Annotated in this window: 202 protein-coding genes, 4 tRNA genes and 2 pseudogenes (2 of these 208 cut by a window edge); 147 read left to right on the top strand and 61 right to left on the bottom strand. The window is 69.8% G+C overall.

Annotated features, from left to right (window positions below):
* Positions 1-560: the 5' portion of a fasciclin domain-containing protein gene (locus tag HOW07_RS06355; RefSeq protein WP_064294247.1), read on the bottom strand. It extends 100 nt beyond the left edge of the window; 560 of the gene's 660 nt are visible here — the first part of the coding sequence; its start codon is at positions 558-560; its stop codon lies off the left edge, out of view.
* Positions 561-768: 208 nt separating this feature from the next.
* Here HOW07_RS06355 and recQ point away from each other — a divergent pair, with 208 nt between their 5' ends.
* The 4 genes from recQ (at position 769) to pip (ending at position 7,077) form a co-directional block, all read left to right on the top strand.
* Positions 769-2,763 (top strand): DNA helicase RecQ, encoded by a 1,995-nt coding sequence (recQ, locus tag HOW07_RS06350; protein ID WP_175116360.1) that lies wholly within the window; start codon positions 769-771, stop codon positions 2,761-2,763.
* 161 nt (positions 2,764-2,924) lie between these two features.
* The gene (locus HOW07_RS06345; RefSeq protein WP_079001514.1) at positions 2,925-5,006 is read left to right on the top strand and encodes an acyl-CoA dehydrogenase; all 2,082 of its coding nucleotides are present in this window, start codon (positions 2,925-2,927) and stop codon (positions 5,004-5,006) included.
* A 90-nt stretch (positions 5,007-5,096) separates the two neighbouring features.
* Entirely contained in the window at positions 5,097-5,984 is an 888-nt protein-coding gene (locus HOW07_RS06340) for a neutral zinc metallopeptidase (RefSeq protein WP_121291646.1), read from the top strand.
* A gap of 133 nt (positions 5,985-6,117) precedes the next feature.
* Complete coding sequence (gene pip / locus HOW07_RS06335; RefSeq protein ID WP_175116359.1) at positions 6,118-7,077, top strand: prolyl aminopeptidase; 960 nt, start codon at positions 6,118-6,120, stop codon at positions 7,075-7,077.
* A 117-nt stretch (positions 7,078-7,194) separates the two neighbouring features.
* On the opposite strand, the gene HOW07_RS06330 is transcribed toward pip, so the two are convergent.
* Complete coding sequence (locus HOW07_RS06330; protein ID WP_175116358.1) at positions 7,195-7,917, bottom strand: polysaccharide deacetylase family protein; 723 nt, start codon at positions 7,915-7,917, stop codon at positions 7,195-7,197.
* Between the two features lie 101 nt (positions 7,918-8,018).
* Positions 8,019-8,489 (bottom strand): adenylyltransferase/cytidyltransferase family protein, encoded by a 471-nt coding sequence (locus tag HOW07_RS06325; protein WP_064294253.1) that lies wholly within the window; start codon positions 8,487-8,489, stop codon positions 8,019-8,021.
* 213 nt (positions 8,490-8,702) lie between these two features.
* Between HOW07_RS06325 and HOW07_RS06320 the strand changes: the two genes are divergently transcribed.
* Together HOW07_RS06320 and HOW07_RS06315 are read left to right on the top strand one after the other, a co-directional pair.
* Complete coding sequence (locus HOW07_RS06320; protein WP_175116357.1) at positions 8,703-9,356, top strand: hypothetical protein; 654 nt, start codon at positions 8,703-8,705, stop codon at positions 9,354-9,356.
* A 256-nt stretch (positions 9,357-9,612) separates the two neighbouring features.
* The gene (locus HOW07_RS06315) at positions 9,613-15,009 is read left to right on the top strand and encodes a PKD domain-containing protein (RefSeq protein WP_175116356.1); all 5,397 of its coding nucleotides are present in this window, start codon (positions 9,613-9,615) and stop codon (positions 15,007-15,009) included.
* A gap of 183 nt (positions 15,010-15,192) precedes the next feature.
* On the opposite strand, the gene HOW07_RS06310 is transcribed toward HOW07_RS06315, so the two are convergent.
* Together HOW07_RS06310 and HOW07_RS06305 are read right to left on the bottom strand one after the other, a co-directional pair.
* On the bottom strand, positions 15,193-16,146 hold the full coding sequence (locus tag HOW07_RS06310; RefSeq protein ID WP_064294255.1) for a glycosyltransferase family 2 protein: 954 nt from the start codon (positions 16,144-16,146) through the stop codon (positions 15,193-15,195).
* The gene (locus HOW07_RS06305) at positions 16,143-17,684 is read right to left on the bottom strand and encodes a lipopolysaccharide biosynthesis protein (RefSeq protein WP_175116355.1); all 1,542 of its coding nucleotides are present in this window, start codon (positions 17,682-17,684) and stop codon (positions 16,143-16,145) included. The genes HOW07_RS06310 and HOW07_RS06305 overlap by 4 nt, the downstream gene beginning before the upstream one ends.
* Before the next feature lie 102 nt (positions 17,685-17,786).
* Between HOW07_RS06305 and HOW07_RS06300 the strand changes: the two genes are divergently transcribed.
* Positions 17,787-18,770 (top strand): glycosyltransferase family 2 protein, encoded by a 984-nt coding sequence (locus tag HOW07_RS06300; protein ID WP_175116354.1) that lies wholly within the window; start codon positions 17,787-17,789, stop codon positions 18,768-18,770.
* Positions 18,771-18,803: 33 nt separating this feature from the next.
* On the opposite strand, the gene HOW07_RS06295 is transcribed toward HOW07_RS06300, so the two are convergent.
* A complete protein-coding gene (locus tag HOW07_RS06295; RefSeq protein ID WP_254628169.1) occupies positions 18,804-19,868 on the bottom strand; it encodes a glycosyl transferase in 1,065 nt (354 codons plus the stop codon).
* An 86-nt stretch (positions 19,869-19,954) separates the two neighbouring features.
* Here HOW07_RS06295 and HOW07_RS06290 point away from each other — a divergent pair, with 86 nt between their 5' ends.
* Complete coding sequence (locus tag HOW07_RS06290; protein WP_175116353.1) at positions 19,955-20,491, top strand: DapH/DapD/GlmU-related protein; 537 nt, start codon at positions 19,955-19,957, stop codon at positions 20,489-20,491.
* 10 nt (positions 20,492-20,501) lie between these two features.
* Here the strand turns inward: HOW07_RS06290 and HOW07_RS06285 are convergent, their stop codons facing one another.
* The 5 genes from HOW07_RS06285 to HOW07_RS19625 form a co-directional block, all read right to left on the bottom strand.
* The gene (locus HOW07_RS06285) at positions 20,502-21,557 is read right to left on the bottom strand and encodes an acyltransferase family protein (protein WP_175116352.1); all 1,056 of its coding nucleotides are present in this window, start codon (positions 21,555-21,557) and stop codon (positions 20,502-20,504) included.
* Positions 21,554-22,888: a hypothetical protein gene (locus HOW07_RS06280; RefSeq protein WP_175116351.1), complete on the bottom strand. Its 1,335-nt coding sequence runs from the start codon at positions 22,886-22,888 to the stop codon at positions 21,554-21,556. The genes HOW07_RS06285 and HOW07_RS06280 overlap by 4 nt, the downstream gene beginning before the upstream one ends.
* Positions 22,889-23,147: 259 nt before the next feature.
* On the bottom strand, positions 23,148-25,853 hold the full coding sequence (locus HOW07_RS06275) for a right-handed parallel beta-helix repeat-containing protein (protein WP_175116350.1): 2,706 nt from the start codon (positions 25,851-25,853) through the stop codon (positions 23,148-23,150).
* A gap of 11 nt (positions 25,854-25,864) precedes the next feature.
* Entirely contained in the window at positions 25,865-27,085 is a 1,221-nt protein-coding gene (locus tag HOW07_RS06270; RefSeq protein WP_175116349.1) for an acyltransferase family protein, read from the bottom strand.
* Between the two features lie 4 nt (positions 27,086-27,089).
* Positions 27,090-28,529 carry a polysaccharide biosynthesis tyrosine autokinase gene (locus HOW07_RS19625; protein WP_175116348.1) on the bottom strand — a complete coding sequence of 480 codons (1,440 nt, stop codon included), beginning with the start codon at positions 28,527-28,529 and terminating at the stop codon, positions 27,090-27,092.
* Between the two features lie 29 nt (positions 28,530-28,558).
* On the opposite strand from HOW07_RS19625, the gene HOW07_RS06260 reads away from it, so the two are divergent.
* Complete coding sequence (locus HOW07_RS06260; protein WP_354293213.1) at positions 28,559-29,287, top strand: hypothetical protein; 729 nt, start codon at positions 28,559-28,561, stop codon at positions 29,285-29,287.
* A gap of 42 nt (positions 29,288-29,329) precedes the next feature.
* On the opposite strand, the gene HOW07_RS06255 is transcribed toward HOW07_RS06260, so the two are convergent.
* From HOW07_RS06255 to HOW07_RS06240, 4 genes are all read right to left on the bottom strand, one after another.
* Positions 29,330-30,439: a glycosyltransferase gene (locus HOW07_RS06255; protein WP_231884391.1), complete on the bottom strand. Its 1,110-nt coding sequence runs from the start codon at positions 30,437-30,439 to the stop codon at positions 29,330-29,332.
* Positions 30,440-30,542: 103 nt separating this feature from the next.
* A complete protein-coding gene (locus HOW07_RS06250) occupies positions 30,543-31,322 on the bottom strand; it encodes a CDP-alcohol phosphatidyltransferase family protein (RefSeq protein ID WP_175116347.1) in 780 nt (259 codons plus the stop codon).
* The gene (locus HOW07_RS06245) at positions 31,319-32,587 is read right to left on the bottom strand and encodes a glycosyltransferase (protein WP_175116346.1); all 1,269 of its coding nucleotides are present in this window, start codon (positions 32,585-32,587) and stop codon (positions 31,319-31,321) included. Before HOW07_RS06245 ends, HOW07_RS06250 begins: the two co-directional genes overlap by 4 nt.
* Before the next feature lie 493 nt (positions 32,588-33,080).
* A complete protein-coding gene (locus tag HOW07_RS06240) occupies positions 33,081-34,625 on the bottom strand; it encodes a sugar transferase (RefSeq protein WP_354293208.1) in 1,545 nt (514 codons plus the stop codon).
* A 486-nt stretch (positions 34,626-35,111) separates the two neighbouring features.
* On the opposite strand from HOW07_RS06240, the gene HOW07_RS06235 reads away from it, so the two are divergent.
* The 3 genes from HOW07_RS06235 to HOW07_RS06225 all read left to right on the top strand — a co-directional run bounded on the left by HOW07_RS06235 (position 35,112) and on the right by HOW07_RS06225 (position 37,662).
* Entirely contained in the window at positions 35,112-35,597 is a 486-nt protein-coding gene (locus HOW07_RS06235; protein ID WP_231884389.1) for a MarR family winged helix-turn-helix transcriptional regulator, read from the top strand.
* A gap of 384 nt (positions 35,598-35,981) precedes the next feature.
* Positions 35,982-37,280, top strand: coding sequence for a C40 family peptidase (locus tag HOW07_RS06230; RefSeq protein ID WP_254628168.1), 1,299 nt, complete (start codon positions 35,982-35,984; stop codon positions 37,278-37,280).
* Positions 37,281-37,284: 4 nt separating this feature from the next.
* Positions 37,285-37,662, top strand: a complete 378-nt coding sequence (locus tag HOW07_RS06225; RefSeq protein ID WP_175116345.1) for a DUF1801 domain-containing protein — start codon at positions 37,285-37,287, stop codon at positions 37,660-37,662.
* A 43-nt stretch (positions 37,663-37,705) separates the two neighbouring features.
* On the opposite strand, the gene HOW07_RS06220 is transcribed toward HOW07_RS06225, so the two are convergent.
* Positions 37,706-41,803, bottom strand: a complete 4,098-nt coding sequence (locus HOW07_RS06220) for a LamG-like jellyroll fold domain-containing protein (RefSeq protein ID WP_175116344.1) — start codon at positions 41,801-41,803, stop codon at positions 37,706-37,708.
* Positions 41,804-42,055: 252 nt separating this feature from the next.
* On the opposite strand from HOW07_RS06220, the gene HOW07_RS06215 reads away from it, so the two are divergent.
* Positions 42,056-43,258 carry an SLC13 family permease gene (locus tag HOW07_RS06215; protein WP_121291665.1) on the top strand — a complete coding sequence of 401 codons (1,203 nt, stop codon included), beginning with the start codon at positions 42,056-42,058 and terminating at the stop codon, positions 43,256-43,258.
* Positions 43,259-43,330: 72 nt separating this feature from the next.
* Here HOW07_RS06215 and HOW07_RS19780 read toward each other — a convergent pair.
* Together HOW07_RS19780 and HOW07_RS06205 are read right to left on the bottom strand one after the other, a co-directional pair.
* Positions 43,331-43,648, bottom strand: a pseudogene (locus HOW07_RS19780) (iron chaperone); the annotation flags it as partial.
* A gap of 91 nt (positions 43,649-43,739) precedes the next feature.
* Complete coding sequence (locus HOW07_RS06205) at positions 43,740-44,711, bottom strand: NAD(P)/FAD-dependent oxidoreductase (RefSeq protein WP_175116343.1); 972 nt, start codon at positions 44,709-44,711, stop codon at positions 43,740-43,742.
* A gap of 109 nt (positions 44,712-44,820) precedes the next feature.
* On the opposite strand from HOW07_RS06205, the gene HOW07_RS06200 reads away from it, so the two are divergent.
* Genes HOW07_RS06200 through HOW07_RS06185 form a run of 4 tightly spaced genes read left to right on the top strand, consistent with a single transcriptional unit; the run spans position 44,821 to position 47,026 of the window.
* A complete protein-coding gene (locus HOW07_RS06200) occupies positions 44,821-45,432 on the top strand; it encodes a helix-turn-helix transcriptional regulator (protein WP_064296059.1) in 612 nt (203 codons plus the stop codon).
* On the top strand, positions 45,429-45,857 hold the full coding sequence (locus tag HOW07_RS06195; protein WP_175116342.1) for a hypothetical protein: 429 nt from the start codon (positions 45,429-45,431) through the stop codon (positions 45,855-45,857). The genes HOW07_RS06200 and HOW07_RS06195 overlap by 4 nt, the downstream gene beginning before the upstream one ends.
* A gap of 40 nt (positions 45,858-45,897) precedes the next feature.
* Positions 45,898-46,413: a DUF427 domain-containing protein gene (locus tag HOW07_RS06190; protein ID WP_064296061.1), complete on the top strand. Its 516-nt coding sequence runs from the start codon at positions 45,898-45,900 to the stop codon at positions 46,411-46,413.
* Positions 46,414-46,468: 55 nt separating this feature from the next.
* On the top strand, positions 46,469-47,026 hold the full coding sequence (locus HOW07_RS06185; RefSeq protein ID WP_147427134.1) for a hypothetical protein: 558 nt from the start codon (positions 46,469-46,471) through the stop codon (positions 47,024-47,026).
* Positions 47,027-47,035: 9 nt separating this feature from the next.
* Here the strand turns inward: HOW07_RS06185 and HOW07_RS06180 are convergent, their stop codons facing one another.
* From HOW07_RS06180 to HOW07_RS06170, 3 genes are all read right to left on the bottom strand, one after another.
* Positions 47,036-48,025 carry an MBL fold metallo-hydrolase gene (locus tag HOW07_RS06180; protein ID WP_175116341.1) on the bottom strand — a complete coding sequence of 330 codons (990 nt, stop codon included), beginning with the start codon at positions 48,023-48,025 and terminating at the stop codon, positions 47,036-47,038.
* A gap of 223 nt (positions 48,026-48,248) precedes the next feature.
* Complete coding sequence (locus HOW07_RS06175) at positions 48,249-49,154, bottom strand: LysR family transcriptional regulator (RefSeq protein ID WP_071259707.1); 906 nt, start codon at positions 49,152-49,154, stop codon at positions 48,249-48,251.
* A 99-nt stretch (positions 49,155-49,253) separates the two neighbouring features.
* Positions 49,254-50,003, bottom strand: coding sequence for an NRDE family protein (locus tag HOW07_RS06170; RefSeq protein WP_175116340.1), 750 nt, complete (start codon positions 50,001-50,003; stop codon positions 49,254-49,256).
* 81 nt (positions 50,004-50,084) lie between these two features.
* On the opposite strand from HOW07_RS06170, the gene coaBC reads away from it, so the two are divergent.
* Positions 50,085-51,401, top strand: a complete 1,317-nt coding sequence (gene coaBC, locus HOW07_RS06165; protein ID WP_175116339.1) for a bifunctional phosphopantothenoylcysteine decarboxylase/phosphopantothenate--cysteine ligase CoaBC — start codon at positions 50,085-50,087, stop codon at positions 51,399-51,401.
* 19 nt (positions 51,402-51,420) lie between these two features.
* On the top strand, positions 51,421-52,713 hold the full coding sequence (locus HOW07_RS06160) for a M23 family metallopeptidase (protein ID WP_121291673.1): 1,293 nt from the start codon (positions 51,421-51,423) through the stop codon (positions 52,711-52,713).
* Between the two features lie 21 nt (positions 52,714-52,734).
* Here HOW07_RS06160 and HOW07_RS06155 read toward each other — a convergent pair whose 3' ends face one another.
* Positions 52,735-53,403: an SGNH/GDSL hydrolase family protein gene (locus tag HOW07_RS06155; protein ID WP_175116338.1), complete on the bottom strand. Its 669-nt coding sequence runs from the start codon at positions 53,401-53,403 to the stop codon at positions 52,735-52,737.
* Between the two features lie 125 nt (positions 53,404-53,528).
* Between HOW07_RS06155 and HOW07_RS06150 the strand changes: the two genes are divergently transcribed.
* Genes HOW07_RS06150 through HOW07_RS06130 form a run of 5 tightly spaced genes read left to right on the top strand, consistent with a single transcriptional unit; the run spans position 53,529 to position 57,445 of the window.
* Positions 53,529-53,933 (top strand): molybdopterin-binding protein, encoded by a 405-nt coding sequence (locus HOW07_RS06150; protein WP_064296069.1) that lies wholly within the window; start codon positions 53,529-53,531, stop codon positions 53,931-53,933.
* On the top strand, positions 53,930-54,745 hold the full coding sequence (gene modA / locus HOW07_RS06145; RefSeq protein WP_175116337.1) for a molybdate ABC transporter substrate-binding protein: 816 nt from the start codon (positions 53,930-53,932) through the stop codon (positions 54,743-54,745). The genes HOW07_RS06150 and modA overlap by 4 nt, the downstream gene beginning before the upstream one ends.
* Positions 54,746-54,749: 4 nt before the next feature.
* A complete protein-coding gene (locus HOW07_RS06140) occupies positions 54,750-55,565 on the top strand; it encodes an ABC transporter permease (RefSeq protein ID WP_371743587.1) in 816 nt (271 codons plus the stop codon).
* Positions 55,562-56,638, top strand: coding sequence for a sulfate/molybdate ABC transporter ATP-binding protein (locus HOW07_RS06135; RefSeq protein ID WP_175116336.1), 1,077 nt, complete (start codon positions 55,562-55,564; stop codon positions 56,636-56,638). Before HOW07_RS06140 ends, HOW07_RS06135 begins: the two co-directional genes overlap by 4 nt.
* Positions 56,639-56,683: 45 nt before the next feature.
* Positions 56,684-57,445, top strand: coding sequence for a GH25 family lysozyme (locus HOW07_RS06130; RefSeq protein WP_175116335.1), 762 nt, complete (start codon positions 56,684-56,686; stop codon positions 57,443-57,445).
* 26 nt (positions 57,446-57,471) lie between these two features.
* On the opposite strand, the gene HOW07_RS06125 is transcribed toward HOW07_RS06130, so the two are convergent.
* The 9 genes and pseudogenes from HOW07_RS06125 to HOW07_RS06085 form a co-directional block, all read right to left on the bottom strand.
* Complete coding sequence (locus tag HOW07_RS06125) at positions 57,472-57,612, bottom strand: hypothetical protein (protein ID WP_153303386.1); 141 nt, start codon at positions 57,610-57,612, stop codon at positions 57,472-57,474.
* A gap of 253 nt (positions 57,613-57,865) precedes the next feature.
* A pseudogene (locus HOW07_RS06120) lies at positions 57,866-58,273 on the bottom strand (arsenate reductase ArsC); the annotation flags it as partial.
* Positions 58,270-58,869, bottom strand: a complete 600-nt coding sequence (locus tag HOW07_RS06115; RefSeq protein WP_175116333.1) for a TetR-like C-terminal domain-containing protein — start codon at positions 58,867-58,869, stop codon at positions 58,270-58,272. The pseudogene HOW07_RS06120 and the gene HOW07_RS06115, both read right to left, overlap by 4 nt.
* Positions 58,870-58,911: 42 nt before the next feature.
* Positions 58,912-59,370 (bottom strand): hypothetical protein, encoded by a 459-nt coding sequence (locus tag HOW07_RS06110; RefSeq protein ID WP_079001566.1) that lies wholly within the window; start codon positions 59,368-59,370, stop codon positions 58,912-58,914.
* 512 nt (positions 59,371-59,882) lie between these two features.
* Positions 59,883-61,100 carry an HNH endonuclease signature motif containing protein gene (locus HOW07_RS06105; protein ID WP_175116332.1) on the bottom strand — a complete coding sequence of 406 codons (1,218 nt, stop codon included), beginning with the start codon at positions 61,098-61,100 and terminating at the stop codon, positions 59,883-59,885.
* A gap of 374 nt (positions 61,101-61,474) precedes the next feature.
* Complete coding sequence (locus HOW07_RS06100) at positions 61,475-61,915, bottom strand: hypothetical protein (RefSeq protein WP_175116331.1); 441 nt, start codon at positions 61,913-61,915, stop codon at positions 61,475-61,477.
* Between the two features lie 191 nt (positions 61,916-62,106).
* Positions 62,107-62,179, bottom strand: a tRNA-Phe gene (locus HOW07_RS06095).
* 78 nt (positions 62,180-62,257) lie between these two features.
* Positions 62,258-62,331: transfer RNA gene (locus HOW07_RS06090), tRNA-Asp, on the bottom strand.
* Positions 62,332-62,448: 117 nt separating this feature from the next.
* Positions 62,449-62,524, bottom strand: a tRNA-Glu gene (locus HOW07_RS06085).
* A gap of 291 nt (positions 62,525-62,815) precedes the next feature.
* Between HOW07_RS06085 and HOW07_RS06080 the strand changes: the two genes are divergently transcribed.
* Positions 62,816-64,111, top strand: coding sequence for a M23 family metallopeptidase (locus tag HOW07_RS06080; RefSeq protein WP_254628167.1), 1,296 nt, complete (start codon positions 62,816-62,818; stop codon positions 64,109-64,111).
* Between the two features lie 87 nt (positions 64,112-64,198).
* Here HOW07_RS06080 and HOW07_RS06075 read toward each other — a convergent pair whose 3' ends face one another.
* Positions 64,199-64,690: an inorganic diphosphatase gene (locus HOW07_RS06075; RefSeq protein WP_064294335.1), complete on the bottom strand. Its 492-nt coding sequence runs from the start codon at positions 64,688-64,690 to the stop codon at positions 64,199-64,201.
* A 129-nt stretch (positions 64,691-64,819) separates the two neighbouring features.
* Between HOW07_RS06075 and tilS the strand changes: the two genes are divergently transcribed.
* From tilS to HOW07_RS06020, 11 genes are all read left to right on the top strand, one after another.
* Positions 64,820-65,827 carry a tRNA lysidine(34) synthetase TilS gene (gene tilS / locus HOW07_RS06070; protein ID WP_285038301.1) on the top strand — a complete coding sequence of 336 codons (1,008 nt, stop codon included), beginning with the start codon at positions 64,820-64,822 and terminating at the stop codon, positions 65,825-65,827.
* A gap of 62 nt (positions 65,828-65,889) precedes the next feature.
* Entirely contained in the window at positions 65,890-66,441 is a 552-nt protein-coding gene (hpt, locus tag HOW07_RS06065) for a hypoxanthine phosphoribosyltransferase (RefSeq protein ID WP_064294334.1), read from the top strand.
* Positions 66,442-66,595: 154 nt separating this feature from the next.
* Positions 66,596-68,614 (top strand): ATP-dependent zinc metalloprotease FtsH, encoded by a 2,019-nt coding sequence (gene ftsH / locus HOW07_RS06060; RefSeq protein ID WP_175116329.1) that lies wholly within the window; start codon positions 66,596-66,598, stop codon positions 68,612-68,614.
* 5 nt (positions 68,615-68,619) lie between these two features.
* A complete protein-coding gene (folE, locus tag HOW07_RS06055) occupies positions 68,620-69,282 on the top strand; it encodes a GTP cyclohydrolase I FolE (RefSeq protein WP_175116328.1) in 663 nt (220 codons plus the stop codon).
* Positions 69,283-69,286: 4 nt separating this feature from the next.
* A complete protein-coding gene (gene folP / locus HOW07_RS06050) occupies positions 69,287-70,090 on the top strand; it encodes a dihydropteroate synthase (protein ID WP_175116327.1) in 804 nt (267 codons plus the stop codon).
* On the top strand, positions 70,083-70,472 hold the full coding sequence (gene folB, locus HOW07_RS06045) for a dihydroneopterin aldolase (RefSeq protein ID WP_175116326.1): 390 nt from the start codon (positions 70,083-70,085) through the stop codon (positions 70,470-70,472). Before folP ends, folB begins: the two co-directional genes overlap by 8 nt.
* Positions 70,472-71,053: a 2-amino-4-hydroxy-6-hydroxymethyldihydropteridine diphosphokinase gene (gene folK, locus HOW07_RS06040; RefSeq protein WP_175116325.1), complete on the top strand. Its 582-nt coding sequence runs from the start codon at positions 70,472-70,474 to the stop codon at positions 71,051-71,053. The genes folB and folK overlap by 1 nt, the downstream gene beginning before the upstream one ends.
* Complete coding sequence (locus HOW07_RS06035; protein WP_079001580.1) at positions 71,050-71,529, top strand: DUF3180 domain-containing protein; 480 nt, start codon at positions 71,050-71,052, stop codon at positions 71,527-71,529. The genes folK and HOW07_RS06035 overlap by 4 nt, the downstream gene beginning before the upstream one ends.
* On the top strand, positions 71,486-72,100 hold the full coding sequence (locus HOW07_RS06030; RefSeq protein ID WP_371743586.1) for a PH domain-containing protein: 615 nt from the start codon (positions 71,486-71,488) through the stop codon (positions 72,098-72,100). Before HOW07_RS06035 ends, HOW07_RS06030 begins: the two co-directional genes overlap by 44 nt.
* The gene (locus HOW07_RS06025; RefSeq protein ID WP_175116324.1) at positions 72,097-73,911 is read left to right on the top strand and encodes a PH domain-containing protein; all 1,815 of its coding nucleotides are present in this window, start codon (positions 72,097-72,099) and stop codon (positions 73,909-73,911) included. The genes HOW07_RS06030 and HOW07_RS06025 overlap by 4 nt, the downstream gene beginning before the upstream one ends.
* Positions 73,908-74,621 carry a Rossmann-like and DUF2520 domain-containing protein gene (locus HOW07_RS06020; RefSeq protein WP_064294399.1) on the top strand — a complete coding sequence of 238 codons (714 nt, stop codon included), beginning with the start codon at positions 73,908-73,910 and terminating at the stop codon, positions 74,619-74,621. The genes HOW07_RS06025 and HOW07_RS06020 overlap by 4 nt, the downstream gene beginning before the upstream one ends.
* A 71-nt stretch (positions 74,622-74,692) precedes the next feature.
* Here HOW07_RS06020 and HOW07_RS06015 read toward each other — a convergent pair whose 3' ends face one another.
* Positions 74,693-75,190: a DoxX family protein gene (locus tag HOW07_RS06015; RefSeq protein WP_175116323.1), complete on the bottom strand. Its 498-nt coding sequence runs from the start codon at positions 75,188-75,190 to the stop codon at positions 74,693-74,695.
* A 217-nt stretch (positions 75,191-75,407) separates the two neighbouring features.
* Here HOW07_RS06015 and lysS point away from each other — a divergent pair, with 217 nt between their 5' ends.
* The 7 genes from lysS to HOW07_RS05980 all read left to right on the top strand — a co-directional run bounded on the left by lysS (position 75,408) and on the right by HOW07_RS05980 (position 86,685).
* Positions 75,408-76,928: a lysine--tRNA ligase gene (gene lysS / locus HOW07_RS06010; protein ID WP_175116322.1), complete on the top strand. Its 1,521-nt coding sequence runs from the start codon at positions 75,408-75,410 to the stop codon at positions 76,926-76,928.
* A 41-nt stretch (positions 76,929-76,969) separates the two neighbouring features.
* Positions 76,970-77,116, top strand: coding sequence for a hypothetical protein (locus HOW07_RS06005; protein WP_153303387.1), 147 nt, complete (start codon positions 76,970-76,972; stop codon positions 77,114-77,116).
* A 120-nt stretch (positions 77,117-77,236) separates the two neighbouring features.
* Entirely contained in the window at positions 77,237-77,434 is a 198-nt protein-coding gene (locus HOW07_RS06000; protein WP_213014309.1) for a hypothetical protein, read from the top strand.
* 78 nt (positions 77,435-77,512) lie between these two features.
* Entirely contained in the window at positions 77,513-78,982 is a 1,470-nt protein-coding gene (gene cls, locus HOW07_RS05995) for a cardiolipin synthase (protein ID WP_175116321.1), read from the top strand.
* A 139-nt stretch (positions 78,983-79,121) separates the two neighbouring features.
* Positions 79,122-82,667 (top strand): SdrD B-like domain-containing protein, encoded by a 3,546-nt coding sequence (locus tag HOW07_RS19775; protein WP_175116320.1) that lies wholly within the window; start codon positions 79,122-79,124, stop codon positions 82,665-82,667.
* Positions 82,668-82,846: 179 nt separating this feature from the next.
* Positions 82,847-83,983, top strand: a complete 1,137-nt coding sequence (locus tag HOW07_RS05985) for a hypothetical protein (protein WP_175116319.1) — start codon at positions 82,847-82,849, stop codon at positions 83,981-83,983.
* Positions 83,984-84,156: 173 nt separating this feature from the next.
* Positions 84,157-86,685: an ATP-dependent Clp protease ATP-binding subunit gene (locus tag HOW07_RS05980; protein WP_064294324.1), complete on the top strand. Its 2,529-nt coding sequence runs from the start codon at positions 84,157-84,159 to the stop codon at positions 86,683-86,685.
* Between the two features lie 127 nt (positions 86,686-86,812).
* Here the strand turns inward: HOW07_RS05980 and HOW07_RS05975 are convergent, their stop codons facing one another.
* Positions 86,813-87,739, bottom strand: coding sequence for a Ppx/GppA phosphatase family protein (locus HOW07_RS05975; protein WP_121289522.1), 927 nt, complete (start codon positions 87,737-87,739; stop codon positions 86,813-86,815).
* 287 nt (positions 87,740-88,026) lie between these two features.
* Here HOW07_RS05975 and HOW07_RS05970 point away from each other — a divergent pair, with 287 nt between their 5' ends.
* The 5 genes from HOW07_RS05970 to HOW07_RS05950 all read left to right on the top strand — a co-directional run bounded on the left by HOW07_RS05970 (position 88,027) and on the right by HOW07_RS05950 (position 96,678).
* Positions 88,027-89,403, top strand: a complete 1,377-nt coding sequence (locus tag HOW07_RS05970) for a glucose-6-phosphate dehydrogenase (RefSeq protein WP_175116318.1) — start codon at positions 88,027-88,029, stop codon at positions 89,401-89,403.
* Between the two features lie 255 nt (positions 89,404-89,658).
* Positions 89,659-90,177: an amino-acid N-acetyltransferase gene (locus HOW07_RS05965; RefSeq protein ID WP_064294321.1), complete on the top strand. Its 519-nt coding sequence runs from the start codon at positions 89,659-89,661 to the stop codon at positions 90,175-90,177.
* Positions 90,178-90,437: 260 nt separating this feature from the next.
* Entirely contained in the window at positions 90,438-95,351 is a 4,914-nt protein-coding gene (locus HOW07_RS05960) for an ExeM/NucH family extracellular endonuclease (protein ID WP_175116317.1), read from the top strand.
* Between the two features lie 110 nt (positions 95,352-95,461).
* Positions 95,462-96,127 (top strand): hypothetical protein, encoded by a 666-nt coding sequence (locus tag HOW07_RS05955; protein ID WP_175116316.1) that lies wholly within the window; start codon positions 95,462-95,464, stop codon positions 96,125-96,127.
* Positions 96,128-96,273: 146 nt separating this feature from the next.
* The gene (locus HOW07_RS05950) at positions 96,274-96,678 is read left to right on the top strand and encodes an SseB family protein (RefSeq protein ID WP_121289528.1); all 405 of its coding nucleotides are present in this window, start codon (positions 96,274-96,276) and stop codon (positions 96,676-96,678) included.
* Between the two features lie 3 nt (positions 96,679-96,681).
* Here HOW07_RS05950 and radA read toward each other — a convergent pair whose 3' ends face one another.
* Positions 96,682-98,058, bottom strand: coding sequence for a DNA repair protein RadA (gene radA, locus HOW07_RS05945; RefSeq protein ID WP_064294317.1), 1,377 nt, complete (start codon positions 98,056-98,058; stop codon positions 96,682-96,684).
* Between the two features lie 109 nt (positions 98,059-98,167).
* Between radA and HOW07_RS05940 the strand changes: the two genes are divergently transcribed.
* From HOW07_RS05940 to HOW07_RS05920, 5 genes are all read left to right on the top strand, one after another.
* Positions 98,168-98,257: transfer RNA gene (locus HOW07_RS05940), tRNA-Ser, on the top strand.
* 510 nt (positions 98,258-98,767) lie between these two features.
* Complete coding sequence (locus tag HOW07_RS05935) at positions 98,768-99,733, top strand: nuclear transport factor 2 family protein (protein ID WP_175116315.1); 966 nt, start codon at positions 98,768-98,770, stop codon at positions 99,731-99,733.
* 198 nt (positions 99,734-99,931) lie between these two features.
* Positions 99,932-100,309 (top strand): hypothetical protein, encoded by a 378-nt coding sequence (locus tag HOW07_RS05930; RefSeq protein WP_175116314.1) that lies wholly within the window; start codon positions 99,932-99,934, stop codon positions 100,307-100,309.
* A gap of 52 nt (positions 100,310-100,361) precedes the next feature.
* The gene (locus tag HOW07_RS05925) at positions 100,362-100,730 is read left to right on the top strand and encodes a nucleotide pyrophosphohydrolase (RefSeq protein WP_254628166.1); all 369 of its coding nucleotides are present in this window, start codon (positions 100,362-100,364) and stop codon (positions 100,728-100,730) included.
* A 9-nt stretch (positions 100,731-100,739) separates the two neighbouring features.
* Entirely contained in the window at positions 100,740-101,003 is a 264-nt protein-coding gene (locus tag HOW07_RS05920; protein ID WP_175116313.1) for a DUF1653 domain-containing protein, read from the top strand.
* 18 nt (positions 101,004-101,021) lie between these two features.
* On the opposite strand, the gene HOW07_RS05915 is transcribed toward HOW07_RS05920, so the two are convergent.
* A complete protein-coding gene (locus HOW07_RS05915; RefSeq protein ID WP_175116312.1) occupies positions 101,022-101,339 on the bottom strand; it encodes a hypothetical protein in 318 nt (105 codons plus the stop codon).
* 71 nt (positions 101,340-101,410) lie between these two features.
* Between HOW07_RS05915 and HOW07_RS05910 the strand changes: the two genes are divergently transcribed.
* Together HOW07_RS05910 and HOW07_RS05905 are read left to right on the top strand one after the other, a co-directional pair.
* Complete coding sequence (locus HOW07_RS05910; RefSeq protein WP_064294309.1) at positions 101,411-101,761, top strand: DUF6804 family protein; 351 nt, start codon at positions 101,411-101,413, stop codon at positions 101,759-101,761.
* 56 nt (positions 101,762-101,817) lie between these two features.
* On the top strand, positions 101,818-103,101 hold the full coding sequence (locus tag HOW07_RS05905) for an FAD-binding protein (protein ID WP_175116311.1): 1,284 nt from the start codon (positions 101,818-101,820) through the stop codon (positions 103,099-103,101).
* A gap of 200 nt (positions 103,102-103,301) precedes the next feature.
* Here HOW07_RS05905 and HOW07_RS05900 read toward each other — a convergent pair whose 3' ends face one another.
* The 4 genes from HOW07_RS05900 to HOW07_RS05885 form a co-directional block, all read right to left on the bottom strand.
* Positions 103,302-103,964: a pentapeptide repeat-containing protein gene (locus HOW07_RS05900; protein ID WP_064294307.1), complete on the bottom strand. Its 663-nt coding sequence runs from the start codon at positions 103,962-103,964 to the stop codon at positions 103,302-103,304.
* Positions 103,965-104,046: 82 nt separating this feature from the next.
* The gene (locus HOW07_RS05895) at positions 104,047-104,352 is read right to left on the bottom strand and encodes a hypothetical protein (RefSeq protein WP_175116310.1); all 306 of its coding nucleotides are present in this window, start codon (positions 104,350-104,352) and stop codon (positions 104,047-104,049) included.
* A 9-nt stretch (positions 104,353-104,361) separates the two neighbouring features.
* On the bottom strand, positions 104,362-104,613 hold the full coding sequence (locus tag HOW07_RS05890; RefSeq protein ID WP_121290308.1) for a ferrous iron transport protein A: 252 nt from the start codon (positions 104,611-104,613) through the stop codon (positions 104,362-104,364).
* Positions 104,614-104,647: 34 nt separating this feature from the next.
* Complete coding sequence (locus HOW07_RS05885; RefSeq protein ID WP_064294305.1) at positions 104,648-106,141, bottom strand: SDR family NAD(P)-dependent oxidoreductase; 1,494 nt, start codon at positions 106,139-106,141, stop codon at positions 104,648-104,650.
* A gap of 193 nt (positions 106,142-106,334) precedes the next feature.
* Here HOW07_RS05885 and HOW07_RS05880 point away from each other — a divergent pair, with 193 nt between their 5' ends.
* Positions 106,335-109,946 carry a DEAD/DEAH box helicase gene (locus HOW07_RS05880; RefSeq protein ID WP_175116309.1) on the top strand — a complete coding sequence of 1,204 codons (3,612 nt, stop codon included), beginning with the start codon at positions 106,335-106,337 and terminating at the stop codon, positions 109,944-109,946.
* A gap of 63 nt (positions 109,947-110,009) precedes the next feature.
* Positions 110,010-111,746, top strand: coding sequence for a sodium:proton antiporter (locus HOW07_RS05875; RefSeq protein WP_064294303.1), 1,737 nt, complete (start codon positions 110,010-110,012; stop codon positions 111,744-111,746).
* A 242-nt stretch (positions 111,747-111,988) separates the two neighbouring features.
* Here HOW07_RS05875 and HOW07_RS05870 read toward each other — a convergent pair whose 3' ends face one another.
* The 9 genes from HOW07_RS05870 to HOW07_RS05830 form a co-directional block, all read right to left on the bottom strand.
* Positions 111,989-112,228 carry a hypothetical protein gene (locus HOW07_RS05870; RefSeq protein WP_175116308.1) on the bottom strand — a complete coding sequence of 80 codons (240 nt, stop codon included), beginning with the start codon at positions 112,226-112,228 and terminating at the stop codon, positions 111,989-111,991.
* A 113-nt stretch (positions 112,229-112,341) separates the two neighbouring features.
* Positions 112,342-113,325 (bottom strand): SDR family NAD(P)-dependent oxidoreductase, encoded by a 984-nt coding sequence (locus HOW07_RS05865; RefSeq protein ID WP_175116307.1) that lies wholly within the window; start codon positions 113,323-113,325, stop codon positions 112,342-112,344.
* A gap of 103 nt (positions 113,326-113,428) precedes the next feature.
* Positions 113,429-114,196, bottom strand: a complete 768-nt coding sequence (locus tag HOW07_RS05860) for a polyprenol monophosphomannose synthase (protein WP_217634971.1) — start codon at positions 114,194-114,196, stop codon at positions 113,429-113,431.
* A 77-nt stretch (positions 114,197-114,273) separates the two neighbouring features.
* Complete coding sequence (locus tag HOW07_RS05855; protein ID WP_121289553.1) at positions 114,274-114,945, bottom strand: class F sortase; 672 nt, start codon at positions 114,943-114,945, stop codon at positions 114,274-114,276.
* Positions 114,942-116,126: a glycosyl hydrolase family 8 gene (locus HOW07_RS05850; RefSeq protein ID WP_175116306.1), complete on the bottom strand. Its 1,185-nt coding sequence runs from the start codon at positions 116,124-116,126 to the stop codon at positions 114,942-114,944. The genes HOW07_RS05855 and HOW07_RS05850 overlap by 4 nt, the downstream gene beginning before the upstream one ends.
* Before the next feature lie 2 nt (positions 116,127-116,128).
* Positions 116,129-116,977 (bottom strand): DUF4397 domain-containing protein, encoded by an 849-nt coding sequence (locus HOW07_RS05845; RefSeq protein WP_121289557.1) that lies wholly within the window; start codon positions 116,975-116,977, stop codon positions 116,129-116,131.
* A gap of 80 nt (positions 116,978-117,057) precedes the next feature.
* Positions 117,058-119,088: a glycosyltransferase family 39 protein gene (locus HOW07_RS05840; RefSeq protein ID WP_175116305.1), complete on the bottom strand. Its 2,031-nt coding sequence runs from the start codon at positions 119,086-119,088 to the stop codon at positions 117,058-117,060.
* Complete coding sequence (locus HOW07_RS05835; protein WP_254628165.1) at positions 119,085-120,605, bottom strand: glycosyltransferase family 2 protein; 1,521 nt, start codon at positions 120,603-120,605, stop codon at positions 119,085-119,087. Before HOW07_RS05835 ends, HOW07_RS05840 begins: the two co-directional genes overlap by 4 nt.
* Complete coding sequence (locus tag HOW07_RS05830) at positions 120,605-121,168, bottom strand: GtrA family protein (protein ID WP_254628164.1); 564 nt, start codon at positions 121,166-121,168, stop codon at positions 120,605-120,607. Before HOW07_RS05830 ends, HOW07_RS05835 begins: the two co-directional genes overlap by 1 nt.
* Positions 121,169-121,567: 399 nt before the next feature.
* Here HOW07_RS05830 and HOW07_RS05825 point away from each other — a divergent pair, with 399 nt between their 5' ends.
* The 4 genes from HOW07_RS05825 (at position 121,568) to HOW07_RS05810 (ending at position 124,053) form a co-directional block, all read left to right on the top strand.
* Complete coding sequence (locus HOW07_RS05825; protein WP_064294294.1) at positions 121,568-121,930, top strand: hypothetical protein; 363 nt, start codon at positions 121,568-121,570, stop codon at positions 121,928-121,930.
* A complete protein-coding gene (locus HOW07_RS05820) occupies positions 121,927-122,760 on the top strand; it encodes an SDR family NAD(P)-dependent oxidoreductase (RefSeq protein ID WP_121289563.1) in 834 nt (277 codons plus the stop codon). Before HOW07_RS05825 ends, HOW07_RS05820 begins: the two co-directional genes overlap by 4 nt.
* Positions 122,761-122,831: 71 nt before the next feature.
* Entirely contained in the window at positions 122,832-123,005 is a 174-nt protein-coding gene (locus tag HOW07_RS05815) for a hypothetical protein (RefSeq protein ID WP_153303389.1), read from the top strand.
* 58 nt (positions 123,006-123,063) lie between these two features.
* A complete protein-coding gene (locus HOW07_RS05810) occupies positions 123,064-124,053 on the top strand; it encodes an SDR family oxidoreductase (RefSeq protein ID WP_175116303.1) in 990 nt (329 codons plus the stop codon).
* An 84-nt stretch (positions 124,054-124,137) separates the two neighbouring features.
* On the opposite strand, the gene HOW07_RS05805 is transcribed toward HOW07_RS05810, so the two are convergent.
* Positions 124,138-125,742 carry an AMP-binding protein gene (locus HOW07_RS05805; RefSeq protein WP_371743584.1) on the bottom strand — a complete coding sequence of 535 codons (1,605 nt, stop codon included), beginning with the start codon at positions 125,740-125,742 and terminating at the stop codon, positions 124,138-124,140.
* A 72-nt stretch (positions 125,743-125,814) separates the two neighbouring features.
* On the opposite strand from HOW07_RS05805, the gene HOW07_RS05800 reads away from it, so the two are divergent.
* Together HOW07_RS05800 and HOW07_RS05795 are read left to right on the top strand one after the other, a co-directional pair.
* The gene (locus tag HOW07_RS05800) at positions 125,815-126,717 is read left to right on the top strand and encodes a hypothetical protein (RefSeq protein ID WP_064294290.1); all 903 of its coding nucleotides are present in this window, start codon (positions 125,815-125,817) and stop codon (positions 126,715-126,717) included.
* Positions 126,718-126,719: 2 nt separating this feature from the next.
* Complete coding sequence (locus tag HOW07_RS05795; protein WP_121289569.1) at positions 126,720-127,382, top strand: TMEM175 family protein; 663 nt, start codon at positions 126,720-126,722, stop codon at positions 127,380-127,382.
* A gap of 154 nt (positions 127,383-127,536) precedes the next feature.
* On the opposite strand, the gene HOW07_RS05790 is transcribed toward HOW07_RS05795, so the two are convergent.
* Both HOW07_RS05790 and HOW07_RS05785 read right to left on the bottom strand, forming a co-directional pair.
* On the bottom strand, positions 127,537-128,310 hold the full coding sequence (locus tag HOW07_RS05790) for an Fpg/Nei family DNA glycosylase (protein WP_175116302.1): 774 nt from the start codon (positions 128,308-128,310) through the stop codon (positions 127,537-127,539).
* A gap of 80 nt (positions 128,311-128,390) precedes the next feature.
* Positions 128,391-133,235, bottom strand: a complete 4,845-nt coding sequence (locus tag HOW07_RS05785) for an ATP-dependent helicase (protein ID WP_175116301.1) — start codon at positions 133,233-133,235, stop codon at positions 128,391-128,393.
* Positions 133,236-133,387: 152 nt separating this feature from the next.
* On the opposite strand from HOW07_RS05785, the gene HOW07_RS05780 reads away from it, so the two are divergent.
* Complete coding sequence (locus HOW07_RS05780) at positions 133,388-133,957, top strand: NUDIX hydrolase family protein (RefSeq protein WP_121289575.1); 570 nt, start codon at positions 133,388-133,390, stop codon at positions 133,955-133,957.
* Positions 133,958-134,094: 137 nt separating this feature from the next.
* Here HOW07_RS05780 and HOW07_RS05775 read toward each other — a convergent pair whose 3' ends face one another.
* Positions 134,095-134,589, bottom strand: coding sequence for a GNAT family N-acetyltransferase (locus HOW07_RS05775; protein ID WP_121289577.1), 495 nt, complete (start codon positions 134,587-134,589; stop codon positions 134,095-134,097).
* 109 nt (positions 134,590-134,698) lie between these two features.
* Positions 134,699-136,279 carry a DEAD/DEAH box helicase gene (locus HOW07_RS05770; protein ID WP_175116300.1) on the bottom strand — a complete coding sequence of 527 codons (1,581 nt, stop codon included), beginning with the start codon at positions 136,277-136,279 and terminating at the stop codon, positions 134,699-134,701.
* A gap of 478 nt (positions 136,280-136,757) precedes the next feature.
* Between HOW07_RS05770 and HOW07_RS05765 the strand changes: the two genes are divergently transcribed.
* The 15 genes from HOW07_RS05765 to HOW07_RS05695 all read left to right on the top strand — a co-directional run bounded on the left by HOW07_RS05765 (position 136,758) and on the right by HOW07_RS05695 (position 154,538).
* On the top strand, positions 136,758-138,776 hold the full coding sequence (locus tag HOW07_RS05765; RefSeq protein ID WP_175116299.1) for a glycoside hydrolase family 127 protein: 2,019 nt from the start codon (positions 136,758-136,760) through the stop codon (positions 138,774-138,776).
* Positions 138,777-138,853: 77 nt separating this feature from the next.
* A complete protein-coding gene (locus HOW07_RS05760) occupies positions 138,854-140,548 on the top strand; it encodes an ABC transporter substrate-binding protein (protein ID WP_175116298.1) in 1,695 nt (564 codons plus the stop codon).
* A gap of 45 nt (positions 140,549-140,593) precedes the next feature.
* Entirely contained in the window at positions 140,594-141,529 is a 936-nt protein-coding gene (locus HOW07_RS05755) for an ABC transporter permease (RefSeq protein ID WP_064294392.1), read from the top strand.
* Entirely contained in the window at positions 141,526-142,521 is a 996-nt protein-coding gene (locus tag HOW07_RS05750; protein ID WP_175116297.1) for an ABC transporter permease, read from the top strand. Before HOW07_RS05755 ends, HOW07_RS05750 begins: the two co-directional genes overlap by 4 nt.
* Positions 142,518-143,399: an ABC transporter ATP-binding protein gene (locus HOW07_RS05745; protein WP_121289585.1), complete on the top strand. Its 882-nt coding sequence runs from the start codon at positions 142,518-142,520 to the stop codon at positions 143,397-143,399. The genes HOW07_RS05750 and HOW07_RS05745 overlap by 4 nt, the downstream gene beginning before the upstream one ends.
* The gene (locus HOW07_RS05740) at positions 143,396-144,274 is read left to right on the top strand and encodes an ABC transporter ATP-binding protein (RefSeq protein WP_121289587.1); all 879 of its coding nucleotides are present in this window, start codon (positions 143,396-143,398) and stop codon (positions 144,272-144,274) included. Before HOW07_RS05745 ends, HOW07_RS05740 begins: the two co-directional genes overlap by 4 nt.
* Positions 144,271-145,584 (top strand): alpha/beta fold hydrolase, encoded by a 1,314-nt coding sequence (locus HOW07_RS05735; RefSeq protein ID WP_175116296.1) that lies wholly within the window; start codon positions 144,271-144,273, stop codon positions 145,582-145,584. The genes HOW07_RS05740 and HOW07_RS05735 overlap by 4 nt, the downstream gene beginning before the upstream one ends.
* Entirely contained in the window at positions 145,581-147,071 is a 1,491-nt protein-coding gene (locus HOW07_RS05730; RefSeq protein ID WP_371743583.1) for an aminopeptidase P family protein, read from the top strand. The genes HOW07_RS05735 and HOW07_RS05730 overlap by 4 nt, the downstream gene beginning before the upstream one ends.
* Before the next feature lie 41 nt (positions 147,072-147,112).
* A complete protein-coding gene (locus HOW07_RS05725) occupies positions 147,113-147,790 on the top strand; it encodes a GntR family transcriptional regulator (protein ID WP_071259600.1) in 678 nt (225 codons plus the stop codon).
* Positions 147,791-147,908: 118 nt separating this feature from the next.
* Positions 147,909-149,105, top strand: a complete 1,197-nt coding sequence (locus HOW07_RS05720; protein WP_175116295.1) for an FAD-binding oxidoreductase — start codon at positions 147,909-147,911, stop codon at positions 149,103-149,105.
* A complete protein-coding gene (locus HOW07_RS05715; RefSeq protein ID WP_071259596.1) occupies positions 149,105-149,455 on the top strand; it encodes a (2Fe-2S)-binding protein in 351 nt (116 codons plus the stop codon). Before HOW07_RS05720 ends, HOW07_RS05715 begins: the two co-directional genes overlap by 1 nt.
* On the top strand, positions 149,452-150,969 hold the full coding sequence (locus HOW07_RS05710; protein WP_175116294.1) for an FAD-dependent oxidoreductase: 1,518 nt from the start codon (positions 149,452-149,454) through the stop codon (positions 150,967-150,969). The genes HOW07_RS05715 and HOW07_RS05710 overlap by 4 nt, the downstream gene beginning before the upstream one ends.
* Positions 150,970-151,010: 41 nt before the next feature.
* A complete protein-coding gene (locus HOW07_RS05705) occupies positions 151,011-151,925 on the top strand; it encodes a dihydrodipicolinate synthase family protein (RefSeq protein ID WP_064294275.1) in 915 nt (304 codons plus the stop codon).
* Positions 151,926-151,980: 55 nt separating this feature from the next.
* Positions 151,981-152,982, top strand: coding sequence for a proline racemase family protein (locus HOW07_RS05700; RefSeq protein ID WP_175116293.1), 1,002 nt, complete (start codon positions 151,981-151,983; stop codon positions 152,980-152,982).
* A gap of 26 nt (positions 152,983-153,008) precedes the next feature.
* Positions 153,009-154,538: an aldehyde dehydrogenase (NADP(+)) gene (locus HOW07_RS05695; RefSeq protein WP_175116292.1), complete on the top strand. Its 1,530-nt coding sequence runs from the start codon at positions 153,009-153,011 to the stop codon at positions 154,536-154,538.
* A 34-nt stretch (positions 154,539-154,572) separates the two neighbouring features.
* Here the strand turns inward: HOW07_RS05695 and HOW07_RS05690 are convergent, their stop codons facing one another.
* Positions 154,573-155,100 carry a hypothetical protein gene (locus HOW07_RS05690; protein WP_231884282.1) on the bottom strand — a complete coding sequence of 176 codons (528 nt, stop codon included), beginning with the start codon at positions 155,098-155,100 and terminating at the stop codon, positions 154,573-154,575.
* Positions 155,101-155,173: 73 nt separating this feature from the next.
* On the opposite strand from HOW07_RS05690, the gene HOW07_RS05685 reads away from it, so the two are divergent.
* From HOW07_RS05685 to HOW07_RS05670, 4 genes are all read left to right on the top strand, one after another.
* A complete protein-coding gene (locus tag HOW07_RS05685) occupies positions 155,174-155,647 on the top strand; it encodes an EVE domain-containing protein (RefSeq protein ID WP_121289600.1) in 474 nt (157 codons plus the stop codon).
* Positions 155,648-155,844: 197 nt separating this feature from the next.
* Positions 155,845-156,495 carry a 2-phosphosulfolactate phosphatase gene (locus tag HOW07_RS05680; RefSeq protein WP_371743582.1) on the top strand — a complete coding sequence of 217 codons (651 nt, stop codon included), beginning with the start codon at positions 155,845-155,847 and terminating at the stop codon, positions 156,493-156,495.
* 9 nt (positions 156,496-156,504) lie between these two features.
* Positions 156,505-156,807, top strand: a complete 303-nt coding sequence (locus HOW07_RS05675) for a DUF427 domain-containing protein (protein ID WP_064296381.1) — start codon at positions 156,505-156,507, stop codon at positions 156,805-156,807.
* Positions 156,807-157,310 carry a DinB family protein gene (locus HOW07_RS05670; protein ID WP_175116290.1) on the top strand — a complete coding sequence of 168 codons (504 nt, stop codon included), beginning with the start codon at positions 156,807-156,809 and terminating at the stop codon, positions 157,308-157,310. The genes HOW07_RS05675 and HOW07_RS05670 overlap by 1 nt, the downstream gene beginning before the upstream one ends.
* A 27-nt stretch (positions 157,311-157,337) precedes the next feature.
* Here the strand turns inward: HOW07_RS05670 and HOW07_RS05665 are convergent, their stop codons facing one another.
* The 5 genes from HOW07_RS05665 to HOW07_RS05645 all read right to left on the bottom strand — a co-directional run bounded on the left by HOW07_RS05665 (position 157,338) and on the right by HOW07_RS05645 (position 161,509).
* Positions 157,338-158,159 carry a TspO/MBR family protein gene (locus tag HOW07_RS05665; protein ID WP_175116289.1) on the bottom strand — a complete coding sequence of 274 codons (822 nt, stop codon included), beginning with the start codon at positions 158,157-158,159 and terminating at the stop codon, positions 157,338-157,340.
* 100 nt (positions 158,160-158,259) lie between these two features.
* On the bottom strand, positions 158,260-158,826 hold the full coding sequence (locus HOW07_RS05660; RefSeq protein ID WP_217485095.1) for a DUF1697 domain-containing protein: 567 nt from the start codon (positions 158,824-158,826) through the stop codon (positions 158,260-158,262).
* Positions 158,823-159,347 carry a SprT-like domain-containing protein gene (locus HOW07_RS05655; RefSeq protein WP_175116288.1) on the bottom strand — a complete coding sequence of 175 codons (525 nt, stop codon included), beginning with the start codon at positions 159,345-159,347 and terminating at the stop codon, positions 158,823-158,825. Before HOW07_RS05655 ends, HOW07_RS05660 begins: the two co-directional genes overlap by 4 nt.
* 72 nt (positions 159,348-159,419) lie before the next feature.
* Entirely contained in the window at positions 159,420-160,652 is a 1,233-nt protein-coding gene (locus HOW07_RS05650; protein WP_175116287.1) for a sorbosone dehydrogenase family protein, read from the bottom strand.
* 2 nt (positions 160,653-160,654) lie between these two features.
* A complete protein-coding gene (locus HOW07_RS05645; RefSeq protein WP_071259566.1) occupies positions 160,655-161,509 on the bottom strand; it encodes a spermidine synthase in 855 nt (284 codons plus the stop codon).
* A gap of 56 nt (positions 161,510-161,565) precedes the next feature.
* Between HOW07_RS05645 and HOW07_RS05640 the strand changes: the two genes are divergently transcribed.
* The 6 genes from HOW07_RS05640 to HOW07_RS05615 all read left to right on the top strand — a co-directional run bounded on the left by HOW07_RS05640 (position 161,566) and on the right by HOW07_RS05615 (position 172,505).
* On the top strand, positions 161,566-162,354 hold the full coding sequence (locus HOW07_RS05640; RefSeq protein WP_175116286.1) for a 5-oxoprolinase subunit PxpA: 789 nt from the start codon (positions 161,566-161,568) through the stop codon (positions 162,352-162,354).
* On the top strand, positions 162,348-163,043 hold the full coding sequence (locus HOW07_RS19335; RefSeq protein ID WP_371743581.1) for an allophanate hydrolase subunit 1: 696 nt from the start codon (positions 162,348-162,350) through the stop codon (positions 163,041-163,043). The genes HOW07_RS05640 and HOW07_RS19335 overlap by 7 nt, the downstream gene beginning before the upstream one ends.
* Positions 163,040-163,909 (top strand): biotin-dependent carboxyltransferase family protein, encoded by an 870-nt coding sequence (locus tag HOW07_RS19330; RefSeq protein ID WP_175116285.1) that lies wholly within the window; start codon positions 163,040-163,042, stop codon positions 163,907-163,909. The genes HOW07_RS19335 and HOW07_RS19330 overlap by 4 nt, the downstream gene beginning before the upstream one ends.
* Before the next feature lie 237 nt (positions 163,910-164,146).
* Positions 164,147-167,638, top strand: coding sequence for a DNA-directed RNA polymerase subunit beta (gene rpoB / locus HOW07_RS05625; protein ID WP_064296731.1), 3,492 nt, complete (start codon positions 164,147-164,149; stop codon positions 167,636-167,638).
* 45 nt (positions 167,639-167,683) lie between these two features.
* Positions 167,684-171,565 (top strand): DNA-directed RNA polymerase subunit beta', encoded by a 3,882-nt coding sequence (locus tag HOW07_RS05620; protein WP_064296730.1) that lies wholly within the window; start codon positions 167,684-167,686, stop codon positions 171,563-171,565.
* Positions 171,566-171,737: 172 nt separating this feature from the next.
* Positions 171,738-172,505: a hypothetical protein gene (locus tag HOW07_RS05615; RefSeq protein WP_175116284.1), complete on the top strand. Its 768-nt coding sequence runs from the start codon at positions 171,738-171,740 to the stop codon at positions 172,503-172,505.
* Positions 172,506-172,615: 110 nt separating this feature from the next.
* Here HOW07_RS05615 and HOW07_RS05610 read toward each other — a convergent pair whose 3' ends face one another.
* Positions 172,616-173,611 carry an amidase domain-containing protein gene (locus tag HOW07_RS05610; protein WP_175116283.1) on the bottom strand — a complete coding sequence of 332 codons (996 nt, stop codon included), beginning with the start codon at positions 173,609-173,611 and terminating at the stop codon, positions 172,616-172,618.
* Between the two features lie 261 nt (positions 173,612-173,872).
* On the opposite strand from HOW07_RS05610, the gene HOW07_RS05605 reads away from it, so the two are divergent.
* From HOW07_RS05605 to HOW07_RS05320, 58 genes are all read left to right on the top strand, one after another.
* Positions 173,873-174,880, top strand: a complete 1,008-nt coding sequence (locus HOW07_RS05605; RefSeq protein ID WP_175116282.1) for a hypothetical protein — start codon at positions 173,873-173,875, stop codon at positions 174,878-174,880.
* Between the two features lie 2 nt (positions 174,881-174,882).
* Positions 174,883-175,371: a DUF6121 family protein gene (locus HOW07_RS05600; RefSeq protein ID WP_175116281.1), complete on the top strand. Its 489-nt coding sequence runs from the start codon at positions 174,883-174,885 to the stop codon at positions 175,369-175,371.
* Between the two features lie 128 nt (positions 175,372-175,499).
* Complete coding sequence (locus HOW07_RS05595; RefSeq protein WP_175116280.1) at positions 175,500-176,825, top strand: hypothetical protein; 1,326 nt, start codon at positions 175,500-175,502, stop codon at positions 176,823-176,825.
* Between the two features lie 132 nt (positions 176,826-176,957).
* Positions 176,958-177,236: a hypothetical protein gene (locus HOW07_RS05590; protein WP_139205334.1), complete on the top strand. Its 279-nt coding sequence runs from the start codon at positions 176,958-176,960 to the stop codon at positions 177,234-177,236.
* Complete coding sequence (locus HOW07_RS05585; RefSeq protein ID WP_064296723.1) at positions 177,236-179,629, top strand: hypothetical protein; 2,394 nt, start codon at positions 177,236-177,238, stop codon at positions 179,627-179,629. The genes HOW07_RS05590 and HOW07_RS05585 overlap by 1 nt, the downstream gene beginning before the upstream one ends.
* Before the next feature lie 142 nt (positions 179,630-179,771).
* The gene (locus tag HOW07_RS05580) at positions 179,772-180,236 is read left to right on the top strand and encodes a hypothetical protein (RefSeq protein ID WP_071259543.1); all 465 of its coding nucleotides are present in this window, start codon (positions 179,772-179,774) and stop codon (positions 180,234-180,236) included.
* Between the two features lie 48 nt (positions 180,237-180,284).
* Positions 180,285-184,805 (top strand): FtsK/SpoIIIE domain-containing protein, encoded by a 4,521-nt coding sequence (locus HOW07_RS05575; protein WP_064296721.1) that lies wholly within the window; start codon positions 180,285-180,287, stop codon positions 184,803-184,805.
* Between the two features lie 121 nt (positions 184,806-184,926).
* A complete protein-coding gene (locus HOW07_RS05570; protein ID WP_056008215.1) occupies positions 184,927-185,223 on the top strand; it encodes a WXG100 family type VII secretion target in 297 nt (98 codons plus the stop codon).
* A gap of 122 nt (positions 185,224-185,345) precedes the next feature.
* Positions 185,346-185,840: a hypothetical protein gene (locus tag HOW07_RS05565; RefSeq protein ID WP_175116279.1), complete on the top strand. Its 495-nt coding sequence runs from the start codon at positions 185,346-185,348 to the stop codon at positions 185,838-185,840.
* Positions 185,840-186,784 (top strand): hypothetical protein, encoded by a 945-nt coding sequence (locus tag HOW07_RS05560; RefSeq protein ID WP_175116278.1) that lies wholly within the window; start codon positions 185,840-185,842, stop codon positions 186,782-186,784. Before HOW07_RS05565 ends, HOW07_RS05560 begins: the two co-directional genes overlap by 1 nt.
* Complete coding sequence (locus HOW07_RS05555; protein ID WP_175116277.1) at positions 186,781-188,430, top strand: hypothetical protein; 1,650 nt, start codon at positions 186,781-186,783, stop codon at positions 188,428-188,430. The genes HOW07_RS05560 and HOW07_RS05555 overlap by 4 nt, the downstream gene beginning before the upstream one ends.
* Positions 188,431-188,491: 61 nt before the next feature.
* Positions 188,492-189,004: a hypothetical protein gene (locus tag HOW07_RS05550; RefSeq protein ID WP_121289630.1), complete on the top strand. Its 513-nt coding sequence runs from the start codon at positions 188,492-188,494 to the stop codon at positions 189,002-189,004.
* Positions 189,001-189,822: a PP2C family serine/threonine-protein phosphatase gene (locus tag HOW07_RS05545; RefSeq protein ID WP_064296716.1), complete on the top strand. Its 822-nt coding sequence runs from the start codon at positions 189,001-189,003 to the stop codon at positions 189,820-189,822. Before HOW07_RS05550 ends, HOW07_RS05545 begins: the two co-directional genes overlap by 4 nt.
* 10 nt (positions 189,823-189,832) lie before the next feature.
* Positions 189,833-191,191 carry an FHA domain-containing protein gene (locus HOW07_RS05540; protein ID WP_175116276.1) on the top strand — a complete coding sequence of 453 codons (1,359 nt, stop codon included), beginning with the start codon at positions 189,833-189,835 and terminating at the stop codon, positions 191,189-191,191.
* 1 nt (position 191,192) lies between these two features.
* Entirely contained in the window at positions 191,193-192,836 is a 1,644-nt protein-coding gene (locus HOW07_RS05535) for a serine/threonine-protein kinase (RefSeq protein ID WP_121289634.1), read from the top strand.
* A 53-nt stretch (positions 192,837-192,889) separates the two neighbouring features.
* Positions 192,890-193,642: a hypothetical protein gene (locus HOW07_RS05530; protein WP_254628163.1), complete on the top strand. Its 753-nt coding sequence runs from the start codon at positions 192,890-192,892 to the stop codon at positions 193,640-193,642.
* Positions 193,643-193,750: 108 nt separating this feature from the next.
* A complete protein-coding gene (locus HOW07_RS05525; protein WP_175116275.1) occupies positions 193,751-199,009 on the top strand; it encodes an Ig-like domain-containing protein in 5,259 nt (1,752 codons plus the stop codon).
* Between the two features lie 36 nt (positions 199,010-199,045).
* Complete coding sequence (locus HOW07_RS05520; RefSeq protein WP_064296711.1) at positions 199,046-200,014, top strand: MoxR family ATPase; 969 nt, start codon at positions 199,046-199,048, stop codon at positions 200,012-200,014.
* The gene (locus tag HOW07_RS05515) at positions 200,011-201,390 is read left to right on the top strand and encodes a DUF58 domain-containing protein (protein WP_175116274.1); all 1,380 of its coding nucleotides are present in this window, start codon (positions 200,011-200,013) and stop codon (positions 201,388-201,390) included. Before HOW07_RS05520 ends, HOW07_RS05515 begins: the two co-directional genes overlap by 4 nt.
* Complete coding sequence (locus tag HOW07_RS19770) at positions 201,387-203,837, top strand: transglutaminase-like domain-containing protein (RefSeq protein ID WP_175116273.1); 2,451 nt, start codon at positions 201,387-201,389, stop codon at positions 203,835-203,837. The genes HOW07_RS05515 and HOW07_RS19770 overlap by 4 nt, the downstream gene beginning before the upstream one ends.
* A 37-nt stretch (positions 203,838-203,874) precedes the next feature.
* Complete coding sequence (locus HOW07_RS05505) at positions 203,875-204,516, top strand: hypothetical protein (RefSeq protein ID WP_064296709.1); 642 nt, start codon at positions 203,875-203,877, stop codon at positions 204,514-204,516.
* Between the two features lie 120 nt (positions 204,517-204,636).
* Positions 204,637-206,112 carry a hypothetical protein gene (locus HOW07_RS05500; RefSeq protein ID WP_175116272.1) on the top strand — a complete coding sequence of 492 codons (1,476 nt, stop codon included), beginning with the start codon at positions 204,637-204,639 and terminating at the stop codon, positions 206,110-206,112.
* 347 nt (positions 206,113-206,459) lie between these two features.
* Positions 206,460-206,834 (top strand): 30S ribosomal protein S12, encoded by a 375-nt coding sequence (gene rpsL, locus HOW07_RS05495; RefSeq protein WP_056008169.1) that lies wholly within the window; start codon positions 206,460-206,462, stop codon positions 206,832-206,834.
* Positions 206,834-207,304 carry a 30S ribosomal protein S7 gene (gene rpsG / locus HOW07_RS05490; protein WP_064296707.1) on the top strand — a complete coding sequence of 157 codons (471 nt, stop codon included), beginning with the start codon at positions 206,834-206,836 and terminating at the stop codon, positions 207,302-207,304. The genes rpsL and rpsG overlap by 1 nt, the downstream gene beginning before the upstream one ends.
* Before the next feature lie 87 nt (positions 207,305-207,391).
* Positions 207,392-209,506, top strand: a complete 2,115-nt coding sequence (gene fusA / locus HOW07_RS05485; protein ID WP_064296706.1) for an elongation factor G — start codon at positions 207,392-207,394, stop codon at positions 209,504-209,506.
* Between the two features lie 141 nt (positions 209,507-209,647).
* Positions 209,648-210,838 carry an elongation factor Tu gene (gene tuf / locus HOW07_RS05480; RefSeq protein WP_064296705.1) on the top strand — a complete coding sequence of 397 codons (1,191 nt, stop codon included), beginning with the start codon at positions 209,648-209,650 and terminating at the stop codon, positions 210,836-210,838.
* A gap of 169 nt (positions 210,839-211,007) precedes the next feature.
* Positions 211,008-212,828 carry a DUF4012 domain-containing protein gene (locus HOW07_RS05475; protein WP_175116271.1) on the top strand — a complete coding sequence of 607 codons (1,821 nt, stop codon included), beginning with the start codon at positions 211,008-211,010 and terminating at the stop codon, positions 212,826-212,828.
* A gap of 469 nt (positions 212,829-213,297) precedes the next feature.
* Positions 213,298-213,606 (top strand): 30S ribosomal protein S10, encoded by a 309-nt coding sequence (rpsJ, locus tag HOW07_RS05470; protein ID WP_005050520.1) that lies wholly within the window; start codon positions 213,298-213,300, stop codon positions 213,604-213,606.
* Between the two features lie 24 nt (positions 213,607-213,630).
* Positions 213,631-214,284, top strand: a complete 654-nt coding sequence (gene rplC, locus HOW07_RS05465; RefSeq protein ID WP_071259511.1) for a 50S ribosomal protein L3 — start codon at positions 213,631-213,633, stop codon at positions 214,282-214,284.
* A gap of 4 nt (positions 214,285-214,288) precedes the next feature.
* A complete protein-coding gene (gene rplD / locus HOW07_RS05460) occupies positions 214,289-214,954 on the top strand; it encodes a 50S ribosomal protein L4 (protein ID WP_175116270.1) in 666 nt (221 codons plus the stop codon).
* Complete coding sequence (gene rplW, locus HOW07_RS05455) at positions 214,951-215,250, top strand: 50S ribosomal protein L23 (RefSeq protein WP_056008147.1); 300 nt, start codon at positions 214,951-214,953, stop codon at positions 215,248-215,250. Before rplD ends, rplW begins: the two co-directional genes overlap by 4 nt.
* A gap of 28 nt (positions 215,251-215,278) precedes the next feature.
* A complete protein-coding gene (gene rplB, locus HOW07_RS05450; protein WP_064296701.1) occupies positions 215,279-216,118 on the top strand; it encodes a 50S ribosomal protein L2 in 840 nt (279 codons plus the stop codon).
* Between the two features lie 12 nt (positions 216,119-216,130).
* Complete coding sequence (rpsS, locus tag HOW07_RS05445) at positions 216,131-216,412, top strand: 30S ribosomal protein S19 (RefSeq protein ID WP_064296700.1); 282 nt, start codon at positions 216,131-216,133, stop codon at positions 216,410-216,412.
* Between the two features lie 26 nt (positions 216,413-216,438).
* Positions 216,439-216,831 carry a 50S ribosomal protein L22 gene (gene rplV, locus HOW07_RS05440; protein WP_175116269.1) on the top strand — a complete coding sequence of 131 codons (393 nt, stop codon included), beginning with the start codon at positions 216,439-216,441 and terminating at the stop codon, positions 216,829-216,831.
* Complete coding sequence (rpsC, locus tag HOW07_RS05435; protein ID WP_064296699.1) at positions 216,831-217,619, top strand: 30S ribosomal protein S3; 789 nt, start codon at positions 216,831-216,833, stop codon at positions 217,617-217,619. The genes rplV and rpsC overlap by 1 nt, the downstream gene beginning before the upstream one ends.
* A 2-nt stretch (positions 217,620-217,621) precedes the next feature.
* Positions 217,622-218,041 carry a 50S ribosomal protein L16 gene (rplP, locus tag HOW07_RS05430; RefSeq protein WP_064296698.1) on the top strand — a complete coding sequence of 140 codons (420 nt, stop codon included), beginning with the start codon at positions 217,622-217,624 and terminating at the stop codon, positions 218,039-218,041.
* On the top strand, positions 218,041-218,376 hold the full coding sequence (gene rpmC / locus HOW07_RS05425) for a 50S ribosomal protein L29 (protein WP_064296697.1): 336 nt from the start codon (positions 218,041-218,043) through the stop codon (positions 218,374-218,376). The genes rplP and rpmC overlap by 1 nt, the downstream gene beginning before the upstream one ends.
* A 2-nt stretch (positions 218,377-218,378) precedes the next feature.
* Complete coding sequence (rpsQ, locus tag HOW07_RS05420) at positions 218,379-218,699, top strand: 30S ribosomal protein S17 (protein ID WP_056008125.1); 321 nt, start codon at positions 218,379-218,381, stop codon at positions 218,697-218,699.
* A gap of 31 nt (positions 218,700-218,730) precedes the next feature.
* Positions 218,731-219,099 (top strand): 50S ribosomal protein L14, encoded by a 369-nt coding sequence (gene rplN / locus HOW07_RS05415; RefSeq protein ID WP_064296696.1) that lies wholly within the window; start codon positions 218,731-218,733, stop codon positions 219,097-219,099.
* Between the two features lie 3 nt (positions 219,100-219,102).
* The gene (gene rplX, locus HOW07_RS05410; RefSeq protein ID WP_056008121.1) at positions 219,103-219,462 is read left to right on the top strand and encodes a 50S ribosomal protein L24; all 360 of its coding nucleotides are present in this window, start codon (positions 219,103-219,105) and stop codon (positions 219,460-219,462) included.
* On the top strand, positions 219,462-220,046 hold the full coding sequence (gene rplE / locus HOW07_RS05405) for a 50S ribosomal protein L5 (protein WP_056008119.1): 585 nt from the start codon (positions 219,462-219,464) through the stop codon (positions 220,044-220,046). The genes rplX and rplE overlap by 1 nt, the downstream gene beginning before the upstream one ends.
* Before the next feature lie 145 nt (positions 220,047-220,191).
* Positions 220,192-220,590: a 30S ribosomal protein S8 gene (gene rpsH, locus HOW07_RS05400; RefSeq protein WP_064296695.1), complete on the top strand. Its 399-nt coding sequence runs from the start codon at positions 220,192-220,194 to the stop codon at positions 220,588-220,590.
* A gap of 6 nt (positions 220,591-220,596) precedes the next feature.
* Positions 220,597-221,133 (top strand): 50S ribosomal protein L6, encoded by a 537-nt coding sequence (gene rplF, locus HOW07_RS05395; RefSeq protein ID WP_064296694.1) that lies wholly within the window; start codon positions 220,597-220,599, stop codon positions 221,131-221,133.
* Positions 221,134-221,135: 2 nt separating this feature from the next.
* The gene (gene rplR / locus HOW07_RS05390) at positions 221,136-221,495 is read left to right on the top strand and encodes a 50S ribosomal protein L18 (protein WP_064296693.1); all 360 of its coding nucleotides are present in this window, start codon (positions 221,136-221,138) and stop codon (positions 221,493-221,495) included.
* A 38-nt stretch (positions 221,496-221,533) separates the two neighbouring features.
* Positions 221,534-222,202 carry a 30S ribosomal protein S5 gene (rpsE, locus tag HOW07_RS19320; protein ID WP_229939737.1) on the top strand — a complete coding sequence of 223 codons (669 nt, stop codon included), beginning with the start codon at positions 221,534-221,536 and terminating at the stop codon, positions 222,200-222,202.
* Positions 222,202-222,384, top strand: coding sequence for a 50S ribosomal protein L30 (gene rpmD, locus HOW07_RS05380; protein ID WP_079001710.1), 183 nt, complete (start codon positions 222,202-222,204; stop codon positions 222,382-222,384). The genes rpsE and rpmD overlap by 1 nt, the downstream gene beginning before the upstream one ends.
* Positions 222,384-222,980, top strand: a complete 597-nt coding sequence (rplO, locus tag HOW07_RS05375) for a 50S ribosomal protein L15 (protein ID WP_079705265.1) — start codon at positions 222,384-222,386, stop codon at positions 222,978-222,980. The genes rpmD and rplO overlap by 1 nt, the downstream gene beginning before the upstream one ends.
* A gap of 93 nt (positions 222,981-223,073) precedes the next feature.
* Positions 223,074-224,402, top strand: coding sequence for a preprotein translocase subunit SecY (gene secY, locus HOW07_RS05370; RefSeq protein ID WP_064296691.1), 1,329 nt, complete (start codon positions 223,074-223,076; stop codon positions 224,400-224,402).
* Positions 224,399-225,007, top strand: coding sequence for an adenylate kinase (locus HOW07_RS05365; RefSeq protein WP_064296690.1), 609 nt, complete (start codon positions 224,399-224,401; stop codon positions 225,005-225,007). The genes secY and HOW07_RS05365 overlap by 4 nt, the downstream gene beginning before the upstream one ends.
* 21 nt (positions 225,008-225,028) lie before the next feature.
* On the top strand, positions 225,029-225,868 hold the full coding sequence (gene map, locus HOW07_RS05360; protein ID WP_079001715.1) for a type I methionyl aminopeptidase: 840 nt from the start codon (positions 225,029-225,031) through the stop codon (positions 225,866-225,868).
* A gap of 53 nt (positions 225,869-225,921) precedes the next feature.
* The gene (locus tag HOW07_RS05355; RefSeq protein ID WP_217485093.1) at positions 225,922-226,806 is read left to right on the top strand and encodes an aminodeoxychorismate lyase; all 885 of its coding nucleotides are present in this window, start codon (positions 225,922-225,924) and stop codon (positions 226,804-226,806) included.
* A 149-nt stretch (positions 226,807-226,955) separates the two neighbouring features.
* Positions 226,956-227,177 carry a translation initiation factor IF-1 gene (gene infA / locus HOW07_RS05350; protein ID WP_017885304.1) on the top strand — a complete coding sequence of 74 codons (222 nt, stop codon included), beginning with the start codon at positions 226,956-226,958 and terminating at the stop codon, positions 227,175-227,177.
* Positions 227,178-227,257: 80 nt separating this feature from the next.
* Complete coding sequence (rpmJ, locus tag HOW07_RS05345; RefSeq protein WP_021759549.1) at positions 227,258-227,371, top strand: 50S ribosomal protein L36; 114 nt, start codon at positions 227,258-227,260, stop codon at positions 227,369-227,371.
* Positions 227,372-227,533: 162 nt separating this feature from the next.
* Positions 227,534-227,908 (top strand): 30S ribosomal protein S13, encoded by a 375-nt coding sequence (gene rpsM / locus HOW07_RS05340; protein ID WP_064296688.1) that lies wholly within the window; start codon positions 227,534-227,536, stop codon positions 227,906-227,908.
* Positions 227,909-227,949: 41 nt separating this feature from the next.
* Positions 227,950-228,348, top strand: a complete 399-nt coding sequence (gene rpsK / locus HOW07_RS05335; protein ID WP_056008094.1) for a 30S ribosomal protein S11 — start codon at positions 227,950-227,952, stop codon at positions 228,346-228,348.
* Positions 228,349-228,505: 157 nt separating this feature from the next.
* Positions 228,506-229,498, top strand: a complete 993-nt coding sequence (locus HOW07_RS05330; protein WP_056008091.1) for a DNA-directed RNA polymerase subunit alpha — start codon at positions 228,506-228,508, stop codon at positions 229,496-229,498.
* Positions 229,499-229,542: 44 nt separating this feature from the next.
* Positions 229,543-230,100: a 50S ribosomal protein L17 gene (gene rplQ / locus HOW07_RS05325; protein WP_071259502.1), complete on the top strand. Its 558-nt coding sequence runs from the start codon at positions 229,543-229,545 to the stop codon at positions 230,098-230,100.
* 94 nt (positions 230,101-230,194) lie between these two features.
* A protein-coding gene (locus HOW07_RS05320) for a GNAT family N-acetyltransferase (RefSeq protein ID WP_175116268.1) crosses the window boundary here: on the top strand, positions 230,195-230,686 show its beginning. It continues 522 nt past the right edge of the window; 492 of the gene's 1,014 nt are visible here — the first part of the coding sequence; it begins with the start codon at positions 230,195-230,197; its stop codon lies off the right edge, out of view.

The following is a 230,686-nucleotide window of genomic DNA, read 5'->3' as shown; positions in this document are numbered from 1 at the left end:
TTGTCACCCGAGCCCTCGACCTTGACGGTTCCACCCTCGACGGTGGTCTGCTCACCGTCGATGTCGGACGGAGCGATCTGGCCGGGGATCACGTGGTACGTGAGGATCGAGGTCAGCGTCGCGGCACCCTCAGGCGTCTTGAGGCTGTCGATCGTCGCGGCGTCGATCTTCTTGAACGCGTCGTCGACCGGGGCGAAGACGGTGAACTCGGACCCGTTCAGCGTGTCGACGAGGTTGACGTCGGGGTTCAGCTGGCCGGAGACCGCAGCGGTCAGCGTGGTGAGGAGCGGGTTGTTCGAGGCGGCGACGGCGACGGGGTCGGCCGACATGCCGGCGACGGAGCCTGCACCGTCCGGGACAGCCTCGGCGTAGGCGGCGCAGCCCGAGCCGACGAGGTCCGCTGCGGGGTCGGAGGTCATGCTCGACTCGGAGGGAGCGGAGCTCGGCTCCATCGACGAACCGCTGTCGGAGCTGGAGCCGCTGGAACAGGCGGCGAGGCCGAAGGTCGCGACGGCGGCGAGTGCGAGCACTGCCATGTGGTTTCGCTTGATGGTACGCATGTGATTCTCCTTTGATGAGGTTTGGACCGGTTGTCGAGTGCCTCTCAGAACCGGCCCTCGATGACACTTCGGAGCCCCCTCGGGGGTGGTTTGGAAAAAGATCCGATCGCGACTCGGACGGGGTCGCGCATTAAGAGGAGCGAAATTCTTCGGATCCGTTCCTGTGGAGGGTGACCGGGGTGTCAGCCGCTGCGGCTACGATCGACGGATGAGCTGGAGCACCGAACCCGACTGGATCCCGGACGACGCGGACGCTCCCGACGACTTCGACGCCCCGCCGCCCGACGACGCGTATCTCGGCGGTGGCGTCGCCTGGGGGAGCGGTGCTGTCACCTCGGCTCCCGCCGCTCCGCCTGTGGTGGCGGTGCGTGCGGCAGGCCAGAAGTTCGCCACGGCGCAGGAGGCACTCCACACGGTCTTCGGGTACGACGCGTTCCGCGGTGAGCAGCAGCAGATCATCGAGCAGGTCGCCGGCGGCGGCGACGCGGTCGTCCTCATGCCGACGGGTGGGGGCAAGAGCCTCTGCTACCAGATCCCCGCCTTGCTCCGGCCGGGCACCGGCATCGTCGTCTCCCCACTGATCGCCCTCATGCAGGACCAGGTCGACGCCCTCCTCGCCGTCGGTGTCCGCGCCGCGTTCCTCAACTCGACCCAGGATCCGGCTGAGCGCTCCCGGGTCGAACAGGCCTACCTCGCGGGCGAGCTCGACCTCCTCTACGTCGCGCCCGAGCGTTTGAGCTCCGAGGCGACCCGGCGCTTCCTCGGCCAGGGCACCATCGCCCTGCTCGCGATCGACGAGGCGCACTGTGTGTCGCAGTGGGGGCACGACTTCCGTCCCGACTACCTCATGCTCGGCGAGCTCGCCGAACGCTGGCCCGAGGTCCCGCGCATCGCGCTCACGGCGACCGCGACCGAGGCGACGCACCAGGAGATCACGCAGCGCCTCCACCTCGGTGAGGCGAAGCACTTCGTGTCGAGCTTCGACCGCCCGAACATCCAGTACCGGATCGTCGGCAAGAACGAGGTCCGCAAGCAGCTCGTCGCGTTCGTGAAGGAGCAGCCGGCCGGCACCGCGGGGATCGTCTACTGCCTGAGTCGGAAGACGGTGGAGCAGACGGCACAGCTGCTGCGCGACAACGGGGTGGACGCCGTGGCGTACCACGCCGGACTCGACGCCTCCGTGCGTGCCGCGGCGCAATCGCGCTTCCTCCGCGAGGACGGCGTCGTGGTGGTCGCGACCATCGCCTTCGGCATGGGGATCGACAAGCCGGACGTCCGCTTCGTCGCCCACGTCGACCTCCCGAAGAGCGTCGAAGGCTACTACCAGGAGACGGGCCGCGCGGGGCGAGACGGCGAGCCGTCCATCGCCTGGCTCGCGTACGGTCTGCAGGACGTCGTCCAGCAGCGGCGCATGATCGCCGAGTCGCCGGGCGACCTCGCGCACCAGCGCAATCTCAGCGCCCACCTCGACGCGATGCTGGCCCTCTGCGAGACCGTCGACTGCCGCCGGGTCAACCTGCTGCGCTACTTCGGTCAGCCCTCCACGCCGTGCGGCAACTGCGACACCTGTCTCGAACCCCCGGTCACCTGGGACGGCACCGTGCCGGCGCAGAAGCTCCTCTCGACGATCGTGCGCCTGAAGCGCGAGCGCAACCAGTCCTTCGGTGCGGGGCAGATCATCGACATCCTCCGCGGCAAGCGCACCGACCGCGTCGCCCAGCAGCGGCACGACGAACTCGCGACCTTCGGCATCGGCGAGGACCTCAGCGACCAGGAATGGCGCGGCGTCGTCCGTCAGCTGCTCGCACGCGACCTCCTGGCCACGGTCGGTGAGTACGGCACGCTCGGCCTCACCGAGGGGAGCGCCGAGGTGCTCGCGGGGAATCGGCCGGTCGCCATGCGTCGCGAGCCGGAACGTGCCGCACGCTCCTCGTCGAGGTCGTCCTCCCGCTCGTCGAGCGCGAACGCCGAGCTCGAGCCCGCCGCGGCCGAGCTGTTCCAGGCCCTGCGTGCCTGGCGGGCCGGGGTGGCGAAGGAGCAGGGCGTCCCCGCCTACATCGTCTTCGGCGACGCGACTCTGCGGGAGGTCGCGACCGCGAAGCCCGACTCGCTCGGCGCGCTCGACGGCATCAGCGGCATCGGCGCGAAGAAGCTCGACGCCTACGGGCAAGCGCTCATCGAGGTCGTCGCCGCCAACGCCTGACGCCGCTCCTGAGAGCCAGCTGCGACAGCTGTGGGGGAGGACCAAGTCGATCGACGACGATCGGGCGGGCCCTTGTCCACATCCCACAGGCGCTTTCACCCATCGTTATGACAGTCCTACCATTGTGGGAGGTTTTCATGGGTGAAAGGCAGGACACAGCGATGGTCGACACAGCGATCCGGACGAGCGTCAGCGGCAGCACGGCAGCGACGGTCGAGGTGGCGCCGTCCGACGCGCGGATCGATGTCCCGGCGCTGGCGCACCAGCTGCTCGGCACCTGGCCTGAGGCCCGTCTCGCGTCCCGGGCGCTCGCCGCCAAGCCGGAGATGCAGCGCATCGAGGGCCAGTCGATGGACGACCACCGCGACCGCGTCTTCCACCAGCTCAAGCTCCTCGTCGAGAACGGTCAGGTGCACAAGGCGTTCCCGAAGCGCCTCGGCGGCGCCGACGACCACGGCGGCAACATCGCCGGCTTCGAGGAGCTCGTCCTCGCCGACCCGTCCCTCCAGATCAAGTCCGGTGTGCAGTGGGGGCTCTTCGGTGCGGCGATCCTGCACCTGGGCACCGAGCCGCACCACGACGCGTTCCTGCCCGGCGCGATGAACCTCGACGTCCCCGGTGCCTTCGCGATGACGGAGTCCGGTCACGGCTCCGACGTCGCCTCGATCGCGACCACCGCGACGTACGACCCGGAGACCCAGGAGTTCGTCATCGACACCCCGTTCCGCGCGGCGTGGAAGGACTACCTCGGCAACGCGGCGGTCCACGGGAAGGCGGCGACGCTGTTCGCGCAGCTCATCACGAAGGGCGTGAACCACGGTGTGCACTGCTTCTACGTGCCGATCCGCGACGACGAGGGTGCGTTCCTCCCCGGGATCGGCGGCGAGGACGACGGTCTGAAAGGTGGGCTCAACGGCATCGACAACGGCCGGCTCCACTTCACCGGCGTACGCGTGCCGCGCACCAACCTCCTCAATCGCTACGGCGACGTCGCCGAGGACGGCACCTACTCCTCGCCGATCAAGAGCCCAGGGCGTCGTTTCTTCACCATGCTCGGAACGCTCGTCCAGGGCAGGGTGTCCCTCGACGGGGCCGCGACGTCGGCCTCCGCGCTCGCCCTCCAGATCGCGATCACCTACGGCAGTGAGCGTCGGCAGTTCAACGCGGGCAGCGACACCCAGGAGGAGGTCATCCTCGACTACCAGCGCCACCAGCGTCGGCTCCTGCCGCGCCTTGCGACGACGTACGCGCAGATCTTCGCCCACGACCGACTGCTCGTGAAGTTCGACGAGGTGTTCAGCGGCAAGGCCGACTCGGACGACGACCGTCAGGACCTCGAGACGCTCGCGGCGGCCCTCAAGCCGCTGTCGACCTGGCACGCGCTCGACACGCTCCAGGAGGCGCGCGAGGCGTGCGGTGGCAACGGCTTCCTCGCGGAGAACCGCCTCACCGGCCTGCGCGCCGACCTCGACGTCTACGCGACGTTCGAGGGCGACAACAACGTGCTGCTGCAGCTCGTGGCCAAGCGACTCCTCACCGACTACAGCCGGAAGTTCGCGAAGGTCGACGCCGGTGCGCTCGCCCGCTACGTCGTCGAGCAGGCGACCGACCGCGCCGTCCACAGCAGCGGACTCCGGAGCCTCGCGCAGACCGTGAAGGACTTCGGGTCCACCGCACGCTCGGTGAGCCAGCTGCGCGACACGAACGTCCAGCGGGAGCTGCTGACCGAGCGCGTCGAGTCGATGATCGCCGAGGTCGCGACCAAGCTGCGCGGCGCGAACAAGCTTTCGAAGCAGGCCGCGTCCGACCTGTTCAACGCACACCAGAACGAGCTCATCGAGGCGGCGCGCGCCCATGGCGAGCTCCTGCAGTGGGAGGCGTTCACCGAGGGTGTCGAGCAGATCCAGGATCCCGGGACGAAGCAGGTACTGACCTGGGTGCACGACCTCTTCGGGCTCTCGCTCATCGAGAAGCACCTCGCCTGGTACCTCATCCACGGGCGCCTCTCGCCGCAGCGCGGCCAGGCCGTCAGCGCCTACGTCGACCGCCTCATCTCCCGGCTGCGTCCGCACGCCCTCGATCTCGTCGAGGCGTTCGGCTTCGCGCCCGAGCACGTGCGGGCACCCATCGCGACCGGCCAGGAGGCGCAGCGTCAGCAGGAGGCCGCCGACTACTTCGCCGCCCTCCGCGCCTCGGGCGACGCGCCCGTCGACGAGAAGACGCTCACGAAGAAGCAGCGCTGACCGCAGCCGGCTGACGGGAGGCAGATCGTCGTCGGCGCAAGGGTCCGGCGACGATATGCCTCACCTCGCGCTGCGCGGTAGGGTGCCGACATGACGTTCAACGACAACGCCGACATCAGCGGGAACAAGGTCAAGCGACGGGGCCGCACGACCGGCATCGCCGTCGGTGGTGGCGCGGTCGGCGTCATCGTGATCGCCCTCATCTCGCAGTTCCTCGGGGTCGACGTGTCGGGCATCCTCGGAGGCGCGGGTGTCGGCGGGGGCCAGCAGGAGGAGACTCAGCTCTCCGACGAGTGCCAGACGGGCGCCGACGCGAACGCGAGCGTCGACTGCCGCATGGGTGGTGCTTACTCGTCGCTCGACGCCTATTGGGCCGAGGAGCTGCCCGCGCTCGGTGCCGACTACACCTCGCCGGCCGATTTCATCATCTTCGATCAGCAGACGAACACGGGTTGCGGGGCCGCCACGAGCGCCACCGGCCCGTTCTACTGCCCTCCGGATCAGACCATCTACATCGACACCAGCTTCTACGCCGAACTGCGCGACCGCTTCGGCGCGTCGGGCGGACCGCTCGCCGAGATGTACGTCGTCGCCCACGAGTGGGGGCACCACATCCAGGCGCTCACCGGCATCATGGACCGCGCCGATCGCAGCGGTACCGGGCCCGCCTCCGACTCCGTACGGATCGAGGTCCAGGCCGACTGCTTCGCCGGTGCCTGGGTCGCCGCGGCGTCGGACACGGAGGACGCGAAGGGGGTCGCCTTCCTGAAGCCCGTGACCCAGCAGGAGATCGACGACGCGCTGAGCGCCGCGGCGGCCGTCGGTGACGACCGCATCCAGGAGGCCGCGACCGGCCAGGTGAACCCCGAAGCGTGGACCCACGGCTCGGCCGAGCAGCGCCAGCGCTGGTTCATGACCGGGTACCAGTCCGGTCCGTCCGCCTGCGACACCTTCTCGGTGTCGGCCGACCAGCTCTAGCCCGCGAGTGGTCCCGAATGGTGGGTTCCGCCGGTGCCGGGCCGACCATTCGGGACCCCTCGCGAGCTGTGGGGCGATGGGTGCGGCATGCTAGGTGAGACACATGTCGTGAACGCAGGAGGAAGTGGACCGCATGGCTGAGCTGTATCCCGAGATCGAGCCGTACGAGACCGGCATGCTCGACGTCGGCGACGGGCAGTCGCTGTACTGGGAGACCTCCGGCAACCCCGACGGCAAGCCCGTCGTGTTCCTCCACGGTGGCCCTGGCGGCGCGACGAGTCCCGTCCACCGTCGGCTCTTCGACCCGAAGCGCTACCGCATCGTCCTCGTCGACCAGCGCGGCTGCGGCAGGAGCACGCCGCACGCGAGCGACCCGGCGGCCGACCTGTCGACGAACACCACCTGGCACCTCGTCGCCGACCTGGAGACGCTCCGGAAGGCGCTGAAGATCAAGCGCTGGATGGTGTTCGGCGGGTCCTGGGGGTCGACGCTCGCGCTCGCCTACGCCCAGAAGCACACGAAGCGCGTCACCGAGCTCGTGCTCCGCGGCATCTTCACCCTGCGCGACGCCGAGCTCGACTGGTTCTACGAGGGTGGTGCCTCCGCGGTCTTCCCCGACCTGTGGGAGGGCTACCTCGAGCCGATCCCGGTCGGTGAGCGCCGCCACCTCATCGAGGCCTACCACCGGCGGCTGTTCGACGAGGACCCGGCCGTCCACGGGCCGGCGGCCGTCGCCTGGTCGCGGTGGGAGTCGTCGACGATCACGCTGCTCCCGCAGGCGGAGACCGTCGCGCGCTTCACCGACCCGCACTTCGCAGTGGCGTTCGCGCGCATCGAGAACCACTTCTTCACGAACAAGGGCTGGTTCGAACCCGAGCAGCTCATCCGTGACGCCGGCAAGCTCGCCGGAGTCCCCGGTGTGATCGTCCAGGGCCGCTACGACATGTGCACGCCGGTCTTCACCGCGTGGGACCTGCACCGGGCGTGGCCGGAGGCGGACTTCACCATCGTCCCCGACGCGGGGCACGCCTTCGACGAGCCGGGCATCCTGTCGGCGCTCATCGACGCGACGGACCGGTTCGCGAAGGTCTGAGGGGCTGTTCCGGTCGCTGATGACGCCCTTCGACAGGCTCAGGGGCCGGGGGCGGCTCAGAGACCGGGGGCGGCTCAGGGACCGGCGGCGGCTCGGGGGCGCCGGAGCCGCTGGCGGCTATTCCGTGAAGCGGGCCCGGCGGACGGCCTTGCCCTCGCGCAGCGCTTCACCGAGCGATCGGCCGACGAGGCCCTCGCGGGCGAACCCGCTCAGCAGCTCGGCTGCGAGCGCACCGCGGTCGACCTCGGGTTCCGGACCGTCGTCGACGCCGTCGGCCGGGCCGGCGAAGCCGTCGTGGGCGAGCAGGATCGAGCCCTGGTGGCAGTGCCGGACGGCGTGGGCGACGCGCTCGTGCTCGCCGACGTCCTTGACGTCCCACGCGGTCGCGGTCCACAGCACGGTCTGCAGGCCGGCTCGTTTGACGGCCTGCCACGTCTCGATGCTCTGCGCGCCGTAGGGCGGCCGGAACCACTCGATCGGCTGGCCGCTCAGCTGCTCGAGCTCCTGTTTGGCGGCGAGGGTGCGCCGGTAGGCGACCTCTTCGGAGAAGTCGGTGAGGCGAACGTGGTCGTCGCCGTGCAGCGCGAGTTCGTGCCCACCGGCGACGATGCGTTCGAGGAGCTCCGGGTACTTCCGCGCGCGGCCGACGAGGACGAAGAACGTCGCGGTCGCTCCGGCCTCGGCGAGGGCGTCGAGGACCCCCGGCGTCCCGTCGGGGCTCGGGCCGTCGCCGTAGGTGATGACGACCGTCCGCTCCTCGGTCGCGACGCCGACGATCGAACCGTGGACGGGCAGCGAGCCGGTGAGCCGGGCGAGCAACGCCTGCCGAGCCTTCGTCATGTGTCCACCGCCCTGTGAGTCGATCCGTCCAACAGTACCTCGCTGTCGTGGCGAACGGGAGCGTGGCCGCGGCGGCGGAACGGGCGCAGGGAGCGCGGGTGTCAGGCCTGGACGAGCGTCGTGTCGAGCTCGCGCTGCTCCTCGAGCTGGGCGAGGGCACGGCGGAGTGCCGTGCTCGAGGTGCTCATCGTGTATGGGAAGTAGACGACCTCGACGCCGACCTTGGCGAACTCCGCTTCGAGCCGGAGGCCCTCGGCGGTCCCGCGCCAGTCGTCGCCCTTGAAGAAGATGTCGAACCGGAGCGCGTCCCAGGCCTGGAGCTTGTCGTCCCAGGTCTCCTCGACGGCCTCGTCGACGAAGCCGATGTGGCGGACGATCTCGAGACGCTCCGTCAGCGGGACGACGGGCTCGATGCGCTTGCGGGTGCGGAGCAGCTCATCCGAGACGACTCCGGCGATGAGGTAGTCGCACGCGCTCTTGGCGTGGCGCAGGATGTTCAGGTGACCGACGTGGAAGAGGTCGAAGGCCCCTGCGGCGTAGCCGACGCGTCCGACGGTGCTTCGATCGGTCATGCTGTCGCCCCCTGGCAGATTCGTGGTGGTGTGCGCACGACGTCGGCTGATCGACGACGGTGCTCGGCGCGTCCATCGGGCCAGTTGCGAGCCTATGAGGGGCATCAGCGCTTGCCGAGTCCACTTTCGAGTGGCACCCGAGCAGGGGTGCCAGCTCCGATACGAGCCGACCGACCGGTGCGATACAGTTCCCGAGACGATCTGGAGCGTGACATGGCCGAAGCAGAAGACCGCACCGAGGTTCCGACGACCGCCGACGAGCCCGGGGCCCCCGGCCGTCGTCGCGTCGTGCCGATCGTCTTCGGCGTGGTCGTCGCCCTCGTGGTCGTCGGCGTCGTCCTGTGGCTGACCCTTCGCCCGGGCTTGCCGTCGTCGCAGACCACGAGCGACCCGTCCAGCGCCCCCTCCTTCTCGTCGACGGCGCTTCCGACCGCTGAGCCGGGCTCCACGTTGCCCCCCGCCGGATCGGAGGCCGGCGCGATCGGGTTCGACGACTCGGCCGCCGTCGGCGACGCGGTGAGCGTGCGGATCGACTCCTTGGAGGCCGTCGACGGCGAGGCGTCGCAGCCCGGCGAGGTGGCCGGGCCATCGATCCGCGTGACGATCGCCTTCACCAACAGCGGCTCCGAGGCGTACTCGCTCGCGGGCGCCGTCGCGAACGCCTACTACGGCGCCGACCTCACTCCAGCGATCGAATTGGCGGCTCCAGGCGGTGTCGCGTTCCCCGAGCAGGTCGCGGCCGGCGAGACGGTGCGGGGCACCTTCGTCTTCAACATCCCTGAGGACGCGCGCGACACGGTGCGGGTGACGGTGGACTATGCGGCGGCCGAACCGGCCGTCTTGTTCGAGGGCGCCGCTCCGCGCTAGCCCGGCGTCTCGGGGGCTCCCGGCGGACGATTTCGGCCTGTGTCGGTATCAGACATATGTCGATCTGTCAGCCGCCAGTGCTGGTCTCGGAGGAATTCACCCCTGATCTGGGGGTGCAACTGCCCCCAACGGGGTGCATCGTCGTCCCCCATCTTGCGGTTGACTGCGTGAAAGGACCATCCCCGCTGGCCCACGGCTCCCGACCGTGTGCGTCAGAGGTCCGACTCCTTCACCCGAGAAGACTGCGAGATACCCCATGACCACACTGCTGTCGTCCGAGCCCGCGACCCCGCGGCGGACGCGCCGGCCGGCGCACGCGCGCCTCGTCGCCCTCGTCGGCCTGGCCGCCGCCTCAGTGCTGTTCGGCACCCTGACCGCCGTGCAACCGGCCGTGGCCGACACCACCCCGGCCACCGGCCAGCCGGCCACGGTGTCGTCCGACGCGCTCCCCGCGCCGCAGATCAACGGCGTGGTCTGGGATCAGGTCGTCATCGGCAACACGGTGTATGTCGCGGGGTCCTTCACGACCGCGCGCCCGGCCGGTTCCGCGGCCGGCGCCAACACGGTGACCCGGAACAACTTCCTCGCCTACACGTTGTCGACCGGCGCGCTCCTCCCGTGGGCACCGAACTTCAACCAGCAGGTGCGCTCCCTCGCCGCCTCGCCGGACGGCACGAAGCTCTACGCGGGTGGGCAGTTCACCGCGGTCAACGGGACGACGCGCTACCGCCTCGCCGCGTTCGACGTGGCCACGCAGACGCTGGTCGCCGGCTTCGCGCCCTCGATCAACTCGATCGTCAAGTCGGTCACCGCCACCAACACCACCGTGTACGCAGGGGGACAGTTCACGTCCGCGCAGGGCTCGGCCCGTGCCGGCGTCGCCGGTTTCGCCGCCTCGAACGGTGCCCTGACCGGCCTCGCCCCCGACGTCGTCGGTGGAACGGTCCAGGCGCTCGTGCTCAGCCCCGACGCCTCGAAGATCGTCATCGGCGGCAACTTCACCTCGGTGAACGGCTCGAACAGCCCCGGATACGGGCTCGCCGCGCTCAGCACCGCGACCGGTTCCTCCATGCCGTGGGCCATCAACTCCCTCATCCGCAACGGCGGTGAGCAGGCGTCGATCAACTCGCTCACCAGCGACGGCTCGAGCGTCTACGGCACCGGGTACACCTTCGGCGCCGGAGGCAACATCGAGGGCGCCTTCAAGGCCGACTGGAGTGGCGGCGAACTGCAATGGGTCGAGGACTGCCACGGCGACTCCTACTCCGTCGCGGCCGACACCGACGTCGTCTACGTCGCCAGTCACGCCCACTACTGCGGCAACGTCGGCGGATACCCGCAGACCGATCCGTGGGGCTTCCAGCGCGCCACCGCCTTCACCAAGGCCACGACCGGCACGCTGACCGCCGACCCGTACGGTTACTACAACTTCGCGGGAACCCCGTCACCCACGCTCCTGAACTGGTTCCCGACCATCAACACCGGCAGCTACACCGGCACCGGTCAGGGCGCCTGGGACGTCACCGTGGCCGGCGACTACGTGCTCTACGCGGGAGAGTTCACCCAGGTGAACGGCACCGGGATGCAGGGCCTCGTGCGCTTCGCGAAGTCGTCCATCGCCCCGAACAAGGACGGCCCGCGCCTCACCGGCTCCAACTTCGTCCCCACGGTGACCTCGTTCAGCCGTGGCACGGCACGCATCTCCTGGCAGGCGAACTACGACCGCGACAACTCCAACCTGAGCTACCAGGTCATCAGGAACAACGTCACGGCGTCGCCCGTCTACACGACGCAGGCCACCTCGACCTTCTGGAACCGACCGGTCATGTCCTTCCTGGACACGGGGCTCACCCCGGGCCAGACGTACAACTACCGGATCCGGGCGACCGACCCGTACGGCAACTTCCAGCAGGGGCTGAACGTCGCGGTCACGATCTCCGAGGACGGCGCGATCAGCAGCTACCAGCAGTCGGTGCTGAACGACAACCCCACCTCCCTCTGGCCGCTCGGTGAGTCGAGCGGGACCACCGGGTACGACTGGAACTCGGGAGACGACCTGACCCTCACCGACACCGGCGTGACCCGCGGTGCGACCGGCCAGGAAGCCTCGTCGACGAACAAGGCCACCACCTTCTCCGGCGGCTCCAGCTCCTCCACGGTGCAGAAGCCCTCACCGAACACCTTCACGACGGAGGCCTGGTTCAAGACCACCACCACCTCGGGCGGCAAGATCATCGGTTTCGGCGGGTCCGCGACCGGGAACTCCTCCTCCTACGACCGCCACGTCTACATGGGCAACGACGGCCGCCTGAACTTCGGTACCTACACGGGCAACACGAACATCGTGACGAGCCCGAAGGCCTACAACGACGGACAGTGGCACCAGGTCGCGGCGTCGCTCGGCGCGAACGGCATGCAGCTGTTCGTCGACGGCAAGAAGGTCGCATCGCGGGCCGACATCACGAGCGGCCAGGTGTTCAACGGCTACTGGCGGGTCGGCGGGGACAACCTCGGCGGCTGGCCGAACGGCCCGAGCAGCAACACCTTCTCCGGCGACATCGACGACGTGTCGGTGTTCCCGACGGTCCTCACCCGCCAGCAGGTGGACGCCCACTACGTCGCCTCCGGTCGGACCTCGACCGTCCCGGCGGCTCCGGCGGACGCCTACGGCGCCGCGGTGTTCGGCCTCGACCCCGCGCTCTACTGGCGCCTGAACGAGACGAGCGGTTCCACCGCCGTCGACGCAGGCCCCACCGAGTCCGACGGACTGTACTTCGGTCAGGTCACGAAGGGTGCCAGCGGTGCGCTGTCCGGTGTGGACAACACAGCGGCCCAGTTCACCTCCAACGGGTGGGACGAGGGCGGCGTCTCCAGTAAGTCGAGCTACTCCAACCCGACCAGCTACGCGATGGAGGCCTGGTTCCAGACCACCTCGACGCAGGGCGGTAAGGTCATCGGCTTCGGGTCGAACCAGACCGGTGGATCGGGCGGGTACGACCGGCACGTGTTCCTGCGCCCCGACGGCAAGCTCGTCTTCGGCACCTGGACCGGCCAGGAGAACACGATCACCTCGCAGGCCGCGGTCAACGACGGCAGGTGGCACCACGTGGTCGCGCAGCAGTCGGCCGCCGGGATGAACCTCTACATCGACGGGGCCTCCGTCGGGACCAACCCGCAGACCGGCGCGCAGGACTACACCGGCTACTGGCGAGTGGGTGGCGACAACGCCTGGCAGGGTTCGGTGCCGTACTTCAACGGCAAGATCGACGAGGTCGCCGTCTACAACGCGCCCCTCACCGACGCCCAGGTCGCCCAGCACCGTGAGCTCGGCCTCGGCCAGGCTCCGAACGTCCTCCCGACCGCCGCGTTCACCAACGCGGTCGCCAACCTCGACCTCACCACGGACGCGACGACGTCGACCGACACCGACGGCGTCATCAGCTCCTACGCCTGGGACTTCGGGGACGGTCAGACCGGGACCGGCGCCACGGCGGCACACCACTACGCCGCCGGTGGCACCTACACGGTCACCCTCACGGTGACGGACAACCGGGGCGGCACCGCCACCACGCAGCAGACGGTCACCGCGGTGGCTCCGAACCAGCTCCCGACCGCGGCGTTCACGCCGACCGTCGTGAACCTGGACGGGTCGTTCGACGGCTCGGCCTCCGCCGACCCGGACGGGACCATCGCCTCGTACGCCTGGAACTTCGGTGACGGCACCTCGGGGACCGGTGTCACGGCGACCCACAGCTACACCACGGCCGGCACGTTCACCGTCAGTCTCACGGTCACCGACAACGTCGGCGCCACGGCGAGCGTGACGCACGACGTGGTCACGACGCTGCCGCCGAACCAGCTGCCGGTCGCGAGCTTCACGGCGGCCTCCACGGGACTCACGGCGAGCTTCGACGGGTCGGGTGCCTCGGATCCGGACGGCACGATCGCCTCGGTGGCCTGGAACTTCGGTGACGGAGCGACCGGTACCGGGACGACGACGACGCACAGCTACGCGACGGCCGGCACGTACACGGTCACCCAGACCGTGACGGACAACCGCGGCGGCACGGCGGCCACGACCCTGAGTGTCACGGTCGCCGAGATCCCGGTGGCGTCGACCTACGCGGCCGACACCTTCGAGCGCACGACGAGCAACGCGTGGGGCACGGCCGGTACGGGCGGAGCCTGGACCGTCGCGGGCGGCAACACGAGCTTCTCGGTCGGCAACGGCACCGGCAAGATGTCATTGCCCGCCGGCGGGACGCGCACGGCCCGCCTGAACGCGGTGTCCGCCACCGACGTCACGGTGAGCGCGAAGATCACGGCCTCGGCCGTGGCCAACGGAGGCGGCGTCTACGCCTCGGTGATCGGTCGACAGGTCGGCAGTGCGTTCTACTCCACGCGCGTGTGGATCCAATCGAACGGTGCCGTCCGCATCCAGCTGCTCCAGGGGGCGACCGCGCTCCAGGCGGTCACGGTCCCCGGACTGACGTACACCGCCGGTCAGGCCCTGCAGGTCAAGCTCCAGGTGACGGGCGCTTCGCCCACCACCCTCGGTGCGAAGGTCTGGGTCGCCGGAGCGACGGAGCCGACCGCCTGGCAGGTCCAGGCGACCGACGCCACCGCGGGACTGCAGTCCGCCGGTCTCGTCGGGCTCAGCAGCTACCTGTCCGGTTCCACCACGAACGGTCCGGTCACGGTCACCTTCGACGACCTGCTCGCGGCGACACCGGGAGCGGCCCAGCCGACCCCGGTGAATCAGGCCCCGACAGCGTCGTTCACGGCGACCCCCTCGGGCTTGACCGCGGCACTGGACGCCTCCGCATCCACGGACCCCGATGGCACGATCGCATCGGTCGCCTGGGACTACGGAGACGGATCGACGGGGACGGGCACCACCTCGTCCCACGTCTACGCCGCCGGCGGGACGTACACGGTCACCCTGACGGTCACGGACAACGGCGGCCTCACGGCCACGACCTCGCAGACCGTCACGGTCACCGCGCCGGTCGTGCCCCCGGTCGACCCGAGCCCCGTGGTGGTCGCGGCGGACACCTTCGCCCGGACGGCGACGAACAGTTGGGGCGCGGCCCAGACCGGCGGGCCGTGGACGCTCGCTGGGACGGCCTCCTCGTTCTCCGTGAACGGGACCTCGGGCGTGATCTCCGCCAGCGCCGGGCAGTCGCGGACCGCCCGTCTGGCGCAGGTATCGTCCTCCGGCACCGACTCGACCGTGTCGTTCACCATCGCGCAGGCGCCGACCGGCGGCGGGCAGTTCGTCTCGCTCGTCGGCCGCCAGGTCGGTGCCGACAACTACGCGGCCCGGGTCTGGATCCAGGCCAACGGCGTGCTGCGCCTGCAGCTCATGAAGGGTTCGACGGCCCTGACGGCGGTGAACCTCTCCGGGCTCGCCTACACCCCGGGGATGAAGATCACCATCCGCACGCAGGTGTCCGGTGTCGGCACGACGGCGATCAAGGCCAAGGCCTGGGCCGACGGTCAGGTGGAGCCGGACTGGCAGGCGAGCACCACCGACACGACGGCCGCGCTGCAGGCGCCCGGCTCGGTGGGTGTCGACACCTACCTGTCCGGCACGATCACCAACGGCCCGGTCGTGGTCAACTACACCGGCTACCGGGTCACGGCCCTGTGAGCTGATCGAGACCCGGTCGGGAGTGGACGCCGTCGCAGCTGAGACGCCCACTCCCGGCCGCACCAACGGCGACGTCCTCCTGGGTTCGCAGCTCCGGGGCGTCGCCTGAGGTGTCCCGTCGGGATACGAGCACCTCGCAACAGCGCCCCTGGTCCGACCAGGGGCGCTGTTGCGTGGTGCGGGTCAGGCCCGAGGCGAACGGCCGGAGCGGATCCGGGCGGCGAGCCGGCGACCGTCGCGGATCGCCCGCATCGCCGTCCACAGGATCGACGGACGGGTCACGAACTGTCGACGCCCGCCCTGCAGCAGCACCTCGCGCGAGACGGCCGCCGTCGCGCGTCGCCAGGCGGCCTCGTCGGTTTCCGAGAGGTGCAGTGCGCCGAAGACGAGTCGGTTCCGGATGTTGTAGTAGTAGTAGAGGTCGGATTTGGCCTGGCCCGACGCAGTCTGTCCGGGCGCCTGCGTTCCGCCCTCCGCGTGCACGGCGGTGACCTCGTCCAGGACGAGGAGGCGACCGCCGACGGACACCACTTTGTGCGAGAGGTCGACGTCCTCCCAGTAGAGGAAGTACTCGTCCGAGAACCCACCGATCCGGCGCCACAAGGTCAGGTCGACGGCGAGGCAGGCTCCGGTGAGCCACGGCTCGATGCGATCAAGCGGGACATCGGCGAGACGGCGACGGCGGGAACGGATGCGTCCGTCGTCGAGGTAGAGGTCGGAGCCGCCGAACCACAGACTGCCGTCGGGGCGCAGGATGCGCGGCGCGACGAGCGCGGCCGGGTCGGCGGAGCAGGCGGCGAAGAGGGCGGCCGCGGCCGGCGGCAGGAGTTCGGCATCCGGGTTGAGGATGACGAACCTGGTCGCGCCGGATGCCACGGCGAGCTCGATGCCGGCGTTCACGCCGGCGCCGAACCCCAGGTTGGTCGGTGGTTCCACGAGGTACCAGCCCTCGGCGGTGGCGAGTGACTGCAGACTCGAGCGCTCGGCGGACGTCGTCGGATTGTCCACGACGACCGTCACGAGTCCCGGCGCGTTCCGGGTCAGCCGCGTCAGGTGCTCGGCGAGCAGGGCGCTCGAACCGTAGTTGACGACCACGACGGCGGCGTCGGCGAACGCCGGGTCCGGTGTGACGTTCATGCGAGACTCCCGTCGTCGGCAGGACCGTCCGGCTCAGGTGAGACGACGGGTGGGGTCTTCGACCGTCGAGCGGCGCGGACGATGTCGAGGACCAACCGGAGGTCCCGGCGGACGGCCGGGACGAGGAGTGCCGCGAGGGCGTACACCGCGAGATCGGCGACGATCGCCGCGAGGATCTGCAGGATCGCCCCGCCGGGGGTCGCGAACACCGTCGCACCGTACGCCGCGGCTCCGGCGGAGAGAGTCAGCAGGGAGAGCCGCACCACCCCGAGGAGGAGCGTGCGGATGGGGATCGGCGCCCAACGGTTCAGCCACCAGAGGGACAGGGGCCACGAGACCACCGGTTCGAGGGCGAATCCGGCGGCGACGCCGACCACGCCCCAGTTCGACCCGATCAGCACGAAGGTGATCTTCAACGCCGCGCTCATCAGGGTGAACTGGAACAGGCGGGCGGTCAGCCCTTTCGACACGTAGACCCAGTAGCCCACGAGGGCGAGCGTCTGGAAGGCGCCGGCGACCGTGAGGAAGCGCAGCACCGGCGCGACCTCGAGCCACCGTTCTCCGAGTCCGAGCGCGACGATCGGCTCGGCGGCACCGGCGACGAGCCCGAGCCCGGCGACGAGGGTGTAGCCGAGGGCGACCTGTCCACGGACGATGTACGAGTCGAAGCGCGCCTGCTGGTCCTGGATCCGCGAGAGGACTGGGATCGCCACGCGCGTGACCGGTGCGCGGAGCTGATTGAGCGGGTTCATGAGCAGCTGGAATCCGCGGCTGTAGATGCCGAGCGGTGCGGGGCCGAGCCGCAGGCCGATGACGAACGAGTCCGTGTTGTTCGCCGCGTACCCGACGAGCTGCGTTGCGACCATGTTCCAGCCGAAGCGGTAGAACCCGCGCATGTCGACGCCGCGCTTCGGCAGCCGGGGCAGCCAACGGGACGCCGCGAGCACGAGCACGAGCGTCGCGAGCGAGAGGGTGACCATCTGCCAGGCGAGCGCCCAGTACCCGGCCCCGAGGACGGCGAACACGATCGCGACCGCGAGGGCGATCACGGAGGCCGCGACGTCGACGACGGCGAGCGTCGTGAAGCGCAGGGCCCGGCTGAGGCTCGCCCGGTGCTGCGTGCAGACGCCGTTCAGGAGGAACGCGAGCCCCATGAACTGCGCGAGCGGCACCAGCTCCGGCCGCCCGTACAGGGCGGCGATGAGGTACGCGAGCCCGAAGATGACGGCGCCGAGGGCGATGCCGATCCCCGAGTTCGCCCAGAACAGGATGTCGCGCTGGCGGTGGCTGAGGGTCTTCGCCTGGATCGCGGCGTTGGACAGCCCGAAGTCGCGGAAGATCTCCGAGACCCCCACCACGGCCATGACCATCGCGAAGAGGCCGTAGTCGTTCGGGGTGAGGAAGCGGGCGAGGACGACGACCGACACCACCTGTACGAGGATCCGGGTGAGCTGGCCGACCATCGTGACGGCCGCGCCCCGTGCGGCATGGCGGCCGAAGTCGCCGCTCGTCGTCCCGGGTGCCGTGCCCGCGGTCATGCGTGCACCGCGGTCGCGACGCCCGAGCTGGGGGCGGTGGGGGCGTGCGGGCACCCAATAGTCTGGTGGTCCATCGACGGCTCAGCCGCGGAGAGGGAGTACATGCGCTCGGACACCCCGGTCGGATCCACGGGAGGCGGACCCGCGACCTCGCTGGTCGTCGCCATGCTCACCTTCCGCCGACCGGACGACCTCCGCGTCGCACTCCCGGCACTACTGGAGCAGGCCGCGAGCGTGACCGACCGCTTCGAGCGGGTCGAGGTGCTCGTCGTCGACAACGACCCGGCTGAGAGCGCCAGGGGGTCCGTGCTGTCGACACCGTCGCCGGACGCGGTGACGCTCACGTACCGTTGCGAACCGGAGAGCGGCATCACGGCGGCCCGCAACCGGGCGCTCGCCGAGGCGGGTGAGAGCGACCTGCTGGTGTTCATCGACGACGACGAGCGGCCGACGGAGCACTGGCTCGTCGAGCTCGTCGCGACGTTCGACCGCGGCGGGGCGGTGGCGGTCGTCGGCCCGGTCGTGTCGCGGTTCGAGGTGGAACCGTCGGCATGGATCGAAGCCGGCGAGTTCTTCACGCGCCGTCGGCTCCCGACGGGCACCGCGGTGTCGGTCGCCGCGACGAACAACCTGCTGATCGACCTGCGGGTCGTCCGGGCGATCGGGCTGGAGTTCGACACCGCCTTCGGGCACGCGGGCGGCGAGGACACCATGTTCACCCGGACCCTGCACGCGACGGGCGGACGCCTCGTCTGGTGCGACGAGGCGGTGGTGTGGGACATCGTCCCGGCGGCCCGCAGCACGCGGGACTGGGTCGTGCGCCGCGCGTTCAGCAGCGGCAACAGCTGGAGCCAGACATCCATCGCACTCGAGTCCTCGACGCGTGGTCGGCTCGTCGCCAGAGCGCGTTGCATCGGCCGCGGCGCGATCCGGGCGGCCGGCGGGGCGGTTCGGGCGCTGCTCGGCGTCGTCACCCGCTCGCTCCGCCACCGGGCCAAGGGGGTCAGGACGCTCGCGCGTGGCACCGGCATGATCACCGGTGCGGTCGGGTACTCGTACGAGGAGTACCGGCGTTCCGACGCCTGAGCGACGGCGGTGCCCTCGGCGGGACGGCGGGGCTCAGATCGCACGGACGCCGACCCTCCGGACGGGGGCACCGGGCGCTTCGGGGCGGCCGTGTCCCAGCGCGGCACGGTAGGCAGCGAGGTGCAGCTGGCCGGCGAGGTCCCAGTCGCGCGCCGACAGGTCCGGGCTCGGCCCGCGGGACGGATCCCGGACCGCGTCGAGCGCCCGCTCGAGGTCGGACGCGTCGAGGTCGCCGTCGTACTGCACGACCCAACCCTGGCCAACCTCGGCGGCGAGCCGCTCGTTGACCGCGTTCGCCGGGACGAGGACGGGTCGGTCGACGGACAGCGCGGCGAGCGCTCCACCCGAGTTGTGCATCTCGCGGTAGGGCAGGACGACCAGTTCGCCCTGCCTGGCCACGTCCACGAGCTCGGCGTCGCTCAGGAACTCGAGACTCAGGTCGATGCGGTCGTCGTCGGCCGCCAGGCTCCGGAGGTCCGCGGCGAGGGCCTCGCTCGAGGGTCGCCCGGCGACACGGAGGCTGCGGTCGCCTCCCGGGAGAGCCGAGAAGGCGCGCAGGAGGCCGTCGACGCCCTTGTAGCGGCGGATGAGGCCGAAGTAGCTCAGTCTCCCCTCGACCGCTTCACGCTGGGGGTGGCGGGCGTACCAATCGCGGTAGTGACCGTGCGGGATCACGGCGCTCCCGACGCCCTCCGGCGGAACCGTCTGCTCGTTGAGCACGATCACGAACGCCGTGCGGCGCTCGAAGAGGCCCAGGAGCGCATGCTCGATCCGTGAGATGCCCGAGGGACGGTGAAGGTTGTGGAGGGTGCGGACGATCGGCGTCCTCGTGACGGCGAGCTTCGCGAGCAGCACCAGGGTGAGCAGCTGCCGGACGGCGCGCTTCGGCTTCGACGCACCCGACACGAGGATCTCCGGCCAGTGCGCGTGGAAGACGTCGTAGTGGCCGAGGATGGCCCGGCGCCACGAGAACGTGCGGACCGCGAGGCCCGGCGTCGTGGCGAGGTGGTCGCGCAGCATCACGATGTACGGGTTCGTGGTCGGACGGGGGTCCGGGAACGACTGCTGGACGGTGACGGTGCTCGGGTGCTGAGTCACGGGAATGGCCTCCGGAGGCGGGGTACTGGCGGGCCGACGGTCGCCGCTAGGCTCGCAATCGGGGAAATCGAGGATCGGACGGATCGATGGGACGACTGCGTGCGGTGCGCAAGCACTTCTGGAGCTATGCGCGCGGCGTGCTGCGTGGCCACCCCGGCGCGAGGATCGAGGCCGGGGTGAAGCTCGGTGGCCCGGGGACCTACCGACTCGACCGCGGCTGCACGGTGTCCAAGGGGGCGCAGATGTGGGTTGGCGAGGGGGCGACGCTGCACCTGTCGAAGGGCTCCAAGATCGGGATGCGCACCATCGTGAACGTCGAGTCCGGGCTCGAGATCGGACCGGACGTCCGCATCTCCTGGGAGGTGCAGATCCTCGACACCGACTTCCACTGGACGACGTCGCCCAGCGGTCGTCGCCGAGCGCACACCGCGCCCATCGTCATCGAACGCAAGGTCCTCATCGGGACGCGAGCGCTCGTCTTGAAGGGCGTCACGCTCGGCGAGGGATCCGTGGTCGGTGCCGGTTCGGTGGTCCGACGCGACGTCGCCGCGCGCACGGTCGTCGCCGGGAACCCGGCCGCGGCGGTCGGCGAGGTCTCCGACTGGGGGAGCGCCGTCGGCTGACCTCGAACGCTCAGGCGACATGGGCGTGCCGTCCGCGCGGCGGAACCGGAGCAGGTCCGCGGATGAGCCGTGGCGCCTCGTAGAGCACGCGTGCCGGCCCACGCATGGCGGCGCCGCTGATCAGGAGCGAACCGGCGATCGCGAGACCGGCGAGCACCGGTGGCAAGCCCGGAGCGACGACGGCGACCGGGGTCACCCTCGCGAGGAGTGCGAGCAGGTAGGCCATCACGATGATGAGCGGGGTGTGTGTGAGGTAGACCGGCAGGGTGTTCGAGCCGATCGCCACGAGCCTGGGGATGCGGGCCAACCACCGGCTGACGGTCACGCCGGTCACGACGCCGAGCACGCAGTTCACGAAGTACAGCCCGGGCACCCAGCGCAGCCCGAGCACGGCCACAACCGCGGAGACGGCGACCCAGGCGACCATGAGCGCCACGAGGAGCCCGCCGATGCGCGCGTGGCTCAGCCGGAAGACGGCGTCCTTCAGGTAGAGCCCGGCGAGGAAGAAGAAGAAGTACTTGATCGAGCCGCTCCACCCGATGTTGGCGGTCTCCCACCCGCTGAGGGCAGCGGCCGAGCACACCCCGGCGACGGCGAGCTGGACACGCCAGTCGATCCGGCGGATGAGCTTCGCGACCACGAAGAAGATCGCGAGCGCCCAGATGAACCACAGCTCGAACCGTGGCGCGATCGGCGAGACGAGGAGGTCGCGGACCGTGCCGACGAGGTTGATCGGTTGTCCTTTCATCGTCAGCCCCACCAGGAACACCGCTGAGCCGATGACCTCCCAGACGAGGAACACCCAGACGAAGAGCGAGAGCTTCGAGCGCCACAGCGACCGCCAGCAGGCGGTCAGCCATTTCGCGGCGAAGAGTCCGGCGAGCATGAAGAACAGCGGCATGCGGAGCGACGAGAGGGCCTCGTTGACCTGGCGCCACCCGTCGATCTCGAATCCGGCTCCGAGGAGCCAGCTCGCGGAGTGGTACATCGCGACGAGGGTGATCGCGAGCCCCTTGCCGGCGTCGACCCAGTCGAGCCGCGGTTTCGCCGGTGCGGTGGCGCTCATCGGTGCACCGCCGTCGGACGGGTCGGCGGGATGCGTCCCCCGGCGGTGGGCGCCTCGGGCCGCGACCGCATCGTGACCGGGACGAAGGCGACGCCGAGGAACAGCATCGTGAGGAGCATCGAGGAGTCGACGGGGCTGAAGCAGAGGTTCCACAGCATGCGGATGGCGAGCCAGATCACCAGGGCGCTCGCGGCACGTCGGGCGAGACCGTCACCGAGCGCTCGGAAGGTCAGGACGAAGAGCAGCACGACGAGCGCGGCGCCGAACAGCCCGAACCGGACCCAGAGGTCGCCGATCATGGAGTGCACTTCGTAACCGTTGCCGAACATGTAGCGCTCGACGTAGCCGTTGTTCGGCTGGTACCCGATGAAGGACATGCCCGTCTTCGCTGACAGGATGTCGGAGAGGGTCGGGATCGCACCCGAGCCGTAACCGAGAGGACGGTTCGCGACGAGCTCCACCGTCGCGGCCGCCTCCGGCCGCCCGCCCACGATGAGGTTGCCGGAGGTGTCGATCTGCGCCTGTGTCCGCTCCTGGGTGCGTTCGCCCAGGAGCCCGCCGAGGATCACCGCCTGGGCGACCGTGTAGACGGCCGCGCCGAGGACGGCGAGCCCGAGGAGCGTCCGCACCGTCGAGCCGCGTCGACCCGGCGTCGTGGGGCGCAGCTGCCAGAGGACCAGGGCCGCCGTCATCACGAGCATCGCACTGCCGGAGCGGGCGTCGTTCAGGGCGCCGATCACGCCGATGGCGCCGATGACCGCGAACTCCATCACGCGTGAGCTCCACCGCCAGGCGAGGGCGAGGAGCAAGACGGTCAGCGGGAGCGAGAGACCGAAGCGCCAGACGTTGACGCTCGAGAGTCCGCTGCCGAGCGGGATCGCCGCGACCATGCCGAGCCCGAACCAGACTGCCACCATCGGTGTGCCGATGATCGTGCGCGCCCAGAGGAGTGCGCCGGTGCCGGCGACGAGCCCCAGCACCATGAACGAGTTGCCGGCGAGGAGCGTCTGGCTGGTCGACTGGCCCGCGCTGCTGAACGCCGTGAGGACGGCGCCCATCGCGATCGCCGCGAGACCGAGAACGGCGAACAGTCTGGCCTCGCGGAACCGGGCGAGCACCGGCAGCCACACCGGCACGAGGAGCAGCGCGAAGACGTACCCGACCTTGAGCCCCTGGGGCAGGTCCAGCGACATCGCGAGGAGGACCGGTGCGGTCGCGGCCGCCGCACGGTCCATCCACGTGTGCGGGCGCAGGGTCGGCGACGGCACCTCGGCGGCGGTGGAGACGTCGGCGCGCGCCGCGACGGCGCGGATGCTCGGTCGTGCCGTCATGATCGCCCCCTCATGGCTCCGGCCAGCTCGTCGGTTCGCCAGGGCCACAGGGTTCGAACGCGCGCGAGCGACGGTCGATTCGGGAGGGCCTGAGGTGGAGGACGCGCCGGGTAGCGTCCGTCCACCGATCACCCGATTCTACCGAAGGGCCTGCCGGAAGACCTTCCCCCGTTCGCGGGGATGTTGCCCCCAAACCGAGGGGTGACGACAGAACGGCGCGTGCCGAGGCACGCGCCGTTCCACAGCCGGTGATGGCCGATCAGGGGGAGAGGAGGCTCCCCGCCCGTGCCGGTGCGACGCCGGCCGATTGTCCCAGCAGACCTGCGATCGAGGTCGGGAGGGCCACCACGACGAGTGCCGACTGCGCGAGTGCCGCGGGCGTCAGCTGATAGCCCGTCGTCGTCACGGCGGTCCCGTCGACGAGGACCGAACGTCGTTCCTGCCCGGTCGCCTTCGTGAACGCGGCGACCGTCGCGAAGCTCTTGGCCGTGCCCGCGCCCTGGCCCCACCGGACGGCGAGCGAGGGGGAGTTCGTCGAGGCCCGCTGGTACACGTTGCCGTTCAGCGTGAGCTTCATCTGCTCGGCCGTGAACTCCTTCGACTGGTCCTCGACGCAGACGAGGCAGCCGCCGCCCGCACCGGAGATGACGTTGTTCGAGACCGTGACGTTCTTGATGATCCACGGGACCGTGAGGTCCGGCAGCGACTGTCGCCGGTCGTGGCCGGCGGAGTTGACGTTCGTCTGCCGCCGCTTGTCCTGGGTCAGCTGCAGGGCGGCCATGCTGTTGCCGGTGATGGTGTTGTTCCAGACCTGCACGTTGCCGGTGTTGCCGATCCAGAGGCCGTACCGACCGTTCGAGGCGATGACGTTGTTCGTCACCGTGAACGTGTCGGAGATCTCGAGGATGATCCCGGTCGCCCCGTTGGCGATCGAGCGGTTCCCGGTGACCGTCCCGTTGTACACCGACTCGTCGAGCCAGAGGCCGACCGTCGTGTTCCGCTGGAAGTCGTTGTTCGTGAAGGCGACCGTCCGGGACCTGGTGATCTTGAACCCGCCGGACACCGGCATGCGGTTGAAGTTCTGCACGTTGTTACCCGAGACGACCGAGTTCTTCAGTGTGAACTTGTCGGCCGCGTTCGCGCCGCCGCCCATCATGCCGTTGCCGGTCGCCGTGATGTTCGCGAAGGTCACCGCGGTGCCCCAGGCGTAGAGCCCGATGGTGGCGTTGTCCTGCACGACGAGGTTCTCGAAGGTGATGGCGTCGTTCTGGGCGGTGATCGCGCCCATCTGGTAGACCGAGTTGCCGTAGTTGCGGACGCCGATGCCGCGCACCACGCTGCCGACGCTCTTCACGGCGAGCGCGGTCTGGAGTGTGCTCGCGGTGACGGTCCGGCCGGACGGGTCGGTGCCGAGGACGAGCCGCTTCCCGCTGCGGTCGACGAAGAACGAGCCGGCGGTGACGGCGCGCTCACTCGCGACCTGTCGCTGGGCGACGCCGTCGATCCAGACCTGGTCGGGGTACGCGGCGAGCGGGTAGTCGGGGTTGATGAACTTGATGGCCTCGGCGCTGCCGTCCGACGCGCCCTTGGTGAAGGTCGGGCTGGTGTCGAAACCGGTGTTCCACCCGGAGACGGCCCAGCCGACCGAGCCCTTTTTCCAACCGGTCACGGTGGAGCTGCCGTCGAGCCACACCGCCTCCTTCGGGTACGACTGGATCGTGAGCTTCTTCGAGCTCGCGACGACGACGCTCTCCCGGTAGGTGCCGGCCCGGAGCACGAGGGTGGAGCCGCTCGGAGCCTTGTCGATGGCGTGGGCCAGCGAGGTGTACGGCGAGGCGAGCGTCCCGGAGCCGCCGTTGCCCGTGCCGGCGGACACGTACAACGCCTTCGTCGGGATCGCGTAGGACGTCGAACCGACCGCCGCGGAGCCGCGACCGGCGGAGGGGACCTGTGCGTCAGGGCCCGTCGGCGTGGTCGGCGTCGTCGGCGTGGTGGGGGTGGTGGGCGTCGTCGGCTCGGCCGGCGTGGTGGGCTCGGGCGCCGGCGTCTCGACGGGGTCGGTGGGTTCCGTCGGCGTGGGGACCGGCGTCGTCGGTTCCGGTTCCGGGTTCGACGTCGTCGAGGTGACGGGGGCGGCGCTCAACGCGCTAATCCCGAGGCCCTGCGGTGCCGCGGCGCTGGAGAGGTAGCCCCAGACCCCGATTCCGCCGGACTGCAGCCGCTGAGCGCTCGCGTCCGTGGCGATCCGCTGCCAGGAGGGCTTCGCACCGCCGACGACCCAGGCGCGACTGGCGATCGTGACGCTGTTGGAGGAGCGGGTGCGGAGGTCCATCTGGAGCGACTGACCGGGCTGGAGGTCTGAGGCGATGAGCGCCTCTTTGGAGAGCCTCGTCTGGTCGGCGGTCGAGCCGTCGACGCGGGCGGTGCCGAGGTAGACCGAGCCGGTGGGTGTGACACGCAGGGTGCTCTGGTAGTACCGCTTGCCGTCGGAGCGCGTCTGCAGCCCGAAGTACAGTCCGCTACCAGCGGTCGGGAGGGTCGGGACGGTGATCGTCGCGGTCGCCTGCACGTCGGCGATCTGGACTCCGGAGAGCACGGCCTGGCGGGCCGTGCCCGGGGTGGCGAAGGAGATGCTGCCACCGCTCGCCACGGCCAGGCCGGTGGTGACCGGGGAGGTGTAGGCGCCCCCGAGGTCTGCGGTGCCGAATCCGCTCGCCACGGTCCTGGCGAAGGTGTCGTTGACGACGGGGGAGCCGACCTTCCAGGTCTCCGTCGCGGCGCTCGCCGGCGTCGCGACCGTGAACGAGCTGAGGATCAGTGCGCCGGCTGCGGCACCGGCGGCCAGCAGTGAGCCGAGACGCCGGGCCCGACCGCGCCGCTCAGGCGTCGCGGGGGTGCTGGTCGTCGTCCGGTTCGGGTGTCGGCGGTCGGCGGGGGGACCGGCTGCGTGCGGAGCGGAAGTCAAAACGGGGTTCCTCACAGGGATCGGGAACGTCCGATCCCTCGACGCGGAGCAGGGGGCGGGGGTGGTGCGGTCGCGTCGTGCGGGGCGGACTCGGCCTTCGGGAGGCCGTTTCGGTCGGGTGGCGCTGGAGTGTTGTTGAGGGATGCTACAGCAGGGATCTGTGACGGGTCCATGTTTCGGAGGCGAAGATCCGAGGTGGTCGTCCACCTCTGGACCGGGACGGAGAAGACGCCGGGTACCGAGCGGAGAAGGCGGTGGATGCCTAGTGATACGAGGATCGACAGCGCGGCGAGGGCAGGGGGGAGAGCCACTCGCTGCCAGGGCGCGACCTCGTCCGCTACTGGATGCAGAGCTCCAGCAACGGCAATCATAGGAAACGTATGTACGAGGTAGATCGGGAGGGTCCTGGTGCCGAGGTAGCCCAGGAAGGCACCCGCGCGCACGCGGGACAACACCACCGCGAGCGCGATGCCGGTGGCGGTGGCCACGAGTCCGGCTCCGAGCAGCACGAAGGGGGCGAATCGCCACTCGGTGCGGAGGACGAAGGCGACGATGCCTCCGTAGATCACGACGAGCACGAACAGATGTCCGAGCCGGAGCCGCGGAGCGAGCCGCCGGATGATCGGTGCCGCGTGCGCGGCGAGGAGGAAGAAGCAGAAATAGCGCCCCGCCTTCTCCCACGGGACACCGAGCGAGGAGAAGATCCCGGTGCCGAACGCACCGGAGACGATCGCGGCGATCGCCAGCTGCAGTAGCCTCGGCCAGCTGCGCATGAGCCAGGCGATCATGAAATAGATCGGCAGAGCGTAGATGAACCAGAGGTTGGGGTGCGGCTGGACGAGGATCGAGGCGAAGGACCACCAACCCACCGGGTCCGGTGCGTCGTCCAAGGGGGGCATCACTGCGCCGTACGCGGTCTGCACGGTGCTCCACACCACGTAGAGGTACAGCAGCAAGACCAGACGCTTGCGGAACAGATCCCCGAAGGATCGGGCGAGCGCCGAGGGCGCCAGCAGCCCGGAGACGAAGAAGAACAGCGGCATCCGGAAGGTGTCGAGCGGAGTGCTCGCGAGCGCCCATGGACCGGCGATCCCGGCGACGCCGAGGTACATGACTGCGTGGAACAGGACCACCAGGATGATCGCGATACCGCGCGCGGAATCGATCCAGGTTTCTCGGGAACCGGTGTCCTCAGCCGAACCCGGCCGCGCGTGTCGGGCGGTCGCGGACATGGGGTTACCGGTCTCCGGCGGTCTCGGGGGTCGGCTCCGAGGCCCCGGTCGCGATCGCTCGCCGGCGCGGGCGGGGCACACGGCCGCTCTGGCGGGGTCGGGCGTTCTCGTCATCGGTGTAGTACGTGGTCCGCTCATGGTGCCGGACGTCGTTCGCCACGACACCGAGCACACGCGCGCCGACGGAGTCGAGGTTGGACAGCGCCTTCTGGAGCTGCTGCCGCTTCGTCCGACGCTCCCGGACGACGACGATCGCACCGTCGGTCTCGTGGACGAGCCAGAGGGGGTCTGTCACCGGGATGACCGGGGACGTGTCGATGACCACGAAGTCGTAGTGCGCCTTCAACGTCTCAAGGGTGCCGCGCATCGTGTCCGAGGCGAGGAGCTGGTTCGGGTTCGGTGGGACGGCGCCCGCGACGAGGATGTCCAGGCCGGGGACACCCCAGGGCTGGACCGCGTCGTCGAGCGACGAGTCGCCCAGGAGGACACTGGTGAGACCGACCGATCCCTCGAGGCCGGTGTAGTCGGCGATCGAAGGGTTCCGGAGGTCGCCGTCGACCAGGATGACGCTCCCGCTTGATTCCGCGAGTGACATCGCGAGCCCGACCGACACGGAGCTCTTCCCCTCGCCAGGCAGCGCGGAGGTGACCACCACGGAGGCGACCGGCTTGTCGACGTCGGCGAAGGCGAGGCTCATGCACAGTGACCGGAACGCCTCGGCCGTGACGCCGTTCGGGCTGGAGCGGACCACCTGGGCGATGCGTCGCTCGCGTGAGGTGCGGCCGATCTCCGCGAGGAGGGGCAGGTCGGTGACGAGGCCGATGTCGGTGTTGCTCCGGATGCGGGTGTCCACGAGCTCGCGGAGGACCGCCCAAGCCAAGCCGAGCAGGACACCGACCGCGGCGCCGAGAGCGGTGATCAGCCGGACATCCGGCGAGACCGGGTTCGCCGGTGCCGACGCCGGCGAGATGATGGTGAGCTGCACCGATGCGGCCTGTGCGGCATCCTTCGGGGAGATGTTCGCGACGGCGTCTGACAATGACTTCGCGATGCCGTCGGCGATCGCCCTGGCCAGCTCCGGGTCGGAGTTCACGACGGAGATGTCGACCACCACGGTGTTGAGGGGGGTGTCCGCCGTGACGGTCCGAGCGAGCTGCGCGACCGTCAGATCGAGACCCAGGTCGTTGATGACCGGCTGCAGCACGTACGGGGACTTCGCGATGAGGGCGTAGGACTGCACGAGGTTCTGCACGTAGGTCGAACCCTGGACGAGTTCGCTCGTCGACTCGCCGTACGCGGCGGAGGCGTAGGCGCTACTCGTCGAGCGGTACATGCTCGGCATGGACTGAGCGTAGACATAACCTCCCGCCGCTCCGAGGAGCGCCAGGAGAAGGATGACGGCCCACTGCTTGCGGATCGCGCCGAGGTAGTCGTGAACGGTCACGTCACTGCCCTTCTGCCGGCACCGGGCCGGTGCTGTGCTGTGGGCGGCGCGGAACGGCCGCCCTGTTGGTCCCACTATCATGTGGGGAGGACGAGGGGAGCGGGGATCTGGACGAGCAACGTGACCAGACACTGCTGGTGGTGTGCGCGGCGAACGTCTGCCGGTCGCCACTTGCGGCGTTCCAGTTGCAACGCCGGTTGAGCGGACTCGCCGAATTCGACCAGGTCGTCGTCGAGAGCGCCGGGGTGACGGCGCGGACCGGCTCGGAGATCTGTGAGCGGGTGAGGCGGCTCGAGCGCGGCACCGGCTTCGCGGCGTTCGCCGATGCCCACCGGTCACGGCCGATCACCGAGGCGATCATCGACCACGCATCGTTGATCCTCACCGCGTCGACGGCCGAGCGATCGGCGATCGCCACGCTCGCACCCGCCGCCCGTTCCCGGACGTTCACCCTGCGGGAGGCGGCGGCTCTGGCCGTCGTGCCCGGATTCGCAGACGAGGACGGGATCGAGCTGGAGGGTGTGCTCGACCGCTTCGCGGCAGTCATCCACGGGCGCCGCGGGTTCGTCGCGCCGAGCCGTCGACCGAAGGGCCTCCGACGGTTCGGACGGACTGCGGCGCCGACGGACCCGTTCGACATCGCCGACGGCCACCTCTCGGGGTCGGCCGCCCATGACCGCACCATCGCGCAGGTCGGTGAGGTCGCCGGGCTGCTCGCCGACGCGTTGCCGAGGACGGCACCGCGCGACGTGGCCTGACCACCCGCCGCTGCCAGGAGGCCCTGCGCTGGAAGCAGGTCGCTACGCATCGACCCGCTCCGCTCCACGAGGCCGGAGCGGAAGCCCGTCCACCGAGTCGATGATGCGGTCCTGATAGGCCCTGACCGAATGGCGGTCGGCCGCGATGCGCTCGTCGTCGAGCGCTGCCGCGGACCGAGCAGCCCAGTCGGACCGGATCTCGGCGAGCGCGTCGGCGATCGCGACGGCGTCTGCGGGGGTCACGAAACTCGCTGCGCGGTAGCCGGCGGCGGCCTCGCGGAGCCCGGAGGTGTCGCTCACCACGACCGGCCGTGCGGCGAGGATGCTCTCGACGGCGGTGTTCCCGAACGGCTCGTCGAGCCGGGAGGGCACGACCAGCACGTCGCTGGCGGCGAGTGCAGGCCACGGGGTCGGCTGGAAGCCGAGGAGCGTGACACGGTCCGCCAGGTCCCGCGCGGCGATCGAGGCGCGCAGCTCGTCCTCGAACCACTCGTAGCCGGGGTAGACCGCGCCGACGATGTCGGCGCGCGCGTCGATCCCACGGCGGTTGAGTTCGTCGACGGCCTCGATGACGAGGTCCGGCCCCTTCCGCGGTGACAGGCGTCCGACGAAGAGCACGCGAAGTTCGTCGAGGACGTCCGTCCGAGGAGCCGTGACCTCGGACGGCCCGGGGACCCCGTTGAGGACGACGGTCGTCCGGTCGACGAGGCGGGCGTAGGAACGCTCGAGTGTCTTGGCGCTGTACGAGCTGTTGGCGATCAGCCGATCGGCGAACAGCAGGGGGAATGCGAGGGCGCGCATCACGATCGGCTTCGCCGATCCTTCCGCCTCGTGCACGTGCACGACGGAGGGGAGACGGCGCAGCCGCGCGAGCGCCGTCCACAAGGGGATCGTGATGGTGTTGGTCCAGACGAGATCGGGCTGCACCTCGCGCATGAGACGACCACCCGCTCGCAGACCTCGGACGGTCTGCGACACGAGCTCGCCGAACCCGCGTGGGGTGAGCAGACGCTTCCGCAGCACGAGGGTCGGCACGATGTGGACCCGCGCACCCCGTTCGACGAGCAGCGGGCTGAGTGGTCCGTCCGCGGGCATGGTGACCACGACGTCGGACCCGTCGCGGACGAACGCCTCCACCGTCTCCAGGAACACGCGATCGGATCCGTACAGGTCTGCACTCGGATGAGCGAGCAGCAGCGTCCTCCGTCTGATCGGCTCGGGCCGTCCAGACCCCCCAAGGTCGTTCATCGTCCGATCAACTCAGCAGCTCGGAGACGGGGTCTGCACCCAGGCGGTCCATGTCGCGGAACCACTTCACGGAGGCGAGGAGCAGGTGGCCGGCGTTCGCGACGAACATCAGCGTGTACACGGCGAAGAAGAGGACGGGCGCGCCGAGCAGCAGGAACACCAGGCAGAGGAAGCCGTAGTCCGTCGGGATCACGAGGAGCGAGCGGAACGGCGAGCTCCTCCGCGCGTCCGCAGCGGGCTTGAACCCGTAGGCGGCCTTCAACTGGTCGTTCAGGATCATCGCGAAGAACGACACCGCCGCGACCACCGTGTACCCCATGGGGATGAGGTAGAGCGCCGGGTCGGTGAACTCGAAGTGGCGGAACACCATGATGAGCACGGCGAGGTGCAGGGTCGAGATCTTCGTGGCGTCGACGACGTGGTCGAGCCACTCACCGCTGGCGGAGCCGCCGCCGCGCAGACGTGCGACTTGACCGTCGGCCGAGTCGAAGGCGTATCCGATCGCCAGCGCGAGCCAGACGGCGACGCCGACCCACCACGTCGGCGGGAGGATGGCCAGCATCGCGATGCCGGAGAAGGTGAACACCGCGCTGATCGCCGTGACGATGTTCGGCGTGAGTCCGACCTTGTAGGCGCCGGCGGCCAGGTATCGGCCGGCCTTGCGGTTCACGTAGATCGAGTAGGCCGGCGCTCCGGCAGCCCGCTTCTTCTGCGCACCGGCCAGGCGGGCGACGATCTCGGTGTAGGACTCGGTGGTCGAACGGGTGTCGGCAGTGATTCGGGTCATGCCAATCCTCCGGTGCTCTCGGTGACGTGTGTCGGGTTGATGCTGCTGACCGGTTTCGGGTTCCAGTCGATGGGCAGGCGGGTGAATCGTCCGGTGCCGTGGATCGTCGCGCCGTCCGCCAGGCGGAGGGCGAGTGCTTCGTAGCCGTCGGCGATGCTGTCCCAGCGGTAGACCTCCGCGGCGCGCACCTGGAGGGCCGCTCCGAGGGCGGCGGTGCCCGCCTCGTCCAGTTCGGCCTGTTCGATGAGGCGGGCGACCTCGTCGCTCGCCGCGAAGAAGGAACCGGAGTCGCCGACCACCTCGTGATTGAACACGGAGTCAAAACCGATCACGGCCGTACCGGCGCCCATGGCGCGGAGGAGCGAGGGGTTGGTGCCGCCGACCGAGTGGCCGTGGACGTAGGTGAGCGCGCCGGCGTACAGCTGGTCGAGGAGCTCCTGGTCCCAGACGCCGCCCAGCAGGTGCACGCGAGGATCGCTCGCGGCGAGGGCGGCGATGCGCTCGCTGTGTTCGGCGCCGTACGGTGCCGAACCGACGACGACCAGCGGGTGCCGCGCGGCGCTGCGGATGAAGCCTTCGACGATCAGGTCGACGTGGTTCTCCGGTTCGAAGCGGGCGACCACGAGGTGGAACGCGCCGGCCTCGACACCGGCGCCGGAGCCGAGCAGATCCGTCCTGGGGTGTTCGAGGATCTTCGCGCCATAGGTGAGGAGTTCGGTCGGCACGCTGAACTGCTGCTCGTAGTAGTCGGCGATCCCGGCCGCGTCGGCGATGAGGGCGTCGGCTGTGCGAACGGAACGTTCCTCGGCCCAGCGGTAGTAGCGCTTGCCTGAACCGCTCCACTTCGCCCGCTTCCATTCGAGGCCGTCGACGTGCACGGCGGTCGGTACGCCCTTGGCGCGGATGACTGGGACGAAAGGTGCGTTCGCCGCGTTGAAGACGAAGGCGACATCGTGGCGTCGGGTGACCGCCATGTGGAGAACGGACAGAGCGGTGTGGCTGAGGGTCTCGAGGACCTTCTTGCGGACGGCAGGCAGGTGCACGAGTCGCATACCGAGATGCTCGGCCGGTTGCTCAGCCGCGGTGCGGCGGCAGTAGACCGTGACCTCGTGGCCGCGCGCGGCGAGCCTGCTGCCGATCTCCTCGACCGCGGTCTCGAACCCGCCGTACGCCGCAGGGACTCCTCGCGTGCCGACCATCGCGATGCGAAGGGTGCCGTCGGGCTGACGTCCGTGGGCGACGCCCCTGCGAGAGTGGCCAGTCATCGGATCGTCGCCGTTTCGCCGGTCGTCGAGCGCTGCTGAATGGAGGTCATGGGTGAGTTCGGGTTTCTCATGGGTTCGCTTCCGCGGCAGTGTGTCCGGGTCTGCGTGGCGGGGCGGGATGTCGACGCTGCAAGCGTCGTTGCTCGGATGGTGGGCGTCGCGTACCGGGTCGGGTGTCCCTGCACGACGACGATGGTGCAGCGCGTGCGCGTTCGCCCGGTACGTCCGCTTTCGGGTGCGGACGGCGTCGAAGGTCGATTCGCTCGGGTAAGCGTCACGGATATCGATGCACGATCGGGTTCGTGCGCGCGAGCGGCGTCATTGACCAGGTGGACCGACTCGACGGATTCGGGTGTTTCGGGTGTCGAGCGGCTCACCGGTTCGCGGTGATGGAGACGACTGTATCGAAGTGTTGTCCCCTCTGGAAGGGGATTTGTCCTCTTTTCGCAGGACACCCCTCGCTTTGGGGGCATCACCGACAGCGGCCCGCGCATCAGTACGCGCCGACCGGTTTGAGTACGACCTTGACGGTCTGCCACATGATCATCAGGTCGCCCGTGATGGACCAGTTCTCCACGTAGTAGAGGTCCAGGCGGACGCTCTCCTCCCAGGTCAGGTCGGAACGCCCGGAGACCTGCCACATGCCGGTGAGGCCAGGCTTGATGTGCAGACGTCGGTGCACGTCCTTCTCATACTCGGCGACCTCGCTCGCCAGTGGCGGCCGGGGCCCGACGAGGCTCATGTCGCCGGTCAGGATGTTCCACAGCTGTGGGAACTCGTCGAGGGAGTACTTGCGCAGGATGCGGCCGACGCGCGTGACCCGCGGGTCGTTCTTCATCTTGAAGAGCACGCCGTTGCCCTCGCTCTGCGCCATGAGGGCTGGGAGGGCGGCTTCGGCGTCGGTGATCATCGACCTGAACTTGAACATGGTGAACCGTTCGCCGTTCCGACCGACGCGTTCCTGCCGGAACAGCACCGGACCCGGGCTGTCGAGCTTGACCGCGAGTGCGATGAGGGCCAACAGCGGCGAGATGAGCAGGATCCCGAAGCCCGTGAGACCGATGTCGAGCGCGCGCTTCATGATGTGGCGACCGCCTTCGAACTGGGGGATCTCGACATGGATCAGCGGCAGCTCTTCGACCGGTCGGAAGTGGATCCGAGGTCCGGCCACGTCCGTCAGCCGCGCGGCGAGCACGAGTTCAGTGGCGGTCCCCTCGAGGTCCCAGCCGAGGCGACGGATGTAGTCGCTGCCGCCGTCGACGGGTCCGGCGATGATGACCGCGTCGGCGGTGAGGTTCGAAGCGGCTTGCGCCACGCCGTCGACGTGGGCGATGACCGGGACGGATCGGCCCCGGCTCGAGAACGGCTCGGCGGTCTCCTCGTCGACGATCGCCGCACCGACGACGGTGTAGCTCATGCTGTGCTGCTTCGCGACCTGTTCGAGGACGTAGTCGACGTCGTCACGCCGACCGACGACCACCGTCCGTGCCGTGTACTCGCCGACTCGGCGGCGGCTGAGCAGCCAGCGGCGCCACATCCAGCGGGAGGCGAGGAGCGCGAGTGTCCCGGCGGGGAGCGCGAGGATGAAGTACCCCCGCGCGATGTCGATCTTCAGGATGAGGAAGACGATGGCGAGGATGCCGAATGCGAACGCGCTGGCGTTGACGACGCGCTTGTACTCGGCGACGCCGGAACCGATGATGCGGCTGTCCCGGGTCCTGGTGAAGCCGAGGAAGGCGAGCCAGACGAACACGATGACGCCCGACAGCAGGACATAGAGCTGCTGGGCCTCGGGGCCGACCGGGTCGTCGCCGAACCGCACGACGAATGCGGCGGAGACGGCGAAGAGTGCGATCGCGCTGTCCGTGAGGACGACTCGACGACGGTATCGCTTCGACCATTCGCGTTGCGTCAGTGAGGCGACCGCGGCGGGGGAGGAGGCCGCGCCGAGCGCGACGGCTCGACGTCGGCGCAACCCGATGGGGCTCGCGATCGGGCCGGTGATCGGGAACGGGTGTTCTTTGACGTCGGTGCTCACGCGGTGGCCCACCGTTCGGTGCGGTGCGGGGGGGTGGCCGCGGTTCGGGTGCACGGACATGGGCGTCGGAGGGTCCGACGGCGGTTCGGGTACGTCGTCATGAGGGCTGCTATCCACTTGTGGGTTCGGGTGTGGTGCTGGTGCGCGGTGCGCACGGGCGGTTCGGGCCGCCCGCGGAGAACGCGACGTCGCTCGTGTACCCACGACCGACCGGTGATACCGGTCGAGATGAGCGTCCCCCTTGGATATCCCTCAACTCTAGGAAGCGGGGGTCATCGGCGGATCCCCCACTCCAGGGGGGTGACGGCCCCCAATTCTGGGGGTGAGCGTGCCCTCGGACGCGTGATTCCGTCGTCATTCGCAGATCCGGCCACGGACTTCGTCGATCGCGTCCGTCGGGGCCCGGTGGGGGACAGCACCGCCCGACCCGGCTGCGCCCATCCCGGATGGCGGCTCGGCCGCACGCTCAGCGACTACATTGGTGCCATGGATGGAGCGCGCGCGACCGATGGCGCGATCGCCGACGCCGCCCGCGATCCCATGGCCGATTGGCCGACCGGCCGCCTCCTCTCCACGGCGTCGCGACTGATCGAGCACACCTGGCAGCAGGCCCTCGACGGCATCGGGGTGACCCACGCCGGGCTCATCGTGCTGCACCTGCTCGACAGCGGGCCCGCCAGTCAGAAGGAGCTCGCCCGTCGGGCCCGCGTGCAGAACCAGACCATGTCGCGCACGCTCGACCGACTGGAGCGGGCCGGCCACATCGAGCGCATCGCCGCGGTCGACGACCGTCGCCGTCACGTGGTGAGCCGGACGACTGCGGGTGATGAGGCCTGGCTCGCCGCGCACCGGCTGGAGGCCGACGTCTTCCCGGAACTCCCCGACGAGTCGGCGTTGCGGTCCCAGCTGCTCGCGATCATCCGTTCGGGCGAGTCCGCCCGTTGGTCGCCCGAGGACGTCGAACCCGCCTGACCCGTGGCCCGACGCGCCCACTCCGGTCACTGAGCTTGTCGAAGTGCCCACGGAGAACCGTCGGGATGCGGAGGTGCCCGGCCGGGGCTGCCCTTCGACAGGCTCAGGGACCGGACCGGTTTCGGGTGCGCCTCTTCCGGTCACTGAGCTTGTCGAAGTGCCCACGGAGAACCGTCGTGATGCGGGTGTCCAGTCGGGGCGGCCCTTCGGGTGTCCGCTCAGAGGCACACCCAGGCATGGCAGTACCCCGTCCGGGGGGATTCGAGCTGGTGCTCCGGGACGAGAGTGGCTAGTGTGATCAAAGTTTCTATTGTGACTGTTGTGACAGGATGACGGCCGCGACCCGCCGAGGTCGCCGTGATCGTGTCGTCGGACTGGAGAATGATGACCCCCGCACGAACGCCCGGTGCGCAGTACGGCCGCCGCCGTCCCTGGCTGGCGATGGCCCTCTCCGTCGGCGTCGTCACGGCGTCACTCACCGTCGGTGCACTGCCGGCCCATGCGGACGACTACCCGAGCTGGGCCGACGTCGAAGCGGCCAAGTCGAGTGAGTCAGCGAAGGCCGCCGAGATCACGAACATCACCGCGCTCATCACCTCGCTGCAGGAGCAGTCCGACGCCGCGTTCCGCACGGCGCAGATCGCCGCCGAGGCCTATCGTCAGGCGCAGGACGCCGTGACCGAGGCGACCGCCCGCGAGTCGGCCCTGCGCGAGCAGGCCGAGGCCGCTGCGGCCGCTGCCAAGGTCTCGAAGCAGCGCGCCGGTGCGCTCATCGCGCAGCTGTCGCGCGGCGGCGGCGGCGACGTCTCGCTCGACCTCGTCCTCGGCGCGGGGGAGTCCGACGACCTGTTGTCCCGTCTGTCCGTCATGGACAAGCTGGGCGAGCGGAACGCCGCGAGCTACGCCGAGGCGGTGACCGACCGCAACGCGGCGAGCGGGCTGACCGACCAGGCGGAGGTCGCGAAGACCGAACGCGAACGCCTCGAGGGCGAAGCGCAGACGAAGTACGACGAGGCGGAGAGCGCCTCGGCGGCGGCATCCGCAGCCGTGGCGGCCCAGGAGCAGCAGGCCGACCAGCTCTACGCGCAGCTCGCCTCGTTGAAGAACACCACCGCCGAGACCGAGCGCGGGTACGCGGCCGGAGAGTCCGCTCGTCAAGCGGCGGAGGCGGCTGCAGCGGCGGCGGCAGCCGCGGCCAACACCCCTCCCGCCTCGGGCGGTGGTTCGTCCGGCGGCGGCGGATCGAGCGGTGGCGGCGGCGGTGCGTCCAGCGGCGGTGGCGGTGGCGGCGGCTCGGTCGCACCTCCGGACTCCGCCGGCGTCGAGTCGGCGATCGCCTTCGCGCTCGCCCAGGTCGGCAAGGGCTACCAGCTCGGCGGTTCCGGCCCGAACGTCTGGGACTGCTCGGGGCTCACCCGCGCGGCCTACGGCAGCGGCATCGGGACGCATTCGGCGACGAACCAGTACTACACGATGCAGTCGCAGGGACGCCTCGTGCCCTACAGCCAGAAGCAGCGTGGCGACCTCATCTTCTGGTCGAGCGGCTACGACTACTACCACGTCGCCATCTACCTGGGGAACGGCCAGATCGTCGAGGCAGCCAACGAGCGGGCCGGTACCCGTGTCGGCGGCATCTGGGGCTCCGGCGACGTCGCACCCTACGTCGGTCGCCCGACGGGTTGATCCCATGAGCTCCGCCGAGGTCGACGCCTACCTCGCGTCCCTCACGCACCAGCTGAAACCGGCGGTCGTCCGTCTGCGCGAGGCGATCATGGCCTCGGACACGGGGTTCTCGGAGCACCTGAAGTGGAAGGCGCCGAGCTTCGTCTACGACGGTGAGGACCGCGTCACCTTCGCGCTGCACCCGGCGAACCGTATCCGGATCATCCTGCACCGGGGCGTGCATCAGCGGGACGACACCGACGCCTTCCGGTTCGACGACCCCTCCGGTCTCGTGGTGTGGGCTGCGCCGGACCGCGGTGTCGTCACCTTCTCGACCATCGATGCGGCGGCCGCCGCCGAACCCGCCCTGCTCGAACTGATCGGGCGCTGGGTGCGGGCCTGACCGAGGTGTCGGGATGCTCCGGGATGCCAGGCGCCGGACCTGGTCATCCGAGGGGCAGCACCCGGAAGTCTCGGAACGACACGGTCGTCGTCGCCGTGGCGGACCCCGAGAGGTACAGGCCCAGACCCACTGCTCCGACACCCTGCAGTCCTGGGGTGTCGTCGACGACGGACAGCTGGAACGTCGTCGGTTCGACGTCTCCGGTCCACGCCTTGGCCTCGATCGTGGTGCCGCTGACGCCGGTCGTCCGCGTCACGAGGTGGACCTCGCTGCCGGCTCCGACCGACGTCCCGGCGAGGTTCAGTGCGCTGATGGTGTTGCCGTTGCGCTGCACCTGCAGCTGGACGACACCGGACGCCTGGATCCAAGCGCGCGTGACGTATCGCTCGGAACCGACCTGCCGCACGATGAGTGAGACGAACTGACCGCCGCCGCTCGGCGCCTGGTCGAGCGAGAACGTCACCGAGGTCTCGGCCGCTCCGACCTGCGTCGCCGCCAGGACGGCGGTGCGAGTCGCGCCCGGAGCAGCGGTGATGGTACCCCGGTTCGACGTGACGGCGAAGCCGGTCCGGCCGCCGGCGAGCGTCCAGGCGCCGCCGAGGAGCGCATCCCCCCAGCCACCGGTCACTTCGCGGGCGAAGTCGTCGGAGACGAGCGGTGCCGGGTCGGCGGGTGCGGTCGGGTCCGTAGGTGTCGTCGGGTCCGTGGGCGTGGTCGGGTCCGTCGGTTCGGCGGGCGGCGTCGGGTCAGTCGGTTCGGCGGGCGGCGTCGGATCCGTCGGGTCGGGGGCGGGCGCTGCGGTTTCACGACCACCGGCGGTGACCGCGTCGAACGTGTCGACCGTGAAGGTCACGGGCCCATTGCTCGCGGAAGCCGACAGATAGCCGGAGAGTCCGACCGCACCCGGCGCCTGGAGAGCGGCGGCGGCGTCGCTCGCCGACACCTGCCAGTCGGCGGGCTCAGCAGAGGACCCGGCCCACACCTTGGCGGTGAGGCTCGTCGCCCCGTCCACGGGGGCGCCGGCGGCGGCTCGGAGGCGCAGCGTCCCACCCGCGGACGCCGACAGCCCGTCGATCTTCTGCGAGACCAGCACCGTCGTGCCGGACAGCAGCTGCAGGCGGACGTCGTTCGCGGCACGGAACCAGAGTCTGGCGCTGTACGCGACGGTGCCGACCTGGCGGGTGATCACCGAGTAGTACCCGCCCCCACCGTTGGCGACGACCGAGGGGGTGACGTCGGTGAGCACGTCCGCCGAGGCCTCGGTGACGCCCATCAGGCGGGCGGCCCGGGTGCCTCCCGCGGGAGCCTGGATCGTCGCGGTCGAGCCGGACACGGCGAAGGCGGTCTTCCCTCCGGCCACGGTCCAGGAGCCGCCGGTCTCGGCGTCTCCCCAGGCGTTCGTCACCGAACGCTCGAAGGTGTCCGAGGCGAACGGCTGGGCGCCCGGCTCCGGCTCGACGACCGGTGCGGTCACCGTCACCACCTGCGTCACGCTCGCCGTCGCCTGATCGTCATCGGTCACGGTGAGCGTGACGGGGTGATCGCCGGCGGCGGCGAAGCTGTGGCTCGCGGTGGCCCCGCTCGCGGTCGTACCGTCGCCGAAGTCCCAGGCGTATCCGATGAGGGTGCCGTCGCCGTCGGTCGAGGTGGTACCGTCCACGGTCACACCCAGCCCGTCGACCGTCGTCGTGAAGGCGGCGGTGGGCGCCTGGTTCTCCGGGTCGGGGGCGACACCGGCGACCCCGACCGAATGGTGCGCTGCGATCTGCGCGCCGGTGAGAGCTCGCGGATAGACGGCCACGTTGTCGAGACGACCGTTCAGGTGGTCGCTCGAGGGGCGGTCCGGCCAGCCGGAGAGCGAGGTGCCGCCGACGGTCCAGTAGCCGCTGTAGTCCTGTGCCCGGACGGTTCCCTGGTCCTCGGCCTCGAGGGCGCCGTCGATGTAGAGCTGCTGGCCCGTGTTGCCGAGGACCGCTACCACGTGATGCCACTCGCCGTCGTTCACCGCGCTGGCCGAGGTGACGGTCCGGACGGTCCCGGGATAGAGACCGAAACGGACGCGGCCGTCGTCGCCGAGGTAGACGAGGCGGTCGCGGTTACCGGAGCCGAGCGCCGTCCCGTTGGATGCGCCGATGATCGGGCCGCCGCTCGTCGACGTCGTCTGGACCCACGCCTCGAGCGAGAAGCGGTTGGTGAACGGTTCGGTCGTCGTTGTCACCCCGCGCGCGTCACCACCGAACGACGTCGACGTGCCGCCGCCGTCGGACTCCGCGCCGGGCTGAGCACGGCCCAGGGTCGTGCCGGACAGCTGCAGCTCGGCCGCCCCCACCCAGTCACCGCCGGTCGTCCCCGTCGCCTCGTTGAGTGACCAGTAGTGCGAGGGACTGTCGGCGAGGACCGAACGGTCCAGGTCGGTGGAGGCGATCGGTGCGCCGCCTGCGGCCGTGAATGTCACATTGTCCCCCCAGGCGACGTTGCCGGTGGCGTCGGTCGTCTTCACCCGGTACCGGTAGTCGCGACCGACCGTGAGGCCCTGGTCGATGAACGTGAGGTCGGGCCTGTCCCAGAAGGACGCCGCTGCATTCACGGTGAACACGGGCGATGCCGTGTCGTTGTCGCGGATGACGTCGTATCGCAGCACCTCGCTGTCGCGGTCCTCGTTCGACGGCCAGGTGACCTTCGCCGCGCCGTCACCGATCGCGGTCACGGTCGGGGCCATCTTGGAGCCCCCGAGCTGCGGGCCCTGCACGTTCGTCGAGACGGCGCGTGTACCGAACCGAGCGAGACCCTGCTGCGGCGCACCGTTCACAGTCGTGAACTCTCCGGCGTACAGCACGTACTCGCCACTTGCGGCGACGTCCCACGGGCCCTGGCTCAGGCCGGTGTAGCTGCCGGCGTTCATGTCGGGGAACCAGTGGAGGAGTTCGGTGGCGGGATTGCCCTCGAAATTGCCGTAGGTCCAGCCTCCGGGCGGGGTGTTGTGTGCGACCCGTCCGACGCTCTCCTTCGAGAAGGCGACCGCGCGGTGGTATCCCTCGGCGTTGGGGAAGCCCCCGGTGTTGTCGCAGGCGTGTGCGTGTCCGGCCGTGTAGACGACGTCGCCGACGACCTGTACCGAGTAGCTGTCCCCGTGGCAGTCCGCCAACCATTGGAGGCTGCCGTCGGCCCAGCTCATGCGGAACGTCCCCTCGGTGGCCTTCCCGCCCTGACTGTGCTGGTAGCCGACGCCGTACACACTGTCGGCGTCCGAGGACAGCGAGAAGACGGAGGACTTCGTGCCGCCGTTCCGGATGATGGAGTTGGCAGCCCACGGTAGGACCACACCCGAGTCACCGGTGACCGCACCCATGCCGAGGCCCGGCTCGGTGGAGCCGCCGATCGAGGTGAATCCGCCGCCGAGTACGATCTTCGACGCATCGGGCGAGACGACGATCGCCTTGACCGAGCCGCCGAGCACCGAGGGGTTCCACGGCTGCAACGCGGCATTCGTCGTGCTGAGCGCGGCCCCACGGAGACGCTCGTTCTTCTGCACGGAGGTGAAGATGCCGCCCAGGTATACGCTCGTCGCGGAGACGGCGATCGATTCGACGGTCGCGTTGACGGTCGGAGCGAAGCTCGACACGAGGGTCATCGACGGAAGGTCGAACGCCGCGACGCGATACCGGGTCGTGCCGTCGACCTTCGTGAAGGAACCGGCGACGTACAGCCGCGACTGGTCGGGGGACACGGCCATCGCCCGGATCTGCCCGTCGAAAGACGTCGAGACGTCCGAGCGCAGCTCGCCGGTCGCGAGATCGTACGCGAGGAAGTTGGACCGCGTGACGGTGGCGACCCCGGCTGCGGCTCCGGCTGGTCGCGCGGTCGTGAACTGTCCACCGACGTAGACCGTACCGCCGGCGACGACCTGGTCCCAGACGACGCCGTCGATCTGCGGGGCGGGCAGCGAATCCGCGGTCACGGTCGTCGGGGTGAGCGGATCGGTAGGATCCACAGGCGCACTATCGGCGACGGCGGCGGAGACCGGGACGAGCGTGCCGAGCAGGATGGTCGCCGTCGTCGCAGCGCCGATGAGGACGCGCTCCCATCCCCTCGGGATCCGCGTTCGAGACTCGTCGGCTCGTTCGGTTCGCAGTCGACCCACGGTGTTCCCCTCTTCCGGTGGTGGTGGCGCACCGGACGAGCGAGGCGGCCAAAGCACCACGCATCTGCTTCGGCACGTCTTCCGATGCTGTCAGTCCACTGCGAGTCTTCCAAGGCGGGTGGCGCCCCCAATTCGGGGCAAGGCGGTCAGGTCGGGCTGCTCGGAACGACCGTGGCCGAGGAACCGGCAGACGTATGATCGACTGCCGAGCGAGCGACAGTGCTCCGACGGACCGGTCGTGAAGGAGGCCTCGTGCGCAGTGCCGTGCTCGGCGTCGTGCTGCTCGTCATCGGGACGATCGCGATCCTCACCGGTGTCCTCCCCGCCCCGGAGGCCCTCGGCATCGCCGACCGTGTCTGGCCGATCCTCCTGTTCGTCGTCGCGATCACCGTCGTCGCCGAACTCGCTGCGGACGCCGGCCTGTTCACCCTCGTCGCCTCGCGGCTCGTGCGCTGGGGTCGGGGGAGCACCTGGTTGCTCTGGCTGCTCGTCGTCGCGCTGGCCACGCTCAGCACCGTCTTCCTCTCGCTCGACACCACGGCCGTCCTCCTGACGCCGGTCGTCATCACGCTCGCGCGGCACGCGGGGCTGTCGCCGGTGCCGTTCGCCCTGACCACCGTCTGGTTGGCGTGCACGGCGTCGTTGCTGTTGCCGGTGTCGAACCTCACCAACCTCCTCGCGGAGCACGCGATCGACGAGGCCGCCACGGCGTCGGGCGGCGGCCCGCTCGGTCCCGGTGGTTTCGCAGCGCTCATGGTCGTCCCCGCGATCATCGCGGTCGTGGTCCCGTGCGTGGTCCTCGCGATCGTGTACCGCCGTCAGCTCGCCGGTGCCTACACGGTGGACGTGGAGGCGCAGGACGACGACCGGGTGCTGCTGTGGACGTCGGGGCTCGTGGTGCTGGTGCTCCTGCCACTGCTGGTGTCGGGTATCCCGGTGTGGATGTCGGCGGTCGGCGCGGCGGTGATCCTCGTCGTCGTGTTCCTCATCCGGCGTCCGGCGGCGTTGCGTCCGGCGCTCGTCCCGTGGCAGCTCGTCCTGCTCGCCTCAGGACTGTTCCTCGTGGTCGAGGCGGCTCACGCCCTCGGGCTCGCGCGGGCGCTCGCGTCCATCGCGGGGACCGGCGACTCCCTCCTGGCGCTCCTGCAGCTGGCGGGGGTCGGCATGGCGAGCGCCAACCTCGTCGACAACCTCCCGGCGTACCTCGCCCTGGAGCCGGTGGCCGGCGACCCGGTGCGGTTCGCCGCCCTGCTCGTCGGCGTGAACGCGGGCGCGCTCATCACCCCGTGGGCCGCGCTCGCGACCCTGCTCTGGCACGCGCGGCTCACCGCGGCGGACGTCGAGTTCGGTTGGGGTCGGTTCATCGCGCTCGGATTCGTGGTCGCCCCGCTGACGGTGGCCCTCGCCACCGTCGGGCTCTGGCTGGCCCAGGGTGCCGGCGCCATACTGCCGTGACGTCCCAGCGCCGCCCTCGTGCTCGTGGCGTGCGTCTGCCGCCCGGCGCCGCTCCAACAGCTCCGTGACGATCCGATCGATGAGGTCGAAGGGGATGGGCCGGCTGAACGGGAACTGCAGCGTGTCCTTCGCCGCCCGGTAGTCGGCGACGGCGTGCTGGAGGGGGCCGTCGAACGGGGGGATCGAGTAGAGGGCGATGTGGTGCTTCCAGGCGCCGAGGTACAGCAGGTAGCGATCGTCGAGCATGAACGTCGGCATGCCGTACCGGATGGCCTCGGTGACTCCAGGCACGATGCGGTGGACGCGGAGTCGGATCTCCTCGATGGCGTCCGCGGCGTCGGCGGGTTGCGCGGCGAGGTAGTCGTCGATCGTGGTGGGTGCACCCGGCATGTCTCTCCTCGTCGGAACGGACACGGCACGGGAGCCGTCGCCCCCGTGCCGTCATCGTCCCATGTCGGCGTCTCGCGCGACAGTGGTGGTTCTACCGCTTCGCGAGGGCGCGCCGCACGTCCTCCTGGACGAGGTCGGCGTTCATGATCGCGCCGGCCATCGATCCGGCCGCCGCCGCCTGGAGGACCTGCGTACGCAGGTTCGTGACGTCGCCGGCCGCCCAGACGCCCGGCACCGAGGTGGCACCCAGCTCGTCGACGCCGATCGCGTCGCCGAACTCGGCTCCGCGGGGGTGCGGTCGCGTGTGGAGCCCGAGACCGGCGAACGCCTCGGCGCGCACCCGGTTGACCGGGGCGACGGCCAGCGCCTCGACGGGGACGGTGCGGCCGTCGTCCAGGCGCACGCCGACGAGCCGGTCGTCGGCGATCTCGAGCCGCTCCACGACGCCGTCGACCACCTCGATGCCCCGCGCCGCGAACGCCGCCTCCTGCTCCGCCGTGAAGGCGCCCGCGGTGTTGCGGAGCACGACGACACGGTCGCTCAGCTGCCGGAACAGCTGCGCCTGGTGGGCTGCGGCCTCGGCGTTCGTGCCGAGGACACCGATCACGCGGTCCTGGACCTCCCAGCCGTGGCAGTAGGGGCAGTGGAGGGCGTCGCGGCCGAACCGCTCCCAGAGGCCGGGGATGGGTGGGAGCTCGTCGGCGGTGCCGGTGGCGATGAGGAGGCGGCGGCCTCGGACGATCGCGCCGTCCGCCGTCGTCAGGGTGAACCCGTCATCGTCGCGCCCGGCATCGACGACCTGACCGTCGACGACGCGGACGCCGTACGACGCCACCTCCACGCGGCCGAGGCGCAGGAGCTCGCGAGGCGGGGTGCCCTCTCGGGTCAGGAAACCGTGGACGCCGTCGGCGGGTGCGTTCCGGGGCTCGCCGCCGTCGACGACGATCACGGACCGTCGTGATCGTCCGAGCATGATGGCTGCGCTGAGCCCGGCGGCGCCCCCGCCGACGATGACGGCGTCGACGAGGTCTGTGGTGGTTGCTGGAGTGGCGGGAGTGCTCATGGGTCGTTCCGTTCGTTCGACGTGCTGGGAGGTGTCCAGGGTGCGCCGACCGGTGCCGAACTGGCAAGAACCCTTGCCGAAGCGGCAATGTGCGAGCGAGAATCGACCCATGGCGCATGCACACGACGAGCAACGGTCCATCGACGGTGTCCTGGATGCCGTCGGGCCGAGGCTGCGAGCCATCCGGCAGCATCGCGGCACCACCCTCGCCGCACTGTCGGCGGAGACGGGCATCTCGGTCTCCACCCTCTCCCGGCTCGAGTCCGGCCAGCGCCGACCGAACCTCGAGCTGCTCCTCCCGCTCGCCAAGGCGCACCAGGTGCCCCTGGACGACCTCGTCGGTGCTCCGCAGACGGGTGATCCCCGCGTCCATCTGAAGCCCGTCCAGCGGCACGGCCAGACGATCGTGCCGCTGACGCGTCGATCGGGCGGCCTCCACGCGTTCAAGAGCATCATCCACGGCGGCGACGGCCCGCAGACGCCTGAGACGCAGAAGGTCCACGAGGGCTACGAGTGGCTCTACGTCCTCAACGGCCGGTTGCGGCTCCTCCTCGGCGACCAGGACATCGTGCTCACCGCGGGTGAGGTCGCCGAGTTCGACACCCGCGTCCCGCACTGGTTCGGCCGGGCCGAGGCCGCAGGGGTGGAGTTCCTCAGCCTGTTCGGCAAGCAGGGTGAACGGATGCACGTCCGCGCGACGTCGACGAGGAGGAGCGCATGATCGGACATGATGACGAGGAGGGCGTCGGACCACCCGAGGACGACCGACCGTTCGCGGAGCAGCTCCTCGAACGCCGCGGGTTCGCGATCACGGCGGCCCTGTTCGTGATGCTCGGCGGGCTCGTCGTGCCGTTCGTCGGCTGGGTGGCCGGCATGGTCATGCTGTGGCGGTCGCGCGCCTGGACGACCAGGCAGAAGGTCTGGGCCACCGGCGGACCAGTCCTCGCGAGCGCCGCGGCACTGCTCGTCCTGGCCCTCCTGAGCGCGAACTGGAAGTCGACGGACGCCGGCGTCGGTGGCTCCCCGGTGATCCCCGTCGTCTACGACCTCGGGTCGACGGCTGTCGTGCTGCTGTTGGTCGGCTACGCCGCTGCCGGCACCTGGTTGCTCTGGCTGGCGCTCCGGCCAGCGGGCCGGTCCGACTGATTCGCGGTCGTCGCTCAGGTGGACCGGGCAGCATGGGGAGATGCCCGACTCCTCGCGATTCCGCCGCCCCCTGCCCGTCCAGCCCGGACCCGGTGAGGAGTCCGTCTGGGAGTACCCGCGTCCGCCGCGGGTCGAGCCGCGCGACGAGCGCGTCGTGATCCGGTTCGGCGGCACGGTCATCGCGGAGTCGACGGCCGCGGTCCGGGTCCTGGAGACGAGCCACCCGCCGGTGTACTACGTGCCGGCGGCGGACTTCTCGCCCGGGGTCCTGGTGCCGGTCGACGGGACGACCATGTGCGAGTTCAAGGGCGAGGCCCACTACCTCGACGTGCGGGTGGGCGACGAGGTCGCCGGTGCCGCCGCGTGGACCTACCCCGATCCACGCCCGGGATACGCGCCGCTGTTCGGCATGATCGCGGTCTATCCGGGACGCATGGACGCCTGCGAGGTCGACGGGGTGCCGGTGCAGGCGCAGGAAGGCGACTTCTACGGCGGATGGATCACGCCGGGGATCGTCGGGCCGTTCAAGGGCGCTCCGGGCACGCGCGGCTGGTAGCGGACGCCGCCGCCCTACACCCGCTCCTCCGTCGCGCGCAACGCCCTGGAGCACCATGCACCCGCATGCCACGCTGAGCGCCAAGCGCTGTCGACGACGAGGCGCGCAGGAGGCGGTCGAAGCCATGGACGTGTTCGATGAAGCAGCGGACCCGGGTTGGTCCCTCCTCCGTGTCGTCCCGCTGTTCGGCCTCGCCGTCAGCGTCGGTGCGGTCGCCGGTGCGGCCCTCGCGGCCGGTGCGGAGCTGTTCGGTGCGGTCGGGACCGTCTCGATGCATCCGGCCGATCTCGGCGGGATCGCCGTCCTCGTCGGCGGACTCGTCGGTGGGATGCTCGCAGCCGTCGGGGCGGTCGGCGCGCTGCTGGCGCTCGGCATCCTCGACCATTGGGGCGAGCGGGGCCCGGTCCACCGGGCCTGGATCGCCGGTGGTGGTGCGGCCTTCCTCGTCCTGATCGTCGGCGGCCTCATCGCCGCACCCATCGGACTCGCCTCGACGATCGGGGTCGTCGTGTTCGCGGTGCTCGCCGCCGGAGTGGCGGCCGGCGGTGGGCTCTACGCCTTCGAACGGGCGCTGGCGCGTCGTCGAGCCGGGTGGGTCGGCCTCAGCCGGTAGCGCGGACGGTCAGCCGGCGAGCTGCTGAAGGCGCGCCCGGTGCCAGTCGGTCTGCGTGAGGGCCGAGACGCGCAGGAGACCGGTCAGTGCGTCCCATCCTGCCGACCAGCCGATGCGGGAGGCGATGGTCCACACGCTCGCGTCGGGGTCGTCAGCCAGGACGGCTCGCACCTCGTCGGCTCGCCGCAGATGGTGCGCGGCCAGCTCGTCGCAGCGGTCCGCGAGTCCCGTGAACCGGAAGCCGTGTCCGGGGACCACCTGATCGCCGTCGTAGCCGCGGACGCGGTCGAGCGACGACAGGTAGGCCGTCACCGGGTTCTCCGAGGTGCGCGCTCCGAGGCCGAGGCCGGAGAAGATCGTCGGCAGCACGTGGTCGCCCGTGAAGAGGTAGCCGCGGTCCTCATCGCGGAGGGTGAGGTGACCCGTCGTGTGGCCGGGTGTGTGCAGGACCCTGATCGAGCGACCGGGGAGCGTCAGCAGCTCGCCGTCCTCGAGCGTCCGGTCCGCGCGGGTGTCGCCGAGGTGCCCGGCGGGTGCCGTCGCACGAGTGGCCCAGGGGCGCACGGTCGTGTCGTCGGCCGGGACGCCCCACTCGTCCAATGCTGCAGCGAGAGCGGCGGGGCCCGGCGGCGTGGAGCCGGCCGCCTCGTCCTCGAGGCGGTGCATGAGGACCGGTGCGGCGAGCTCGTCGCGGAGGGTGCCGGCGAGGCCCAGGTGATCGGGGTGCAGGTGGGTCACGACGACGCCCGTGAGCGTCGTCACCCCGATACCGCGGAGCTCCTGCAGCAGATGTTCGCGGCCCTCGGGGGTGTCGGTTCCGGGGTCGACGACGATCGCGCGACCGTCGGTGCCGAAGAGGACCGAGCAGAGGGTGAACGGATTGCCGGGGTCGCCGGTCGGGACGGCGATGACGACCGTGTCGGCGTCGAGGTGCTCCGTCGCAGGGATCCGGCCGTCGCGGAAGGCGGCAGCCTGGGATTCGCTCGATGAGGTGATCATGGTGCTGCTCCGGGTGGTGTCGGGGGACGGACCAACCCTAGTCGTGGGGCCCGTCGGGTTCAGTACGATGGGTGCATGACCGTCAACGACATCCTCATCGGCGTGATCGCCTTCATCACCGTCTTCGGCGGCATCGGCCTGGTCGGAGCGCTCGTCGCCATGGCCAAGTCCGGTTACCACGGCTGATCCTCCCCGGAGGAGGCTCGGCCGGTTCCGCTGCGGCTCAGCGGGCGACGGCCTCGTCCGTGGCACGCTGTACCGCCGCGAGCGCTGCCGCGACGGCCGAACGCTGCAGTGATCCCTTCCTCGCCGTCGCGACGATCTTCCGTTCGCTCATCCCGGCGATGGGTTTCCGCACCACGTCGGTCCGCGAGCCGATCGCGATGTCCGGAAGGACGGCGATCGACAGCCCGGCCGCCACATGGTCGATGACGACCTCGTAGCTCGTGAACCGTCCCGCCACCTTCGGCTCGAACCCCGCGCGACGACAGATCAGCGGGACGAGTTCGCCGAGGTAGGTGCCCGGGGCGTCGAGGGCCCACGACTCCCTCTGCAGCTCGCTGAACGTGACCTGCTCCTGTGCGGCCAGTCGGTGGTCGAGCGGCGCGATGAGCAGGAGGGGGTCGGTGGTGAGCGGCACGCTGTGCACCGAGGGGTCGAGGAGGAACCCGTCCTCCTGATCGACGGTGATCACGACGTCGCAGGTTCCCCGCTGGACCGCCGTGGTGCTCTCGTGCGGTTCGACCTCGATGAGTTCGACCTCGAGGCGCGGGTACTGCCGCGCGAGGGAACGGGCTGCGGGGATGAGGATGGGGGCGATGACGCTTGCGAACCCGGCGATGCGGAACCGACCGGACGGCTCGGACTCGACCTCGGCCAGCTCGACCTCGATGGCGTCCATCTGCGCGAGCAGGGCCCGAGCGCGCTCGACGAGCAGCGCACCGGTCGGCGTCAGGGTGAGCGTCCGGCCGCGTCGTTCCAGGAGCGCGGCGCCGGTCTCGGCCTCGAGGACGGAGAGCTGCTGCGAGACGGTCGAGGGGCTGAGGTCGAGCTCACGGCCGACGGCGCGGATCGTACCGAGGCGGTCGAACGCCTCGAGCAGTCGCAGTCGCACGGGGTTCAGGGCCATGTTGCAACAGTATCGAGCGCGCCAGGGCGCTCTCCACAAGGGTCGCAGTCCGATCCGGGTCCCGTGGCTTCCGGAGGGTGCTGACCGTCACCGTCCGGTTCACTCCCAGACGAGCTCCTCCGGCAGATGGCCGGGCTCGGCGAGTCGGGCGTTCCGGAGCACCGCGCCGTCGGGGCCGAGCGAGAGCGCCGTCACCGAGAGCGAGGCGAGGCGCAGACCGTCGTGGTCGTCGATGCGGACGATCGCCTCGTCGGCGTCGGCGGGGACGCTCGTCGTGGAGCGCAACGTGCGCAACCACGGCTCCCAGGACGCGGCCGTCGCTCCGTCCAGCGGCCCGGTGGGCGACGGGACGTCGAGGAAGGCCGGCCGCCACCGGTGGACCCGGGGCACGTCGAGGTGGTCGGGGCCTTCGTGCGTCACGAGGTGGAGACCGGGTGCGACGTCGACCGACCGGAGCGAGGCGCCGTCCCAGCTCGTCACGGTGACGCGGTCAGGACCCAGCTCCACGAGGTTCCAGGACCGGGCGCTGCGAGCGTCGTCCGCGTCGACGCCGGTCGTGACGGCTTGCAGGGGGAGGACGCCCCGCGAGGTCCACCCGGCGGCGGGCATGTCGAGGTCCTCGCGTCGGTTGAGGACCACCGCCGCCCGGGGGCCGCCTGAGGCGCCGTCGTTCGTCGCCAGCCACGCGCCGCCCGCTTCGCGGTCGTGGATGCCGCGGACGCCGTCACCGAGTCCGGGCCACCACGCGCCGGGTGGATCCCAGGCACGCCCCGGCTGCTCGTCTCGCAGCCCGAGGACGGCGATCGGCCACGCGCGCCCCGGCTCGAAGTCGATGATGACGGTGCACACGCTGGTTCCTCCTCGGGCCGGCCGGACTAGGACAGACTAGACGAGGACCCGGCGCGGGAGCGCCGGAAGCGAGGAGGCGGCATGGGCGTGCAGGATGCATCGCGGGAGGCGGCGGGGCGCACGGTCGTCGTCGGGATCACAGGCGGGATCGCCGCGTACAAGGCGGTCGGCGTCGTCCGCGGGTTCGTGCTCGCGGGCTTCGACGTCCACGTGGTGCCCACCGAGAGCGCCCTCCGGTTCGTCGGCCTGCCGACGCTCGAGGCGATCAGCCGGAACCCCGTCACGACCTCGCTGTACGACGGCGTCGCCGAAGTCCGGCACGTCGCCCTCGGGCAGCGCGCGGAGCTCATCGTCGTCGCACCGACGACGGCCAACACCCTCGCGAAACTCGCGGCGGGACTCTCCGACGACCTCCTCGGCACCACCATCCTGGCCAGCCGGGCGCCGGTCCTGCTGGCGCCGGCGATGCACACCGAGATGTGGCAGCACCCGGCGACGACCGCGAACGTCGCCCTCCTGCGATCGCGCGGGGTGGCCGTCATCGGGCCGGCGCACGGCGCGCTGACGGGCGGCGACACGGGGCCGGGACGCATGAGCGAGCCCGACGACATCGTGGCCGCCGGCTTGGCGCTGCTCGCCGGACGCACACCTGGAGCGGACGCGCACCCGGACGACCTGCGGGGTGAGCGCGTCGTCGTCTCGGCCGGTGGCACCCGTGAGCCGCTCGACCCGGTGCGGTTCCTCGGGAACCGGTCGAGCGGTCGGCAGGGGCTGGCCATCGCGCAGGCCGCCGCCGAGCGCGGGGCGGACGTGGTGCTCGTCGCGGCGCCCCTGGACGCCGACGTCGCGGCCGAAGCGGCTGCGGTCGACGGTCTGCGGGTCGTCCCGGTCGGCACCGCAGCGGAACTCGCGGTCGCCGTGGAGGACGCGGCGGCCGACGCGACGCTCGTGGTCATGGCGGCCGCCGTGGCCGACTACCGCGCCGCCGAGATCGCCGAACGGAAGATCAAGAAGGACGACACCGGCGACCAGCTCACCCTGCGACTCGTCCGCAACCCCGACGTGCTCGCCGGACTCGCCGCGGCCCGGGTGCCGGGACGGATGGTCGTCGGGTTCGCCGCGGAGACCGCCGCCGACCGCGAGGAGCTGCTGGCCCTCGGCCGGGCCAAGGCGGCACGCAAGGGCGCCGACCTCCTCGTGCTCAATCGTGTGGGGTGGACGAACGGCTTCGGCACGCCGGACAACGAGGTCGTCGTGATCGACGGCGCCGGCGAGGTGGTCGGCGAGGCGACCGGGTCGAAACGCGGCATCGCCGACCGGCTGCTCGACCTCGTGCTCGCCCACCGGGCGGAGCCGGTTCGTTCCCAGGCTGGCGAGCCTCCCCCCGAACGGGGCTGACCACTGCCACGATGGCACCATGCCACGCCTCCGTCCCGCGCGCCGTCGCGCCTCCATCGCCGCGGCGCTCGCCGGAGTCATCGTCCTCTCGATGGGTCTCGCGCAGCCGGCCGCCGCTGCGGAGTACCCCAGCTGGGAGGACGTCGAGGCGGCCCGTTCGAGCGAGTCCTCGAAGCAGTCGACCATCGGTCAGATCGAGGGGCTCGTCCAGCAGCTGAAGACCGCTGCGGCGCTCGCCGAAGCCGAGGCCGTCCTCCGTGCCGACGAGTACGAGGCCGCTCAGCTGGCCGTCGACGAGGCGAGCTACCGTGCCGTCTCGCTCCGTGAGCAGGCCGTCGCAGCGACGACCGCGGCGCAGGCCTCCAAACGCCAGGCCGGCGCGCTCGTCGCCGCGTGGTTGCGGTCGGGGAACGTCGACCTCAGTACCGCCGCGTTCCTCGACGGCCAGGAGCCGGAGTCGCTCCTCGGACGTTTGAGCACGATCACGAAGCTCAGCGAGTCCACGGACGGCACCTACGACCGGGCGAGGACCGATGCGAACACGGCGTCGCTCCTCACCGAGCAGGCGACCATCGCCGAGGCCGCCCTCGGCGAGCTCGCCGCGGCAGCCGAGACCGCGCTCGGCGACGCGGTCGCGGCCCGCGCCGATGCCGAGACCGCCGTGTCCGAGCAGCAGGAGTACCTCGCGACGCTCGAGGCCCAGCTCGTGGTCCTCAAGGAGAACCGCGCAGCCACCGAGGCCGACTACCGCAAGGGCGAGGAAGTCAAGGCGGCCGCGGCCGCCGCTGCTGCAGCCGCGGCGGCTGCGGCTGAGGCTGCACGGGCGGCTGCCGAGGCCGCTGCCAACGCCGGCGGTGGCGGAGGAGGCGGCGGAGGTGGCGGTGCCTCGGGTGCCGTCGGGAGCCAGGGATGGGCCCTGCCGATCTCCGGCCGGATCACCGACAACTACGGACCGCGACCCGGTCGCCCCGTGCCCGGCGTCAACCCGTTCCACTCGGGCACCGACATCGGAGCAGGTTGTGGGCGAGCGGTCTACGCCGCGAACGCCGGCACGGTGGTCTACGCCGGCTGGCTCGGCACCTACGGCAACTGGGTCCTCGTCGACCACGGCGGCGGCGTCATGACCGGATACGCGCACAACAGCAGCATCCTCGTCGGCGAGGGGCAGTGGGTGTCCGCCGGTCAGAACATCTCGCTCGTCGGGACGACGGGTGCCTCGACCGGATGCCACGTGCACTTCGAGGTCAGGATCGGCGGTTCGCGCGTCGACGCCGTCCCGTTCATGGCGGACCGGGGCATCCGGCTCGGCTGAGCCGCGTCCCGGATCGAGGCGTCAGAGTCCGAGGCGCTCGAGCTCGGCGTCCATGCGGCGAGCCATCTCCGCGTACCCCTCGTCGTTCGGGTGGAGGCCGTCTGCGGCCATCCACTCCGGGTGTCCCTCGATCCAGTGCGACGCCCCGGGGATGGTGTCGGCGTCGATCTCCTGCGCGGCGTCGGCCACCCAGCCGATGATCGTCTCGATCGACTGCGGTCGCTCGTCGGTGTACCAGAACGGTTCGACGACGATGAAGCGGGCCTCCGGGAGGGCGTCGCGGAGGCGATGCAGGTCCGTCGTGATCTGTTCGTGGATCCGGTCGGCGGCATCGTCGAAACTGAACGCGTCGTTGAGGCCCATCGTGACGAAGACGATGTCGGGCTGCTCGGCGATGATGAGGGAGGGGAGGTCGCCGCTGCCGTCGCCGAAGCGGTCGCGGTGGTTCACGAACCCGAGGCCGTTGACGCTGGGGTTGAACTCCCGCCAGCCGCGTTCCTCGCTGACGACGGTGGACCAGCGGTTGGCCGGGTCGCTCGCTCCGGTGCCGAGGGTGTACGAGTCGCCGTAGAACGCGACGAGCGGTCCGTCGCCCGTGGCGCCGCCGGTCCCCGAGCCGGGGGAAGCGCAGGCGGTGAGGCCGGTGGCGAGGGCGAGCAGGGTGACGGCGGCGAGCAGTCGTGATCTCATACGGATGCTTCGGAGCGGTGGGCGTCGCGGAGGGCCCAAGCGCCGGTCGACTGCCGACGGCCCGGAACGCGGATGCGGTTACGGTTACGTCGTATCAACGCGAATGCGTGCACTAGCCTGTCTCCATGCCGCAGATCCGTATCCGAGACGCCGCCCTGTTCCTCGGGGTCAGTGACGACACCGTCCGTCGCTGGATCGACCAGGGCGCACTCGTCAGCGCGAAGGACGAGGCGGGCCGAGCGGTCGTCGACGGCCTGTCGCTCGCTCGGCTGGCCAGGGAGAACGCCGTCCTCCCCGTCGACCCCTCGGAGATCGGACGCTCGGCACGCAACCGCTTCGTCGGCATCGTCACCGACATCACGATGGACACGGTCATGGCGCAGGTCGAACTGCAGTGCGGCCCGCATCGGGTGGTGTCGCTCATGAGCAGTGAGGCCGTACGTGAACTCGGTCTCGAACTCGGGTCCACGGCCATCGCCGTCGTGAAGGCCACGACGGTCCTCATCGAGACCCCGAAGGCGAGCTCATGAACCGCATCGCACCCCGTCGATCCTTCCGACTGCTCAGTGCACTGGCCCTCGGCACCGGCGTCCTGCTCGCGGCGTCCGCCTGCGCCGCCCCCACCGCGACGCCGACACCCGCCGCCTCGGCCACGGCGGACGATCTCAGCGGCTCCGTCACGGTCTACGCGGCGGCGTCGCTCAAGACGACCTTCACTGCGCTCGCGGAGGACTTCGAGGAGGCGCATCCCGGTACGACCGTCGAGCTGACCTTCGCCGGCTCCTCCGACCTCGTCACGCAGCTCACGAACGGTGCTCCCGGCGACGTGTTCGCCTCCGCAGACGAGAAGAACATGGCGAAGCTGACCGATGCCGACCTCGTCGAGGGCGACCCGGTCGACTTCGCGACCAACGTCCTGCAGATCGCCGTGCCCCCGTCGAACCCTGCCGGCGTGAAGACGTTCGCCGACCTCGCCCGTCCGGGCGTCAAGACGGTCGTGTGTGCGCCGCAGGTCCCCTGTGGAGCGGCCACGGTCACCGTCGAGGACGCCACGGGTGTCGCGCTGAGCCCGATCAGCGAGGAGTCCTCCGTCACCGACGTCCTCGGCAAGGTGACCTCGGGCGAGGCCGATGCCGGGCTCGTCTACGTGACCGACGTCATCGCGGCCGGCGACGCCGTGCGGGGCATCGCCTTCCCCGAGTCGTCAAAGGCCGTCAACACCTACCCGATCGCGCCGCTGGCAGGAAGCGCGAACCCCGCCGTCGCTGCGGCGTTCGCGGCCTACGTCGTGAGCGCCGAGGGACAGCGGGTGCTCGCCGACGCCGGCTTCGGCGCACCGTGACCCCGTGAGGGAACTCGGCTCGGGGGTGCCCCGCTGGATCGTCGTCGTCGCCGCGGTCGGCGCGGCGTTCGTCCTGCTGCCGCTCGTCGCGATCGTCCTGCGCGTGGACTGGGCGGACTTCGGTGCACTCGTCACCTCCGAGTCGTCGGTCGCGGCGCTCGGGCTGAGTCTGCGGACGTCGTCACTCGCGACGGCCCTCTGCATCGTGTTCGGCGTGCCCCTCGCCCTCGTCCTCGCTCGCACCCGGTTCCCGGGGCAGCGTCTGCTGCGGTCGCTCGTCCTCCTCCCGCTCGTGCTCCCACCCGTCGTCGGCGGGATCGCCCTGCTCTACACCTTCGGTCGGCTCGGCCTGCTCGGACCGGCGCTCGCGGACGCCGGGATCGACATCGCGTTCTCCACGACCGCCGTCGTCCTCGCCCAGACCTTCGTCGCCCTGCCGTTCCTCGTGTTGAGCCTGGAGGGGGCGATCCGCACGACCGGCTCGCGGTACGAGGCCGTCGCCGCGACGCTCGGTGCACGTCCCACCACGGTCTTCCGCACCGTCACGCTGCCGCTCCTCGCACCCGCCGTCGTGTCGGGCGCGATCCTGTCGTTCGCGCGGGCCCTCGGCGAGTTCGGTGCGACCCTCACGTTCGCGGGCAGCCTGCAGGGGGTCACGCGGACGCTGCCGCTCGAGATCTACCTGCAGCGCGAGACCGATCCCGACGCCGCGGTCGCGCTGTCGCTCGTCCTCGTCGTCGTGGCCGTGCTCGTCGTCGGCGTCGCTGGGGCGCAGGGGGCGATCCGCCGTGGACGGACCGTCGCCGGAGTAGTGCGATGACCGGGGCGGCCCTGGAGTTCCGAGCGACGTTGCGTGAACGCGACTGGGAGCTCGCCGTCGACCTCGCCGCCGGGGAGACCGTCGCCGTGCTCGGACCGAACGGCGCCGGCAAGTCGACGCTGCTCGCCGTCCTCGCCGGGCTCCTGCGTCCGGACACGGGTCACGCGACCCTCGCCGGTCGCGAGCTGTTCGCGGTCGGTGGATCGGGTCGGGACCGGTGGTCACCGCCGCATCGGCGGGGGATCTCGCTCCTGGCGCAGGAGGCGCTGCTCTTCCCGCACCGCTCCGTGCTCGACAACGTCGCCTACGGCCCGCTGGTCGCCGGAGCGTCGCGCGGCGAGGCTCGGGACATCGCCCGACGACGACTCGCGGACGTCGAGGCGTCCGAGCTCGAAGGGCGCCGTCCTGCCGAGTTGTCCGGCGGTCAGGCGCAGCGGGTGGCGCTCGCCCGCGCGCTGGCCCCGGACCCGGCCCTCCTGCTCCTCGACGAACCGATGGCCGCACTCGATGCGACGGTCGCGCCCCACCTGCGCCGCATGCTCCGTGAGCAGTTGCACGGACGGACGACCGTGCTCGTGACGCATGAGGTGCTCGACGCGTACACGCTCGCGGACCGGGTGATCGTCCTGGACGCCGGGCGCATCGTCGAGCAGGGGCCGACGGCGGAGGTGCTCGAGCGGCCGCGGACGGCGTTCACCGCGGACCTCGCGGGACTCGAACTGTTGTCGGGCGTTCGCACAGCACGCGGGATCCGTCTGCGGGACGGGGCGGAGGTCGAGGTCGACACCTCCGCGGAGATAGACCCGATCCCGGTCGGGGTCGCCGCCGCCTGCGCGTTCCGACCGTCCCGCGTCGAGGTCCGAGAGGCTGACGGGTCTGGCAGCCCGAGTGCGTCAGGCGCCCTCCGCGCGATGATCACCGACCTCGAACCCCGCGGTGACGTCGTCCGGGTCCGCTCGGCGGTCATCACCGCCGACGTCGCCGTGCAGCAGCTCGCGGCCGCGGGGTGGTCGACGGGGGACGTCGTCGACTTCGTGGTCGACCCGCGGGCCGCGGTCCTCTACCCGCGCTGAGGCGTCCTGCTCCGGGACACGTCCGAGACGTGACAGAGTGAGTCGATGAACCGATTCTGGAGGCGCTGGTGGCCGATCGTCGTCGGGGCGGCCGGCACGCTCGCCATCGGCGGGATCTGCGCGGCGCTCGTCGCCATGGGGCTCGTGCGGCCGAACGCGATCCTGGCCGCCTCGTACGCGGTGCGCGGTGTCGACGTCTCGTCGTACCAGGGCGAGATCGACTGGGACGTCCTCGCGGCTCAGCCCATCGACTTCGCGATCATGAAGGCGACCGAGGGATCAGGTGATCAGGACGAACGGTTCGCCGCGAACTGGGCGGGCGCGCAGCGTGCGGCCGACGAGAGCGGCTTACTCATCGGGGCGTACCACTTCCTGAGTTTCGACAGCCCGGCCGAGACGCAGGCGCAGAACATCTTCGACACCGTGCCGGTCACTGCGGGCGCTCTCCCGATCACCATCGATCTCGAGTGCTACGCCGACTACTGCCGGACGCCACCGAGTGCTGAGCGGGTCGCCGCCGTGCTCGATCCGCTCCTCGCCGCACTCGAGGAGCACTACGGTCGGCCGCCGATCATCTACGCAACCATGCGGTATTACGACGCGTTCCTCGCGGGTGCGTACGAGCGGAACCCTCTCTGGATCCGCTCGGTCGTCACGCCGCCGGTCCTGTCGGACGGGCGGGCGTGGGACCTCTGGCAGTACACCAGCCGGGAACGGATGCCCGGGTACGTCGGCAAGGAGGAGTTCATCGACGTGAACGTCTTCGACGGTTCACGGGATGACCTCCAAGCGCTCGTCGGACCCTGAGCCGCGGCGTCCAGAGGCGCCTCGGGTTACGGCGCGGGAGCGGGACCGGTGGTCGGCTCGGCGACGGGGAGGAACGTGTCCTCGCCGTCGACCTCCTGCTCGATGGAGTCCTCGGTGGTCTCGTGGTCCTCGGGGAGGTTGTCGTCGTTCGCTGCGTGCTTGCTCATACGACCACGATACGACGGGTGTCGCGCCGGGCAATGGGGTTGCGCGTCGCAGGCGTCCTCAGGAGGCGAAGGCGAGTGAGCGGGCCATGAGTTCTGCGGTCAGGAGGTCGACGGCCTTCGGGCCGACGCCGTGGATGCGGAGCAGGGCGGCGGGGGAGACCCTCGTGAGCTGCTCGAACCGGGTGAAGCCGTGCGCGCTGAGTGCGTCGTGGGCGACCGAGCCCATGGTGGCCGGGAACTCGGATGCCTCGGCGGGCACGAGTTCGACGAACAGTGCGGCGATCCGCTCCTCGATGTCGTCGCGGATGCGGCGGACTGCCTCGATGCCTTGCCCGGCCGGATCCTCGAGTTCCCAGTCCTCGTAGCGCTTGCCGGGGAAGATCGGGCAGGCGTCGCCGCAGCCCATCGTGATGACCGCGTCGGACGCCCGGACGGCGTCGGTCGTGAGGATGCGGGGCACGGCCGCGGTGATGTCGATGCCGTGTTCGGCCATCGCCTCCACCGCCACGGTGTTGATCCGGTCCTTCGGCTCGCTCCCGGCCGACAGCACCTCGACCCGGTCACCGGCGAGGGCACCGAGGAAGCCGGCTGCGATCTGGGAGCGACCGGCGTTGTGCACGCAGACGAAGAGGACGGTGGGGGTGGTGGTCGTGATGGTCATGGCGTCTCCTGGGGGTGGCGTGAGCCGAGTGCGGACGAATGGTCGAGCAGCTCCACGAGGGCAGCGTAGCTGCTGGCGGGGTCGGCGCCGCGGGTGAAGCCGCCGACGAGCTCGAGTGACACGAAGCCGTGGAGGGCCGCCCGGACGATGCGTCCGGCGTCCGTCATCGCCACGCTGTCGAGACCGCGCCCCGCGAGTGCGCGTTCGACGAGCATCACGAGCTCGCGGTCGGCCGGCTCGCCGGTGTCGGCACGGACGTCCTCGATCGAGAACGCGAGGGTGTACCGACCGGGATAGGCGAGGGCGAAGCGGCGGTACCCGTCGGCCAGTGCGGTGAGGGCGGGGGTCCCGCTCAGGCTGGTCGTCGCGATGTCGAGCCCGCTGGCCAGTTGGGCGAGGGCGAGCTGGGCGACGGCGGCGCGGAGGTCCTCGGTGCTGCGGACGTGTTTGAGGAGGGCCGGTGCCGAGGTGTCGAGCTCGCGGGCCAGGGCGGCGAGTGTGAGGGCGTCGGCTCCGTGCGTGTCGGCGAACTCGGCGGCTCCGACGATCACCCGTTGGCGGGAGAACTTCGTCCGGGAAACGGGTGCATCGGTCATCGGATCGAGCCTAACGGCACGCTGCCCTGATGCCGTGCTGCCTCAGACCGTCGGCGGTGTGGCTTCGTGGTGGGGCGCGCCGTGCGTGCGGCGGTCCTCCTTCATCGCGGCTTCCGCGAGGTGGCGTCGGCCGCCCGCCAACTCGTTGCGGACCTCCGCCTCGAGCGTGCGGAACGGCTCCCAGTAGTTGCCGTCGTAGTCTTCGACGATCTGGAACGTCCAGCGTCCGTCGATGACGTTGCGTCCGACCAGCTCGGTGTCGATCCGGTCGGCGAGGGCGTCGTGTCCGGCTTCGCGCAGAGCGTCCGCGGCTTCGCCGAGCGCGAGGTCCGCTTTACCGGTCAGGCGATGGAAGCCGTAGAGCATGCCGCGCGCCTGCTCGACGACTTCGAGCGCCTCGGTCACTTTGCCGACCGCTTCCACGGTGGCGTCGTCGACCCCTTCGGGGACTCGGTGGGCGTCGTCGGGGCCGTCGGTGGTGCGATCGTCTGCAGAACTCATGTCATCAGTCTGTCCCGATCGGCCCCGGATGTCTGGGGCTTGCGGACGGAGGTGCACGATGCGATCCGGCGGACGTCCTCACGTGCATCGAGCTGGCTCGACCGGACTGCCCTTCGACAGGCTCAGGGACCGGGTCGTCTCCGGTGGACTTTTCCCGCTCACTGAGCGTGTCCACCCCGGTTACTGAGCCTGTCGAAGTGCCCACGAGGACACCCCATGGTTCCGGGCACACCTCTTCCGGTCACTGAGTGCGTCCTCCCGGTCACTGAGCCTGTCGAAGTGCCCACGAGGACGCCTCCTCGTTTCGGACGCGCCTCTTCCTGTCACTGAGTGCGTCCTCCCGGTCACTGAGCCTGTCGAAGTGCCTACGAGGACACCCCTGGTTCCGGGCACACCTCTCCCGGTCACTGAGCCTGTCGAAGTGCCTACGAGGACACCCATGGTTCCGGGCACACCTCTCCCGGTCACTGAGCCTGTCGAAGTGCCCACGAGGACGCCTTGTCGTTCGGAGGTCAGAACGGCGCCGGGTCCGGTTCCGTTCGATGGCGTTTCCCGTCTGGCGTTGTCCAGTCGAGGACCCCGCCGGGACCGTGCTCGAGGTTCCATCCGGGCAGGTGCTTCATCCGGTGATGATGTCGACACAGGCAGGCGAGATTCCCGACATCCGTGGTGCCGCCGTCTTCCCACGCGACCGAATGGTCGAGGTCGCAAGCCCGGGCACGCCTGCCGCAGCCCGGCGCCCGACAGGTGCCGTCCCGCAACCGCACAGCGCGTTGGAGGTCGGCGGGAACGCGGTACTGGTTCCGCTCGACGGACAGCACGGATCCCGTTTCCGGCTGGACCAGGATGCGGGTGAAGCTCGGTGCGTTCACCGCGATGCGTGCGGCGGTCTCGGGGTCGATGGGACCGTAGCCGTCGAGGGTTGCCGGGGCGTCGGAGACACCGGCCATGCTCAGTGCCGGGACCGTGATCTGCACGGTCGGCGTGATGTGCTCCTGCACCTCGATCGGGTGCGGGAGGACCGGGCTCGACATGACGTCGTCCGGTGTGACGCCGGTGAGCGCGAGGGCGGCGAGAGCGTCGGCCTGCAGTTGTCCGCAGGTGCGGGTGTCGCCGGCGGCGCGCGACTCAGCCGCCGCGGCCTCAACCCGCTCGATGACGCCCTGGGCGATCGGGGCCGTGGTGAACAGATGCACCCACGCCATCCCGTCCGCTGCGGGTTCGAACTCGACCCGGCGGTCGGCCTCGGAGCGGATCGCTCGGGCGGTGATCGACTCGGGGTGCAGACGCTCGCGCAGGACGCGGGCGCGCCTGCGGAGGTTCGCGTTCGTGGACTCCTCTGCGAGTTGGTCGATGATCGTCTGCGCGTGCCGCGCCGAGATGCGGCCCGCTTCAAGGGAGGCGAGCACGGCCGGTGCGTCGTTGACGAGCCTTTCCGCGTCGTTCGTCGCACGCTGCACGGTCCGCTCAGGGGTGCGGGTCGCCATCGCGAGCGCCGCACACGTCGAGCGACGGGAGAGGGCCTGCCGTTCCGCCGGCGGGAAGATCGCCGGGACCGTGGCGTCGGCGAAGGCGTCTGCGTAGGCGGCAGAATGGGCGAGGAGCCGGGCCTCCTCGGCGTCCAGAGCAGCACGCCGACGCTGGATCTCCGCGTAGTGGTCCGAGAACTCCGCGAGCTGCGCGGCGTAGTGGTCGCCAGCTCGAACTGCGGAAGTGGTGGTCTCGGTCATGGGACAAGTCCACCATGGACCACTGACATTCCAGATGCTGAGTCGCACCGGTTGTGGAAGTCTCCTCGTGTGCCCTTCGACAGGCTCAGGGGCCGGGAAAGGGTTGCTCGAGGAGGGGAGGGGATTCGGGTGGACCTCCTCCGGTCACTGAGCTTGTCGAAGTGCCTACGCGGGCCCTTCGACGGGCCCAGGGAACGTGACAGGGTGCGCCGGATTCGCGAGGTGGCCCGTCGCCCTTCGGCAGGCTCAGGGGTCGAACTTCGCCGAGTGTGCTTTCCGGTCACTGAGCTCGTCGACGTGCGGAGGTTCCTTGTCGCTCAGGGACCGGGAGCGGGTGCTCAGGGAGCAGAGGAGGCTGGTCCATCCCGGGTGCGTTAGTAGTTCAGGCAGCGATCCGGATCCTCGGTCTCCGGAGGATCACCCTGATACAGGGTGAAGAAGTTCTCGGCCGGACCGGACAAGGACCCGCGGGCGTGGACGCAGAGACGTGCGAGATCGTCGTCGCTCCGCACATCGGAGGTGATCCTGGAGCGATCGCATGCACCGCCACCGGGCTCCAGGATCAGGTCGCGATGGGTTCCCTCGTTGTCCACCATCCAGGTCCCGGAGAAGTCGATCGGCTCGTCCGCACGGGGGTCGTCGTCACGGCTGCACTGAACCTGCGAGGGCCAGGCGGTGGCCTCGAACGTTCCGTCGTCGGCGAGCTCGAGCCGGGTGTCCCCGCTGCGCCAGGTGCCGACGGCTTCATCGCGCGGCAGTCCGTACCTCGTGTCCGAGCAGGCGACGAGTGACGTGCCGAGCATGACTGCGAGCACGGAGGCTGCTATCCAGAACGCGCTTCGAGACGTCACCCGCGGTACCTGGTCGGTCGCTCGGTGTGCCGGTCTCGATTCCACGCTGCGAGTCTGACCGTCATGGCAGGGGAGTGGCAACTCGTCGGGGCATGCGGTCCGGCGGCAGGGCAAAAAAAGAACCCCCACCATGTAGAAGCTAGGTGGGGGTTCCGTGGCTCCGACGGGCGTCGATCCCGTGACCTCACGATTTTCAGTCGTGCGCTCTACCAACTGAGCTACAGAGCCGAGTACATCAGCTGCACGAACGGCGACGATGTCTCAAAAGCAGAAGCCCTCCCTTGCGAGAGGGCTTCCGACCTTTTGCGACCCTGACGGGACTTGAACCCGCGACCTCCGCCGTGACAGGGCGGCACGCTAACCAACTGCGCTACAGGGCCATACATGTTGAATTGCTGGTGATACGAACTGCGGTGATGCTGGTGTTCCTCGGTGCTTCTCGCAGTCGCGCAGACTCACTATACCTGAATCCGAGCGGCTGTTTTTCCAGTAGTCGGTGGTGACCCCAACGGGATTCGAACCCGTGCTGCCGCCGTGAAAGGGCGGTGTCCTAGGCCGCTAAACGATAGGGCCGCGAAGCCCTGAAGCTTCATGACTACCGAGCGACAAGCATACGGATGAAACCGCCGAATCCAAAATCGGGTTCGCGGAGCTGCGGTCGGCACTCCATGCCGGATGTGGCGACAGGCGCCGAATGACCACTGCACGGCCCCCGGCCGGGGTTAGCCTCTGGCGTGGAACACTCCCGGATGCCACGGCCGACGGGAGTGTCCGCAGCCGGTCCCGACCCCCGTCGGGCTAGCGTGGACAGTGGTACCGATGTGACCGATGTGACTGCAGCGAACCGAGATGGGCCCCTACTTCATGAGCAAGAAGCTTGCCGGCGCTTGGCGCCGAAGCCGGACGACCAACGCCGGATCGGCGTCATCCGTGCGGTGGCGAGGACGCCTCACCGCCGCCATCGTCATGTCGCTCGCGATCGTCGGCTCGTTCGGCGTCGCCGGTCCGGCGTCGGCAGCCGACTACCCCTCGTGGGACGACGTCCAGGCGGCGAAGGGCAACGAGGCCGCCAAGGCCGCCGAAGTCACGAACATCAAGAACTTCATCGTCCAGCTGCAGGACGAACTGCAGGTCGCCCAGGACGAGGCCGAGAAACGCGGCACGGAGTTCCAGGCCGCTGAGGAGGCCTTCTTCGAGGCGGACGCCCGGGCCACCGCGATCCAGTCGCAGGCCGACGCCAAGACGACCGAGGCCGACACCGCCACGAAGCAGGCCGGTCGGGTCGCCTCGCAGCTCTACCGGTCGGGCGGCGCCGACCTCAGTCTGAGCCTCTTCCTCGACGGCGAGAGCAAGGGCGCGACCGACCTGTTGTCGAAGCTCGGCAACATGAACCAGGTCGCCGAGCACAGCAACGGCGTCTACGAGCAGGCGGTCGCCGCACGCAACACCGCGGCTGCGCTCGGCGAGCAGGCCGGTGTCGCCCGCGACGAGCGCGAATCGCTCCGACAGGCGGCTCAGACGGCCATGGAGGCCGCCCAGGCGGCGGCGTCCGCGGCGGCGGAGAAGCTCGAGAAGAACCAGGAGTTGATCGTCACGCTCAACGCGCAGCTGACCGCGTTGCAGGACACGACGGCGAAGACGGTTCAGGACTATGAGGCCGGAGTCGCAGCGGCGAAGGCGAAGGCCGCGGCCGAAGCCGCTGCACGGGGGCAGAGCGCCGACGGCGGTCAGCTCAGCAGCCAGGGTTGGGCGATCCCGGCCTCCGGCAGCATCTCGGGCACCTACGGCTACCGCGATCCGATCTCCACCGGCGGCGGCAGCTCGGGCAGCTTCCACCGCGGCACCGACATCGCGGGCGGCTGCGGGATCCCGATCTACGCGGCTACCTCCGGCACCGTGACCTACGCCGGTTGGTACGGCACCTACGGCAACTTCATCCTCATCGACCACGGCTCCGGCGTCTCGACCGGCTACGCGCACATCGTGAACGGCGGCATCCAGGTCGGCGTCGGCTACCAGGTCTCCGCCGGACAGGTCATCGCCTACGTCGGCACGACCGGCGCTTCGACCGGCTGCCACCTGCACTTCGAGGTCCGCATCAACGGCAGCGCGATCGACGCGCAGCCGTTCATGGCCGACCGCGGGGCGCCGCTCGGCTGATCGAGCGCAGCGACCCGCACGACGAAGCGGCCGGCACCCTCGGGTGCCGGCCGCTTCGTCATGCGGTGAGCGGAGGTCCGCAGGGGGTCAGTGCCCCTCAGCCTTGAGCTTGTCGAAGCCCGCGAGGATGATCTTCTCGGCCGCTGCGGCGTCGCCCCAGCCGTCGATCCGCGCCCACTTGCCGGGCTCGGTGTCCTTGTAGTGGACGAAGAAGTGCTCGATCTCGTCGCGCGTCGCCTGCGGTATGTCGTTCAGGTCCTGGATGTGCGACCAGCGCGGGTCCTTGTACTGCACGGCGATGACCTTGTCGTCGCCGCCGCCGTCGTCCGTCATGTGCAGCACACCGACGGGGCGGACCTTGATGCCGACGCCCGGGAAGGTCGGGAAGTCGAGCAGGACCAGGACGTCGACCGGGTCGCCGTCCTCGCCGAGGGTGTTCTCGAAGAAGCCGTAGTCGGCGGGGTAGACGAAGCTCGTGAACAGGACGCGGTCCAGGAAGACCCGACCGGTCTCGTGGTCGATCTCGTACTTGTTGCGGCTGCCCCGCGGGATCTCGATGACGGCGTCGTACTCGGCCATAAGCCTGCTCCTTGCGCGGTTGGATGACGTGGAGTCGGCGCGGTCGCCGACGAGGACCAACCATAACCGATGCGTCCCGGAGCGAACGGTGTGGGGAGGCGCTCGGCGCGGTGCAATAGCGTGGTCCGCGTGAACGACGTCCGACCCCCGCTCCACCCGTCCGTCGCCGCCCTGCGGAAGGCGGTGCGCGATGCGCTCGCGGGCACGGCGCCAGCGGCGACGCGTGACGTCGCCGGTGCCGACCTGCTCGTCGCGCTGAGCGGTGGCGCCGACTCGCTCGCGCTCGCCGCCGCGACCGCGTTCGAAGCCGGAAAGGTCGGTCTGCGGGCCGGCGCCGTGATCGTCGACCACGGACTGCAAGCGGGCTCGGCCGACGTCGCGGCGCGCGCCGCGGACCAGGCGCGTGCCCTCGGGCTCGACCCCGTCCTCGTCCGCGTCGTCGAGGTGGGCTCCGAGGGCGGACCGGAGGCCGCGGCACGGGCGGCCCGGTACACCGCACTCGACGCCGCCCGGGTCGAGGTCGGTGCGTCCCTGGTGCTGCTCGCGCACACCCTCGACGACCAGGCGGAGACCGTGCTCCTCGGCCTCGCTCGCGGGTCGGGCACGGGTAGCCTCCAGGGCATGGCGCCCGTCTCCGGTGCACTCCTCCGACCGCTGCTCGGGATCCGACGCTCCCAGACCCGCGAGGCGTGCGCGGCCGAAGGACTCGAACCGTGGCACGACCCGCACAACACCGACGACGCCTACGCGCGGGTCCGGGTCCGGGAACGGGTCCTGCCGGTGCTCGAGGCGGAGCTCGGGCCGGGGATCGCCGAGGCCCTCGCCCGCACCGCCGACGCCGCCCGAGAGGATGCGGACGCGTTCGAGGAGATGATCGAGGAGACCATCGAGGAGCTCGTGGAGCACGCCGAGGCCGGGATCTCCGTCAGCGCCGGGGCACTCGCCGCCAATCCGGCGGCGCTCCGCCAGCGCATCATCCGGTACATCGTGCAGAGCGAGTTCGGCGTCTCGCTCACCAGGTCGCAGACGATCGAGGTCGCGCGGCTCGTCACCGATTGGGCGGGCCAGGGGCCGATCGACCTGCCAGGCCTGACGGCGTCCCGGCACGCGGGACGCATCGTCTTCGCGGCCCGCTGACCGACGGGCTCTCCGAGCAGGAGGCGCACGGGCGTCCCGGTCATCTCGCATACACTCGACGCATGGAGCAGAGCGACATTTCCGACGACCTCACGACCATCCTCGTCACCGAGCAGGAGATCCGCGACAAGCTCGCCGAACTCGCCCGGCAGATCGAGACCGACTACGCCGGGAAGGACGTCCTGCTCGTCGGCGTCCTGAAGGGTGCGGTCATGGTCATGGCCGACCTCGCGCGCGAACTCCGCATCCCGCTCTCGATGGACTGGATGGCCGTCAGCTCGTACGGCGCCGGCACGAAGTCGAGCGGTGTCGTCCAGATCCGCAAAGACCTCGACGCCGACCTCACCGGCCGTCACGTCCTGATCGTCGAGGACATCATCGACTCCGGCCTCACCCTCTCCTGGCTGCTCGAGAACTTCGCCTCGCGCGGAGCCGCGTCCATCGAGGTCTGCGCGCTCCTCCGCAAGCCCGAGGCCGCCAAGGTGCACGTCGAGTGCAAGTACGTCGGTTTCGACATCCCGAACGACTTCGTCGTCGGGTACGGCCTCGACTTCGACGAGAAGTACCGCAACCTCCGCGACGTCGGCGTCCTCGCCCCGCACGTCTACGCCTGAACCACTCCACCGTCCTCACACCGCACCCCTGTTAAGCCCACGGCAAACACAGGGGAGGCATCCAGCGGCGAGGGGGTAGCCTGATTCGCGACGCGGCTCCGCCCGTCGACCCCTCCTGCAGAAAGGGAACGGGCCAGCCCCGGCCTCTCAACTTATGAACGTCAAGCGTCTCTTCAAGGGTCCCATCCCGTACCTCATCATCGCCGCCCTGGTCTTCTGGATCGGCATCAGCCTGATGAGCATGAACGGCTTCCGTGAGGTCTCCACGCAAGAGGGTCTCGCCTTCCTCGAGAAGGGGCAGGTCAAGGAGGCCGTCATCACCGACGGCGACCAGCGCGTCGACCTCACGCTGACGAAGGCCGACGACGAGTTCGGCAAGCAGGTGCAGTTCTACTACGTCGGCGCCCGTGCGGCCGACGTGGTCGAGGCCGTCGACGCCGCAGACCCGTCCGGTGGCTACAACGACAAGGTGCCCCAGCCGAGCTGGCTCCTGTCGATGCTCGGACTCCTCCTCCCGCTGCTGCTCATCGGTGTCTTCTTCTGGCTGATGCTCTCCGGCATGCAGGGCGGCGGCAACAAGGTCATGCAGTTCGGCAAGTCCAAGGCGAAGCTCGTCTCGAAGGAGTCGCCGAAGGTGACCTTCGACGACGTCGCCGGTGCCGACGAGGCGATCGAGGAGCTCGAAGAGATCAAGGACTTCCTCAAGGAGCCCGCGAAGTTCCAGGCCGTCGGCGCGCGCATCCCGAAAGGCGTCCTGCTGTACGGCCCTCCTGGAACGGGCAAGACGCTCCTCGCCCGCGCCGTCGCCGGTGAAGCCGGTGTGCCGTTCTACTCGATCTCCGGTTCCGACTTCGTCGAGATGTTCGTCGGTGTCGGTGCGAGCCGCGTCCGCGACCTCTTCCAGCAGGCCAAGGAGAACTCGCCCGCGATCATCTTCGTCGACGAGATCGACGCCGTCGGTCGCCACCGCGGCGCCGGTATGGGCGGCGGTCACGACGAGCGCGAGCAGACCCTCAACCAGCTCCTCGTCGAGATGGACGGCTTCGACGTCAAGACGAACGTCATCCTGATCGCCGCGACCAACCGTCCCGACATCCTCGACCCCGCGCTGCTGCGCCCGGGCCGCTTCGACCGCCAGATCGGCGTCGACGCCCCCGACCTCGCCGGCCGCAAGAAGATCCTCGAGGTGCACGGCAAGGGCAAGCCGCTCGCCGCGAGCGTCGACCTCGAGGTCGTCGCCCGCAAGTCGCCCGGCTTCACCGGTGCCGACCTCGCCAACGTCCTCAACGAGGCCGCACTGCTCACGGCGCGCTCCAACGCGCAGCTGATCGACAACCGCGCACTCGACGAGGCCATCGACCGCGTCATCGCCGGCCCGCAGCGCCGCACGCGCGTCATGCGCGAGCAGGAGAAGCTCATCACCGCGTACCACGAGGGCGGTCACGCGCTCGCTGCAGCGGCGATGAACAACACCGACCCCGTCACGAAGGTCACGATCCTTCCGCGCGGCCGCGCCCTCGGCTACACGATGGTCCTGCCCCTCGAGGACAAGTACTCCGTCACGCGCAACGAGCTGCTCGACCAGCTCGCCTACGCGATGGGCGGCCGCGTCGCCGAGGAGCTCGTGTTCCACGACCCGACCACGGGTGCGTCGAACGACATCGAGAAAGCCACGGGCATCGCTCGCAAGATGGTCACCGAGTACGGTATGACCACCGACGTCGGCGCCGTCAAGCTCGGGCAGTCCTCGGGCGAGATGTTCCTCGGCCGCGACATGGGCCACCAGCGCGACTACTCGGAGGAGATCGCGCAGCGCGTCGACGCCCAGGTCCGCGAGCTCATCGAGGCCGCACACGACGAAGCCTGGCAGGTCATCACGACCAACCGGGCCGTGCTCGACCGCCTCGCCGCCGAGCTGATGGAGAAGGAGACCCTCGACCACGTCCAGCTGGCCGAGATCTTCAAGGACGTCAAGAAGCTCCCGCCGCGCCCCGTCTGGCTGTCCAGCGAGAAGCGTCCCGTCGGGTCGGGTTCGGCCGTCGGTTCCGCATCGTTCACCGCACCCATCGACTCCGGTGCGGCCGACGGCGGCGTGAGCTCGGAGCCCGAGCCCGAGGCTCCCGCGAAGCCCAAGCGCGCCCGCGCGACGAAGCCGCGACCGGCGACCGCCTAGCCCGCATGACCCACGGCGAGCACACCGCGGACGACGCGGTCGCAGCCGCGCAGGCCGAGCCCGATCAGGGCTCGGCCTCGCGGTCGTCGGTGGACCGCGAACGGATCGCCGCAGCGGTCCTCGAGATCCTCGAGGCGATCGGCGAGGACCCCTCCCGCGACGGCCTCGCCGACACCCCGACGCGTGTCGCCGACGCGTACGCGGAGTTCTTCGGTGGCGTCGGCCAGGACGCCGGCGTGCACCTGGCCCGCCCCATCCCGATCGAGGAGGGCGCGACCAGTGACGTCGTGCTCGTCCGGGACATCGCCTTCCGTTCCGTGTGCGAGCACCATCTGCTCCCGTTCCTCGGCACGGCGCACATCGCCTACCTGCCTGACGAACTCGTCATCGGCCTCGGTGCCCTGCCGAAGCTCGTCGACACACTCGCATCGCGCCCGCAGGTCCAGGAGCGCCTGAGCGAGCAGATCGCCGACACCCTCGTCGAGCGGCTCGCGCCCCGCGGCGTCCTCGTCGTGCTCCAGGCCGCGCACGGCTGCGTCTCGATGCGCGGATCGCGCCAGGCGACGAGCACCACCGTCACCATCGCCAGCCGTGGAGCCCTGGCCGATCCGGCCGCGCGGGCCGAGCTGATGGTCCTGATCGGCGCGTCCGCCGACCAGGCGGGGTGATCGCATGTTCCAGATCATGGGCGTCGTCAACGTCACCCCCGACTCGTTCAGCGACGGCGGCCGGTACCTCGACGTCGACGACGCCGTCGCCCACGGGCTCGAGCTCATCGCGGCCGGCGCCACCGTCATCGACGTCGGCGGCGAATCGACGCGGCCCGGTGCCGCCCGGGTCGACACCCGCGAGGAGCAGCACCGGGTCGCACCCGTCATCGCGGCGTTGGCCGCCGCTGGTGCGCGAGTGAGTATCGACACGATGAACGCGGACACCGCCAGTGCCGCGGCCGACGCCGGTGCCTCGATCATCAACGACGTCTCCGGTGGCCTCGCCGACGACCGGATGCCGGGCGTGATGGCGGCGTCCGGTCTCGACTGCGTCATCAGCCACTGGCGCGGGCACTCGGCCGACATGGCGAGCCGCGCCACCTACACCGATGCGGCGGTCGATGTCGCTCGGGAACTCGACGACCGGGTGACGACCCTCCGCGCTCAGGGCGTCGACCCCGGCCGGATCGTCGTCGATCCGGGCCTCGGGTTCTCCAAGCACGCCGAGCACAACTGGCGCATCCTCGCCCGACTCGACCTGCTGCGCGAGCTCGGGTACCCGGTGCTGGTGGGCGCGTCCCGCAAACGGTTCATCGGAGCGCTCCTCCCCGAGGACGCCCCGATGGAGGCGCGCGATCTGCCGAGCGCGGTGGTGAGCGTGCTGGCCGCGCAGGCCGGAGCCTGGGGTGTGCGCGTCCACGACGTCGCCGCCACCAGACTCGCTCTCGATACCCTCGATGCATGGCAAGGTGGAGCCGATGACTGATTCGATCACCCTCACGGGCCTGCGGGCGTTCGCGCACCACGGCGTCTTCGACTTCGAGCGCGAGGCCGGACAGGAGTTCGTCATCGACGTCACCGTGTCGCTGGACCTCCGCCCGGCCGCCGGCGGCGACGAGCTCGGCGCGACCATGCACTACGGAGAGCTCGCCGAAGCGGTCGTGGCGGCCGTCGAGCGCGACCCGGTCGACCTCATCGAGACCGTGGCCGAGCGCATCGCCGACGTGGTGCTCGCGAACGAGCGCGCGGAAGCGGTCCGGGTCACGGTGCACAAACCGAGCGCCCCCATCACGGTGCCCTTCGCGGACGTGGCGGTGACGATCGAGCGAACCCAGGCCGACCGTACTGCGACCGGGCGGGTCGTCTGATGGTCTCGCGCACACCGATCCACGACCCCGCCCGTCGGCCCGGACCGCCGAAGCCTCGCGCCGTCTGGGCCGTCGTGGCCATCGGGGCCAACCTGGGGGACCGCCGCGCGACGATCGCACAGGCGGTGGAAGACCTCGCCGCCGTCGACGGGGTGCTCGAGGTGCGCCCGTCGCCGCTCGTCTCGAGCGCGGCCGTCAAGCCTGCCGGCGTCGACGAGTCGGCTCCCGCCTACCTCAACGGTGTCGCGGCCGTCCGCACCCGCCTCCAGCCGCACGCGCTCCTCGACGAACTCCAGCGGATCGAACTCGCGCACGGCCGCGTCCGCGAGGAGCGCTGGGGCGACCGGACGCTCGACCTCGACCTCATCGCCTATGACGACGAGACGATCGACGACGATCGCCTGACGGTCCCGCACCCGCGAGCCGCCGAGCGCGGGTTCGTCGTCGTGCCCTGGCTGCTCCTCGACCCCGACGCGACGCTGCCCGGCGTCGGCCGACTCGACACCCTCGCGGCCGCCAAGGACGGCTCCGTGGTCCCCGACGACGGCTCCGTGGTCCCCGACGACGGCAGGCACCCGTGACCCGCACCACCGCGACACCGCTCATCGTCCTGGCCGGGGTGGGCGTCGTCGTCGGCTTCCTCGTCGAGGTCGCGATGGTCTCCGGCGGACGCGCGTCGATCATCCCGCCCGTCACCCTCGCGGTCTCGCTCGTGGCGGTCGCGATCATCCTCATCGCCCTGTCCTGGCCGATCCGCCGCAGCACGACCGGTCGCGCCACCCGGCGGATCGACCCGTTCCGCGCCATGCGGGTCGCCGCCCTCGCGAAGGCCTCGAGTCATGCCGGCTCCCTGGTGGCGGGGGCGACCGTCGGGATCCTGCTCTTCGTCCTGACCCGCCCGATCCTGCCCGCGATAGGCTCGTTGTGGCTGGTGATCGCGTCCATCGTGGGATCGGTCGCACTCGTCGTCGCCGCCTTGGTGGCCGAGTGGTTCTGCACCGTTCCGAAGGATGATGATGACGACGCCGCACCCGGGGGAGCCCCGTCCCACACCTGATCAGCCCGCTGAACGGCCGCTGATCGAGACGCCGCTGGAGGAGCTGTCGTCGCCGGAGACGGTCCAGGTCGGCCCCGCGGAGCAGAGCGGCAAGCGGCTGGAACTGCCCGATGCCGAGTGGCGCCGCGTGAGTCGCAAGCTCATCGCCGTCGAGTTCATCTCCGAGGGTGCCGGCCTCGTGCTCGTCACGGCGGCCGTGGTCTTCGTCGCGCTCGTCTGGGACTGGACCTGGATCTGGTGGCCGTTCGCCGCCTTCGCCGTGATCTCCCTGATCGCCGCGGCGTTCATCCCGCGCCGCATCCGATCGATCGGGTATCAACTGCGCGCGGACGACCTGTTGTTCCGCCGAGGGATCATGTGGCAGCGCTTCGTCGCCGTGCCGTACGGGCGCATGCAGCTCGTCGACATCAACCGCGGGCCCCTCTCGCGGGCGTTCGGCCTCGCCGACCTCAAGTTCGTGACCGCCTCCGCCTCGACCGGAGTGGTGATCAACGGGCTGCCGGAAGCCGAGGCCGAGGGGCTGCGCGACCATCTGGTCGCCGTGGCGGAGAGCCGGCGGACCGGACTGTGAGCGAGCACCAGGCAGCAGGACCGCCGGAGCGGTTCGAGGCTCCGGCCACGGGTCCTCGGGTGAAGCCGACGGCCGAGGCGATCGTCCCACGGGTGGCCGGACAGAGTCTCGTCGACGGGCAGTGGCACCGGTTGCACCCGGCGACGCCGTTGCTGCGCGGCGGGATCGCGTTCGTCGCCATCCTCGGCATCGTCATCGCGAACCTCCGCGAGCGCCTCATCGAGTTCTTCATCCCCGCTCCGGGGATGGAGCAGCCGACCGACCCGATCGACTACATCCTCAACCACGGCTTCGTCGGGTGGGTGCTCCTCGCGATCGCCGTCGGGCTCATCGTGGTGATCGCCGTGTTCTGGTTCTCCTGGCGCATGCACACCTTCCGGGTCACCGACGAGGCGGTGGAGGTGCGCAGCGGCATCCTGTTCCGCACGAACCGCAAAGCCAAGCTCGACCGCATCCAGGGCGTCTCCATCGAGAAGCCGCTCCTCGCCAGGCTCATCGGGGCCTCCCGCATCAACGTGAGCGTCGCGGGCCAGGACGCGAACGTCAAACTCGAGTACCTGTACGGTGCCGACGCCGACGGCCTCCGCCGGGACGTACTCACGCTCGCGAGCGGGGTGAAGCTCGCCGAACGCCGGCAGGCCACAGCAGCCGTCGACCCGGCCGACCCGACCCTGCCGCCGCAATCGGTGCCCGACGGCGCCGGCGGGGTGTCCCGGTTCGTCACCGAGCGCGTCGACGACTTCATCTCGCCCGAACTCGACCCGGAGGAGGCGGTGCCGGACTCCGTCGTCCGCCTGACGCTCGGGCGCCTGGTCGGGTCCACGCTGCTCAGCCCGTTCACCGTGATCGTCCTGATCTCGGTCGTGGTCGGTGTCGTGCTCCTCGTCAACGGCCTGGACTGGGCCTGGTTCTGGCTCGTCCCCATGGTGCTGAGTCTCGGGGCCTTCGTCTGGTCGAGCGTGACGAAGTCGCTGCGCTACAGCATCGCCGCGACCCCCTCGGGCGTCCGCATCGGCTTCGGGCTCTTCTCGACGACCAACGACACCGTCCCGCCCGGCCGGATCCACGCGATCGAGGTGTCGCAGCCCATCATCTGGCGGCCGTTCGGCTGGTGGCGGGTGCGGATCAACAAGGCCGGCCTGTCGCTGGAGCAGGCCGCTCGCGGTGCGACGAGCAACACGGTGTTGCCGGTCGGGTCGCTCGTGGACGCCGCGCAGGTCGTGGAGTTGATGCTCGCGGGCCGCATCGACGGCAGCGCCTGGGCGCCCCTGCAATCGGCCCTCGCCACACGCGACGGCGTCGGTTTCGTGGGCTCGCCCCGTCGCTCGCGATGGATCAACTGGTTCTCCTGGCGTCGTACCGGCTACGCCCTGCGGGACGGGATGCTGCTGTTCCGGCAGGGGGTGGTCTGGCGCAGACTCCACATCCTTCCGCTTGCACGCCTGCAGAGCATCCGGATCGACCAGGGGCCGCTCCTGCGCGCGCTCGACCTCGCCTCCGCGACCGCGCACACGGTCCCCGGCCCGGTGATCGCCAAGCTTCCGGCCATGGCCCGCGACGAGGCGGTGCGGATGTTCGACGCGGCGTCGGCGGCGATCGTGGTCGCACAGTCGAACGATCGCAGCCACCGGTGGGCGAGCTTCGACCCTGAGCACCAGCCGTCCGAGGCGCAGGCGACGGCCCCCTACCTCGATGAGCCGACGGCGCAGTCCGCGTCGGCGACGCGGCCGGACGCCGAGCCGTGGCAGGAGCAGGGGCCGACTCCGTCCGTCCCGCTCCCGACGACCGACCACGACCGGAGGACCACGTGAGCGCGGAACGACGGAGCGCCAGACTCGGCATCGGGATCATCGGGAGTGGTCGCGTCGGCCCGGTCATCGGAGCGGCGCTCGGGGGAGCCGGACACGCGATCGTCGGCATCACCGCGGTGTCGGAGGAGAGCCTCGAACGGGCGAACGCCCTGTTGCCGGACGTCCCGGTGCTCGATCCGACCGAGGTGGTCGAGCGGAGTGAACTCGTCGTCATCGCCGTACCGGATGCGCAACTCGCGTCGTTGGTCGAAGGGCTCGCGGCGGTCGGTGCGTGGCAGCCGGGTCAGCTCGTCGCCCACACCTCGGCTCGGTTCGGGACCGCAGTCCTCGCTCCCGCCGCGAAGGCCGGCGCCATCCCGTTGGCATTGCACCCCGCGATGGTGTTCACCGGGACGAGCCTCGACCTCGCCCGGCTCCACGAGACGTCGTTCGCCGTGACCGCACCGGCCCCGGTCCAACCGATCGGGCAGGCGCTCGTGGTCGAGATGGGCGCGGAGCCCGTGATCATCGCCGAGGCCGATCGAGCGGCCTACGCCGAAGCGGTGGAGACGGCCGCGAGCTTCTCCCGCGCGGTCGTGCAGCAGGCGACGGGTCTGCTCCAGGACATCGGCGTGGAGAACGCCGGCGGCTTCCTGTCCTCGCTCGTGCGGTCGTCGGTCGACGAGGCTCTGCGCGGTGCGACCACGCCCGACGTCGACGAGCTGCTCTAGCCGGGTGGACGGACCACCGCCCGCCCACCCGAGTCGGGGCGGGCGGGCGGGTCCGAGTCAGCCGACCCGTGTCAGCGGCTGCGGCGGCGACGGATCAACGCGTCGACGGCGAGTCGGCCCGGGCCCGCGAGGGTGAGCGCGAGCGACGCGAGTGCGAGCAGCATGACGTACTCGAAGCCACCGTCGGCGGCGTAGAACCCCGCCGGCAGGTGCACGAGCACCATCGCCACGGCCATCGTCACCGCGAGCAGGGCTCCTACGATGCGCGTGCCGAGGCCGACGATGAGCAGCAGGCCACCGACCACCTCGAGACCGGCGACGACGACCGCCGCGACCTCGGGAGCCGGGATGCCCATGCCGCCGAACCCGGAGGCGACGCCCGGAATGGAGTCGACGAGGAACTTCTGGAGCCCGTGCGCGATGAAGACCACGCCGAGCGCCAGGCGCAGCAGGAGGAGACCGGCGTCGATCCCCGCCTGTCCGCGCGTCACGGCGGGGGAGGCCGGGACGGGTGGGACGGTGGTGGCGTCGCGGTGGTCGGTGTGCTGGTGGTCGGAGAGCGTCGTCATGACGAGCCTTTCGAGTTCGTTTCCGGCGTCGGTGCCCCCGATCGGGACTCCTGTCCTTCGAGCCAAGCACGGCCCGGGTACCCGGCGATGTCCTCCGAATGGTTGTTCGCAGACCCTTGTCAGGCCGTCGATAGCCGGTTCATAGGAAGCCGGCCGTGCGCGCGGCCCGCACGGTCCCCGGTAAACTCCAGTGACCGCACGAGGAGAATCCCACCGCATGACTGACACGACGCCAGAGCCGATCGACGACGCAGCAGAGCAGGCAGAGCTCTCCGAGCAGAAGGCCGTCCGGCTCGCGAAGCGCCAGCGCCTCATCGACGAGGCGACGTCGGGTGCCGGTGGCGCCTACCCCGTCACCCTCCCCATCACCGACACGATCCCGGCGGTGCGCGCCCGCTTCGGTGAGCTCCAGCTCGACGAGGCGACCGGCGTCACGGTCGGCGTCGCGGGTCGCGTCGTGCACCTGCGCAACACCGGCAAGCTCTGCTTCGCCAGCCTCCAGTCGGGCGACGGCAGCCGCATCCAGGCGATGGTGAGCCTCGCCAGCGTCGGCGACGAACAGCTCGCGGCCTGGAAGGAGCTCGTCGACCTCGGCGACCACGTCTTCGTCTCCGGCGAGGTCATCTCCAGCCGCCGCGGCGAACTGTCGATCATGGTGGCCGAGTGGACCATCGCGGCGAAGGCGATCCTGCCCCTGCCGAACCTCCACAACGAGCTCAACGAGGAGACGAGGGTCCGGAGCCGGTACCTCGACCTCATCGCCCGCGACCAGGCGCGCAAGAACGTGCTCGACCGGGCCAAGACGGTCGCGAGCCTCCGCCAGACCTTCACGAAGCGCGACTTCGTCGAGGTCGAGACGCCGATGCTCCAGGTCATGCACGGTGGAGCCTCGGCCCGCCCGTTCGTCACCCACTCGAACGCGTTCGACACCGAGCTTTACCTGCGCATCGCGCCCGAACTGTACTTGAAGCGCGCCGTCGTCGGCGGCATCGACCACGTCTACGAGATCAACCGCAACTTCCGCAACGAGGGCGCCGACTCCACGCACAGCCCCGAGTTCGCCATGCTCGAGGCGTACGAGGCCTACGGCGACTACGGCACCATGGCCGACCTCACGCAGACCCTCATCCAGAACGCCGCGCTCGCGACGAGCGGGAGCCACGTCGTCACCTGGGCCGACGGCACGCAGTTCGACCTCGGTGGCGAGTGGGACCGCATCTCGATGTTCGAGAGCCTGTCGGCCGCGGCGGGTGTCGAGATCACTCCGCAGACGCCGATCGAGGAACTCAAGGCGCTCGCCGAGCGTGAAGGCGTCGAGGTCCCGCACCCCATCCACGGCAAGTACGTCGAGGAGCTGTGGGAGCACTTCGTCAAGGGTGGCCTCGAGCGCCCGACCTTCGTCATGGACTTCCCCGTCGACACGAGCCCGCTCGTGCGCGCCCACCGCTCGATCGAGGGCGCCGTCGAGAAGTGGGACCTCTACGTCCGCGGCTTCGAGCTCGCCACCGGCTACTCCGAACTCGTCGACCCGGTCGTGCAGCGCGAACGCTTCATCGAGCAGGCGAAGCTCGCGGCGCAGGGCGACGTCGAGGCCATGCGTCTCGACGAGGAGTTCCTGCGGGCGCTCGAGTTCGGGATGCCGCCGTCCGGCGGCATGGGGATGGGCATCGACCGTCTCCTCATGGCGCTCACCGGCCTCGGCATCCGCGAGACGATCCTCTTCCCCCTGGTCAAGTAGCTGCCACCCGGCAGCACGACCACCGACAGTCAGGCGCGACGATGAGCATGATGGACCCCGGCGACCACCAGGACCCGAAGAAGCAGGGGCCGACGACGGCGCGCATCACGATCTGGATCGTGGTCGGCGGCATCGGCCTGTACCTCGTCGTCAGCGGTCTGTGGGGCGCTCTCGCCGGAGGCTCCTGAGCCGGCTGCGCGCCCGTTCGGGATCGCGCCACCACGTCGTTCCGGTCTCTGAGCCGGCTCTCCGGTCTCTGAGCCGGCTCTCCGGTCTCTGAGCCTGTCGAAGGGCGGTACGATTGACGGGTGATCGAAGACTACTGGCTCAACGCGCTCTGGTCGCTGCTGCCCACCGTGGTCGTCGGCATCATCTTCTGGGTCGTCATGCGCGCCATCCTGCGGTCCGACCGCAACGAGCGCAAGGCGTACGCGCAGGTCGAGGCGGAGCAGCGCGCGAAGCTCGGTCTCCCACCGGTCGAGCCCTCCGGCCCCCGCGAGGTCTGACCCGCACGTATCACGTGGCGAGGTCGCTCCACAGCTGTCCGGCATGGTCAGTAGGCTGGAGCCTCGGCAGCTGAGCGGATGGGCGACATGACGATCGAGTTCTCTTGGAACTGGCTGGGCATCACGGCCCTCGTCCTGGACTTCATCATCCGTGTCATCGCGGTGATCGTCGTCCCGCGCAACCGGCGCCCCACCGCGGGGATGGCCTGGCTGCTCGCGATCTTCCTCATCCCGTACGTCGGTGTCATCGCCTTCCTCCTCATCGGGAACCCGAAACTGCCGCGGGCGCGTCGGCGGAAGCAGTACGACATCAACGTCTACATCCGCCAGACGACGCGCGACCTCGTCAAGGCGAACCTGACGTCGAACGCGCCGGCCTGGTTCCGCTCGGTCGTGACGCTCAACCGCAATCTCGGATCGATGCCGCTGCAGGGCGGGAACACCGCGAGTCTCATCGGTGACTACGAGGCATCACTCCACGCCATGGCCGAGGAGGTCGACCGCGCCGAGCAGTTCGTGCACGTCGAGTTCTACATCCTCACCTGCGACCGCACCACGAAGCCGTTCTTCGACGCCCTCGAGCGTGCGGTGGACCGCGGCGTCACGGTCCGAGTGCTGCTCGACCACTTCGCGAGCTGGCGGACCCCCGACTACAAGCACACGCTGAAGCGCCTCACCACGATGGGTGCCCAGTGGGCGCTCATGCTGCCGCTCCAGCCGTTCAAGGGCAAGTTCCAGCGTCCCGACCTCCGGAACCACCGCAAGATGGTGATCGTCGACGGCGCGGTCGCGTTCATGGGCTCGCAGAACATGATCGACCGGAGTTACAACAAGCCGGGCAACATCAAGCGGGGCCTCCAGTGGCAGGAGCTCATGACGCGGGTGGAGGGCCCCGGTGTCGCGGGGATCAACACGATCTTCCTGAGCGACTGGTACAGCGAGACGGGCGACGTCCTGTCGCACGAGGTCGGCCTGCTCGATGCGCGACCGGTTGGGGACCTCGAACTGCAGGTCGTACCGAGCGGGCCGGGGTTCGACGGCGACAACAACCTCAAGTTGTTCCTCACCCTCATCTACGCGGCGCAGCGGCGCATCGTCATCACGAGTCCGTACTTCGTACCCGACGAGTCGTTGCTCGCAGCGGTCACGACCGCCGTCCAGCGCGGTGTGCCGGTCGACTTGTTCGTGTCGGAGATCGGCGACCAGGCGATGGTGTGGCACGCGCAGCGCTCCTATTACGAGGCGCTCCTGCGGGCCGGCGTGCGGATTTTCCAGTACCCGGCGCCGTACATCCTGCATGCGAAGCACTTTACGATCGACGACGACGTCGCCGTGATCGGATCGAGCAACATGGACATGCGTTCCTTCGGTCTCAACCTGGAGGTCTCGCTCATGGTCCGCGGTCGCGAGTTCGTCCAGGAGATGCGGGGCGTCGAAGACGGATACCGGGAGATCAGTAAGGAACTGACGCTCGCGGAATGGTTGAAGCAGCCGCTGCGGTCGACGGTGCTCGACAACCTCGCGCGGCTCACCTCCGCGCTCCAGTAGGCGTCACCCGTCGCCGCACCGACGCCCCGATCATCCGACAGCTGCCCTTCCTCGTCCGGAGCTGTGGATATCCCAGATATCAGTCGACCACATTGTGTAACGTGTGACCGCCCCCTCTCGTCAAGAAGGTCGGACCCACGTGAACACCATCCTCTTCCGCAGGGCGCTCGGCGCCCTGTCCGTCGCCGCCGTGACCGGGAGCGCGCTGCTCCCGGCCGCGACGCCTGAACCCGCAGCCGCGGCCGCGCCGGCGCCCGACATCGTCTCGGCCGCCACCGACGTCTCGGACCGGGCGCTCGGGCTCACCACCGTGCTCCAGCGGACCGCCACCGGCAGCGTCCCGTTCGACGCCGAGCCGGGGCCCGGGCTCGACGTCTCTCCGGACGACCCCGTGCTGCGTTCCCACGACGCGGTCACCTACACGATCGAGGTGCAGCTGCGCGGTGCCGCCGAGGACGACCGGGTGGTCGTCCGTCAGCGCCTACCCGAGGGACTCCGATGGCCGCCCGTCGCCCAGCTCCCGGGGTACTGTGCCGCGGGCTCGACCGTCAGCGACGATCGCTCGGTCGTCGACTGCGTGCGGACCGACGTCCTGCCGAACTCGGTGAGCGCGATCGACCTCACGGCCGTGCTCGCATCCTCCCCGCCGAACGGCACGGTCATCACCGCGCCGCAGAGCGGGATCGAGACCATCGCGATCGACGCGGCCGACGGATCGGAGATCCGTGCCAGCACGACCGCACCCGATCTCGTCGTCAGCAGCGCTCCCCGCGTCAACGTGGGTGTGAAGCGCGGTCCGATCGTCGCCGACGTCACTGAGCGTGACGGCACGCGAGGCTGGTACCTCGCGCACGACACCGCCCTCTCGGTCACCGGGTTCGGCACCGACGAGGGCCGTGGCGCCCGCGGGTCCGGCAACGTGGTCGAAGACGTGACCTTCCGGATCGACCTCGGCGGGTACCCGGCCGGCACCCGCCTGGCCACGGTGAACCCCGAGGGGCGACCGGTCTCGAACAGCTGCCTCGTCGGCGCCTTCGACACCGCGGTCTTCCCGAAGGCCGGCGGCGGGGGCACCGACGCGGTCACGGACTCCGGGACCTGGTCCTGCGAAGTCGAACCCGATGGTCGTTCCGCGCTCGTCACCATCAGCGGCGCCGATCTGAGCGGCGACCACATCCCGACCCGGTCCGCCTCGGGCGCCGCGATCACCGCGCAGGGTTTCCTCGCGATCGGCCGGTTCGGCGTGTTCGTGCCGGAGTCCGCGGTGCCGTCGAACGGCTCCCTCCCGGTGCGGCTCGACCTCACCGACCTCGACGTCCGGGGTGTCACCGCCGACGGGACACCCCTCCCGAACGCCCCCGAACCGCTCGCCGACAACACGGCCAACGCGACGATCGCCCAGCGCACCGGTGGCGGCGAGCACACGACGCGCTACGTCGACCGCCGGACGGAGAACCGTCTGGTACCGGGGCAGAGCACGGCCGGCTCCGGAGACGGGCCCGTCGCCGGCGGACAACGCTTCGAACAGACGGTCGCCTGGAACAACACCACGACGAGCCCCCTCACGGGAGCGGTGCTCTGCGCGGTCTTCGACCCGGCCACGCAGCGCGTCGGTGAGCGTCCCGGAGGCGGTGCCCCGGCCGAGTCCCGGACCACCGGTGGGCCCGTGATCGTCGAGTACGGCACGACGCCGAGCGTCGACACGACGGCCGACACGGAGACCCGCCAGGCGCAGATGGACGCGACCACCTGTGAGGACGCCGACGACACCTGGGTCTCGGACCCGTCGCTCGTCGACACCGAGGACATCACCAGGGTCCGTCTCCGCCCGGTCGACGGTGTGCTCCCGCCCCGGACGGGCGTCACCCTGTGGGTACAGCTCCAGGCGGTGCAGGGCCTCGAGGTGGGCACCCGTCTCACCGAGACCTACAGTGTGAAGTCCTCCGGCAATGGGGAGGACCGTGAGTCGGCGAGCTCCTGGGTCGAGGACGGCTGGTGGCACGGACGGTATCGCGCCACCGACGACAACGCCCAGTACCCGCGAGGCGATCAGCTGGTCGCCGCGAACGCGGCGGTCGCTCTGAACAAGCGCGCGACCTCGCCCCAGGTCGCTCCCGGCGCACCGGCCCCCATCGCCGCCGGCTCCCCGATCACCTTCGAGGTACGGCCGGAGATCGTCACGCCGGACGGCGTGGCCGACCGGGCTGCGGGTGTCACCGTCTCGGACTCCCTACCGGCCGGCTTCGTCTTCGACGCCGGATCGGCGACGCCGCCCGCGACGACCGCTGTGGCGCAGCCCGATGGGAGCACGCTCCTCACCTGGGACCTCGGTCGGATCAGGCAGGGCGCGGAGCCGGTGATCACCTACACCGCGATCTCGGATCGCTTCGTGGTGGGCCAGTTCCTCAATCGCGCGATCGTCGCGAGTCCCGACGACCCCGGATCGCTGTCGGACTTCCCGGCGGACGCCGGCAGACTCGACGCCCACTACTCCTGGCAGTCGATGGTGGTCAGCACCCCCTCGGGGCTGCAGATCGACAAGCACGTCGCCCGGTCCGTCGTCGAGTTCGGCGACGCGGTCGAGGTCGACGTCGTCTTCGGGAACATGAGCGCCGGGGCCGTGCAGCGCGAGGTCCGGATGATCGACGTCCTCCCGTACCCGGGCGACGGACGCGGCTCGACCGGGCAGGGCGTCCTGGCTGGTCCGGCCACGTCGGACGGAGCGGACCTCCGCTATACGGCGGCCCCCGGTGACGCGGTCGCGAGCCACGTCGACCCCGTCGTCGACGACGGCTTCGGCACCCTGCCGGACGGAGCACGGTGGTGCGCGGCGGACGAGTTCGGCATGACCGGGTGCCCGGCGTCCATCGCAGCGGCGACCGCGATCGAGGCCACCGTCGCCGAGCTCGCGCCGTTCGCGCCGGTGGTCGTCGACTACGAGCTGACGACCACCAGGGCCGCGGCCGACGCCCGGTTCGTGAACGACGCCGTCGTGCACTCCGCGACGCAATCGCTCGGCGCACAATCGCCGCAGGTCGCGGCCCGGTTGGTGAGCTCGGCGCTCGGTGAACGCATCTGGTGGGATCTCGATGCGAACGGGCTCGACGACGACGGGCTCGACGGGACGCCGGGGCCTGGTGTCGCGGACGTCGAGCTCGAACTGACCGGCACGGACAAGCACGGTGAGCCCGTCACCCGGACCGCCACGACCGACGCCGACGGCCGGTACCGGTTCGATTCGCTCCGCACCGGCGCCTACCGGATCGACGTGCGACTCCCAGACGACCTGGTGGCCGATGCCACGTCGCCACGGGTCGGCGACGACGATCTCCGGAACTCCGCGATCGACCCGGCTGAGTGGGTCATGCCGGACATCGTGATCGCGGACCCGTCGCCGAGTGGAGCCGACGGCGAGGATCTCCGTTGGAACGGCGGGCTCATCGCGACCGAGCCCGGGACCGGCCCGGATCCTGAGGGGCCGGGCGTGACGCCGGGGGGATCGGAGGGCTCGACCGCCCCGGACACCGCGAGTCCGCTCGCCGTCACCGGCGCCGGGCTCACGACCGGGGCACTGCTCGCGGCCGGCCTGCTCGTCGTCGCCGGTCTGCTCGTCCTGGCACTGCGGCGGACGCGACGGCTCGTCGCATCGGAGCAGCCGACGGACGACCCGGCCACGATCGGGTGACGAGGCCGTGAGTCGGGCCGCGGGATCGATGTCCCGCGGCCCGACCCGGCTCCGAATGTCCGCAGAATCGACCCCGGGTCAGCGGGTGGGCGCTCCCTATACTGGGGTCAAGTCAGGCCCACGACGGCGTCGCCTGCTCCCGGTCGACCCTTCGCCTGACGCGATCGAAGGAGGCATCAGTGCACCACACCGATATTCCGACCCGCTCCGACATCGTCGAGCTCGCCACCGCTCGAGAGCCCGGCAGCGTGTCGATCATCCTCGCGACGAGCACCAACCCCTCGGATACGAGCCATATCCGCCTGGACCTCAAGAACCAGGTGAAGGTGGCGGTCGAGCAGCTGACGGCCGCGGGAGCAGACCGGGCGGCGATCGCGGCGTTCACGCAGACAGTCGACGACCTCCAGGAGGATCCGGACTTCCTCCGCTACCTGTCCTCGAGCCTCGCGCTCTACATCAGCCCGAGTCTCACGCGCTACTTCCGCGTCCCGAACATCCTCCAGTCCTGCACGGAGGTCTCGGACCGCTTCTTCATCAAGCCGTTGATGCGTGCGCTCACCTTCCCGCAGTCGGCCTACGTCCTGGCGCTCGCGCAGAGCGGTGTGCGACTCGTGGCCGTCTCGCGTGATCTCCCGGCCACGAGCATCGAACTCGAGGGTGTCCCCGCCGACGTGGCCGCGGCCGCTGGTGTCGACTCGATCCGGGGTCGCGGTTCCGACGGACGCAGCCCCCAGGGACGCATCCAGGGCTCCGAGGGACAGAAGGTCCGGATGCAGGAGTACGCGCAGGCGATCAACAAGGCGTTGTCGCCCGTGCTCGCCGGTTCGAAGGAGCCGCTCATCCTCGCGGGCGCCGAACCGATGACGGGGATCTTCCGGTCCGTCTCGAGCTACAAGCACCTCGTGAAGCCCGAGATCGAGGGCAACCAGCAGGAGCGCTCCGACGAGCAGCTCGCCGCAGCAGCCCGGCCGATCCTCGACGAGCTGTACGCCGCCGAACTGCGCGCGCTGTGCGAGGAGTTCGGCACCCGCGCGTCGAACGGTCGTGCCGTGACCGACCTCGGCGACGTCGCACGTGCCGCGACGGCGAACGCGGTCGACACCCTGTTCGTCGACATCGACAGCAACCTGCCTGGCACGGTCGACGAGACCACCGGTGTCGTGACGCTCGCCGATGACGCCGACGCGACGAACTACGGCGTGATCGACGAGATCCTCCGCCGGGCGCTGCTCTCCGACGCCCGGATCCTCGCCGTCCGTGCCGACGACGTCCCCGGTGGGGGCGCCCTCGCGGCGACCGTCCGGTTCTCGGTCTGACCGAGCCGCGATCAGCCGACACCCGCAGCGCACGTGCCCGGTGCACGTGCGCTGCGGCGTTCCCGGTGGCCGCGCATCACGCCCACGGCGAACAGGGGCGAAGAGAGCTGCGGCGGTCGTTACGCTCCTACTAACGGCATCACCACCCTGCCCGGTGCCGGAGGAGAGTGATCATGTTCGAGAGATTCACCGACCGTGCGCGTCGTGTCGTCGTCCTGGCCCAGGAAGAGGCCAAGATGCTCAACCACAACTACATCGGGACCGAGCACATCCTGCTCGGCCTCATCCACGAGGGAGAAGGAGTCGCCGCCAAGGCGCTCGAGTCCCTCGGGATCTCCCTCGATGCCGTGCGCGAGCAGGTCACCGACATCATCGGCACCGGTCAGCAGCAGCCGACGGGACACATCCCGTTCACGCCGCGCGCCAAGAAGGTGCTGGAGCTGAGCCTGCGCGAAGCGCTGCAGCTCGGCCACAACTACATCGGCACGGAGCACATCCTGCTCGGCCTCATCCGCGAGGGTGAGGGCGTCGCAGCCCAGGTCCTCGTGAAGCTGGGCGCCGACCTCAACCGTGTGCGCCAGCAGGTCATCCAGCTGCTGTCCGGCTACCAGGGCAAGGAAGCAGCCCCGGTCGGCGGCAACCAGAGTGAGCAGCAGGCGCAGGGCGGGTCGCAGATCCTCGACCAGTTCGGCCGCAACCTCACGCAGGCCGCGCGCGACAACAAGCTCGACCCGGTCATCGGTCGTGACAAGGAGATGGAGCGGGTCATGCAGATCCTCTCCCGTCGCTCGAAGAACAACCCGGTCCTCATCGGTGAGCCCGGCGTCGGCAAGACCGCCGTCGTCGAGGGTCTCGCCCAGGCGATCGTCAAGGGCGATGTCCCGGAGACGCTGAAGGACAAGCAGCTGTACTCGCTCGACCTCGGCTCGCTCATCGCCGGTAGCCGCTACCGCGGTGACTTCGAGGAGCGCCTGAAGAAGGTCACCAAGGAGATCCGCACCCGCGGCGACATCATCGTCTTCATCGACGAGATCCACACCCTCGTGGGTGCCGGTGCCGCCGAAGGCGCGATCGACGCGGCCTCCATCCTCAAGCCGCTGCTCGCCCGCGGTGAGCTCCAGACCATCGGTGCCACCACGCTCGACGAGTACCGCAAGCACTTCGAGAAGGACGCCGCACTCGAGCGTCGCTTCCAGCCGATCCAGGTCATGGAGCCGTCGCTGCCCCACACGATCAACATCCTCAAGGGGCTGCGCGACCGGTACGAGGCACACCACAAGGTGTCCATCACCGACGGCGCGCTCGTCTCGGCGGCGAACCTCGCCGACCGCTACATCTCCGACCGCTTCCTGCCTGACAAGGCCATCGACCTGATCGACGAGGCCGGCGCGCGCCTGCGTCTGTCGATCCTCTCGAGCCCCCCGGAGCTGCGCGAGTTCGACGACAAGATCGCCGGCGTCCGCGAGGCCAAGGAGACGGCCATCGAGGAGCAGGACTTCGAGAAGGCGGCGTCCCTCCGCGACGAGGAGAAGAACCTGCTCGGCGAGCGTCTGCGCCTCGAGAAGCAGTGGCGCTCGGGCGACGTCAAGACGACCGCCGAGGTCGACGAGGGCCTGATCGCCGAGGTGCTCGCCCAGGCGACCGGCATCCCCGTCTTCAAGCTCACGGAAGAAGAGTCCTCACGACTCGTCTTCATGGAGAAGGCGCTGCACCAGCGGGTCATCGGTCAGGAGGAGGCCATCTCGGCGCTCTCCAAGACCATCCGCCGCACGCGTGCCGGCCTCAAGGACCCGAAGCGTCCCTCGGGCTCGTTCATCTTCGCCGGCCCCACGGGTGTCGGTAAGACCGAGCTCGCGAAGGCGCTCGCCGAGTTCCTGTTCGACGACGAAGGCGCGTTGATCTCCCTCGACATGTCGGAGTACGGCGAGAAGCACACGGTCTCGCGACTGTTCGGTGCTCCTCCCGGGTTCGTCGGCTTCGAAGAGGGTGGCCAGCTCACCGAGAAGGTGCGTCGCAAGCCGTTCAGCGTCGTGCTCTTCGACGAGATCGAGAAGGCACACCCCGACATCTTCAACTCGCTCCTCCAGATCCTGGAAGAGGGCCGGTTGACGGATGGTCAGGGTCGCGTCGTCGACTTCAAGAACACCGTCATCATCATGACCACCAACCTCGGTGCTCGCGACATCGCCGGTGGTCCGGTCGGCTTCCAGATCGAGGGCAACGCCTCGACCGGGTACGACATCATGCGCGGCAAGGTGAACGAGGAGCTGAAGAAGCACTTCAAGCCCGAGTTCCTGAACCGTGTCGACGACATCATCGTGTTCCCGCAGCTGTCGAAGCCGGAGCTCCTGCAGATCGTGGACCTGTTCACGAAGCGTCTCTCGGAGCGTCTGCTCGACCGCGACATGACGATCGAGCTCACGTTGCCGGCGAAGGAGCGCCTCATCGAGGTCGGCTTCGACCCGACCCTCGGTGCTCGTCCGCTGCGTCGTGCGATGCAGCGCGAGGTGGAAGACCAGCTCAGCGAGCAGATCCTCCACGGCGAACTCAACGCCGGCGACCACGTGCACGTCGACTTCGTGAACGGTGCGTTCGCCTTCACGACCTCGGCTCGTGGTGAGTCGGTCGGTGCCGGCGTCAACGCGCAGGCGTCGCTCGGTACGGGTTCGGCCACGCCGGACCTCGCGATCACGGGCGAATAGCCCCGAGTCACCGAAGGCCCCCACTCCGCGGAGTGGGGGCCTTCGTCGTGTCGGGACGTGTTCGTTCGCCCATCTTCGGGCGATCCGGGTCTCGCGCGCCCGAACCTGTGCGGGCGAACGGTGGCGGTCAGCCGAGGCGGTCGAGGTACCGGAGGATGATGCCCTCGCGGAGCGCCCAGGGGGAGACGTCGAGCTCGCGGACGCGGAAGGCGGCCATCGCCTCGGACAGGACGATCCCGCCGGCGACGATCTGGAAGGTGCGGTCGGCGGTGATCCCGGGGAGCGCGGGGCGGGCCTCGGCCGGGATGCGGGCGAGCCGGGGGATCCAGTCGTCGAGCTGGCTGCGCCGGAGCAGCGACCGTTCGGTGCCTCCGATGCCGTCGGCCTCCGAGCCGGCGAGGCGTGCGAGGGAGCGGATGGTCTTGGACGACCCGACGACGTGATGGGCGTCGGGCTCCTCGGCGAACGCGGGGAGCGCTGCGGTGAGCACCTCGCGGGCGTGTAGGCGGAGTGCCTCCTGCTGTGCGGCGGTCGGCGGGTCGTCGTGGAGGAAGCCCACGGTGGAGCGGCCGGCGCCGAGCGGGAGGGAGATCGCGACGTCGGGGTATTCGTCGCCGCCGGCTGCGATCTCGAGTGAGCCGCCGCCGATGTCGAGGAGGAGCATCTCGCCGGCCGACCAGCCGTACCAGCGGCGGACGGCGAGGAAGGTGAGCTTCGCCTCGTCGTCTCCGGACAGGACCTGCAGGGCGATGCCGGTCCGCTCCTCGACGAGGGCGAGGACCTCCGGCCCGTTCGTCGCCTCACGGATGGCCGAGGTCGCCATCGAGAGCAGTTCGTCGAGGCCGCTCTCGCGGGCGATCGCTGCCGCCGCACCGATCGACTCGAGGATGACCGCGACGCCCTCATCGCTGATCGACCCGTCCGGGGTGAGGTATCGCATGAGCCGCAGCACCGACTTGTGCGACGACTGGGGGATCGGCCGCGCTCCTGGGTGTGCATCGACGATGAGCAGGTGGACGGTGTTCGATCCCACGTCGAGGACTCCGAGTCGCATGCGCTCACAGTACTGCCTGCCCGCCCGCGTCCGCTGTGGTCGGTCGCCAGCGCGGTGCGCTGACGTGACCGCGGGTCCAGCGCGTGAGCGCGGGTCTCCGGAGGGGTGCGCTCACGCGCTGGACCCGCGGTGAGGCCGATCCCGCGCCACTCGCGTCGGCGCACCGCGCTGACGCCCACAACCCTGCGCTCGCGTCAGCGCACCGCGCTGGCCTGGGTCGGGTGGGGTGGACCTCGGGAGGACGCAAGGCAGCGCGACCTGGTCGGCGCACCGCGTAGGATCGCCGCATGACCGCCGCCACCTCGGAATCCTCCGCCCCTCGAACCCTCGTGATCCTCGGCGCCGGGGGCGATCTCACGGCCCGACTCCTGCTGCCCGGACTCGCGTCGCTCCTCGCCTCCCCGCGTGGCGAGGCGGTGCGCCTCATCGGAGTCGACCGCTCCGAGTCGAGTGATGAGGCCTGGCGGAAGCGCGTCGAGACCGCGTTCGCCGACGCCCCGTCGAAGCTCGCCGAGACGATCGTCGCCGAGACCACCTACGTGCAGGCCGACGTCTCCGACCGGGCGTCACTGGAACGCGTCCTCGCGGCCGCCGGACCGAACGTCGCCCTCTACTTCGCCCTGCCGCCCGCCATCACCCTGCTCGCGTGCAAGGCGCTGCGGAAGCTGGAGCTCCCCAAGGGCATCATGCTCGCCCTCGAAAAGCCGTTCGGGACCGACTACGCCTCCGCCCGCTCGCTCAACCGCCTGCTCCAGCACCTGGTGCCGGAGGAGCAGGTGTTCCGCGTCGACCACTTCCTCGGCAAGTCGACGGTCCTCAACCTGCTGGGCCTCCGCTTCGCGAACCGCATCTTCGAACCGCTCCTCTCCGCCGACAACGTCGAACGTGTCGACATCGTCTTCGACGAGCAACTGGCGCTTGAGGGTCGCGCCGGGTACTACGACCGCGCGGGCGCCCTGATCGACATGATCCAGAGTCACCTGCTCCTCGTCCTCGCGTTCGCGGCCATGGAGCCACCGGCGAGCGTCGATGCCGAGGATCTGCGTGGCGGCATGGCCCAGGTGCTGCGGGCGACCCGACCGTGGAAGACGAACGGCACGGAGAGCCGGCGTGCACGCTACGGCGCCGGGACGATCGGCGATCGCGAGCTGCCCGCTTACGTCGACGAGCAGGGTGTGGACCCGTCGCACCACACGGAGACGCTCGCCGAGATGACGCTCGCGATCGACAACTGGCGTTGGGCTGGTGTCCCGTTCGTGCTGCGGTCCGGGAAGGCGCTGGCGGACACCCGTCAGGAGATCGTCTTCACCTTCAAGCCGGTGCCGCACCTCCCGTCCGGCCTGCACGGGATGAAGACCCCGGCGCGGCTCCGGATCGGCCTGAAGCCGGCGTCGCTCGACCTCGACCTGATGATCAACGGTGAGGACGACCCCTTCGAACTGGACCCGGTCGCCCTCCACGCAGAACTCCAGGCCGGGCAGCTCAGTGCCTACGGCGAAGTCCTGTCGAGCATCCTCGAGGGAGACCCGACCCTGTCGGTGCGCGGTGACGTCGCCGAGCAGTGCTGGCGGATCGTCGCGCCGGTCCTCAAGGCGTGGCGCAAGGACGAGGTGTCGATCGACACCTACCCGGCCGGCACCGCGGGTCCGAGGTCCTGGCACTGATCCGGACCTCGTGATCCGATGTCGTCACTCCGGTGTCCGGCGTCCGGCGCCAGCGCGGTGCGCTGACGTGAGCGCGCCCCACTGGACCGAGCGCGCCCCTCTGGAGGCCTGCGCTCGCGCGGCTGGGTAGCGCTCACGCCGCTTCGGCAGCGCTCGCGCGAGCGCACCGCGCTGGCGCCCACCAACCCGCGCTCGGTCGGGAGCGTCGCGCTGGCGTCAGTAGACTGCTCGGAGGTTCTGACAGGAGGAGGCGGGATGGTCGAGCAGGCTCAGCAGGGGTATGTCGTCCGTCGCGCCCGCACGAGCGACGTCCGCCGCATCCAGGCGCTCGTCGAACCACTCGTGCAGCAGCGCATCCTCCTTGGCAAGGACGACGTCGTGTTCTACGAAGCCGTCCAGGAGTTCCGCGTCGCCGAGACGCCCGACGGCGAACTCATCGGCTGCGGCGCACTGCACGTCATCTGGGAGGACCTCGGTGAGGTCCGCACCCTCGCCGTCTCCGCCGACCACCTCGGTACCGGGGTCGGCCACGCGCTCGTCGAGCGCCTCGAGCACGACGCGATCGAGCTCGGCCTGCGTCGCCTGTTCTGCCTGACCTTCGAAACCGGCTTCTTCACGAGACACGGCTATCAGGAAATCGGCGAGGAGATCGTCCCACCCGAGGTCTACGCACAGCTCGTACGCTCGTCCGACGAAGGTGTCGCGGAGTTCCTCGACCTCGCGCGGGTCAAGCCGAATACGCTCGGTAACACCCGGATGCTCAAGCTGCTCTGAACCACAGCTTGAAGGTTGGCGCTCGTCGGAGCGACCCGTGAGACCGTTCACATCGCCAGACTGATCAGCACTTTTTCCGATTTTCGACGCGAATCCGCTGCTCACATGAGCACGCCCGGATTTACGTGCCGTTCACATTCGCGGTGGTCTTCCGTCACGCATGTCGGTTAGCTTGTGAGGCACTACCCATCGTCTGTGCCTCGAATGGGGGGTGCGTCGTCGCGCGCTCCGAACGGGGACGGCCCTCGATTCGGAGCCACATGTCGTTCAAACACCCGTGGAGGCTGTCCGCCTTCGCCGCCCTTGCCGGGCTCGTCGCCGCACCCCTCGTGGCGACACCAGCCGTCGCCTCGACCGACGGCCTCGGCGTCGTCATCAACGAGGCATACCTCTCGGGCGGGAGCGCGAACGCGCCCTACCTGAACAAGTTCGTCGAGCTCTACAACCCGAGCGACGCGGCAGTCGACGTCAGCGGCTGGTCGATCCAGTACCGCTCGGCGACCGGTGCCGCGGCGTCGTCGACGACGGTTCCGCTCACCGGGAAGATCGCGGCCGGCGGCTACTACCTCGTCTCGGGCAGCAGCAACGGCGCGGTCGGCGCGGCTCTGCCGCCACCCGACGTAGCCAGCGAGCTGAACGCGTCGGGCTCCAAGGGCACTATCGCCCTCGTCGCCTCGACCGCGGCGGTCACGCTCCCGACCGGTTCCGTCGTCAGTAACCCGGCGATCGTCGACCTCCTCGGCTACGGCACGTCGAACACCTTCGAGACGGCCGCCTCGCCGTCGCCGTCGGGCAACAGCGTGCCGCAGTCGATCGTGCGTACCACCTTCACCGACACCGACAGCAACGCCGCCGACTTCACGCTCAGCGACACGGTCACGCCGCAGAACAGCGCCGGCGACACCCCGGTCGACCCCGAGCCCACACCGGAGCCGACCCCTGAACCCACCGACCCGACCACCCCGGTCGAGCCCGGCACGGCGACGATCGCCCAGATCCAGGGCACCGGCGCCGCGAGCACGATGGTCGGCCAGACGGTCACCACCACTGGCTTCGTCACCGCGAGCTTCCCGACCGGTGGCTTCAACGGCTACTACCTGCAGACCGCGGGCACCGGTGGAGCGATCGACCCCGCGACGCACCTCGCGTCCGATGGTGTCTTCGTCTACTCGCCGGCCACCGTCGGTTCCGTCACCGTCGGCCAGTACCTGCAGGTCACCGGCGTCGTGGACGAGTACTACGGCCTGACGCAGCTGAAGGTCACGGACGCGGCCGCGATCACGGCGCTCGACGCCACCGGCGTCACCGCGCCGACCGCCGCGAGTGTCGCCTTCCCGGCGACCGACGAGGAGCGCGAGCGCCTCGAGGGCATGCTGCTCGCCCCCGCCGGCGACTACACGGTCACCGACAACTACAGCACGAACCGCTACGGCGAGATCGCGCTCGCGGCGTCGACGACGCCGTTCGTCACGCCGACGGTCCTCGGTAAGCCCGGTTCCGCTGAGGCGCTCGCCGCCGCGGCACGGGTCACGGCGGAGAAGGTCGTCCTCGACGACGGCGCGACCGTCGACTTCTCGAAGGCGGAGAACACCGGCACCCCGCTGCCGTACCTCTCGACCACCGCGCCCGTCCGGGTCGGTGCCGCCGTCGACTTCACCGCTCCGGTCGTCTTCGACTTCCGCAACAGCAACTGGAAGTTCCAGCCCACGCAGCAGCTGACCGGTGCCAACGCGGCGACCGTGCAGCCGGCCACGTTCGAGAACACCCGCTCCACCTCGCCTCGCGGTGTGGGTGGCGACGTGTCCCTCGCGACCTTCAACGTCCTCAACTACTTCGCCACCACCGGCGACTCCCGCACCGGGTGCACCTTCTACACCGACCGTCAGGGCGGCAAGACCACGGTGAACAACTCCGACGCCGCCGGTTGTGGCGTCCGGGGGGCGGCGACGGCCGAGAGCCTCGCCCGTCAGCAGGCGAAGATCGTCTCCGCGATCAACGCCCTGGACGCCGACGTCGTCTCGCTCGAGGAGATCCAGAACTCCGCCTCGATCGGGCTCGACCGCGACGACGCCCTCAAGACGCTGACCGCGGCGCTCAACGCCGATGCCGGCGCAGGCACCTGGACGTTCGTCCCCTCGCCCGCGAAGGTCCCCACGGACGAGGACGTCATCCGCACGGCCTTCATCTACAAGTCCGCCACCGTCGAGACCGTCGGTGAATCGCGCATCCTGCTCGACTCGCCCGCGTTCGACAACGCCCGTGAGCCCGACGCGCAGGCGTTCAAGCCCAAGGGTGCGGACGACGCCGCGACGTTCCTCGTGATCGCCAACCACTTCAAGTCGAAGAGCACCTCGGCAGCGGCCACCGGTGACAACGCCAACACCGGGCAGGGCGCCTTCACCGGCGACCGCACGCGTCAGGCCAAGGCCCTCGTGACCTTCGCGGACACGGTCTCCAAGGACGTCGGCACGAAGAAGGTCTTCCTCGTCGGAGACTTCAACTCCTACGACGCCGAGGACCCGCTGGACGTGCTCCGCGACGCCGGCTACATCAGCCAGGAGGCCAAGACCGGCGAGTACACCTACGCGTACGAAGGCGCGGTCGGGTCCCTCGACCACATCTTCGCGTCGCCGGAAGCCGACCAGAGCGTCACCGGTGCCGACGTGTGGAACATCAACTCCGTCGAGTCGATCGCCCTCGAGTACTCCCGCTACAACGCGAACGTGACCGACTTCAACGTGCCGGACATGTTCCGCTCGAGCGACCACGACCCCGTGATCGTCGGCATCAGCGCCGACGCGAGCGAGTCCGCGACCGTCAACCTGCTCAACATCAACGACTTCCACGGTCGGATCGACGCCAACACGACGAAGTTCGCGGGCACGATCGAGCAGCTCAAGGCGATGTTCGCGCCCGACCAGACGGCGTTCATCTCCGCCGGTGACAACATCGGGGCCTCGCTCTTCGCCTCGTCGGCGCAGCAGGACCAGCCGACGATCGACGTGCTGAACGCGCTCGGTCTGAAGGCCTCCGCGGTGGGCAACCACGAGTTCGACCAGGGCTACGGCGACCTCGTCGACCGCGTCATGGCCGACGGGAAGAACGCGGCCTGGCCGTACCTCGGTGCCAACGTCTACGAGAAGGGCACGAAGAAGCCCGCGCTCCAGGAGTACTCGATCCTCGACATCGACGGGGTGAAGGTCGCCGTCGTCGGCGCCATCACGCAGGAGACGCCGACGCTCGTGTCGCCCGCCGGCATCGCCGACCTCGACTTCGGTGACCCGGTCGAGGCCGTGAACCGCGTCGCGGCTCAGCTGACCGACGGCGACGAGTCCAACGGTGAGGCGGACGTCATCGTCGCGGAGTACCACGAGGGTGCTGGAGCCGGCACGCCGGACGGCGCGACCCTCGAGCAGGAGCTCGCCGAACAGAGCGCCTTCACCGAGATCGTCACCACGACGAGCGCGGACGTCGACGCCATCTTCACCGGCCACACGCACAAGCAGTACGCGTGGGACGCTCCGATCCCCGGCGTGACCGGCAAGACCCGCCCGGTGCTCCAGACCGGCAGCTACGGCGAGTTCATCGGCCAGATCACGCTGACGGTCGACCGCGCGTCGGGTGACGTGACCGCCTACACGGCGAAGAACGTCGCACGCACCACGGTGGCCGAGGCCGACCTGGTCAAGCAGTTCCCCGCGGTCGCAACGGTCAAGACGATCACCGACAAGGCCCTCGCGGTCGCGGCGGAGATCGGCAACCAGAAGATCGGTGAGGCGACGGCCGACATCACCCGCGCGTTCAACAACGGGGTGAAGGACGACCGCGGCGCCGAGTCGACGCTCGGTGCGCTCGTCGCCGACTCCCTCCGCGCCTCGCTCTCGAGTGCCGACCGTGGCGGAGCCGACATCGGCATCGTCAACCCGGGCGGCATGCGTGAGGAGATCCTCGCGGGCGACATCACGTACGCCGAGGCGAACGCGGTGCTGCCGTTCCTCAACAACCTGTGGACGACCTCGCTCACGGGTGCGCAGTTCAAGACCGTGCTCGAGCAGCAGTGGCAGCTCGACGCGGCCGGGAACGTGCCGTCCCGTCCGTACCTGCAGCTCGGACTGTCGTCGAACGTGCAGTACACGTTCGACCCCACGAAGGCCCAGGGACAGCGCATCACGAGCATCACGGTGAACGGCGCTCCGATCGACCCGAACAAGAGCTACCGGATCGGCTCCTTCAGCTTCCTGCTGCAGGGTGGCGACAACTTCCGAGAGTTCGCGAACGGCACGGACACACGTGACTCCGGTCTCGTCGACCGCGACGCGTGGATCGCCTACCTGACGGCGAACAGCCCGGTGTCCCCGGACTTCGCCCGCCAGAGCGTGCAGGTCACGAACGCGCCGACCGCAGCGGTCGCCGCAGGGAAGACGGTCTCGTTCGACGTCGCGAAGCTCGACCTCACCTCGACCGGCAGCCCGGTGAACACCTCGCTGACGATCGAGCTGAACGGCTCGCCGATCGGGACGGCCCCCGTCACCGCGGGGGCCGCGACGGTGTCCTTCACCGTCCCGGCGGGTACCGCTGACGGCGCGGCGACGGTGCGCCTCACGGCACTCGAGTCGGGGACGACGCTGACGGTGCCGCTCACGGTCGCGACGCCGCCGGTGGTCACGCCGCCGACGCCCGCACCGGAGTCCGCGCTCATCCAGGCGCTCAAGGACCTCATCAAGGCGATCACCGATTTCATCATCGGCAAGCTCGCCACGATCCACGTCGGCAAGGAGTACGCCGGCACCTGGGTGAGCGTCTGGCTGCACTCCGACCCGATCCTCGTCAGCGACGGCCTCGTGCAGGTCGACGCGGACGGCAACGTGCAGGTCACGGTTCCTGAGGACGCGCCGGTCGGTGCCCACCGACTCGTCGTCCAGGACGCCGACGGCAACGTCATCGGTTGGCAGGACATCGTCGTGCAGGCCGCGGCGGTCGATCCCGGCACCGACCCGGGCACCCAGCCCGGTGCAGGCGGCGGGACCGGTTCGGGAACGGCCGGCGGAAGCCAGGACGGCAGCCTGAGCAAGACCGGTGCCGAGCCGTGGGGGAACGCGGCGCTCGCCGCGCTGCTCCTCGTCGGTGGTCTCGCGCTCGTGATCGCCCGTCGTCGCTCGGCGCAGCAGCTCTAGGCGCTCGCACCACCCAGCACCATCCCGATGCCCCGTCATCGGTCGGACCACGGTCCGTACCGACGGCGGGGCATCGGGCGTTTCCGCGCCACTGCACTTAATCTGTGAGCATGTCGAGCCTCACGAATCCCCGCGGACCGGAGCGGCCCGCCGTCTACTGGCGACGCAGGCTGATCGTGTTCGGTGTCCTGCTCGCCGTCATCGTCCTGGTCATCGTGCTCATCGTCCGTCTCGCGTCGGGTCCGGGCACCGAGAACACGGCCGCGACGTCGACCCCGACGCCCACCGCGACCTCCGCGCCGACGCCGGCTCCTGAGGCGTCGACGGCCGCGCCGATCGATGAGGCCGCGACCACCGACCCCGGTTCGGCGGCCGCATGCACCGCCGACCAGATCCGCGTCGAGGCCGTCGTGAACGGCACGAGCTTCGCGGCGGACGAACTCCCGCAGCTCTCGCTCAGCGTGACGAACACCGGCTCGGCCGCGTGCACGATGAACGCCGGCACGAGCCAGCAGGTGTTCACGGTCTCGAGCGGCGAGGAACCGTACTGGACGTCGACCGACTGCCAGACGGCACCGAGCGATCAGCAGGTGCTCCTCGAGCCGGGGAAGACGGTCTCGTCGAACCCGCCGATCACCTGGGACCGCACGCGGTCGGCGCCCGACACCTGTGACCAGCCGCGGGACCCGGTGCCCGCGGGCGGCGCCTCGTACCACCTGAACACCTCGATCGGCGGCTTCGCCTCCGCCGACAGTGCGCAGTTCCTGCTCAACTGACCGAACCTGCTCGCCGAGCCGTCCCGCTCCCTGGGCTGCCCTCCCGGTCACGGAGCCGCCCTCCCAGTCACGAGTCGTCCGCCCGGTCACTGAGCCTGTCGAAGTGCTCGACCCGCAGCCCCGCACCGGCCTGCGACAATGGACGCATGGCGAAGCAGAAGCGACCCGAGTTCCGTTCCGAGCCCCTGGCCGCGGCCCTCGCCGCCGGCGACATGGTGGCCGTGGCACTCGCGTTGCGGAACGGCCGGTTCGTCGTCCCGCTCATGAAGCCGGGCAACCCCGACAAGCCGACGGAGACCGGCGAGGTCTGGATGTTCCGTCAGCCTGAGACCGCGAGGCTCGCGCTGCTCCTCTTCTCCGATGCGAAGAACAAGCCCGCCGCCCTGCCGCCCTACGTCGGTCTGCACGACGGCGTCTGGCTCGCGAGCTTCCTCCGCACCTACGGCGACGACATCGAGACGGTGCTCTTCGACGTCGCCGGCCCGCACTCGCTGCAGGCGTCGCCGGAGGAACTGCTGCGGGTGCTCGAGCTCGAGGCGCCGGCCGAGTAGTGCTCAGAAGGCGGCGTCGAGCTCGCGTTCGCGTCGGGCGGGCCGTGCGGCCTCGGCTGCGGTCTTCGCGATGCCCAGCACCGACTTGAGGTCGTTGCTGACGTCGGAGTTGAGCAGCAGCTTGTAGCCGAGGCGGTTGCCCTCCGAGCCGCGTTGCTTCGCGACGCTCACCGGGCGCACTTCGCCGCTGAGGCTGATCTCGCCGTAGGCCGCGAGGTCGCGGGGGAGGGCGAGGTCGCGGATGACGGAGACGAGGGCGAGGGCGATCGCGAGGTCGGCCGCCGGTTCGCTGATCTTCACGCCGCCGACGGTCGAGATGTAGACGTCGTGGTCGGTGAGGTCGTAGGAGTAGCGGCCGTGCAGCACGGCGAGGATCATCGCGACACGTGATGGGTCGACGCCGTTGGTGACGCGACGGGGGTTCGGTGCCTGCGTCTTGTTGATGAGCGCCTGGACTTCGACGGGGAGTGCACGGCGTCCCTCCATGACGATGGTGACGCAGGTGCCTGCCACGGGTTCGTTCTGGCTGAGGAACAGGGCGCTGGGGTCGGGGACCTCGGCGATGCCGTCGCCGGCCATCTCGAAGCAGCCGACCTCGTCGGTGGCGCCGAAGCGGTTCTTCTGTGCGCGGAGGAAGCGGAGCGCGGTGTGGCGGTCGCCTTCGAACTGGCAGACGACGTCGACGAGGTGTTCGAGGAGCCGGGGGCCGGCGATGGACCCGTCTTTCGTGACGTGGCCGACGAGCAGGATCGGGAGGTCGCGTTCCTTGGCGATGCGGGTGAGGACGGCCGAGACCTCGCGGACCTGGCCGGGTTGTCCGGCGAGGCCGTCGGACTGCGAGGAGGAGACGGTCTGGACGGAGTCGACGATGAGGAGCTTGGGCTGCACCTGGTCGATGTGGCCGAGGATGGTGGCGAGGTCGGTCTCGGAGGCGAGGTAGAGGTCGTCGTGAAGCGCGCCGGTGCGTTCGGCACGGAGGCGGACCTGGCTGACCGACTCCTCGGCGCTGACGTAGAGGACGCGGGCGCCGGTCTTCGCCGCGCGGGACGCGACCTCGAGCAGCAGGGTCGACTTGCCGACGCCCGGCTCACCGGAGAGGAGGATCGCGGCGCCGGGGACGATGCCTCCGCCGAGCACCCGGTCGAACTCGGCGATGCCGCTCGACCAGCGCGGTGCCTCGTCGGCGCTGGCCTGGGTGATGGGGCGTGCGGCGCGCTCGTCGGTGGCGCGGATGGGCGTCAGCTTGCCGAGGACACCGGTGGGAGCCGAGGCCTCGACGACCGTGCCCCACTGCTGGCATTCGCCGCATCGACCGGCCCACTTGGCGGTGGTCCAGCCGCATTCGGTGCAGCGGAATGCGGGGGAGGGTGCCTTGGCCATGCGGCCAGCCTAAGCGCGGCTACCGACACCGCCGGCCCTCCGCGCCGCCTGTGGATGACCGGCATCGCTCAATTCGCGTCGGCGCTCGTCTTCTATTACACTCGACCCCGGTACCGTGTCCGAGCGGCCGAAGGTGCAACTCTCGAAAAGTTGTGTGCTTGAAAGAGCACCGTGGGTTCAAATCCCACCGGTACCGCCAGGAAGAAGCCCCCTCCATCCCTGCGCAACACCGGGACGGAGGGGGTTTTCGTCGTCATGCCCGTCCGTCGGTGGGCACGGGCGGCATAGCATCGAACCGTGCAAACGGGGACTGGGGCGGAGTTCGAGGTCGAGCCTCGCTGGAAGGAAGAGGTCGTCTACTGGGAGGGGGCCGAGGGCTTCGTCTTCGACGCCGGGTGGGGCGTGGATCCGCCCGTGCTCTACATCCCGTTCCCAGAGGAGTGGGACGCCGCCACTGCGCCATGGATGCATGGCCGACGCGATGAGATCGTGGAACGGCTACGTCGTCACTCCCGGCATCGGATCGAGGCTGGGCCTTATCCCGGCTCTGGGCGCCGGGTTACACGCTGAACGGCCGCGATGGCGGATAGGGCGGCCCGGTCGGCAGGACGACCCCCAGGCACCGACCCCAGAACTGAAAGACACGGATTCCCAGCGAAGCCCAGAAACACCTCACCTGAGGTTCAGAACGCCGTCGCACCCTGATGTCATGACCAGATCGCGTGCCCTCGTCGTCCCCCTCGTCCGCACTGCCGCCGTCCTCGTCGGCGTCTCACTGCTCGCGGGCTGCCAGGCCACCTCGGCAGCCGTGCCCGATCCGTCGTCCTCGGCCTCGCCGGCACGGAAGGGAAGTGCCGACGGCGGCTCGACGGGCGACCGCAGCGACTCGAAGACCGAGCAGAAGAACCTCGCCGCCGTGCTCGAGCTCTACACCGACGCCTTCCCGGACCCCGCCTCCTCGAAGGCGGTGGCCACGACCGACAAGCTGGTCGCGGCCGACGCCATCGCGCACGGTTCTGGCCAGAAGTCCGGTCCGAGCGGCGTCCTGGCCGAGTTCACCGCCGACCGGACGCGGGTCCCGGGCGCGCAGGCGGTCGTGAAGCACACCGCGGCCGACGGCGACCTCGTGGCCGTGCACTACCAGGTCGCCTCCGACCCGTCCGACGAGCGGACGGGCGAGGCGGCCGTCGATCTGTTCCGGGTGCGGGACGGCGCCGTGGTGGAGCGCTGGGCGTTCGATCAGCCGATCGCGACCGGGACACCGGCGAGTGGGAACACCAACACGATGTTCAGCGACCTCTACAGCCCCGCGAAGCCCGCGGTCGCGCCGTCGGAGTCGCAGGAGGAGCAGAACCGGACGTTCGCGGTGAGCGCGTACAACACGCTGTTCCGCGACCAGGACGTCTCGATCCTCGACAAGGCCTTCGACCCCGCCTATCTTCAGCACAACCCGGTCGCACCCAACGGCACGGCGGCGCTCAAGTCGTTCTTCTCCGGGTCTGCCACCTTCCCGCCGCAGGAGTCGGTCATCTCGCTGAGCGACGGCGACCTCGTCTGGACCTTCTCGCAGAGCGTCGGCGCGAAGGCCGACGACCCCGTTCTGGGGGCGGACATCTTCCGCGTCGACGACAAGCTCATCCGCGAACACTGGGACGTGGTGCCGACCGCCGGGTGAGTCACTGCAGTGGCGTATCCGGGGTGCGGTCCTCGGGTCGCAACGCGACGTCCCGATGCGGTCGCCCGCTCGACGTCTGCGCCGATTACCGCACGCTCGGCCTTCCGCTCCACCCCTGGCGGTCTCCGGCGGCACACCGCTAGGGTCGGGGACGGTCCCGATCCGGGACCGTCGAACGACGAACGAGAGGTCTGCAGGATGGCGAAACGACCAGGGGGAGTGACCATCGTCGCGGTGATCGTCTGGATCCAGGGCTTCTTGAGTGCCCTCGGCGGCGCGCTCCTGATGATCGGAGCGAACACGCCGAACGGCAACCTCCAGGGGATGCAGGTCGCCGGCCTCGTCTCGCTGATCCTCGGGATCATCACCATCATCGTCGGCGTCGGCCTCCTGCGGGGGAGCAGCGTGGCGAGGGTGCTCACGACAATCGTCCTCGTGCTGTCGATCGCCAGCGCCGTCTACGCGATGGTCACCACCGGCAACGTCGCGACGCAGATCATCAGCCTGCTGCTCGCGGTCATCGGCCTGATCCTCCTCTACACGAAGGCCGCTTCCGACTACTTCCGCTCGGCCTGAGCCTCTCCCTCCGAGCGAGGAGGGCGTCGACGGCGGTGGTTAGGCTCTGGGGATGACTCAGGACTTCGCAGCGCTGAACGCCCACGCCATGGAGGTCGCCGCCGCCTACGACGATCTCAGCACGAAGCGGATCGGACGTCCTTGGACGAACCAGGAGGTCGCCCTCGGATTCGTCGGCGACGTCGGTGACCTCGCCAAGATCGTGATGACGCTCGAGGGGACGCGCCGCATCGACGGCATCGGAATCGAACAGCTCGAGCACGAGCTGTGTGATGCCATCTGGTCGTGTCTCGTCCTCGCCGACCGGTTCGGGATCGACATCGGCGAGGCGTTTCCCCGCCAGATGCAGGACTTGGTGCGGCACGTCTCCGAGCTCCGCGCCGACGAAGCGAGCACAGATTCCGCGACGCCCGCTGGCTAGAATCGCGACATGAGCGACGACAGTACGGCCAGCACCGACGACGTCGGTTCCTTCGGCGTCGAGCCCGGCACCTACCGGCACTTCAAGGGTGCGCGGTACGAGGTCATCGGCGTCGGACGCCACAGCGAGACCGAGCAGCCGTACGTCTTCTATCGGACGACCACGACGCCGCCGACGTCGTGGGTGCGACCGCTCGCGATGTTCGTTGAGCCCGTCTCACGCGACGGCTACGAGGGACCGCGCTTCGCCCGCGTCGAGGACGCAGCCGACTGACCCCGTCATCGTCGGATGTCAGCCCTCCCGCTCATCCCACGATGCGTCGGGTTCGGACGTCAGGATCATGCCGCTCGGCGTATAGGAGGAGTCGAGCAGGGCGCGCACCCACGCCTGGTTGACCGGCGGCTCCGCCTGCGCGAACCGGAACTGCAGCGGTACGTCGCTCGTGATCCAGAGACTCACGCGCCCACCGCCGTCCACAGCGCCCTTCGTCCATTCGACGAAGAAGGACTCCCGACGACGCAGCTTGCTCCCGATCGCCGCCCTGAGATGGGCGAGCACGCGGTCGTCGAAGTCGTAGTGACTTCCGGCACCGTAGATGAGAACGCCCATGCAGTGATTGTGCCGCATCGGCCCCGCCGCACCGCTCGGCGACGCCCCGCCGCTCCACGTAAACTCGTGGGATGCCGAGTCCGACCCCCGCTCCCGCACCCTTCGCCCTTCGCCCGGCGCTCATCCCGGGCATCATGGGTGCGGTCGCGCTCATGTTGGGCCTCGCGCTGCTCGAGCTCGACGCCTTCACGATCGTGCTGTTCGTGGTGAGCATCCTCGCGCTCATCATGGCCGTGTTCGCCTGGCAGGCCAAGCAGCCGCTCTGGATGATCCCGACCCTGCTCGTCGCGATCGTGTGGAACCCGGTCCTCCCGCTCCCGTTCGGCGGCATCCCCTGGATCATCGCGCAGTTCCTCGGCGCGGTCGTGCTCGTCGCCGTCGGTGTCCTGCTCGAGAACAAGCACGCCGCTCCGCCAGCCTGACTGGAAATGTTTCGGGAACGCCTGCGGGTCGTCCCGGCTCTGGCAAGCTTGCGCTCATGACGCTTGAACGCAACTGGGCCGGCACGCACACCTTCGCAGCGCCGCGGATCGTGAACGCCACGTCGATCGATGAGGTCCGCGCACTCGTCGCCGAGGCCGCCAGGACGGGCACGCGTGTCCGCGCCCTCGGCACCCGACACTCGTTTACCGACCTCGCCGACTCCGAAGGCACGCTCATCACGGTGCTCGACATCCCCGCCGACCCGGTGTTCGACGAGGCTGCCGGCTCGGTGACGATCGGAGCCGGGACGCGCTACGGGATCGCCGCCGCCTGGCTCGCCGAACATGGCCTCGCCTTCCACAACATGGGCTCGCTCCCGCACATCTCCATCGGCGGCGCGATCGCGACCGGCACCCACGGATCCGGCAACGACAACGGCATCCTGTCCTCAGCGGTGAGCGGCTTCGAGTACGTCGACGCCACCGGCGAACTCGTCCACGTGCGTCGCGGGGACCCCGGCTTCGACGGCCTCGTCGTCGGGCTCGGCGCGTACGGCATCGTGGTGCGCGTGACGGTCGACGTGCAGCCCGCCTACCGCGTGCGTCAGGACGTTTACCGCGACGTCCCGTGGGATGCCGTGCTCGCCGACTTCGAGGGCGTCACCGGCGGTGCCTACAGCGTCAGCATCTTCACCAACTGGCTCGGCGACACCGTCGAGCAGATCTGGTGGAAGACCCGCCTTGTCGCCGGTGACGACGAGCTGCCCGTGGTCCCGGAGTCGTGGCTCGGTGTGCAGCGGGACTCCCTGACCGCCGGCAACCTCGTCGAGACGGACCCCGACAACCTCACCCTGCAGGGCGGTGTCCCCGGCGACTGGTGGGAGCGGCTGCCGCACTTCCGGCTCGAGTCCACGCCGAGCAACGGTGACGAGATCCAGACCGAGTACTTCATCGACCGCGCTGACGGACCCGCCGCAATCACGGCCCTGCGTGCGCTCGGCGACCGCATCGCCCCGCTGCTGCTCGTGACCGAACTGCGCACGGCCGCGCCGGACAAGCTCTGGCTGAGCGGCGCATACCACCGGGAGATGCTCGCCGTGCACTTCACCTGGCGCAACCTGCCCGAAGAGGTCCGGGCGGTGCTGCCCGCGATCGAGGAGGCGCTCGCACCCTTCCACGCCCGCCCGCACTGGGGCAAGCTTAACCTCCTGACCGCCGAGCGCATCGCCGAGGTCGTGCCGCGGCTCGCCGACGCGCGGGACCTCTTCGAGGAGCTGGACCCGGCCGGCACCTTCTCGAACGCGCACTTGGAGCGCATCGGGGTCCGTCTGCCCCGGTAGCGGGTGTCGGTGGAGCGGGTGCCAGCGCGGTGCGCCGGCGCGAGCGCGGGTCATCGGGCGTCAGCGCGGTGCGCTGACGCGAGTGCCGGGGAACCGGCGTGGGCGCGGGGTACACGCGTGAGCGCGGGCCTCCGGAGACCCGCGCCCACGCGCCAGACCCGCGGTCACGTCAGCGCACCGCGCTGGCGCGACCCGAGAGGTCAGTCCTCGACTCGGATGCCGAACTGCTCGGCGAACATCGCTGCGAGCTCTCCGACCTGGAACGGCGTCATCGTCGCGCCCCGCAGGTGCTCGATGCCGGCGATTCGACGGAGCTCGAGCGTCCGGAGGTCGACGTCGGTGAGCCTCGCCCGCGTGACGTCGAGACTGTTGAGCGTGCAGTCGACGAACCGGACCCTGGTGGCCGTCGCATCGGCGAGGTCGAGTTCGTCGATCGTGCAGTCCTCGAACAGGACGTCCTGCAGCACGGCCCCGCGCAGGTTCACGAACCCGAGCTTGCATCCGGTGACCCGCACCGACTGCCAGTTCGCGTCGTAGCAGTCGGCGGAACCGACCCGGGACCCCTCCAGCTCGACGTCGCGCAGGCGACTTCGAGGGGCGAGGAGGATAGGCGCGTCCCACCGCTCGAGTCGGGAGTCGAGGAACGACGCCGCCCGGAAGTCGGTCTGGTCGGCTCGAATGCCGGCAAGCAGGGACTCGGAGATCGTGATGCCCGAGAGGTCACGGTGCGACAGGTCGAGGTCGGCGAACCGCAGGCCTTCGACACTGTCGTGCGCGTCGAGGGCGCCCTCGTCGCCGTCGGTCAATCCGATGAGACGGACGGGGTCGAGCCGTGGTGCCGTCGTTCCGGTGCGTTTCGCCATGCCGTGTTCTCCCGATGCCCGTGCGTGAAGGGGTGATCCGGCCAGCCTAGGGGCGGCCGCCGACGGGCTTCCGAGCCACCGCTCAGCTCGCTGTGAACCGACCTGGGAGGAACGGCAGGAGCGGCGCGCGGTAGACGAGCGACGTGTCGACGCCGGCGGTCAAGGTGGTCCTGGCCGCGCCGTACCGCCAGAGCCGGTTGAAGAGGAAGACCTCGAAGGAGACCTCCGTCCCGCCGAGCCGCCAGCTGCCCGTACCCCACTGCGCCGGCTGGCCTCGCCCGTCGAACACCACCGTCGGACGCTGGAACGCGCCGTACCAGGGACGTCGGAGCGTCACTTCGACGCGATGCTGCGTCGGCGACGGGTCCTGGGTGACTGCGCTGCTCATCGGCCCAGCCTAGGGCGAGCGGCGGCGTTCCCGTGGTGCCGGCGCAGGCGGGACGGGCTTCGCCGCGATGACGTCGGCGTCGGCGATCACGACCGGTCCGCGCTTGGTCTCGACCGTGCAGCCCGTGTCCGACCGCTCGACGAGCTCGCCGAGGGCGTCGGTCGCACCCGCCTCGGCGCCCTCGGGTAGTGCGAAGCGCACGACGACCCGCGAACCGAGCGGTGCCTCCCGGAGGAAGCGGACGGCCGCCGGACCGATCATCGCCGGGTCCTCGACCACGACCGCGAGTCGACGCTCACCAGGAGCTCGGGCGGTAGTCCTTGAGGAAGACGCCGAACAGGTTCTCGCCGGCCTCGCCGCGGACGATCGGGTCGTACACCCGCGCCGCGCCGTCGACGAGGTCGAGCGGGGCGTGGAAGCCCTCCTCCGCCAGTCGCACCTTGGTCGGGTGCGGGCGCTCATCGGTGATCCAGCCGGTGTCGACACTCGTCATGAGGATGCCGTCGGTCTCGAACATCTCCCGCGCGCTCGTCCGGGTGAGCATGTTCAGCGCGGCCTTCGCCATGTTGGTGTGCGGGTGTCCTGGGCCCTTGTAGCCGCGACCGAAGACGCCCTCCATCGCGGAGACGTTGACCACGTAGGTGCGCGGGAAGTCGGACGCCGCCATCGACGCACGCAGGCGGCTGATGAGGATGAACGGGGCGGTCGCGTTCGCCAGCTGGACCTCGAGCATCTCGATGGGCTCGACCTGGTCGACGTTCTGCACCCAGCTGTTGCTGTGGTCGACGTCGGGGACGAGTCCGCCGGCGTCGATCGCGGTGCCGGCGGCGAGCCGTTCGAGCGAGGATGACCCGGCTGTCATGGCCGCTTCGGTGAGCGCATCGGCTTTGGCCGCCGCTGCGGCGAGGATCGGGTGGGCGGACACCGACGCCGCGAGCGACAGCGGGTGTGCGTCGTTCGTGTGGCCGAAGGTGACGAGTTCGGGCAGTGGGCCGTCCGGCAGCGGGGCGAGCTCCGCGTCGACGAGCGGCTGGTAGGCGCCCTTCGTGCGGCGGACCGTCTGCGCGGCGTTGTTGATGAGGATGTCGAGCGGACCCTGCTCGGCCACGGAATCCGCGAGGGCGATGACCTGGGCCGGGTCGCGGAGGTCGATGCCGACGACGCGAAGCCGGTGCAGCCAATCGGCGCTGTCGGGGAGCGCGCTGAAGCGGCGGACGGCGTCGCGCGGGAACCGCGTCGTGATGGTGGTGTGTGCTCCGTCGCGCAGGAGTCGCAACGCGATGTACATGCCGATCTTCGCGCGGCCGCCGGTGAGGAGGGCGCGCTTGCCGGTGAGGTCGGTGCGGGCGTCTCGCTTCGCGTGGCTCATCGCCGCGCACTGCGGGCAGAGCTGGTGGTAGAAGGCGTCGACCGTCGTGTAGGGCTGCTTGCAGATGTAGCAGTTGCGCGGCACCAGCAGCTCGCCGGCGGTCGGAGCCGTCGTGGTGGTGGCGAGCGGGATGCCCCGGGTCTCGTCGTCGATGCGGTCGGGTGCGCCCGTAGCGGTGGCGGCGATCACGGCGCGGTCGGCGTCGGCGATCCGGGCCCGACGGTCGAGCCGGCGCTCCTTCTTGACCGCCTTGAACATCTTGGCGGTGGCGCGGCGCACCTGGAGGTAGTCGGGATGCTCCTCGTCCATCGTCGCCATGGTCTGGAGGACACGCAGCGTGACCTCGAGATCGGTGGGATCGATGCCCGCGTCGTCGCCGGGAGCGTGGTTCGCAGGCTCGTCGTGGGGGAGAGAGGTCATTACTTCATTCTACGAGCCGCCGGACGTGCCCCGGTCGGTGCTGAGGTCAGCGCGGGGCGCTGGACCGACCGCGACCCACAGACGTGAGCGCGACCCTCCGGAGGGGCGCGCTCACGTCGCAGACCCGCGCTCGGGTCAGCGCACCGCGCTGGCCCGAGGCAGGGGTGTCCGTCGTGCGTGAGACCATGGGGCGATGACTCCCGAGCCCGCACCACTGGTCGACGTGGCCGACCTCGTCCGGCTCGTCGGGCGGGTGGCGTTCGACCGCGGCCGGGTCTACGCGAGAGACGGTCGGGTCACCGCCGCCGACTGGGACCCCGACAAGCGTCGGCTCCACGGGATCGTCGAAGGCTCCACCGACGTCCCGTACGCCTGCATCATCGACCTCGGCGACGACACCGGTGGGTTCGCTCGCATCGAAGGCAGCGCGTGCTCCTGCCCGCTCCGCGGTGACTGCAAGCACATCGTCGCCACCCTGCTGCACAGCAACGCGGCCCATCTCCGTGCCGAGGGTCGCTCCGACCGGTGGGTGGCACCACAGCGGCCGCCTTCCGGGAAGGAGGCGTCCTGGCGCTCCGACCGGCGTTGGACCGCGCCCATCAACGACCCCGTGCTCGACGAGCCGGCCGAGCACCGGCCGATGTACGCCCTGGACGAGCTCGACGACCTCCCTGCCTCCTGGCGTCCGGAGGCGGAACGGCGAGCAGCGCGATGGACCCCGAGTCCGCAGACGCCGCCGGCACCGCCCAGTTGGCGGAACCGACTCGACTCCCTCGCCGGCGATGCCGGTCGTGCCACGGCGCCGACGGCCATGGGCCTGCAGTTCGAGGTCCGCGAGAGCATCCCGCGCACCGCCGAACGCTGGCGCGGACCGACCTCCCGCACGGCCGACGGTCCGCCCGAACCCCGGCACCCCCGCCGCATCGCCGTCCGACCCGTCGTCAAGAAGGCCGGCGGCGGCTTCGTGAAGTCGACGATCTCGTGGACCTCGTTCACGCACCAGGGCCACCGGCTGTCGCTCGATCCGGCGCACCAGCAGTGGTTCACGCAGTTCCAGGCGCTCCTGCGTGCCACCCGTCCGCCGGCCGGTGCCTACGCCGGCGCCGGCGACTCGGACTGGCTCGTCCTCGACGACTTCGGCAGCCCCGTCCTCTGGCATCTGTTCGAGGAGGCGGCCCAACTCGGGATCGAACTCGTCGGCACGCGCAAGGGCACGGTCGCCCTCGGCACCACCGCCGCCATCCGGCTGGACGCCGCGCACGACGACGAGGGCGTGGTCCTCCGATCCGTCGTGACGATCGACGGCACCGACGTCGACGCGGCCACCAGCGGAGCCCTCGGCGACCACGGGCTCTACCACTACACGCTCGAACCCCAGCAGGCGATCGTGCTCGCCCCGCTCGCCGAACCGCTGACGGACGAAGCCCGCGGACTGCTCGGGCCTGGCGAGCCGGTCGTCGTCCCCGAGGCCGAGGTGCCGGAGTTCCTCGAGCACTACGTCCCACGACTCCGCCGCAGCATCTCGCTGAGTTCGACGGACGGCACCGTGGCCCTGCCCGAGATCGTGCCGCCGGTCCTCGTCCTCACGGCTTCCTTCGAACCGAAGCAGACCCTGCGCCTCGCCTGGTTCTGGCAGTACGCCCCGGCGCAGCGCGTCCCGATCAGTGGCGGCACCCCGGCGCTCGCCGCAGGACGACCACTCGTGTCGACGGTGCCGCACGGCGGTCCCACCGACGCCGCCGAAGCGGAGGTCCTCCGCGACGAACGCGCGGAGCGGGCCATCCTCGACCGGGTCGGCGCCGCCATCGCCGCCGCGGCGGAACCGGAACGCCGAGCGCTCGCCGCCGGTGCGTTCGACGAGCTCACGACCCCGGGCGTCTGGCCGCCCCGGCCGCAGGTCCTGACGGAGTTCGACGCGGCACTCGTCACCGAGCGCACCCTCCCCGTCCTCGAGTCGCTCGACGACGTCCTCGTCGAGGTGTCCGGCGACCGCCCCGAGTACCGGGAGCTCACGGGCACGCCCCACATCTCGGTCACCACGGTGGAGACGGAGCAACGCGACTGGTTCGACCTCGGGATCGTCGTCAACATCGGCGAGTACAGCGTCCCCTTCGAGCCCCTCTTCAAGGCCCTCTCGAAGGGGCGTACCAAGCTGCTCATGGTCGACCACACCTACCTGTCGCTCGAGCACCCCGCCTTCGACCGCCTGCGCGAGCTGCTCACTGAGGCGGCCGCGCTCAAGGAGTGGGAGACGAAGCCGAGCATCAGTCGCTATCAGGCGAGCCTCTGGGCCGACTTCGAAGACCTCGCCGACGAGACCGAGCAGGCCGTCTCCTGGCGCGAGGCTGCAGCCGGACTCAACGCGATCGAAGCGGTCCCCGACACCGCCTTGCCGTCGGGACTCCACGCAGACCTCCGGCCTTACCAGGTCGAGGGCTTCCGCTGGCTCGCATTCCTCTGGCAGCACGGACTCGGAGGCATCCTGGCCGACGACATGGGCCTCGGCAAGACGCTGCAGACCCTCGCCCTCGTCGCCCACGCGCGCGAGACCACCGGGACCACGGCACCACCGTTCCTCGTGGTCGCCCCGACGTCGGTCGTCTCCAACTGGGTCGCCGAGGCCACGCGCTTCGTGCCCGACCTCGTCGTCCGCAGCATCACAGCCACGCAGGCGAAGGGGAGCGCGTCGATCGCGGACCTCGCGGCGGGCGCCGACATCGTGGTCACGAGCTATGCGCTCTTCCGGCTCGACGCGCCGGCGTACCAGGCGGTCGAGTGGTCGGGGCTCATCCTCGACGAGGCGCAGTTCGTGAAGAACCACCGCGCCAAGCTGCACGAGTGCGCGGTCGACCTCAGAGCACCGTTCAAGCTCGCGATCACCGGCACGCCCATCGAGAACACGCTCATGGAGCTGTGGTCGCTGCTGGCGATCGTCGCGCCGGGCCTGTTCGCGTCGGCGCCGCGCTTCACCGAGCACTACGTCAAGCCGATCGGTAAGGGTCTCGACTCGAGTCGGCTGCAGACCCTGCGCCGACGCATCCGTCCGCTGCTCATGCGACGGACGAAGGAGATGGTCGCGCCCGAACTGCCGCCGAAGCAGGAGCAGGTGCTGCGGATCGAACTCGCGCCGGCACACCGCAAGCTCTACGATCTCGTCCTCCAACGCGAACGGCAGAAACTCCTCGGACTCGTCGACGACCTCGACCGCAACCGGTTCATCGTGTTCCGCTCGCTCACCCTCCTCCGCATGCTCAGCCTCGACGCGAGTCTCATCGACGCCGAGGAGCACGCGGGCATCCCCTCGAGCAAGCTCGACGCACTCCTCGAGCAGCTCGACGACGTCGTCGCCGAGGGCCACCGGGCGCTCATCTTCAGCCAGTTCACGAGCTTCCTCGGCACCGCTGCGCGTCGGCTCGAGGAGCAGGGCATCGCGTACGAGTACCTCGACGGGTCGACCCGTCGTCGGGGTGAGGTCATCGACCGCTTCCGCACCGGCGACGCCCCCGTGTTCCTCATCAGCTTGAAGGCCGGCGGGTTCGGCCTCAACCTGACCGAAGCGGACTACGTCTTCCTGCTCGACCCGTGGTGGAACCCGGCCGCAGAGGCGCAGGCCATCGACCGCACGCACCGCATCGGCCAGACCGAGAACGTCATGGTCTACCGGCTGGTCGCCGCCGACACGATCGAGGAGAAGGTGATGGCGCTGCAGGCGAAGAAGTCCGAGCTCTTCGCCGCGGTCCTCGACGACGACGCGGTGTTCAGTCAGGCCCTCACCGCGGAGGACATCCGGGGCCTGCTCGAATAGTCTCCCGGCACCCACGACAGCCGTCGGGGTGTTGCCGGCCGAGCGACCGATAGCCTGATCGCTATGGAACTCGGGGTGTATGCGGTCGTCGGCATCGCGGTGATCGTGGCCGTCGCGGCCTTCTCCCGCAAGCTCGGTGTCGCCGCGCCGATCATCCTCGTGATCGTCGGTGTCGGGCTCTCGTACCTCCCGGGCGTCCCGGAGATCGAGGTCGAACCGGAACTCGTGCTCGACGTCGTCCTGCCGCCGATCCTCTACGCCGCGGCGATCAGCGTCCCGATCATGGACTTCCGCCGCAACCTCGCCACCATCACGAGTCTGTCCGTCGTGCTCGTCATCGTCACCGCCTTCGGCGCCGGCTTCCTCCTCTTCAGCCTCCTGCCGGACCTCAACCTGGCCGCCGCCATCGCCCTCGGCGCGATCATCAGCCCGCCCGACGCGGTCGCGGCGACGTCCATCGGACGCCGTCTCGGCCTCCCGCCCCGCCTCTTGACGGTGCTCGAGGGTGAGGGGCTCGTGAACGACGCGACCGCGCTCGTGCTCCTCCGATCGGCGAGCGCTGCGGCGGCCGGCGGCATGCTCACGCCGTGGGCGACGGTCGGCGACTTCGTCTACGCGGTCGTCCTGGCGATCGTCGTCGGCTTCATCGCCGGGTACGTCACCGTCTGGCTGCGGTCGAAGCTCAACGACTCCGTCCTCGACACCGCGATCTCCATCGCCGTCCCGTTCGTCGCGTTCATGCCGACCGAGGCGCTCGGCGGGTCCGGCGTGCTGGCCGTCGTCATCGCCGGCCTGTACACGGGACACGCGAGTTCGGCCGCGTTCTCGGCGCAGGCGCGGATCAGCGACCGCATCAACTGGCGGACCATCCAGTTCCTGCTCGAGAACGCCGTGTTCCTCCTCATCGGCCTCGAGATCCGCACCCTCATCGGCGCCGTCGACGCCGAGATCCTGTCCGTCGAGGAGTCCATCGGGATCGGTCTCGTCGCGACGGCCGCGCTCATCGCACTGCGGTTCCTGTGGGTGGGGCCGCTGGTGCTCGGGCTCCGTGCACGAGAACGTTGGGCGGAACGCCAGACCCTGCAACGGTGGCTGTCGATGGGGTACTCGGAACGGTTCCCGAGACAGAACCGGCGATGGCACCGGCGGCGGCGGCGGGAGCGCGCCTACGAGCGGCAGCGCGCCGACCTCGAGCAGTTGCGGTTGGAGCAGATCGACTGGCGAGGTGGCGTCATCCTCAGCTGGTCGGGCATGCGCGGCGTCGTGACGCTCGCCGCCGCACAGTCACTGCCGCAGAGCACCCCGTACCGCGAGCAGCTCGTCCTCATCGCCTTCACGGTGGCCGTCGTGACGCTCGTCGTCCAGGGCGGCACGTTGCCGTGGCTCATCCGGCTGCTCAAGGTGCAGGGGATCGACGAGTCCGAGGACCGCCGCCAGCTGGCGACCCTCCTCGACGAGATCAGCTACGCGGGCATCAGCGTGCTGGAGGATCCGGCCTCGGCGGTCGGCATCGAGGAGGAGATCGACCCCGATCTGCTCGAACGCGTCAGACAGTCCACGTTCCTGCGGGCGGAAGCCGCCTGGGAACGCTCGCGCGAGTCGGTCTCGCCGAGTGAGACGCATGCCGAGACGCCGCACCGGCTCTACCGCCAGCTGCGCCTCGCCGTCGTGCAGGCCGAGCGCGAGCGGCTCCTCGACGCACGGGCGCGCGGTGCGTACCCGTCGCGCATCCTCGCCGAGGCGCAGACGATGCTCGACATCGAGGAGACGCGCCTGCGTCCGCCTCGCGCCGACCACTAGAGCTGCTTGACCGTTCTCAGGAGTCCTCCGGTGCGCCGCCCGGGAAACGGATCGACGCGCCGACGAACTCCTGAGAACGGGTCGGTGGGGTCAGGGACTCGGGCCGGGGTTGGTGATGTTCGCGACGCGCTCCGCCGCGCGTCGACCGTTGAGGCCGCTTGACCGTTTTCAGGAGTCCTCCGGTGCGCCGCCCGGGAAACGGACCGACGCGCCGGCGAACTCCTGAGAACGGGTCGGTGGGGTCAGGAACTCGGGCCGGGGTTGGTGATGTTCGCGACGCGCTCCGCCTCGCGCTCGGCCGCGGCGTCGCGTTCGGTCTCCGAACCGGGGTTCGTGATGTCGGCCTCGCCGCTCGCCGCCGGGTCGTCCTCGGTGACGTGCGGGCCGGGGTTCGTCGTGGACGCCACGCGCTCGGCTGCCGCGTCGTCGACGACCTCGTCGTGCGGGCCCGGGTTGTTGATGTCGGCGTTCTGGTCACTCATGGGGTGCTCCTTCCGAGATCCGCCTGGGCGGTCTCCGTCTCGCGCATCGTCGCGCTGATCCGCTCTCACGGTAGGTCCGTGGGCGGGTGGCTGCAAGGGGTGGCGCCGGCCGATCAGTCGCGAGCGGCGAAGGCGTCGACCCCGGTGAGTTCGGCGGAGAGCTCCCAGAGTCGGGCCGCCTCCTCCGGATCGGTCGCGTGGTCGGCGACGCCGGAGGCCGGGGAGACCGCGGTCTCCGCCGGGCCGGCGATGTCGCAGTCCTCGCAGAACACCCCGCCGAGGCCGTCGAGCGACGGCGAGGTCGCGGCCCACACCTCGGTTGCGGCACCCTGCTCGGGCGACTTGAACCCCGAGACGAGGAGGTTGCCGTCGGCGTCGACCCAGCCGAGCGCCATCATCTCCTCGCGCGGCAGGTGCCGCTGCAGCGGCGTGAGGATGCCGCCGGGGTGGACGGAGAACGCGCGGACACCTTCCTCGGCGCCGAGCGTGTCGAGCTGGAGGGCGAAGAGCGCGTTGGCGGTCTTCGCCTGCCCGTACGCCTCCCACTTGTCGTAGCCGTGCTCGAACTGGACGTCGTCCCAGCGGATCCCGGAGCGCTTGTGGCCGCTGGAGGACAACGCGACGACCCGCGATGACCCGCCCTTGACGATGGCGGGCCAGAGGCGGTTGACGAGGGCGAAGTGGCCGAGGTGGTTGGTCGCGAACTGGAGTTCCCAGCCGGGACCGACGCGCGTCTCGGGAGCCGCCATGACGCCGGCGTTCGTGATGACGAGGTCGAGGCTCCGGCCCGTGGCGAGGAAGCGGTCGGCGAACGCCTCGACGCTCGCGAGGTCGGCCAGGTCGAGTTCATCGACCTCCACACCGTCGATGCCGGCGAGCTCCTCGCGAGCGGTCTCCGGGCGCCGCGCGGGGACGATGACGCGGGCACCCGCGCCGACCAGGGCACGGACGGCCTCGCGGCCGATACCGGAGTAGCCGCCGGTGACGATGGCGAGCTTACCGGTGAGGTCGATGCCCTCGAGCACCTCCGCCGCGGTGCTCGAGTGGCCGAAGCCGGAACCGATGGGGTGCTGCGGGGTGCGCGTGCGATTGGTCATGCCCTCACGCTACGACTCCGGGGAGGGCGGCGGAACCGGAAGGACCTGGGAAGATGTGCAGCCGTCGTCGGTCCGTGGTCGTGGCCGCCCGCACCACCTGGTCTCAGCGGGTGGACAGCACGCGCACGGATGGGAGCGGGTGGCCGTGCAGCAGCGCGCGGACCTCCTGGAGGCGACGACGCACGCCCCACATCGTGACCTTCTTGAGCGACTCGGAGACGATGCCGCCGCTCATCTTCGACTCGCCAGACACCCGCTCGGTGAAGACGATGGGCGTCTCCACGACCCGGAGCCCGCGCTGCAGCGCCCGCCAGAGGAGGTCGACCTGGAAGCAGTACCCCTGTGACGCGACGTCGGCGAGGTCGATGCGGCGCAGTGCCTCGCTGCGGAACGCGCGGAACCCGCCGGTCGCGTCGGCGACACCGATCCCGAGGGCCAGTCGCGTGTAGAGGTTGCCGCCGCGACTCAGCGCGAGCCGGTGGGCGGGCCAGTTCTCGACGACGCCACCCGGGACCCAGCGTGAGCCGAGCGCGAGGTCGTGATCGTCGAGGAGCGCGATCAGGCGGGGCAGGTCCTCGGGGTGGTGGGATCCGTCCGCGTCCATCTCGACGACGACCTCGTACCCCCGGGCGAGCGCCCAGGCGAAGCCCGCGAGGTACGCGCCGCCGAGCCCGTCCTTCACGGCCCGGTGGAACACGTGCACCTCCGGGTGCTGCGCGGCGAGCTGCTCGGCGAGGAACCCGGTGCCGTCGGGCGAGGAGTCGTCCACGACGAGGATGTCGACCCCCGGGACGGCGAGCGTGCGGTTCACGATCGGCTGCAGATTGTCGAGTTCGTTGTAGGTGGGGATGACGACGAGTGAGCGGTTCACGTCGGTTCCTTTCGGGTCGGTGGGAATGGTTCGGAGCGGGGCCGCGCCGCGACGGGCGCGCGGAGCAGGGAGCGGCGCTACGGGGTCGTGCCGACGAGCGACGCGAAGACGACGTAGTTGTTCGCGTAGGTGTTCGCGGCGTCGTCGAAGGGGCCGTTGCAGGTGATGAGCCGGAGCTGCGCGTCGGGCGTCGGCCCGTAGACCTCCTCGGTGGGGAAGGTCTTCTTCTCGACGTCGATGGCGCGGTCCACGGCGTACGTGGCGGTCGAGCCGTCGGACATCGTGACCGTCACCTGGTCGCCCGCCACGAGCTGCTTGAGGTGGACGAACACCGCCTCGCGGAGGGTCGTGTCGAGGTGGCCGGCGATGACCGCCGGCCCCACCTGGCCGGGCAGGACGCCGGCGCGGTACCACCCGGCGTCCTCCCACTCGACGGGTGGCAGGAGGACACCGGACGCATCGCGCTCGAGCGGTTCGACCGCCGCGTCGACCCCAATGGACGGGATCTGCACCCGGCTCACGCTCAATGCGCTGACATCGGCGGCCGGCGCCTGGGCGACCGGGTCCTGCTTCGCACCGGCGGCGCCACGGTCGGACGCCTCCGAGGAGGTGATGGGACCGTCGGCGGCGTTCGGCGAGGTCGGCGTCTGCCCGGCGTGCGTCGTGGCGCAGCCCGAGAGGGCGAGCGCCGTGAGGAGCGCTCCGGCGGCGGCGAGCATGCCGATCCGACGGCGCTGTGCACGGATCATGAGGTGGCTCCTTCGGTGAGTGGTGGACACCCGTCCAGCTCACCGGTCGTGAGCATCATCGGTGCGAGGGCTGCCCAGGCGGCGCCGAAGTAGCTCGGCACCTCCTGCGCGAGTTCATCGGCGGCCCGGAGGTCGTCCGCCGACTCCGGCAGGTTGCCCACGGCGGCGCGCGCGGCCGCTCGGGCCTGGAGGGCGAGCGGGTGCACATCCGAGGTCAGGGGTGATCCGCCGAGATCGGTCTCCGCCCGCAGCTCCTTCGACCGCGCGAGGGTCGAGGCGAGGCGGGCGGCCGTCGCCCGGTCGGCGGTGTCGCACGACTCGGCATAGCGGATCGGGAGTCGGGCCGCGTCGTAGCCGTAGCGGACACTCTGCCCGGTCCCTGCCGCACCCGGCATGGCGTCGACGGTGCCGTCGGCGTGCACCTGGGCCCAGTCGGGCGGGAGCGGACTCTCGTCGAGCAGGGTGGTCGTGACCGCTGCGGAACCCGCCTGCAGTTCGGCCCACCGCGGGTCACCCGTCGCCGCACCCAGTACCGAGAAGGCGACGGGGGAGGCGTAGGACGGGTTGTACGCGTAGGGCTCGGTCGCTGCGGCCCAGACGCCGGGGAGGAGGATCCGGCCCGCGGCGGTCTCGGCGGTCATGCGGTCCGCGATCACACCGGCGAGCGTGACGCCGGCCTCGGTGAACCGCGGCTCGTCGAACCGGGTGCCGGCGACGACGAGCGCGCGGGCGGCGTCGAGGTCCGCATCGCTGGCGGGTTCGTCGTCGACGACCTCGCCATCGCGCCACTGCCAGGCAAGCAGCCCGTCGGGCCGCTGCAGGTGCTGCTCGGTCCAATCCCAGATCTCGGTGAAGGACTGCTCGTCCCCGACCCCGGCCGCGACGAGCAGTCCGTAGGCCTGCCCTTCGCTGACCGTGTCGTCACCCTGGTCCCGGCGCACGACCCGGCCGTCGTCGACCCAGTCGGCGAGGAACGCGTCGGCGGCCTCCGTGGTGGTCCGGTCCGTGACCGTCGAGGTCGGGCCAGGCTGACCGTCGGCGTCGGTCGCGCCGGGTGACGCCGCGGTCGGGCCCTGGAGGAGGTTCGCCGGGAACCCGGTAGCCAGGGAGGCGATCACGGCGGTCGCGGTGACCGCGGCGACCGCGGTCGCGGCGATACCGATCGTCTTCTTGGCACTCATGGTCAGCTCACCGCCGTCCCGAGGTCGCGCACGAGCCGGGCGAGCTTCGCGTCGAGGTCGTCGAGGACGCCCCGCAGCGTCGACGACTGCTCGGCGAGTCCACCGCCACCGGTCTCCACCGGGCCCTCGGGGGCGTCGCCGGCGGCTGAGCTGTCGAGGACGGGCATGAGGGTGACGCCACCTGCGGCGTTGTCGAGCACGAAGAGCGTGCTCACGGTGCCGGGGGCGAGGTTCACGGAGGCTTCCGCCGCCTGCTTGCCGCCGGTCAGCTCGAGATCCCACGGGCCTGCTGGGACGCTCGCGTAGTCGGTCGCCGTCCCGGTGGTGGCGCCCTTCGCGATCGGCATGCCGGTCGAGGTGCTGACGTCGACGCTCTTGACGTCGGTCGACGCCTGGATCAGCCGGATGCGCGCCGCACCCTCGGTCGGACCGGTGAGGTCGTCCTCGAACACCTTCGTCTGCAGGTCCTTGTTGGGACCGTAGGCGGCTACGGTGGCCGCCTCCCCGGCGGTGATGGTCACGTTGGTGCTGATGACCGGCTTCGTGCTGTCGGGCGACCCGGCGGGCACCATCGACACCACGTAGGTGCCGGCGGCCAGATCGGTGTAGGGGGAGACCTGGCCGTAGGCGACGTCGTCGAGTTCGAACACGGTCGCGCCGCCGGAGAGTGCCGACAGCTTCACGTCGACGGTCTTGGTGTCGGCCGAGAGGTGGCCGACGCGGATCCAGCCGGAGCCTGAGGCCTCGGTGGTGGCGGCGCTCGCGGCGGTGGTGCCGAAGCCGATGAGCGCTGCCGTCGCGACGGCGGCGAGGCCGCTGAGGGCGAGTCGCCTGGTGGTGGTGGTTCGCATGGTGGAACTCCTGTTCTTCGGGTGGGTCGGGGTTTCGGGTGGCCCGGGCGTCCGGCTCGAGCCGGTGCTCGGGAAGGTGGTCAGCGCACGACGTCGGGTTCGACGACCGAGTAGGTGACCCGCACGCCGGCCGCCGTCTGCTCGACGCGGTCGGCCGCGTAGTCGCCCTGGATCGAGCGGATGGAGTCGGCCAGACGGCCGTCGCCCACCTCGGTGCCGGTGCGGAGCACCATCGTCCGACGCACGTCGCCCGTCTCGCCGTCGAGCACCGGAGTGCTCTCCAGCCGGACCGGCGTCGTGGCGAGTACCTGGCCGAGCGCCAGGAGGGCGCGGGAGTCGAGCTGGCCGTCGCTGAGGGTCTGCGCGGCCTCCGCCGAGACGCTGAGCGAGGGGTTCAGCAGGAGCTGCGCACCGAGCGCCGCCCGAGCCGCCGTGCGCCCGGCAGCCTGTTCGGCCGCCGCGTCGAGACCGTCGGCGTCGATGCGGCGGACCTCGACGGCCTGCGTCCCGGAGCCGAAGGTCGCGACGAGCTCGGAGTTGTCGATCGCACCCTTCACCTCGGGGAAGGTGGTCGGGAAGGTCCGCATCGAATCGGTCGTGACGATGTAGTCGGCGTCGCGCCAGCCGTTGGGCGACTGGGCCTGGACGGCGGAGTCGGTGTCCATCTTGTAGTACCAGATGACGTTGTCACGATCGAAACCGCTCTCGACGAGGTCGACCCACATCGCGTCGTCGACGATCACGCGGGACTCCTTCGGCACATTGGTCTGGACCCACTGCTGGGCCTGCCGGACCGGCTTGTCGAGGTCGGCGAGGAGGAAGCCGCGGAGCTGGGTCGCCGTGTTGGGGACGGCGACGACGGCTGCAGCGAGCACCGCGGCGACCCAGACGGCTCCGGCAGCACGTCCGCCGAGGAGACGACGGCGCTGCGCTCCGGCCTCGACGGTCGAGCGGCGACGGAACCGGCGGATGGCGGCGCCGGTCACGCCCATGATGAGGATCGCCATGAACGGCAGCAGCATGATGACGTACGGCACCGGCAGGTAGCCGCCCGGGCGCAGCATGAACAGGCCGAGGAAGGCGGTCATCGCGGCGATGACACGCAGTCGCGAGATGAAGAGCCCGGCGACGGCGGCCACCGCTCCGGCGACGAGGAGTGCCGCGTCCAACTGCCACCACATGCCGAGGGTCCTCGCCGACAGGCTCTCCGGGTCGAACAGCGACCCGCTCGTGACGCGGGATCCGAGCTGGAAGAAGACGCCACCGAGGAGGCTCACCCGGTCAGGGCCGGGGATGAGTTCGCCCTTGATGGCGGCGAAGAGCACGTAGGTGAAGCCGATGACGACGACGATGGTCGCGGCGACCGGCAGCGTGTACCGGCGGGTCTCCTTCCGAGCCGCGCGCCACATGGTCCAGGCGAGGAAGGGCAGGGCGAGCAGGAAGGTCTCCTTGCTCAGCACGGCGATGCCGAACGCGGCGGCGGAACCCGCGAAGCCGACGAGCTGGTGCTTGCGGCTCGTCGCGAGGATGAAGGCGCCGAGGAGCCAGGGCACCGCGACGTTGTCGAGGTAGACGGTGCGGTGGAACTGCACGGCGAGCGGTGAGATGGCGAACACGAGTGCGGCGACGGCGGCCATGGCCCGGCTGAGGTGCAGTCGGCGGGCGAGGACCCACACGAGCACGACGGCGATGAGCGTCGCGACGACCATGGCCTCACGTGCCGCGATCACGGCGATGTCGTAGCGGTCGAACGCACCGGTCAACCCCGTGTAGGCCGCGATCTGCAGCCAGCCGAGCGGCGGGTGGTCGTACCAGTAGGTGTAGTGGGCGAGTTCGCCGAGCTTCAGGACACTCCACGCCTGGGCGGTGTAGGTGCCCTCGTCGTCGATGCGCTGCGGGGAACCGCCCAGGTTCATTGCCTGCACGACGGCGGCGATGGCGAGCACGGGCAGGAGGAAGGCCAGGGTGCGACCGTGGCGTGAGAGCCAGCGGCGCACGACGCCGGGGCCTCGCTTCGTCGGTGGCCCTGAGGCGAGCCAGCCGAGGCGGTCGCTCTCCAGGCGGAGCTCTGGTCGGCCGGGGGCGGCCGGGCGTTCGAGGATGCCGGTCATCGGGTTGCTCCGTTCTGGAGGACGAGCTCGGGTGCGCGGTCGGGCAGGTCGACGGAGACGGGAGCGGCCTCGGTGGCCTCGGCGACCTCCTCGCTGCGGTGGGCACCGGTGTGTTCCGTCTTCTCCCAGGAGTGGTCGCCCTTCCACTCGCGGAAGACGGAACGGACGGCGGCCAGGCCGAGGAAGATCTGGTACGGGAAGGTGCCGAGGATCAGCCGGGCGTAGTCGCGGAGGCGGACCTTCTGGCCGTAGAGGCGGCCGAACTCACCGAGCCCGGAGGCTTCCACCGCGAGGGTGACGATCGTCGGCGCGAGCGGGATGAAGGTGAGGAGGGCGATCGGTGCGGGCACCTTCGCGAACAGCACCAGCAGGACCGAGACGGGGATGAGGAGGCCGGTCGCCGCCTGAAGGAACGGCATCGACAGCAGGTATCGCGCGAACATGCGCTGACGGAACGTCGGCAGCTTGCGCCACTCGCCCTTCTTCAGGACCTGCAGGAAGCCCTGGTTCCAGCGCGTGCGCTGCTTGTAGAGCGACTGCAGGGTGCCGGGCGTCTCCTCGCGGGTGACGACCTCGGGGCTGTAGGCCACGACGACCGTCGCGCCGGCGCTCGAGAGTCGGACGCCGAGCTCGCAGTCCTCGGCGAGGCAGCCGTCGTCCCAGCCCTCCGACCAGTCCAGCCAGGTCTTCTTCACGAACACGGTGTTGCCGCCGAGCGGGATGAAGCGGGAGTTCGCGTGGAAGTGCAGGCGCGACCGGAACCAGAAGTAGTACTCGAGCACGTTCCGCAGCGACCACCAGCTGGACTGGAAGTTCATGAGCTGCACGCCGCCCTGGACGACGTCGGCGCCGCTCTCCGTGAAGCGCGAGTCCACGAGGGTGAGTAGGCGCGGATGCACCTCGTCCTCGGCGTCGAACACGCCCACGACGTCGCCACGGGCGATCTGCAGCGCCCGGTTGAGGGCCTTGGGCTTGTTCTTCGGCACGCTGTCGTCGACGACCACTGTGATGAGGTCGGGGTGCCGTGCGGCGGCCTCGCGGACGACGCGCTCGGTCCCCGGGTCGTCGTGGCCCACGATCGCGATGATCTCGAAGTCGGGGTGGTCCTGTTCGGCGAGGCGGTCGAGGGTCTGACCCATGACCTCCTCCTCATGCCGACCGGGGACGAGCAGGGTGAAGGAGTGCTTGGCGGGCAGTGGGACCGCGGCGAACCCGGTGTTCTTCAGGTGGCCGGTCGACCGCCAGGCGTGGAGCATCCAGTAGAGCGTGGTGACGGCGATGATCGTCAGCGCGGCGGCGAACAGCAGCATGGTGCCGTAGCCGAGCCATTCGCCGATGCTCCAGGAGCCGGGGTCGGCCGCCGTCATCGGGTCCACCAGGGTGCCGCGGTTCGGCAGCGGTTCCGTGGGTGCCGCGGGTTGGGGGGTCAGCAGGGGAGCGGGCTCGTCCGCGGATGCGAACGGTCGGGAGGGGATGAGCGCGAGCGCTTCGAGCAGCGGTGCGAGTGCGGGTGCCATCAGGACAGGCCTCCAGAGGTCGGCAGTGCGTGGGTCGGTGCGGATCGACGAGTGGTCGTGGTGCGCGGTGCGGCGGCGGGTGCCGGCGCGGCCGGGCTCGAAACGGAGGTTTCCTGCGACGTCGTGCTTCGACGGCGACTGGTCGCCGAATCGGCGGGTCGGAAGACGACGAACCGATAGGCGAGGAAGCGGAACACCATGCCGAGGACGAGTCCGACGCCGTTGCCCGCGATGTTGTCGGCGAGCGGGGTGGTGTAGCCGAGGACGTAGTGCGAGACGAACAGACAGCCCGCGGCGATCCCGAGGCCGAGGACGTTCATGAGCGCGAAGAGGGCGCCCTCCTTCCACACCGCGCGGCGGTGCTCGGTCCGGAAGGTCAGCGCCCGGTTGCCGAGCCAAGCGACGACCGTGGCGACGGCGACGGAGATCACCTTCGCTCCGATCGGCTTGTCGTCGAGCACGGTGAACCGCAGGAGGTTGTACACACCGACGTCCACGACGAACGCGGTGCCGCCGACGAGGCCGAAGGTGACCAGCTGGGAGACGAGCTTGGGCAGTCGCAACGGCTGGCGTGCACGGCGTGGACGTGTTCCCGGAGCGACGGATCGTTCGGGAAGGGACGGCTGGCTCGGGTGCACGACGGAAGATTCGGGCTTCACGGTCATGCACGCCGTTCGGGGGCAATGGGAAGCCCGGTTTGGTCGAGGCGACCGCAGCTCAGGGCTTTGCCAGGTTCATGAAACAGGGCCGAAACACCTTGATTTTCCGCGGAAGTTGACGTATTCGCGAGGCCGTGGGGGACAACACCGCGGACCCCTGAACTGGGCTGCCGCCCGCCCGTCAACCGGCACGACGGCGATCCCTCGGTCGCCTACGATGGGGGCAACGCCCGGTGTGCTCGGGCGTCGCGTCGCCCTGATTCCCGGGTGCGCGAGGACGACCGGCACAGAGGGAGACATCTGGTGGGAAAGCTGATCTACGGGAGTTCATCGCGTGAGCTCGAACTCGACGACCGGATGCTCGCGCATGTGAAGTCGATCGCGGTCATGAAACTGCGGCGCAACGAGTCCTTCACGATCTCCTGGCCGCGCTCGCTCGAGACCGGTGGCGGACGCGTGACGATCTGGGTGCACCCGTCGATCTCGCTGCAGTTCGAGTTCGACCAGGAGCAGCGTCCCGAGCTCAACCGCAGCTGGCTCGAGTCGATGATGCAGGACGCCAACAAGACCGGCGACCTCGCGATCGGCCGTGAGGTCCCCGACATCGACGAGCGGGCGCGCCCGACCAACGTCAGCGAGCCCCGCCCCCGGAAGTCGTCCGCGTGAGCGATCGGGTGATCGTCCTCACCGGTGCGAGCGACGGCATCGGCGCTGCGGCTGCGAAGGCGTTGACGGACGCGGGCGAGCAGGTCGTGGTGGTCGGGCGGTCACCGGAGAAGACGGCAGCCGTCGCGCGACAGATCGGGGCTGCATCGTTCATCTGCGACTTCGCCGAGCTGGCACAGGTTCGCCTCCTCGCCGAGCATCTCCTCGAGCAGTACCCGCGGATCGACGTCCTCGCCAACAACGCCGGCGGCATTTTCGGTGCCGACCGCCGGGTCACGACGGACGGCCATGAGCAGACGTTCCAGATCAACTACCTGGCACCCGCGCTCCTCACCCATCTCCTGCTCGACCGCCTCGTCGAGTCCGAGGCGACGGTCATCAACACCTCGAGCGTCGCCAACCGCCTGTTCGGGAAGCTCGACCTCGACGACCTCGACGCCGAACGCTCCTATTCGCCCACGCGCGCCTACGGCAACGCGAAGCTGGCGCAGATCCTCTTCACGAAGGAGCTCGACCGCCGGTACGGCCCGCGCGGCCTGTCCGCGGCGGCGTTCCACCCGGGGGTCATCTCGACGAACTTCTCCAGCTCGCCCGACGGCGCGATGCGGTTCCTCTATGCGAACCCGCTCGGGCGTCGCCTGCTGAACACCCCCGAGGAGGGCGCCGACACGCTCTTCTGGCTGGCCGAGAGTCAGCCGGGACTCGACTGGACCTCGGGCGGCTACTTCGCGAAGCGGAAGCCCGCACGCACGAACAAGCTCGCCGCCGACGTCGCCCTCGCCCGCGGGCTCTGGGAACGGACCGAGGAGATGCTCGCCGAGCACCGCTGAGCGGTCCCGCCGGTTCACCGCAGCGGCTCCCGCGTCCCCGGGTCGTGGTGACGGGAGCCTAGGCTGGTGGGATGCGATGGAACGAATGGACGACGGCGCTCGTCGTCGCCGGGGTCCTCGCCCTCGCCGCGGTGCTGATGCTCCTGATCCTCGGACCCGAGGCGCCTGTCGTGTGGGGACTCGTCTCCGGGGTGCTGCTCGCCCTCGTCGTCGGTGCCATGGCGTTCGTCAAGCGCGAGCGCTGACTGGGGCGATCCTGAGAAGGCCTGGGCGAGTCGGGCGACGGTGCGCGAGGATGGACCAATGACGACGAAGCGCATCCTGTTCATCGGCGGCAGTGGCATCATCTCCTCGGCGTCGGTCGCCAGAGCGGTGTCGCTCGGCCATGACGTCACCGTCCTGAACCGCGGCCTGTCCCACGTCCGCCCCCTCCCCGAGGAGGTCGAGCTCCTCCGCGCGGACGTGCGCGACACCGACGCGGTGACCGAGACGCTCGGCTCGCGCGAGTTCGACGTCGTGGCGCAGTTCACCGCGTTCACGCCACCGCAGGTGCAGGCGGACATCGACCGCTTCGCCGGTCGGATCGGCCAGTACGTGTTCATCAGCTCCGCATCCGCATACCAGAAGCCGCCACAGCGCCTGCCCGTGGTCGAGTCGACGCCGCTCCGGAACCCGTTCTCCCAGTACGCGCGCGACAAGATCTCCTGCGAGGACGTCCTCGTCCACGCTTACCGCGAGGAGGGGTTCCCGGCGACGATCGTGCGCCCGTCGCACACCTACGACCGCACGCTCATCCCGACGATGGGCCGACGCACCGACCTCGACCGCATGCGCGCGGGCAAGCCGGTGGTCGTGCACGGCGACGGGACGACCCTCTGGACCATCACCCACACCGAGGACTTCGCGGTCGGGTTCGTCGGCCTGCTGGGTCGCCGCGACGTGCTCGGAGAGGCCTTCCACATCACGGGCGACCACGCACCGAGCTGGAACGACATCACTCGGTGGATCGCTGAGGCCGCCGGCGTGGAAGCCGACATCGTGCACGTGCCGTCCGACGTCATCGCGGAGGTCCACCCTCCACTCGGGCCGACGCTCCTCGGCGACAAGGCGTTCCCGATGGTCTTCGACAACACGCGCATCCGCAGTCTCGTCCCGGAGTTCCGGCCCACCATCCCGTTCTGGGACGGCGCGGCGGAGATGGTCGCGTTCCACGACGCGAACCCGCACTGGCAGCCGGCCGAACCGGAGCTCGACGCGGCCTTCGACCGGATGGTCGCCGCCGTCGGGCGCTGAGCGATCCTCGGTCCCTGAGCTTGTCGAAGGGCGGCCCTCGGTCAAGCACAGGGACCGGGACACCGGTCACGCCCTTCGACAGGCTCAGAGACCGGCGGGGGTGGCCTCCGCGGCCCGGAGGTCCTTCCGGAGGATCTTCCCCGACGCCGACTTCGGGATGGCGTCGACGAACGCCACGCGCCGGATCTTCTTGTGCGGGGCGACCCGCTCGGTGACCCACGCCATGAGCGCCTCGGCCGTGACGTCCTGGCCCGGTTGCAGGACCACGAAGGCCTTCGGCACCTCCTGGCCCTCGTCGTCGGGCACTCCGATGACGGCCGCGTCGGCGATCGCCGGGTGGCCGAGCAGCAGCGCCTCGAGCTCCGCCGGGGCCACCTGGTAGCCGTGGTACTTGATGAGCTCCTTCAACCGTTCGATGATGCGCACGGTGCCGTCACCGCGGACCGTCGCGATGTCGCCGGTGTGGAGGAATCCGTCGGCCTCGAGGGTCTCGCGAGTGGCCTCCTCGTTGCCGAGGTACCCGAGCATGACGTTCGGCCCCGCGCAGAGCAGCTCGCCCGCCGCGCTCTCCTCGTCCGAGCCCTCGGCCGGGTAGTCCACCTCGGCGCCGGTCTCGGGATCGACGATCCGGCACTGCATGTTCGGCAGCGTCGTGCCGACGCTGTCGAGCGACGCCCCCTCGGCCTGGAACGCGATCGCGTGGCTGACCGGGCTGAGTTCCGTCATGCCGTAGCCCTGCCGCATCCGACAGCCGAGGCGCTCCTCGACCGCCCGCCCGAGCGTCGCGTCCAGGGGCGCTGCACCGGAGAAGATCGTGTGGACGCTCGAGAGGTCGAACTCGTCGACGAGCGGGTGCTTCGCGAGCGCCACCGCGATCGGCGGGGCGATGAACACGTAGCTGCAGCGGAAGTCCTGGATGATCCGGAGGAACTCAGCCAGGTCGAACCGTGGCATGGTCACGAGGGAGGCCCGCCGCGACAGCGCGAGGTTGAGCAGCACCGTCATGCCGTAGATGTGGAAGAACGGCAGGACCGCGAGGATCCGGTCGTCGGCGACCATACCGAGCTGGGGGATCGACTGCTGCACGTTCGCGACGAGGTTCCGATGCGAGAGCATCACGCCCTTCGGCCGACCCGTCGTGCCGGAGGAGTAGGGCAGCACCGCCACGTGCGTGGCCGGGTCGAACGAGACGTCCGGTGCGGGGAGGCGGCGCATGAGGAGGTCGCTCAGCGACGCGTGCCCCTCCGCGCCGTCGAGGACGACGACGCGGTCGGAGGGGATGCCGCAGGCGCTCGCCGCAGCCCAGGCCTGGGGGAGCAGCGGCGAGACGGTGAAGAGCATCGTCGCGCCGGCGTCGCGCAGCTGCGCCTCGATCTCCTCGGCGTTGTAGAGGCCGTTCACCGTCGTCGCCGTCGCGCCCGCGCGCAGGATGCCGTGGAACACGGTCGCGAAGGCGGGGACGTTCGGCGCGTGGAGGGCGACGACGTCGCCGACCCCGATGCCGGCCGCCGCGAGGGCGCCGGCCAGGGCGTTGATCTGGCCGATGAGCTGTCGATAGCTCGTCTCGGCGCCGGTCGTGCCGTCGCGGAGGGCGATGCGGTCGAGGTCGCTCGGGGCGATGCCGCCGAACAGGGCGTCGTAGACGCTCACGTCGGGGATCTCGACGTCGGGATGCGGGCTGGTGAACACGAGTGATCTCCTTCGAACACCGGTGATGGTGGAGTGAGTCTATCCACGCCGGGTGCTCGTTAGGCTGAACCCGTGAACGCGTCCCGCCCCATCCTCGGTCTCCTGCTCGACGTCGACGGCCCCATCGCCAGTCCGATCACCCGGACGATCAACCTCCCGAGCATCGCGCAGGACCTCGCGACGCTCGCGAACGCCGGGGTCCCGATCGCCTTCAACACCGGGCGGAGCGACGCGTTCCTCCGCGAGGTGGTCGTCCCACCGCTCCTGGCCGCCGGGCTCGCGGACGACGTCCGGCTCTACGGCATCTGCGAGAAGGGTGCCGTGTGGTTCGGCTTCTCGGCGGCCGGGGTCGACGAGCTGAGCCTCGATCAGGACGTCGCGATGCCGGAGGGCTACGGCGATGCCATCGAACGCCTCGTCGACGAACGGTACGCCGAGACGGTGTTCTTCGACCACACCAAGCGAGCGATGGTCTCGGTCGAGCAGCACGTCGAGGTGCCGGCAGCGGACTACGCCCTCGTGCGGAAGCACTTCGACGACGACGCCCGAGCCGAGCTCGCCCGACGCGGGTTCGGCGTCGATCACGCCCCCGGCCGCTACCCGGACGACGCCGGCCTCGTGCAGTACCGCATCGATCCCACGATCATCTCCACCGACATCGAGTCGGTCCGGCTCGGCAAGGACCTCGGCGCCGAGCGCGCGCTCGAGCTCCTCGAGGCCGACGGTGGTGCGCTCCCACTCGCCTGGCGCACGGTCGGCGACTCCCGGAGCGACTACGCGATGGCCGACTGGTTGTTCGAGCACGGATACGAGGTCGCGCACGTGGACGTCCGCCCCGCCGACGGCGTCCCCGAGAAGCCCTACCCGGTGCTGACCCACCCGACGCTCATCCACGACGAGGCCGGCGCCGCCTTCCTGGCCCGCTGGGTCGCCATGGTCCAGGGGACCGCGACCGACGACGCCGACGTGAGTTGACGATGGCCGGCGACGAGGGACGTCCGACGGGCCGCCGTCGACCCGGTCCGACGACGGAGCGCGGGCTCGACCGCGTCGTCAACTTCAGCGATGCCGTCGTCGCGATCGCGATCACGCTGATCATCCTCCCGCTCGTCGACCTCGCCCAGGAACACGACGACGGCTCCGTGGTCGCGTTCTTCGGCCACAACTGGACCGGCCTCGCCGCGGCCGCGCTGAGCTTCGTCGTCATCGCCAACTTCTGGCGCGACCACCACCGCCTGTTCGAGCGCACCGTCGGATACTCGACGCGGCTCGTGACCCTGAACTTCGTCTGGCTCGCCGGGATCGTGTTCCTGCCGCTGCCGACGGTGCTCCTCTTCGACGGCACGGGAGACGACCGCGGCGCCCCCACGCTCTACATCGCGACGATGCTCGTCTCGATGGTCGCGGTACGACTCCAGCAGGTGGTCGTCGAGCGCGATGGGCTGCTCAGCGAGGAAGCGGCGGCCGCGCCGCGCCGACCGTGGCCGCTCGTGTGGTTCCCGACCGGCCTGATGCTGCTCGCCGGCGTCCTGGCCGCGACGGTGCCGGGGCTCGGCGCCCAGGCGCTGTACCTCCTGCTGCTGTCGATCCCGATCGGGTGGATCGGCAGTCGGCGGCACCGGGCCGACCCCGGTTCCTGAGTCCGTTCCGGTCCCTGAGCCCGTTCCGGTCCCTGAGTCCGTTCCGGTCCCTGAGCTTGTCGAAGGGCGGGGTGGGTCCGTCGGGGGGCTGCACTTCGACAGGCTCAGTGACCGGTGGTGGTGGTGGCTCGGTGACCGGCGGGGCGCCGTCGGTTCAGGTCTGGCAGTGGGGACACCAGTAGGTGTCGCGGAGAGCGGTCGGGTCGGCGCCGAGCTTGCCCCGCTGGATCCGGGTGCCGCACCGCAGGCAGCGCTGGCCGTCGCGCCCGTACACCCAGGTCTTCCGGCCGGGCCTCGTGTCGCCCGTCGTGACCCGGTTGCGGCGGTCGCGATTGGCGTTGATGAGCCGGTAGCCGAGTCGGACGGCGCCCGGCAGGTCGACCTCGGCGGTGGGCCTCGTCGGGAGGACGCCACGGATGTAGCACAGCTCGTTGACGTACTCGTTGCCGAGTCCGGCGAGGTTGCGCTGGTCGAGCAGCGCGACGTGGATCTCGCGGCCGTCGGCCTCCAGGTTGTGGATGGCACGCTCCTCGTCCCAATCCGGACCGAGGAGGTCGGGACCGAGCCAGCCGAAGCGCTCCTCGTCCTCGCGGGAGGGGAACACCTCGACGAGGCCGAGTTCGAACCCGACCGTCACCCAGTGCTGCGTCGACACGATCGCGCGCGCCTTCCAGGCCGGCCGCCGCCAGTGCTCGCCCGGCTGATAGACGTGCCACAGCCCCTCCATCTTGAGGTGCGTGTGGAGGGTGTGGTCGCCGATGTGGTGCAGGAGGTGCTTGCCGCGGGGGATGACGTCGTGGACGACGTCGCCCCGGAGGTCGACGGTCGCGAAGGCGGGCACCCGCAGGTCGAAGCCGGTCACGACCTCGCCGGCGAGCGCCTGCCGCAACCGGTGCGCGGCTTGGAAGACCGTGTCACCCTCTGGCATGAACCGCTCCGTCCGTTCCGGCTACGGTGCCACCGGCAGGGTGTCCGGCGCAACCCGTGGCGGAACGGCCGCGCGTCGGTTCACCCACGCCGGAGCCGCAATCCACGTGGCGTCTCGACGAACCCGGCGTCGCGGAGGGCGTGGCCCGTCGGGGTGCCGAGCACGAAGGCGCCGTTGACCTGTTCGATGCCGAGCTTCTCGATGCGACCCGCTCGCACCGTCGCCGCCAGGGAACGCGCCCCGGCACGGAGCTGGTCGTCGTCCTCCGAGAACACGAGCGCCGTCTTGCCGCCGCGTTCGAGGTAGTAGACCGGTGCTCCGTCGACGAGGACGACGAGCGCACCCGCCTTCCGACCCGGACGGTGTTTCACCCCGGTGACCTCCTGCCCCGGCCACCCGAGGGCGGCGCCGTACGGGTTCGCAGGGTCGGTCGCGGCGAGGGTGACGGCGTCGAGCGGCGGTTCGTCGTCGGTCCGGATGAATCCGCGCAGGCGGTCGACGGTGCCCGAGGAGGCGAACTGGGCCCCACCGAGGCGCTCCACGAAGTACCCGCGTCGGCAGCGGCCGTTCTCCTCGAACTGCTTGAGCACGCGGTAGGCGAGGGCGAAACCGCCCGTCACCCCCTCCGCGACGACGGAGCCGCGCGTCACGACGCCGTAGCGCTCGAGCAGGGTCTCGCCCGTGGCGACGGCACGGATGGTGGCGTCCTGCTCGGCCAACGGCAGGATCGACCACCGTCCGCCGAGCGTCTGACTCGCCCGCGTCGACATCGAGGGACGTTGCAGGTTGCGCCCGCGGTACAGCTTCGATCGCGGGGTCTGCCGTTGCACCCGGTGCGCCGAGTTCCCCGAACCGGAGCCGACGAGCGTGCGGAGTGGGGAGAAGGTGTCGTTGGTGACGAGCCCGGCCCACACGAGCTCCCAGAGGGCGTCGACGAGAGGTTTGTCGTCCGTCGAGCCGACCGACTCCGCGAGCTGCCGGAAGAAGTACGCACCGCCCCCACCGAGCGTCGCGAGCAACTCGGTCTGCAGGGCGTCGGGGGTGTGCGGCGTCGGAGCGAGCGGCAGCGTGAGTGGTGCCGTATCGGCGAGGTGGAGCGCGACCCAGCCGTCGTTGCCGGGGATCGAACCGCTGCCCGACCACACGACCTCGCCCGTCGCGGTGAGCTCGTCGAGCATCGCGGGACTGTAGTCGGCGACGCGCGAAGGCAGGATCAGCGACTCCCAGGCCGACGCCGGGATGGGCGCACCGGCGAGCTGGTCGATGACCGTCGCGACGCCGTCGACGCCGCGGAGCGTCCCGCCGAGGTGCTGCCACACCGGCAGGAACCGGGCGAACGCCTGCTGCTCGACCGGCTCGACCTCGTGCCGCAGAGCGGCCAGCGATCGGATGCGGAGCTTACGCAGCACGCCGGCGTCGCACCACTCCGTCGCGTCGGTGGGGCCGCGGTCGGCGTCGTCGCCCTCGCCCGCCTGCTGCCGGCCGGCGGGGAGGAACTCGCCCTTGACCACGCGTCCGGCGTCGGCCAACCGGGCGAGCGTGTGCTGGACCACCGCCGTCCCGAGACCGAAGCGCCTGGCCGTCTGTCCGGTCGTGAACGGCCCGTGCGTGCGCGCGTGGCGCGCGAGGAGGTCGCCCAGCGGGTCGGCGACCGGCTCGGTGAACGCGACCGGTACGCCGATGGGTAGCGGAGTGCCGAGGGCGTCGCGGAGTCGTCCGGCGTCCTCGATCGCGGCGACGCGCTCCTCGCCGGCGATCGGGACGCGGATGACGCGCTTCGAACGTTCGAGTTCGGCGACGGCGGCCGCCGAGCGAGCCGGATCCGGGAACCAGGCTTGCGGGTCGTCGCCGCGACTCGCCTCGCCGTCGGCGGAGACGGCGACGCCATCGAAGGTCGTCCGGGCCGCGATCTCGTCGATGGTCAGCGGGCCGAGCATCCGCAGCGCGTCGGCGACGCCCTCGACCCCCTTGAGTCGCCGCTCGGGGTCGAGACGCTGCAGCTCGAGCGCGGTCTGCTCGATGACGCCCGGGTCGAGGAGCTCGCGGAGTTCGACACGGCCGAGGAGCTCGCCCAGCATGGTGCTGTCGACCGCGAGCGCGGCGGCCCGGCGCTCGGCCAACGGGCTGTCGCCCTCGTACATGAACGCGCCGACGTAGCCGAACAGGAGTGAACGGGCGTAGGGCGAGGGCTGATCCGTCGTGGTCTCGACGATGCGGATCGCGCGCGACTGCAGCTCGCGCGCGAGGTGGTCGAGGGCCGGGAGGTCGTAGACGTCCTGCAGACACTCGCGGAGCGTCTCGAGGATGATCGGGAACGTCGGGTACTGCTTCGCGACCTCGAGGAGCTGGGCCGAGCGCTGGCGCTGCTGCCAGAGCGGCGAGCGTTTCTGCGGCGAGTAGTTCGGGAGCAGCAGCGCACGGGCGGCGCACTCGCGGAACCGTGAGGCGAACAGCGCCGAGCCACCGACCTCCTGCGTGACGAGGGCGTCGAGCTCCTCCGGTTCGAAGACGAAGAGCTCGGCTCCCGGCGGCTCGCTCTCGGTGTCGGGCAGGCGGACGATGATGCCGTCGTCGCTCGCCACCGCCGAGCCGTCGACCCCCAGACGCTCCTGCACCCGGGCTCCGACCGCGAGCGCCCAGGGCGCGTGCACACGGAGTCCGTAGGGGGAGTGGAGGATGACCCGCCAGTCGCCGAGTTCGTCGCGCGAGCGTTCGACGACGAGGGTCGTGTCGTTGGGGACGACGCCCGTCGCCTCGCGTTGCTCGCGGACGTAGGCGACGAGGTTGCTGATGGCCCGCTCGTCGAGGCCCGCTGCTTCGAGACGTGGGGTGGACCCTGCGCCGGTGGTGTCGAGCTCGCGCACGAAGGCGCCGATGGCGCGACCGAGCTCGGCCGGGCGACCGATGCCGTCGCCCTTCCAGAACGGCAGTCGCCCCGGCTGGCCGAACGCCGGGGTCACGAGCACGCGGTCGTGGGTGATCTCCTGGATGCGCCAGCTCGTGGCGCCGAGGGCGAAGACGTCGCCGACGCGGGACTCGTAGACCATCTCCTCGTCGAGCTCGCCGACGCGCGCACCGGCGCCGGACTCGCCGACCATGAACACGCCGAAGAGCCCGCGGTCGGGGATGGTGCCGCCGCTCGTGACGGCGAGGCGCTGGGCTCCCGGCCGACCGGTCAGCACCCCGGCGTCGCGATCCCAGACGATCCGCGGGCGCAGTTCCGCGAAGGCGTCGGAGGGGTAGCGTCCGGCCAGGAGGTCGAGTGTGGCCTCGAAGGCCGAGCGGGGCAGGGAGGCGAACGGGGCACTGCGCTTGACCGTCTCGAACCAGTCCTCCACGCCGAGTTCGTCGAGCGCGACCGCAGCGACCGTCTGCTGCGCGAGGATGTCGAGCGGGTTCGAGGGGACCTCGATCGCCTCGATGAGCCCGGCCTCCATCCGCTCGGTCGCGACCGTGGTGCTGATGAGATCGGCGCGGTGCTTCGGGAACAGGACGCCTCGGGAGACCTCGCCCACCTGGTGGCCGGCGCGTCCGACCCGCTGCAGGCCGCTCGCGACGCTCGGCGGTGACTCGACCTGGATGACGAGGTCGACCTCGCCCATGTCGATGCCGAGCTCGAGGCTCGAGGTCGCGACCACGCAGCGCAGGCGTCCGGACTTGAGGTCCTCCTCGATGCCCGCGCGCTGCTCCTTGGAGACGGAACCGTGGTGGGCGCGTGCGAGGAGGGGGATGTCGTCGTCGCTCTCCTCGGTGGCAGGCCGGGCCGCTGCGGCCGCGACGCTCGTCGATCCGCGGGTCTGTCCGCTCTGGGCCATGAGCTGCGCCGGTGGACGCCCCGCACCGGGGGTCGTGAGCGTGGCGTCGCTGAGTCGGGCCTCGTTGATCTCGTTGAGCCGGGCCGTGAGCCGCTCCGCCAGACGACGGGAGTTGGCGAACACGATGGTGGAGCGGTGCGCGAGCACGCGGTCGACGATCGCCTCCTCGACGTGCGGCCAGATGCTGCCGACGCGGTCTTCGCCGCCGCCGTCGCTGTTCGGGGTGTAGCCGGTGAACCCGCCACCGCTGCCGTCGTCGTCGGCCTCGCCGGGCGTCCGCATGCCGGCGTCGGGGTCGGTCATGTCGTCGACCGGGACGACCACGTGCAGGTCGAAGGTCTTCGCGGCCGGCGGGGCCACGATCTCGACCGGTGCGCGGCCCCCGAGGAACCGTGCGACCTCCTCGGCGGGGCGCACCGTGGCGGAGAGCCCGATGCGCTGCACCGGCTTCTCGAGCATGGCGTCGAGCCGCTCGAGCGACACCGCGAGGTGCGCGCCTCGCTTGGTCGAGGCGACGGCGTGGATCTCGTCGATGATGACGGTGTCGACCGTGCGGAGGGTTTCCCGCGCCGCACTCGTGAGCATGAGGAAGAGCGACTCGGGGGTGGTGATGAGGATGTCCGGTGGCTCCTTGGCCATCGCCCGGCGGTCGGCGGAGGGGGTGTCGCCGGAGCGGACGCCGACACTGATGGTGGGTGGTTCGGTACCGAGGCGGCGCGCCGCCTGGGCGATGCCGACGAGCGGCGTGCGGAGGTTGCGCTCGACGTCGACGCCGAGGGCCTTCAGTGGCGAGATGTAGAGGACGCGAGTTCCCCGGGAGCGCTCGCGCTGGGCGGCGGCGGCCTCCGCCTCGTCGGCCTCGAGCCCCGTGAGCGGGACGCCGCTGCGTGGTCGGCCGGTGTGCTCGGCGATGGCCTCGGAGAGCAGGCGGTCGATCGACCAGAGGAACGCGGACAGGGTCTTACCCGAACCGGTCGGCGCGACGACGAGGGCGTTGGCGCCACGGGAGATCGCGTCCCAAGCACCCGCCTGCGCCGGCGTGGGCGCGACGAACGCCCCCTCGAACCAGTCGCGCGTCGCGGGGGAGAAGCGCTCGAGCACCTCGGTCATGGGTTCCATCATCCTGCACCCCACCGACACCGCGACCAGCGTCGCGCGCGGTCGCGTGGCCCCGTATGATCCCGCCACGCGTCGGGCGCGGTGTCCGGTCAAACCGCCGCCCACCTGGATCGCCGCTCGGCTCCATACGGTATGAAGGAGCTATGAGCGTTCGCACCCCTGACCCCGACCCGGAACCCGATCTCCCCGGCAATTCCAATCCGGGCTGGCTGTCGGACGTCGAACTCGAGGAGATCCGCCGCCGGCTCCCGCTGCTGTACGTGGAGGCTGTGCCGGTACGCGTCGACGGCTTCGGCGTCGTCACCGAGGTGGGCGTCCTGCTCCGGGCCACGGCGCTCGGCGAGATGACGCGCACGCTCGTCTCCGGTCGCGTCATGTACGGCGAGACGATCCGCGACGCGCTCTTCCGTCACCTGGAGAAGGACCTCGGTCCGATGGCGTTCCCGTTGCTCCCCGCGTCGCCCGTGCCGTTCCAGGTGGCCGAGTACTTCCCGTTGCCGGGCTTGTCGCCGTACTCCGACGACCGGCAGCACGCCGTCGCGTTGGCGTATGTCGTCCCGGTGACCGGTACCTGCGAACCCCGCCAGGACGCGCTCGAACTCACGTGGATGACGCCCGAGGCGGCGTCCTCCGACGCGATCGCCGCCGAGATGGAGGGCGGCCGCGGCACGCTCCTCCGCGCGGCCCTCGCCTCCGTCGGCCGGCTGCGCTAGCCCTTCGACAAGCTCAGGGACCGGGGGAGCGGCTCAGGGACCGGCGGAGCGGCTGAGGGACCGGGGGAGCGGCTCAGGGAACGCGGGGGCGGCTCAGGGACCGGGGGAGCGGCTGAGGGACCGGGGACCGGGGTGCGTCAGCGGGTGTAACGGACCTCGTCGATCATCTCGCCGAGGAACGGCTCGGTCTTGGCTCCACCGTCGAGGACGAACCCGTTGCGCTGGTAGAAGCGGTGCGCACGCGGGTTGTCCGCGGCGACCCACAGGAACGACGGCTGACCGTCGGGGATCGCGGCGTCGAACAGCTGCTGACCGATCCCGGTGCCGTGCCACGCGTCCAGCAGGTAGATGAAGTACAGCTCGCGCTCGCGGGGTGCGTCCTCGTCGCGGGCCGGACCCGAACCGGAGAACCCGACGATCTCGCCGTCGACGAGGGCGGCGAAGTGCGTGTACTCGGGGCCCTGTGCGGCCCAGTGTGTCCAGAGCTCGGCCATGCGACGCGGCGACAGCTTCGCGAGCGTCGCAGCGCTGATGAGGTGGTCGTAGGTCTCGTGCCAGGACGTGGCGTGGACGCGTCCCAGCGACTCGGCATCGACGTCGCGGACGGGGCGGACGACTGCGTTGACGTTCATGGTGGAACCGTATCCCGAGCGCCCCCGTCTCGCGAAATCGAGCGGGTCCGCGCACGGCGAAGCGCCGCCCACCCTGCGGTGGACGGCGCTTCGTTCGAGCGGTTCGCTGCTAGTTGCCGCTGGACGCGCGACGGTTGGTCCGGGGACGCGAGGACTCGGCGGGAGCGCCTGAGTTCGCGGCGTAACCGGTGCTGTAGTGCGTGCGGCTGCCACCGGTGGCGGCACCCGCACGGGTACCGCCCGAGCGACCGGCGCCGGAGCGCTGTCCGCCCTGACCGCCGTTGCCGCCAGCGGGACGACCGCCACGGCGACCGCCGCCGCCCTGGCCTCCCTCGCGAGGAGCGCTGTCGCGGCTCGCGCCGGCACGGGCGCCGTCGCGGTCGCGGTGACCGTTGCCGAGGCCGTTGCCGTCGCGGGCTGCGCGCTTGCGCTGCGCGTTGGCACCCTGCGAGCGACCGCCGCCGCCACCCTGCTGCTGCACGGCCGCGCGCGGCGCCGGCTTCACATAGGGGGCGACGTCGCCGATGAGCTCGAGGACCGCCGGGGAGGTCGCGGTGACCGCCTGCGGGGTGACGGTGATCTCGGCCTTGCGGAGGAGCTTCTTGAGGTCGTCCATCTGGCCGGGGATCGCGAGGGTCACGACGTCACCGGCGCTGCCCGCGCGAGCCGTTCGGCCCGAGCGGTGCAGGTACGCCTTGTGCTCGGTCGGCGGGTCGACGTGGATGACGAGCTCGACGTCGTCGACGTGCACACCGCGTGCGGCGACGTCGGTGGCGACGAGGACCTTGGCGGTGCCGGCGCTGAAGGCCGCGAGGTTGCGGTCGCGGGCCACCTGCGAGAGGTTGCCGTGCAGGTCGACCGCGGGGATGCCGGAGTCGGTGAGCTGCTTCGCGAGCTTCTTGGCGTGGTGCTTCGTGCGCATGAAGAGGATGCGACGGCCGCTACCCGAGGCGAGGGCCTGGATGAGGTCCTTCTTCGACTCGACCGAGGGGGTCGTGAAGACGTGGTGGGTCATCGCGGCGACGGGCGAGTTCGCCTCGTCGACGGAGTGGAGCACCTCGTTCTGCAGGAACTTGCGGACGAGCTTGTCCACGCCGTTGTCGAGCGTCGCGGAGAACAGCAGACGCTGCCCGCCGCGAGGCGTCTTGTCGAGGATGCGCGTGACGACGGGCAGGAAGCCGAGGTCGGCCATGTGGTCGGCCTCGTCGAGGACGGTGATCTCCACGGCGTCGAGGTTCACGAAGCCCTGCTTCATGAGGTCCTCGAGGCGGCCGGGGCAGGCGATGACGATGTCGACGCCGGCGCGGAGCGCCTCTTCCTGACGCTTCTGCGAGACGCCGCCGAAGATCGTGGTGGTCTTCAGCGAGTAGGCGTCGGCCAGCGGCTGCATGACCGCGGCGATCTGGGTGGCGAGCTCGCGGGTCGGGGCGAGGACGAGTCCGAGCGGGCGACCCGGACGGCGCTTGCCGCCGGCGAGGGCGCCGCCGAGACGGGCGACCATCGGGATGCTGAAGGCGAGGGTCTTGCCGGAGCCGGTCTTGCCGCGGCCGAGGACGTCGCGTCCGCCGAGGGTGTCGGGGAGCGTGTCGATCTGGATGGGGAACGCGCTCGTCTTGCCGTCCTTCGCGAGGGAGGCGACGAGTGGTGCCGGGACGCCGAGGGCGTCGAAGGTGATGGTTGCTTCGGTCATGGGTGTGTGTCTCTTTCAGGCACGGCCACGAGCTTCGATGACGGCTGCCGGCGCACTCGTGTGCGGTAGCGGGCACTGCCGGGACGACCACGCACGTGATGACTCACGTGGATGGTACGGCGTGCTTCCGTCGGCGTCGTCGCTGGTGGGAGGTGGCGAAGGCGCAGGTCGCGCATCCGTTCGCCGTATGAAGTGTCATCGACCCTGGCATGCACCGCTGGGTGCCGTGCAGGGGAGAGAGGGAGCGTTCTACGACGCAAGCGAGTACCGCACCGGATGGCGCGATCGCACGCAAGTTCCTCCAGCGTAGCGCATCCGGCGAGGAGTCTGCTGGGAGTGGCGCGTTACGGCTGTGTTTCCATCTCCTGGAATCGGTCGTCGGCGCTTGACAGTGCGCCGGAGCGGGTGAGTAATGTGTCACCCACCACAATCCCGGATCCGTGTACTGTGTCACACGGTACAGAAAGGCCTGTCGCCCATGAGCTTCGACGAAGACGCCCGAGCAGCGAGCACCGCGGTGCACGCGGGAGGCCGTTACGCCGCCGTCGCACCGATCACCGGAGTCCGCATCCCGCTGGGTGCCGGACAGGTCGCGCTGGGCGACGGCGAACTCGGTGCGTGGCAGCGTCGGAACCGGGGCGCCACCGTCCCGCACTCGATCGAGCAGCTCCGCCTCGCCGGCAACCTCGACAACCTCGCCCGGATCGCCGACCCCGGCGACGGCACGTCACGCTTCCGCGGGCGCTACCCGTTCCTCGACACGGACGTCTTCAAGACCCTGGAAGGCCTCGCCTACCTGCTCGCCGAGGACGAGGTCGTCGGCGCGGCACCCGGCGACGTCCGCGACTTCTACGAGGAGGCCGTCGGTGTCATCGAAGCCGCGCAGCGGGAGGACGGGTACCTCAACTCCTATTTCCAGGCTCCGGAGATCGAGAAGGAACCCTGGGAGGACCTCGCCTGGGGCCACGAGTTGTACAACCTCGGGCACCTCATCCAGGCGGCGATCGCCGCGAAGCGCCGTCTCGGCGACGACCGTCTGCTGAACGTCGCCCGGGCCTTCGCCGACCTCGCCGTCGATCGGTTCGGACCGGACGGCGACCCGCAGGTGTGCGGGCACCCCGAGGTCGAGATGGCCCTGGTGGAGCTCTTCCGTGAGACCGGCGTGCGGTCCTACCTCGAGCTCGCGACCGCGTTCGTCGACCGCCGCGGCCACGGCACGGTCGAGCTCCGGGTCTTCCCCGCCGAGTACTTCCAGGACTCGGCCCCGCTGCGCGACCTCGACTCCGTGACCGGACACGCCGTCCGCATGGCGTACCTGGCCGCCGGGGCGACCGACGTCGCCCTCGAACGCGGCGACCAGGAACTGCTCGCGTCGCTGCAGCGGCTCTGGGACGACATGGTGGAGACGAAGCTCTACCTCACGGGCGGCCTCGGGAGCCGACACTCCGACGAGGCGATCGGCGACCGCTACGAGCTGCCGTCCGAACGCTCCTACAGCGAGACGTGCGCCGCGATCGCCGTGATGCAGTGGGGCTGGCGCCTGTACCTCGCGACCGGGTCGGCGGCCGTCCTCGACACCGTCGAGACCGTCCTCTACAACGCCTACGCCGCCGGCCTCTCCGCGGACGGCACGGCCTTCTTCTACGACAACCCGCTGCAGCGTCGCCCCGACCACCTGCAGCGGTCGGGGGCGGAAGCGGACGGCGAACTCCTCAGGCGGAGCTGGTTCGGGTGCCCGTGCTGCCCGCCGAACATCGTGCGCTGGACCGCGGAGCTGCAGGACCACCTCGCGACGTCGACTCCCGCCGGTGTCGAAGTCGCGCACCTCACCGCGGCGTCGATCACGACCGAGCGGCTCTCCGTCACCGTCGACACCGCGTACCCGTGGGACGGAGCGGTCACCGTGACGGTGGACACCGCCGCCGACGACGAGGTCGAGCTCGCGATCCGCATCCCCGGGTGGGTCGTCGGTGGTTCCATCCGCGTGGGTGGATCGGCCGCGCCGCTCGAACCCGTCGACGGATGGATCCGGGTCCGGCGCTGGTGGCGTGCGGGCGACACCCTGGAACTCGACCTCCCGATGCCCGTCCGGGCGCACGGCGCGCACCCCTCCGTCGACGCCCTCCGCGGCTCGATCGCCTTCGCCCGCGGACCGATCGTCTCCTGCGCCGAGCAGCAGGACACGACGGCGGACCTCGACCTCCTGCGGTTCTCCGGAGCCGACGCGGATCTCGCGGTCGTCGAGCACCGTCGGATCCTGGCCCGGGAGGGAATCGACGCCGTCGCACTCCTCGTCCCGGCGGCCGTCGACGCTCCCGCTCCGGCCGTGCTCTACCCGGTCCTCTCCGGTGCGCCCGACGCCGAGCCCGCCGCGGCACCGCTCGTCGATGTCGCGACGACAGCCGCGGCGACGCAGACCACCGCGACCCTCATCCCCTACGCCCTCTGGGGCAACCGCGAACCGGGCGCCATGCGCGTCTGGTTCCGCGCCCGCTGACCTCCTCCCGTCCCCGACCCCGCTCCACCCTCTCCACCCGCGGGCGACCCGCCCGATCGACACGAAAGCAGAGCGTCATGAAGCAACGATTCTCCATCCCCGCCCTCGCGGCGGCGGCCGTCCTCCTCCTCGCGGGGTGTACCTCCGCGGGTTCGGGCTCGGGAGGTGACGGACCGTCCAGCACCCCGGTGAAGGGCGGCACCGTCGACGTCCTCTTGAACGCGGACTTCTCGCACCTCGACCCGGTCCAGGGCTTCGACGGCGGCGTGAACAACTTCTACCGTCTGATCTACCGCACGTTGACGACGCAGTCCACGGGCGAGGGCGCCAAGGGCACCGAGATGGTCCCCGACCTCGCGACCGACCTCGGCACGGTGAGCGATGACGGCCTCCAGTGGACGTTCACGCTCAAGGACGACCTGAAGTTCGAGGACGGCACACCGATCACGAGCAAGGACGTGAAGTTCGGCGTCGAGCGCTCCTTCGACCCGGCCATCGCCGTCGGATCGCCCTACGCCCGCCTCACGATCGCCGGCGCGGACTCGTATGAGGGCCCGTACATCACGGGTGACCTGCCGTCCATCCAGACGCCGGACGACCAGACCATCGTCTTCACGCTCAAGGAGCCGTTCGCCGACTTCGCGAGCGTCGTCGGGCAGAACAGCTTCACACCCTTCCCCGCCGACACCGAGCGGGTGACGACGACGAGCCTCGACAAGATGCCGATCGCCTCCGGACCCTACAAGGTCGACAGCTACGAGCGCGGTTCGCAGCTGAAGCTCGTCCGCAACGACTCGTGGGACCCGAAGACGGACGACGTCCGCAAGGCCTACCCGGACGGCTTCGACTTCACCTTCGGTCTCGACGCCTCGACCATCGACGAGCGCATGATCGCCGGCCAGGGTGACGACGCGAACGCGATCGCCGGGTCCGTCCAGGCGGCCTCCATCTCCCGGATCCAGACGCCGGCCCTCAAGGCACGCACCATCGCCGGTCTCCAGGGCTGCACCACGTACATGGGTCTGAACACGACCAAGCCGAACATGGACAACCCGCTGGTCCGCCAGGCCATCGCGTACGCCATCGACCGCGAGTCGGTGAAGGACGCCTCGGGCGGGTCGCAGCTCGCGGACATCGCGACCACCATGCTGCCGCCCACCGTCGCCGGTCACACCGAGTTCGACCTCTACCCGAGCAAGGACAACGCCGGCGACCCGGAGAAGGCCAAGGAACTCCTCGCCGAGGCGGGCCTGCCCGACGGCTTCTCCTTCACGCTCGACATCCGCAGCCAGCCCAAGATGCAGGCGCAGGCCGAGGCGGTGCAGCAGGCGCTCGCGAAGGCCGGCATCACGGTGAACTTCAACCTCATCGACACCTCGACCTACTACGAGGTCATCGGCACGACGTCACAGCAGAACGACGCCGCCATCACCGGCTGGTGCCCGGACTGGGCCTCAGGCTCGACCTTCCTGCCGCCGCTCTTCGACGGTTCGCAGATCTTCCCGAAGGGCAACTCGAACATCGCGCAGCTGAACGACCCCGCCGTCAACGAGCGCATCGCCGAGATCCGCGCGATGACCGACACCGACGAGGCCAACGCCGCCTGGGGCGCGCTCGACGAGCAGATCCAGAAGCTCGTACCGACGGTGCCGCTGCTGTTCGAGAAGACGGTCATGGTCGTCGGAGCCAACGTCGCGGGTGCGTACTCGCACGCCGGGTACTCCGGTGGCATCGACTACGTGTCCGTCGGCCTGTCCTCGGCCGGCAAGTAGTCGGAAAGCCGGTAGCCGCAGATGTCGTCGTCCGTTCCCAGTGAGCTGACCACCGTCGCCGAGGAGGTGGGTGCGCCGGTCGGTGCGCCCACCCCCGCGCGGCGGGTGATCGCCACCCTCCGTTCCAGCCCACCGGTGCTGCTCAGCGTCGCGTTCATCGTGCTCGTCGTGCTGCTCGCGATCCTCGCCCCACTGATCACCGCGATCAGCGGCTGGGGTCCGTACACCTTCGACAAGTCGGCGGTGGACTCCGACCTCGGCGGCGTGCCGATCGGCAACCTCGGCGGGATCTCCGCCGAGCACTGGTTCGGGGTCGAACCCGGGAACGGGCGCGACATCTTCGCGCGCATCGCCTTCGGTGCGCAGGTGTCGCTGTCGATCGCCGTCTCGGCGACCATCGTCACCACCGTGCTCGGCGTCGTGCTCGGCATGCTCGCCGGCTTCTACGGCGGGTGGGTCGACCAGGTCGTCTCCCGCGTCATGGACTTCCTCATGGCGTTCCCGTCGCTCATCTTCATGATCGCGCTCCTGTCGGCCCTGCCCGCCGGCAACCGACCGGTCCTGCTCGTCGTGGTGCTGAGCCTCTTCGGCTGGCCGTACACCGCGCGGGTGGTGCGCGGTCAGGCGATGTCGCTGCGGACGAGCGAGTTCGTCGAATCGGCGCGTGCGTCGGGCGCCGGGGGCATCCGCATCGTCTTCCGCGAGATCCTGCCGAACCTCCGCGGCACCATCATCGTCCTGGCCACCCTCGCCGTTCCCGGTTACATCGGCACGGAGGCTGGCCTCTCCTTCCTCGGCGTCGGCGTCACCCCGCCCACGCCGAGCTGGGGCCAGATGATCGCGACCGCGGTCGGCTGGTACGCGGTCGACCCGATGTACTTCCTGATCCCCGGCACCTTCCTGTTCCTCACGGTGCTGTCCTTCACCGTGCTCGGCGACCGCCTGCGCAAGGCCCTCGACTCGGGAGACGCCGCCTCATGACCCTCTACCTCCTGCGCCGCATCGCGTCGGCGATCGGCATCCTGCTGCTCATCAGCCTCTTCACCTACGCCATCTTCTTCCTGCTGTCGCCCGACCCGGCGGTGCAGATCTGCGGCAAGACCTGCACCCCCGACCGCATCGACCAGATCCGGGCGCAGCTCGGGCTCGACCAGCCGTTCTGGCAGCAGTACCTCGAGTTCATCCGGGGGATCGTCATGGGCCGGAGCTACGGGGAGGGTGCCTCGGCGGTCTCCTGCGCGGCGCCGTGCCTCGGCTTCAGCTTCCAGACGAACGAGTCCGTCGTGGACATGATCACCGCGCGCTTCCCCGTGACCGCGACGGTCGCGATCGGTGCGGCGGTCCTCTGGCTGCTCGTCGGCGTCAGCGGTGGCCTGCTCAGCGCCGTCAAGCAGGGGACCGGCTGGGACCGTGGGGCGATGATGGTCGCGCTCGCCGGCATCAGCCTGCCGAACTACTTCCTCGCGCTCCTCCTGCAGTACGTCCTCGTGGTGCAACTGCAGATCCTGCCGTTCCCGCAGGCCGTACCGTTCGCCGAGGACCCGGTGCGCTGGTTCCAGAACTACCTCATGCCGTGGATCGTGCTCGCCCTCGGCTACGCGTCGATGTACGCGAGGCTCGTCCGGTCGAACGTCATCGACACCCTCGGTGAGAACTTCATGCGGACCGCCCGGGCGAAGGGCCTGCCCGCGCCCCTCATCCTGCGCCGCCACGCGCTGCGCCCGGCGCTCACCCCCGTCGTCACGCTCTTCGGCATGGACTTCGCGGGCCTCCTCGGTGGCGCCCTCATCACCGAGACGGTGTTCGGACTGAACGGCGTCGGCAAGCTCGCCGCCGACTCGATCGCGAAGAACGACCAGCCGGTCATCATGGGCGTCACCCTCCTGGCCGCGTTCTTCGTGGTCATCGGCAACGTCGTGGTCGACGTCGCGTACACGTTCCTCGACCCGAGAGTGAGAGTGAAGAGCGCATGAGCCCCACCGTCACCAGGACCATCTCCCTGCCCGTCCCCGGGGCGGCGCTGCTCGAGGTCGACGACCTCACGGTCACCTTCCCGACCACCTCCGGTGACGTCGACGTGGTGCGGAAGGCGTCGTTCGCGGTCCAGCACGGCCAGACCCTCGGCATCGTGGGCGAGTCCGGCTCCGGCAAGTCCATGACCTCGCTCGCGATCATGGGACTGCTCCCGAACGGCGGGCGCACGACCGGCAGCGTCCGACTGAGCGGACACGAGCTCGTCGGGCGCAGCGACCGCGAGATGCGCCGCGTGCGCGGCGACCGGATCGCGATGGTCTTCCAGGATCCGCTCTCCTCGCTCAACCCGTACTACACCGTCGGACTGCAGATCGAGGAGGCGTACCGCGCCCATCGCGGCGGTTCCCGGAAGGCCGCGAGGGCCGTCACGATCGAAGCCCTCGAACGGGTCCGCATCGCTGACGCCTCCCGGCGCGTCGACCACTACCCGCACCAGTTCTCGGGCGGCATGCGGCAGCGCATCATGATCGCCATGGCGCTCTGCCTGGAACCCGACCTGCTCATCGCGGACGAACCGACGACAGCACTCGACGTCACCGTCCAGGCGCAGATCCTCGACCTCCTCTCCGAACTGCAACGGGAGACCGGCACCGGCATGATCTTCATCACCCACGATCTCGCCGTGGTCAGTCAGGTCGCCGACGACGTGCTCGTCATGCGTGGCGGCGACCCCGTCGAGATGGGCACCGCCGAGCAGATCTTCTCCCGGCCGCAGGCGCCGTACACCCGCGCACTGCTCGACGCCCTGCCGCGGATCGACGACCCGTTCTCCGAGCGGCCGACGGCACCCGCCACGACCGGAGAGGGACGGGCATGAACGACGCACCAGTGCTCCTGCAAGCCACCGGGCTCACGAAGGACTTCACGACCAGGGGTGACGGGGCGTTCCGCGCACGCACCACCCGGTTCCGCGCCGTCGACGAGGTCGGATTCGCCGTCCGCGCCGGCGAGACGCTCGGCATCGTCGGGGAGTCGGGCAGCGGCAAGTCGACGACCGCGCGGATGATCGCGAAGCTCATCGAACCGACCGCCGGCACGATCACCTTCGACGGCGAGGACGTCACCACCGCGCGTGGCCCGGCGCTCGCCGCGTTCCGGACGAAGGTGCAGGTCGTCTTCCAGGACCCGTTCTCGTCCCTGAACCCTCGGCACACCGTCGAGCGCATCGTGTCGGCACCGCTCGACTACCAGGGCATCACCCCGAAGCAGGGCAAGCGCGCCCTCGTGCGCGACCTGCTCGACCGCGTCGGCCTGAACCCCGACCACCTCCAGCGCTATCCGCGGCAGTTCTCGGGCGGCCAGGCCCAGCGCATCGGGATCGCCCGGGCGCTCGCCGTCTCCCCGAAGCTCGTCATCTGCGACGAGGCGGTGTCGGCGCTCGACGTGTCGGTGCAGGCACGCATCATCGACCTGTTGCGGGACCTGCAGGCCGAGCGCGGCCTGAGCTACCTGTTCATCGCGCACGACCTCGCCGTCGTGCGGCAGATCGCCCACGACGTCGCCGTCATGCACCGGGGCAAGGTGGTCGAGCAGGGTGACCGCGAGGCGATCTTCGACCACCCGCAGGAGGAGTACACGAAGACCCTGCTCGCCGCCGTGCCCACGATCGACCCGAGCTGGGAGGCCGCGCGTGCCACCATGCTCGAACAGGAGCGGACGCACGGATCGACCGCCGGAAGGACAGAGGCATGACCCACCGCACCACCACCTACCTACTGCCGGGGATCCACGTGACCGACCACACGGTCGACGTCCCGCTCGACTGGCGGCGCCCCGACGACGGCCGCACGATCAGCCTGTTCGCCCGGGAACTCGTCGACCCTCTGCGTCGCGACGAGCAGCTCCCGATCCTCGTGTTCCTCCAGGGCGGACCAGGCGGCAAAGGCCCGCGTCCGGTGTCCAGAGACGGCTGGGTCGCCGAGGCCCTCCGCACCTTCCGGCTCGTGCTGCTCGACCAGCGCGGCACCGGCCGGAGCACCAGGATCGACGGCCGGTCCATCGCGGCCGTCGGTGACGCTGCCGCACAGGCCGAGTACCTGGAACGCTTCCGGGCCGACTCGATCGTCGACGACGCCGAGTACCTGCGCCGCACCGTCTTCGGTGGCCGTCGCTGGTCGACGCTCGGTCAGAGCTACGGCGGGTTCCTCACCCTCACCTACCTCTCGCGAGCGCCGGAGGGACTGGCCGCCTGTTACGTCACGGGCGGTCTGGCAGGCATCCACCCGTCGGCGGCTGAGGTCTACCGCCGCACCTATCCGCGCACGGAGCGCAAGAACCGGGCCTTCGCCGAGCGGTACCCCCAGGACGTCGACACCGTCGCGCGGATCGCCGACCGACTCGCCGCCGACGAGGTGCTCCTGCCGGACGGCGACCGACTCACCGTGCGGCGCTTCCAGAACCTCGGGATCGACTTCGGGATGAAGCCCGGTTACGAGCGTCTCCACTGGCTGCTCGACGAGGCGTTCGACAGCGGCGACCGCTTGAGCGACACCTTCTTGGCGCAGGTCTGGGGGAGGACGTCCTACGTCGACAACCCCCTCTTCATCGCCCTGCAGGAGAGCATCTACGGTGCCACCGGCTCGGGGGCGACCGCGTGGGCGGCGCAGGCCGAACGCGATGCACGGCCGGCGTTCGCCGAGACGGCCAGGCCGCTGCTGTTCACGGGCGAGATGGTCTACCCCTGGATGTTCGAGGAGATCCGCTCGCTCCGACCCTTCCAGGGCGCGGTGGAGCGACTGGCGGCCAAGACCGACTGGGACCCGCTGTACGACCCCGCTGTCCTGGAGGCGAGCACGGTGCCGCTCGCCGCGGCCGTGTACCACGACGACATGTACGTGGACGCGCAGCTGCAGTTGGAGACGGTCGACGCGGTCGGCGGGGCGACCGCCTGGGTCACGAACGAGTACGAGCACGACGGGATCCAGGACGCCGCCGTGGTGCGCCGCCTGTTCTCGATGGTGGACGAGCGCGGCGGCCGTCGCGCGGATGAGGAGCAGGCATGACCGACACACAGCAGCAGGCACCCGAGCAGACGGCGGGCCTCGCGCCGGCGACCACGGAGGCACCCGCCACGTCCATGCCGCGCCCGGCGAACCCGGACCCGAAGCTGCCCCGTCTGGCCGAGGTGCCGGCGTTCCGCGAGTTCCTCAGCACCGGCTGGGGCACCCCCGACCGCACGCCGCCGGTCGAGCCCGGGATCGCCGCAGCCGCAGCCGAGCACCGTCGTCGGTTGAGCGAGGCGTTCGTCGGGCGGACGCTCGTCGTCGCCGCCGGTCGCGCGCCCGTCCGGGCCAACGACTCGAACTACGACTTCCGCCCAGACAGCGACTTCTTCTGGCTCACCGGCTGCTCCGCCGAGGACGCGGTCATCGTGCTGCGTCCGAGTGGCACCGGTCACGACGCGACGTTGTACATCCCGGCACCGGCGCACCCGGGCGAGACCGGGTTCTTCGCCGACGCCAACCACGGCGAGCTCTGGGTCGGTTCGGCGCCGGGGCCGGCCGACTGGTCCGCGGTCCTCGACCTCCGGGTCGAGGTGCTCGCCGCGCTGCCCGACGCGCTCCGGGGCGTCGAACGACCACTCCTCGCGGGGACCCTGACCTCGCGGCATCGTGCGCTCGAGCCGCTGACGGTCGCGCCGGAACTCGGCCGCGTGCTCTCGGAACTGCGCATGATCAAGGACGACTGGGAGATCGCGGAGCTGCGGCGGGCGGTCGACGCGACCGTCGGCGGGTTCTCCGCCGTGATCCGGGAGCTGCCGACGGCCCTCGCCGGCGGCGGTGAACGTTGGCTCCAGGGGACCTTCGACCGGCACGCCCGCACCACGGGGAACGGCCCCGGCTACTCGACCATCGTCGGCAGCGGTGCGCACGCACCCACGCTCCACTGGGTGCGCTGCGACGGCCCGGTCCGCCCCGAGGACGCGATCCTGCTCGACATGGGCGTGGAGACGCGTGCCTTCTACACGGCGGACGTCACCCGCACCTTCCCCGTCTCGGGCACCTTCAGTCCGGAGCAGCGTCGCGTCCACGACCTCGTCGAGGCGTCCCACCGCGCCGGGATGGCCGCCGTCCGCCCGGGCCGCGACTTCACCGACTTCCACCACGCGGCCATGGAGGTCATCGCGCAGGGACTCCACGACTGGGATCTCCTGCCGGTGTCCGTCGACGAGGCTCTGAGCCCGGTCGGGCAACAGCACCGGCGGTACCTCGTGTGCGGCATCGGTCACCACCTCGGCCTCGACGTGCACGACTGCGCGAATTCCTCCTACGAGGCCTACCAGGGTGGCTCGATGGCCCAAGGCATGGTCCTCACGGTCGAGCCGGGGCTGTACTTCCACGCCTTCGACGAGACGGTTCCACCGGAACTGCGCGGCATCGGCGTCCGGCTCGAGGACGACCTCCTCGTGACGGCCGACGGCGCCGAGGTGCTGTCGGATGCGCTGCCCATCGACGCGTCGGGCATCGAAGCGTGGATGCGCGCCCAGTAACCTGAGCGGACCGTGGTGGGAGACGAAGGATGGGAGTCGCGATGAGCATGTCGGCGATCCGACCGGCCGAGGAACGGCTGAGCCTGCGGGCGCAGGTGGAGCGGGCGGTGTCCGCGGCGATCATCTCGGGCGAGCTCGCGCCGGGGACGATGATCTCGGTACCGACGCTGGCGGTGCAGTTCAACGTCTCGGCGACGCCCGTCCGTGAAGCGATGCTCGATCTCGAGAAGCGCGACTTCGTGGAGGCGGTCCGGAACAAGGGGTTCCGTGTCACGGTCGTCAGCGAGGCCTCGCTCCGCAACACGGCGCAGATCCGCCAGCTCCTCGAGCCGCCCGCGATGGCGGACCTGGCGGAGGTCTTCGACCACGGGTCGCTGCCCGAGCTCCGGCAGCAGGCTGACGACATCGTGGCCGGTGCCCGCGACGGCGACCTGACCCGGTACCTCGAAGCCGACCAGGCGTTCCACCTCGCGCTCACCGCGAAACTCGGCAACCCGCTGCTCGTCGAGCTCGTCGCGGACCTCCGCGGACGTACGCGCCTCGTGGGGTTGGCCGCCATGCTCGATTCGCAGCAGCTCGACCGCTCGGCCGTGGAGCACCACGAGCTCCTCGACGCCCTCGAGCGGGGTGACGGGGCCGCCGCTCGTGAGCTCATGCACCGACACATCGGGCACACCACCGGCTGGTGGGCCGGCAAGCCGGAATCCGACGCCGAGTAGCCCCTGGCGTTCGTGCGCGGACCTCGACCGGGATCCGCGATCGCGCACGCTTGCCTGTTCACTGAATGTGTGACACATTACTGAAAGCCCTTCCTTGCACCGACCGAAAGGACCGCCCATGACCCGCATCGTCATCGTCGGCGCCGGCATCGTCGGTGCGGCCTGCGCGCGGATCCTCGCCCGCCGCGGCGCCGAGGTCGTCGTATTGGACCGTTCGGCGGCCGCCGGCGGCACGAGCGGCTCGGGGGAGGGGAACCTCCTCGTCTCCGACAAGGGGCCCGGCCCCGAACTCGACCTCGCCCGGTACGCTTCACGCCTCTGGCCCGTCGTCACCGCCGAACTCAGTGCCGAACTCGGACCGACCTTCCCGAGCATCGAGTTCGAGCGCAAGGGCGGCATCGTGGTCGCCACCACCGAGGCCGGCGCGCAGCCGCTGCTCGACTTCGCCGCCGCCCAGCGCGCGGCCGGTGTCGACGCCCGGCCCCTCACCGAGGACGAGCTGCTCGCGGCGGAGCCGTCGATCACCCGCTCCTCCACGGCGGCCGTCCACTATCCCGAGGACGCACAGGTCCAGCCCGTCATCGCCACGGAGGCCCTGCTCGCCTCAGCCCGGCGGGCGGGCGCGACCGTGCGCACCGGCGTCACCGTGACGGGCGGCGTCCGGAGCGCGACCGGTCGCCTCACGGGTGTCCGGACCTCCGTGGGCGACATCTCGGGCGATGCGGTCCTCGTCTGCGCCGGACCGTGGTCGGCCGAGCTCGGCGAGGTGCTCGGGGCACCCGTCCCGGTCCGTCCCCGTCGCGGCATGGTGCTCGTCACCACCCGCATGCCGCACCGCGTGCACCACAAGGTCTACGACGGCGACTACTTCGGGGCCACGCAGTCGAGCGACGCCTCGCTCCAGACCTCGAGCGTCGTCGAGTCGACGGCTGCGGGCACCGTCCTCATCGGATCGAGCCGGCAGCAGATCGGGTTCGACGCGCGCCTCGACGTCGACGTGCTCCGCGAGGTCGCGGCGAAGTCGCTGCGCCTCTTCCCGTTCCTCCGCGACGCCTCGGTCATGCGCAGTTACGGTGGCTTCCGGCCGTACATGCCCGACCATCTCCCGGTCATCGGCCCCGACCACCGCCTGGACGGCCTGTGGCACGCGACGGGCCACGAGGGCGCCGGCATCGGACTGGCCCTCGCGACGGCCGAGCTCATCGCCGCCCGCCTGCTGGGCGGATCGGCCGACCTCGACGACGCCCCGTTCCAACTCGACCGCCCGGGGCTCGCCCCGCACCTGCGCGTCGACCGGCCGGCGGAGGTGGCCTGATGGTCTCGAGACGACTGCCCGCGACGAGCGATCGGATCCTGCCCGGCACGGAGGACGCGCTGCGCATCGACCTCGACGGGACGCCCGTCGACGGACTCCGCGGCCAGACGATCGCCGGTGTCCTGTTGGGTTCCGGCGTCCTCGCCTGGCGCCGCACCAGCGGGGCCGGGAAGCCGCGCGGCGTCTTCTGCGGCATCGGGGTCTGCTTCGACTGCATCGTCACGGTGAACGGCCAGCGGGACGTCCGTGCCTGCCAGCGTCGCGCCGCGGACGGCGACCGCATCGAGACGCAGCACGACGCCCTCCCGGAACCCACGACGGAGAACGACCCGTTCGGGGACCGGACATGAGCGCCCGGCAGCGGGAGGTCGTCGTCGTCGGTGCAGGTCCCGCCGGCCTCCAGGCCGCGCTCGCCGCCCGGGCCCTCGGTGCGTCCGTCACCCTGCTCGACGCCTCGGACGAGCTCGGCGGTCAGTACTGGCGGCACCTGCCGGCCAGCCGGCCGTCCGCGGCCGAGGCCTCGCTGCATCACGGGTTCGAGCGCTTCGTCGCCATGCGCGCGGCGCTCGACGCCGACGACGGCTGCACGGTGATCACCGAGGCGCAGGTGTGGGCGATCGACGTCGACCGCGCCGCCGCCGACCACGGCTCCGACGACGTCTCCGGGGCGACCGGCCTGCGTCTGCACGTCCTGGTCGGACCGCCGGACGGCACCGACCGCACGGCGCTCACCCTGCGGCCGGACGCGCTCGTCCTCGCGACCGGCGCGCACGACCGCACGCTGCCGTTCCCCGGCTGGGACCTCCCCGGCGTCTTCTCGGCCGGTGCCGCCCAGGCCCTCGCGAAGGGCGAGCGGGTCACCGTCGGTCAGCGGGTGGTCGTGGCCGGTGCCGGACCGTTCCTGCTGCCGGTGGCCGCGTCCTTGACCGCGACCGGATCACGCGTCCTCGGCGTCTACGAGGCCACGACCGTCGGCGGACTCGCCAGGGGCTGGCTCCCCAAGCCCTGGCAGCTGCTCGGCGTGACCGGGAAGGCCGGTGAGCTGCTCGGCTACGTCGGCGGCCACCTCCGTCACCGGATCCCGTACCGCGTCGGCCACGCGGTGGTCGCTGCGCACGGCACGGACCGGGTCGAGCGCGTGACCATCGCCGCCGTCGACGCCGACTGGTCGCCGATCCCCGGGACCGAGCGCACGGTCGAAGCGGACGCCGTCTGCGTCAGCCACGGGTTCACCCCACGGCTCGAGCTGCCCGTCGCCGTCGGCTGCGCGCTCACCGAAGCCCGGTTCGTCCAGGTCGACGACGAGCAGCGCACGAGCGTCCCGGCCGTCTTCGCGGCGGGGGAGATCACCGGCATCGGGGGCGTCGACGCCGCGCTCGCCGAGGGCGCGATCGCGGGGCACGCTGCCGCCGGCGGACTCCCCGGCGCCTCCGGGATCCGTGCCGCCGTGAGCCGACGCGACACGTTCCTCGCCTTCGCCGACCGGCTCGAACGCGCGCACGGCATCCGCGCCGGCTGGAGCGACTGGCTCGACGACGACACCACCATCTGCCGCTGCGAGGAGGTCGACTACGGCTCGTTGCGCACGACGGCGACCGCCACCTGCGCGACCGGCCTGCGCTCCCTGAAACTCAGCACGCGCGCCGGGCTCGGGATCTGCCAGGGGCGCATGTGCGGTCGCACCGTCGAGGAGCTCCTCCACCGCGTCGGAGCCGAATCCGGCGGCAGCGGCCTCATCGACGGCGTCTCGAGCGACCGCCGGCCCATCGCCTCCCCGCTGCGCATCGGCGAACTCGCCGCGCAGGCACCGGGACACCCTCCTCACGAACCGCCGTCGACCCCGACGGCCGAACACCCAGGATGACCGACCGGTCTCCGCACCACTCCCTCGGAAAGGAACCACCCATGGCCAAGCAGTTCGACCTCGGCGGCGTCATCGTCGCGACCACCCTCGCGTTCAAGGAGGACGCCTCGGCGCCCGCAGGCCTCGCCGTCGATTACGACCGCTTCGCCGAGCACTGCAACTGGCTCATCGAGAACGGTTGCCGCGGCGTCGGCCCGAACGGCTCGCTCGGTGAGTACTCGTCACTCACGGACGCCGAGCGTCGCAAGGTCATCCAGGTCGCGGTCGACACCGTCGGCGACCGCGGCCTCGTCGTCGCCGGGGTGCACGGCGTCGGCTGGCACCAGGCCCAGCAGTGGGCCGAGTACGCGAAGGAGGACGGCGCGGACGGCGTCCTGCTCCTGCCGCCCACCATCTACCGGGCGAACGACGACGAGGTCATCGAGCACTACAGCCGCGTGGACGAGGTCGGCCTGCCGATCATGGCCTACAACAACCCCATCGACACCAAGGTCGACCTCACGCCCGACCTGCTCGTCGAACTCGCCAAGCTCGAGCACGTCGTCGCCGTGAAGGAGTTCTCGGCCGACATCCGTCGGGTGCTCGAGATCCAGGACAAGACCGACCTCGACGTCATCGCGGGAGCGGACGACCTCCTCTTCGAGTCCCTCGTCGCCGGTGCGGTCGGCTGGTTCGCCGGCTACCCGAACGCCTTCCCGCGTGAGGCCGTCGAGCTGTACACGCTCGTCACCTCCGGTCGCGTCGACGAGGCCCGCACCCTCTACCGCGAGCTCGTGCCCGTCTTCGGGTGGGACTCGAAGACGGAGTTCGTCCAGGCCATCAAGCTGTCGATCGACATCGCCGGCGAGAGCTACGGTGGTCCGACGCGTCCGCCGCGCGGTCCGCTGAACGCGCTCCAGACGGAGCAGGTCACGACGCAGACGCGTCGCGCGCTCGACTACCTCGCGGCACGCTGAGCCTGGTGGCCGACGCGACACCCCGACCACGACCACCAGTCCTGAGAGGCACACCATGAAGTCCTCCCGCATGATCAGTGCGGTCGACTCGCACACCGAGGGCATGCCGACCCGCGTCGTCACCGGCGGGGTCGGCGTGATCCCCGGCGCGACCATGAACGAGAAGCGCCTCCACTTCATGGAGCACCTCGACGACCTGCGGCTCTTCCTCATGAACGAGCCCCGCGGTCACGCGGCGATGAGCGGGGCGATCCTGCAGCCGTCCACGCGTGCGGACTGCGACTGGGGCGTCGTGTACATCGAGGTGTCCGGCTGCCTGCCGATGTGCGGGCACGGCACCATCGGGGTCGCGACGGTCCTCGTGGAGACCGGCATGGTGGAGGTGGTCGAGCCGGTCACGACGATCCGGCTCGACACCCCCGCCGGACTCGTGATCGCGCGGGTCGACGTCAGCGACGGGCATGCCGACCGCGTGACGATCGAGAACGTCCCGAGCTACGTCGACCGCCTCGACGCCACGATCGAGGTGCCGGGCCTCGGCACCGTGCCGTACAGCCTCGCGTTCGGCGGCAACTTCTACGCGATGGTCGACCTCGACGACGTGGGCCTGCCCTTCGACCGCGATCGTCAGCAGGACATCCTCGACGCGGGACTGCGCATCATGGCGGCGATCAACGAGCAGACGCCGCCCGTGCACCCCGAGATCGCCGGGCTCGACCACTGCCACCACGTCGAGTTCATCGCGCCGGGATCCGACGCCGTGCTCTCCCGGCATGCGATGGCCATCTTCCCGGGGTGGTTCGACCGCTCGCCATGCGGCACCGGAACCTCGGCGCGCATGGCCGAGCTCTGGGCCCGCGGTGAGCTGCCGCTCGACCAGGACTTCGTCAACGAGTCTTTCATCGGCAGCCGGTTCACCGGCCGGCTGATCGCCGAGACGTCGGTGGCGGGCCGGCCGGCCGTCATCCCGACCATCTCCGGTCGGGCCTGGGTCACCGGTATCGGCTCCTACCTCCTCGACCCCGCCGATCCGTTCCCGACCGGCTTCCAGTTCTGAACCACACCACGATCCCGGAGGATCACATGACGACCACGCCAGCCCCCGACGCCCCCATCGCGGAGACCACCCACGAGCAGCTCGAGGAGGTCCTCCGGGGAGCCGCCGCGGCTGCACCCGCGTGGGCCGCGACGCCGGCGGACGCCCGTGCGCGTGCGCTCGTCGCCGTCGCCGACGCCCTGCAGGCCCACGCGGACGAGCTCGTCCCGGTCGGCATGGTCGAGACGGGGCTCGCCGAGGCCCGGCTCCGCGGCGAGCTCCTCCGGACCGCCGTGCAGCTGCGGTTGTTCGCTGAGACGATCGTCGACGGCTCCTACCTCGACGTCCGGATCGACGAGGCCGACCCGGACTTCGCGCTCGGCGCGCGCCCGGAACTCCGCCGCGTCCTCGTGCCGCTCGGCCCTGTCGTGAACTTCGCGGCGAGCAACTTCCCCTTCGCCTTCTCGGTCGCCGGTGGTGACACCGCGTCGATCCTCGCGGCCGGATGCCCGGTGATCCTCAAGGTGCACGACGGGCACCCGCGGCTCTCGCTCGCGACGGCGGCCGTCGTCGAGGCCGCGCTCCGGGCGTCCGGGGCTCCTGACGGCGTCTTCCAGACGATCATCGGCCAGGAGGCCGGCGTCGTCGCGCTGCAGGACGAGCGCGTCCGGGCCGGCTCCTTCACGGGCTCCCTCCGGGCGGGTCGGATCCTCGCCGACCTCGCGGCGGCACGCCCCGTCCCGATCCCGTTCTTCGGCGAGCTCGGCAGCGTCAACCCCGTGTTCGTGACGCAGACCGCCCTCGACGAGTCCGCAACGGCCATCGCGACGGGATTCGTCACGAGTGTCGCGGGCTCGGCGGGTCAGCTGTGCACGAAGCCCGGCTTCGTCTACCTGCCGGACGGCGCGGGGCTCGACGAGTCGATCCGTGAGGCTGCTGCCGCGGTCCCCGAGCACCGACTCTTGAACGACCGCATCACGGCCGGGTACCAGGCGAGGCGCGACACGATCCTCGGCACCGACGGCGTGCGGGTCATCGCCGAGGGTTCGCTCCGGGTCGACGAGGACGGCGACGGCTGGGCGACCCCCACGATCGTCGCGGTCCCACTCGACGCGCTGCGGGCCGGTCGGGACGCCCTGCTCGACGAGGCCTTCGGACCGTTGTCGATCCTCGTCGAGGTCCCGGCCGGTACGGCGCTCGCACCGCTCGTGTCGGAGTTCTGCGAGGGCAACCTGACGGCCACCCTGCACGCCGGTGCCGACGAGACGAGCGACGACCTCGTGGAACTCGTCCAGCAGCTCTCGGCGCACGCCGGACGGGTGCTGTTCGGCGGTTGGCCCACCGGCGTCGCCGTCACGCCCGCCATGCAGCACGGCGGACCATGGCCGGCGACGACGAACGACTCCAGCACCTCGGTGGGGACGGCCGCGATCACCCGTTTCCTGCGACCGGTCGCGTTCCAGAACATGCCGGACCGGTTCCTGCCCGAGGTGCTGCGGTCGTCGGCCACCGGCGTCCCGCGGACGATCGCACCCGCGGGCGAGTCGACGCACTGGGGCGAGGCGGCTCAGCGCTGACGCGCGGCCGGCCGGGCCTCCGGACGGCGAGGCGTCAGATGGCGCCCTCGACCGTGGCGCCGACCTCGTCGTCCTCCTCGTCGCCGGGGAGCGGCGGGTCGTAGGCCCAGCTCGGCGCGAGCGCCTTGATCCGCGCACCGCGCCACTGCCATGTCGCCCACAGCGGGTACCAGTAGAGCGGGGCGATCGCGCCGGTGATCACGAGTCGGTCGCGGTACAGGGTCTTCGTCGGATCCTGCTTGTCGCGGGCCACCGCCATCTGGTGGTCCCACCCGGCGAGCTTGCTGAGCGGCCCGCTGACCGGGTCGCCCTGGTCGTGGAGGATGCGGGTGCCGTCACGGCGCTCGATGAACTCGAGGTCGATGATCTGGTCGCCGACCGGGATCGCGCCGGCGGCCTTCACGCGCACGCGGTGCGCTCCCGGCTCCCAGATGGTGGGGAACCCGTCGGCGTCGAGCGCCTCGAGGCCCATGACGGGGCTGTAGAGCTCCCGCAGGACCGCCGGGGAGCGGAGTGCCCGCCAGGCGACGTCGACATCACAGTCCAGGACGAGTTTCAGCATCACGCGCATGCCTCAGTGTCGCATGTGCGGCTCGGCGGCTGCAGGGGGTGCGCCGGTAGGGAAGACTGTGCCTATGGCGATCCGGTACTGGCTGGGCGTGATCCAGCGGGATCACGTCGTCCTCGGTGTCCGGCAGGGCTTCGTGCAGATCAACCACGGGCAGCGCGGCGGTCTCGACCAGATGCGCGAGTCCGACGGCTTCGTGTACTACTCGCCGAGGGTCAGCACCCCGGACGGCGCGCCGCTCAAGGCGTTCACCGCGATCGGGCGGGTCTCCGACGACACCGTCTACCAGGCGGCCGTGCCGCGACCGGACGGAGCCGATTGGCGGCCCTGGCGGCGGAGTGTCGACTGGTACCCGGATGCGGTCGAGGCGCCCATCCGTCCGATGCTCGCGCTCCTCGACTTCACGAGCTTCACCCGGAACTGGGGTGTCCAGCTCCGTCGGGGGTTCCTCGAGCTGAGTCGTCACGACTTCGAGCTCATCCGTAACGAGATGCGTCCGCCCCACCCCGACGACCGTCGCTTCCCCACCGCCTCCCGCTGACCCCCTCCTGCCCTTGCGCCAGCGCGGTGCGCTGACGTCACCGCGGGTCTGGCGCGTGAGCGCGCCCCTCCGGAGGCCCGCGCTCACGTCCGATGACCCGCGCTCGCGTCAGCGCACCGCGCTGGCCACCACCCCCACGGAGGTCTTCGGACGCAACAGTCGTGGGGCGGGTGGGTGCGCCTGGATACGATGAACGGGTGAGTACCGCAGCCGTCACCCCGCCGCCCGTCCACCCGCCGCTCGCCCAGACCAAGTACCAGGTCAGGTTCGACTGGGGCGTGGCAGGAGCCGGCCGGGTCGAGGCGGCGGACGTCGCGGTCGTCGTGGACGTGCTCCACGCGACGACCTCCGTCGAGCGACGCGTGAGCGGCGGGGAGACCGTCGCCGTCGCCGAACTGGACGACCGCGGGGAGACGGCTCAGATCGCGACCCTGCTCGCCGACGCGGGTGCGACGGTCGTCGCCGGGTGCCTGCGCAACCGGTCGGCGGTCGCGGACTGGATCATCGCGAAGCAGGCCGAGCTCGGTCGGCGCACGAGCATCGTCGTCATCGCGGTCGGCGAACTCGACGACACGGCCGAGACCCGGTTCGCCGTCGAGGACCTCTTCGGGGCGGGCGCCGTGATCGAGGCGCTGGGGCTCCGCGGCATCGACTTCACCTCACCGGAGGCCGCTGCCGCCGCCGCCGCGTACGAGGGCCTGCGCAACGGCGTCGGGCACCTGCTGTCCGCGTCCGCCACCGCCCAGCAGCTCGCGCAGGCGGGTGTCACCCAGCACGTCCAGGCGGCACGCGAGGTCGACGTGTCAAGCGTCGTCCCGGTCCTGGACGGAGCCGTGTTCCGGGCGTAGTCTCGGCGCATGCGCGCACTCCTCGGAACCACCGTCCTCGCCGAAGCCCCCGAATCGGAGCTCATCAAGATCGAGGGCAACTGGTACTTCCCGCCGTCGAGCCTCAACCGTGAGCGCTTCGTCGAGACCGACACCCAGTACCACTGCCCGTGGAAGGGCGACGCCCAGTACTGGGGCGTCACCGACGGCGGTGAGGTCAAGCCCGATGTTGCCTGGTCGTACCCGACCCCGTATCCGACCGCGTTCGACCGCGTCGGCAAGGACTTCTCCGGCTACGTCGCCTTCGGGAACGAGGTCCAGGTCGTCGACTGATGGCCGACTGGGGCGACCGCCCGCAGCCGCCTGAGCGCGGTGGCGAGCGCGAGACGATCGAGGGTTTCCTCGATCTGCAGCGCGCCAGCATCGTCTGGAAGGCACGCGGCCTCACCGACGAGCTCGCGGCCAAGCGGCTGCTGCCGAGCATCACGACGGTCTCGGGCGTCATCCGACACCTCGCCGATGTCGAGCGCAGCTGGTTCCGCGAGGACATGGACGGGCAGTCGGACGTCCCAGCGCGGTGGACCGACGACGATCCCGACGGCGAATGGCGCGTCACGGCCGAGGACAGCCTGGCCGAGATCATCGCCGACTACGAGGCGGCCTGTGAGGAGTCCCGCGAGGTGGCGTCGCGGTATCGGCTCGACGACGTCTGCCTCGGCAACGACCGGCGGTTCACACTGCGGTGGATCGAGCTCCACATGATCGAGGAGACTGCCCGGCATCTCGGGCACGTCGACGTCCTCCGCGAACAGCTCGACGGCCGCACGGGCGAGTAGCGCCGCGGCCGTCGGGCGAGCCGAGCGTCAGGCGACCACGAGCGCTGTTCGGTCGCGTCCCCGTGAGACGCGGACGACCACGGTGACGACGGCTACCACGACCGCGACGATCAGCGCCGTGACCCCCGCTTCGGTCGACAGCAGTTCACCGGTGAAGCGGCCCACGGCCACCCACGCCAGCCCCCAGCAGAGCGACAGCATGGGGGCGATGCGCCCACGTCCGACGACCGCGAGCAGGATCCCGACCGCGCCGGCGACCGCGAGGACGATGATCGCCCAGACACCGGCGGCCGGGCCGTCCGCGCTCCCGATCCCGGATCCGACGAGCGCCGCGGTGATGTTCGCCGCCGTCGCGACGCACACCCACCCGAGGTAGAGGCCCATCGTGCCGTCCGTGATGATGGCGTCGACCATCCCGGCCGGCCTGGTGCGGAGCACGATGACGAAGATGCGGGCCAGGACACCCAGGAGGGCGACGATCACGAACACGCTGAGGATCAGGAAGCCCGCCTGCACCACGAGGATCCACGCCGCGTTCAGCAACAGGCTCGCCACGACCCAGTAGCCGAGACGACGGTGCCGCTCGCGAGTCGTCTGCGAGGGCAGGAACTGCCAGACCGCATAGGCGACGAGCCCGAGGTAGATGACGCTCCAGATGGAGAACGCGGGTCCGTCCGGTGCGATCGGCGTCGACGAGGCACTCAACGCGCCGTTCGCCGCGTTCTGGACCTGCGTGCCCCCGGCGGCTCCCGACCCGATGTAGGAGCCGATGATCGCGAGGACCGCGCTGACGGCGACGGCGATCTGCCGGACGCGGTCCGCGGTGGTGGGTGAATCGATGCCGGTCATGAAGCGTGCCTCCAGAATTGTGCAGCTAGCTGATCAATTCAGCGTACGCCACCGTCGGGCACCTCGCGGGGGCTTGCGCCGACGCCGCGGATCCGCCTGTTCAGAGGAGCTTCCGCAGCGTCCGCAGGTTGCGCGTGGTGACGTGCGGCTTGAACCGGGCCTTCGAGGACTCCTTCGCGAAGGCGGTGTCGGTGCTCGACCCCTTCGGGACCTCCCAGTAGAGGACGCCGTCGCCGGGTGCGACGCGGTCGGGCTGCTCCCCGGCTGCCGCCGAGAACGCGAGCAGTGCGTCGAGCGAGCTCTGTTCTGAGGAGAACATGACGTACGGCTGCACCTCGTCGGCCTCCGGCCAGGGGTAGGCGTCGACGACCTCGGCGAGTGCGTGCTGATGCGTGAGCACGATCCACGCCTCGTAGCTGAAGGCATCCGCGAGCGCCCGCTCGATTCGCCGTTTCAGCGCGCCGCGTGCATCGTGCGCCGTCTCGCCGGGCTCGTGCTCCGGGTCGTCGAAGACGACGTTGCCGCTTGCCAGCACGGTACGGACTCCCGTGAACCCGGCCGATCGGAACACCTCGGCGAGGTCCGCGGAGCGGATCGTGACGCCGCCGACGTTGACCCCGCGCAGGAGTGCGATCCAGCTGTCGACGGGAACCGCGTTGCTGGTCATGGCCCGATGCCCGGCTCGGGCTGGGTGGAGCCGTCGAACGCCGCCGCCCGACGCCGCATGGCCGGCGTGACCTCCCGGTGCACCCAGCTGAGGAGGAAACGTTCGTCCCAGGAACGCGAGCACTTGCCACACGAGGTGGCCCGGCTCGGGCGCCGATGCCGGTAGAGGACGTGGCCCGAGGGGCAGGTGCCGACCCACGGGGCGAGTTCGTCGGCCGTCTGGCCCTCGTGGAGACGCGAGCCCTCGTAGCCGATCTCCTCGGCGACCTTGCGCCACTTGGGTCCGTGCCCGGCGCGCGCCCCGGCGAGGGCGTGCGCGACCTCGTGGAGGAGGATCTGGTGGATCTCGTCGTCGTCGTAGCGTGCAGCGAGATAGCGCGAGACGGTGATGCGCTTCGTCGTGAAGTTGCACAGGCCGGCGCGTCGCTTGGCGTTGTCGAAGCCGAAGGTCCAGACCGTCGGGTCGAGGTGCAGCACGATGAGCGCCTGTGCCCACGCCGTGACCCGACTGAGTTCTGCCATGCCTGGATGGTACTCCCGGCGACCGACACCGGACCGCAGGAGCGGGACGACCCACCGGTGTGGCGGTCGCTCTCAGCGGGCCGCGAGCGGGGCGAGGGGGAGTTCGACGATCCGGTCGTCCTGGGACCCGGGCGAACCGCGGCCGTCGGTGTTGTTCGTGAGGATCCAGGCGGTCCCCGGCGGGCCGGCCACGACGTCGCGGATCCGTCCGAACTCACCGACGAGGTAGGGCACCGCGTCGATCACACCCACGAGCGCGCTGCTCCCCGCCGGGACGTGCACGCCGTCGGTGATGCCGTACAGGCGCTCGCCGCGGAGCGAGGCCATGAAGATCGTGTCGTCGATGATCGCGAGACCGCTCGGGCTCGCGTCCTCCGTGGCCCACTGCGCGACCGGGTCGATCATGCCCTGGGCTCCGGCGATGCCCTCGGCGACCGGCCAGCCGTAGTTCCCACCGGGGGTGATCCGGTTGAGCTCGTCCCAGGTGTTCTGGCCGAACTCGCTCGCCCACAGGCCACCGTCGCGATCCCACGAGATGCCCTGCGGGTTGCGATGGCCGAGGGAGTAGACGGGCGACCCCGGGAACGGGTTGTCGCCCGGTACCGCGCCGTCGGGAGTGAGCCGCAGGATCTTCCCGCCGAGGCTGTCCACGTCCTGAGCCAGGCTGCGGTCACCGGCGTCGCCCGTGGTGGCGTAGAGCATGCCGTCCGGTCCGAACGCGATGCGTCCGCCGTTGTGGTTCCCGGCCCGGGGGATGCCGACGAGGACCTCCTCGACGCCGCCGAGCGCGTACGACCCTGCCGCTCCTGTGAGCGGGAACCGCACGATGCGGTTGTCGGACGACGTCGTCAGGTAGGCGTAGAGCCAGGTTCCCGCGGTCTCCGATCCCGCCGGCGTGAGGACGGCGAGTCCGAGCAGCCCGCCCTCGCCGCCCGCGGCCACCCCGGGGACCACGCCGACCTGCCGCACCGCGCCGCCGCTGACGACCTCGAGGACGTCGCCCGCGTCGCGCTGGCTCACCAGCGTGCTGCCCGAGGCGAGTCGGACCATCGACCAGGGCGCGTCGAGGCCGCCGACGACCGTGGTGGCCTCACCGGTCGGGGCGACCGGCCCTGTGGGAACCGCGGATGTGGGCGTCGATGCGGACGCACTCGGCGTGGGGGACGGAGAGAGGGAGGCTGTACCCGGTGATCGTGGCTCCCCGTCGGTGCAGGCCACGAGCGCCAGGGCGGTGGCGGCGAGCAGGGTGGTGAGCGAGGCGGGCGCACGCAGGCCCCGTCGTCGCGGCGTCTGCGTGGTGGCCATGATCAGCCCTTCGTCTGGAAGATGCCCTGGGCGGGGTTCGGGGAGGGGACGGCGGTCGTGTCCGTCACGACCTGAGCCCCCGCGATGAAGGCGCGCAGCTCGGCGCCAGCCACCGCCTTGGCGGGGTGGGGTCCGGCCGCGAGGAGCCTCGGCAGGAAGTCGAGTGGGAGCGCGGTGTTCGAACCGACGAGGACGACGTTCCCGAAGCGGCGGCCTTTGAGGATCTGCGTCTCCGCGAGGGCGGCGACGTGCGACACGGAGTCGGCGAGCGTCGCGGCCTGTCCGCGGGCGAACGCCAGTCCGCGGCCGTCGGCGACGTTCACGACGATGACGCCGGTCGGCGACAGCAGCTCGACCGCCGAGGCGTAGAACTCCGTGCTCGTGACGTGGGCCGGCGTGTTGGCGCCGCTGAAGATGTCGACGACGACGAGGTCGACGGTACCCCGGAGGCCCGGCGGCAGCTTCGCGACGATCTCGCGGGCGTCGCCGTAGCGGACGCGGATCTGGGCGCGCTTCGACCAGGGGAGGTGCTCGCGCACGAGATCGATGAGTTCGCGCTCGAGTTCGACGACCTGTTGCCGCGAGCCCGGCCTCGTCGCCTCCACGTAGCGGGGGAGGGTGAGCGCGCCGGCGCCGAGGTGCACCGCCGTGATCGGCTGGCCGGGATCGGCGATCTCGTCGATGATGTGACCGATGCGCTGGATGTACTCGAAGAAGAGTTCCTCGGGCTGATCGAGGTTGACGTGCGACTGCGGCGTGCCGTCGACCACCAGCTGATAGGTGCCCGGCACGAAGCGGTCGGCCTCGATCCTGGCCAGGTATCCGCTGACGCCGAGTCGTACCTGTGCCTCGTCCATACCCCCACCCTAGACTTTCCCGCAGGAGTGGGAGGCGGAGCGGAAGGGGTGCGGCCGTGGCGCAGGTGGACCTCAACAGCGACCTCGGCGAGGTCTGGCGCGGCGTGCCGACCGCCGACGACGACGCCATGTTCGCCCTCATCACGAGCGCGAACATCGCCTGCGGCTTCCACGCCGGGGACGACGCGTCCATGCGCGACGCCGTCCGCCGCTCGACGGCCCACGGGGTGTCGTTGGGAGCCCACCCCTCCTACCGGGACGAGGCGGGCTTCGGGCGCCGTGACCAGGACGTACCCGCCGAGGTGCTCGAAGCGGAGGTCCTGGAGCAGCTCCGCGCCCTGCAGCGAGCGGTCGACGAGGTCGGCGAGGCCGACGGGACCGCCCTGGGGCTCGCCTACGTGAAGCCGCACGGCGCCCTCTACAACCGGATCGCGCACGACCGGGTCCAGGCGCGCGCGGTCGTCCGGGCGGTGGTCACGGCCTCCGAGGAGCTCGGGCGACCACTTCCCGTGCTCGGGATGCCCTGCTCCGTGATCGAACGCGAGACCCTCGCCGCCGGGCTCCGCTTCGTCGCTGAGGCCTTCGTCGACCGCGGCTACCGCTCCGACGGTTCACTCGTCCCGCGTGATACCCCCGGGGCACTGGTGACCGATGAGACGGCCGCCGGCCGCCGCGCCGTCTCCCTCGTCCTCGACCGACGCATCACCAGTGTCGACGGTGCCGACGTCGAACTCGAAGCGGTCTCGCTCTGCGTGCACGGCGACACCCCGGGAGCCGTGTCGCTCGCCACGGCGGTCAGGACCGCCCTGCTGGACGCCGGCGTCGCACTGGTCGCGCCGTGGTGAACGCGGACACCTCCACGGGACCCGTGCTCCGAGCGATGGGGGAGGAAGCCGTACTCCTCGAACTCGGATCGCTCGAGGACGTGCTGCTCGTGCACCGGGCGCTCGCCGCGTCGCGCCCGGCGGGGCTGGTCGACCTCGTCCCGGCCGCCCGGACCGTGCTCGCCGTGACGGACGCGCGGGGTCCGGCGCTCGCCGCGGTGGGTACCTGGTTGCTCGCGACCGCTGACCGGGCGCTCGCACCCGGCGCGGGAGGCTCGACGGTCGCTGTCGAGGAGGAGCTGGCGCGGCCGGACGTCGTCATCCACGTCCGCTACGACGGACCGGACCTCCGCGAGACCGCGGAGCTGCTCGGCATGGAGCTAGCGGATCTCATCGCCTGGCACACCGCTCGCGCATGGACCGTCGCCTTCAGCGGCTTCGCGCCGGGATTCGCCTACCTCGTCCCGGAGCGGGAGGACGAGACGATCGGCCGGCCACTCGAGATCCCGCGCCTGAGTGTGCCGCGGACGACCGTCCCCGCGGGTTCGGTGGCGCTCGCCGGAACGTTCAGCGGCGTCTATCCGCGTGCCTCCCCGGGCGGGTGGCGCATCATCGGGACGACCGACGCCGTCCTGTGGGACGATGCAGCGGACCCGCCCGCCCTCCTCGTCCCCGGCGGCCGGGTGCGCTTCGTGCAGGTCGCCGCATGACGGGCGGGACGCTGCTCGTGGAGGCGGCGGGACCGGCGACCACCGTGCAGGACCTGGGTCGACCTGGGGCTGCGGCCCTCGGGGTCAGCCCGTCCGGCGCGCTCGACCGCGGCGCCCTGCGCCTCGCCAACCGTCTCGTCGGCAACCCGGAGGGCCGTGCGGCGCTCGAGGTCGTCCTGGGCCCGTTCGTGGCCGTCGCCGAGGTCGACCTCTGGATCGCCGCGACCGGTGCGTGGGGTCCGATCACCGTCGACGGCAGGCCGTCCGACGGGCACCGCGCCGTCCGCGTCCAGGCCGGCTCCCGGCTCGAACTCGGCGCGGCGACCCACGGGCTCCGGTACGTCCTCGCCGTCCGTGGCGGCTTGGACGGCCCGCAGGTCCTCGGCTCGCGGTCGACGGACACCCTGGCCGGTCTCGGTCCGGCACCGGTCGTCGCCGGCGATCGACTCCCCGTCCTCCCCACCCCGCGCCGCCGCGTCCCTCCGCTCGACATCGCCCCGTGGACGCGGCCCGACGCCGGGGAGCGTCTCGTGCGGATCTCGCCGGGGCCCCGCCGGGACTGGTTCGACGACGCCTCCCTGCGGCGCCTGGTCGAGCAGCCGTGGACCATGACGGCCGACGCCGATCGCATCGGGATGCGCCTCGACGGGCCGCCGCTCGAGCGACTCGATCCCGGTCGGGAACTGCCGAGCGAGGGCATGGTCGCCGGGGCGGTCCAGGTGCCGCCGAGCGGTCTGCCGACGATCCTGTCGGCCGACCACCCGGTCACCGGCGGGTATCCGGTCATCGCGGTCGTGCGTGCCGCGGACCGAGACCTCCTGGCGCAACTCCGGCCCGGTCAGCGTCTGCGGTTCAGCACGGGTTGACGGGAACACCGGGGGCGACGCGGCGGTTATACCGGAAAGTCGAAAACTCGTCAAGGAAAGAGTAGACACGCCGAAGATTCCGGCATATAGTTGTTCTTTGCGCTCCCAGAATCTCTATGCCTTCATATTGCGGTCGGCTGGTGTGCGGGTCCAACCCGCCACATGTTCTCTTTCTGGTGAGTAACTCCACTGACGACCAGTAACTCGGCCCCCAACAGGCCTCCGGAGGTTATCCCCTTGGCTGCTGCGCGCAACGCAACCACCAACTCACCCAAGAACGGCCGCGGAGCATCCCGCCTCTCGTTCGCGAAGATCACCGACACGCTCACGGTTCCAGACCTCCTGGCTCTGCAGACCGAGAGCTTCGACTGGCTGGTCGGCAACGACGTGTGGAAGGCACGCGTCGCAGAAGCCACCCAGGCCGGCCGGCAGGACCTGCCCACGAAGAGCGGCCTCGACGAGATCTTCGAGGAGATCTCGCCCATCGAGGACCTCGGCGAGACGATGCAGCTCTCCTTCGCCAACCCGTACCTCGAGCCCGAGAAGTACTCCATCGACGAGTGCAAGGAGCGCGGCAAGACGTACGCGGCCCCGCTCTACGTCGAGGCCGAGTTCATGAACCACCTCACCGGTGAGATCAAGACGCAGACGGTCTTCATGGGCGACTTCCCGCTCATGACCGAGCGCGGTACCTTCATCATCAACGGCACCGAGCGTGTCGTCGTCTCGCAGCTCGTCCGCAGCCCGGGCGTGTACTTCGAGTCGGCTCAGGAGAAGACCTCCGACAAGGACATCTTCTCCGCTCGGGTCATCCCGAGCCGCGGTGCCTGGCTCGAGTTCGAGATCGACAAGCGCGACCAGGTCGGCGTCCGCATCGACCGCAAGCGCAAGCAGTCCGTCACCGTGTTCCTCAAGGCGCTCGGCATGACGAGCGAGGAGATCCTCGAGGAGTTCAAGGGCTACGAGTCGATCGAGCTCACCCTCGAGAAGGACACGATCCTCACCAAGGAGGACGCGCTCCGCGACATCTACCGCAAGCTCCGTCCGGGCGAGCAGGTCGCAGCCGAGGCCGCGCGTGCGCTCCTCGACAACTTCTACTTCAACTCGAAGCGCTACGACCTCGCGAAGGTCGGCCGGTACAAGATCAACAACAAGCTCGGTCTCGACAAGCCGCTCAGCGACTCCGTCCTGACGACCGACGACATCGTCGCCACGATCAAGTACCTCGTCGCCCTGCACCGCGGAACGGCCACCCTCCCGGGTGTCCGCAACGGCAAGCCCGTCGACCTCCGTCTCGACACGGACGACATCGACAACTTCGGCAACCGTCGCATCCGCGCCGTCGGCGAGCTCATCCAGAACCAGGTCCGCACCGGACTGTCCCGCATGGAGCGCGTCGTCCGCGAGCGCATGACCACGCAGGACATCGAGGCCATCACGCCGCAGACCCTGATCAACGTGCGCCCCGTCGTCGCCGCGATCAAGGAGTTCTTCGGGACCTCGCAGCTGTCGCAGTTCATGGATCAGAACAACCCGCTCGCGGGTCTGACCCACAAGCGTCGCCTCTCGGCGCTCGGCCCCGGTGGTCTGTCGCGTGAGCGTGCAGGCGTCGAGGTGCGAGACGTCCACCCGTCGCACTACGGCCGCATGTGCCCGATCGAGACCCCGGAAGGCCCGAACATCGGCCTCATCGGTTCGCTCGCATCGTTCGCGCGGATCAACTCGTTCGGTTTCATCGAGACCCCGTACCGTCGCGTCGTCGACGGCCGGGTCACCGAGGACATCGACTACCTGACCGCGATGGAAGAGGACAACTACATCGTCGCGCAGGCCAACGCTCCGCTGAAGAGCGACGGCCACTTCCAGGAGGACCGCGTCCTCGCCCGGAAGAAGGGCGGCGAGGTCGACCTCATCCCGTCCGAGGAGATCGGCTACATGGACGTCTCCCCGCGCCAGATGGTGTCGGTCGCGACCTCCCTCATCCCGTTCCTCGAGCACGACGACGCGAACCGCGCACTCATGGGTGCCAACATGCAGCGTCAGGCCGTCCCGCTCCTCATGTCGGACTCGCCGCTCGTCGGCACCGGTATGGAGGGCTACGCAGCCATCGACGCGGGTGACGTCGTCACCGCCGACAAGGCCGGCGTCGTCCAGGAGGTGTCGGCCGAGTCCGTCACCATCCAGCTCGACGAGGGTGGCACGCAGACCTACTACCTGCGCAAGTTCGACCGCTCCAACCAGGGCACGAGCTACAACAACCGCGTCATCGTCTCCGAGGGTGCACGCATCGAGGCCGGCGAGGTCATCGCCGACGGCCCCGCCACGGAGAACGGCGAGCTCGCGCTCGGCAAGAACCTCCTCGTCGCCTTCATGACGTGGGAGGGTCACAACTTCGAGGACGCGATCATCCTCAGCCAGAACCTGGTGAAGGACGACGTCCTCTCCTCGATCCACATCGAGGAGTACGAGGTCGACGCCCGCGACACCAAGCTCGGCAAGGAGGAGATCACCCGTGATCTCCCGAACGTCAGCCCGGAGCTGCTGAAGGACCTCGACGAGCGCGGCATCATCCGCATCGGTGCCGAGGTCCGCCCCGGCGACATCCTCGTCGGCAAGGTCACGCCGAAGGGTGAGACCGAGCTCTCCGCCGAGGAGCGCCTGCTCCGCGCCATCTTCAACGAGAAGAGCCGCGAAGTCCGCGACACCTCGCTGAAGGTCCCCCACGGTGAAGCCGGCACGATCATCGCCGTCAAGGTGTTCGACGCACAGGACGGCGACGACGAGCTCGGCTCGGGCGTCAACCAGCGTGTGGTCGTCTACATCGCCCAGAAGCGCAAGATCACCGAGGGCGACAAGCTCGCCGGCCGTCACGGCAACAAGGGTGTCATCGCGAAGATCCTGCCCGTCGAGGACATGCCGTTCCTCGAGGACGGCACGCCGGTCGACGTCATCCTCAACCCGCTCGGCATCCCCGGTCGAATGAACTTCGGTCAGGTCCTCGAGATCCACCTGGGGTGGATCGCAAAGCAGGGCTGGAACGTCGAGGGCAAGCCCAGCTGGGCCAAGAAGCTCCCGGCTGCCGCGCACTCGGCCGAGCCGAACACCAAGGTCGCGACCCCGGTGTTCGACGGCGCCTCCGAGGAGGAGATCGCCGGTCTGCTCGACTCGACCAACGTCACTCGCGACGGCGACCGCCTCATCGGTTCCTCCGGAAAGGCCCGTCTGTTCGACGGCCGCTCCGGCGAGCCGTTCCCGGCACCGGTCTCGGTCGGCTACATGTACATCCTCAAGCTGCACCACCTCGTGGACGACAAGATCCACGCGCGTTCGACGGGTCCGTACTCGATGATCACGCAGCAGCCGCTCGGTGGTAAGGCTCAGTTCGGTGGACAGCGCTTCGGTGAGATGGAGGTCTGGGCCCTCGAGGCCTATGGAGCCGCGTACGCGCTCCAGGAGCTCCTGACCATCAAGTCCGACGACATCCTCGGCCGCGTCAAGGTGTACGAGGCCATCGTCAAGGGCGAGAACATCCAGGAGCCGGGTATCCCCGAGAGCTTCAAGGTGCTCATCAAGGAGATGCAGTCGCTGTGCTTGAACGTCGAGGTCCTCTCGGCCGACGGCACCGCGGTGAGCCTGCGCGACACCGACGACGACGCGTTCCGCGCCGCCGAGGAGCTCGGGATCAACATTTCCTCCAGGTTCGAGTCGTCGTCCATCGACGAGATCTAAGCCTGACCACTGTAGAGACTGACGAAACCTTTCATAGGAGATACATTGCTCGACGTCACAACTTTTGACGAGCTTCGCATTGGTCTGGCCACCGCAGACGACATCCGTGCCTGGTCGCACGGAGAGGTCAAGAAGCCCGAGACCATCAACTACCGCACCCTCAAGCCCGAGAAGGACGGTCTGTTCGGTGAGCAGATCTTCGGTCCTTCCCGCGACTGGGAGTGCGCCTGCGGCAAGTACAAGCGCGTCCGCTTCAAGGGCATCGTGTGCGAGCGCTGCGGTGTCGAGGTCACGAAGTCGTCGGTGCGCCGTGAGCGCATGGGCCACATCGAACTCGCCGCCCCGGTCACGCACATCTGGTACTTCAAGGGTGTCCCCTCGCGCCTCGGCTACCTGCTGGACATGGCGCCCAAGGACCTCGAGAAGGTCATCTACTTCGCGGCCTACATGGTCATCGATGTGGACGAGGACGCACGTCACCAGGACATGCCCGGCCTTGAGAACGAGCTCCGTCTCGAGATCAAGACCCTCGGCGACCAGCGCGACTCGCGCATCGCAGACCGCCTGAAGAAGCTCGAGGACGACCTCGTCGCCCTCGAGGAGGAAGGCGCCAAGAGCGAGCAGAAGCGTCGCACCAAGGACGCCGCCGAGAAGGAGATGAGCCAGACCCGCAAGTCCTACGACGAGCAGATCGCTCACCTCGAGCGCGTCTGGGAGGACTTCCGCAACCTCAAGGTCGGCGACCTCAAGCCCGAGGACTCCGTGTTCCACGAGCTGCAGGACCGCTTCGGCCTGTACTTCGAGGCCTACATGGGTGCCGAGGCGGTCAAGAAGCGCCTGCTGTCCTTCGACCTCGCGGCCGAGTCCGAGCTGCTCCACCACCAGATCGCGGAGGGCAAGGGTCAGAAGAAGATCCGCGCCATCAAGCGTCTGCGCGTGGTCAACTCGTTCCTCATCACCGGCAACTCGCCGGCGGCGATGGTCCTCGACGTGGTCCCGGTCATCCCGCCGGAGCTCCGCCCGATGGTGCAGCTCGACGGTGGCCGCTTCGCGACCTCCGACCTCAACGACCTCTACCGTCGTGTGATCAACCGCAACAACCGTCTGCGTCGTCTGCTCGACCTCGGGGCTCCCGAGATCATCGTCAACAACGAGAAGCGGATGCTGCAGGAGGCCGTCGACGCACTGTTCGACAACGGTCGTCGTGGTCGCCCCGTCACCGGTACCGGCAACCGTGCCCTGAAGTCCCTCAGCGACATGCTGAAGGGGAAGCAGGGTCGATTCCGCCAGAACCTGCTCGGCAAGCGCGTCGACTACTCGGGCCGTTCGGTCATCATCGTCGGCCCGCAGCTGAAGCTGCACCAGTGTGGTCTGCCCAAGCAGATGGCGCTGGAGCTCTTCAAGCCGTTCGTCATCAAGCGCCTGATCGACCTGAGCCACGCTCAGAACATCAAGGCCGCGAAGCGCATGGTCGAGCGCAGCCGTCCCGAGGTCTGGGACGTGCTGGAGGAGATCATCCGCGAGCGTCCCGTGCTGCTGAACCGTGCGCCAACGCTGCACCGTCTCGGCATCCAGGCGTTCGAGCCTCAGCTCGTCGAGGGCAAGGCCATCCAGCTGCACCCGCTCGTCTGCGCCGCGTTCAACGCGGACTTCGACGGCGACCAGATGGCTGTCCACCTCCCGCTCTCCGTCGAGGCCCAGGCCGAGGCGCGCATCCTGATGCTCGCGTCGAACAACATCCTGAAGCCGTCCGACGGCCGTCCGGTCACCCTGCCCACGCAGGACATGATCATCGGTCTCCACCACCTGACCACCCTCAAGGAGGGTGTCGAGGGTGAGGGCCGTGCCTTCTCGTCCGTCGCCGAGGCCATCCTCGCGAAGGACCAGGGCTCGCTCGACCTCAACGCCAAGGTGCGCATCCGTCTGACCGACGTGACGTTCGCCGAGGGCACGGGTCCCGAGGGCTACGAGGGCTCGGGTGTCGCACTCGTCGAGACGACCCTCGGTCGCGCACTCTTCAACGAGGCGCTGCCGGCGGACTACCCCTACGTGGAAGACGTGGCGGACAAGGGCAAGCTGTCCTCGATCGTCAACGACCTCGCGGAGCGGTACCCGAAGACGGTCGTCGCGGCCACGCTCGACAACATCAAGGACGCCGGTTTCCACTGGGCGACGCGTTCCGGTGTGACCGTTGCGCTCAGCGACGTCCTGACCCCGCCGAACAAGCGCGAGATCGTGCAGGGCTACGAGAAGCAGGCCGCCAAGGTCCAGAGCCAGTTCGACAAGGGTCTGACCACGGATGCCGAGCGTCGTCAGGAGCTCATCAAGATCTGGACGGAGGCCACCGAGAAGGTCGCCGAGGCCATGCGCGCGAACTTCCCGGCGGACAACACCATCAACCGCATGGTGTCGTCGGGTGCTCGTGGTAACTGGCTGCAGATCCGCAACATCGCGGGTATGCGAGGCCTGGTGAACAACCCGAAGGGTGAGATCATCCCTCGCCCGATCATCTCCTCCTACCGTGAGGGCCTGTCGGTCGCGGAGTACTTCATCGCGACCCACGGTGCTCGTAAGGGTCTGGCCGACACGGCGCTCCGTACCGCCGACTCGGGATACCTCACGCGTCGTCTCGTCGACGTCTCGCAGGATGTCATCATCCGCGAAGACGACTGCGGCACGACCAAGGGTCTCGAGCTCGCGATCGCGAACGTCGACAGCTCCGGTGAGCTCGTGCGCGACCCGAACGTGGAGAACTCCGTGTTCGCCCGTTCGCTGGCCGCTGCTGCGGTGGGCCCGAAGGGTGAGGTCGTCGCCGAGGCCGGCGAGGACGTCGGTGACGTGCTCATCGACAAGCTCGTCTCCGCGGGTGTCGAGAACATCAAGGTGCGCTCGGTCCTGACCTGCGAGTCGACCGTCGGTGTGTGTGCAGCCTGCTACGGCCGCTCGCTCGCCACGGGCAAGCTCGTCGACATCGGCGAGGCCGTCGGCATCATCGCGGCCCAGTCGATCGGTGAGCCCGGTACCCAGCTGACGATGCGTACCTTCCACACGGGTGGTTCGGCATCGGCGGACGACATCACGCAGGGTCTGCCCCGCGTGCAGGAGCTGTTCGAGGCTCGTACCCCCAAGGGTGCGACCCCGATCGCCGAGGCCGCCGGTCGCATCACGATCGACGAGAACGACAAGGCTCGTAAGGTCATCCTGACGCCCGACAACGGCGACGAGCCAGTCGTCTACCCGGTGCTGAAGCGCGCGGTCCTCCTCGTCGAGGACGGACAGCACGTCGAGCTCGGTCAGAAGATCCACGTCGGTGCGGTCGACCCCAAGGAGGTGCTGCGCGTGCAGGGCGTCCGCGAGGTCCAGAAGCACCTCGTCGGTGGCGTCCAGGGCGTGTACCGCTCGCAGGGTGTCCCGATCCACGACAAGCACATCGAGGTCATCGTGCGCCAGATGCTGCGGAAGGTGACCGTGGTCGACCACGGCGACACCGACCTGCTGCCCGGCGAGCTCGTCGACCGCCTGCGCTACGCCGAGCTCAACCGCTCGGCCGTGTCGGAGGGTCGTCGCACCGCATCGGCTCGCCAGGAGGTCATGGGTATCACCAAGGCGTCCCTCGCGACCGAGTCGTGGCTGTCGGCCGCTTCCTTCCAGGAGACCACGCGTGTCCTCACGCAGGCCGCCATGGAAGGCAAGAGCGACCCGCTGGTCGGCCTCAAGGAGAACGTCATCATCGGTAAGCTCATCCCGGCCGGTACCGGCCTGGCGCGCTACCGCAACGTGACGGTCGAGGCCACCGAGGAGGCGAAGGCGGAGCGTTACCCGAACCGCATCTTCGGTGAGGACGGCGCGTTCAACGAGTCCGACCTGAGCTTCGTCGACTTCGACAGCTTCAGCTCCGACGACTTCACCCCCGGTAACTACAACTAGGGCTGAACGACTCACCCGGAGGGCCCGTCCCGATCGTTTCTCGATCGGGACGGGCCCTCCGTCGTTCGTTCGCCCATTCCTGGGCGAACAAGCGCTCGTTCGCCCAGGAATGGGCGAACGAATCGAGTACCGGTGAGTTGTGTGGCGGGTCTCCGCACGACATGCTGGTCCGATGAGTGATCAGCCCGAGCAGCCCACCGGCCAGTTCCAGCCGCTGGAGCCGGACGCGACTCCGGCGCAGCCAGACGTCCGCTACGGTGCTCCGGCACCCCGGCGGAAGCGCAATCGCGTGGTCATCGGTTTGAGCGTGCTCGCCGGTGTGCTGGCGATCGCGCTCGTCGTGGTCATCGGGCTCCTGGTCGTCGGCCCGGGCGGTACCCCTGCCGCCGACTCGACCCGTACACCGAGTGCGACGGCGACCGCCGGCTCCTCTCCTGCTCCGACCGCGACGGACGCCGCCGAGACGCCCGCGGCGCCGGTGCGTCCGACCGAGTGCACGCAACTCTTCCCCGCCGGCTACATCGAGTCGCTGACGGCGGACGGCTTCCTCGAGTTGAATCCCGCCTGGTCGCAGCCGCTGTTGTCCGAGAGTTTCGGGTCGAACGACGAGGCCTTGGTGGCCTTGCTCACCCCGACGGACCGACTCACGTGTGACCTCACGAAGGCGAGCGGTGCCGGTGAAGTCTTCATTCTCACGAACGTGGCCCAGGTGGAGGGGGACGTCCAAGCGGCGGCGGAGGCCAGGATGTCCGAAGCCGGGTTCACCTGTTCCGAGGAGACCGGCGGGACGATGTGCTTCACGGAACGCGCGGACCCCTCAGGGAACACCGTCGGTGAGCGCCATTTCCTGCGTGACGGTACCTGGGTGGCCACCCGCTGGGCGAATGTCGCCATCACGGGGTGGACGCAGACCATCGTCTCGACGCTGTTCCCCGCCTGACAGGTCCTCCCGTTCGCAACTCAGGACGCGCGCGGTGTGTCCCGCTCACGAGGCGGTGAGTCGGGTCGGCGCGCCGGCGCTGCCCTGAGTTGTGAACCGGGCGGGACCAGCTAGGCGATGCTCCAGTAGTACACGGAGGCGCCGGGGTGGATGACGGTGATCGCCTCGTCCACGGTGCGGTAGTCGGTGTCGTCGGTGTGTCCCGCGTAGTACACCTGGGTGCCGGCGTCGGTGGTCTCGACCTTCGATACGATGCCCGTGTGGTCGCGGTCCCCGCTGTTGTCCCAGTCGAACTGCACGATGTCGCCGACCTTCACCTGGTCGCGCTGCGTGTCGTCCAAGGCGGTGGCGAGCTCGGGGTGCTCTTCGACGTAGTTCTTGAAGAACGTCGAGCTGACCCAGGCCTTCGAGAAGTCGAAGTCGTCGCCGGTCCCCTCGGCCCACCAGTCCTCGTCCATCGTCCACCCGCGTTCCAGCAGACTCTGGCTGGCGAAGTTCGCGCAGTCGGTGTCGACCAGGGAGCCGTATTCAGCCAGGTTGTAGTCGTTCCAGTGCGTGAACACGTAGGCCATCTGCGCGTCGACGGGGCTCGTGATGTCGTAGCTGTAGCTCAGTGCATCACCGTCGACCCGGAGATCGTCCGCGTAGACGGCGATGCCGACGTCGGCGGGGGAGAAGCGGGTGGCTGCCGGCACGGCGACGGTCACCTCGGTGCTCGTCGCCGACAGGATCCGGGCTTCCTCCTCGCCGAACACGACGCGGGTCACGCCGTCCACGTCGACACCGCTCACGGTCAGGGTGCTCCCGCCTGCGACGGATCCGGTCGTGGCGGAGATCGCGGTGACCGCCGTGGCGTTGACCGTGGAGGCCGGGACCGTGGACGTCGTCCCGCCCAGAGCTTGCGCGGCCGGCTCGGATCCGGTCGCGTCGGAGTGCTGCAGCGCGATCGGGGTGATCACCGCGGTGGCGAGGAGGAGGGCGGCTCCGGCAGCGGCGCCGGCGACCACGCGTCGCCCGCGCAGGGGGAGGGCGCGGTAGCGCGCGGAGAGCCGGCCGAACGGGGAACGGGCGTCGGCGTGACGGGCATGGGGGAGGTGCTCGGGCATGGGGCCTTTCCTGGGGATGCGCCGTGGGGGATCGGCGTCGCGGGATCGGCTGTGATCCGACAGCTGGCTGTTCGAGCTCCCACTCAACCGCACGGAGCTGAGGGGACCGTTTCCTCCGGATATGAATCGGACCTGAATCGGGTCGACGGGAGTGAGCGAGTCCCGGCGAGGTTGCCGGGCATCCGCGTCCCGGCTTGCTACCGTGGCGAGCGGAGCGCCGTGAGGGCGCTCCTGAACTGGCTTCCGCCGAAGGAGTACGCGATGAGCACCCAGAACCCCGAGCCCGGATCGCCCACCGACCCGAGCACTCCGGCGGCTGCCCAGACCGCGTCTGGCTCCGCGCGTCCCACGGCCGCGGCCGAACAGCCCGTGGCCGAGCGGGACATCCTCTCCGAGGACACCGTGCAGCAGGACACCATCACCACGGCGGACGGCGTCGGGGCGGACCCGGTCGTCGACGACCGCCGGGTCGCAGACCGCGCCGACACGGCCTCGGACGCCGGGGTGCGCGAGACGCGTCCCTACCAGCCGCACACGCCGCAGCGTGCGTACTCGAACATCGACTTCGACGACGACGACACCGCCGGTACCCCGACCTCGACCACCCGACAGGCCGACACCGGTGCCCACCCGTACCCCGCGGCAGCCTACGAGCCGGTCGCCCGCTCCGGCGCGACCGCCACCGCCGCGGAGACCGAGCAGCAGCAGGCCTTCCCGCTGTACGTCCAGGCACCGTCCGAGCCGGAGGTCCGCGGCAACCGCGGCTTCGGCATCCTCATCGGTCTCCTCGGCACCATCATCTTCGCCGGCCTCTACGCGGCGGCTGTCGCGGGCCTCCAGCTGGTGCTGGAAGGCGACGGCACGTTCGTCGAGAACCTCATCCAGATCGCCACCAGCTGGCCGTTCCTCATGGCCGCCGCAGGCTTCTTCCTGGCCTGGGTCGTCACCGCGACCATCGTGAACCGTTCCGGCTGGGTGCACTGGGTGCTCGGCGGCTTCATCATCGGCCTGGTCGTCTTCCTCGCGTGGGTCGGCGGGTTCCTGATCCAGGAGCGCGCGTGGACGCTCAGCATCGACGAGATCCTCGCCGAGGTCACCGGTGTCGCCTTCACCTTCGGGCCGGTCCTCGCCTTCGTCGTCGCCCGTGAGATCCCCGTCTGGCTCGGTGGTTGGATCGCGGCACGCGGACGCAAGGTGCGCGAGGCGAACATCGAGGCCCGCGCCGAGTACGAGCGCGTCCTCGAAGCCGGACCGACGACCGCCCGCTGAGCATGACCGGTGACGCGGACGGAGCACGTGGCCCCTGGTGGGTCGCCCCGTTCGCAGCGGTCACCTACGTGGCGCTCGTCGTCTGCGTCTTCGGGTTCATCAGCCTGCTGGCGGACCTCGACGTCGTGGCCGACCGGGACGCCGGCCCGCTGACCGGTCCGCTCATGGTCGTGGTCGCCACGATCGTGGTCCTCTGGGCGATCATCCGTGAGACGCGCCGCACACCGCTGCGCGTCTCGGTCGGCTCCGCGGTCCTCGCGGGGCTCCTCGCCTGGCTCGCCTACGGGGTGAGCGGCGGCGTGTTCGACGCGATCGCCAGCCGGGACGGAGCGGACGCCGCCGCCTTCGCGGTGACGACGCTGACCGGACCGTTCTCGGTCACCGTGGGTGTGCTCGCGCTCGTCATCGTCCTCGCGGCCGCCGCTGTCGCGACGTCGTCGACCGGGCGGCGCCCGACCCCGCGCTGGCCCTGGGAGCACGACGCGCGGTGAGCCGATGCGACGTCCACCCGGGGCCGCTCGCGAGGTGCGCCGCCCGTCCCTCCCCACGAGGGCGACGGCGTAGGCGATAATCGATCCGTTGCCGTCGTCGGCCGACGGCGCTTGGGGAGGAACCACCGATGAGATCACCCGACCTGACCGACACCGGTCTGGATCTCGACCTCGCGGGGACCGCCGACGACGTCGTCGCCCTCGTCCAACGTGCGGTCGCCGCCTCCGGTGAGGATGCTCAGCAGACCAGGCACTACGTCGCGATCGACGGTGGGACGAGCGCGGACATCCGGTTGCGGGTCGTCTCGGTCGACGACCCCGCGCCACTGCTCGCGTTCGCGATCACGACCGCCCCGTCCGCGCGCGGTACGGCGGCGGCGACCTTCATCATGCAGCACGGCGTCCAGAAGCGCCGGCGTCAGCGCTCGTTGCTCGGACAGGAGCCGTTCCTGAGCTTCCTGCGCGCGCTCGCCGAGCTGGTCTCGGAGTCCGATCCCGGCGCGTCAGCCACCCTGCGCGTGCACGGCACGCGCACCGAGCTCGCTCCGCGTCCGGCGGAAGCACCGACCAGCGCCGACGCTGGGCCTGCGGCGACACTCGCGAACATGCCCGTCATGGGCGGAGCGGTCTCCGCGGGTTGGTCTCAGACGGTGACCGACGCGTCGACCCCGTCCCCTGCCACGGCTCCCGACGTCGCGATCCCGAGGGATGCCGATCCGGCGCCGGCCTCCGACACACCGGCAGCCGAGCCTCCGGCCCCCGAACCCGCCGTTCCCGAGGCACCGGTGATCGGGGTCCCGACTCCCGCCACAGGGGCTCCCGAACCACAGTCGACCCCGTCGAGTTCCGCGCCGGTGCCGTCGCCGGTCGTCGTCGAGCCACCGACTCCTGCAGCACCGCTCCGTGAGCCGCAGGCAGCGCCCGCCCAGACGCGCGCTCCGGCCGCGTCGACGTCCTCCGTCCCGCCCGAGCTGCAGATCACCGTTCCCCCGGGTCTGATCGCCGGCGCTCCGATCGCACCGGAAGCGCCCGACGCGCCCGCCGGTGCCTCAACGCGCGCCACCGAGCAGGCGCCGGTCCATGCCGACCTCGGCGCGACGGTCGTCTCCGCATCGCTGCGAGCGGGGGACTTCGCGCTCGAGCTGCCCGACGGCGAGCGCATCCCGCTCCGCGGGCCGATCCTGCTCGGACGCAACCCTGCGGCGCGGCCCGAACAGCCCGACGCCGAGCTGCGCTCGCTCGTCGACCCGCGCATGTCCGTCTCGAAGACGCACACGGTCGTCGTACCCGGACGACGGTCGCTCCGCGTGACGGACCTGCACTCCACGAACGGCACGACGATCACGGACGCGTCCGGCGCGGTCACCGTCTGCCAGCCGGGCGAGGCCTACGTCGCGGAAGCCGGGTCGACCATCGGGATCGGCGAGTTCCCGATCCGCGTCGTCGTCGGCTGACGGGCCTCCGGGGCATGGGGAGTGCTCCCCATCGTCGTCACCCGCGCTCTCGGTTACGCTGAACGACGTACCCGCTGAGGAGCCATCGGCGGGCGGCGCAGGTCCACTGCGCCGGTGTCACGAAGGGGAATGATGAGCGAGCAACCACTCGTCGTCGACGGGGACCAGATCCTGGCCGTCGCCGCACCACTGACACCCAGCGGGTCCGGCCTGCCGCAGAACGTCCCGCTCGACTTCTCCGGCAGCTGCAGCAGCACGGTGACCGCCGCGGCGGAGAGCTTCGCGATGTACATCTCCGTGCACGTGGCCCTCGCCGGCGGAGCGATGGTCGAGGCCGGTCGCGCGGCGAGCGACATCGTGACCGCCTGGGAGCAGACCGACGCACAACTGAACCCGGGAGGAGAGGGCTGATGGCCAACTGGACTGCTGACGATCCGGGGCGGATCGACTCTGGCGCGCTCGGCACCACTGCGACGACCATCCAGACGACCGAGACGAGTCTGACCGAGGCACGCACGGTCGCGGTCACCGCTCAGGGTGGCATCTCAGACGCCATCTGGAGCGGCGACGCCGCGACCGCCTGGGTGTCCTCCCTCTCGACCCCCATCGGCAAGATCGACGCGATCACCCCGGCGATGGCTGCGGTGCGCGACGCGATCGCCACGTACACGACCACGGTCGACGACATCAAGACCCGTGCGACGAGCTACACCGAGATGATCTTCCAGGCCAACATCTCCGCCAACCAGACCTATCTCGACCCGATGGGTGGGCCGACGCCCGAGCAGCAGATGCAGCGCGACCAGGTCCACCAGGCGGCCGTCGCCGATCGGCAGAGCGCGCAGCGCCTCCTCGACGCCCTGTCGGAAGAGCGCCAGGCCGCCGACGATGCGCTCGCGTCGGCGCTGTCTTCACCGGGTGGTGACAACTGGGACCGGCAGCAGGCCGCCCTCGCGGCCATCGGCATCACCTCCGCATCCGACCTCACCCCGTCCGCCGTCGCCCGCGGCATGGCGGAGATGGCGGCCGAACTCGGGAACGGCACGTTCGAGACCGATCTCGCGGCACAGCTGCAGTCGCTGTACGCGCTCTACGGCAACGACCCGTCCGTCATGGCGCAGATGAATCTGGCGCTCGGCGGCGAGGACCTCATCTCGCTCATCAGCCGGATCGATGACGCCGGTGCGAACGGATGGATGACCCCGGCAGCGGCGCTGCTCCTTGCCCAGTCCGTCCGCGGTGGTCTGTCCGTCGGATCCCAGCGTTGGACTGACGCGGTCGGCCAGAACTTCGCGCAGGAGCTCTACGACGGTTCCGCGTCCGTTCATGGCACGGAGAGCTGGACGAGCCTGGCGTTCCTGTTCGGCGACGAACAGGACAACCCGATCGGAGAGACGACGACGGTCGGTCTCGCGAACATCGCCGACGAGATGGAGCGCGGTCTGCCCGGCGCGCACGAGGGCATGTACGGACCCGCACAGGGCGTCATGGGCCCCGGCGGCTTCCTCAGCCTCGCCGAGGCGGAGCAGGCCGGCTACGACGTCAACCGCCTGGGCGACTGGACCTCGCGGGTCTTCAGCACGCTGGGTGAGTACCCCGAGGCCGCCATGGACTGGCTGACCTCGACGGAGCAGGACCCGTACCGCGACGCGCCGCTGTACCCGGACGAGCCCTACGAGAGCAATGAGCTCGGCGCGAACCGTCTCGAGTACTGGTTCGGTCGCCGGGACTCTGGACTCGACGGATTCGAAGGCGTCCTCGCCCTGTGGGCTGGAGCCGAGTCGATCCCCGGAGGCCCCGCCGACCCTGCTGGTGCGGACCCGGATGCGTACACGCGTGTCGCCACGCTCTCACACGATGTCATCGAGCGCCTCGTCGGCAACCCCCGTGACGCGGAGGTCGGTGAGTACGTGCCCGGGAACGACGCGTTCGACGGCAATTCCATCTCCGACCTCGGTGCGGTCAAGCTCGTCGAAGCGTTGTCCTATCAGTTCCCCGGTCTGATCGAGCGTCCCATCGCGGGCGAGCCCATCGGGATCGAGGGCGAGGACATGCCGAGCACGAACCCCTCCTCGATGTTCGGCATCGACGGACTCGACGAGTTCGACTACGCGAACCTGTCGAAGGAGGCGCTGGCGAAGGTGTTCGGTGTCGCAGGCCAGAACGACGCCGGAGCCGCAGCCCTCGACACCGTCGTCGCCCACTATCAGGAGACGTTGAGCGCGACCGTGCAGACGGGGCTGTCCGACCCGGGTGAGGCGTCGAAGCGCATCATGGCGCTGCAGGGCCTCCTCGACGGGTCGACGGACGGTGTGGCCCTGGATGCAGCGGCGGATCGTGATGCCGCAGTCGAGAGTGCGCTCGGGCTGGTCGAGACGGGCGTCGGCTTCCTCCCCATCCCCGGACTGGACAAGCTCGTCGGCGTGACCGGCGATGCTGTCATCGATCACCTGGTAAGCAGCGGATCAGGGTACGTGACCGGTCAGCTCGTCGGGGCGGCCAAGGACGTCGGGCTGTCGACATGGGGCGCGGCCGAACAACAACTCCTCAACCAGCAGGGCGAGCTCGAGATCCCTCGAGAACGCGCGGCGGCGGTCACGCTCGGTCTGTTCCTCTATGACACGTTGCAGCCGGCCGGCATGCCGGATCCCTCCACCATGGATCCTGAGGAGCAGTTCGCTTGGGCCTCGGATCCCGACACCATGGACGCGTTCGACGAGCTGCTGTCTCATCGGGACATCGAAGAACTGCAGGGCGACTACTCGAATGCTTATGCAGCGTTCAACGCACATGGCCAGCGGTAGTCGTCTTGGCGGTGTCGCCCTGCTCGCGGCGCTCCTCATGTCCTTGACCGCCTGTACGCCTCCGCCACAGCAGCCACAGCCGTATCCCGACGTGCGGTGGGACGGTGGAGCCCCGACTGAATTCGCAGACTCGGAATGGGTGATGGCCGTCCGTGCTTCGCTCGAGGCACAGGCGGTCGCCCGAAATCGCAACGACTTCACGATCAAGCAGCTCGTGGACACGACCGGGCCGGATCTTCGTGATCGACTGTCAGCATCAGCGGTCCGTACCGTGAGCGCCGGCGAGGTGACTCGTCTCCTGCCAGGTCCCTGGCCATTCACCCCGGTGGTCGTCGATGCGGACGGATCCGGGAAGGCGGAGGTCACGGGCTGCCTGGCGACAAAGTGGGCGAACGACGCTGGAACACCGCCACCGTCGTTCGGAGCGGTCGGGATCACCTACCGCCTCGAACAAGCAAGCGGATCGATCCGTGTCATGTCGACCGCCGGCGCCGATCTGGACTGCTCGCAGACCGAGTTGCCGGTCGGGGTGTTCGATCCGGCGCCGACGCCGAGCGGCGTCACCTCGATCGACGACATCGTCAGGGCAGAACCGGACGCTCGCTAGGCTGATCGGGGTCGCGCCGAGCGACCCGCACTTCCAAGGGGATCCTGCATGCGCATCAAGCTGACGTTGACCAGGCCGTCGGGCTCGTCCGCCGACATCGTCGTGACGACGGACGCGGCGGCGAGCATCGCGGAGGTCGCGTCGACCATCGCGCGCGTCGACCCGCAGGGGCCCGACTCCGCGAACGCCGACTTCACGCTGCACGCCCGCCTTCCCGGCTCGACCGAGACCCTCCCGCTCCCGCCGGAGGCCCCGATCGGCGAGGCGTGGGTCGGTTCGGGTGCCGTCATCGAGCTCGCCGACGCGGGCGTCTACTACTCCGCGGCGCGCACCGGTCAGGCGCCGGCCGTCGCGGTGGTGCGGGTCCTCTCCGGCGATGACGCCGGCCGTGAGTTCACCCTGCCGGCCGGCAGCTGGACCATCGGTCGCGAGGCGAGCTGCGACATCGTCCTCGACGACCCGCTCGTCTCGAAGCGGCACGCGCGGCTCGAGGTCGGTGGCGAGATCGAACTCGTCGACCTCGGCGCGGCCAACGGTATCGTCGTCGACGGCGGCATCGTGCCCCGACTCAAGGTCATCGAACCCGAGCGCGTGCTCATCGGCGACACCGAGGTCGAGATCGGGTTCGCCGGGACCGTCGGCCGTGCGGGCGTCGTCCCGAAGGCCGGGCCCGTGTACTTCAACCGCTCGCCGCGCGTCGAACAGCGCTACGCGGGGGAGACCTTCCCCGCCCCCGAGCCGCCGACCGAGCGCGAGAACCAGCCGTTCCCGCTCCTCGGCATGCTGACGCCGATGCTCCTCGGCGGCGCGATGTACTTCTTCACGAAGAACCCGCTGTCGCTCATCTTCATCGCCATGACGCCGCTCATGCTCATCGGCAACTACTTCACCGGTCGCGGGCGCAACAAGCGCAAGCTCAAGCAGCAGATCAAGATCTTCGACGAGCGGCTCGAGTCCCTCGGCAAGCAGCTCGCGGCCGAGCGGGAGATCGAGCACGACGTCCGCATGCGCGAGGCACCGTCCACCTCGGAGGCGCTCAAGCACGCGCTCACGCGTGGGCCACTGCTGTGGACCAGGCGCCCCGAGCACTGGTCCTTCCTGAACCTCCGGCTCGGTGTCGGCACGATGCCGTCGAGGAACGAGGTCTCGGCGAAGGCTCGTGACAGCTTCCTGCCGGAGTTCCAGGAACGGCTCGAGAAGCTCAAAGACCAGTACGCGACCGTCGCCGACGTCCCCATCATCGACAACCTCTACGACGCGGGCGCGCTCGGCATCGCCGGTTCACCGCAGACCGCCGGGGGAGCGGTGAACGGCATCCTCGTGCAGCTCACCGCCCTCCACTCGCCGGCCGAGGTCGTCGTCTCGGCGATCGTCTCGCCCGCGTGGTCGAACGCCCTCTCCTGGGTCAAGTGGCTCCCGCACGCGTCGTCCCCGAACAGCCCGCTCGACGTCGGCCACCTCGCCGACAGCGTGTCGAGCGGCAACCTGCTGCTGGCCGCGATCGAGGAACTCGTCCAGACCCGCCTGCAGGCGGCCAGGGCCGGTGACGCCCGACGCGGAGCCATCTCCGAGAAGCAGGCCGCCCAGGAGCGCGGCGCGGAGATCGGGACCAAGAGCTCCAACGACACCGGCACGAAGTCCCCGATCCCCGCGATCGTCCTGCTCATCTCCGACGACGTCGGCGTCGACCGCGCACGCCTCGTCCAGCTCGCCGAGATCGCGGCGGACGCGGGCGTCTTCCCGATCTGGATCGCCGACGACGTCGTCTCGCTGCCGGCCGCCTGCCGCACCTTCCTGCAGGTCCCGGAGGCCGGTGCCGGCGTCGACGCACCGGCGACGGTCGGCATGGTCCGCCTCGGCTACTCCGTCGACGACGCCCGCCCGGAGTTCGTCGACCCCGTGACGGCCCTCGACTACGCCAGGCGCATGGCGTCCGTGATCGACGCCGGTGCCCTCGTCGAGGACTCGAGCGACCTCCCGCGGTCGGTGTCGATGGTGACGCTGCTCGGGCCGGAGCTCACGACCTCGAGCGACGCCGTGGTCGACCGCTGGCGGCAGAACTCCTCGATCCACGACCGCACGCCCGGGCTCCCGCCGAAGCCCCGCCGGGCGGGCCAGCTGCGCGCGACCGTCGGATCGGGCGGTGTCGACGCCATGCACCTCGACCTCCGATCCCAGGGCCCGCACGCCCTCGTCGGCGGGACGACGGGTGCCGGTAAGAGCGAGTTCCTGCAGGCCTGGGTGCTCGGGATGGCGGCCGAGTACAGCCCCGACCGCGTCTCGTTCCTCTTCGTCGATTACAAGGGCGGCTCGGCCTTCGCGGACTGCGTGACGCTCCCGCACTGCGTCGGACTCGTCACCGACCTCAGCCCGCACCTCGTCCGGCGGGCGCTCACGAGCCTCCGCGCCGAGTTGCACTTCCGCGAGCACCTGCTCAACCGGAAGAAGGCCAAGGACCTCCTCGAGCTCGAGAAGCGCGGCGACCCGGATTCGCCGCCCGCCCTCGTCCTCGTCATCGACGAGTTCGCGGCGCTCGTCGGCGAGGTCCCGGAGTTCGTCGACGGCGTCGTCGACATCGCCCAGCGCGGTCGCTCCCTCGGGATCCACCTCATCATGGCGACCCAGCGGCCCGCCGGTGTCATCAAGGACAACCTGCGCGCCAACACCAACCTCCGTGTTGCACTGCGCATGGCCGACGAGTCCGACAGCCAGGACGTGGTCGGCGTCAAGGACGCGGCGCACTTCGACCCGGGCGTGCCTGGGCGTGGCATCGCGAAGACCGGCCCCGGCCGCCTGAGCATCTTCCAGTCGGGCTACGCGGGCGGTTGGACGAGCGACGAGCCCAAGCGCTCCGACATCGAGGTCCGAGAGCTCCGGTTCGGCGGCGAGACGCGTTGGGAGGAGCCCCGCGCGGCCGACGCCGAGGAGGAGCGCGACCTCGGCCCCACCGACCAGCAGCGGCTCGTCGCGAGCATCATCGCCGCAGCCGACCGTGCGTCCATCCCGGCGCCGCGACGACCCTGGCTCGACGAGCTCGCGCCCGTCTACGACCTCAGCAAGCTCCGTCAGCGGTCCGACGCCGAACTCCTCATCGGTGTCGCCGACCTCCCGGACTCGCAGGAGCAGCGTCCGGTCTACTTCCGGCCGGACGTCGACGGCCACATCGCCGTGTTCGGCACCGGTGGCTCGGGCAAGAGCACCGTCCTGCGGACCCTCGCGACGGCGGCCGGCATCACGCCGCGTGGCGGTCCGGTCGAGGTGTACGGCCTCGACTTCGGCGCGGGCAGCCTCCGCATGCTCGAGGCCTTGCCGCACGTCGGCTCGATCATCCCCGGCGACGACCAGGAGCGCGTCATCCGACTGCTCCGCCGGATCAAGGAGATCGTCGACGAGCGCAGCGTCCGGTACGCCGAAGCGAACGCGTCCTCGATCACCGACTACCGCCGCGTCTCGGGTCGCAACGACGAGCGCCGCATCCTCCTGCTCGTCGACGGCTTCCAGTCCTTCCGGCAGGAGTACGAGACGACGCTCGGCCTGTCCTCCTGGTACACGCTGTTCCAGCAGCTCATCACCGACGGCCGGCAGCTCGGTGTGAACATCGCGTTCTCGGCCGACCGCCCGGGCTCCGTCCCGACGAACATCAGCTCCGGTGTGCAGCGACGCGTGGTGCTGCGCCTCGCCGACGAGACCGGCTACCAGCTCCTCGGGGTGCCGAAGGACATCCTCGGCCCCGAGTCGCCCGCCGGCCGGGCGATCGTCGACGGACTCGAGGTCCAGGTCGCGATCCTCGGTGGTTCGCCGGTGCTGTCGGACCAGTCGGTCGCGACGGTCCGGCTCGCGGAGGCCATGTCCCGCGCGGGAGCCACGATCACGGCCCCGCCGATCGGCGCACTGCCGAAGGAGATCGAGGCGCGCGAACTGCCCGAGCGGGTCGGCGACCGCCCCGTACTCGGCATCGGCGACGCCGACCTCGCACCGATCGGCTTCGACCCGACCGGCGCGTTCCTCGTCGGCGGCCCTCCCGGCAGCGGTCGGACGAACGCCGTCGCATCCCTGGTCGGCGCCATGCGACGCTTCGATCCGGCGACGCGCTTCGTCTACTTCGGCTCCAAGCGCTCGGAACTGCTGCGGGAGCTGCGCTTCGACGAGTCGGCCGTCACCCCCGAGACGATCGCCGAGCAGGCGAAGGCGCTGTCCGCGGCGATCGCGGCCGAGACGGTGACCGGCCGGACGGTCGTCGTCATCGAGACGCTGTCGGACTACCTCAACGGCATCGCCGACCCGCCGCTCGTGGAGCTCATCAAGGCCATCAAGCGCAGCGACCACCTCGTGATCGCCGAGAACGAGGTGTCGGGCTGGTCGTCGTCCTGGCCGCTCATGGGTGAGATCAAGAGCGCCAGGCGGGGCATCCTGCTGCAGCCGGAGCAGATGGAGGGCGATCTCGTCCTCCGGACGACCTTCCCCCGGCTCGCACGCAAGGACTTCCCGCAGGGGCGCGGAATGTACGCGAACCGCGGTGCGCTGTCGCGCGTGCAGCTGCCGATCGCGCCCGAGTTCCCCGTCGCCTGAGCGGCGTCGTCCCCGGATGGGGACTGTATGGGGAGTGCTCCCCATGTGCTCCCGCGAGGCGTTGTGGTTACATGATGAAGGCACCGACGGTGCCGGTGACCACAACGAAGGAGCAAGACTCATGGCCAACATCAACGTCAACTACAGCGAGATCAAGCAGGCCGCCGTCAACCTGACGACGGGTAAGGGCGAGGTCGAGACCACGCTCAACCGCCTCCAGACCCTCATCAACAACCTCGTGTCCTCCGGGTTCCAGACCGACACCGCGTCCGGCACCTTCAACGAGACCTACACGGCCTTCACGCAGAGCGCGACGGTCACGATCCAGCACCTCGACAAGCTGTCGGGCTACCTCAACAACGCTGTGACCACGCTCGAGCAGACCGACGCAGCGCTCGCTGCCGGCGCCGGCCAGTAGTCACCACCGTCGGCTTCGCTCTGCGCGCCCTCCCGACCACGTGTCGGTGAGGGCGCGCGGTTTTTCCGGCGAAGGCGACCCACGGCGACAGCGAGGCAGCATCACCCGACGAGGAGCGAGCAGTGTACGGCGACACCCAACAGATCCGCCTCCGCGCGACGGAGCTCCGAACCCTCGCGACCGAGGTCCGTGGCCGTGCCGGAGACCTCCGCTCGGCGGCCGAGCTCGCGTGGACCTCCACCGCGGCGGAGACCTTCATCGAGCAGCTCGGCACCCGGGCGGTCTCGCTCGAGAACTCGGCGACGCAGCTCGACGACGCCGCCGACAAACTCGACGCGCACGCGACCGCCGTCGAACACGTGAAGCAGCTCATCGAGGACGCCGCGCGCTGGGTGGGCGACCGCTGGAACGACGCGGTGAACCTCGTCTCCGGTGCGGTCGAGACCGTGAAGGACGGTGCCGCGAAGGTGTTCGAGTTCTTCGGCCAGGAGGTTCCGGACTTCCTCGTGCACCAGGCCGAGGACATCGTCGCCTCCACGCCATCGCTGCCGACACCCGGTGACCGCAGCTGGTTGGACCTTGCAGACCTCTACCGCAGCCGAGGATGGACCCCCTGATGCCCATGACCCGTACCCGCCCGGCTCCGGCCGCGGCAGCCTTCCTGCTGACCGCCGACGAACTCCACGTCCTGGAGCACCGCACCCCGCACATCGTGCTGCCACCCGCCTTCCACACCGAATGGGGTTCGGAGGTGTCACCCGCCGACGTCCGTGAGCGCGAGCAGCGAGCCGTCGCGCGGCTCCGGGAGCGGCGACTCCTCGCCCGCGGCGACGACAGCCTCCCGGACGACCTCACCGCCGACGTCGATCCCGATTTCGCCGCCTTCCTGTCGATGCCGCAGTTCGCGACGGCGGCCGTCGACGCCTCCTGCTGGACCCTCGACCGGACGGCGATCCAGTCCGTCTCCGTGATCGGCGCGCACGCCCTGGCGCTGTTGCGGACGCAGCGGGTCGACCACTCGGACGCGTCCGTCGCCGAGCACGGCACGGCCGCGCGCGACGAGGACGCCGTCGAGATCCGCGCCTTCGACACCGCCGGGCTGGCCCAGCAACTCCTGCGGCCCCTCTCCGCGCTCCACGACGTCCCCGACGCGCGGGGTCGTTCGACCGACGTGGTCGTCCTCCCGCTCGCGGACGCCGAGGCACTCGTCCTCGCGCTCCGCCAGGACCGACCGGACGTCGTCGGCGCGGTCGTCGAACAGCTCCACAGCCCGCAGGCCGCGGTGCTCCTCGGCGGTGTCGCGCGGCGGATCGACGGCGGCTTCCGGCTCGACGCACTCTCCCGGAGCGGGGAGCCCATGAGACGGTGGACGGACACGTGGCTCCGTGGTGCCGACGGCTGGGTCGCCGTGTCGGTCGACACCCCGGACATCGATTCGGTAGGCATGGACCCGTCCGCCGTCGCCGAGGGGACCCGGGTCTCGATCCGGGCGGTCCGTCGCGCGGACATCGTCGCCGAGGTGTTGGCGATCGCCGCGACCATCCAGGGAGCACGGGCATGAGCGGCATCACGGTCTCCGGTGGAGCCGGCGGCGTCGGCGCGAGGCTCGACGACATGCGACTGCAGGCGCAGCAACTCGCCGCGTTGTCGACCGAGCTGATCGGGCGTTCGGGCACGGCCGCTGCGAAGGCGGTCGACGGCGACCTGCTCGAGTCCATGATCCTGTCCCCGTTGACGGGGGCGGCCGCGGAAGGCGCCATCGTCCTCGCCTCCGGTTCCCTGCTCCTCGTGGCGACCGAGACCGGCGTCTCCGCCGTCTTCCTCGAGGGCGCCGTGGTCGCCTACGAGACCGCCGACCAGCTGATCGCCGCGGCGACCGTAGCCCTCCACAACGGGGTTGCCTTCGTCATCGGCGTCCTCGCGGTGCCGGTCGGCCTCGTCGCAGCGGCGGGCGTGGCGGTGGTGGGCGGGGCGTGGATGCTCACCGTGGCAGGCGTCAACATCGTCGTCGAGGGTGTCGACTCGCTCGTCGAGGGCGCCCAGCAGACGCTGGACCAGATCGGCGACAACCCCTGGCTGCTGCTGTCGCCGGCCGGCGTCGCGGGACTGTTCACCGCCAACTCGATCGCCGCCTACTCACCGCAGGAGGTCATCGATCGGACCGCCGCGACGTATGCGGACGCACTCGCGAGACTGCAGGAACTCGCTCCGATCGCAGCTCAGGCGGCCAACGAATGGTTGGGCGACAACGCGTGGATCGAGGACATCCTCACGGACGGCGCCCCAGGCCTGCTGGCCGGCCTCACCTTCCTCCCCGGGCTGTTGCCCGGCTTCAACGGACTCATGTCGGTCGTCACCGGCCAGGGCTGGCCGCCGCTCACCTATGAGCAGGCGATCGACGCCATCGCCACCGGTGGCGGCCGGTTCGGCCTCTTCGACGACGGCCAGGGCGGCCTCGCCATGGATCCCGACGACCCCTCACAGCCACTCGCCGTGCCTCGGGACCGAACCGTCACCGACCTCGGCGACCTCCTGCAGGGTTCGGCGGACATCGACAAGGGTGAGGAGGAGCTCAGCAACATCCGCGTGATCCAGTCGGCCGGACCGCCGCCGAGCTGGATCGTGCAGATCCCGAGCACGCAGGTCTGGGATCCGCACGGTGGCGCGATCTCGAACGACCTCACCTCGGACATCGCCGCCATGCAGGGTGAACAGACGGCGCTCGGCCAGGCGGTGAGGGACGCGATGGCCGCCGCCGGCATTTCGCCGACAGACCCGGTGATGCTCGAGGGCTTCAGCCTCGGCGGGATCACGGCCGGGTCGCTGGCTTCGGACCCGGACTTCGGATACAACGTCACGCACGTCGTCACGGCGGGCTCGCCGATCGCACGCTTCGACATCCCCGATGACGTGCAGGTCCTCTCGATGGAGTTCAACGAGGATCCGGTCGCCCGGCTCGACGGACAGGGGAACCCGGACTCGGCCAACTGGACGACGGTCCAGGGTGACGCCCCGAGACTGGGCGGCGTCAACCCGGAACAGCAGGATCCGGGGATCGCGAGTGCCCACAACGCGCAGCGGTACGAGATGATGGCCGACCAGACGTCGTCGTCGGGAGACCCGAGCGTCGACGCCTACCTGGACTCGGCGAGCGGCTTCTTCAGCGGTGATCAACAGGTGACCGACTACAGTCCTACGCGGAGATGATCGAGCGCGGCCCGACACCGGGTCGCCCGTCCGCAGCCCGTTCCCGACCGTGAGGCCTTCCATGCGCATCAGCACCATCGTCCGATCCGGCGCCGTGTCGGTCGTCCTGTTGGGGCTCCTCACCGCCTGCGGGACCGCAGCACCGACGGCGCAACGCACCCCGGCCCGCAGCCCGGACCGGACACTGGCCGCGGTCGAGGAAGCGGTCGCCGAGATCCCCGGGGCAGGCTTCAAGGCCGCCCGCGCCTGGGACGGCACGACGGCGTACGTCACCGCGACGCTCTCGGCGACCGACGCCTTCACCGGCGACCCCGGTGCCCTCGTCGACTACTCCCTCGCGCAGCTCGCTTCTCAGGACGAGGTCGACCGCGGGCGCTTCGTGCGATTCGCCTTCGACGCCCCCGGGCAGACCGTCGAGTCGACGATCGCCATCCTCGCGACGCTGGACATCTCCTCCGAGCAGTACGCCGGTGGCGATTCGGTGGAGCTCTCGAGCTCCGATCTCGACGCGAGGTACGGGAGCTGGCCGGGTGAGGTACCGACCCTCCCCGCCGAGTTGGGCGGTGCGGGATGACGACGATCGAGACCGCGCGGTCCACGCACACCCTGCGCAGCGAGGGGCGGACCGACACCGGGCTGGTCCGACGCCTGAACGAGGACGCGTTCTACGCCGGCGCGCCCGCCTTCGTCGTCGCGGACGGCATGGGCGGGCACGAACGCGGCGAGGTCGCGAGCCGTGAGGTCGCGGCGGCGCTCGAACGTGGCATCCCGATCGGCATCCCGACGACGACCGAGGCGGTCGTGACCACGATCGTCGCCGCCAACGCGGTCATCCGCGGCATCCCCACGCCGAACGGGGTCATCGGCACGACCGTCGCGGGCCTCGCGCTCGTGGCGCTGTCGCCGCAGACCGACCTCCATTGGATGGTGTTCAACGTGGGGGACTCCCGGGTGTACACCTGGGCCGACGGCGCACTCCGTCGGATCACCGTCGACCACTCGGCCGTGCAGGAACTCGTCGACGCCGGCTCCATCACGGAGGCGGAGGCGCGCGAACACCCCGATCGCAACATCGTGACGAAGGCGATCGGCGTCGAGGCCGGCATCGACCCGGACGTCTGGCTCCTTCCCGTCGTCGGGCGGCAGCGGTTCCTGCTCTGCTCCGACGGGCTCACCGGCGAGCTGTCCGACGAGCGGATCGCCGAGGTCCTGTCGCAGGGCTTCGAGGGAGCGGCAGACCGCCTCGTGGAGCTCGCGCTGGCCGCCGGTGGGCGGGACAACGTGACCGCACTGGTCGTCGACGTCGTGTCGACCTCGCTGATGTCCAGCGGCCCCGGCTACGATGACGCGGGTGGTCTCGGGTATCTTGAAGAGACGATGCCGCGAGGCTAGAGGAGTGGCCGTGTACTCGTACGAAATGGAACCGGCCGAGGTCCGCCGTTGGCTCGCTGTGGCGGGGCCCGGCAGGCTGGTGCTGGTCGACGCCCAGGGCGACGACACCGCCGCTGCAGCATTCGCCGCAGACCTCCCGGGCGACGCGTCGCTGTCGTTGATCGTCGACCGCCTCGCCGCCGGTGGTCTCTCGAACACGCCCGCGTTCGCCGCGGCCGTCTGGGACGGATCGGGAGCGACGGTCATCGTGCGCGGGCTCGCCGCGGCCGTCGTGACGAGCGCCGCCGGGACCGAGACGGTCCTGGGCGCCCGCGCCACCACCTGGGTCGAGGAACACCACGCGGACGCGGTGAGCGTCACGCTCCGGAGCGACCAGCCGAACCCGTCCGGCGTGCGACTCCCGCTCGGGTCGGGAGCCGTCTGGACGACGTCCATCACGGCGACCCTCGACGAGGAGTCCACGGCTTCCGTCGCCGCTCCGACCAGCGACGAGCGCCGGTCGACCGAATCGTCCACCGATGCGCCGACGGCGGCGGAGCAGCTCGCGCCCCCGCCCGTCCCGGCTCCCGCCGAGCCCGCTGCGTCCGCGGCGACCTCGGACGACGCGTACGACGGGACGGACGGCGACGAGGCGACCCCGGTGGCGCACATCGAGCCGGCGCAGTCGCTCCACGTCGTGCCGTCCGTCTCCGACACCCAGTTCTTCCACGACGAGGACGACCCGGACGAGACCCCCTCCACCCCGGAGGAGCCCGTCGACGAGGGCTACGACTTCCTGTTCGGCCAGACCGTGCTCCGACCGGTCGGTGCGGCGGCGGTCGACGAGGCCGGCGACGCGGAACGCGCGGCGGCCGAGGAGTCGGCGCACCAGCAGGCGGCAGCCACCGCGGTCGCCGCGCCGGAACCCGCGGCAGCCGGACCATCGGACCTCGGCGACCACGACGGCCACACGATCCTCGCCGAGGACCTCGCCGCGCTGCGTGCGCGTCGAGCGGCCGAGACCCCGCCTGCCCGGTCGTCCACGCCGTCGGCGACCCCGCTCACGTATCTCGAACTCCCCGGCGGCACTCGCCAATCGCTCGCCTCGCCCGTCGTCCTCGGCCGGGCGCCGAGCGTCTCGCAGGTCCCGGCGTCCGTCGTCCCGACACTCGTCACGCTCACGGGCGACGACATCTCGCGGAGCCACGTGCGCGTCGCGGTCGAGGGCGGCACGGTCGTCGTCACCGACCTCCACTCGCGGAACGGCACGCAGGTCGTCCTGCCCGGTCAGGCACCGCAGTCCCTCCGACCAGGGGAGCCGACACCGGTGATCGTCGGGACCGTCATCGACCTCGGCGGCGGCGTCGCGCTGCGCGTCCGAGAGGGCTGACGTGCGCCGTTCACCCTCGCAACCGCCGGCCATCCCCGGGCTGCGGTTCGAACGACAGCTCGGAGCAGGTGGGTTCTCCGACGTCTTCCTGTACGAGCAGCAGTTGCCGAGGCGTCAGGTCGCCGTCAAGGTGCTCCTCGCCGAGCACCTCAGCGAGCAGACCCGTGAGGCCTTCGTCGCCGAGGCGAACCTCATGGCGCAGCTCTCCGCGCACCCCTACATCGTCACGATCTACACGGCGGACGTCGCCCCGGACGGACGACCATACCTCGCGATGGAGTACTGCGCGGGGCCGAGCCTCGCCGAGCAGGCGAAGCTGCGGCGGTTCGCCGTCGCCGATGCGCTGCGCACCGGCGTCCGCCTGGCCAGTGCGGTGGCGACCGCCCACGCGGCCGGCATCCTCCACCGCGACATCAAACCGGCCAACGTGCTCACCAACGCGTACGGCTGGCCGGCGCTGACCGACTTCGGCATCTCGCAGGCCGTCGAACTCGAGGTTCCGACGAACGCCGGCCCCGGGCGCCCTGGCGACGTCGGTTCCACCGGTGCCTCGGGCACGCAGACGGTCGGTCTCTCCATCCCCTGGTCGCCGCCCGAGATGTTCGAGGACGAGCCGCATCCGGACGTGCGGTCCGACGTGTTCTCCCTGGCAGCGACGGTCTACACGCTCCTCGCCGGACGGACGCCGTTCGAGATCCCCGGGCAGTCGAACGGAGCGGCCGACCTCATCAGCCGGATCGAGCGCGGGACCGTCACGCCGCTCGGGCGCGACGACGCACCGGCTTCCCTCGTCGCGACGCTGCAGAAGGGCCTCGCGAAGGACCGCGCCAACCGTTTCGAGAGCGCCGTCGACTTCGCGCGGGCGTTGCAGCGCGTCGAGATGGAGCTGGCGTACGCGCCGACACCCATCGACATCCCGAACCTCGTGCAGCCGCAGTCGCAGACCCCCCGACCGGACACGTCCAGCAGTGCGTCGGACGAGACGCGGGTCCGACAGGTCCCGACGGTCGAGGCCCAGCCACGTCCCGGCGTGCCGAGTGTGCAGCCGTCGATCGGCGACGAGACGGTGGTCCGCTCGGCGGGACCGCTCGTGCAGCCGATCCAACCGTCGGCGCCGATCACCGCCGGAGCGGCCTCGGCGCCTTCCGAGACGATCCGCCGCGACCGCCTCGAGACCGCCGCCGCAGGTCCGACGGAGGACCCCGATGCCGGTACGGACGGACGAGGCGGGCGTCGCCGACTGACCCGCCTCCTCGTCGTGGGCGGCATCGCGGTGCTCGCGGTCGGTGGGATCGCCGCCGGGATCATCTGGCAGGGCGCGGCCGCCGACCCAAAGCCGACCGCCGCCGCGACCGGGGCGCCGATCCAACTGAGCGACGTCCCCTCGCCGAAGCCGTTCGGGGTGAACATCAGCGAGGACGGCAGCGTCGTCACGTTCATCTGGGACAACCCGGATCCGCAGGACGGCGACTCGTACATCTACCAGGTGACGAGCAGCGGCAAGAACTCGCCGAAGGTACCGACCTCGACGTACGCGGTCGATCTGAAGCCGAGTGCTCCGGGCGCGCAATTGTGCATCGAGGTGGTGATCGTCCGGGGCGGCGTCACCTCGCCCGATCCACTCGAGATGTGCTCGCAGCAGTAGCGGGACGGACGCACGGTGAGCGACACGATGACAGATATCAGGGGGACTGGGCGATGAGCATGGACGAGGCGACGGACACGACGACGAAGACGGCGGTGCGCGTCGAGTTCTGCGGCGAGGAGTACGCCGTGGACGCACGCAAGCCGTTCCTGATCGGGCGCGAGGGCGACCTCGTCGTCGACGAGAACCCCTTCCTGCACCGCACCTTCCTCAGTGTCACCTTCGACGCCGGGCTCTGGTGGCTCACGAACATCGGGAACACCCTCTCCGCGACGGTGACGGACACCACCGGCAACGTGCAGGCGTGGCTCGCGCCCGGCGCGCGGCTCCCGATCGTGTTCCCCGAGCTGCAGGTGCTGTTCAGTGCGGGGACGACGACCTACGACTTCACGATCACCTCGGATCTCGAGTACTTCAGTCCGTCGCAGCTCTCGACGACCACCGCCGGGACCACGACCGTCGGTCCGATCCACCTGACGAGCAGCCAGCGCCTCCTCATCGTCGCCCTGGCCGAGGACGTCCTGCGTCAGGCGTCGCCCGGCCGCGGTGAGATCCCGGCGTCTGCGGCCGCGGCCGCCCGCCTCGGATGGAGCCAGACCACCTTCAACCGCAAGCTCGACAACGTCTGCGACAAGCTCGACAAGTTCGGGGTGCAGGGGCTGCGCGGCGGACCAGGCAAGCTCGCGACCGGACGTCGCGCACGACTGGTCGAGTACGCCGTCTCGACCAGGCTCGTCGACGCCAGCGACCTGCCGCTCCTCGACCATGCCGACCAGGCGGCCGTCGACGGGGGACGACCAGCCTGAGGTTGACCCCCGCAACCGTTTTCCAGACGGCACTTGTTTGTTAGAGTGACTCCGCGTTTGCAGCGCGGTGCGTGGACCGTGCCTTGACCGAACATCACCTGGGGGATCGTGAGCAACTGGAGCGCCTGGCTGCGCAAGCGCAAGACCGCGGCCTCCATCACGGCACTGTCGGTCCTCGTCGCCGTACCGGTGACCGCTGCACTCATCCACCAGGGCTTCCCCGTCACCGAGGTCGACCTCGAGTCCCGCGACGTCTGGGTCACCAACGGTGAATCCCTGCTCGCCGGGCGCCTCAACGACCAGATCTCCGAACTCGACGGAGCGGTCTCGACGGCCTCCAACAACGCCGACGTGCTGCAGGACGGCGACGACGTCTTCCTCCAGGACAAGGCGCTCTCCTCGCTCGAGCGCATCGACCCGGCGTTCACGAGCCTCATCCAGCGTGTCTCGCTGCCGACCGGCGCGACGGTGCACTACGGCGGCGACCGACTCTCGGTCGTGGCGGGGGAGATCGGCAAGCTCTGGTCCGTCGACGCCGCCGGAGAACTCCGGTTCGACCCCACGGAGACGAAACCGATCGTCTCCATCGGCAAGGCCGGTCAGGCGGTCGTCACCTCGACGGGCACCATCCTCGCGGTGGCACCGGCGAAGGGGATCCTCTACCGCATCCTGCCCGACGGCACGAAGACCGAGTCGAAGCTCCCGAAGCTCGACGAGTACCAGCTCAGTGCGGCCGGTGAGCAGGCGGTCATCCTCGACCTGAAGTCCGGTGACCTCGTGAAGCAGGACGGCTCCATGGTCGAGCTGCCCGGCAAGCCCTTGAAGATCCAGGAGCCGTCGGCCTCCGACGACGCGGCCGTCATCGCGACCGGCGACTCCCTCGTGCGCATCCCGCTCGGTGGCGGCGACCCGGAGGTGCTCGACGCGGACGTCGTCACCGAGGCGACGAGTGCGGCCGAGGTCACGGCCCCGGTCAACCTCGACGGCTGCATGCACGGTGCGTGGGCCTCCTCCAGCCGGTATGCCGCCGAGTGCGCCGACAAGAAGCCGGTCATCGCCGACATCAACCCGGAGACCGTCGGGCAGCAGCTCGTCTTCCGGGTGAACCGCTCGGTGATCGCGCTCAACAACGTCCAGACCGGCAACTCCTGGCTCGTGCAGGCGAACATGCGCCTCGTCGACAACTGGGACGAGGTGACGCCCCCGCAGGAGGAGGACGGCGAGGACGGCGACGAGAAGGCGTCAGAGCAGTCCTTCGAGGACACCCTGGCCGAGCGGACCGAGGAGAACCGGCCGCCGATCGCCCGCGACGACGCGTTCGGCGTCCGCCCGGGCCGCGCGACGGTCCTCCCGCTCCTCGACAACGACTCCGACGCGGACGGCGACGTCCTGACCATTCAGAACTTCGGCGACATCGGTCCCGAGACCGGCAAGCTGGAGTACATCGACGGCAAGCGGGCATTGCAGTTCACGCCCGCCGAGGGCTTCGTGGCCGGGACGACGTCGTTCCGGTACTCGGTCAACGATGGACGGCCGGGTGGCGTGGCCGAGGCGAACGTGAGCATCGCCATCAAACCGCCCGAGGTCAACGAGCCGCCGACCTCGCACCGCGAGGCCGCCGTGTCGGTCGAGGCCGGCCAGACGGTCACCTACAACGTGCTCGCCGACTGGCGCGATCCCGACGGTGACGACATCTTCCTCCAGTCGGCCTCGCCGGCGTCCGGCGACCTCGTCCGCTTCACCCCGGACGGCTTCGTGACGTTCACGCACGCCTCGCCCGAGATGGGCCCGCGCGACGTCAAATTCGTCGTGTCCGACGGCGTCACCTCGGCGGAGGGGACGCTCAAGGTCGACGTGCAACCCGCCGGAGCCCTCAGCCCCATCGGTACACCGGACTTCGTCTCGACCTTCGTCGGCGAGTCCGCACAGGTCCTGCCACTCGCGAACGACCAGTCACCGAGCGGTGCGCCCCTCGGTCTCATCGGTGTCGAAGCCCTGCAGGGCGGACTCGTGTCGTCGCCGAGTCTCGAGAAGCAGTCGGTCACCGTCTCGTCGAACGAGCCGGGCACCTACTACCTGAAGTACACGCTCGGTGCTGGCATCGCCTCGAGCATCGGGCTCATCCGCGTCGACGTGCTGGAGAAGCCCACCGACGTGCAGCCTCCGGTCGCCGTGAAGGACGAGGGCTACCTGCGACCGAACGAGACGATCACGATCCCGGTCCTCGCGAACGACGAGTCGCCGGGCGGTCAGGTGTTGGCGCTCCAGTCCGTCGACGTGCCGGACGAGTCCGCCTCCCTCTCCGTCGAGGTCCTCGACAGTGCCGTGGTGCGCGTCTCCTCCTCGGCACCGCTCGAGGGACAACTGCAGTTCACCTACACGGTCTCCGACGGGACCTCCTCGGCGACGGCGGCGGTCACCATCGTCCCGGTGCCGCCGCTCCCGAAGCACCAGGCCCCGGTCGCGAGCGACGACGCCGTCGTGGTGCGCGCCGGCGACATCGCGAACGTCGCCGTGCTCGACAACGACTACCACCCCGACGCGGCCGTGATGTTGGTCGACCGCGAGCTGGTCGACGTGCCGACCGCCGGCCTGGCCTTCGTCGACGACGACGAGGTGCGGTTCCAGGCGCCGACCGAGCCCGGCACCTACACCGCCACGTACCGCGTGTACGACACCTTCGGCGAGGCCGACACGGCCACGGTGACCTTTAACGTGGTCGGCGAGGACAAGAAGAACAACCAACCGCCCGTCCCGCAGCTGCTCACCTCCCGGGTGTTCGCCGGTGCGACGGTTCGCGTGGACGTCCCGCTCGACGGTCTGGATCCGAACGGCGACTCGGTGGTCCTCGACGACATCGCCTCCGCGCCCCTCCTCGGTCGCGTCATCGAACAGGGGAGCACCTGGTTCGTCTACGAGGCGGCCCCGGACTCCTCCGGCACCGACACCTTCCAGTACCGGGTCAAGGACACCTACGGCGCGGTCGCAGTGGGCACGATCAAGATCGGCGTCATCGGGCGTCCCGAGGTCGACGGGCAACCGAACGCGGTCGACGACTACATCGAGGTCCTCCCGGGCAAGGTCGCCTCCGTGCCGGTGCTCTCCAACGACTCCGATCCGAACGGCTACAAGCTCAAGCTCGAACCGAAGCTGCTCTCGGTGGATGACGGCCTCACCGCCGAGGTCAGCAAGAGCCGCGTCGTGATCGAGGTGCCGGACGAGGAGGCCTTCTTCACCGTCCGATACCAGATCACCAACGGCAAGGGCGGGATCGACAGCGCCTACATCCAGGTCAAGGTCACGAAGGACGCGAAGCCCCAGTTCCCCGAGGCCGACGACCACGTCCTCGAGGACGCCGACATCGTCGGGAAGAAGACCGTCGACATCGACGTGCTCGACGGTGCGCAGAACCCCGGGGGGCTCGTGGACGACCTGCAGCCGAGCCTCGAGGGTGCGAACGCCCCGTCCGGCGAGGTGCGCGACGGTGGCACCATCCGGGTCACCCTCACCGACCGACGCCAGGCGATCGCCTATCGGTTGACGGATCCCGTCACCCAGCTGAGCGGCGCGGCGTTCATCATCGTGCCGGCGGCGACCGACGGTGAGCCGCCGCGGATCAAGAGTCCTCTGCCCGAGCAGATCGTCAAGGTCAACGAGACGCGGACCTGGAAGCTCTCGGAGATCACCGAGGCGCCGTCCGGGAAGCCCGTCACCATCGCCTCCGAGGGCAGTGTCGTGAACTTCCGGAGCAACGGCACGTCGAGCTACGTCGACGACGCCACGATCACCTTCACCCCGGCCAAGGACTACCGCGGACCGGCGTCGGTGAGTTTCGAGGCGACCGACGGCCGGGACAGCAAACTGCTCACCCTGCCGATCACGGTGGGTGACCCCGACCTCGAGGACGTCCCGCCGACGTTCACGCCGCCGACGGTGACGATCGAGGCCGGAGAGGCACCCATCACGGTCGACCTGCGGGCGTCGAGCGACCACCCGAACCCGAAGATCCTCGCAGCCCTCACCTACCAGGGCTTCGGCGGGACCACAGCGGGCGTCCAGGGGAACCTGTCGGGCTCGCAGGTGACGATCTCCGCCCCGCAGGGCACCCAGCCCGGCACCTCGGCGACGCTCACCTTCACCGTGAACTACAAGGAGTATTCCGTCCCGGGGTCCGTCAACGTCCGCGTCGTGTCGTCGACGAGGCCGCTCCCGCGCGCCATCGACGACCGCGTGGAAGAGGGCCGCAAGAACAAGGCCGAGTCGATCAACGTGCTCGCCAACGACTACAACCCGTTCCCCGACACGCCGCTCAAGATCCTCGACGCCACGGTCGAGAGCGCCCCGGCTGGTGGAGCGACGGCCACGGTGTCCGGGAGCTCGGTCACCGTCACGCCCGGTTCGTCCAAGAGCGGGACCGTGAGCGTCATCTACACGATCCAGGACGCGACGAACGACCCCAACCGACGAGTGCAGGGCCGCATCACCGTCATCGTGAAGGACGTCCCCGATCCGCCGTCGCTCAGTCTGAAGAGCGCGAAGAGCGGCAAGATCACCATCGTCGTCGGCGGTTCGCCCGCGAGCAACGGCGCGCCCATCGAGTACCACGCGGTGAAGTGGAGCGGCGGCGGGGAGAAGCAGTGCGCCCCGGGGAACGACTGCACCTTCGACGTCACGAACGGGCAGAGCTACACCTTCTCCGCCTACGCGCACAATGCCGTCGGCAACAGCGCGGACTCCGAGACGGTCACGGCCACCGCCTACGGCGTCCCGACCGCGCCGCAGAACGTGTCGCTGCGGGCATCCGGAGATGCCCCGGCGACCCTCACCATGCAGTGGGCGAGGCCAGCGGATGACGGTGGACAGGTCACGAGCTACAGCTGGCGGATCATGAGCGGTTCGAGCACCGTGAAGACGGGGACGACGGGGAGCACCAGCGATTCCGTCGGCGGCATCGGCGCGGGCACCTATCAGGTGTACGTGTCCGCGACCGGGCCCGGCGGAACCGGCCCGGAGGGCGGACCGGCGGAGGCCACGGTCAAGGATCCGCCGCCGCCGAAGCCCAGCGGCTCCCTGTTCAAGTCCGGGGGCGCGCATGCCTGTCAGAGTGGCGGCACCGGCTGCTACGACGTCGGTGTGAACTACCAGAACGTGCCCCAGGGCAACTACACCGTGGACATCACCCGCGATGGACGCGCGATCGGCACGTCCATGAACGTGACCGTCGGTGGTAACGGGAGCTTCACGCACCACAACCATCTCGGCGTCATGACCGGCGGCGAGACCATCGCCGCGACGTTCCGGAACAACGCCACCGGTGAGACGTTCACCATCGGCTCGATGTCCGGCTCGGCCTGGAACAACCTCTAGAACCACAACGACCTTCACTTCACGGAGAGCACACCCATGACTGTCACGCAGGAACAGGCCACCTGGTTCGCCGATGCCTTCGGCAAGCTCGTCGGCAACGTCGAGCAGGCCATCCTCGGCAAGGAGCACGTCATCAAGCTCGTCGTCACGGCCATGCTCTCGGAGGGCCACGTGCTCCTCGAGGACTACCCGGGCACCGGCAAGACCGTGCTGGCGAAGGCCCTCGCGAACACGCTCGACGGCACGAGCTCGCGCATCCAGTTCACGCCGGACCTCCTGCCGTCCGACGTCACCGGTGTGACCATCTACGACCAGGGCAAGGGCGTCTTCGAGTTCCACAAGGGACCGATCTTCGCCTCGATCGTGCTCGCGGACGAGATCAACCGCGCCTCGCCGAAGACGCAGTCGGCGCTCCTCGAGGTGATGGAGGAGGGCATCGTCACGATCGACGGCACGAGCTACGAGGCCGGCAAACCGTTCATGGTCATCGCGACGCAGAACCCGATCGAGCAGGCCGGCACCTACAAGCTGCCCGAGGCGCAGCTCGACCGGTTCCTCATCAAGACGACGCTCGGCTACCCCGACCGCCAGACCTCGGTGAACCTGCTGCTCGACGCCTCCAACCGGGCCCGCGCGACGAAGGTGCAGCCGATCATCGGCTCCGACGCCGTCATCACGATGGCGCAGCTCGCCACCGAGGTGCACGTCGACGGCAGCATCCTCGAGTACGTCGCAGACGTCGTGGCGGCCACGCGGGACGACCAGGACGTCGCCCTCGGCGTCAGCATGCGCGGTGCCCTCGCGCTCGTGCGCGCCGTCAAGACGTGGGCCATCTCGCAGGGACGCACCTACGTCACCCCCGACGACGTCAACGACCTCGCGCAGGCCGTCCTCGCGCACCGCATCATCATCGACCCGGAGTCCGACTTCGCGGGCGTCACAGCGCAGGACGTCGTGGCCCGGGTCCTCGTCAGCATCGCTCCGCCGGCGTACCGCGCAGCATGAGCGAGACCCTCGAGCAGCGCGCCGCCGCCGCGCCGGACGGATCCGACCCGGTCCGCACGGCGACGGTCGGCGCGCCTGCCGAGACGAGCCCGGACGGCCCCGATGCGCACGTCGACGAGGCGCCGGTCCCGGCCCGACGGCCGAACCCGTTCCGCGGCGCGCTCGACGGTGTCGGTGCCGTCGTCGTGCCCTGGGCCCGGGTCGCCTGGACGGCAGCGCAGCCCGTCCTCGCTGTGGTCAGCGGCCTCGGCTGGGTCGTGCTCGCGATCGGCGTCATCGCGACCGTCGCCGGCTTCATCCTGGGCTGGGCGGAGCTCGTCTTCCTCGGCTTCGTGCCGCTGGCCGCGTTGCTCGCCTCCGTCGCCTACCTTTTCGGACGGTCGACCTTCCGCATCTCCATCCACTTGAACCCCAGCCGGGTCACCGTCGGCGAGCGCGCGATCGGGCAGGTCCTCATCGCCAACCCCGGCAACCGCGCCACGACGCCCACGCGCCTCGAGGTCCCCGTGGGCTACGGCCTGGCGGAGTTCGCGATCCCGGCCATCCCGAAGGACGGAGAGCACGAGGAATTGTTCGCCGTACCGACGAACCGGCGAGCCGTGATCCCCGCCGGGCCCGCCCTCTCGGTCCGCGGCGACCAGCTCGGTCTGCTGCGTCGCGAGGTGCGTTGGACGGAGCCGGTCGAGCTCTTCGTGCATCCCGAGACCACGCGCCTCCACCCGACGGCCGCCGGTCTCATCCGCGACCTCGAGGGCCTCGTCACGAAGACCATCACCAACAACGACATCTCCTTCCACGCCCTCCGTGGATACGTCGCCGGCGACGACCGCCGTTACATCCACTGGAAGTCGTCCGCGAAGACCGGCCAGCTCATGGTCCGGCAGTTCGAGGAGACGCGGCGGTCGCAGCTCACCATGGTGATGACGACCGACTCCCGCTACTACGCCGAGGACGAGGACGAGTTCGAGTTGGCGGTGTCGCTCACCGCGTCCATCGCCACCCAGGTGATCCTCGACCAGGTGCCGATCAGCGTCGTGACCGACCGGCTCGCGCTGCGGACCCACACCGTGACCTCCTTCCTCGACGACAGCTGCCGGCTGCAGCTCGCCGAGGGCACCTTCGACACCCCGCGCACCTTCGCCCGGGAGACCACGAAGCGCCTGCCGGCACCGAGCGTCGTCATCATCGTCGCCGGTTCGCGACTCGAGGCACAGGAGTACCGGGGGATCCAGCGTCTCTTCGGTCCCGACGTCAACGTGTTCGGCATCCGCGTCGAGCGCGGCGCTCGGGCCAGCATCAAGGACGTCGCCGGGATGAACGTCATGACGGTCGGGGCGCTGAGCGACCTCGCCAAGGTCATGTCGAGGGCCCTGTGAGCGGGGTCGACGAGCGCACGACGGTGCGCCCCGGGCGCGTTCCCGGCTCGGCGGCGGACGTCGACGTCCAGGGCATCGTCCCGACCTTCACCGCGCCCTGGCCGCTGCCCGGCCGTTCCTGGATCGACCTCGCGGTCGTCTTCGTCCTCGCGGCCCTCGGCCTGCTCGGCTTCGGAGCGGCGCTCAGCGGCACCGGGTTCCTCCTCGCGGGCCTCGGAGGCCTCGCGCTCGGCATGGCGGTGGGCGTCGCCTCCCACGCCCTCCGGCTGAACGCCCTCCTGACCGGCCTCTCGACCGTCCTCGTCTTCTACGTCTTCGGCAGTGCCCTGGCGATGCCGTCCGTGGCGACGTTCGCGGTCCTCCCGAACCTGCGGACCCTGGGCGGGATCAGCATCGGCGCGGTGTTCGGGTGGAAGGACTTCGTCACCCTGCAGACCCCGCTGAGCGCGCCCGCGTACATCATGACCCTGCCCTACGTCGCAGGGCTGCTCGTCGGCGTCGTCTCCGCCGTGCTCGCCGTCCGCTGGCTGCCGCGCCGTCCGCAGGTCGCCGTGCGCTGCGCGATCGTGCTCGTCGGCCCGACCGTGCTCTACGCCCTCGGCGTCCTCCTCGGCACGCAGACGCCCTTCCTGGCGGCCGTCCGCGGGATCGCGTTCGCGCTCATCGCCCTCCTCTGGCTCGGCTGGCGGCCGGGTGCCGGTCGTGGCGAGAACGCGGCGGCGTCGACCACCGCCGTCCTCCGGCGCAAGAAGATCATCGGCACGGCCGTTCTCGTCGCGGTCGCGGTCGTCGTCGGCGGCGGTGCGGCCGTCGTCGCCTCGCCTCCCACGGACTCACGGTTCGTCCTCCGCGAGGTCGTCACCCCGCCGTTCGACCCCCTGGAGTACCCGAGCCCGCTCGCCGGGTTCCGCGAGTACACGAAGGACCTCGCCGAGACGAAGCTGTTCACCGCGACCGGCCTCGAGCCGGGGGATCGGATCCGTCTGGCGGCCATGGACAGCTACGACGGCCGTCTGTGGACCGTCTCCGGGCCCTCCACGGCGACCGACGGTTCCGGTGCCTTCGAGCTCGTCGGCGACCACCTTCCCGCACCCCAGCTCATGACACCGGGGAGCGACCGGCGGGTGTCCATCGACGTCACCGGCTACGACGACATCTGGGTGCCCAGCGTCGGGTACCCGAGCGCGCTCACCCTCGACGGCAAGGCGGCGGAGCGATCCGAGGACATCCGCTACAACGCCGAGAGTGGTGCGGCCGTCGTCACCTCGGGCATCGGCACGGGCGACGACTACGAGGAGCGGACCACGACGCAGGCGGTCCCGAGCGACACGGCCCTCGCGACGACGCCGACCGCAGCGGTCGAGCTGCCGCCCGTCACGAACATCCCGGACATCGTGGTCGCGAAGGCCTCGGAGTTCGTCGGCGCCGAGACGACCCCCATGGCCCAGCTGCGGCGGATCGAGCAGACGCTCCGCACCACCGGGTTCCTCAGCCACGGGCTCGCCTCGGACAGCTCTCCGTCGCGCGCCGGCCACGGTGCCGACCGGATGTCGGAGCTGTTCACCCGCACACCGATGGTCGGTGACGAGGAGCAGTACGCCTCGGCGTTCGCCCTCATGGCCCGATCGCTCGGCTACCCCGCGCGGGTCGTCATGGGCTTCGCGCCGGAGGTGACGGAGGGCCAGGGTTCTGTGCAGGTCGTCGGGGACGACGTGACGGCGTGGGTCGAGGTGCCTTTCGAGGGCTACGGCTGGGTCGCGTTCTCGCCGACCCCCGATGAGACCGAGATCCCGCAGGACCAGGACCCGAAGCCGAAGACCGAGCCGCAGCCGCAGGTGCGTCAGCCGCCGCGCAGCGACAACCTCGACGACAGCCTCCTCACCGAGGCCTCGATCGACGACGGCGACGACAAGGACAAGAACGACGGACTCGTGATCCCGGAATGGGTGTGGTGGCTCGCGCTGATCGTGGGTGTCCCGGTGTCGCTGTATTTCATCCCGCTCCTCGCCATCTCGGGTGCGAAGCGTCGGCGGACGAAGCGTCGCCGCGCGGGCGGTGGTGACCGCAGTGCGGCCGGTGCGTGGGACGAGCTGATCGACCGCTACGCCGAGCTCGGGTACACGGTGCCTGCGGCCGCGACGCGGTCGACCACGGCGTCCGTGCTCGGAGCCCAGGAACCGGAGGGCGCGACGACGCTCACCGCGCTCGCGGGGACGACCGACGACGTGGTCTTCTCCGGTCGTGACGTGGACGACACGACGGCCGACGAGCTGTGGCAGCGGTCGGAGGCCGAGGCGTCACGGGCGCAGGGAGCGCTCGGCTGGTTCGCCCGCCAGCGGAGCCGGTTCCGCTACCGGGCGAAACGCGGTCTCGTGAGCCGACTGCAGCCGTCCGGTTCGCTCGCACGGCGAGCAGCACGCGACCAGCGCGCCACCGGAGGTCGCTGAGGTCGATGCGGCCAACGAGGCACTACCCTCGGTGAGTATGGAGCGCTCGCTCGAGACCAGTGTGAGCCAGGCCGTCGACGCCTGGCTCCGGTGGTTGCCGCGCTGGCACCCCGCCGCACACCGTGGACGCACCCGGATCTGCCGCCGGTGCATCGGATCCCCGATCCTCCGCGCAGCAGGCCTCGTCGACGACGTGCCGCACCAGGTGCAGCACGGCCTCGCCACCCGGATGAAGGCCCTCGTCGACCACGCGGTGGCGGAGTACACCGAGCGGAACCTCCCGGTCCTCCGTGCCGAACTGCGTGCTGCCGACCTGCGCGAGGCGCAGCGTTCCTACCGTCCGGGGGAGGGGCTCGACCCGGAGTTCGACGGGCTGCAGCTTGACCCCGATCCGGATCCCGAGCAGCCCTACCTCTTCACCCTCGCGGAGCTCGGCGAGTCCCAGGCGAGGACCGTTCCACCACCCCCGCCGTTGTCCGACGACGCGAAGGAGGCGCTGCGCACCGAGATCGCCCTCGCCGACCAGTGCGCGAACGAGACCGGGCGCCGCATCTGCGAACTCCTCGTCGGGCACCGGCTCGCCATCCACGACGCCGTCGAGCGGTACGTCGAACCGCAGGTCGCCGCACTCCTCGACGACCTCGCGCTCGAGCTCGATTCCCCCACCTCGCCCTGGTAGTCGTCGGGGCTCACCCGGACGCAGGAGGGGAGATCTCCCCATCGTGCTGTCCGACACCCGTCACTATACTTTCGAGCACTTGTCATCAGCACGATCCATGCTCATTGGGGGCGCAACACCATGACCGATCCCGGAGATCAGAACCCGCAGCAGCCCCAGTGGCAGCGACCGCCCGCCCAGCCCGACCCGCAGCAGGGATGGCAGGGCAACGGCCCGCAGCAGTCGGGTTCGGGCCAGCAGCAGACGGGCCAGTACGGACAGCAGTCGCCGTACGGGCAGTCGCCGACCCAGCCGTCCGGGCAGTACGGGCAGCAGTCCGGCCAGTATGGTGAGCAGTCGTCCGGCCAGCACAGCCAGCAGACGGGCCAGTACGGCCAGCAGTCCGACCAGTACAGCCAGCAGACCGGTCAGTACGGTCAGACGGCGCAGTACGGCCAGCAGCCGACCGAGCAGTTCGGTCAGCAGGGCACCGGCCAGTACGGCCAGCAGCCCACGGGACAGTACGGTCAGCAGCCCACCGAGCAGTACGGCCAGGCGCCCTACGCGCAGGGCGCCGGCGGGTATGGCGGCGGCCAGCAGCCGCCGAAGAAGAAGCTCTCGAAGAAGGGGCTCACCGGCATCATCGCCGGCGGCAGCGCCCTCCTCCTCATCATCGTGGGTGGCGTCGTCGGTGTCACCGTCGGCAATGCGCTCCACGCCCCGCAGGTGACGGTCGAGAGCTACCTCGACGCCCTCAAGTCGGGTGACGCCGAACAGGCGCTCAAGCTCTCCGGCACCGAGGTGTCGGCGGCCGACGTGCTCCTGACGGACGACGCGTACAAGGCCGCGTCCGGCAAGGTCTCCGGCTACACGATCGGGAAGACCACGACCAACGGGAACACCGCGACCGTCCAAGCCCGCCTCACCCAGGGTGGCGAGAGCGTCGACCAGGAGTTCACGCTCACCAAGGTCGGCAAGGACGCCGTGCTCTTCGACAAGTGGAAGCTCGAGGCTCCGGAACTCAGCACGGTCCAGGTCGACGTGGTCGCCCCTGAGGACGCGGTGGCGACGGTCGGCGGTGTCGACCTCACCGACGTCGAGCCGATCGCCGAGGGGTCGTACCAGCTGCGTGCACTCCCCGGCACCTACGACGTCGCCCTCAGCGAGAGCGACTGGTACACCGCCGAGGCGACCACCACGACGGCCGTGGGCTTCGGTCAGGCCGCGGAACCCGCGACGCTCGCCGTCGCCCTCACCGACGCCGGGACGACCGCCGTCGAGGAGGCCGTCAACGCGTACATCGACGGCTGCGGCGCCGCGACGGAGCTCGCCCCCGAGGGGTGCCCCTTCGAGATCCGCAACGACACCGGCTTCACGCCGTCCGGCGTGACCTGGAAGTTCGACACGCGCCCGACCTTCACGGTCGGCGAGTTCTCGGGCGGCGGCTGGGCCGTCGACTCCGAGACCGTCGGGCGCATGTCGATGACGTGCACGCTGACCGACCCGGCCACCGGCCAGACCGGCCCGGGCTACAGCATCAACCCGGTCGACTTCATCGTCGGCGGCACGGTCGAGGGCTTCACCGACGAGGGCGCGACGTTCGTCCCCTTCCCCTAGACCCACACCTGGACGACCCCTGGGAGCACTGCTCCCGGGGGTCGTCGTCGTTTGACCACAGGCCCTCCGCGGGCTAGTCTTGGTTGGGTGTGCGCGCTGTCGTGCGCTCTCGTGCTGTCCACGTTCTCCGGAGCCTGGCTCGGGGGAGCGGACAGCAGTCTTGCACCATCGGGTTGATCCCCGCCGGGCTGGTCCCGGTTGCAGATCGCCCCCACGGCATACCCACCACCTCAGTGACGCGCACTCGCGCGTCACCGGTGGGTCCATACGACCTCGTGGTCCGGGAGACCGGTCCACGAATGCTGCAGTACCACTGTCACCGTGCAGTCATCATCAAGGAGCAAGTAGTGCCAACCATTCAGCAGTTGGTTCGGAAGGGCCGCAGCCCCAAGGTCGTCAAGACCAAGGCGCCCGCCCTGAAGAGCAACCCCCAGCAGGCCGGCGTGTGCACCCGCGTGTACACCACCACCCCGAAGAAGCCGAACTCGGCGATGCGCAAGGTCGCCCGCGTGAAGCTGCGCAACGGCACCGAGGTCACCGCGTACATCCCCGGTGAGGGCCACAACCTCCAGGAGCACTCGCTGGTCCTGGTCCGTGGTGGTCGTGTGAAGGACCTCCCGGGTGTCCGTTACAAGATCGTCCGTGGCGCCCTCGACACGCAGGCCGTCAAGAACCGCAAGCAGGCTCGCAGCCGCTACGGCGCGAAGATGGAGAAGAAGTAATGCCTCGCAAGGGTCCAGCTCCGAAGCGTCCCGTCGTCGCCGATCCCGTCTACGGCGCCCCCATCGTCAGCCAGCTCGTCAACAAGATCCTGCTGGACGGCAAGAAGGGCCTCGCTGAGCGCATCGTCTACGACGCACTCGAAGGCGTCACCGCCAAGAACCAGGGCGACGCCGTCGTCACGCTCAAGAAGGCGCTCGACAACGTCCGCCCGACCCTCGAGGTGCGTTCGCGCCGCGTCGGTGGTTCCACCTACCAGGTGCCGGTCGAGGTCAAGCCTCACCGCGCCAACACCCTCGCCCTGCGCTGGCTCGTGAGCTACGCGAAGGGCCGCCGTGAGAAGACGATGACCGAGCGTCTCCAGAACGAGATCCTCGACGCATCGAACGGTCTCGGTGCAGCCGTCAAGCGTCGTGAAGACACGCACAAGATGGCCGAGTCGAACAAGGCGTTCGCGCACTACCGCTGGTAGTCGCCGCCCGATGCGAGGGCGGACGATCCGTCCGCCCTCGCACACCTGAGTGAATCAGCTCACCCCTACCTATCCCCGGAGGACCCCGTGGCACAAGACGTGCTCACCGACCTGAACAAGGTCCGCAACATCGGCATCATGGCCCACATCGATGCCGGCAAGACCACCACCACCGAGCGCATCCTGTTCTACACGGGCGTCAACCACAAGATCGGCGAGACCCACGACGGTGCGTCGACGATGGACTGGATGGCGCAGGAGCAGGAGCGCGGCATCACCATCACGTCCGCCGCGACGACCTGCTTCTGGAACAAGAACCAGATCAACATCATCGACACCCCCGGCCACGTCGACTTCACGGTCGAGGTCGAGCGTTCGCTCCGCGTCCTCGACGGCGCGGTCGCGGTGTTCGACGGCAAGGAGGGCGTCGAGCCCCAGTCCGAGACCGTCTGGCGTCAGGCCGACAAGTACGACGTCCCGCGCATCTGCTTCGTCAACAAGATGGACAAGCTCGGCGCCGACTTCTACTTCACCGTCGACACGATCATCAGCCGTCTCGGCGCGAAGCCGCTGGTCATCCAGCTGCCGATCGGTGCCGAGTCCAACTTCGAGGGCGTCGTCGACCTCGTCGAGATGCGTGCGCTGACCTGGCGTGGAGACGCCAAGGGTGACGTCGAGATGGGCGCCAAGTACGCCATCGAGGAGATCCCGGAAGACCTCAAGGAGAAGGCGGCCGAGTACCGCACCGCGCTCCTCGAGGCCGTCGCCGAGACCGACGACGCACTCATGGAGAAGTACTTCGGTGGCGAAGAGCTGACCGTCGCGGAGATCAAGGCCGCGATCCGTCACCTCACCATCACGAGCACCATGTACCCGGTCCTCTGCGGCTCCGCGTTCAAGAACCGCGGCGTCCAGCCGATGCTCGACGCGGTCATCGACTACCTCCCCTCCCCGCTTGACGTCCCGGCCATCGAGGCCCACGACGCGCGCGACGAGGAGAAGGTCGTGGAGCGTCACCCCGACTCGACCGAGCCCTTCACCGCGCTCGCGTTCAAGGTCGCGGTGCACCCGTTCTTCGGTCGCCTGACGTACGTCCGCGTCTACTCGGGTCGTCTCGACTCCGGTGCGCAGATCATCAACTCGACCAAGGGCAAGAAGGAGCGCATCGGGAAGATCTTCCAGATGCACGCCAACAAGGAGAACCCGGTCGACTTCGTCACCGCCGGTCACATCTACGCGGTCATCGGCCTGAAGGACACCACCACCGGTGACACCCTGTCCGACCCGCAGCACCAGGTCGTCCTCGAGTCGATGAGCTTCCCGGAGCCCGTCATCGAGGTCGCGATCGAGCCGAAGACCAAGGCCGACCAGGAGAAGCTGGGCACCGCGATCCAGAAGCTGGCCGAAGAGGACCCGACGTTCCGCACCGAGCAGAACACCGAGACCGGCCAGACGGTCATCAAGGGCATGGGCGAGCTCCACCTCGATATCCTCGTCGACCGCATGAAGCGCGAGTTCAACGTCGAGGCCAACGTCGGCAAGCCGCAGGTCGCGTACCGCGAGACCATCAAGCGCAAGGTCGAGAAGTACGGCTACACGCACAAGAAGCAGACCGGTGGTTCGGGTCAGTTCGCGAAGATCCAGTTCGATCTGGAGCCGATGGACGTCACTCCGGAGACGACCTACGAGTTCGTGAACGCCGTGACCGGTGGTCGCATCCCGCGCGAGTACATCCCGTCGATCGACGCCGGTTTCCAGGACGCCCTGCAGGTCGGTGGCCTCGCCGGCTACCCGGTCGTGGGTGTCAAGGCGATCATCACCGATGGTGCGGCGCACGACGTCGACTCCTCGGAGATGGCGTTCAAGATCGCCGGCTCGATGGGTCTCAAGGAGGCCTACTCGCGTGCCAACCCCGTCCTCCTCGAGCCGCTCATGGCGGTCGAGGTGCGTACTCCCGAGGAGTACATGGGCGACGTCATCGGAGACCTCAACTCGCGCCGTGGACAGATCCAGTCCATGGACGACGCCACCGGCGTCAAGGTCATCCGTGCCAACGTGCCGCTCTCCGAGATGTTCGGCTACATCGGCGACCTCCGGTCGAAGACCTCCGGTCGTGCCGTGTACTCGATGACGTTCGAGAGCTACGCGGAGGTCCCGAAGGCTGTCGCCGACGAGATCATCCAGAAGAACAAGGGCGAGTAGTCACTCACTCTCTCTTCACCGCGGTCCGGCCGGGTGTGCGAACACCCGGCCGGATCGCGTAACATGAATACACATCCCTGCAGTGCGTCGGGCATCGAATGGTGCCCGGCGTCCCGCACAACGTCCTGAGGAGGACTCACAGTGGCAAAGGCCAAGTTCGAGCGGACCAAGCCGCACGTCAACATCGGTACGATCGGTCACGTCGACCACGGCAAGACCACGCTCACCGCGGCGATCTCGAAGGTCCTGGCGGACAAGTTCCCGTCCGCGACCAACGTGCAGCGCGACTTCGCGTCGATCGACTCCGCGCCGGAAGAGCGTCAGCGTGGTATCACGATCAACATCTCGCACGTCGAGTACGAGACCCCGAAGCGCCACTACGCGCACGTCGACGCCCCCGGTCACGCCGACTACATCAAGAACATGATCACCGGTGCTGCGCAGATGGACGGCGCGATCCTGGTCGTCGCCGCCACTGACGGCCCGATGGCTCAGACGCGTGAGCACGTGCTGCTCGCCAAGCAGGTCGGCGTCCCCTACCTGCTCGTCGCGCTGAACAAGTCCGACATGGTCGACGACGAGGAGATCCTGGAGCTCGTCGAGCTCGAGGTCTCCGAGCTCCTCGCCTCGCAGGGCTTCGCTGAGGACGCACCGGTCGTCCGCGTCTCGGGCCTCAAGGCGCTCGAGGGCGACGAGAAGTGGGTGCAGAGCATCCTCGACCTCATGGACGCCGTGGACGCCAACGTCCCCGACCCCGTGCGCGACAAGGACAAGCCCTTCCTCATGCCGATCGAGGACGTCTTCACGATCACCGGTCGTGGAACCGTCGTCACGGGCCGCGCCGAGCGTGGCACGCTCGCGATCAACTCCGAGGTCGAGATCGTCGGCATCCGCCCGACGCAGAAGACGATCGTCACGGGTATCGAGATGTTCCACAAGCAGCTCGACGAGGCATGGGCCGGCGAGAACTGTGGTCTCCTGCTCCGCGGCACGAAGCGTGAAGACGTCGAGCGCGGCCAGGTCGTCGTCAAGCCGGGTTCGGTCACGCCGCACACGAACTTCGAGGGCACCGCGTACATCCTGTCCAAGGATGAGGGTGGGCGTCACAACCCGTTCTACGCGAACTACCGTCCGCAGTTCTACTTCCGCACCACCGACGTCACCGGCGTCATCACGCTGCCCGAGGGCACCGAGATGGTCATGCCCGGCGACACCACCGACATGACCGTTGAGCTGATCCAGCCCATCGCCATGGAGGTCGGCCTCGGTTACGCCATCCGTGAGGGTGGCCGCACCGTCGGCGCCGGCACCGTCACCAAGGTGCTCGCGTAAGCATCCGCTGACGCGAACCCCTGATCGACCTCAGGGTCGACACGGTTCCACACGAAGGGCCCGGAGCATTCCGCTCCGGGCCCTTCGTCGTGCGTGCTGTCGGTCGATCGGCGTCCGGCGACTCATATGTAAGATATCGGGCGACCCATTCTGTATCGAGCCGCCCGAGGTGACCGTGTCCCGTTCGTCCATCCGTCCGCGTCGTCTGTCGCGCCCACGTGTGCTGATCCCGGGCGTCTTCGTCCTGTCCATGCTGCTCGGCATCGCCGGAGCCACCGTGTCGGCGGCGGTGGAGGCCATGTCCGTCCGGGACGAGCTCGCTTCGGTCCTTCCTGAGATCGAGGCGATCCGAGCGGGCGTCGATGGCGTCGGCACCGAGGCGATCGATCCCGACGGCGTGCAGCGTGCCGGTGATGCGGTCGAGCGGGCACTGGCGTCGACGCAGCGGCCTGACTGGTGGCTCGCGGAACGCGTGCCCGTCTCCGGGGCCAACTTCGAGGCGGTGCGCACGGCCGTCGAGGCGGCGCACGTCGTCGTCGACGAGGTCGTCGAGCCGGTCCTCGGCCTGTCCCTCGACGGACTGGCGGTGGACGGTCGACTGGACACGGCGCGGGTGGGGAGCATCGCCCGCACCTCGGCGCGTGCGCTCGAGCGACTCGAGGAGCAGGTGGCGCGCCTCGACCGCCTCGACCACTCGGTGCTCCTCCCGCAGGTGGCGTCGGCGCTGGTCGGGCTCGACGGTCCGCTGCGCGAGGCGTCACCGCTCGCTGCTCGGCTCGCACCGGTGCTTCGCGCGCTGCCCGGGTTCCTGGGGGAGGACGGGTCGCGAGACGTGGTCGTCCTGTTCCAGAACTCGGCGGAGAGCCGAGCCCTCGGGGGCATCGCGGGAGCTTCGGTGCTCGTGCACATCGAGGATGGGGTGCTCGGCGTGACGAGGACCCTCGGCGCCGCGGACTTCGTGTCGCACGCCGATCCGGTGGTGCCCCTCCCGGCCGATGCCGACGCGCTCTACCGGACCGAGGGATACGCTACCGCGGGCACCTCCATCCATGAGGTGACGGCGAGGCCGGACTTCCCCTACGGTGCGCAGGTGGCCTCGCGGCTCTGGCAGGAGAGTCAGGGCGTCACGCCCGATCTGGTCCTTGCCGTCGACCCGGTCGCGTTGTCCCACCTGTTGCGAGCGACGGGCCCCGTGGTCCTTGCCGACGGTACGGAGCTGTCGAGCGATACGGTGGTCGACGAACTCCTGAACGGTGTGTATCGGGATCATCCCGGTCTCAGCGACGAGGCGAACCGGGCGCAGGACGCCACCTTCACCGCCGTCGTCCAGGCGCTCACCTCGCAGCTGCAGGCGGGGTCCATGTCGGTCCCCCGGGCGATCGGCGGCTGGGTGCAGGCGGTCGACGAGCGGCGTCTGCTCGCCTGGAGTCCCGACCGCGTCGAGGAACGGGCGTTGGTGCTCGCCGGGGTCGCCGGCGGCCTGCCCGAGCGTTCGTCCCGTTCGGTGCCGTTCGGGCTGTACCTCTCGGACGCGGTCGGCTCCAAGCTCGAGTACTACCTCCGACAGCAGGTCCGTGTCCGTGCGGGCTCGTGCGACGTCGATGGGACGCGCACAGTGATGGTCGCGTCGCAACTCTCGAACACGATCGACACGGAGTCGGAGTTCGACACGGAGGCGTTCGACTACATCGCGGGGTTCCACGAGCGTGAGGGGCTCCCTCGTGGTTGGATGCGCCTGCGGGTCCTGGCCTACGCGCCCGACGGTGCCGACATCCGCTCGGTTCGCGTGGACGGCACCGAGGTCCCGTACACGGCCGGATCGGACGACGGACGCCCGGTGGCCTACATGGTGGTGACGATCGCGCCGGGCGCGACGGTGACGCTCGACGTCGATGCGGACGTGTCCGGTGCGACGGTCGACGCCGTGCGGTTCCTGGGCTCTCCGGGGGTGCGTCCGGTCGAGGTCGACAACGTCGTCGAGCCCTGCTGAGCAGCGGCGCCTCGGTGCTCGGGACGCCCGAGACTGGGCGGATCCTGACCATCCGACGCCCGCGACACGCCCGGGTTGCACGCATGGTGGATCCGTGGCAAACTAGTCCAGTTCAGTACTTCGGACGAGCGTGCCTGTGCGCGCTCCGGCGGATCACTGCCAGGTAGTGCATAGGAGCTCCCAGACGCGGCAACGCGACAGGGATCGAGCCTAGGCCGCGGGTAGCAGAACACCAATCACTTCATCGCAATCCAGGTCGTAGCAGTGCTACGCCCAGCGCCGACCACGAGTCGGGGTGGAACCCGGTGGATGACCACGAGGGTCGCAAGACACGAGTGGTCGTTGACAGCAGAACAGTGGTGCGACACCAGTAGTGCCAATGGCGTGGAGCAACCGAACGTTGCAAAGCGCACGATATGCGTCCAATACGGAGCGATCCGCATGACGCGAGACAGAGAGTGAGTCACACATGGCGGGACAGAAGATCCGCATCCGACTGAAGTCGTATGACCATGAGGTCATCGATACTTCGGCGCGCAAGATCGTCGACACGGTCACCCGTGCAGGCGCAACCGTCGTCGGCCCGGTGCCGCTTCCGACGGAGAAGAACGTGGTCTGCGTGATCCGTTCGCCGCACAAGTACAAGGACAGCCGGGAGCACTTCGAAATGCGCACCCACAAGCGTCTGATCGACATCATCGACCCGACCCCGAAGGCCGTCGACTCGCTCATGCGTCTCGACCTGCCGGCGGACGTCAACATCGAGATCAAGCTCTGAGCTCGGTAGAGACGGAAGGAAGACATGTCTAACACGAAGACCAGCAAGGGTCTGCTCGGCACCAAGCTCGGCATGACCCAGGTGTGGGACGAGAACAACAAGCTCGTCCCCGTCACCGTCATCGAGATCACGCCCAACGTGGTCACGCAGGTTCGCACCCCCGAGGTCGACGGCTACGACGCCGTGCAGATCGCGTACGGCCAGATCGATCCCCGCAAGGTCAGCAAGCCTGACGCGGGTCACTTCGACAAGGCCGGCGTGACGCCGCGTCGCCACCTCACCGAGGTCCGCACCGCCGACGCATCCGAGTACTCGCTCGGCCAGGAGCTCACCGTCGACGGTGTCTTCGAGGCCGGCCAGAAGGTCGACGTCGTCGGCACTTCGAAGGGTAAGGGTTTCGCCGGTGTCATGAAGCGTCACAACTTCAAGGGCATGGGCGCATCTCACGGTGCTCACCGCAACCACCGCAAGCCGGGCTCCATCGGCGCCTCCTCGACCCCGAGCCGTGTCTTCAAGGGCATGCGCATGGCCGGTCGTATGGGTGGCGAGCGCGTCACCGTGCTGAACCTCCGGGTTCACGCCATCGACGCCGAGAAGGGCCTGCTGCTCGTCAAGGGTGCCGTTCCCGGCGCTCGTGGCCGTATCGTATTCGTCCGCACCGCAGTGAAGGGAGCGTAGTTCCATGGCTATCGCTACTCTCGACGTGCTCGACACCAAGCTCAAGAAGGCCGGCACCGTCGACCTTCCTGCCGAGGTGTTCGACGTTCAGACCAACGTCCCGCTCATCCACCAGGTGGTCGTCGCGCAGCTCGCTGCCGCCCGCCAGGGGACGCACAAGACCAAGCGCCGCGGCGAAGTGTCCGGTGCCGGCCGCAAGCCGTTCAAGCAGAAGGGTACGGGTAACGCTCGTCAGGGCTCCATCCGTGCACCTCAGATGACCGGCGGTGGCATCGTCCACGGTCCAGTGCCCCGCAACTACGCACAGCGCACCCCCAAGAAGATGATCGCCGCGGCTCTCCTCGGCGCCCTCTCCGACCGCGCACGCGGCAGCCGCCTGCACGTCGTCGACTCCCTCTCGATCGGTGAGAAGCCGTCGACGAAGGCCGTGTCCGAGTACCTGACGAACGTCGCTTCCTCGAAGCACGTCCTGATCGTCCTCCAGCGCGACGACGAGCTCAGCCTCCGCAGCGTCCGCAACCTGCAGAACGTGCACGTGCTGTCGTACGACCAGCTGAACGCATACGACGTGCTCGTCTCCGACGACATCGTCTTCACCAAGGCCGCCTTCGAGGCATTCGTCGCCAGCAAGACCGGCAACACGGCCGCAACCGAGGAGGTCTCGGCATGACCGCGATCAACAAGGACCCCCGCGACGTCATCTTCGCGCCGGTCGTCTCCGAGAAGAGCTACAGCCTGATCGACGAGGGCAAGTACACCTTCCTCGTCGACCCGCGCTCGAACAAGACCGAGATCAAGCTCGCCATCGAGAAGATCTTCGGTGTCGAGGTCGCTTCGATCAACACCCTCACCCGTCAGGGCAAGACCCGTCGCACCAAGTTCGGCACCGGCAAGCGCAAGGACACCAAGCGCGCCATCGTGTCGCTCAAGTCGGGTTCCATCGACATCTTCACGGCTGTTGGCTAAGACGGCCGGGAACGAAGAGGAATAAGAAATGGCTATTCGTAAGTACAAGCCCACGACTCCTGGTCGTCGCGGTTCGTCTGTCGCGGACTTCGCGGAGATCACCCGCACCACGCCGGAGAAGTCGCTGCTTCGTCCGTTGTCGAAGACCGGTGGTCGCAACAACCAGGGCCGCATCACGACGCGTCACATCGGTGGTGGCCACAAGCGCCAGTACCGTCTGATCGACTTCCGTCGCAACGACAAGGACGGCGTCAACGCCAAGGTCGCTCACATCGAGTACGACCCCAACCGCACCGCGCGTATCGCGCTGCTCCACTTCGTGGACGGCACCAAGCGCTACATCCTGGCTCCGAACAAGCTCAGCCAGGGCGACGTGGTCGAGTCGGGTGCCGGCGCTGACATCAAGCCCGGCAACAACCTGCCGCTGAAGAACATCCCCACCGGTACGGTCATCCACGCGATCGAGCTCCGTCCCGGCGGCGGCGCGAAGATGGCCCGCTCCGCGGGTGCATCGGTGCGTCTCGTCGCGAAGGACGGCCCGTACGCGCAGCTCCGTCTGCCGTCCGGCGAGATCCGCAACGTCGACCTGCGCTGCCGCGCCACCATCGGTGAGGTCGGCAACGCCGAGCAGTCGAACATCAACTGGGGTAAGGCCGGCCGTAAGCGCTGGCTGGGCGTCCGCCCGACCGTCCGTGGTGTCGCGATGAACCCGATCGACCACCCGCACGGTGGTGGTGAGGGCAAGACCTCCGGTGGACGTCACCCGGTCAGCCCGTGGGGCCAGAAGGAAGGCCGCACGCGCCACCCCAACAAGGAAAGCGACAAGCTCATCGTTCGTCGTCGTACCGCCGGCAAGAAGCGTAAGTAGGAGTAAGAGAAGATGCCACGCAGTCTCAAGAAGGGCCCCTTCGTCGACGACCACCTGCTCCGCAAGGTCGTCACGGCGAACGAGGCCAACAACAAGAACGTGATCAAGACCTGGTCGCGTCGATCGATGATCATCCCGGCGATGCTGGGTCACACCATCGCCGTCCACGACGGTCGCAAGCACATCCCGGTGTTCGTCACCGAGACGATGGTCGGGCACAAGCTCGGCGAGTTCGCGCCCACCCGCACCTTCCGTGGACACGTGAAGGACGACAAGAAGGGCCGTCGCCGCTAACGCGGTGACGTGAAGGAGGAAGAGAAATGGTGGAGTCGATCGCCCGCGTGCGACACATCCGCGTCACCCCCCAGAAGGCCCGTCGTGTCGTCGCGCTCATCCGTGGCAAGCAGGCTCAGGAGGCCTTGGCCATCCTGAAGTTCGCACCACAGAGCGCCAGCGAGCCCATCTACAAGCTCGTTGCCTCGGCCATCGCGAACGCTCGCGTCACGGCCGACAAGGACAACGTGTTCCTTGACGAGCAGGACCTGTACATCGCAAAGGCGTACGTCGATGAGGGTGCAACCCTCAAGCGTTTCCGTCCCCGCGCACAGGGCCGCGCGTTCCGCATCCTCAAGCGCACCAGCCACATCACCGTCGAGCTTTCGACGCCTGATGAGACTACCGGCGCTGCCAAGGCCAAGAAGGTGAGCAAGTAATGGGTCAGAAAGTCAATCCATACGGCTTCCGTCTGGGAATCACGACCGACCACGTGTCGCGTTGGTTCTCCGACAGCACGAAGAAGGGTCAGCGTTACAGCGACTTCGTCGCGGAAGACGTCAAGATCCGCCGTCTGCTGGCGACCTCGCTCGACCGCGCTGGTGTCAGCCGCATCGAGATCGAGCGCACCCGTGACCGCGTCCGCGTCGACATCCACACCGCCCGTCCGGGCATCGTGATCGGTCGCCGTGGCGCCGAGGCCGAGCGCATCCGCGCCGACCTCGAGAAGCTCACGAAGAAGCAGATCCAGCTGAACATCCTCGAGGTCAAGAACCCCGAGGCCGACGCTCAGCTCGTAGCGCAGGGCATCGCCGAGCAGCTCTCCGCACGTGTGGCATTCCGCCGCGCGATGCGTAAGGGCCTGCAGGGCGCTCAGCGCACGTCCACCGTCAAGGGTGTCCGCATCCAGGTGTCCGGCCGCCTCGGCGGCGCCGAGATGAGCCGTTCCGAGTTCTACCGCGAAGGCCGTGTGCCGCTGCACACCCTCCGCGCGAACATCGACTACGGCTTCTACGAGGCGAAGACCACGTTCGGCCGTATCGGCGTGAAGGTCTGGATCTACAAGGGCGACATCACCAACAAGGAGCTTGCTCGCGAGCAGGCCAACCAGAAGTCGACGCGTCCGGAACGTCGCGACGGTGGCGACCGCCCCCGTCGGAACGCCGGTCCGAGCAGCGCCCCCAAGGCAGCTGCCGAGGCGCCCGCCGCCGCAGGAGTTGAGGCATAACCATGTTGATCCCACGCAAAGTCAAGCACCGGAAGCAGCACCACCCCGGCCGTTCCGGCCAGGCGACCGGTGGCACCAAGGTGTCGTTCGGTGAGTTCGGTATCCAGGCCCTGACGCCCGCTTACGTGACCAACCGTCAGATCGAGTCCGCTCGTATCGCCATGACGCGTCACATCAAGCGTGGCGGAAAGGTGTGGATCAACATCTACCCCGACCGTCCGCTGACCAAGAAGCCCGCCGAAACCCGCATGGGTTCCGGTAAGGGTTCGCCCGAGTGGTGGGTCGCGAACGTCAAGCCGGGTCGTGTGCTGTTCGAGGTCGCCGGAGTCGATGAGACCCTGGCCCGCGAGGCGCTGACCCGTGCAATCCACAAGCTGCCCCTCAAGGCACGCATCATCAAGCGCGAGGAGGGCGACGCATAATGGCGATCGGATCCAAGGAGCTCACCCCCGTCGAGCTCGACACCTTTGAAGACCAGCGCCTCATCGAGGAGCTCCGCAAGGCCAAGGAAGAGCTGTTCAACCTGCGCTTCCAGTCGGCCACGGGGCAGCTCGAGAACCACGGCCGCCTGCGCGCCGTGAAGCGCGACATCGCTCGCATCTACACGGTCATCCGTGAGCGCGAGCTCGGCATCCGGGCCACGCCGACCGTCGAGGTCGTCGAGGCCAAGGCCGAGAAGAAGACCAAGAAGGCCAAGGCCGCACCGAAGTCCGAGGACACCGCTGCAGCCGACGCCGAGACCACGAAGGAGGCCTAGACATGGCTACCGCTACTGACAAGGCCCCCGAGGGTCACGAGTCGGCCGAGCACGACGTCAAGGACGCCGCTGCTCGTGGCTACCGCAAGACCCGCCGTGGTCTGGTGACCAGCGACAAGATGGAGAAGACCATCGTCGTCGAGGTCGAGGACCGCGTGAAGCACCCGCTCTACGGCAAGGTCATCCGCCGCACCTCCAAGGTCAAGGCTCACGACGAGGCGAACTCCGCCGGCATCGGCGACCTCGTCCTGATCAGCGAGACCCGCCCCACCAGCGCCACCAAGCGCTGGCGTCTGGTCGAGATTCTCGAGAAGGCCAAGTAGGCCTCGCGGCTTACTGAGAGGAAAGCGAACAATGCTTCAGCAAGAATCACGAGTCAAGGTCGCCGACAACACCGGCGCCAAGGAGCTCCTGACCATTCGCGTGCTCGGTGGCTCCGGCCGCCGCTACGCGGGCCTCGGTGACACCATCGTCGCGACCGTCAAGGACGCGATCCCCGGTGGCAACGTCAAGAAGGGCGACGTCGTCAAGGCGGTCATCGTCCGCACCCGCAAGCAGACCCGTCGTTCCGACGGTTCGTACATCAAGTTCGACGAGAACGCCGCTGTCATCCTGAAGGCTGACGGGGACCCCCGTGGTACCCGCATCTTCGGACCGGTCGGTCGCGAGCTTCGTGACAAGAAGTTCATGAAGATCGTCTCGTTGGCGCCGGAGGTTATCTAAGTCATGGCAAAGATCAAGAAGGGCGACCTGGTTCAGGTCGTCTCCGGCCCGAAGCAGGACCGCGGTGGTTACCGCGGCAAGCAGGGTCGCGTCATCGAGGTCCTGGCGGACAAGAACCGGGTGATCGTGGAGGGCGTCAACTACGTCACGAAGCACTCCCGTGTCGGCCAGACCCAGCGTGGAACGAAGACCGGCGGCATCGAGACCGTCGAGGCTTCGATCCACATCTCCAACGTCGCGCTCGTCGACCCGGAGACCAAGGGACCGACCAAGGTCGGCCACCGCAACGAGGAAGTCACGAAGGACGGCGTCACCAAGACGGTCCGCGTTCGTTACGCCAAGAAGTCAGGTAAGGACCTGTAATGACCGACACAGAAGTGGCGACTGGCAAAATCCAGCCCCGTCTCAAGCAGAAGTACCGCGCTGAGATCCTTCCGCAGCTGCAGAAGGACTTCGGCTTCACGAACGTGCACCAGGTGCCCGGACTCGTGAAGGTCGTCGTCAACACCGGTGTGGGCGAGGCCGCTCGCGACAGCAAGGTCATCGACGGCGCTGTTTCGGACCTCACCAAGATCACCGGCCAGAAGCCGCAGGTCACCAAGGCACGCAAGTCCATCGCGCAGTTCAAGCTGCGCGAGGGTCAGCCCATCGGCGCTCACGTCACGCTTCGTGGCGACCGCGCGTGGGAGTTCCTCGACCGCCTGCTGAGCCTCGCTCTTCCGCGTATCCGCGACTTCCGCGGTCTCTCGGACAAGCAGTTCGACGGCAACGGCAACTACACCTTCGGTCTCCAGGAGCAGTCGATGTTCCACGAGATCGACCAGGACAAGATCGATCGTGTCCGCGGCTTCGACATCACCGTCGTGACCACGGCCAAGAACGACGACGAGGGTCGCGCGCTGCTCAAGGCGCTCGGCTTCCCGTTCAAGGCGGCTGAGTCCAAGTAGGCTGAGCTTCTGCCCGGTCCTCGGTGTATGTCGAGGACCGGGCTTCCGCCCGTTCGGGGCACTCCTGCCCAGAACGGTTCAACCACCACAGGTCGGCACCCTTGCACAGGATGTCGAAACCTGGTGAACAAAGGAAACACTCGATATGACCATGACAGATCCGGTCGCAGACATGCTGACCAGACTGCGCAATGCGAACTCGGCGCACCACGACACCGTGTCGATGCCGCACTCCAAGCTCAAGGTGAACATCGCGGAGATCCTCAAGTCCGAGGGCTACATCTCCGGCTGGGAGGTCGCTGACGCGGCCGTCGGACAGACGCTCTCGCTGAGCCTCAAGTTCGGCCCGAACCGCGAGCGCTCCATCGCCGGCATCAAGCGCGTCTCGAAGCCCGGCCTCCGCGTCTACGCGAAGTCGAACGAGATCCCCAAGGTCCTCGGCGGCCTCGGCGTCGTCATCCTGTCCACCTCCAGCGGCCTCCTCACGGACCGCCAGGCCGAGAAGAAGGGCGTGGGTGGGGAAGTCCTCGCCTACGTGTGGTAGCCAGTCATGTCTCGTATTGGAAGACTCCCCATCGACATCCCGGCAGGCGTCACCATCGACGTCGCCGGTCAGAACGTCACCGTCAAGGGCCCGAAGGGTGAGCTCCAGCTCACCGTCGCGAGCCCCATCGAGGTCAAGCTCGAAGACGCACAGCTGCTCGTCACGCGTCCCGACGACGAGCGCAACTCGCGCTCGCTCCACGGCCTGACCCGCACGCTCATCGCGAACCAGATCATCGGCGTCACGCAGGGCTACACCAAGGGCCTCGAGGTCGTCGGTACCGGTTACCGCGTCGCTCAGAAGGGCAGCGCCGTCGAGTTCGCGCTCGGCTTCTCGCACCCCGTCACCGTCGAGCCGCCGGTCGGCATCACGCTGACCGTCGAGGGCAACAACAAGCTCACGGTCGCCGGTATCGACAAGCAGGCCGTCGGCGAGGTCGCCGCCAACATCCGTAAGATCCGCAAGCCCGAGCCGTACAAGGGCAAGGGTGTGCGCTACGCCGGCGAGATCGTGCGTCGCAAGGCCGGAAAGGCTGGTAAGTAACCATGGCTCGTCCAACGAAGACTGCCGCACGTGGCCGTCGCCACACGCGTCTGCGCAAGAAGGTCGAGGGCACCGCGGTCCGTCCGCGCCTCGTCGTCAACCGTTCAGCCCGTCACGTGTTCGTGCAGGTTGTCGATGACACGAAGGGTCACACCCTCGTCTCCGCCTCGACCATGGAGGACACCCTCCGGACGTTCGACGGCGACAAGACCGCCAAGTCGCGCAAGGTCGGCGAACTCATCGCCGAGCGTGCCAAGGCAGCCGGCATCGACGATGTCGTATTTGACCGTGGAGGCAACCGCTACGCAGGTCGCGTGGCAGCAATTGCCGATGGTGCTCGAGAGGGCGGATTGAACCTGTGAGCGAAGACAACAAGCAGCAGCAAGAGCCTGTGGCGACCGTGGCCGAGGCCCCGGTCGAGACCGCGGCATCGACGGCGCCCACCGGCGACCGCGAGCCGCGCGAGGCGCGCCGCGGAGGCCGTGAGCGCAACCCCAACCGCGACCGCGGTAGCCGCGACAGCGACAAGAGCCAGTTCCTGGAGCGCGTCGTGACCATCAACCGTGTCTCGAAGGTCGTGAAGGGTGGTCGTCGCTTCAGCTTCACCGCCCTCGTGGTCGTCGGTGACGGCAACGGCATGGTCGGCGTCGGCTACGGCAAGGCCCGCGAAGTCCCGCTCGCGATCGCGAAGGGCGTCGAAGAGGCGAAGAAGAACTTCTTCCGCGTCCCGCGCGTCGGCTCGACCATCCCGCACCCCACCCAGGGTGAGGCAGCAGCCGGCGTGGTGCTCCTGCGCCCCGCCGCCGCTGGTACCGGTGTCATCGCCGGTGGTCCCGTCCGCGCCGTCCTCGAGTGCGCCGGCATCCACGACGTGCTGAGCAAGTCGCTCGGTTCGTCCAACACGATCAACATCGTCCACGCGACCGTCACGGCGCTGAAGCAGCTCGAGGAACCTCGTGCCGTCGCAGCCCGTCGTGGTCTCGAGTTCGACCAGGTCGCTCCGGCCCGCCTGCTCCGTGCAGAGGCAGAGGCCGTTCAGGCGGCCGCTGCTGCGAAGGTAGGTGCCTGATGGCCCAGCTGAGGATCACCCAGATCAAGGGCAGAATTAGTGAGAAGCAGAACCAGCGCGACACGCTTCGCAGCCTGGGTCTCCGTCGCATCGGTGCTGTCGTCGTCCGTCCGGACAACGCGCAGAACCGCGGCTACGTGAACACTGTTGCTCACCTCGTACAGGTTGAGGAGATCGACTAATGGCTGAGAAGAACGAAACCACTGAGGAGAAGGCCCCCAAGGCCGCTGCCAAGGCAGCTCCGAAGACGGCTGCCGCGAAGGCCGAGCCCAAGGCGAAGGCGGCCCCCAAGGCCGCTGCAGCCAAGAAGCCCGCGAAGGACGAGCCCGCTGAGAAGCGCGAGCAGGTCCTGAAGGTGCACCACCTGCGTCCGGCCGCCGGGGCCAAGAAGTCCCGGATGCGCGTGGGCCGTGGTGAGGCGTCCAAGGGTAAGACCGCCGGTCGCGGTACCAAGGGTACGAAGGCGCGTTACAACGTCAAGGTCGGCTTCGAGGGTGGGCAGATGCCGCTGCACATGCGCACCCCGAAGCTCCGTGGCTTCAAGAACCCCTTCCGCGTCGAGTACCAGGTCGTGAACCTGGAGAAGCTCGCCGAGCTGTACCCGAAGGGTGGCGACGTCACCACGGTGGACCTCGTCGCCAAGGGTGCCGTCCGGAAGAACGAGAAGGTCAAGGTTCTCGGAAACGGTGACATCTCGGTTAAGCTGAATGTCGCGGTTGACAAGGTCTCCGGCTCAGCTGAGCAGAAGATCGTGGCAGCCGGGGGCAGCGTCAAGTAGCCCTCGGCCGGCTCCGCACAGGAGCTCACTCGGGTGGCCGGCATCATGCCGGTCACCCGGGCCGACCCCGCAACATCTCACAGGAGGCCCCTTTTGTTCAGCGCCATCGGCCGGATCTTCCGGACCCCGGATCTTCGTCGCAAGATCGGGTTCACACTCGGAATCATCGCCATCTACCGGCTGGGGTCCTTCATCCCCGCTCCGTTCGTGAACTTCCCGAACGTGCAGCAGTGCCTCGCGAACCAGCAGGCCGCCGGCGCATCAGGCCTCTACGAGCTCGTCAACCTCTTCAGTGGTGGCGCGCTCCTCCAACTCTCCATCTTCGCGCTGGGCATCATGCCCTACATCACCGCGTCGATCATCGTCCAGCTCCTCCGCGTGGTCATCCCGCACTTCGAGACGCTGCACAAAGAAGGCCAGGCCGGCCAGGGCAAGCTGACGCAGTACACGCGGTACCTCACGATCTTCCTCGGCATCCTCCAGTCGACGACGCTCATCACGGTCGCCAAGAGCGGCGCACTGTTCGGCAACCAGGGCGGCGTCTGCGCCGACCTCATCACCGCCCAGGGCGGCACCTGGTACGGCATGCTCCTCATGGTCGTCACCATGACCGCGGGCACCGGCCTCGTCATGTGGATGGCCGAGCTCGTCACCGAGCGCGGCGTCGGCAACGGCATGTCGCTCCTCATCTTCACCTCGATCGCAGCCACGTTCCCGGGCTCGCTGGCCGCCATCTGGACCGCGAAGGGCCCGGAGGTCTTCCTCCTCGTGCTCGCCGTCGGCCTCGTGATCGTCGGACTCGTCGTCTTCGTCGAGCAGTCGCAACGTCGCATCCCCGTGCAATACGCGAAGCGCATGGTCGGACGCCGGACGTACGGCGGCAACAACACCTACATCCCCATCAAGGTCAACATGGCCGGTGTGGTGCCCGTCATCTTCGCGTCGTCGATCCTGTACCTGCCGGCCCTCATCGCGCAGTTCAACCAGCCGACGACCGGCACTCCGGCGCCCTGGGTCCTGTGGATCCAGCAGTACCTCACCAAGGGTGACCACCCGCTGTACATGCTCATGTACTTCTTGCTCATCGTCGGCTTCACCTACTTCTACGTCGCGATCACCTTCAACCCTGAAGAGGTCGCCGACAACATGAAGAAGTACGGCGGGTTCATCCCGGGCATCCGTGCCGGACGCCCGACGGCCGAGTACCTCGACTACGTGCTGACCCGAGTGACCCTGCCCGGATCGATCTACCTGGGGTTGATCGCCCTCCTGCCGCTCATCGCGCTGGCCCTGGTCGGTGCGAACGCGAACTTCCCGTTCGGTGGGGCGTCGATCCTCATCATCGTGGGTGTCGGACTCGAGACGGTCAAGCAGATCGACTCGCAACTCCAGCAGCGCCACTACGAAGGGCTCCTGCGTTGAGCGCGGCGGCCGGCAAGCCCCGCCTGCTCATCGTCGGTCCTCCGGGATCCGGCAAGGGCACCCAGGCGGCGTTCCTCGCGGAGCGCTTCGACATCCCCGCGATCTCGACGGGCGACATCTTCCGCGCGAACATCAAGGAGGGTACGGCGCTCGGGAAGCAGGTCCAGGCGATCGTGAGCGAGGGCGGGTACGTCCCCGACTCCTTGACGAACGAGATCGTCCGCGACCGGCTCCACCAGCCCGACGCCGTCGAGGGGTTCCTGCTCGACGGGTACCCGCGGACCACCGACCAGGTCGTCGCGCTCGACGCTCTGCTCGCAGAGAACGACGCGAGCCTGGACGCCGTCGTGCAGCTGCAGGCCGACACGGAAGAGGTCGTCTCACGACTCCTCAAGCGTGCCGCCGAGCAGGGTCGCACCGACGACACGGAGGAGGTCATCCGCCACCGGCTCGACCTCTACGCGCACGAGACCGCGCCGCTGATCGAGGTCTTCACGGCCCGGGGGCTCGTCGTGGCAGTCGACGGCCTCGGCGAGGTCGATGACGTGACCGCGCGGATCGACGCGGCCCTCGCCGCTCGCGGCATCATCGTTCCGGCCGTCTGACGCACCGACACATCCATCACGGTGTTCCGGAAGTCGATCTACAAGACCCCTGACCAGATCCGCGCCATGATCGCGCCGGGGCTGGCGACCGCGGCCTCGCTCGATGCGGTGCGTGCGCTCGTCGCCCCCGGGGTGACGACGCTGCAACTCGACGCGGCTGCCGAGGCGGCGATCGTCGCGGCCGGCGGGCACTCCAACTTCAAGCTCGTCCCCGGCTACCGGCACACGGTCTGCACCTCGGTCAACGAGGACGTGGTCCACGGCATCCCCGGGTCACGCGTGCTGCAGGCGGGCGACATCGTGTCGATCGACAGCGGCGCCGAGATCGACGGCTGGAACGGCGACTCCGCGATGACCATCGTGCTCACCGATCCCACGCGCCCGGAGCTCGTCACCGAGCGCGAGCGCCTCTCGGCGGTGACGGAGGGCTCGCTGTGGGCCGGGATCGCCGAACTCGCGACCGCCCGACACCTGAACCAGGTCGGTGCCGCGATCGAGGAGTACGTCGAGGACCACTCACCCGAGGGGAAGCCCTACGGGATCCTCACGGACTACGTCGGGCACGGCATCGGACGCACGATGCACGAGGCACCGCCGGTGTTCAACTACCGGGTCCGTCAGCGCGGACCCGAAGTGAAGCCCGGACTCGTGGTGGCCATCGAACCCATGGTGGTCGCCGGGAGCCCAGACACCTTCGTCCGCGACGACGAATGGACGGTCGCCACGCTGGACGGTGGCTCGGCGGCGCACTGGGAGCACAGCGTCGCCGTGCACCGCGACGGCATCTGGGTCCTGACCGCTCACGATGGCGGGGCCGCGGCCCTCGCCGCCTTCGGCGTCACCCCGGTCCGTCCAGCCTGACCGCCCGCCAGGTCGCCGGCCGGACCTCGTCCGTCCCGGTAGAGTTGCTCGGCATGAGCGTGCCGATCGTGTTCCTTCTCGACGTCCTCCCCGCAGACACCGTCCTCGACGACGCCGACCTCGCGGCCACGATCACGCCGGCCGGCGACGGGTCCGGCGTCTTGAGCGTCTTCGATCTGGGTCCCGCGCGGGGGGACGGGATCTTCGAGACGATCGGTGTCGTCGGCCGGCACCCGCAGTCGGTCGAGGCGCACCTCGACCGGCTGACCGAGTCGGCGGCGATCCTCGATCTGCCTGCGCCGAACCACGCTCAGTGGCGAGTCGCCATCGCCCGCGCGGTCGCGGAACTCCCCATCGTCGATCAGAGCGCCGTCCGACTCGTCGTGACGCGGGGGAGTGGCGGACGCCCGACCGCGTGGGTCTCGGCGACGCCGGCTGACGGGTTCCCCGAGCGCGAGAACGGCATCGAGGTCGTCCTGCTCGACCGAGGCCTCGCGAGCGACGTGCAGCAGCGTTCGCCGTGGCTGCTCGCCGGTGCCAAGACGCTGTCGTACGCGGTGAACATGGCCGCGCTCCGTGAGGCGCACCGTCGCGGAGCTGACGACGTGCTCTTCGTCAGCAGCGACGGCTTCGTCCTCGAGGGCCCGACCTCCACCGTGGTCGTGCGGATCGACGGGACCTTCGTGACGCCGCCGCCGTCGAGCGGCATCCTCCCCGGCACCACGCAGCTGGCGCTCTGGGCCCATCTCGAGGAGCAGGGGCTCGCGCACGAGTACCGGATGCTGACACCGGAGGACGTGCTCGACGCGGAAGCGGCGTGGCTGCTCTCCAGCGTCCGACTGGCAGCGCCGGTGCGTGCGGTGGACGGACGTGCGCTGGCGATGGACGCCGGTCTCACGACGCAGATCAACGATGCGCTGCTCTCCCGCACCGACTGAGAGGTCGTGGCCGACGTTGAGTTGGCGAAACCCGGAAACATAGCATAGAATCGATCTTTGGTGCTTTCTGCATGCCTTCGGCGAGCCGACATCCGCACCGCAATCCATCCGCACGACCAGTGCGACTCAACCTGAGCGACAGTGAGGCTATGGCCAAAAAAGACGGCGTCATCGAGATCGAGGGCCAAGTGGTCGAGGCTCTGCCCAACGCGATGTTCCGCGTTGAGCTGACCAACGGACACAAGGTACTTGCCCACATTTCGGGCAAAATGCGTCAGCACTACATCCGCATCCTCCCAGAGGACCGCGTGATCGTGGAACTGACCCCCTACGACCTGACCCGTGGTCGGATCGTCTACCGCTACAAGTAGGTCGCGCTGTAAGTAACGGCCGGACGCGCCTCCACCACCCGGTGGTCGGCCCGGCACGATGACAGCGAAAAGAGAGAACTATGAAGGTCAAGCCCAGCGTCAAGAAGATCTGCGACAAGTGCAAGGTCATCCGTCGCAACGGCCGCGTCATGGTCATCTGCGAGAACCCGCGCCACAAGCAGCGCCAGGGTTGATCTCAGAGGACCTGCAGCACGCAGCCCTGAGCAACACAGCACCACCCCTCTAACGGCAGTTCCAGATCCCGCAGCACATCGTGCGCCGCGGGTGACACCTCGGGTCGGAGGCCCGAGCACCGGAACTGCTCCACACCTCCACAACTCCTAGGAGAAGCCACCATGGCACGTCTCGCCGGCGTAGACATCCCACGCGACAAGCGCGTGGAAGTTGCACTGACGTACATCTACGGTGTTGGCCGCACGCGGTCACTCAAGACCCTCGCCGACACCGGCATCAGCGGAGACATCCGCGTGAAGGATCTCACCGATGACCAGCTGATCGCCCTGCGCGATTACATCGAGGGCACCTTCAAGGTCGAGGGTGACCTCCGCCGTGAGGTCGCCGCCGACATCCGCCGCAAGGTGGAGATCGGGTCCTACCAGGGCATCCGTCACCGTCGTGGACTTCCGGTCCGCGGCCAGCGCACCAAGACCAACGCGCGCACCCGCAAGGGCCCGAAGCGCACCGTCGCCGGCAAGAAGAAGGCTCGCTAGGCCCCGCCTAGTCGCCTCGTCATAGGACTCAGGAGATATTCATGGCAGCACCAAAGTCGGCCGTTCGGAAGCCGCGTAAGAAGGAAAAGAAGAACATCGCCGTGGGCCAGGCCCACATCAAGTCGACGTTCAACAACACGATCGTCTCGATCACCGACCCCTCGGGCGCGGTCATCAGCTGGGCTTCGTCCGGTGGCGTCGGCTTCAAGGGTTCGCGTAAGTCGACCCCGTTCGCCGCACAGCTCGCCGCCGAGTCGGCTGCGCGTCAGGCGCAGGAGCACGGCATGAAGAAGGTCGACGTCTTCGTCAAGGGACCCGGCTCCGGCCGCGAGACCGCGATCCGTTCGCTCCAGGCCGCGGGCCTCGAGGTCGGCTCGATCAACGACGTCACGCCTCAGGCACACAACGGCTGCCGCCCCCCGAAGCGTCGCCGCGTCTAATTCCTTCGGTTCACCGGCCGTGATCCGTCCGTAGCGATCGTCCGATCGCCGCGGACGGATCACGGCATGGTCCTGGTGACCAGGGCCAGCGAACACCATTCACTACCTCGCCAACGCAAGTGTCATATAGCGGACACTTAGCCGAAAGGAATCCATAGTGCTCATCGCACAGCGCCCTACGCTCACCGAAGAATCCATCTCGGAGTTCCGCAGCCGGTTCATCATCGAGCCGCTCGAGCCAGGCTTCGGGTACACCCTCGGGAACTCGCTCCGTCGCACCCTGCTGTCGTCCATCCCGGGTGCAGCCGTCACCAGCATCCGCATCGACGGCGTGCTGCACGAGTTCAGCACGATCCCCGGTGTCAAGGAAGACGTCACCGAGATCATCCTGAACATCAAGGGCCTCGTCGTCTCCAGCGAGCACGACGAGCCGATCACGGCGTACCTCCGCAAGACCGGCGCAGGCCAGGTCACCGCAGCGGACATCTCGGCTCCGGCCGGCGTCGAGGTCCACAACCCGGACCTCGTCATCGCGACCCTCAACGACAAGGCGAAGTTCGAGCTCGAGCTCACGATCGAGCGTGGCCGCGGCTACGTGTCGGCCACGCAGAACCGCAACGAGTTCAGCGAAGCCGGTCAGATCCCCGTCGACTCGATCTACTCGCCCGTCCTCAAGGTGACCTACCGCGTCGAGGCGACTCGTGCCGGTGAGCGCACCGACTTCGACCGCCTGGTCGTCGACGTCGAGTCGAAGCCGGCCATCACGCCGCGCGACGCCATCGCGTCGGCCGGTCGCACGCTGACCGAGCTGTTCGGCCTGGCTCGCGAGCTCAACACCGCCGCAGAGGGCATCGAGATCGGCCCCGCGCCGGTCGACGCCGTGCTGCCGGGTGAGCTCTCGATCCCGATCGAGGACCTCGACCTCTCCGTGCGCTCGTACAACTGCCTCAAGCGCGAGGGCATCAACAACGTCAGCGAGCTCGTCGCGCTGTCGGAGACGCAGCTCATGAACATCCGCAACTTCGGACAGAAGTCGGTGGATGAAGTTCGCGACAAGCTCACCGAAATGGGCCTCTCGCTGAAGGACTCGGTTCCCGGGTTCGACGGCGCCCACTTCTACAGCGGCTACGACGACGAGACCGTCTCCTAGCACGCGATCCACCTGACGACTTTCCAACCTGAAGAGAGACAAGAATGCCTACTCCCACCAAGGGACCCCGCCTCGGAGGCGGACCTGCCCACGAGCGTCTCCTGCTCGCCAACCTCGCTGCTGCGCTGTTCACCCACAAGCGCATCCAGACCACCGAGACCAAGGCGAAGCGCCTGCGTCCGCTCGCTGAGCGCCTGATCACCTTCGCGAAGCGCGGCGACCTGCACGCCCGCCGTCGGGTGCTCGCGACCATCACCGACAAGAGCGTCGTCCACGAGCTCTTCACGGAGATCGCGCCCCTCGTCGCCGACCGTCAGGGTGGCTACACGCGCATCATCAAGACCGGTTACCGCAAGGGCGACAACGCTCCGATGGCCGTGATCGAGCTTGTCCTCGAGCCCGTCACGCCGAAGGCGAAGCCGGCCAAGCAGTCCGCGAAGCACGCCGCAGCGCCGGTCGACGAGGCTCCGGCCGAGGAGACCCCCGCCGAGGTCGAGGCCGACGCAGAGGCGACGGAAGCCGTCGAGGCGACCGAGACCGACGGCGAGTCCGTCGACGCCGGTGAGGCCACCGACGAGGCTCCCGCGAAGGACGCTAAGTAGGTTCAGCGACACACGAACGGAACCCCGCCCTCCACCTGGAGAGCGGGGTTCCGTCGTTCCTGGCGGCGCTGCGACGGTGTCCTAGGCTGGAGACATGAGTACCACTCCCGCCGTTCCGGCCGGCCAGCCGGCCCTGCCGCAGCACCCCGACGTCGACCGATGGCGTCCGGCGGTCCGCGCGGACATCGACGACATCGTGGCGCTGTGCCGCGCCATGGATCCGTTCGACAACCCCCACCGGGTGACGAGCCGTGACGAGATCGCGGACGAGTTCGACCACGCGTGGATCGACATGGCTGCGGACAGCCTGCTGGCGATCGCCGCCGACGGCACGCTGGTCGCCTACGCGATGGTGATCCTGTCGCCCTCACGAGACGTGTCCGTCTATTCATACGTCTTCGGCGGCGTGCATCCCGCATGGCGTGAGCGGGGGATCGGCCGAGCGGTGCTCGCGTGGTCGATGGAACGGTCCGAGCAGCAGCTGGCTTCCGTGGAGACGGGTGCTCCAGCTTCGTCCCGTGCCTACGTCGACGAACGGAACCCGGGGGCGGCGCGGCTGTTGGAGCGGTTCGGCTTCGTCGTGGCG

This window comes from Plantibacter sp. MCCC 1A11337 (genome assembly GCF_013349365.1).
Lineage (GTDB): Bacteria > Actinomycetota > Actinomycetes > Actinomycetales > Microbacteriaceae > Plantibacter > Plantibacter flavus_A.
The sequence above is the reverse complement of the archived record's forward strand: the minus strand, read 5'-3'. Positions and strand labels throughout refer to the sequence as shown.

Excerpts from the sequence above, each read along its gene's own strand:
- recQ (WP_175116360.1), top strand. The coding sequence starts at position 769 with ATGAGCTGGAGCACCGAACCCGACTGGATCCCGGACGACGCGGACGCT.
- HOW07_RS06345 (WP_079001514.1), top strand. The coding sequence starts at position 2,925 with ATGGTCGACACAGCGATCCGGACGAGCGTCAGCGGCAGCACGGCAGCG.
- HOW07_RS06340 (WP_121291646.1), top strand. The coding sequence starts at position 5,097 with ATGACGTTCAACGACAACGCCGACATCAGCGGGAACAAGGTCAAGCGA.
- pip (WP_175116359.1), top strand. The coding sequence starts at position 6,118 with ATGGCTGAGCTGTATCCCGAGATCGAGCCGTACGAGACCGGCATGCTC.
- HOW07_RS06330 (WP_175116358.1), bottom strand. The coding sequence starts at position 7,917 with ATGACGAAGGCTCGGCAGGCGTTGCTCGCCCGGCTCACCGGCTCGCTG.
- HOW07_RS06325 (WP_064294253.1), bottom strand. The coding sequence starts at position 8,489 with ATGACCGATCGAAGCACCGTCGGACGCGTCGGCTACGCCGCAGGGGCC.
- HOW07_RS06320 (WP_175116357.1), top strand. The coding sequence starts at position 8,703 with ATGGCCGAAGCAGAAGACCGCACCGAGGTTCCGACGACCGCCGACGAG.
- HOW07_RS06315 (WP_175116356.1), top strand. The coding sequence starts at position 9,613 with ATGACCACACTGCTGTCGTCCGAGCCCGCGACCCCGCGGCGGACGCGC.
- HOW07_RS06310 (WP_064294255.1), bottom strand. The coding sequence starts at position 16,146 with ATGAACGTCACACCGGACCCGGCGTTCGCCGACGCCGCCGTCGTGGTC.
- HOW07_RS06305 (WP_175116355.1), bottom strand. The coding sequence starts at position 17,684 with ATGACCGCGGGCACGGCACCCGGGACGACGAGCGGCGACTTCGGCCGC.
- HOW07_RS06300 (WP_175116354.1), top strand. The coding sequence starts at position 17,787 with ATGCGCTCGGACACCCCGGTCGGATCCACGGGAGGCGGACCCGCGACC.
- HOW07_RS06290 (WP_175116353.1), top strand. The coding sequence starts at position 19,955 with ATGGGACGACTGCGTGCGGTGCGCAAGCACTTCTGGAGCTATGCGCGC.
- HOW07_RS06285 (WP_175116352.1), bottom strand. The coding sequence starts at position 21,557 with ATGAGCGCCACCGCACCGGCGAAACCGCGGCTCGACTGGGTCGACGCC.
- HOW07_RS06280 (WP_175116351.1), bottom strand. The coding sequence starts at position 22,888 with ATGACGGCACGACCGAGCATCCGCGCCGTCGCGGCGCGCGCCGACGTC.
- HOW07_RS06270 (WP_175116349.1), bottom strand. The coding sequence starts at position 27,085 with ATGTCCGCGACCGCCCGACACGCGCGGCCGGGTTCGGCTGAGGACACC.
- HOW07_RS06250 (WP_175116347.1), bottom strand. The coding sequence starts at position 31,322 with ATGACCCGAATCACTGCCGACACCCGTTCGACCACCGAGTCCTACACC.
- HOW07_RS06245 (WP_175116346.1), bottom strand. The coding sequence starts at position 32,587 with ATGACTGGCCACTCTCGCAGGGGCGTCGCCCACGGACGTCAGCCCGAC.
- HOW07_RS06235 (WP_231884389.1), top strand. The coding sequence starts at position 35,112 with ATGGATGGAGCGCGCGCGACCGATGGCGCGATCGCCGACGCCGCCCGC.
- HOW07_RS06230 (WP_254628168.1), top strand. The coding sequence starts at position 35,982 with ATGACCCCCGCACGAACGCCCGGTGCGCAGTACGGCCGCCGCCGTCCC.
- HOW07_RS06225 (WP_175116345.1), top strand. The coding sequence starts at position 37,285 with ATGAGCTCCGCCGAGGTCGACGCCTACCTCGCGTCCCTCACGCACCAG.
- HOW07_RS06205 (WP_175116343.1), bottom strand. The coding sequence starts at position 44,711 with ATGAGCACTCCCGCCACTCCAGCAACCACCACAGACCTCGTCGACGCC.
- HOW07_RS06200 (WP_064296059.1), top strand. The coding sequence starts at position 44,821 with ATGGCGCATGCACACGACGAGCAACGGTCCATCGACGGTGTCCTGGAT.
- HOW07_RS06195 (WP_175116342.1), top strand. The coding sequence starts at position 45,429 with ATGATCGGACATGATGACGAGGAGGGCGTCGGACCACCCGAGGACGAC.
- HOW07_RS06190 (WP_064296061.1), top strand. The coding sequence starts at position 45,898 with ATGCCCGACTCCTCGCGATTCCGCCGCCCCCTGCCCGTCCAGCCCGGA.
- HOW07_RS06185 (WP_147427134.1), top strand. The coding sequence starts at position 46,469 with ATGCACCCGCATGCCACGCTGAGCGCCAAGCGCTGTCGACGACGAGGC.
- HOW07_RS06180 (WP_175116341.1), bottom strand. The coding sequence starts at position 48,025 with ATGATCACCTCATCGAGCGAATCCCAGGCTGCCGCCTTCCGCGACGGC.
- HOW07_RS06175 (WP_071259707.1), bottom strand. The coding sequence starts at position 49,154 with ATGGCCCTGAACCCCGTGCGACTGCGACTGCTCGAGGCGTTCGACCGC.
- coaBC (WP_175116339.1), top strand. The coding sequence starts at position 50,085 with ATGGGCGTGCAGGATGCATCGCGGGAGGCGGCGGGGCGCACGGTCGTC.
- HOW07_RS06160 (WP_121291673.1), top strand. The coding sequence starts at position 51,421 with ATGCCACGCCTCCGTCCCGCGCGCCGTCGCGCCTCCATCGCCGCGGCG.
- HOW07_RS06155 (WP_175116338.1), bottom strand. The coding sequence starts at position 53,403 with ATGAGATCACGACTGCTCGCCGCCGTCACCCTGCTCGCCCTCGCCACC.
- HOW07_RS06150 (WP_064296069.1), top strand. The coding sequence starts at position 53,529 with ATGCCGCAGATCCGTATCCGAGACGCCGCCCTGTTCCTCGGGGTCAGT.
- modA (WP_175116337.1), top strand. The coding sequence starts at position 53,930 with ATGAACCGCATCGCACCCCGTCGATCCTTCCGACTGCTCAGTGCACTG.
- HOW07_RS06135 (WP_175116336.1), top strand. The coding sequence starts at position 55,562 with ATGACCGGGGCGGCCCTGGAGTTCCGAGCGACGTTGCGTGAACGCGAC.
- HOW07_RS06130 (WP_175116335.1), top strand. The coding sequence starts at position 56,684 with ATGAACCGATTCTGGAGGCGCTGGTGGCCGATCGTCGTCGGGGCGGCC.
- HOW07_RS06125 (WP_153303386.1), bottom strand. The coding sequence starts at position 57,612 with ATGAGCAAGCACGCAGCGAACGACGACAACCTCCCCGAGGACCACGAG.
- HOW07_RS06115 (WP_175116333.1), bottom strand. The coding sequence starts at position 58,869 with ATGACCGATGCACCCGTTTCCCGGACGAAGTTCTCCCGCCAACGGGTG.
- HOW07_RS06110 (WP_079001566.1), bottom strand. The coding sequence starts at position 59,370 with ATGAGTTCTGCAGACGATCGCACCACCGACGGCCCCGACGACGCCCAC.
- HOW07_RS06105 (WP_175116332.1), bottom strand. The coding sequence starts at position 61,100 with ATGACCGAGACCACCACTTCCGCAGTTCGAGCTGGCGACCACTACGCC.
- HOW07_RS06080 (WP_254628167.1), top strand. The coding sequence starts at position 62,816 with ATGAGCAAGAAGCTTGCCGGCGCTTGGCGCCGAAGCCGGACGACCAAC.
- HOW07_RS06075 (WP_064294335.1), bottom strand. The coding sequence starts at position 64,690 with ATGGCCGAGTACGACGCCGTCATCGAGATCCCGCGGGGCAGCCGCAAC.
- hpt (WP_064294334.1), top strand. The coding sequence starts at position 65,890 with ATGGAGCAGAGCGACATTTCCGACGACCTCACGACCATCCTCGTCACC.
- ftsH (WP_175116329.1), top strand. The coding sequence starts at position 66,596 with ATGAACGTCAAGCGTCTCTTCAAGGGTCCCATCCCGTACCTCATCATC.
- folE (WP_175116328.1), top strand. The coding sequence starts at position 68,620 with ATGACCCACGGCGAGCACACCGCGGACGACGCGGTCGCAGCCGCGCAG.
- folP (WP_175116327.1), top strand. The coding sequence starts at position 69,287 with ATGTTCCAGATCATGGGCGTCGTCAACGTCACCCCCGACTCGTTCAGC.
- folB (WP_175116326.1), top strand. The coding sequence starts at position 70,083 with ATGACTGATTCGATCACCCTCACGGGCCTGCGGGCGTTCGCGCACCAC.
- folK (WP_175116325.1), top strand. The coding sequence starts at position 70,472 with ATGGTCTCGCGCACACCGATCCACGACCCCGCCCGTCGGCCCGGACCG.
- HOW07_RS06030 (WP_371743586.1), top strand. The coding sequence starts at position 71,486 with ATGATGACGACGCCGCACCCGGGGGAGCCCCGTCCCACACCTGATCAG.
- HOW07_RS06015 (WP_175116323.1), bottom strand. The coding sequence starts at position 75,190 with ATGACGACGCTCTCCGACCACCAGCACACCGACCACCGCGACGCCACC.
- lysS (WP_175116322.1), top strand. The coding sequence starts at position 75,408 with ATGACTGACACGACGCCAGAGCCGATCGACGACGCAGCAGAGCAGGCA.
- HOW07_RS06005 (WP_153303387.1), top strand. The coding sequence starts at position 76,970 with ATGAGCATGATGGACCCCGGCGACCACCAGGACCCGAAGAAGCAGGGG.
- cls (WP_175116321.1), top strand. The coding sequence starts at position 77,513 with ATGGGCGACATGACGATCGAGTTCTCTTGGAACTGGCTGGGCATCACG.
- HOW07_RS05980 (WP_064294324.1), top strand. The coding sequence starts at position 84,157 with ATGTTCGAGAGATTCACCGACCGTGCGCGTCGTGTCGTCGTCCTGGCC.
- HOW07_RS05975 (WP_121289522.1), bottom strand. The coding sequence starts at position 87,739 with ATGCGACTCGGAGTCCTCGACGTGGGATCGAACACCGTCCACCTGCTC.
- HOW07_RS05970 (WP_175116318.1), top strand. The coding sequence starts at position 88,027 with ATGACCGCCGCCACCTCGGAATCCTCCGCCCCTCGAACCCTCGTGATC.
- HOW07_RS05965 (WP_064294321.1), top strand. The coding sequence starts at position 89,659 with ATGGTCGAGCAGGCTCAGCAGGGGTATGTCGTCCGTCGCGCCCGCACG.
- HOW07_RS05960 (WP_175116317.1), top strand. The coding sequence starts at position 90,438 with ATGTCGTTCAAACACCCGTGGAGGCTGTCCGCCTTCGCCGCCCTTGCC.
- HOW07_RS05955 (WP_175116316.1), top strand. The coding sequence starts at position 95,462 with ATGTCGAGCCTCACGAATCCCCGCGGACCGGAGCGGCCCGCCGTCTAC.
- HOW07_RS05950 (WP_121289528.1), top strand. The coding sequence starts at position 96,274 with ATGGCGAAGCAGAAGCGACCCGAGTTCCGTTCCGAGCCCCTGGCCGCG.
- radA (WP_064294317.1), bottom strand. The coding sequence starts at position 98,058 with ATGGCCAAGGCACCCTCCCCCGCATTCCGCTGCACCGAATGCGGCTGG.
- HOW07_RS05935 (WP_175116315.1), top strand. The coding sequence starts at position 98,768 with ATGACCAGATCGCGTGCCCTCGTCGTCCCCCTCGTCCGCACTGCCGCC.
- HOW07_RS05930 (WP_175116314.1), top strand. The coding sequence starts at position 99,932 with ATGGCGAAACGACCAGGGGGAGTGACCATCGTCGCGGTGATCGTCTGG.
- HOW07_RS05925 (WP_254628166.1), top strand. The coding sequence starts at position 100,362 with ATGACTCAGGACTTCGCAGCGCTGAACGCCCACGCCATGGAGGTCGCC.
- HOW07_RS05920 (WP_175116313.1), top strand. The coding sequence starts at position 100,740 with ATGAGCGACGACAGTACGGCCAGCACCGACGACGTCGGTTCCTTCGGC.
- HOW07_RS05915 (WP_175116312.1), bottom strand. The coding sequence starts at position 101,339 with ATGGGCGTTCTCATCTACGGTGCCGGAAGTCACTACGACTTCGACGAC.
- HOW07_RS05910 (WP_064294309.1), top strand. The coding sequence starts at position 101,411 with ATGCCGAGTCCGACCCCCGCTCCCGCACCCTTCGCCCTTCGCCCGGCG.
- HOW07_RS05905 (WP_175116311.1), top strand. The coding sequence starts at position 101,818 with ATGACGCTTGAACGCAACTGGGCCGGCACGCACACCTTCGCAGCGCCG.
- HOW07_RS05900 (WP_064294307.1), bottom strand. The coding sequence starts at position 103,964 with ATGGCGAAACGCACCGGAACGACGGCACCACGGCTCGACCCCGTCCGT.
- HOW07_RS05895 (WP_175116310.1), bottom strand. The coding sequence starts at position 104,352 with ATGAGCAGCGCAGTCACCCAGGACCCGTCGCCGACGCAGCATCGCGTC.
- HOW07_RS05890 (WP_121290308.1), bottom strand. The coding sequence starts at position 104,613 with ATGATCGGTCCGGCGGCCGTCCGCTTCCTCCGGGAGGCACCGCTCGGT.
- HOW07_RS05885 (WP_064294305.1), bottom strand. The coding sequence starts at position 106,141 with ATGACCTCTCTCCCCCACGACGAGCCTGCGAACCACGCTCCCGGCGAC.
- HOW07_RS05880 (WP_175116309.1), top strand. The coding sequence starts at position 106,335 with ATGACTCCCGAGCCCGCACCACTGGTCGACGTGGCCGACCTCGTCCGG.
- HOW07_RS05875 (WP_064294303.1), top strand. The coding sequence starts at position 110,010 with ATGGAACTCGGGGTGTATGCGGTCGTCGGCATCGCGGTGATCGTGGCC.
- HOW07_RS05870 (WP_175116308.1), bottom strand. The coding sequence starts at position 112,228 with ATGAGTGACCAGAACGCCGACATCAACAACCCGGGCCCGCACGACGAG.
- HOW07_RS05865 (WP_175116307.1), bottom strand. The coding sequence starts at position 113,325 with ATGACCAATCGCACGCGCACCCCGCAGCACCCCATCGGTTCCGGCTTC.
- HOW07_RS05855 (WP_121289553.1), bottom strand. The coding sequence starts at position 114,945 with ATGATCCGTGCACAGCGCCGTCGGATCGGCATGCTCGCCGCCGCCGGA.
- HOW07_RS05850 (WP_175116306.1), bottom strand. The coding sequence starts at position 116,126 with ATGAGTGCCAAGAAGACGATCGGTATCGCCGCGACCGCGGTCGCCGCG.
- HOW07_RS05845 (WP_121289557.1), bottom strand. The coding sequence starts at position 116,977 with ATGCGAACCACCACCACCAGGCGACTCGCCCTCAGCGGCCTCGCCGCC.
- HOW07_RS05840 (WP_175116305.1), bottom strand. The coding sequence starts at position 119,088 with ATGACCGGCATCCTCGAACGCCCGGCCGCCCCCGGCCGACCAGAGCTC.
- HOW07_RS05835 (WP_254628165.1), bottom strand. The coding sequence starts at position 120,605 with ATGGCACCCGCACTCGCACCGCTGCTCGAAGCGCTCGCGCTCATCCCC.
- HOW07_RS05815 (WP_153303389.1), top strand. The coding sequence starts at position 122,832 with ATGCGATGGAACGAATGGACGACGGCGCTCGTCGTCGCCGGGGTCCTC.
- HOW07_RS05810 (WP_175116303.1), top strand. The coding sequence starts at position 123,064 with ATGACGACGAAGCGCATCCTGTTCATCGGCGGCAGTGGCATCATCTCC.
- HOW07_RS05795 (WP_121289569.1), top strand. The coding sequence starts at position 126,720 with ATGGCCGGCGACGAGGGACGTCCGACGGGCCGCCGTCGACCCGGTCCG.
- HOW07_RS05790 (WP_175116302.1), bottom strand. The coding sequence starts at position 128,310 with ATGCCAGAGGGTGACACGGTCTTCCAAGCCGCGCACCGGTTGCGGCAG.
- HOW07_RS05785 (WP_175116301.1), bottom strand. The coding sequence starts at position 133,235 with ATGACCGAGGTGCTCGAGCGCTTCTCCCCCGCGACGCGCGACTGGTTC.
- HOW07_RS05780 (WP_121289575.1), top strand. The coding sequence starts at position 133,388 with ATGAGCGTTCGCACCCCTGACCCCGACCCGGAACCCGATCTCCCCGGC.
- HOW07_RS05775 (WP_121289577.1), bottom strand. The coding sequence starts at position 134,589 with ATGAACGTCAACGCAGTCGTCCGCCCCGTCCGCGACGTCGATGCCGAG.
- HOW07_RS05770 (WP_175116300.1), bottom strand. The coding sequence starts at position 136,279 with ATGACCGAAGCAACCATCACCTTCGACGCCCTCGGCGTCCCGGCACCA.
- HOW07_RS05765 (WP_175116299.1), top strand. The coding sequence starts at position 136,758 with ATGAGCTTCGACGAAGACGCCCGAGCAGCGAGCACCGCGGTGCACGCG.
- HOW07_RS05760 (WP_175116298.1), top strand. The coding sequence starts at position 138,854 with ATGAAGCAACGATTCTCCATCCCCGCCCTCGCGGCGGCGGCCGTCCTC.
- HOW07_RS05750 (WP_175116297.1), top strand. The coding sequence starts at position 141,526 with ATGACCCTCTACCTCCTGCGCCGCATCGCGTCGGCGATCGGCATCCTG.
- HOW07_RS05745 (WP_121289585.1), top strand. The coding sequence starts at position 142,518 with ATGAGCCCCACCGTCACCAGGACCATCTCCCTGCCCGTCCCCGGGGCG.
- HOW07_RS05740 (WP_121289587.1), top strand. The coding sequence starts at position 143,396 with ATGAACGACGCACCAGTGCTCCTGCAAGCCACCGGGCTCACGAAGGAC.
- HOW07_RS05735 (WP_175116296.1), top strand. The coding sequence starts at position 144,271 with ATGACCCACCGCACCACCACCTACCTACTGCCGGGGATCCACGTGACC.
- HOW07_RS05730 (WP_371743583.1), top strand. The coding sequence starts at position 145,581 with ATGACCGACACACAGCAGCAGGCACCCGAGCAGACGGCGGGCCTCGCG.
- HOW07_RS05725 (WP_071259600.1), top strand. The coding sequence starts at position 147,113 with ATGAGCATGTCGGCGATCCGACCGGCCGAGGAACGGCTGAGCCTGCGG.
- HOW07_RS05720 (WP_175116295.1), top strand. The coding sequence starts at position 147,909 with ATGACCCGCATCGTCATCGTCGGCGCCGGCATCGTCGGTGCGGCCTGC.
- HOW07_RS05715 (WP_071259596.1), top strand. The coding sequence starts at position 149,105 with ATGGTCTCGAGACGACTGCCCGCGACGAGCGATCGGATCCTGCCCGGC.
- HOW07_RS05710 (WP_175116294.1), top strand. The coding sequence starts at position 149,452 with ATGAGCGCCCGGCAGCGGGAGGTCGTCGTCGTCGGTGCAGGTCCCGCC.
- HOW07_RS05705 (WP_064294275.1), top strand. The coding sequence starts at position 151,011 with ATGGCCAAGCAGTTCGACCTCGGCGGCGTCATCGTCGCGACCACCCTC.
- HOW07_RS05700 (WP_175116293.1), top strand. The coding sequence starts at position 151,981 with ATGAAGTCCTCCCGCATGATCAGTGCGGTCGACTCGCACACCGAGGGC.
- HOW07_RS05695 (WP_175116292.1), top strand. The coding sequence starts at position 153,009 with ATGACGACCACGCCAGCCCCCGACGCCCCCATCGCGGAGACCACCCAC.
- HOW07_RS05690 (WP_231884282.1), bottom strand. The coding sequence starts at position 155,100 with ATGCTGAAACTCGTCCTGGACTGTGATGTCGACGTCGCCTGGCGGGCA.
- HOW07_RS05685 (WP_121289600.1), top strand. The coding sequence starts at position 155,174 with ATGGCGATCCGGTACTGGCTGGGCGTGATCCAGCGGGATCACGTCGTC.
- HOW07_RS05675 (WP_064296381.1), top strand. The coding sequence starts at position 156,505 with ATGCGCGCACTCCTCGGAACCACCGTCCTCGCCGAAGCCCCCGAATCG.
- HOW07_RS05670 (WP_175116290.1), top strand. The coding sequence starts at position 156,807 with ATGGCCGACTGGGGCGACCGCCCGCAGCCGCCTGAGCGCGGTGGCGAG.
- HOW07_RS05665 (WP_175116289.1), bottom strand. The coding sequence starts at position 158,159 with ATGACCGGCATCGATTCACCCACCACCGCGGACCGCGTCCGGCAGATC.
- HOW07_RS05660 (WP_217485095.1), bottom strand. The coding sequence starts at position 158,826 with ATGACCAGCAACGCGGTTCCCGTCGACAGCTGGATCGCACTCCTGCGC.
- HOW07_RS05655 (WP_175116288.1), bottom strand. The coding sequence starts at position 159,347 with ATGGCAGAACTCAGTCGGGTCACGGCGTGGGCACAGGCGCTCATCGTG.
- HOW07_RS05650 (WP_175116287.1), bottom strand. The coding sequence starts at position 160,652 with ATGGCCACCACGCAGACGCCGCGACGACGGGGCCTGCGTGCGCCCGCC.
- HOW07_RS05645 (WP_071259566.1), bottom strand. The coding sequence starts at position 161,509 with ATGGACGAGGCACAGGTACGACTCGGCGTCAGCGGATACCTGGCCAGG.
- HOW07_RS19330 (WP_175116285.1), top strand. The coding sequence starts at position 163,040 with ATGACGGGCGGGACGCTGCTCGTGGAGGCGGCGGGACCGGCGACCACC.
- HOW07_RS05615 (WP_175116284.1), top strand. The coding sequence starts at position 171,738 with ATGAGTGATCAGCCCGAGCAGCCCACCGGCCAGTTCCAGCCGCTGGAG.
- HOW07_RS05610 (WP_175116283.1), bottom strand. The coding sequence starts at position 173,611 with ATGCCCGAGCACCTCCCCCATGCCCGTCACGCCGACGCCCGTTCCCCG.
- HOW07_RS05605 (WP_175116282.1), top strand. The coding sequence starts at position 173,873 with ATGAGCACCCAGAACCCCGAGCCCGGATCGCCCACCGACCCGAGCACT.
- HOW07_RS05600 (WP_175116281.1), top strand. The coding sequence starts at position 174,883 with ATGACCGGTGACGCGGACGGAGCACGTGGCCCCTGGTGGGTCGCCCCG.
- HOW07_RS05595 (WP_175116280.1), top strand. The coding sequence starts at position 175,500 with ATGAGATCACCCGACCTGACCGACACCGGTCTGGATCTCGACCTCGCG.
- HOW07_RS05590 (WP_139205334.1), top strand. The coding sequence starts at position 176,958 with ATGAGCGAGCAACCACTCGTCGTCGACGGGGACCAGATCCTGGCCGTC.
- HOW07_RS05585 (WP_064296723.1), top strand. The coding sequence starts at position 177,236 with ATGGCCAACTGGACTGCTGACGATCCGGGGCGGATCGACTCTGGCGCG.
- HOW07_RS05580 (WP_071259543.1), top strand. The coding sequence starts at position 179,772 with ATGGCCGTCCGTGCTTCGCTCGAGGCACAGGCGGTCGCCCGAAATCGC.
- HOW07_RS05575 (WP_064296721.1), top strand. The coding sequence starts at position 180,285 with ATGCGCATCAAGCTGACGTTGACCAGGCCGTCGGGCTCGTCCGCCGAC.
- HOW07_RS05570 (WP_056008215.1), top strand. The coding sequence starts at position 184,927 with ATGGCCAACATCAACGTCAACTACAGCGAGATCAAGCAGGCCGCCGTC.
- HOW07_RS05560 (WP_175116278.1), top strand. The coding sequence starts at position 185,840 with ATGCCCATGACCCGTACCCGCCCGGCTCCGGCCGCGGCAGCCTTCCTG.
- HOW07_RS05555 (WP_175116277.1), top strand. The coding sequence starts at position 186,781 with ATGAGCGGCATCACGGTCTCCGGTGGAGCCGGCGGCGTCGGCGCGAGG.
- HOW07_RS05550 (WP_121289630.1), top strand. The coding sequence starts at position 188,492 with ATGCGCATCAGCACCATCGTCCGATCCGGCGCCGTGTCGGTCGTCCTG.
- HOW07_RS05545 (WP_064296716.1), top strand. The coding sequence starts at position 189,001 with ATGACGACGATCGAGACCGCGCGGTCCACGCACACCCTGCGCAGCGAG.
- HOW07_RS05530 (WP_254628163.1), top strand. The coding sequence starts at position 192,890 with ATGAGCATGGACGAGGCGACGGACACGACGACGAAGACGGCGGTGCGC.
- HOW07_RS05520 (WP_064296711.1), top strand. The coding sequence starts at position 199,046 with ATGACTGTCACGCAGGAACAGGCCACCTGGTTCGCCGATGCCTTCGGC.
- HOW07_RS05515 (WP_175116274.1), top strand. The coding sequence starts at position 200,011 with ATGAGCGAGACCCTCGAGCAGCGCGCCGCCGCCGCGCCGGACGGATCC.
- HOW07_RS05505 (WP_064296709.1), top strand. The coding sequence starts at position 203,875 with ATGGAGCGCTCGCTCGAGACCAGTGTGAGCCAGGCCGTCGACGCCTGG.
- HOW07_RS05500 (WP_175116272.1), top strand. The coding sequence starts at position 204,637 with ATGACCGATCCCGGAGATCAGAACCCGCAGCAGCCCCAGTGGCAGCGA.
- rpsG (WP_064296707.1), top strand. The coding sequence starts at position 206,834 with ATGCCTCGCAAGGGTCCAGCTCCGAAGCGTCCCGTCGTCGCCGATCCC.
- rpsJ (WP_005050520.1), top strand. The coding sequence starts at position 213,298 with ATGGCGGGACAGAAGATCCGCATCCGACTGAAGTCGTATGACCATGAG.
- rplC (WP_071259511.1), top strand. The coding sequence starts at position 213,631 with ATGTCTAACACGAAGACCAGCAAGGGTCTGCTCGGCACCAAGCTCGGC.
- rplD (WP_175116270.1), top strand. The coding sequence starts at position 214,289 with ATGGCTATCGCTACTCTCGACGTGCTCGACACCAAGCTCAAGAAGGCC.
- rplW (WP_056008147.1), top strand. The coding sequence starts at position 214,951 with ATGACCGCGATCAACAAGGACCCCCGCGACGTCATCTTCGCGCCGGTC.
- rplB (WP_064296701.1), top strand. The coding sequence starts at position 215,279 with ATGGCTATTCGTAAGTACAAGCCCACGACTCCTGGTCGTCGCGGTTCG.
- rpsS (WP_064296700.1), top strand. The coding sequence starts at position 216,131 with ATGCCACGCAGTCTCAAGAAGGGCCCCTTCGTCGACGACCACCTGCTC.
- rplV (WP_175116269.1), top strand. The coding sequence starts at position 216,439 with ATGGTGGAGTCGATCGCCCGCGTGCGACACATCCGCGTCACCCCCCAG.
- rpsC (WP_064296699.1), top strand. The coding sequence starts at position 216,831 with ATGGGTCAGAAAGTCAATCCATACGGCTTCCGTCTGGGAATCACGACC.
- rplP (WP_064296698.1), top strand. The coding sequence starts at position 217,622 with ATGTTGATCCCACGCAAAGTCAAGCACCGGAAGCAGCACCACCCCGGC.
- rpmC (WP_064296697.1), top strand. The coding sequence starts at position 218,041 with ATGGCGATCGGATCCAAGGAGCTCACCCCCGTCGAGCTCGACACCTTT.
- rpsQ (WP_056008125.1), top strand. The coding sequence starts at position 218,379 with ATGGCTACCGCTACTGACAAGGCCCCCGAGGGTCACGAGTCGGCCGAG.
- rplN (WP_064296696.1), top strand. The coding sequence starts at position 218,731 with ATGCTTCAGCAAGAATCACGAGTCAAGGTCGCCGACAACACCGGCGCC.
- rplX (WP_056008121.1), top strand. The coding sequence starts at position 219,103 with ATGGCAAAGATCAAGAAGGGCGACCTGGTTCAGGTCGTCTCCGGCCCG.
- rplE (WP_056008119.1), top strand. The coding sequence starts at position 219,462 with ATGACCGACACAGAAGTGGCGACTGGCAAAATCCAGCCCCGTCTCAAG.
- rpsH (WP_064296695.1), top strand. The coding sequence starts at position 220,192 with ATGACCATGACAGATCCGGTCGCAGACATGCTGACCAGACTGCGCAAT.
- rplF (WP_064296694.1), top strand. The coding sequence starts at position 220,597 with ATGTCTCGTATTGGAAGACTCCCCATCGACATCCCGGCAGGCGTCACC.
- rplR (WP_064296693.1), top strand. The coding sequence starts at position 221,136 with ATGGCTCGTCCAACGAAGACTGCCGCACGTGGCCGTCGCCACACGCGT.
- rpmD (WP_079001710.1), top strand. The coding sequence starts at position 222,202 with ATGGCCCAGCTGAGGATCACCCAGATCAAGGGCAGAATTAGTGAGAAG.
- rplO (WP_079705265.1), top strand. The coding sequence starts at position 222,384 with ATGGCTGAGAAGAACGAAACCACTGAGGAGAAGGCCCCCAAGGCCGCT.
- HOW07_RS05355 (WP_217485093.1), top strand. The coding sequence starts at position 225,922 with ATGAGCGTGCCGATCGTGTTCCTTCTCGACGTCCTCCCCGCAGACACC.
- infA (WP_017885304.1), top strand. The coding sequence starts at position 226,956 with ATGGCCAAAAAAGACGGCGTCATCGAGATCGAGGGCCAAGTGGTCGAG.
- rpmJ (WP_021759549.1), top strand. The coding sequence starts at position 227,258 with ATGAAGGTCAAGCCCAGCGTCAAGAAGATCTGCGACAAGTGCAAGGTC.
- rpsM (WP_064296688.1), top strand. The coding sequence starts at position 227,534 with ATGGCACGTCTCGCCGGCGTAGACATCCCACGCGACAAGCGCGTGGAA.
- rpsK (WP_056008094.1), top strand. The coding sequence starts at position 227,950 with ATGGCAGCACCAAAGTCGGCCGTTCGGAAGCCGCGTAAGAAGGAAAAG.
- rplQ (WP_071259502.1), top strand. The coding sequence starts at position 229,543 with ATGCCTACTCCCACCAAGGGACCCCGCCTCGGAGGCGGACCTGCCCAC.